At 68.2% G+C, this 230,686-nt stretch carries 180 protein-coding genes (2 of these 180 only partly in view); 85 read left to right on the top strand and 95 right to left on the bottom strand.

Annotated elements, in window-relative coordinates; all coding sequences use genetic code 11:
• On the bottom strand, positions 1-990 hold the 5' portion of the coding sequence (locus J2X58_RS04935) for an MFS transporter (RefSeq protein WP_310046727.1). Its footprint begins 198 nt before the window's first position; 990 of the gene's 1,188 nt are visible here — the first part of the coding sequence; its start codon is at positions 988-990; its stop codon lies off the left edge, out of view.
• Between the two features lie 88 nt (positions 991-1,078).
• Here J2X58_RS04935 and J2X58_RS04930 point away from each other — a divergent pair, with 88 nt between their 5' ends.
• Positions 1,079-1,669 (top strand): TetR/AcrR family transcriptional regulator, encoded by a 591-nt coding sequence (locus J2X58_RS04930; protein WP_310046726.1) that lies wholly within the window; start codon positions 1,079-1,081, stop codon positions 1,667-1,669.
• 28 nt (positions 1,670-1,697) lie between these two features.
• On the opposite strand, the gene J2X58_RS04925 is transcribed toward J2X58_RS04930, so the two are convergent.
• Together J2X58_RS04925 and J2X58_RS04920 are read right to left on the bottom strand one after the other, a co-directional pair.
• Complete coding sequence (locus J2X58_RS04925; protein WP_310046725.1) at positions 1,698-2,345, bottom strand: DsbA family oxidoreductase; 648 nt, start codon at positions 2,343-2,345, stop codon at positions 1,698-1,700.
• A gap of 140 nt (positions 2,346-2,485) precedes the next feature.
• The gene (locus J2X58_RS04920; protein ID WP_310046723.1) at positions 2,486-3,916 is read right to left on the bottom strand and encodes a hypothetical protein; all 1,431 of its coding nucleotides are present in this window, start codon (positions 3,914-3,916) and stop codon (positions 2,486-2,488) included.
• Between the two features lie 299 nt (positions 3,917-4,215).
• Between J2X58_RS04920 and J2X58_RS04915 the strand changes: the two genes are divergently transcribed.
• Positions 4,216-4,788 carry a DUF2878 domain-containing protein gene (locus J2X58_RS04915; RefSeq protein WP_310046722.1) on the top strand — a complete coding sequence of 191 codons (573 nt, stop codon included), beginning with the start codon at positions 4,216-4,218 and terminating at the stop codon, positions 4,786-4,788.
• 16 nt (positions 4,789-4,804) lie between these two features.
• Here the strand turns inward: J2X58_RS04915 and J2X58_RS04910 are convergent, their stop codons facing one another.
• The 5 genes from J2X58_RS04910 to J2X58_RS04890 form a co-directional block, all read right to left on the bottom strand.
• A complete protein-coding gene (locus J2X58_RS04910; RefSeq protein WP_310046721.1) occupies positions 4,805-6,484 on the bottom strand; it encodes a POTRA domain-containing protein in 1,680 nt (559 codons plus the stop codon).
• 47 nt (positions 6,485-6,531) lie between these two features.
• Complete coding sequence (locus J2X58_RS04905) at positions 6,532-15,516, bottom strand: YDG domain-containing protein (protein ID WP_310046720.1); 8,985 nt, start codon at positions 15,514-15,516, stop codon at positions 6,532-6,534.
• A gap of 275 nt (positions 15,517-15,791) precedes the next feature.
• On the bottom strand, positions 15,792-17,417 hold the full coding sequence (locus J2X58_RS04900) for a histidine kinase famiy protein (RefSeq protein ID WP_310046719.1): 1,626 nt from the start codon (positions 17,415-17,417) through the stop codon (positions 15,792-15,794).
• Positions 17,418-17,467: 50 nt separating this feature from the next.
• Complete coding sequence (locus tag J2X58_RS04895) at positions 17,468-18,229, bottom strand: EAL domain-containing protein (RefSeq protein ID WP_310046718.1); 762 nt, start codon at positions 18,227-18,229, stop codon at positions 17,468-17,470.
• A gap of 37 nt (positions 18,230-18,266) precedes the next feature.
• Positions 18,267-18,539, bottom strand: a complete 273-nt coding sequence (locus tag J2X58_RS04890; protein WP_090179191.1) for a hypothetical protein — start codon at positions 18,537-18,539, stop codon at positions 18,267-18,269.
• Positions 18,540-18,682: 143 nt separating this feature from the next.
• Between J2X58_RS04890 and J2X58_RS04885 the strand changes: the two genes are divergently transcribed.
• From J2X58_RS04885 to J2X58_RS04870, 4 genes are all read left to right on the top strand, one after another.
• Positions 18,683-19,900, top strand: a complete 1,218-nt coding sequence (locus J2X58_RS04885) for a glycoside hydrolase family 27 protein (RefSeq protein ID WP_310046716.1) — start codon at positions 18,683-18,685, stop codon at positions 19,898-19,900.
• Positions 19,901-20,030: 130 nt separating this feature from the next.
• Positions 20,031-21,050 carry an AraC family transcriptional regulator gene (locus tag J2X58_RS04880; protein WP_310046715.1) on the top strand — a complete coding sequence of 340 codons (1,020 nt, stop codon included), beginning with the start codon at positions 20,031-20,033 and terminating at the stop codon, positions 21,048-21,050.
• Positions 21,051-21,165: 115 nt separating this feature from the next.
• Positions 21,166-22,956: an acyl-CoA dehydrogenase gene (locus J2X58_RS04875; protein ID WP_310046714.1), complete on the top strand. Its 1,791-nt coding sequence runs from the start codon at positions 21,166-21,168 to the stop codon at positions 22,954-22,956.
• A 12-nt stretch (positions 22,957-22,968) separates the two neighbouring features.
• Positions 22,969-24,654 (top strand): electron transfer flavoprotein-ubiquinone oxidoreductase, encoded by a 1,686-nt coding sequence (locus tag J2X58_RS04870; protein ID WP_310046713.1) that lies wholly within the window; start codon positions 22,969-22,971, stop codon positions 24,652-24,654.
• Positions 24,655-24,688: 34 nt separating this feature from the next.
• On the opposite strand, the gene J2X58_RS04865 is transcribed toward J2X58_RS04870, so the two are convergent.
• Positions 24,689-25,474 carry a GntR family transcriptional regulator gene (locus tag J2X58_RS04865; RefSeq protein WP_218143183.1) on the bottom strand — a complete coding sequence of 262 codons (786 nt, stop codon included), beginning with the start codon at positions 25,472-25,474 and terminating at the stop codon, positions 24,689-24,691.
• A gap of 128 nt (positions 25,475-25,602) precedes the next feature.
• Here J2X58_RS04865 and J2X58_RS04860 point away from each other — a divergent pair, with 128 nt between their 5' ends.
• The 7 genes from J2X58_RS04860 (at position 25,603) to J2X58_RS04830 (ending at position 34,454) form a co-directional block, all read left to right on the top strand.
• Positions 25,603-26,472: an isocitrate lyase/PEP mutase family protein gene (locus J2X58_RS04860; RefSeq protein ID WP_310046712.1), complete on the top strand. Its 870-nt coding sequence runs from the start codon at positions 25,603-25,605 to the stop codon at positions 26,470-26,472.
• Positions 26,469-27,884, top strand: a complete 1,416-nt coding sequence (gene leuC / locus J2X58_RS04855; RefSeq protein ID WP_310046711.1) for a 3-isopropylmalate dehydratase large subunit — start codon at positions 26,469-26,471, stop codon at positions 27,882-27,884. The genes J2X58_RS04860 and leuC overlap by 4 nt, the downstream gene beginning before the upstream one ends.
• The gene (gene leuD / locus J2X58_RS04850) at positions 27,875-28,495 is read left to right on the top strand and encodes a 3-isopropylmalate dehydratase small subunit (protein ID WP_310046710.1); all 621 of its coding nucleotides are present in this window, start codon (positions 27,875-27,877) and stop codon (positions 28,493-28,495) included. The genes leuC and leuD overlap by 10 nt, the downstream gene beginning before the upstream one ends.
• A 65-nt stretch (positions 28,496-28,560) precedes the next feature.
• Complete coding sequence (locus J2X58_RS04845; RefSeq protein ID WP_310046709.1) at positions 28,561-29,958, top strand: MFS transporter; 1,398 nt, start codon at positions 28,561-28,563, stop codon at positions 29,956-29,958.
• Between the two features lie 26 nt (positions 29,959-29,984).
• Positions 29,985-30,722, top strand: a complete 738-nt coding sequence (locus tag J2X58_RS04840) for a Sua5/YciO/YrdC/YwlC family protein (RefSeq protein WP_310046708.1) — start codon at positions 29,985-29,987, stop codon at positions 30,720-30,722.
• Between the two features lie 20 nt (positions 30,723-30,742).
• Entirely contained in the window at positions 30,743-32,380 is a 1,638-nt protein-coding gene (locus J2X58_RS04835) for a 3-(methylthio)propionyl-CoA ligase (protein WP_310046707.1), read from the top strand.
• Positions 32,381-32,570: 190 nt separating this feature from the next.
• Positions 32,571-34,454, top strand: a complete 1,884-nt coding sequence (locus tag J2X58_RS04830; protein WP_310046706.1) for a DUF1302 family protein — start codon at positions 32,571-32,573, stop codon at positions 34,452-34,454.
• On the opposite strand, the gene J2X58_RS04825 is transcribed toward J2X58_RS04830, so the two are convergent.
• On the bottom strand, positions 34,444-35,670 hold the full coding sequence (locus J2X58_RS04825; protein WP_310046705.1) for a hypothetical protein: 1,227 nt from the start codon (positions 35,668-35,670) through the stop codon (positions 34,444-34,446). The two genes, J2X58_RS04830 and J2X58_RS04825, sit on opposite strands and share 11 nt — an antisense overlap.
• A 604-nt stretch (positions 35,671-36,274) precedes the next feature.
• Between J2X58_RS04825 and J2X58_RS04820 the strand changes: the two genes are divergently transcribed.
• Positions 36,275-36,979: a pirin family protein gene (locus J2X58_RS04820; protein WP_310046704.1), complete on the top strand. Its 705-nt coding sequence runs from the start codon at positions 36,275-36,277 to the stop codon at positions 36,977-36,979.
• Between the two features lie 17 nt (positions 36,980-36,996).
• Here the strand turns inward: J2X58_RS04820 and J2X58_RS04815 are convergent, their stop codons facing one another.
• The 3 genes from J2X58_RS04815 to J2X58_RS04805 form a co-directional block, all read right to left on the bottom strand.
• Positions 36,997-38,301 carry a sorbosone dehydrogenase family protein gene (locus J2X58_RS04815; protein WP_310046703.1) on the bottom strand — a complete coding sequence of 435 codons (1,305 nt, stop codon included), beginning with the start codon at positions 38,299-38,301 and terminating at the stop codon, positions 36,997-36,999.
• Complete coding sequence (locus J2X58_RS04810) at positions 38,294-38,737, bottom strand: DUF2231 domain-containing protein (RefSeq protein WP_310046702.1); 444 nt, start codon at positions 38,735-38,737, stop codon at positions 38,294-38,296. Before J2X58_RS04810 ends, J2X58_RS04815 begins: the two co-directional genes overlap by 8 nt.
• A gap of 199 nt (positions 38,738-38,936) precedes the next feature.
• Positions 38,937-41,045: a phospholipase C, phosphocholine-specific gene (locus tag J2X58_RS04805; protein ID WP_310046701.1), complete on the bottom strand. Its 2,109-nt coding sequence runs from the start codon at positions 41,043-41,045 to the stop codon at positions 38,937-38,939.
• A 168-nt stretch (positions 41,046-41,213) separates the two neighbouring features.
• Here J2X58_RS04805 and J2X58_RS04800 point away from each other — a divergent pair, with 168 nt between their 5' ends.
• Together J2X58_RS04800 and J2X58_RS04795 are read left to right on the top strand one after the other, a co-directional pair.
• Entirely contained in the window at positions 41,214-42,230 is a 1,017-nt protein-coding gene (locus J2X58_RS04800) for an LLM class flavin-dependent oxidoreductase (RefSeq protein ID WP_310046700.1), read from the top strand.
• Positions 42,231-42,327: 97 nt separating this feature from the next.
• Positions 42,328-44,082 carry an MOSC and FAD-binding oxidoreductase domain-containing protein gene (locus tag J2X58_RS04795; protein ID WP_310046699.1) on the top strand — a complete coding sequence of 585 codons (1,755 nt, stop codon included), beginning with the start codon at positions 42,328-42,330 and terminating at the stop codon, positions 44,080-44,082.
• 7 nt (positions 44,083-44,089) lie between these two features.
• On the opposite strand, the gene J2X58_RS04790 is transcribed toward J2X58_RS04795, so the two are convergent.
• From J2X58_RS04790 to J2X58_RS04780, 3 genes are read right to left on the bottom strand one after another with little or no spacing between them, the layout of a single operon-like run.
• On the bottom strand, positions 44,090-45,211 hold the full coding sequence (locus J2X58_RS04790; protein ID WP_310046698.1) for a Gfo/Idh/MocA family oxidoreductase: 1,122 nt from the start codon (positions 45,209-45,211) through the stop codon (positions 44,090-44,092).
• Between the two features lie 10 nt (positions 45,212-45,221).
• On the bottom strand, positions 45,222-46,439 hold the full coding sequence (locus J2X58_RS04785) for a nucleoside permease (RefSeq protein ID WP_090053537.1): 1,218 nt from the start codon (positions 46,437-46,439) through the stop codon (positions 45,222-45,224).
• A 22-nt stretch (positions 46,440-46,461) separates the two neighbouring features.
• Positions 46,462-47,514: a sugar phosphate isomerase/epimerase family protein gene (locus J2X58_RS04780; RefSeq protein WP_090053538.1), complete on the bottom strand. Its 1,053-nt coding sequence runs from the start codon at positions 47,512-47,514 to the stop codon at positions 46,462-46,464.
• A gap of 153 nt (positions 47,515-47,667) precedes the next feature.
• On the opposite strand from J2X58_RS04780, the gene J2X58_RS04775 reads away from it, so the two are divergent.
• From J2X58_RS04775 to J2X58_RS04725, 11 genes are all read left to right on the top strand, one after another.
• Entirely contained in the window at positions 47,668-49,497 is a 1,830-nt protein-coding gene (locus J2X58_RS04775) for a monovalent cation:proton antiporter-2 (CPA2) family protein (protein ID WP_310046697.1), read from the top strand.
• A 167-nt stretch (positions 49,498-49,664) separates the two neighbouring features.
• Positions 49,665-52,247: an EAL domain-containing protein gene (locus J2X58_RS04770; RefSeq protein WP_310046696.1), complete on the top strand. Its 2,583-nt coding sequence runs from the start codon at positions 49,665-49,667 to the stop codon at positions 52,245-52,247.
• 576 nt (positions 52,248-52,823) lie between these two features.
• Positions 52,824-55,013, top strand: coding sequence for a polysaccharide biosynthesis tyrosine autokinase (locus tag J2X58_RS04765; RefSeq protein ID WP_310046694.1), 2,190 nt, complete (start codon positions 52,824-52,826; stop codon positions 55,011-55,013).
• 38 nt (positions 55,014-55,051) lie between these two features.
• Positions 55,052-56,284, top strand: coding sequence for a colanic acid biosynthesis pyruvyl transferase WcaK (gene wcaK, locus J2X58_RS04760; protein WP_310046692.1), 1,233 nt, complete (start codon positions 55,052-55,054; stop codon positions 56,282-56,284).
• Positions 56,285-56,286: 2 nt separating this feature from the next.
• Positions 56,287-57,534: a glycosyltransferase gene (locus J2X58_RS04755; protein ID WP_310046691.1), complete on the top strand. Its 1,248-nt coding sequence runs from the start codon at positions 56,287-56,289 to the stop codon at positions 57,532-57,534.
• Positions 57,531-58,958: an MOP flippase family protein gene (locus tag J2X58_RS04750; protein WP_310046690.1), complete on the top strand. Its 1,428-nt coding sequence runs from the start codon at positions 57,531-57,533 to the stop codon at positions 58,956-58,958. The genes J2X58_RS04755 and J2X58_RS04750 overlap by 4 nt, the downstream gene beginning before the upstream one ends.
• Before the next feature lie 25 nt (positions 58,959-58,983).
• The gene (locus J2X58_RS04745; protein ID WP_310046689.1) at positions 58,984-59,871 is read left to right on the top strand and encodes a glycosyltransferase family 2 protein; all 888 of its coding nucleotides are present in this window, start codon (positions 58,984-58,986) and stop codon (positions 59,869-59,871) included.
• Between the two features lie 2 nt (positions 59,872-59,873).
• A complete protein-coding gene (locus J2X58_RS04740) occupies positions 59,874-61,076 on the top strand; it encodes an O-antigen ligase family protein (protein WP_090053549.1) in 1,203 nt (400 codons plus the stop codon).
• Entirely contained in the window at positions 61,069-61,578 is a 510-nt protein-coding gene (locus tag J2X58_RS04735) for a DapH/DapD/GlmU-related protein (RefSeq protein WP_090053550.1), read from the top strand. Before J2X58_RS04740 ends, J2X58_RS04735 begins: the two co-directional genes overlap by 8 nt.
• The gene (locus J2X58_RS04730; RefSeq protein ID WP_090053552.1) at positions 61,575-62,396 is read left to right on the top strand and encodes a glycosyltransferase; all 822 of its coding nucleotides are present in this window, start codon (positions 61,575-61,577) and stop codon (positions 62,394-62,396) included. Before J2X58_RS04735 ends, J2X58_RS04730 begins: the two co-directional genes overlap by 4 nt.
• Positions 62,397-62,400: 4 nt before the next feature.
• Positions 62,401-63,861: a right-handed parallel beta-helix repeat-containing protein gene (locus J2X58_RS04725; RefSeq protein WP_310046685.1), complete on the top strand. Its 1,461-nt coding sequence runs from the start codon at positions 62,401-62,403 to the stop codon at positions 63,859-63,861.
• A gap of 46 nt (positions 63,862-63,907) precedes the next feature.
• On the opposite strand, the gene J2X58_RS04720 is transcribed toward J2X58_RS04725, so the two are convergent.
• From J2X58_RS04720 to J2X58_RS04710, 3 genes are all read right to left on the bottom strand, one after another.
• A complete protein-coding gene (locus tag J2X58_RS04720; RefSeq protein WP_310047891.1) occupies positions 63,908-65,068 on the bottom strand; it encodes an acyltransferase in 1,161 nt (386 codons plus the stop codon).
• Positions 65,069-65,070: 2 nt separating this feature from the next.
• Positions 65,071-66,048 carry a UDP-glucose 4-epimerase GalE gene (galE, locus tag J2X58_RS04715; RefSeq protein ID WP_090053556.1) on the bottom strand — a complete coding sequence of 326 codons (978 nt, stop codon included), beginning with the start codon at positions 66,046-66,048 and terminating at the stop codon, positions 65,071-65,073.
• Positions 66,049-66,112: 64 nt separating this feature from the next.
• On the bottom strand, positions 66,113-67,561 hold the full coding sequence (locus tag J2X58_RS04710) for an undecaprenyl-phosphate glucose phosphotransferase (RefSeq protein WP_310046683.1): 1,449 nt from the start codon (positions 67,559-67,561) through the stop codon (positions 66,113-66,115).
• 395 nt (positions 67,562-67,956) lie between these two features.
• On the opposite strand from J2X58_RS04710, the gene J2X58_RS04705 reads away from it, so the two are divergent.
• The 6 genes from J2X58_RS04705 to J2X58_RS04680 all read left to right on the top strand — a co-directional run bounded on the left by J2X58_RS04705 (position 67,957) and on the right by J2X58_RS04680 (position 74,549).
• Complete coding sequence (locus J2X58_RS04705) at positions 67,957-68,289, top strand: hypothetical protein (protein ID WP_310046682.1); 333 nt, start codon at positions 67,957-67,959, stop codon at positions 68,287-68,289.
• A gap of 130 nt (positions 68,290-68,419) precedes the next feature.
• Positions 68,420-69,535 (top strand): polysaccharide biosynthesis/export family protein, encoded by a 1,116-nt coding sequence (locus tag J2X58_RS04700; RefSeq protein WP_254779078.1) that lies wholly within the window; start codon positions 68,420-68,422, stop codon positions 69,533-69,535.
• Between the two features lie 44 nt (positions 69,536-69,579).
• Positions 69,580-70,917, top strand: a complete 1,338-nt coding sequence (locus J2X58_RS04695) for a UDP-glucose/GDP-mannose dehydrogenase family protein (RefSeq protein ID WP_310046680.1) — start codon at positions 69,580-69,582, stop codon at positions 70,915-70,917.
• Positions 70,918-70,930: 13 nt separating this feature from the next.
• Entirely contained in the window at positions 70,931-71,599 is a 669-nt protein-coding gene (locus J2X58_RS04690) for a YjbF family lipoprotein (protein ID WP_310046679.1), read from the top strand.
• On the top strand, positions 71,596-72,378 hold the full coding sequence (locus J2X58_RS04685) for a capsule biosynthesis GfcC family protein (RefSeq protein WP_310046678.1): 783 nt from the start codon (positions 71,596-71,598) through the stop codon (positions 72,376-72,378). The genes J2X58_RS04690 and J2X58_RS04685 overlap by 4 nt, the downstream gene beginning before the upstream one ends.
• A gap of 59 nt (positions 72,379-72,437) precedes the next feature.
• On the top strand, positions 72,438-74,549 hold the full coding sequence (locus J2X58_RS04680; protein WP_310046677.1) for a YjbH domain-containing protein: 2,112 nt from the start codon (positions 72,438-72,440) through the stop codon (positions 74,547-74,549).
• A gap of 99 nt (positions 74,550-74,648) precedes the next feature.
• Here the strand turns inward: J2X58_RS04680 and J2X58_RS04675 are convergent, their stop codons facing one another.
• A complete protein-coding gene (locus J2X58_RS04675) occupies positions 74,649-75,086 on the bottom strand; it encodes a low molecular weight protein-tyrosine-phosphatase (protein ID WP_310046676.1) in 438 nt (145 codons plus the stop codon).
• A gap of 82 nt (positions 75,087-75,168) precedes the next feature.
• Here J2X58_RS04675 and J2X58_RS04670 point away from each other — a divergent pair, with 82 nt between their 5' ends.
• Positions 75,169-75,780, top strand: coding sequence for a phosphatase PAP2 family protein (locus J2X58_RS04670; protein WP_310046675.1), 612 nt, complete (start codon positions 75,169-75,171; stop codon positions 75,778-75,780).
• A gap of 9 nt (positions 75,781-75,789) precedes the next feature.
• On the opposite strand, the gene J2X58_RS04665 is transcribed toward J2X58_RS04670, so the two are convergent.
• Positions 75,790-76,434 (bottom strand): MarC family protein, encoded by a 645-nt coding sequence (locus J2X58_RS04665; RefSeq protein ID WP_310046674.1) that lies wholly within the window; start codon positions 76,432-76,434, stop codon positions 75,790-75,792.
• A gap of 196 nt (positions 76,435-76,630) precedes the next feature.
• On the opposite strand from J2X58_RS04665, the gene J2X58_RS04660 reads away from it, so the two are divergent.
• Positions 76,631-76,927, top strand: coding sequence for a hypothetical protein (locus tag J2X58_RS04660; RefSeq protein ID WP_090053572.1), 297 nt, complete (start codon positions 76,631-76,633; stop codon positions 76,925-76,927).
• A 131-nt stretch (positions 76,928-77,058) separates the two neighbouring features.
• Here the strand turns inward: J2X58_RS04660 and J2X58_RS04655 are convergent, their stop codons facing one another.
• From J2X58_RS04655 to J2X58_RS04630, 6 genes are all read right to left on the bottom strand, one after another.
• Positions 77,059-77,373 (bottom strand): hypothetical protein, encoded by a 315-nt coding sequence (locus J2X58_RS04655; RefSeq protein ID WP_310046673.1) that lies wholly within the window; start codon positions 77,371-77,373, stop codon positions 77,059-77,061.
• Positions 77,374-77,442: 69 nt separating this feature from the next.
• The gene (locus tag J2X58_RS04650) at positions 77,443-77,748 is read right to left on the bottom strand and encodes a DUF3247 family protein (protein WP_310046672.1); all 306 of its coding nucleotides are present in this window, start codon (positions 77,746-77,748) and stop codon (positions 77,443-77,445) included.
• A gap of 57 nt (positions 77,749-77,805) precedes the next feature.
• Positions 77,806-78,309 carry a ferritin-like domain-containing protein gene (locus tag J2X58_RS04645; protein ID WP_090053576.1) on the bottom strand — a complete coding sequence of 168 codons (504 nt, stop codon included), beginning with the start codon at positions 78,307-78,309 and terminating at the stop codon, positions 77,806-77,808.
• 79 nt (positions 78,310-78,388) lie between these two features.
• Positions 78,389-78,652 carry a hypothetical protein gene (locus J2X58_RS04640; RefSeq protein ID WP_139206040.1) on the bottom strand — a complete coding sequence of 88 codons (264 nt, stop codon included), beginning with the start codon at positions 78,650-78,652 and terminating at the stop codon, positions 78,389-78,391.
• 116 nt (positions 78,653-78,768) lie between these two features.
• Positions 78,769-79,173: a hypothetical protein gene (locus J2X58_RS04635; protein WP_090053578.1), complete on the bottom strand. Its 405-nt coding sequence runs from the start codon at positions 79,171-79,173 to the stop codon at positions 78,769-78,771.
• A gap of 12 nt (positions 79,174-79,185) precedes the next feature.
• Entirely contained in the window at positions 79,186-80,367 is a 1,182-nt protein-coding gene (locus tag J2X58_RS04630; RefSeq protein ID WP_310046670.1) for a zinc-dependent alcohol dehydrogenase, read from the bottom strand.
• Between the two features lie 164 nt (positions 80,368-80,531).
• On the opposite strand from J2X58_RS04630, the gene J2X58_RS04625 reads away from it, so the two are divergent.
• Entirely contained in the window at positions 80,532-81,371 is an 840-nt protein-coding gene (locus J2X58_RS04625) for an SDR family oxidoreductase (protein ID WP_175472774.1), read from the top strand.
• A gap of 132 nt (positions 81,372-81,503) precedes the next feature.
• Positions 81,504-81,929, top strand: a complete 426-nt coding sequence (locus tag J2X58_RS04620) for a hypothetical protein (protein WP_139206041.1) — start codon at positions 81,504-81,506, stop codon at positions 81,927-81,929.
• A gap of 39 nt (positions 81,930-81,968) precedes the next feature.
• On the opposite strand, the gene J2X58_RS04615 is transcribed toward J2X58_RS04620, so the two are convergent.
• Positions 81,969-82,478 carry a ferritin-like domain-containing protein gene (locus J2X58_RS04615; protein ID WP_310046667.1) on the bottom strand — a complete coding sequence of 170 codons (510 nt, stop codon included), beginning with the start codon at positions 82,476-82,478 and terminating at the stop codon, positions 81,969-81,971.
• A gap of 199 nt (positions 82,479-82,677) precedes the next feature.
• Here J2X58_RS04615 and J2X58_RS04610 point away from each other — a divergent pair, with 199 nt between their 5' ends.
• Positions 82,678-83,568, top strand: coding sequence for a manganese catalase family protein (locus tag J2X58_RS04610; protein ID WP_090053585.1), 891 nt, complete (start codon positions 82,678-82,680; stop codon positions 83,566-83,568).
• Between the two features lie 57 nt (positions 83,569-83,625).
• On the opposite strand, the gene J2X58_RS04605 is transcribed toward J2X58_RS04610, so the two are convergent.
• The 8 genes from J2X58_RS04605 to J2X58_RS04570 are packed head-to-tail and all read right to left on the bottom strand — an operon-like array spanning position 83,626 to position 92,164.
• Entirely contained in the window at positions 83,626-83,829 is a 204-nt protein-coding gene (locus J2X58_RS04605; RefSeq protein WP_139206042.1) for a hypothetical protein, read from the bottom strand.
• Complete coding sequence (locus J2X58_RS04600; protein ID WP_310046665.1) at positions 83,819-84,649, bottom strand: methyltransferase domain-containing protein; 831 nt, start codon at positions 84,647-84,649, stop codon at positions 83,819-83,821. The genes J2X58_RS04605 and J2X58_RS04600 overlap by 11 nt, the downstream gene beginning before the upstream one ends.
• A complete protein-coding gene (locus tag J2X58_RS04595; protein ID WP_310046664.1) occupies positions 84,646-85,746 on the bottom strand; it encodes a glycosyltransferase in 1,101 nt (366 codons plus the stop codon). Before J2X58_RS04595 ends, J2X58_RS04600 begins: the two co-directional genes overlap by 4 nt.
• 11 nt (positions 85,747-85,757) lie before the next feature.
• Positions 85,758-86,846: a glycosyltransferase gene (locus J2X58_RS04590; RefSeq protein ID WP_310046662.1), complete on the bottom strand. Its 1,089-nt coding sequence runs from the start codon at positions 86,844-86,846 to the stop codon at positions 85,758-85,760.
• Complete coding sequence (locus J2X58_RS04585; RefSeq protein WP_310046660.1) at positions 86,843-87,955, bottom strand: glycosyltransferase; 1,113 nt, start codon at positions 87,953-87,955, stop codon at positions 86,843-86,845. Before J2X58_RS04585 ends, J2X58_RS04590 begins: the two co-directional genes overlap by 4 nt.
• Positions 87,943-89,043, bottom strand: coding sequence for a glycosyltransferase family 4 protein (locus J2X58_RS04580; protein WP_310046657.1), 1,101 nt, complete (start codon positions 89,041-89,043; stop codon positions 87,943-87,945). Before J2X58_RS04580 ends, J2X58_RS04585 begins: the two co-directional genes overlap by 13 nt.
• Positions 89,022-91,052, bottom strand: a complete 2,031-nt coding sequence (locus tag J2X58_RS04575; RefSeq protein ID WP_310046655.1) for an NAD-dependent epimerase/dehydratase family protein — start codon at positions 91,050-91,052, stop codon at positions 89,022-89,024. The genes J2X58_RS04580 and J2X58_RS04575 overlap by 22 nt, the downstream gene beginning before the upstream one ends.
• The gene (locus J2X58_RS04570; RefSeq protein WP_310046654.1) at positions 91,049-92,164 is read right to left on the bottom strand and encodes an NAD-dependent epimerase/dehydratase family protein; all 1,116 of its coding nucleotides are present in this window, start codon (positions 92,162-92,164) and stop codon (positions 91,049-91,051) included. The genes J2X58_RS04575 and J2X58_RS04570 overlap by 4 nt, the downstream gene beginning before the upstream one ends.
• A 197-nt stretch (positions 92,165-92,361) precedes the next feature.
• Here J2X58_RS04570 and J2X58_RS04565 point away from each other — a divergent pair, with 197 nt between their 5' ends.
• Entirely contained in the window at positions 92,362-93,408 is a 1,047-nt protein-coding gene (locus tag J2X58_RS04565; protein WP_310046653.1) for an SDR family oxidoreductase, read from the top strand.
• Here the strand turns inward: J2X58_RS04565 and J2X58_RS04560 are convergent.
• The 3 genes from J2X58_RS04560 to J2X58_RS04550 are packed head-to-tail and all read right to left on the bottom strand — an operon-like array spanning position 93,399 to position 96,683.
• The gene (locus J2X58_RS04560; RefSeq protein ID WP_310046651.1) at positions 93,399-94,385 is read right to left on the bottom strand and encodes a Gfo/Idh/MocA family oxidoreductase; all 987 of its coding nucleotides are present in this window, start codon (positions 94,383-94,385) and stop codon (positions 93,399-93,401) included. The genes J2X58_RS04565 and J2X58_RS04560 overlap by 10 nt on opposite strands.
• The gene (locus J2X58_RS04555; RefSeq protein WP_310046649.1) at positions 94,382-95,371 is read right to left on the bottom strand and encodes a zinc-binding dehydrogenase; all 990 of its coding nucleotides are present in this window, start codon (positions 95,369-95,371) and stop codon (positions 94,382-94,384) included. Before J2X58_RS04555 ends, J2X58_RS04560 begins: the two co-directional genes overlap by 4 nt.
• A 19-nt stretch (positions 95,372-95,390) precedes the next feature.
• The gene (locus tag J2X58_RS04550; RefSeq protein ID WP_310046647.1) at positions 95,391-96,683 is read right to left on the bottom strand and encodes a divalent metal cation transporter; all 1,293 of its coding nucleotides are present in this window, start codon (positions 96,681-96,683) and stop codon (positions 95,391-95,393) included.
• A 197-nt stretch (positions 96,684-96,880) separates the two neighbouring features.
• Between J2X58_RS04550 and J2X58_RS04545 the strand changes: the two genes are divergently transcribed.
• Both J2X58_RS04545 and J2X58_RS04540 read left to right on the top strand, forming a co-directional pair.
• Positions 96,881-98,176 (top strand): sigma-54 dependent transcriptional regulator, encoded by a 1,296-nt coding sequence (locus J2X58_RS04545; protein WP_310046645.1) that lies wholly within the window; start codon positions 96,881-96,883, stop codon positions 98,174-98,176.
• A gap of 36 nt (positions 98,177-98,212) precedes the next feature.
• Positions 98,213-102,358, top strand: coding sequence for a CheR family methyltransferase (locus J2X58_RS04540; protein WP_310046642.1), 4,146 nt, complete (start codon positions 98,213-98,215; stop codon positions 102,356-102,358).
• Here J2X58_RS04540 and J2X58_RS04535 read toward each other — a convergent pair.
• The 3 genes from J2X58_RS04535 to J2X58_RS04525 all read right to left on the bottom strand — a co-directional run bounded on the left by J2X58_RS04535 (position 102,355) and on the right by J2X58_RS04525 (position 105,102).
• Positions 102,355-102,984, bottom strand: a complete 630-nt coding sequence (locus tag J2X58_RS04535; protein WP_310046640.1) for a hypothetical protein — start codon at positions 102,982-102,984, stop codon at positions 102,355-102,357. The genes J2X58_RS04540 and J2X58_RS04535 overlap by 4 nt on opposite strands.
• A gap of 116 nt (positions 102,985-103,100) precedes the next feature.
• Positions 103,101-104,561 (bottom strand): hypothetical protein, encoded by a 1,461-nt coding sequence (locus J2X58_RS04530; protein ID WP_310046637.1) that lies wholly within the window; start codon positions 104,559-104,561, stop codon positions 103,101-103,103.
• 91 nt (positions 104,562-104,652) lie between these two features.
• Entirely contained in the window at positions 104,653-105,102 is a 450-nt protein-coding gene (locus tag J2X58_RS04525) for a nuclear transport factor 2 family protein (protein WP_310046636.1), read from the bottom strand.
• A 146-nt stretch (positions 105,103-105,248) separates the two neighbouring features.
• On the opposite strand from J2X58_RS04525, the gene J2X58_RS04520 reads away from it, so the two are divergent.
• Both J2X58_RS04520 and J2X58_RS04515 read left to right on the top strand, forming a co-directional pair.
• Positions 105,249-105,617 carry a hypothetical protein gene (locus J2X58_RS04520; protein ID WP_090053609.1) on the top strand — a complete coding sequence of 123 codons (369 nt, stop codon included), beginning with the start codon at positions 105,249-105,251 and terminating at the stop codon, positions 105,615-105,617.
• Positions 105,618-105,902: 285 nt separating this feature from the next.
• A complete protein-coding gene (locus J2X58_RS04515; protein WP_254779244.1) occupies positions 105,903-106,718 on the top strand; it encodes an alpha/beta hydrolase in 816 nt (271 codons plus the stop codon).
• 48 nt (positions 106,719-106,766) lie between these two features.
• Here J2X58_RS04515 and J2X58_RS04510 read toward each other — a convergent pair whose 3' ends face one another.
• The 5 genes from J2X58_RS04510 to J2X58_RS04490 all read right to left on the bottom strand — a co-directional run bounded on the left by J2X58_RS04510 (position 106,767) and on the right by J2X58_RS04490 (position 113,819).
• The gene (locus tag J2X58_RS04510) at positions 106,767-108,173 is read right to left on the bottom strand and encodes a 6-phospho-beta-glucosidase (protein ID WP_310046635.1); all 1,407 of its coding nucleotides are present in this window, start codon (positions 108,171-108,173) and stop codon (positions 106,767-106,769) included.
• Complete coding sequence (locus tag J2X58_RS04505) at positions 108,151-109,098, bottom strand: sugar kinase (protein WP_310046634.1); 948 nt, start codon at positions 109,096-109,098, stop codon at positions 108,151-108,153. The genes J2X58_RS04510 and J2X58_RS04505 overlap by 23 nt, the downstream gene beginning before the upstream one ends.
• A complete protein-coding gene (locus J2X58_RS04500; protein ID WP_310046632.1) occupies positions 109,077-110,444 on the bottom strand; it encodes an amino acid permease in 1,368 nt (455 codons plus the stop codon). The genes J2X58_RS04505 and J2X58_RS04500 overlap by 22 nt, the downstream gene beginning before the upstream one ends.
• Entirely contained in the window at positions 110,444-113,245 is a 2,802-nt protein-coding gene (locus J2X58_RS04495) for a TonB-dependent receptor (protein WP_310046631.1), read from the bottom strand. Before J2X58_RS04495 ends, J2X58_RS04500 begins: the two co-directional genes overlap by 1 nt.
• A gap of 190 nt (positions 113,246-113,435) precedes the next feature.
• Positions 113,436-113,819: a hypothetical protein gene (locus J2X58_RS04490; RefSeq protein ID WP_139206045.1), complete on the bottom strand. Its 384-nt coding sequence runs from the start codon at positions 113,817-113,819 to the stop codon at positions 113,436-113,438.
• 61 nt (positions 113,820-113,880) lie between these two features.
• On the opposite strand from J2X58_RS04490, the gene J2X58_RS04485 reads away from it, so the two are divergent.
• On the top strand, positions 113,881-116,784 hold the full coding sequence (locus tag J2X58_RS04485; RefSeq protein ID WP_310046630.1) for a TonB-dependent receptor: 2,904 nt from the start codon (positions 113,881-113,883) through the stop codon (positions 116,782-116,784).
• A 171-nt stretch (positions 116,785-116,955) separates the two neighbouring features.
• Here J2X58_RS04485 and J2X58_RS04480 read toward each other — a convergent pair whose 3' ends face one another.
• The gene (locus J2X58_RS04480) at positions 116,956-117,894 is read right to left on the bottom strand and encodes an AraC family transcriptional regulator (RefSeq protein ID WP_310046629.1); all 939 of its coding nucleotides are present in this window, start codon (positions 117,892-117,894) and stop codon (positions 116,956-116,958) included.
• A 115-nt stretch (positions 117,895-118,009) separates the two neighbouring features.
• Between J2X58_RS04480 and rclC the strand changes: the two genes are divergently transcribed.
• Positions 118,010-118,588, top strand: a complete 579-nt coding sequence (gene rclC, locus J2X58_RS04475; protein WP_310046627.1) for a reactive chlorine resistance membrane protein RclC — start codon at positions 118,010-118,012, stop codon at positions 118,586-118,588.
• Here the strand turns inward: rclC and J2X58_RS04470 are convergent.
• Both J2X58_RS04470 and tehA read right to left on the bottom strand, forming a co-directional pair.
• Positions 118,576-119,187 (bottom strand): OmpW family outer membrane protein, encoded by a 612-nt coding sequence (locus J2X58_RS04470; protein ID WP_310046626.1) that lies wholly within the window; start codon positions 119,185-119,187, stop codon positions 118,576-118,578. The genes rclC and J2X58_RS04470 overlap by 13 nt on opposite strands.
• Positions 119,188-119,322: 135 nt before the next feature.
• On the bottom strand, positions 119,323-120,297 hold the full coding sequence (gene tehA, locus J2X58_RS04465) for a dicarboxylate transporter/tellurite-resistance protein TehA (RefSeq protein ID WP_310046625.1): 975 nt from the start codon (positions 120,295-120,297) through the stop codon (positions 119,323-119,325).
• 205 nt (positions 120,298-120,502) lie between these two features.
• Here tehA and J2X58_RS04460 point away from each other — a divergent pair, with 205 nt between their 5' ends.
• Positions 120,503-120,844, top strand: coding sequence for a carboxymuconolactone decarboxylase family protein (locus J2X58_RS04460; protein WP_090053624.1), 342 nt, complete (start codon positions 120,503-120,505; stop codon positions 120,842-120,844).
• A gap of 44 nt (positions 120,845-120,888) precedes the next feature.
• Here the strand turns inward: J2X58_RS04460 and argS are convergent, their stop codons facing one another.
• Positions 120,889-122,646, bottom strand: coding sequence for an arginine--tRNA ligase (gene argS / locus J2X58_RS04455; protein ID WP_310046624.1), 1,758 nt, complete (start codon positions 122,644-122,646; stop codon positions 120,889-120,891).
• A gap of 213 nt (positions 122,647-122,859) precedes the next feature.
• On the opposite strand from argS, the gene J2X58_RS04450 reads away from it, so the two are divergent.
• Positions 122,860-124,167 (top strand): NAD(P)/FAD-dependent oxidoreductase, encoded by a 1,308-nt coding sequence (locus J2X58_RS04450; RefSeq protein WP_310046623.1) that lies wholly within the window; start codon positions 122,860-122,862, stop codon positions 124,165-124,167.
• Between the two features lie 180 nt (positions 124,168-124,347).
• On the opposite strand, the gene J2X58_RS04445 is transcribed toward J2X58_RS04450, so the two are convergent.
• The 3 genes from J2X58_RS04445 to J2X58_RS04435 are packed head-to-tail and all read right to left on the bottom strand — an operon-like array spanning position 124,348 to position 127,426.
• Entirely contained in the window at positions 124,348-124,542 is a 195-nt protein-coding gene (locus tag J2X58_RS04445; RefSeq protein ID WP_310046622.1) for an Hpt domain-containing protein, read from the bottom strand.
• Positions 124,482-126,635 (bottom strand): ATP-binding protein, encoded by a 2,154-nt coding sequence (locus tag J2X58_RS04440; protein ID WP_310046620.1) that lies wholly within the window; start codon positions 126,633-126,635, stop codon positions 124,482-124,484. The genes J2X58_RS04445 and J2X58_RS04440 overlap by 61 nt, the downstream gene beginning before the upstream one ends.
• Positions 126,632-127,426 (bottom strand): response regulator transcription factor, encoded by a 795-nt coding sequence (locus tag J2X58_RS04435; protein WP_310046619.1) that lies wholly within the window; start codon positions 127,424-127,426, stop codon positions 126,632-126,634. Before J2X58_RS04435 ends, J2X58_RS04440 begins: the two co-directional genes overlap by 4 nt.
• 164 nt (positions 127,427-127,590) lie before the next feature.
• Here J2X58_RS04435 and tviB point away from each other — a divergent pair, with 164 nt between their 5' ends.
• From tviB to J2X58_RS04415, 4 genes are all read left to right on the top strand, one after another.
• On the top strand, positions 127,591-128,907 hold the full coding sequence (tviB, locus tag J2X58_RS04430; protein WP_310046617.1) for a Vi polysaccharide biosynthesis UDP-N-acetylglucosamine C-6 dehydrogenase TviB: 1,317 nt from the start codon (positions 127,591-127,593) through the stop codon (positions 128,905-128,907).
• A gap of 15 nt (positions 128,908-128,922) precedes the next feature.
• Positions 128,923-129,933 (top strand): NAD-dependent epimerase, encoded by a 1,011-nt coding sequence (locus J2X58_RS04425; protein WP_310046615.1) that lies wholly within the window; start codon positions 128,923-128,925, stop codon positions 129,931-129,933.
• A gap of 66 nt (positions 129,934-129,999) precedes the next feature.
• Entirely contained in the window at positions 130,000-131,667 is a 1,668-nt protein-coding gene (locus J2X58_RS04420) for a GMC family oxidoreductase (protein ID WP_310046614.1), read from the top strand.
• A gap of 117 nt (positions 131,668-131,784) precedes the next feature.
• Positions 131,785-133,185, top strand: coding sequence for a TIGR03013 family XrtA/PEP-CTERM system glycosyltransferase (locus J2X58_RS04415; protein WP_310046613.1), 1,401 nt, complete (start codon positions 131,785-131,787; stop codon positions 133,183-133,185).
• Positions 133,186-133,202: 17 nt separating this feature from the next.
• On the opposite strand, the gene J2X58_RS04410 is transcribed toward J2X58_RS04415, so the two are convergent.
• Positions 133,203-133,880 carry a J domain-containing protein gene (locus J2X58_RS04410; protein WP_310046612.1) on the bottom strand — a complete coding sequence of 226 codons (678 nt, stop codon included), beginning with the start codon at positions 133,878-133,880 and terminating at the stop codon, positions 133,203-133,205.
• A 112-nt stretch (positions 133,881-133,992) separates the two neighbouring features.
• Between J2X58_RS04410 and J2X58_RS04405 the strand changes: the two genes are divergently transcribed.
• Positions 133,993-134,718 (top strand): hypothetical protein, encoded by a 726-nt coding sequence (locus tag J2X58_RS04405; RefSeq protein ID WP_310046611.1) that lies wholly within the window; start codon positions 133,993-133,995, stop codon positions 134,716-134,718.
• A gap of 435 nt (positions 134,719-135,153) precedes the next feature.
• Here the strand turns inward: J2X58_RS04405 and J2X58_RS04400 are convergent, their stop codons facing one another.
• Positions 135,154-137,712: an autotransporter outer membrane beta-barrel domain-containing protein gene (locus J2X58_RS04400; RefSeq protein WP_310046608.1), complete on the bottom strand. Its 2,559-nt coding sequence runs from the start codon at positions 137,710-137,712 to the stop codon at positions 135,154-135,156.
• Positions 137,713-137,802: 90 nt separating this feature from the next.
• Positions 137,803-139,701, bottom strand: a complete 1,899-nt coding sequence (locus tag J2X58_RS04395; protein WP_310046607.1) for an autotransporter outer membrane beta-barrel domain-containing protein — start codon at positions 139,699-139,701, stop codon at positions 137,803-137,805.
• 1,019 nt (positions 139,702-140,720) lie between these two features.
• On the opposite strand from J2X58_RS04395, the gene J2X58_RS04390 reads away from it, so the two are divergent.
• From J2X58_RS04390 to J2X58_RS04305, 18 genes are all read left to right on the top strand, one after another.
• A complete protein-coding gene (locus J2X58_RS04390; protein ID WP_310046606.1) occupies positions 140,721-142,799 on the top strand; it encodes a hypothetical protein in 2,079 nt (692 codons plus the stop codon).
• Between the two features lie 77 nt (positions 142,800-142,876).
• Positions 142,877-150,772, top strand: a complete 7,896-nt coding sequence (locus J2X58_RS04385) for a hypothetical protein (RefSeq protein WP_310046605.1) — start codon at positions 142,877-142,879, stop codon at positions 150,770-150,772.
• 4 nt (positions 150,773-150,776) lie between these two features.
• The gene (locus J2X58_RS04380) at positions 150,777-152,789 is read left to right on the top strand and encodes a hypothetical protein (protein ID WP_310046604.1); all 2,013 of its coding nucleotides are present in this window, start codon (positions 150,777-150,779) and stop codon (positions 152,787-152,789) included.
• 320 nt (positions 152,790-153,109) lie between these two features.
• Positions 153,110-159,748, top strand: coding sequence for a polyketide synthase (locus tag J2X58_RS04375; RefSeq protein ID WP_310046602.1), 6,639 nt, complete (start codon positions 153,110-153,112; stop codon positions 159,746-159,748).
• Entirely contained in the window at positions 159,745-166,134 is a 6,390-nt protein-coding gene (locus tag J2X58_RS04370; RefSeq protein WP_310046600.1) for a non-ribosomal peptide synthetase, read from the top strand. The genes J2X58_RS04375 and J2X58_RS04370 overlap by 4 nt, the downstream gene beginning before the upstream one ends.
• Before the next feature lie 25 nt (positions 166,135-166,159).
• Positions 166,160-167,290 (top strand): glycosyltransferase family 2 protein, encoded by a 1,131-nt coding sequence (locus tag J2X58_RS04365; RefSeq protein WP_310046599.1) that lies wholly within the window; start codon positions 166,160-166,162, stop codon positions 167,288-167,290.
• Positions 167,291-167,295: 5 nt separating this feature from the next.
• Complete coding sequence (locus tag J2X58_RS04360; RefSeq protein ID WP_310046597.1) at positions 167,296-168,393, top strand: polysaccharide deacetylase family protein; 1,098 nt, start codon at positions 167,296-167,298, stop codon at positions 168,391-168,393.
• On the top strand, positions 168,381-169,643 hold the full coding sequence (locus J2X58_RS04355) for an O-antigen ligase family protein (RefSeq protein ID WP_310046595.1): 1,263 nt from the start codon (positions 168,381-168,383) through the stop codon (positions 169,641-169,643). Before J2X58_RS04360 ends, J2X58_RS04355 begins: the two co-directional genes overlap by 13 nt.
• Entirely contained in the window at positions 169,640-170,995 is a 1,356-nt protein-coding gene (locus tag J2X58_RS04350) for a phenylacetate--CoA ligase family protein (protein WP_310046593.1), read from the top strand. Before J2X58_RS04355 ends, J2X58_RS04350 begins: the two co-directional genes overlap by 4 nt.
• On the top strand, positions 170,992-172,110 hold the full coding sequence (locus tag J2X58_RS04345) for a glycosyltransferase (RefSeq protein WP_310046591.1): 1,119 nt from the start codon (positions 170,992-170,994) through the stop codon (positions 172,108-172,110). Before J2X58_RS04350 ends, J2X58_RS04345 begins: the two co-directional genes overlap by 4 nt.
• A complete protein-coding gene (locus J2X58_RS04340; protein ID WP_310046589.1) occupies positions 172,107-173,279 on the top strand; it encodes a glycosyltransferase family 4 protein in 1,173 nt (390 codons plus the stop codon). The genes J2X58_RS04345 and J2X58_RS04340 overlap by 4 nt, the downstream gene beginning before the upstream one ends.
• Positions 173,276-173,914 carry a polysaccharide deacetylase family protein gene (locus J2X58_RS04335; protein ID WP_090053668.1) on the top strand — a complete coding sequence of 213 codons (639 nt, stop codon included), beginning with the start codon at positions 173,276-173,278 and terminating at the stop codon, positions 173,912-173,914. Before J2X58_RS04340 ends, J2X58_RS04335 begins: the two co-directional genes overlap by 4 nt.
• On the top strand, positions 173,911-175,077 hold the full coding sequence (locus tag J2X58_RS04330; RefSeq protein ID WP_310046587.1) for a glycosyltransferase family 4 protein: 1,167 nt from the start codon (positions 173,911-173,913) through the stop codon (positions 175,075-175,077). The genes J2X58_RS04335 and J2X58_RS04330 overlap by 4 nt, the downstream gene beginning before the upstream one ends.
• Complete coding sequence (locus tag J2X58_RS04325) at positions 175,074-176,252, top strand: hypothetical protein (protein WP_310046586.1); 1,179 nt, start codon at positions 175,074-175,076, stop codon at positions 176,250-176,252. Before J2X58_RS04330 ends, J2X58_RS04325 begins: the two co-directional genes overlap by 4 nt.
• A gap of 694 nt (positions 176,253-176,946) precedes the next feature.
• Complete coding sequence (locus J2X58_RS04320; RefSeq protein ID WP_090053673.1) at positions 176,947-177,318, top strand: hypothetical protein; 372 nt, start codon at positions 176,947-176,949, stop codon at positions 177,316-177,318.
• 73 nt (positions 177,319-177,391) lie between these two features.
• Positions 177,392-178,651, top strand: a complete 1,260-nt coding sequence (locus J2X58_RS04315; protein WP_310046584.1) for a TolC family protein — start codon at positions 177,392-177,394, stop codon at positions 178,649-178,651.
• Complete coding sequence (locus J2X58_RS04310) at positions 178,648-179,730, top strand: efflux RND transporter periplasmic adaptor subunit (RefSeq protein WP_310046582.1); 1,083 nt, start codon at positions 178,648-178,650, stop codon at positions 179,728-179,730. Before J2X58_RS04315 ends, J2X58_RS04310 begins: the two co-directional genes overlap by 4 nt.
• On the top strand, positions 179,730-182,828 hold the full coding sequence (locus J2X58_RS04305) for a CusA/CzcA family heavy metal efflux RND transporter (RefSeq protein WP_310046581.1): 3,099 nt from the start codon (positions 179,730-179,732) through the stop codon (positions 182,826-182,828). The genes J2X58_RS04310 and J2X58_RS04305 overlap by 1 nt, the downstream gene beginning before the upstream one ends.
• A gap of 109 nt (positions 182,829-182,937) precedes the next feature.
• Here J2X58_RS04305 and J2X58_RS04300 read toward each other — a convergent pair whose 3' ends face one another.
• From J2X58_RS04300 to J2X58_RS04250, 11 genes are read right to left on the bottom strand one after another with little or no spacing between them, the layout of a single operon-like run.
• On the bottom strand, positions 182,938-183,762 hold the full coding sequence (locus J2X58_RS04300; protein WP_310046580.1) for a TIGR04325 family methyltransferase: 825 nt from the start codon (positions 183,760-183,762) through the stop codon (positions 182,938-182,940).
• Entirely contained in the window at positions 183,759-184,994 is a 1,236-nt protein-coding gene (locus J2X58_RS04295; RefSeq protein ID WP_310046578.1) for a GNAT family N-acetyltransferase, read from the bottom strand. The genes J2X58_RS04300 and J2X58_RS04295 overlap by 4 nt, the downstream gene beginning before the upstream one ends.
• A complete protein-coding gene (locus J2X58_RS04290) occupies positions 184,991-186,538 on the bottom strand; it encodes an oligosaccharide flippase family protein (RefSeq protein ID WP_310046576.1) in 1,548 nt (515 codons plus the stop codon). The genes J2X58_RS04295 and J2X58_RS04290 overlap by 4 nt, the downstream gene beginning before the upstream one ends.
• On the bottom strand, positions 186,535-188,223 hold the full coding sequence (locus tag J2X58_RS04285) for a hypothetical protein (protein ID WP_310046573.1): 1,689 nt from the start codon (positions 188,221-188,223) through the stop codon (positions 186,535-186,537). The genes J2X58_RS04290 and J2X58_RS04285 overlap by 4 nt, the downstream gene beginning before the upstream one ends.
• Entirely contained in the window at positions 188,220-189,224 is a 1,005-nt protein-coding gene (gene galE, locus J2X58_RS04280) for a UDP-glucose 4-epimerase GalE (protein WP_310046571.1), read from the bottom strand. Before galE (J2X58_RS04280) ends, J2X58_RS04285 begins: the two co-directional genes overlap by 4 nt.
• Positions 189,221-190,057: a dienelactone hydrolase family protein gene (locus J2X58_RS04275; protein WP_310046569.1), complete on the bottom strand. Its 837-nt coding sequence runs from the start codon at positions 190,055-190,057 to the stop codon at positions 189,221-189,223. Before J2X58_RS04275 ends, galE (J2X58_RS04280) begins: the two co-directional genes overlap by 4 nt.
• Positions 190,057-190,833 carry an alpha/beta hydrolase gene (locus J2X58_RS04270; RefSeq protein ID WP_310046567.1) on the bottom strand — a complete coding sequence of 259 codons (777 nt, stop codon included), beginning with the start codon at positions 190,831-190,833 and terminating at the stop codon, positions 190,057-190,059. Before J2X58_RS04270 ends, J2X58_RS04275 begins: the two co-directional genes overlap by 1 nt.
• A 2-nt stretch (positions 190,834-190,835) precedes the next feature.
• Positions 190,836-192,194: an outer membrane beta-barrel protein gene (locus J2X58_RS04265; RefSeq protein WP_310046564.1), complete on the bottom strand. Its 1,359-nt coding sequence runs from the start codon at positions 192,192-192,194 to the stop codon at positions 190,836-190,838.
• A gap of 59 nt (positions 192,195-192,253) precedes the next feature.
• Complete coding sequence (locus J2X58_RS04260) at positions 192,254-193,021, bottom strand: CpsD/CapB family tyrosine-protein kinase (protein WP_090053690.1); 768 nt, start codon at positions 193,019-193,021, stop codon at positions 192,254-192,256.
• A gap of 3 nt (positions 193,022-193,024) precedes the next feature.
• On the bottom strand, positions 193,025-194,557 hold the full coding sequence (locus tag J2X58_RS04255) for an XrtA system polysaccharide chain length determinant (protein ID WP_090053692.1): 1,533 nt from the start codon (positions 194,555-194,557) through the stop codon (positions 193,025-193,027).
• A 38-nt stretch (positions 194,558-194,595) separates the two neighbouring features.
• Positions 194,596-195,219: an XrtA/PEP-CTERM system exopolysaccharide export protein gene (locus J2X58_RS04250; RefSeq protein WP_090181190.1), complete on the bottom strand. Its 624-nt coding sequence runs from the start codon at positions 195,217-195,219 to the stop codon at positions 194,596-194,598.
• Between the two features lie 170 nt (positions 195,220-195,389).
• Here J2X58_RS04250 and J2X58_RS04245 point away from each other — a divergent pair, with 170 nt between their 5' ends.
• Complete coding sequence (locus J2X58_RS04245) at positions 195,390-196,100, top strand: YdcF family protein (RefSeq protein WP_310046562.1); 711 nt, start codon at positions 195,390-195,392, stop codon at positions 196,098-196,100.
• 5 nt (positions 196,101-196,105) lie between these two features.
• Here the strand turns inward: J2X58_RS04245 and J2X58_RS04240 are convergent, their stop codons facing one another.
• Both J2X58_RS04240 and J2X58_RS04235 read right to left on the bottom strand, forming a co-directional pair.
• Complete coding sequence (locus J2X58_RS04240; RefSeq protein ID WP_090053695.1) at positions 196,106-196,396, bottom strand: antitoxin Xre/MbcA/ParS toxin-binding domain-containing protein; 291 nt, start codon at positions 196,394-196,396, stop codon at positions 196,106-196,108.
• Between the two features lie 102 nt (positions 196,397-196,498).
• Positions 196,499-196,813: a hypothetical protein gene (locus J2X58_RS04235; RefSeq protein WP_090181167.1), complete on the bottom strand. Its 315-nt coding sequence runs from the start codon at positions 196,811-196,813 to the stop codon at positions 196,499-196,501.
• A 126-nt stretch (positions 196,814-196,939) separates the two neighbouring features.
• Here J2X58_RS04235 and J2X58_RS04230 point away from each other — a divergent pair, with 126 nt between their 5' ends.
• The gene (locus J2X58_RS04230; RefSeq protein WP_310046560.1) at positions 196,940-198,475 is read left to right on the top strand and encodes a sodium:proton antiporter; all 1,536 of its coding nucleotides are present in this window, start codon (positions 196,940-196,942) and stop codon (positions 198,473-198,475) included.
• 23 nt (positions 198,476-198,498) lie between these two features.
• On the opposite strand, the gene J2X58_RS04225 is transcribed toward J2X58_RS04230, so the two are convergent.
• On the bottom strand, positions 198,499-198,852 hold the full coding sequence (locus J2X58_RS04225) for a hypothetical protein (RefSeq protein ID WP_310046558.1): 354 nt from the start codon (positions 198,850-198,852) through the stop codon (positions 198,499-198,501).
• 114 nt (positions 198,853-198,966) lie between these two features.
• Here J2X58_RS04225 and J2X58_RS04220 point away from each other — a divergent pair, with 114 nt between their 5' ends.
• Positions 198,967-199,329: a peptidase C13 gene (locus J2X58_RS04220; RefSeq protein ID WP_090053704.1), complete on the top strand. Its 363-nt coding sequence runs from the start codon at positions 198,967-198,969 to the stop codon at positions 199,327-199,329.
• On the opposite strand, the gene J2X58_RS04215 is transcribed toward J2X58_RS04220, so the two are convergent.
• Both J2X58_RS04215 and ispG read right to left on the bottom strand, forming a co-directional pair.
• Positions 199,326-200,156, bottom strand: a complete 831-nt coding sequence (locus tag J2X58_RS04215) for an aldo/keto reductase (RefSeq protein WP_310046556.1) — start codon at positions 200,154-200,156, stop codon at positions 199,326-199,328. The genes J2X58_RS04220 and J2X58_RS04215 overlap by 4 nt on opposite strands.
• Before the next feature lie 78 nt (positions 200,157-200,234).
• Positions 200,235-201,494 (bottom strand): flavodoxin-dependent (E)-4-hydroxy-3-methylbut-2-enyl-diphosphate synthase, encoded by a 1,260-nt coding sequence (gene ispG / locus J2X58_RS04210; protein ID WP_310046555.1) that lies wholly within the window; start codon positions 201,492-201,494, stop codon positions 200,235-200,237.
• An 89-nt stretch (positions 201,495-201,583) separates the two neighbouring features.
• On the opposite strand from ispG, the gene J2X58_RS04205 reads away from it, so the two are divergent.
• Positions 201,584-203,047 carry a phospholipase D-like domain-containing protein gene (locus J2X58_RS04205; protein ID WP_310046554.1) on the top strand — a complete coding sequence of 488 codons (1,464 nt, stop codon included), beginning with the start codon at positions 201,584-201,586 and terminating at the stop codon, positions 203,045-203,047.
• 126 nt (positions 203,048-203,173) lie between these two features.
• On the opposite strand, the gene J2X58_RS04200 is transcribed toward J2X58_RS04205, so the two are convergent.
• From J2X58_RS04200 to J2X58_RS04190, 3 genes are read right to left on the bottom strand one after another with little or no spacing between them, the layout of a single operon-like run.
• On the bottom strand, positions 203,174-203,467 hold the full coding sequence (locus J2X58_RS04200; protein ID WP_090181176.1) for a DUF6587 family protein: 294 nt from the start codon (positions 203,465-203,467) through the stop codon (positions 203,174-203,176).
• Entirely contained in the window at positions 203,464-205,311 is a 1,848-nt protein-coding gene (locus J2X58_RS04195) for a ferrous iron transporter B (protein ID WP_090053712.1), read from the bottom strand. The genes J2X58_RS04200 and J2X58_RS04195 overlap by 4 nt, the downstream gene beginning before the upstream one ends.
• The gene (locus tag J2X58_RS04190) at positions 205,308-205,553 is read right to left on the bottom strand and encodes a FeoA family protein (RefSeq protein WP_090053713.1); all 246 of its coding nucleotides are present in this window, start codon (positions 205,551-205,553) and stop codon (positions 205,308-205,310) included. Before J2X58_RS04190 ends, J2X58_RS04195 begins: the two co-directional genes overlap by 4 nt.
• A gap of 159 nt (positions 205,554-205,712) precedes the next feature.
• Here J2X58_RS04190 and J2X58_RS04185 point away from each other — a divergent pair, with 159 nt between their 5' ends.
• The gene (locus J2X58_RS04185; RefSeq protein WP_310046553.1) at positions 205,713-206,498 is read left to right on the top strand and encodes an enoyl-CoA hydratase-related protein; all 786 of its coding nucleotides are present in this window, start codon (positions 205,713-205,715) and stop codon (positions 206,496-206,498) included.
• Between the two features lie 14 nt (positions 206,499-206,512).
• Positions 206,513-207,955 carry a D-alanyl-D-alanine carboxypeptidase/D-alanyl-D-alanine-endopeptidase gene (gene dacB / locus J2X58_RS04180; RefSeq protein WP_310046551.1) on the top strand — a complete coding sequence of 481 codons (1,443 nt, stop codon included), beginning with the start codon at positions 206,513-206,515 and terminating at the stop codon, positions 207,953-207,955.
• Positions 207,956-208,251: 296 nt separating this feature from the next.
• On the opposite strand, the gene J2X58_RS04175 is transcribed toward dacB, so the two are convergent.
• Positions 208,252-208,737, bottom strand: a complete 486-nt coding sequence (locus tag J2X58_RS04175; RefSeq protein WP_090053718.1) for a glutathione peroxidase — start codon at positions 208,735-208,737, stop codon at positions 208,252-208,254.
• Positions 208,738-208,846: 109 nt separating this feature from the next.
• Between J2X58_RS04175 and J2X58_RS04170 the strand changes: the two genes are divergently transcribed.
• The 3 genes from J2X58_RS04170 to J2X58_RS04160 all read left to right on the top strand — a co-directional run bounded on the left by J2X58_RS04170 (position 208,847) and on the right by J2X58_RS04160 (position 211,418).
• Positions 208,847-209,851, top strand: coding sequence for a methionine ABC transporter ATP-binding protein (locus J2X58_RS04170; protein ID WP_310046550.1), 1,005 nt, complete (start codon positions 208,847-208,849; stop codon positions 209,849-209,851).
• Positions 209,848-210,522, top strand: coding sequence for a methionine ABC transporter permease (locus tag J2X58_RS04165; RefSeq protein WP_090053721.1), 675 nt, complete (start codon positions 209,848-209,850; stop codon positions 210,520-210,522). The genes J2X58_RS04170 and J2X58_RS04165 overlap by 4 nt, the downstream gene beginning before the upstream one ends.
• A gap of 80 nt (positions 210,523-210,602) precedes the next feature.
• Positions 210,603-211,418: a MetQ/NlpA family ABC transporter substrate-binding protein gene (locus J2X58_RS04160; protein WP_310046548.1), complete on the top strand. Its 816-nt coding sequence runs from the start codon at positions 210,603-210,605 to the stop codon at positions 211,416-211,418.
• A gap of 136 nt (positions 211,419-211,554) precedes the next feature.
• Here the strand turns inward: J2X58_RS04160 and pncB are convergent, their stop codons facing one another.
• Both pncB and J2X58_RS04150 read right to left on the bottom strand, forming a co-directional pair.
• Positions 211,555-212,739 carry a nicotinate phosphoribosyltransferase gene (gene pncB, locus J2X58_RS04155; RefSeq protein WP_090053725.1) on the bottom strand — a complete coding sequence of 395 codons (1,185 nt, stop codon included), beginning with the start codon at positions 212,737-212,739 and terminating at the stop codon, positions 211,555-211,557.
• Positions 212,736-213,119 (bottom strand): thioredoxin family protein, encoded by a 384-nt coding sequence (locus J2X58_RS04150; protein WP_090177023.1) that lies wholly within the window; start codon positions 213,117-213,119, stop codon positions 212,736-212,738. The genes pncB and J2X58_RS04150 overlap by 4 nt, the downstream gene beginning before the upstream one ends.
• An 88-nt stretch (positions 213,120-213,207) precedes the next feature.
• Here J2X58_RS04150 and J2X58_RS04145 point away from each other — a divergent pair, with 88 nt between their 5' ends.
• The gene (locus J2X58_RS04145; RefSeq protein ID WP_310046545.1) at positions 213,208-214,014 is read left to right on the top strand and encodes a cytochrome c; all 807 of its coding nucleotides are present in this window, start codon (positions 213,208-213,210) and stop codon (positions 214,012-214,014) included.
• A gap of 12 nt (positions 214,015-214,026) precedes the next feature.
• On the opposite strand, the gene J2X58_RS04140 is transcribed toward J2X58_RS04145, so the two are convergent.
• The 4 genes from J2X58_RS04140 to J2X58_RS04125 all read right to left on the bottom strand — a co-directional run bounded on the left by J2X58_RS04140 (position 214,027) and on the right by J2X58_RS04125 (position 218,462).
• Entirely contained in the window at positions 214,027-215,298 is a 1,272-nt protein-coding gene (locus J2X58_RS04140) for a dicarboxylate/amino acid:cation symporter (RefSeq protein WP_310046543.1), read from the bottom strand.
• 117 nt (positions 215,299-215,415) lie between these two features.
• On the bottom strand, positions 215,416-216,459 hold the full coding sequence (locus tag J2X58_RS04135; RefSeq protein WP_310046542.1) for an aminopeptidase: 1,044 nt from the start codon (positions 216,457-216,459) through the stop codon (positions 215,416-215,418).
• Between the two features lie 366 nt (positions 216,460-216,825).
• A complete protein-coding gene (locus tag J2X58_RS04130; RefSeq protein WP_090053731.1) occupies positions 216,826-217,383 on the bottom strand; it encodes a cytochrome b in 558 nt (185 codons plus the stop codon).
• A complete protein-coding gene (locus J2X58_RS04125; protein ID WP_310046538.1) occupies positions 217,380-218,462 on the bottom strand; it encodes a catalase family peroxidase in 1,083 nt (360 codons plus the stop codon). Before J2X58_RS04125 ends, J2X58_RS04130 begins: the two co-directional genes overlap by 4 nt.
• A gap of 130 nt (positions 218,463-218,592) precedes the next feature.
• On the opposite strand from J2X58_RS04125, the gene J2X58_RS04120 reads away from it, so the two are divergent.
• Positions 218,593-219,105: a sigma-70 family RNA polymerase sigma factor gene (locus tag J2X58_RS04120; protein WP_090053734.1), complete on the top strand. Its 513-nt coding sequence runs from the start codon at positions 218,593-218,595 to the stop codon at positions 219,103-219,105.
• The gene (locus J2X58_RS04115; RefSeq protein WP_310046537.1) at positions 219,102-219,851 is read left to right on the top strand and encodes an anti-sigma factor; all 750 of its coding nucleotides are present in this window, start codon (positions 219,102-219,104) and stop codon (positions 219,849-219,851) included. Before J2X58_RS04120 ends, J2X58_RS04115 begins: the two co-directional genes overlap by 4 nt.
• A gap of 2 nt (positions 219,852-219,853) precedes the next feature.
• On the opposite strand, the gene lolD is transcribed toward J2X58_RS04115, so the two are convergent.
• The 9 genes from lolD to J2X58_RS04070 all read right to left on the bottom strand — a co-directional run bounded on the left by lolD (position 219,854) and on the right by J2X58_RS04070 (position 226,245).
• Positions 219,854-220,546 carry a lipoprotein-releasing ABC transporter ATP-binding protein LolD gene (gene lolD, locus J2X58_RS04110; RefSeq protein ID WP_090053737.1) on the bottom strand — a complete coding sequence of 231 codons (693 nt, stop codon included), beginning with the start codon at positions 220,544-220,546 and terminating at the stop codon, positions 219,854-219,856.
• A complete protein-coding gene (locus J2X58_RS04105; RefSeq protein ID WP_310046535.1) occupies positions 220,539-221,780 on the bottom strand; it encodes a lipoprotein-releasing ABC transporter permease subunit in 1,242 nt (413 codons plus the stop codon). The genes lolD and J2X58_RS04105 overlap by 8 nt, the downstream gene beginning before the upstream one ends.
• 148 nt (positions 221,781-221,928) lie before the next feature.
• Entirely contained in the window at positions 221,929-222,330 is a 402-nt protein-coding gene (locus J2X58_RS04100) for a hypothetical protein (RefSeq protein WP_310046534.1), read from the bottom strand.
• Positions 222,302-222,550 (bottom strand): succinate dehydrogenase assembly factor 2, encoded by a 249-nt coding sequence (locus J2X58_RS04095; protein WP_090053742.1) that lies wholly within the window; start codon positions 222,548-222,550, stop codon positions 222,302-222,304. The genes J2X58_RS04100 and J2X58_RS04095 overlap by 29 nt, the downstream gene beginning before the upstream one ends.
• Positions 222,551-222,646: 96 nt before the next feature.
• Positions 222,647-223,432 (bottom strand): succinate dehydrogenase iron-sulfur subunit, encoded by a 786-nt coding sequence (locus tag J2X58_RS04090; RefSeq protein ID WP_090053744.1) that lies wholly within the window; start codon positions 223,430-223,432, stop codon positions 222,647-222,649.
• A 21-nt stretch (positions 223,433-223,453) separates the two neighbouring features.
• Entirely contained in the window at positions 223,454-225,238 is a 1,785-nt protein-coding gene (gene sdhA / locus J2X58_RS04085; protein WP_090053745.1) for a succinate dehydrogenase flavoprotein subunit, read from the bottom strand.
• Between the two features lie 3 nt (positions 225,239-225,241).
• Positions 225,242-225,628 (bottom strand): succinate dehydrogenase, hydrophobic membrane anchor protein, encoded by a 387-nt coding sequence (sdhD, locus tag J2X58_RS04080; RefSeq protein ID WP_090053747.1) that lies wholly within the window; start codon positions 225,626-225,628, stop codon positions 225,242-225,244.
• Positions 225,625-226,017: a succinate dehydrogenase, cytochrome b556 subunit gene (gene sdhC, locus J2X58_RS04075; RefSeq protein WP_310046533.1), complete on the bottom strand. Its 393-nt coding sequence runs from the start codon at positions 226,015-226,017 to the stop codon at positions 225,625-225,627. The genes sdhD and sdhC overlap by 4 nt, the downstream gene beginning before the upstream one ends.
• Positions 226,018-226,077: 60 nt before the next feature.
• Complete coding sequence (locus J2X58_RS04070; RefSeq protein WP_072320744.1) at positions 226,078-226,245, bottom strand: DUF1674 domain-containing protein; 168 nt, start codon at positions 226,243-226,245, stop codon at positions 226,078-226,080.
• Between the two features lie 126 nt (positions 226,246-226,371).
• On the opposite strand from J2X58_RS04070, the gene J2X58_RS04065 reads away from it, so the two are divergent.
• Both J2X58_RS04065 and J2X58_RS04060 read left to right on the top strand, forming a co-directional pair.
• On the top strand, positions 226,372-227,157 hold the full coding sequence (locus J2X58_RS04065) for a folate-binding protein (RefSeq protein ID WP_345784557.1): 786 nt from the start codon (positions 226,372-226,374) through the stop codon (positions 227,155-227,157).
• Positions 227,158-227,633: 476 nt separating this feature from the next.
• Positions 227,634-228,068, top strand: a complete 435-nt coding sequence (locus J2X58_RS04060) for a cell wall hydrolase (RefSeq protein WP_090053753.1) — start codon at positions 227,634-227,636, stop codon at positions 228,066-228,068.
• Between the two features lie 150 nt (positions 228,069-228,218).
• Here the strand turns inward: J2X58_RS04060 and J2X58_RS04055 are convergent, their stop codons facing one another.
• Together J2X58_RS04055 and J2X58_RS04050 are read right to left on the bottom strand one after the other, a co-directional pair.
• On the bottom strand, positions 228,219-228,695 hold the full coding sequence (locus J2X58_RS04055; RefSeq protein WP_310046531.1) for a glycine zipper 2TM domain-containing protein: 477 nt from the start codon (positions 228,693-228,695) through the stop codon (positions 228,219-228,221).
• Positions 228,696-228,726: 31 nt separating this feature from the next.
• On the bottom strand, positions 228,727-229,314 hold the full coding sequence (locus J2X58_RS04050) for a glycine zipper 2TM domain-containing protein (protein ID WP_090177053.1): 588 nt from the start codon (positions 229,312-229,314) through the stop codon (positions 228,727-228,729).
• Positions 229,315-229,454: 140 nt separating this feature from the next.
• Here J2X58_RS04050 and J2X58_RS04045 point away from each other — a divergent pair, with 140 nt between their 5' ends.
• Complete coding sequence (locus tag J2X58_RS04045; RefSeq protein ID WP_310046529.1) at positions 229,455-230,222, top strand: TatD family hydrolase; 768 nt, start codon at positions 229,455-229,457, stop codon at positions 230,220-230,222.
• A gap of 16 nt (positions 230,223-230,238) precedes the next feature.
• On the opposite strand, the gene J2X58_RS04040 is transcribed toward J2X58_RS04045, so the two are convergent.
• Positions 230,239-230,686, bottom strand: the 3' portion of a protein-coding gene (locus J2X58_RS04040) for a hypothetical protein (RefSeq protein WP_310046528.1). It continues 353 nt past the right edge of the window; the window shows 448 of its 801 coding nt (coding positions 354-801); its start codon lies beyond the right edge, outside the window; the stop codon is at positions 230,239-230,241.

Genomic DNA, 230,686 nt, shown 5'->3' with positions numbered 1-230,686 from the left:
GCTGCGTTCGTGCGGCTCGGCGAGGGGCACGATACTGCGCACGGCGCCGAGGAACGAGGCGCCGAAGCCGGCACCCGCGACGATCGATGCGATCAGCAGGAACGCGCCCGAGCCGACGTTCGCGCCGACCAGGACGAGCACGAGGCCGCCCGCCAGCGCGATCGCGCCCTGCTTGAGCGACCGTAGCGCCGAATGATTGAGGCCCTGCAGCACCGCGAACGCGCCGCTCACCATCAGGGCGGTCACGACGAGTCCGCCGATCCACGGTGACGTCGCGTGGGTGGTCTTCGCCACCAGCGAAGGCATCAGGGAAAGATAAAAGCCGCCCAGCATCCAGGCCGCGCCGTTGAGCGGCGTCACGGCGCTGAACGCGGCCGATGCCCTTGCCGGCACACGGACGTGCGGACGCAGGCTCGCCAACGCGCCGGGCTTCATCGCCGCGGTTTCGGGTGTGACGCGCGTCAGCAGCGCGGCGATGACGAGCAGCACGATCAGCACGACGAACACCGTGCGCAGCGGCGCCGGGGCAAGCACGACCAGCGCGGTGCTACCGAGGGCGCCCGCGCCCAGACCGAGCATCGGAGCGAGGCTGTTCACCGTCGCGCCGCGCTGCCGGTCCAGATCGAGGATGGCGGCCGCGAGCGTCGACATGCCGATGCCCGTCGCGACACCCTGCAACACGCGCGCCGCGACGAGCCAACCGGGGCTGCTGGCCTCGAGGAAGACGAGCATCGCGACGATATCCAGGCCGATCGCACCGCCGATCACCGACCTGCGGCCCAGATGGTCGGACAGTCGCCCGGCGAAGAGCAGCGCCATCAGCAGCGCGAACGCATACACCGCGAAGATCACGCTCAGCAGCGTCGGCGTGAACTGCCACGTCGCTTGGTAGATGCGGTAAAGCGGCGTCGGTGCGGTCGAGGCGGCGATGAAGACGATCAACGAAGCGGTATGCACCGCCATCGGCCAGCGGGTGTGGGAGGCGCTCATGGGGCAGGCCTAAAGCAAAGAATGCGCTTTAGTCTACGCTTCCTCGGGCTTAAAGCAATGGATTTGCGTTAGTGATACACTTCGATGCATGAACGAAACGTCCTCCGCTACCCCGCGAGCCCCCGGCGTCCGCCCGGGCGGTCGCAGTGCCCGGGTTCAGGCGGCCGTGCACCAGGCGGTGAACGAACTGCAGGCCTCCGACCGCGACGGCGTGACGGTGCCGGCCATCGCCGCCCGCGCGGGCGTCACGCCGTCGACGATCTATCGCCGTTGGGGCGATCTTGCGCAGCTGCTGGCCGACGTCGCGGTCTCGCGGATGCAGCCGGACACCCCGCCCGCCGACACAGGGGCTTACCGGAGCGATCTGCTCACGTGGCTCGAGCAGTATCGCGACGAAATGTCGTCGGACCCCGGTCGATCCCTGTTGCGTGACATCCTAAGCGCCCAGGGTCGCGACAACCCGGGGCGTTGCGCGAGTTTCTGCGCGCAACAACTCGAAGCCATCGCGGAGCGTGCGTCGGGGCGCGGCGAGCATCCCGCACCGACCGACGCGTTGCTCGACGGCGTCGTCGCGCCGTTGATCTACCGGATTCTATTCTCCGCGGACACGCCCTCTACCGACGACGTCACGCGTTGGGTCGACGCGGTGCTCGAAAGGCCGGGCGCGCGCGTCGCCTGAATCGCCCGCCCGCGGCGACCGCGAGGCATCAGCCTTCGGCGGCGATCTTGCGGAGCTGGCGTTCGAACTCTTCGGGTGGCTGGCCGCCGGAGATCAGATAGCGGTCGTTGACGATGACGGCTGGCACGCCGGTGATGCCGCGGCTCTGCCAGAGGGCCTCGCTGCGCCGCACGTCGTCGCCGTATCGATCGGACGCGAGGACCGCGCGTGCTTCGACCGGGTCGAGCCCGACCTTCTCCGCCGCGGCGACGAGTGCGTCGTGATCGCCAGGGTCCGTCTGGTCGGTGAAGTTCAGGATGAACAGCTGGCGTTTCAGCGCCTGCTGCCTGCCCGTGCCCGCCGCCCACGCCATGAGTCGGTGCGCGTCGAACGTGTTGTAGATGCGCGTGTCGTCGGAGGTATTGAACGTGAAACCGACGGTGGCGGCGCGCTCCTTGATGCGTTCGCGGTTCATGCGGGCTTCGTCCGCCGGAATGCCGTACTTCGCGACGATGTGCTCCACCGTGTTCTCGCCACCGGCGCGCATCGACGGATTGAGTTCGAACGGATGGAACGCGATGTCGGCGTCGACGACGCCGTCGAGCCGTTCCAGCGCGCGTTCCAGCCCGCCCAGCCCGATGGCGCACCAGGGACACGCGATATCGGAGACGAAATCGATCTTCAGTTTCTTGGACATGACACCAGCCTCGACAGGAATGGCGCCATGTTACGCCGGCCCCGCCTTCGTCGGATGTAAGTCGCCACGATCCCGGCGTGCTGTCGCCACGATCGGCCTGTTTTCAGCACCATGAAATCATCCCTCCGCTGGAGGGAAAATCACAGCACGATACCAACTGTCCGAATGGGCACGAGGCCGTTCTTGCTACACCGGGGCTTGGATTCTTGCCGCCCGTCAAGGTACCGCACGGTCACCGCTTCCCCCTTCTTGCATGCCGACGCCCACGCCTCGGCGGCGCCAACCGGGTTGGCCTGAAGCGACTCGCCGTTTAACGACACCGGTTGGCCACCGACCGACATCGTCCGGCAGCCCTTCAACACTGGATCGATACGAGGGATGCCGTCGGTATAAAGCCCATAGCGGCCCGCGCAGTCGTTCTTGAGCACGTCCCGAACGATATCTATGTTCATCCGCCGAGCCTGGCTGAGCGTAGGCGGCCCGTCCAACCTGACGCGAACGCCATGGGCGCTCATCCAAGCAGCAGTCGCGTCGAGCCAATTACCGGTTCCGCGATACGTCGCCTCGACAGCGCCTTCCGATGCAACCCCGGTAGGTTCGCGAGCAGGCTTCGATGATGCCGCGGCCGAGGTGACCTCGGCGCGTGTCCAAGAGAAAAATCGACTTCGGGCGTTCGATTCCCCGAATGTCACGATGCTCTTTTCAAACACATAGACCGCCCCGCAGTTATAGGCAATGGATGGCTGCGCTTTGACGATCGCGTAAGCGGACCGTGTATCCCCGGCGAGGCTGGATGCGCAGGAAAAGATGCGGTCCGCAAGTGAAGTGGCCAACGGTTGATCGGATTGGCCGCCCGAGGTCACGAGATCTGCCGCCCACTCGGCACCGCCCTCGAGCACCATCATCGCCCACGGGTCGGTCCCCGCTCTCGGTGCGACGATGTAATTCCAAAGATGAAACGTCTCGTGGGCCAGGAAGTGACTTAACTCCGGACGGTGCTCTTTATCCACACATGCTCGGCTGATTCCGAGGAGCATCAAGCCTTCTCGTACCCCACCGAGCGTGCCACATGCCCCCTCAGCCCAAGGCAGTAGGTAGACCAGGACGACGGGATCCGCCTTCTCACCGAGCTCGCGCGAAAATTCGGCACGATCCCGTCGAAGTTGCCGCGCTATCCAGTCAGATTCGCGGCGACCGAAAACCGTATCGATATGAAGCAGTTCAGTGCTTTTCGTCAGGACGAGATATCCCGAGCGGTATGCGCATGTGACGTCTCTGCGGTCGATCTGAACCGCCTCACATGGTGAGCTGTGCGACGTCAAGGCGTCGGAAAATGGGCGCACATCGACCGCAGCTGCGCCTTGTGTCACGACCACCGGGGGATACTCGCGGCCTTCGGCCGGCACTGTCTTGACGACGTCGCGCGTGTAAACCCAGTGCCCTGGACGCCCACCTTTTTCCCAGCCTGGCGACGGGGAAAAGTCACGGCTCGACGAGATCGTGACCGTTGCCCAGGTCGTTTCCGCACCTGAGGCGGCAGAAGCCACCGCGCACAAGCCAACGGCAATCAAGATGAGGCTCCGCCTCGTACATCTCATGCGACATCCTCCGCGTGGTATGCGTGATCAGCTCTCAGGTACATCACCCGGTCCGACCAGCGTGATTTAGCAAGATTCATTCGAAGTCTGTCAGGCGATGCCTTTGGCGACAGGGGCATACCGAGTGAATCAAGCATAGGGTACCCCATGCATCCAAACAGGCGCCCTTCTACGTAAAACTCGCAACCACCACCGGAAGTGACGATGCGCACGCCTGCCTCGCCCCATGTCCACGCCCGTGCGGCACGCGGCTCGTCGCCGGGCCGCGCGCGATGACGATCGACCGGCCCACCCTCGCGAAGTGGTTCAACGCCATCGGCTATCAGGCCGTGTGGTTCGCGCTGGTCATCGGCGCGGCGCGCGGCGACACCGGCTGGGCCTTGCTGGCCGCTGCCGTGTTCGTGGCGATACAGGTGGCGCTGGGCGGGCGCTTCGTCGCCGAATTGAGAGTCCTCGGGCTCGCGCTGCTGTGCGGCCTGATCGTCGACGGCGTGCCTTCCCTGGCCGGCTGGTGGCGGTATGCGTCGCCGTCACCCGCGCTCCCGCCGGACGGCGCGCCTGTCTGGATCCTCGCGCTCTGGCTGTGTTTCGCCACCACGCTCAGCCGGTCGCTGTCGTTCCTGCGGCGGCGACGTGGCATCGCCGCCGTGCTGGGTGCGATCGGCGGCCCGATGGACTATCTGGCGGCCGCGCGCGGCTGGAACGCGGTCGTGTTACCCGAGCATCCCTATTCCGCCGTGGCCTGGCTGGCGGTCGCCTGGGCGGTCGCCCTGCCCGTGCTGTCGCACGTCGCCAGCGCGACGGCGACGGCACCTCCCCCCACGGCGCGGTCCGATCGGACCTGAGCCAGGACGCCCTTCGTCAGAAGCCTTTCTGGATCTGCACCCACGCGCGCCAGTCGTGCGTTTCGCCCACGATCTCGGGCCGCGCGCCGATCGGATGCGCGACATCGGCGGCGAGCGACCACTGGTCGTCGCCCTGCCAGCGCAAGCCCACGCCCGCGTCCTGCATGTGCGCGCGATTGGTGCCCGGGGCGAAGCGGTCCTTGTAGATCGTGGCGCGGCCGGCGTCGGCGAACGCGGTCGCCACCCAGGTGCCGGTCATGCCGAAGTTCAGCGTGCGACGGAACTCGAGGTTGAGCATCTGCCCCTGCGTGCCCGAGAGCGCACCGGTGTCGTAGCCGCGGACGTTGTTGGCGCCGCCCAGGTAGAACTGCTCGGACGTGTCGATGTTGCGGTTCGCCCACTGGCCCTGGAAGCCGATATAGATGGCGTTGTTCTCCGACAGCTTCTGCAGGCGAGCCACCGAGAGCGTGTACTTGAGGTAGCGCCCCTTCGTGCGCGCGCTGATCAGGTCGACGAATTCCGCGAAGTCGTCGTCGAACCCGAGGCGGCCGTAGGTGGCCGTGACGTTGAAGTTGGTCACGCCGTTCGCGTCCCGGCGATCGCCGGCCACCGTCGCCGTCCACGCATAGGTATGGCGTCGCGTGCGGATGCCGACGACATCGATATCGTCGTCGAGGCGGCGGCGATCGAAGCCGAGCTGGCCGTACAGGTTGCCCTCGGTCGTGCGCACGAACGGGTGGCTGATCCACGCGCTGGCGACGTTCGCCGTGCCGTGCGCGTCGAGCGCGCGTAGGTCGCCCTTGAGCTTGTAGTCGAGGTTGGAAAGCGCGGCGCCAACCACCGTGCCCTGCCCGTTCAGCAGATAGCGGTAGGCAAGGCGTCCATAGTTCATGTTCTCGCCGGCGGTCACGGCCGTCGCGTCCAGCGCATCGCCCTGATGGGCCAGGCCGTTCACGCTGAACGTGCCGGTGGCGCGAGCGCGGCCGGTGTAGCGATTGCCGTAATCGTCCAGCGCGACGATGCCCGTATAGCGCTGGCGATCGTCGGTGCGCACGGCCAGGTCGGACGTGCCCGGTTCCTCGCCCGGCCGAAGCACGGAGGTTTCGGTCACGCCCGGCACGTCGCCGAGCAGCAGTAGGCTGCGATCCAGTCCGTGCTCGGTGATCGGCGCTCCGTCGCGCAACGGATCGAGCGTGCGATTCAGCACGCGATCGCTGGTGGACGAATGGTTCTCGAGCACCACCTTGCCCAGGCGGGCTTCCTGCACGGCGATGCGCACCGTGCCACCGGACAGCACCTGCTGCGGCACGTACGCCATGCTCAGCGGGTAGCCCTTGGCGCGATACGCCTCGGTGATGCGCGCGGCGAGCGCGTTGAGCTGGCCGAGCGTGAGGTCCTGGTTCTCGCCCGAGGCGACCAGCGCGTGCAGCTCGTCCGCCGGGATGAGCGTCGCGCCCGTGACCTCGATGCGGCCGACGTGGAACGGCGCGCTGTCCGCGGTCGAGACGGGCGCGGCCGGCGGAAGGCGCAGGCCGGTATCGTCGGCCTTCTGCGGCGGCGGAGGCGGCGGAAGCTGATTGAGCAGGTCGCCCGCCTGCGGCGTGCGCACCTGGGCCTGCGCCGTGGAAGCCAGGGCGAGCAGGATGCAGGCGGCGAGGCGGCGGGTGTGGCGGCGGTGGAGCGGAACCATGGTCATCGTCGAACCGTTACTTGAAATGGAGTGGATACCCGCGATGCGATGCGTCACTGCATCGCATCCGCGGGAGCACGGACGCCGCCGTCGACCAGCCGAAGCGACAGGCCGGACGTGAAATCGTCCCTCGAGACGTTCTTCTCGACGGCCTTGCGGGTCTTCTTGTGGTTGCCCGAGTACTGGCCGACCGACAGGTTCTGCGCGACCCCGTACGGGGTGGCGATCGACTCCGGCGCGAGCACGGCGTCCATCTGCGCCACCGCCGTCGACGACGCGCCCTGCGAGGGGTTCTGCAGGATGTCGGCGGAGGTGACCGCCACCGTGTTGTACGCGTAGTTCTGCGCGTCGGCGCCGCTGGCCTGGATGCCGCTGGCCGTGACCGTCTTGCCGAGGCCGATCGCCGAATCCGAGAACAGCGTGCTGGAGGCGGCGAACGTCACCACGTCACCGGACAACACGCCGCTCACCGACAGCGGCGCCACGTCGTTCGCGTTGCCATCGAAGAACTTGTTGGTGCCGGTGGCGCTGATGGTGACGGCACGCTTCGTGATCGAGGCGAGCGTCGTCGGCGCGACGTCGAGGCGGTAGTTGCCGGCGTCCACGCCGTCGATGCGACCGTCGACGGCCACCGTCTTGCCCTGCCCCGCGTTCTTGTCGAGGAAGCGGCCGCTCGTCGTCAGCCGGACATCGTCGCCCGCGAGCACGCAGGACAGCGCGCCATGCGTCGTGGCCGAGGTGTTGCCGTCGTAGACCTTATCGTCGGCGGAGACGCCGGCCCGGACGAGCAGCGGCGTCACGGTCGCGACGTGCGTGCCGCCGAGCAGCGTGTAGTTGTCCGCGAGCGCAGCGCCGTTGTCGTTGAGCGCGAGGGTACCGAGGCCGGCCACCGTCTCGCGCGTGGCGACGTTGCGGCTGGCGAGCGTACCGGTGCCGGACAGGCGCAGCGTCTCACCGGCGATGCCGGCCACGAGCCCGTCGTGGCCGAACATCGCGGCGGCCGCGGCCGCCGTGCCGTCGTAGACGCGCGTGCCGTCGAGCGAAATCACCACGCGCCCGATGTCGGCGAGCGTCGTCGCGTTCGTCGAGAGCGTGTAGTTGCCCGCGTCGCCCCCGCCCAGCGTGCCGCCGACGTCGACCGTCTTGCCCGTGCCGGCGTTCCGGTCGACGAACACGCCCTGCGTGCCGATCGACACGTCGTCGCCGGCCACGACACCCGCGAGGGCGCCGTGCGTCATCGCGGCGGTCGTCCCGTCGTAGGTCTTGCCGTCGGCCACGATGCTGCCGACGATCGCCTTCGGCGTGATGTCGCCGAGGGTCTGCGCGGTCGTGTTCCACGTGTAGTTGCCGACATCGCCACCGGCGCCCGTGATGCCCTGGACGACGATCGTCTTGCCGGTGCCCGCGTTACGGTCGCTGTAGTTCGCCTGCGAGCCGGTGAACGTCACCTGGTCGTTGCCCACGATCCCGGCCGAGCCGAGGCTCGCCTGGGCAATCGTGTTGCCGTCGTACACCTTGTTCGAGCCGGTCGCGTCGACCACGATCGCCTTCGGCGTGATGGTGGCCCAATGGTCGCCGCCGAAGAAGGTGTAGTTCGATGCGAGCGCGCCACCCTGATCCACCAGGGTCATGCCGCTGACGTCGGTTGCGGGTTTGCGGGTGCCCACGTTCTTGTCGGCGACCTGCATGGCGCCGGTCAGGCCCAGCACCTGCCCACCGATGCCGGCGATGCTGCCGCCGAGCACGCTCGCCGCGATCACGTTGCTGCCGTCGTAGACGCGCGTGCCCTGCAGGTCGAGGACGAACGGCGTGATGTCGGCGAGGGTCGTGGCGGTCGTGTTGGCCGTGTAATTGGCGGCATCCGCTCCGCCAAGGGCGATGCCGGTGGTCGTCACGGTCTTGCCGGTGGCGGCGTTCGCATCGGCGAACGTCGAGCCCGTGGCATCCAGCACCACGTCGTCGCCGGCGATCACGCCCGTCTGCGACAGGCTGGTGGTCGCCGCGTTCGTGGTGTCGTAGATCTTGTTCGTCGACGTGTTGGCGACGGTGATCGCCTTCGTCGCGATCGACGCCAGGGTGGTCCCGTTGGAGGTGACGACGTAGTTGTCCTTGTCGGCGCCGCCGACCACACCCGCCACGACCACCGTCTTCCCGTAACCGGCGTTCTTGTCGAGGAACTGGCCGCTCGTCGAGGTGTAACGCACGTCGTCGATGCCGATCACGCCGGAAAGCGCGCCATGCGTGGTCGCGCTCGTCGTGCGATCGTAGACACGGTCGTCGGCGAGGATGGTGCCGGTGATCGCCTTCGGCGTGACGTTGGCCAGCGTCGTGGCGTTGCTCGTGACGATGTAGTTCGCCGCGTCCGCGCCGCCCACGTGGCCCGAAACCGTCACCGTCTTGCCGTTGCCGGCATTCTTCGTATCGAAGTTGCCCAGGGTCCAGGCGTAACCGACGTCGTCGTTCGCCAGCACGCCGGAGAGCACGCCGTAGGTGGCGGTCGTGGTGTTGCCGTCGTACACCTTGTCGCCGGCGGCGATGGAGCCCGTGATGTTGCGCGGCGTGATCGTCACCCAGTGCGTGCCACCCTGCAGGCTGTAGTTGCCCGTCAGGCCGTTGCCGATGTCGACGAGCGACATGCCGCTGATGTCGGTCGGGGTCTTGCGCAGGCCGACATTCTTGTCCGCCAGCGTGAGGCTGCCGGTTAGGCCGAGCACCTCGCCGTTGACGCCGCTCACGCTGCCGCCGAAGACGTTCGCTGCCGCGAGCGCCGTCGCGTCGTAAACGCGGGTGCCCTGCAGGCTGAGCACGTACGGCGTGATGTTGGCCGTCGTGCTCGCCTGCGTGTTCAGCAGCGTGTAGTTGCCCGCCCCGGTGCCCGTGAGGCCGATGCCGCCGACCAGGACGCCGATGCCGTTGGCCACGTTCTTGTCGGCGAACAGGTTGCTGGTCCAGGTGTAGGACACCTGGTCGCCGCTGTCGACGTCGGCGCTGCCCAGCGTCGCCGTCGAGGCGGTCGTGCCGTCGTACGCCTTGTTCACGCCCGTGGCGACGACCGTGATGCCCTTGGCCGTGATGTCCGCGCGGACGTTGCCCGGCTGCGTCAACACGTAGTTGCCCGCGTCGTTGCCCAGCAGCGTGAAGGAGGTCGTGACCGTCTTGCCCTGACCCACGTTCTTGTCGCTGAACGCGCCGATGGCGGTGTTGCCCAGGCCGATGTCGTCGCCGCCGTAGGCGCCGACGAGGACGGAACCGCTAAGCGATGCGGCGGTATTGCCGTCATAGATCTTGTTGGCGGCGACCGTGCCGTTGACGGTAAGCGGCGCGCGCGTGACGTTATACGTATCCGTACCGCCGACGAGCGTGTAATTGCTCGCCTTGCCGCCGTTTCCGCCGTCGCCGAGGGCAAGCGTGCCCAGCGCGAACGCCAGCGCCCCCGTCTTGCTGGACGCGTACGCACCCACGTTCTTGCCGCCCAGCGCGCCGGCGCCGCTCAGCACCAGCGTCTCGCCGCCGACGAGGTTGGACATGGCGAGCGTGCCGGCCGCGGCGGCCTGCGTCTGGTCGTAGATGCGACCACCCGTGAGGTTGATCACGCGCGCGGTGATGTTGCCGGTGGTGGACGTCGTGGCGTTGTCGAGCGCGTAATTGCCAGCGTCGGCACCGCTGAGGCCGATCTGGCTGACGCTGATGGTCTTGCCGGTGCCGACGTCCTTCGTGTCGAACGTCTTGGTGCCGCCCGCCGTCACGGCGTCGTTGCCGACCTTGCCATCGACGCTCAGCTGCGTCGCCGACGCGCCGGTGGTTCCGTCGTACACGCGCGTGATGCCGGTGGCGCTGACCGTGACGTGCTTCTGCGTGATGCTGGCGGTGACGTCGGTCGGCTGGCGAAGAACGTAGTTCATCCCGTCCGTACCGTCGATCGTCATCGCGGTGGCCACGGCCTTGCCGGTGCCGACGTTCTTCGAGTCGAAGGTGCCGGTCGCCGTCCCGTTGAGGTTGACCGTGTCGGCGCCGAGCACGCCGTTGAGCACGGAGCCGTGGAGCGCGGCCGTGCGGTTGCCGTCGTACACCTTGTCGTCTGCGAACGTGCCGCTGACCGTGAGCGTGGCGGGCGTGATCGTCACCCAGTCGATGCCGCCGGCCAGGGTATAGTTCTGCGCGGAGGAACCGCCGTAGTTGCCGAGCGCCAGCGTGCCGAAGTCCTGGAAGGCGCGCTGCGAGCCGACGTTCTTCGTGACCAGGGTACCGGTGCCGGTCAGCGACACGCGCTCACCGTTCACACCGAGCACGGTGCCATTGCCGTCCGTGAACAGCGAGGCCGCCGCGTTGGTCGTCGCGTCGTAGACGCGCGTAGAGGTCAGGTTGATGATGAACGGCGTGATGGTGCCGAGCGTGCCCGAGGCCGCCGTCGGCAGCGCGTAGTTGGCGAGGTTCGTGCCGGCGTTGGCGACGAAGTCGGACACCGAGAGCGTCGACGCGAGGCCGACGTTGCTGCCGGCGTTCACGCCAAGGTAGCGCGAGGTCGACGACTGCGGAATGGTGGCGCCCTGCCCGTTCACGAAGCCGGTGAGCGTGTAGTCGCCGGCCAGCAGCGTCACCGAGTTCGAGCCGTCGTACGGCTTGGTCGGATTGCCCGTGATCGTGGCGACGATCGGCGCCTTGTTGATGTTCGCCGTAAGGCCCGTGACGGCGTTGACACGGTAGTTCGACGCGCGGCTGCCGGTGAGCCCGAAACCGGTCGTGGTGACGTCGAGGCCGTTGGCGGCGTTGGGCGAACGCACGGAACCGGTGGCCGACGAAGCGTCGAGCACGACGTTGCCGGCGTCGGCTCCGAAGACGCCACTGAGGCTCGCGCCGGACGTGTTCAGGGCGATGGCCGTGTTGCCGTTGTAGTACCGGCTCACGGCGGCAACGTTGAGGATGTCGAGCGCCGCCGGGCTGATGGTCGCCGACAGACCGGTCAACGGATCCAGTGTGTAGTTGCCCGCTTCGCTGCCCGAGATGCCGAAGCCGATCGCCGTCACGCCACGCGTGCCGGCGTCGGCGCTGTCGAACGTGCCGGTGGTGCCGCGGGTCAGCGTCACGTTCGACACGTCGGCGCCGACGAGACCGATCAGGCGCGCGCCGGCGCTGTTGAGCGTCGCGGCGGTCGTGGTGTCGTAGACCTTGCCGTTCGCGCTCACGCCCACGATGTGCAGGGGGGCGGCGGTGATGGAGCCGGTGCCGGTCGCGTCGAAGTCGAGCTGGTAGTTCGACAGGTCGGTACCCGAGTGCGCCAGGTAGGAGGTAACGGCCATGTCGGCCGTGATCGTCTTGTTGGCACCGACGTTCTTCGTGTCGTAATGCACCGACTTCGACGGGACGATGTCGGCGCCTTCGTCGGCAGCGAAGCCGGAAATGTAGTAATTCGAGACGCCCAGGGTCTGATAGGTCGTGCCGTCGTAGACCTTCGACGGATTGCCGACGATCGACGCCGTGAGGATCGCCCGGGTGATCTCGCCGGTACCGTAGGCCTCGGTGGGCAGCGGCTGGTAGTTCTCCGGCTTGGTGTTACCAATGGGCTGGTAGTCGCCCTGCGCGAGTGTGACCATCACTGGCTGCTTGCCGACGTTCTTGCTCGCGTAGGCGCCTTCGGTCTTCGTGATGATGAAGCCTTCGTCGTTCGGGAAATTGCCCGTCACCTTGTAGTCGCTGCTGAGCAGCGTGGCGAGCGTGGTGCCGTCATAGGCACGCGTCGGAACGCCGATGATGCGGACATATACGCCGCTGGTGTCCGCCTTCTCGATGAAGCCGTAACCCGTGATGCTGGTCGGCAGCACGTAGTTGGCGAGGTCGGTGCCCGCGATGGGCGCGAAGTCGCCGGCGCCGACGTTGGCGGTCACCAGGCGGATACCCGCGTCGGCGGTGGCATAGTCGCCACGCGTCTGGGTAACCGACGCGCCCTCGCCGACGATGAATCCGTAGACGTCGTAGTTCGCGCTGGTCAGCGTGGCGTTGGTCGTGCCGTCGTACTGCTTCGACGGATTGCCCACGATCTTCCACTGCAGTGGCGCCTTGGCGATCGTGCCCAGACCGGTGATGCTCGAGGCGAACGTGTAGTTCGACAGCGACGTGCCCGATCCGATGTTGAAGTCCGACGCCTCGATGGCGGCCGTGACGGTGCGCGTGCCGGCGTCCTTGCTGTCGTACGACGCACCGGCGCTCTGCACGACGCTGCCCGAGTCGCCGCCCTGCCAGCCCTGGATCGTGACGTCGCCGGCGCGGAGGTTCGCGTTGACGGTGCCGTTATAGGTACGCGTCGGGTTGCCGGTGATGGTCAGCGTCAGCGGGGCCGGCGTGATGTTGGCCGACAGGCCGGTCGGCTGCGCGAGGCGGTAATTGCTTGCGCCGTCGCCCGAGAGCGCGAAGCCCGTGGCGGTCACGGTGAGCCCATTGCCGACGTTCTTCGTGGCGAAACTGGCCGAAGCGCCGGACGAAAGCAGGGCCACGGCATCGCTGCCGACGACGCCCTGCAGGCCGTACGTGCCCTGGTCGAACACGAGCAGTGCGCCGGTCGTGGCATCGTAGACCTTGTCCCTTGCGCTGACGCCGCCGATGGTCAGGGTCTTCGGCGTGATCGACGCCGTGATGTCCGACTGCGCAACCAGCTCATAGTTCGACGCCTTGTTGCCCACCAGCTGGAAGCCGGTGGCGGTGACGCCCTTGCCGTTGCCCACGTTCGCATCGGCGAACAGGCCCGCGCCGGCGCTGGCGTCCAGGGTCGCGTCGTTCACATCGGCGGCGATCACGCCGAAGATCGACGCGCGGCTCTTGTCCAGCGAGTCGTTGGCCGTGCCGTCGTAGACCTTGTCGTTGCCGATCAGGCCCGAGAGCTGGACCTTCGCCTTGTTGATCGTGCCCGCGCCGGTAGCCACGGTTGGCAGCACGTAGTTCGAGACCTTGGTGTTGTTCGCGGCCACGAAGTTGGAGGACACGAACGTCGCCGTGACGGTACGCGAGCCGGCATCGGCCGATTCGTACGCCACGGTGTTCGGCTGGCTGAACGTGATGCTTTCACCGGCCACCAGGCCGGACATCAGGTAGTTCGATCCCGTGAGGGTGGCCGTGGTGGTGCCGTTGTACGTCTTGGTCGGGTTGTTGACGATCGCGATGCCGAGCTGCTTCGGGTCGATCACGCCGATGTTGGCGGATGCGCCGCCGCCCGAAACGTCGTATCCGTACACAGGCGTCATGCCATCGGCCGCCGTGAACGTATAGGCGCTGGCGGCGGTGGCGGTGCTGACCTGCAGGCCGCTCGCCGCGTCCTTGCTCGCGTACGTGCCGCTGCCCGTGGCGATGCGGTCGCCGTTGACGAGACCGCTGGCGTTGAAGTTGGCGCCGGTCAGCGCGGCGGCGGTGCCGCCGTCGTAGTCCTTGCGGACCGTGCCCACCGGTGCGCCGAGCGCGACCGTCGGCGCCAGCGCGTAGAGGAATCCGTTACCGCCCACTACCGGCGCCGTGCCGGCCGGCGCGTTGTACTGGAGGAAGCCCGGCACGAGGCCGCCCGTCGTGTCGCCCACCGGCGACGAGGAATAGACCAGCCAGCGGCCGTTGGCGGCGGCGAGCGCGCCCGCACCCGCCTGGTTCACGAAGTGACCGGCCGCCGTCAGAGTGACGCCGGCATCGCCGCGGATGGCCGCGCCGAGCACGATGTCGCCCGTGCCGCCGCTGCCGGCCTTCAGCGTCACGCGGCCCGGACCGCCGATCGCCGCCTTGACGTTGATCGACCGGTACGCGTCCAGCGTCAGCGTCGCCGCCGCGTTGGTCCACGTGATCGGCGCGGCGACGGTGATGTCGCCAGACCCGTTGGCGTTGATCACGCCAGCGCCCAGGGTGCCGCCGGCGGTCGTCTGTTCGGTGACGCTGGTGCCGCCGTTGAGCGAGTTGGAGATCGTGGTCGCCGCGGTCTGGTCGATCGTGAGGTCGTACGGATCGATCAGCCAGGTGCCGGCCGCGCCGCGCGGGGCGGCCGCCGTGACATGTGCCGCGCCCAGGTTGGCGAACGCGGCCGACGTCTCGATGTGGCCACCGTTGCCGCCGTTCGGCGCGCTGGCGTCGAGCGTCCCCTCCACATTCACGTGGCCGGCCGTCATGCCCCCTAGCAGCACGATCTGGCCGTCGCGATTCTCGACCGTCTGCGCCCGGACCACGCCGGTGTTGTTCACCGCGCTGGCCAGCAGCGAATCGCGCGCGCCCGCCGTCATGAAGACACGGCCGCCGTCCGCCTGGACCAGCTGGCGGTTCTCGACGAGGTTGTCGAGCGTGCTGCGATCGACCTGCACGTTGACGAGCTGGCTGCCTTCGAAGTTCAGCGTCACCGCGCTGCCGCCGGCCATCGCCACGGTGCCCAGCCGGGCGGTCACCACGCCCTGGTTCGAGACCTGATTGCCGAGCAGCGCCACATAGCCACCGTCGGCGGCGTGGATCGCACCCTTGTTGATCACCGAGCCCTTGCCGTCGCCGCTGAAGGTCCGGCTGCGGGCGTCGACGGAATCGTCGCCGGTGTCGAGGGTCGACGCCACGAGGCCGCCGACATTGACCTGTGCCCGCTCACCGAACACCACGCCGTTCGGGTTGATCAGCCAGACCTGCCCGTTGGCGTCGAGGTGGCCCTGGATGTCGGAGGCCTTGTTGCCGAGGATCCGGTTCACCGCGATCGCGTCGCGACCTGGCTGAACGAACTTCACGGTCTCGTTGGCACCGATGTCGAACGTCTGCCAATTCAGCGACAGGCGCTGGCTGTCCTGGCGGATCGTCGTGACCGCGCCGCCTTGCTGGATGCTGCCGTTACCGCCGACGATCTGACCGCCCGTCTGGCCCGCATGCGAAAGTCCGGGAGCGCCAAGCGCCAGCGAGATCGCCACCGCCACCGACGCGGCCCGCGGTGCGCGCGCTCGCGCTGCCGTCGAGGGAACCGGGCGGCTGCTCCGCGCGAGTTCGCTGGCGGCAACCCACTGCGACGTCGCCGCGTTCCAGCAAAGGCGGTAAATGCGATTCATGAAGACCCCTGTTTCTTCAAGACGAGCAAAAGCGCGCGGACGATGTCCACGAAGCGGAAAATGGTGATGTCCGGCGAAGGCCGGTCGGGAGCGCGCGAGGACTGCCCAGCCATCCCCCTGTGGATGGCCGGCGATGATCGCCGAAAAATGAGACTGGCGTCACAACGGCGCGGGCGATTCTATGCCCTGGGCGAGACTAAGAGAAGTCCGCAGTTGTGAAGACGACGGCCCCTGCCGTGGTTCGGGGCCGTGGCCGATGCCTGTGTCGCCGCCGGTCAGCTGACGCCAGTGGGTCCGTCCAGCACGAACCGGATCTTCCGCAGCAGGTCGAGCCGGGAATAAGGCTTGTTGAGCACGTCGAAGGCGATGCCGCCCGCGTCCGTCCGCTGCACGGACTGCGATGCGTATCCCGTGGTCAGCAGGACCTTGAGGCCGGGGTTGATCGACCGGGCCCGCCGGGCGAGCGCGACGCCGTTGAGGCTCCCCGGCATGACGATGTCGGTGAACAGGATATCGAAGGCCGGCCCCTGCTCGATCCGATGCAAGGCCTCCTGCGGATCGGTGAGCGCCACGACGTCGTAGCCGTGGGATTCGAGGATGCTCTGGGCCAGTGTCGCGAGATCCGGACGGTCGTCGACCACGAGCACGCGCTCATGCCCCGACCGGTCCGCGGCGCGATCGATGCGTCGGACCGGCTCAGGACCCCGCCCGTCCTCCTGCTCGATCGCGACCGGGAAATACATGGTCAGGGTCGTGCCCTCCCCCACCGCCGAGTCGATGGCGACGGCGCCGCCCGACTGCTTCGCGAACCCGTAGACCATCGAGAGGCCGAGGCCGGTGCCCTTGCCTTCTTCCTTCGTAGTGAAGAACGGGTCCATCACCCGCGTGACGACGTCGGGCGCCATGCCGCTGCCGTTGTCGATGACGTCGATGGCGACGAACGACCCGCCACGCGTGGCCAGCTCGCCCTGATCGTTGATTTCCAGCGGCGTGGCATTGCGCGAGCGGATCACCAGCCGCTTGTCGGGACGGCCGTCCATCGCGTCGCGGGCGTTGATGGCGACGTTGAGGAGCGCCACTTCCGCCTGGGTCGGATCGAGGCGCGCGTTCCGCGTGTCGGCGGCGAGATCGAGCTCGAGGACGATGTCGTCCCCGAGCGAACGTGCGAGCATGTCCTGCATGTCCGCGACGATCTGGTTCGGATTGACGACCCTGCCCTGCAGGGTCTGCTTGCGCGAGAACGCCAGCAGCTGGGACGTCAGGGTCGAGGCGCGCTGGATGCCCGCGCGCGCACCGCCGATGAAGCGCAGCAGCTTGTCCCTGTCGATCTCGGGATGCGTCAGCCCCACCTCCACCGACTCCACGTAGCCGATCATCAGCTGCAGGAGGTTGTTGAAGTCGTGCGCGATGCCGCCGGTCAGCTGGCCGAGGGCCTCCATCTTCTGCGCCTGGCGCAGCGCGTCCTCGGCATCACGCCGACGGCTCACGTCCAGCTGCGAGGCGAAGAAGTACACGACCTCGCCGTTCGCGTCGTAGACGGGCGAGATGAACAGCGCGTTCCAGAACGTCGAGCCGTCCTTCCGATAGTTGAGGATCTCGGTCGCGATTTCCTGATTGGCCGCGACCGCGTCGCGGATGGCCGAGATCGTCACGCGATCGGTGCCCGGCCCCTGCAGAAGCCGGCAATTCCTTCCCAGCAGCTCTTCGGTCGTGTAGCCGGTCATCCGCAGGAAGGCCGGGTTGGCGAAGATGATGGGGTTGTCCGGCGTCCGCGGATCCGTGACGATCATCGGCATCCGCGTGGTGGACACCGCGGCGAAGAAGATATCGCTTCCGGGGTGGTCGACCCCTTCGTAGACGACCCGGGTTTTCTGCCGGCCGTGGTTGGTGTGTTCAGTCATCGTCGATCCTATGCTTCGCCCGACATTTTCGCGCGCCCGCACCGAACGGGCTACCCGTGCGAATGCCCGGCCTCCGGCCAGTGGATGTCGGGCAATCCGCCCGTGAGCGGTCTTGCGAAGAAAAAACCCTGCTGCAGGCGGATGCCCAGGTCGAGCAGCGCCCTGCATTCGCCCTCGGTCTCCACGCCCTCCGCGATGACCTGCACGCCGAGCTCGCCGCACAGGGCGGCCATGTGGCGCACGATCATCTGCCGCGGGCGGCTGCCGTCGATACGGCGGATGAGGCCGATGTCGAGCTTGACGAGGTCGGGCTGGAAATCGGCCAGCAGGTTCATCCCCGCGAAGCCGGCGCCGAAATCGTCGATCGCCGTGAGGAAGCCATGCGCCTTATAGGCCGCGAGGACGCGGACGAGGTGGTCGTGGTCGATGACCTCCTCGTGCTCGGTCACTTCGAAGATCACGCGCTCCAGCGGCCAATCCGCTTCCCGGGCGGCGGCGAACGTCGCCTGCAGGCAGTGCTCGGGGTTGTACACCGCGTTGGGCATGAAATTGATCGAGAGCAACGCCGGTGGGCCAACCCGGGCCGCCGTGCGGATCGCGACCATGCGACAGGCCTGGTCGAACGCGTAACGGTTGTCCTGTCCGACATGTTCGATCACCTGGGCTGCGGTTTCGCCGCCCAGCCCGCGGACCAACGCCTCGTGAGCGAACACGGCATGTGCCGGTACGTCGACGATGGGGTGGAACGCCATGGTGATGCCGCGCGCGACCTCGTCGGCGTTTCCGCAACCCTTGCAGCCGAGGCCAGTCATCCGCCGTGCGCCCGGCGGCCGATCGGCGCCGCGCGCATCAAGGCATGCCGCCGTTCAGCGCCATCTCGCCGGAAGGAGTGGGCTGGTAGGCGAGGACGCCTGCCGGCACGGATGCGGCCAGCGACTCGACGGTGCCCTTGGCGGCGTCGAGCGCGCACGCCATCGCTTCGGAATAAGCGGAAAAACGACGGGCCAGGCGGCGCTTACGAAGAACGTTCCCGTCCGGGTCGACGATCAGATACGTCGCGACGTAACCGCGACCTGGGACGGACTGGACATCGACGTCGATATTGAAAGGGCTGGAATTCACGCAGGTTACCGAACAGGGGTCCGGCGATATCGTGATGGATAAAATGTGAGGCCACGGTGCAGACGCCGGGACGATCCGAGCGGCCTCCGACCGCGGCACGGGCCGGCCGGGTACCATGCCGGCATCCTCCCAGGGAAGCGCGAATGACCTCGCATCGTGTACTGCGCCACTCCGCCCTCGTTCTCGGCCTGGCCACGTGCCTGATGGCTTCGGCCCGTGACGGCGGGCCAGCCGTCCCGCCGGTCGACGCCGTGCCGGCGAACGGCCTCGCCCGGACTCCCCCCATGGGCTGGAACAGCTGGAACCATTTCGCCGGGCGCATCACCGCGGACGACGTTCGCGGCATGGCCGACGCCATGGTGGCCAACGGCATGCGCGATGCGGGCTACGTGTACGTGAACATCGACGACACGTGGGAAGGTGTCCGCGATGCCTTCGGAGCCATACGCCCGAACGACAAGTTCGGCGACATGAAGGCGCTGGCGGACTACGTGCATGCCCGGGGCCTTAAGCTGGGCATCTACTCGTCGCCGGGCGCGAAGACCTGCGCGGGATTCGAGGGCAGCTTCGGCCACGAGGACCAGGATGCACGCACCTATGCGAAGTGGGGCGTGGATTTCCTCAAATACGATTACTGCGGCGCCCGTGACCAGTATCCGGTCACCCTGGAGAACCAGCAGGCGCTGTTCCGCCGCATGGGCCAGGCGCTACGCAGGACGGGCCGGCCGATCGTCTACAGCCTCTCGCAGTCCGGTCAGTTCGACATCTGGAAATGGGGTCCGGAGACGGGCGCCAACCTCTGGCGCACCACGCCCGACATCAGCGACGACTGGTCGTCGATGTCCGAACGCGGATTCCGGCAACTCGATCTGGCCGCATGGTCGGGCCCCGGCCACTGGAACGACCCGGACATGCTGGAGATCGGCAACGGCGGCATGACCGTGGACGAATACCGCACCCAGATGAGCCTGTGGTCGCTGCTCCCCGCCCCGCTGCTCGCCGGCAACGACCTTCGCGGCATGGACGCCGAAACCAAGGCCATCCTGCTCAACCGCGAAGTGATCGCCGTCGATCAGGACCCCGCCGGCCTGCCCGCGCGTCGGCTGGAGACGCAGGGCGACGTGGAGGTGCTCGTCCGGGATATGAGCGATGGCTCGCGGGTGGTGGGCTTCTTCAACCGGGGCGAGACACCCGCGCGGGTCACCTTCCCGTGGAGTCGCCTTGGACAGCGGTTCGCGAAGCCGAGGAATGTGCGCGACCTCTGGAACCATCGCTCGCTTCCGACAAACGAGGGCTACAGCGAAGCCCTACCCCGGCACGGATCCGTCCTGCTTCGCGTCGGCGCCGCTTCGGGAACCTGAGACTCACGCCATCTGTTCGGCAATCGGGCGCGCATGGTCGGACCCGGCCGTAACGCCATCATTGTGGACACCCGCATAATGTCACGCTGGTGGTGCCGGAAGGCCAGAAGCATAGGCGATGCAGGACCGAATGACCCGCACGGGAACACATCAGGACGCCCTCTCCGCGACGGTGCCCATTTCCATCGTCAACGGCTTCCTGTCGGGGGCCGATCGCGCCGCCGTGTCGCGTCTCGCCGAGCGATCCGGCATTCCGCCGGGACTGCTTCGCAAGCCCGGTGCACGCGTCACGCAGGAGCAATTCTCGCAGCTGTACCGTCTGCTGGCCGCCGAATTCGACGACGAGATGCCGGGCATCTTCAGCCGGCCGCTGCGTGGCGGATCGCTGAAGTTCCTTTGCCTGAGCCTGCTCGATGCGCCGCGCCTCGAGGTGGCCCTGCACCGCTACTGCCAGTTCTTCCATCTGATCCTCGACGACTTTCAGCTCACGCTGCACAGCGAGGACGGCGTCGGGGCGCTGGAGCTGACGACCCCGGCGGAAGGTCCGGGCGTCACGCCGCTCGGCAAGATGCTCATGCTCAAGCTCGCCCACGGCGTCGCCTCGTGGCTGGTGCGGCAGAACATCCCGCTCGACGAGGCCTTGTTCGACTTCCCGGCCCCGTCGCTGGCGAGCGATTATCTGTACCTGTTTCCGGGTCCGGTGCATTTCAGGCAGCGCTCCACGCGCATCGCGTTCCCCGCCAGCTTCCTCGATCTGCCGGTGCGGCAGCGCAAGGCGGACCTGCGTCGTTTCCTCGATCGCGCACCCGAAGACTGGATCTTCGTCTCGCTGGCCACGCAGATGACCTGCCACCGGGTGCGGCAGCGCATCGTCGCGCTACTGCCGGACATGCCGACCACCGGCGACGTCGCGGAAAGCCTGTTCTGTTCGGAGCGCACGCTGTGCCGCAAGCTCGCCATCGAAGGCACCACCTTCCAGGCGATCAAGGACGAAGTGCGTCGCGATATCGCCATCCGGACGCTGACGCATACGAACGCCTCCATCGCGGAAGTCGCGGGCGCCGTGGGTTTCGACAACCCGACCGCCTTCCACCGCGCGTTCCGCCGCTGGACGGGCAGCACCCCGGGCGCGTACCGCAGCCCGGACTGACGCTCCGGCCAGGGTGGCGGATTTTGTCAGTACCTCGGCGGGATTCGGTAACCCGCCGCCGTGCCGGATGCCTACGATGGCGGGTGACGCATTCCGCCATCGACTGGATACCCGCATGACATACGCCGCCCCCGTGAAGGACATGACCTTCGTGCTCGAGCACCTCGTCGGCATGGACCGCATCGCCGGTCTTCCCGGCATGAGCGAGGCCACGCTCGACCTCGCGCGCGCCGTGCTGGAGGAAGCCGCGAACCTGAGCGGCGAGGTCCTCGCCCCGCTGAACGCCGCGGGCGACCGCCAGCCCAGCCACTGGGACGACGGCAACGTCACCTCGTCGCCGGGCTTCCGCGATGCGTACAAGCACTACGTCGACGGCGGCTGGCAGGGCATCTCGCATCCGGGCGAATACGGTGGTCAGGGCCTGCCCAAGGTGATCTCGGCACCGTGCGCGGAGATGCTGCAGGCGGCGAACCTGTCGTTCGGCCTGTGCCCGCTGCTCACCGATGGCGCGATCGAGGCGCTGCTCACCGCCGCGTCCGACGAGCTTAAGGAACGCTATCTTCCGAAGCTGATCGCCGGCGAATGGACCGGCACCATGAACCTCACGGAGCCGCAGGCCGGATCGGATCTGGCGCTCCTGCGCGCGCGCGCCGAACCGCAGGCCGATGGCTCGCACCGGATCCACGGCACGAAGATCTTCATCACCTGGGGCGAGCACGACCTCACCGACAACATCGTGCACCTCGTGCTGGCCCGCGTGCCGGACGCGCCGGAAGGCATCAAGGGCATCTCGCTCTTCGCGGTGCCGAAGTTCCTCGTCGGCGACGACGGCGCGCCCGGTGAACGCAACGCGGTGGAATGCGTGTCGATCGAGCACAAGCTCGGCATCAAGGCGAGCCCCACGGCCGTGCTGCAGTACGACGGCGCGGTCGGCCACCTCGTCGGCGAGGTCAATCGTGGCCTCGAGTACATGTTCGTGATGATGAACGCCGCGCGGTATGCCGTCGGCCTGCAAGGCGTCGCGGTCGCAGAGGCGGCCTATCAGAAGGCCGTCGGCTATGCGCGCGACCGCGTGCAGAGCCGCCCCGTCGACGGCTCGGCGAAGGGTGCCGTGGCGATCATCCGGCACCCCGATGTCCGGCGCATGCTCATGGAGATGCGCGCCCTGACCGAAGGTGCGCGTGCCCTCGCCTATGTCGCGGCGGGTCACTCGGATGTGGCGCACCATGCCGCCGACGCCGACGAGCAGGCGCTGCATCGCGCGGCCTACGAATTCCTCGTGCCGATCGTGAAGGGCTGGAGCACCGAACGTTCGATCGACGTCGCCAGCCTCGGCATCCAGATCCACGGCGGCATGGGCTTCGTCGAGGAAACCGGTGCGGCGCAGTTCCTGCGCGATGCCCGCATCCTGACGATCTACGAAGGCACGACGGCGATCCAGGCGAACGATCTGGTGGGCCGCAAGACCCTGCGTGACCGCGGCGCGACGGCAGGCTGGTTCCTGCAGAAGATCGACGGCACGCTGGCCGAACTCGACGCCCACGCCGACGCGGCGACGCCAGCCTTCGAGACGATGCGCCGGAACCTGCGGGCCGGCCGCGACCTCATGGCCGATGCCATCGCGTTCCTGCTCCAGAACGCCGCGGAGCGCCCGAACGCCGTTTACGGCGCCGGCGTGCCCTACCTCGAACTGTGCGGCGTGGTGCTGTGCGGATGGCAGATGGCGCGCGCCCTGCTGGTTTCGACCGCCAGGCGCCACGAGGATCCGGACTTCCACGCGACGAAGATCGCGACGGCGCACTTCTACGCCGCGCACGTGCTGCCGCGCGCCAGCAGCCATGCCGCCACGATCCGTTCGCCCGACGCGATCGAGGACGCGCTGGCGCTCGATCCCGCGCAGTTCTGACCGGAACGCATCATGACGCCAGAAGCACTCCTCGCCGCCCACGGCCCGCGCGAATCCATGGACTACGACGTCGTGGTCGTGGGTGCCGGTCCCGGCGGCCTCGCCACCGCCATCCGCCTGAAGCAGCTCGCCGCGGCCGCGGGGCGCGAACTGTCGGTCTGCGTTCTCGAAAAGGGCTCCGAACCGGGCGCGCACATCCTTTCCGGCGCGATCATGGACCCGAGGGCGCTCACCGAACTCTTCCCCGACTGGAAAGAGCGCGGCGCGCCCCTGACCCAGCCGGTCACCCGTGACGAGTTCCTGTTCCTCGGCGAAAGCGGCGCCCGCGCCACGCCGGAGTGGCTGCTGCCGGCGTGCTTCCACAACCGCGGAAACTACATCGTCAGCCTGGGCGCCGTCGTGCGCTGGCTGGCGACGCAGGCCGAAGCGCTGGGCGTGGAGATCTTCCCCGGCTTTCCCGCGGCGGAAGTCCTGTACGACGACGCGGGTGCGGTCAAGGGCGTGGCGACCGGCGACATGGGCATCGGCAAGGATGGCGAGCCGACCGACCAGTTCCAGCTCGGCATGGCGTTGCACGCCCGCTATACGATCTTCGCCGAAGGGGCGCGCGGCCAGCTCGGCCGCGAACTCATCGACCGGTTCCGCCTCGACGACGGGCGCGATCCGCAGAGCTACGGTATCGGCATCAAGGAGTTGTGGCAGGCCGATCCCGCGCGACACCAGCCGGGGCTCGTGGTGCACACCGCCGGATGGCCGCTGGAGGACGACACGTACGGCGGCTCGTTCCTCTATCACGCGGAGGACGGCAAGATCGCCGTGGGCTTCGTCGTCGGTCTGGATTACGGCAACCCCTGGCTGTCGCCCTTCGACGAGCTCCAGCGCTTCAAGACGCATCCGTCGATCCGCAAGCACCTGGAGGGCGGCACGCGGATCGGATACGGCGCGCGCGCCATCACCGCGGGCGGTCTGCTCTCGCTGCCGAAGACCGTCTTCCCCGGCGGCGCGCTCGTGGGTTGCGAAGCCGGCTTCCTCAATGCGAGCCGCATCAAGGGCAGCCATGCGGCGATCAAGACGGGCATGCTCGCCGCCGAGGCGGCGTTCGTCGCCATCGCCGAGGGTCGCGCGCACGACGAGCTGAGCGCGTATCCGGCGGAGTTCGAGCGGAGCTGGCTGCATGCCGAACTGCGCCAGGCGAAGAACTTCAAGCAATGGTTCAAGAAGGGCCGCGCCGTCGCGACGGCGATGACCGGTATCGAACAATGGCTGCTGCCGAAGCTCGGCTTCCGCGAGCCGCCCTGGACGCTTCATCACCATACGCCCGACCACGCCAACCTGCGCCCGGCCGCGACGAGTCCGCGGATCGTCTACCCGAAACCCGACGGCGTCCTCACCTTCGATCGCCTGAGTTCGGTGTTCCTCTCCAGCACCCACCACGACGAGAACCAGCCGGCGCATCTCACGCTGAAGGACCGCTCGCTGCCCGTGCGCGTGAACCTCACGCAGTACGCCGGCCCGGAGGCCAGGTACTGCCCCGCGGGCGTCTACGAGTACGTCGGCATCGACGAAGGCGCGCCCAGGCTGCAGATCAACGCGCAGAACTGCGTGCACTGCAAGACCTGCGACATCAAGGATCCGATGCAGAACATCGTGTGGGTCGCGCCGCAGGGTGGCGGCGGACCGAACTACGCGGGCATGTGACCGTCACGGGGCGACACGCGTCGCCCCTGCCCCGCTACGTCCGCGAACGTTTGCTTCGCGTGGCGGCGTTTCCCACCAGCGACGGGTCGTGGATGATGTGGCCCGCGCTCAGCGTGTCGATCGCGTCGCCCGGCACTTCCATCAGGATGCGGCTGTACCGTGGCGTGAGGTGCGCGGTGACGTACATCACCGGACGTCCGGTGTGATCGTGCATCACGCGCGACATGCGGATCAGCGCGGTGCTGAGGTCGCATTCGAGCAGCTTCGCGCGATACGGATCCGCCGACTCGGCGCTGATCTCCTGCACCACGCGTCCGAAGCGCACGCCCATCGCGTTGAGCAGCGCGTACATCGGACTGCGCTTCAGCGCCGCCGTCGTGATGTCCTTGCCGATATCCGCCGGCACCCAGGCTTCGGTGATCATCAACGGCGTGTCGCTGGCGACGCGCACGCGCACCGCGTGCACGACGCGGCCCGGACGCGGAATCCGAAGGAACGCGTTGATGCCAGGAGGCGGCGCGATCGTTTCGAGCGTCACGACGCGCACATCCGTCGACTGCGCGGTGTGTTTGAGTTCGTCGATGAAGCTCAGCGCCGAGAGATTCGCACCGGTGGTGAGGTTGTCGGTGACGTACGTGCCGCTGCCGTGACGGCGCTGCACGAGTCCTTCCGCTTCGAGATCGGCGAGCGCCCTGCGCACCGTGGCGCGCGCCACGCCAAAGAGCTGCACGAGCGCCTCTTCCTTCGGCAGCGCCGTGCCCGGTGCGTAGGTCCCTTGCGCGATGCCGTCCTTGAGCACGAGGAAAATCTGCCTGTGCAAGGCCGTCCCTTTTGTGCGCGTAAGTGCTTCATTTTTCATGCAGTGCAGCATAACAGACGCTTGACGCCCCATGTCTAGTTGTTCAACACTCTAGACAACTTTGGTGGGTACGGAACGGGTGTCGGTGTATGTCTGAATCCTCGGGACTCGGTGCGTTGCTCGCGGCACCCGGCATGACGATCGTGCCGGGTGCGTACGACGCGATCGGTGCGCGGCTGATCGAAGAGGCCGGCTTCGCCGCCGCGTACATGACCGGCGCGGGCACCGCCCTCGCACGCGGCTACCCCGACCTCGGCCTGATCACCATGACGGAGATGGTCGAGAACGCCGGCACGATGGCGCGCGCGATCGGTATCCCCCTGATCGCCGACGCGGACACCGGCTTCGGCAACGAACTCAATGTCACCCGCTGCGTCCGCGAGTACGAAGCGCGCGGCGTCGCGGCGATCCACATCGAGGACCAGGTGATGCCCAAGCGCTGCGGGCACCTCGACGGCAAGGAAGTCGTGTCGCGTCAGGAATTCCTGGCCAAGATCCGCGCCGCCGTGGCGGCGCGCCGCCATCCCGGGTTCGGCATCATCGCGCGCACCGACGCCCGCGCCGTGCTCGGTTTCGACGAGGCCGTCTGGCGTGCCAACGCGGCGCTCGACGCGGGCGCCGACATGGCGTTCGTCGAAGCCACGCAGACGCTCGACGAAGCGGCGTCGGTGCCGCGACTCGTCGCCGGTCCCTGCGTGCTCAACGTCGTGCCCGGCGGTCGCACGCCTCTCTCGGATCTCGGCGAGGCGGAGTCGATGGGCTACCGGATGGCCATCCTCCCGGCACTGGTCTTCATGGCCACGATCGACGCCACCGACGCCGTGCTGGCGACGCTTCGCCGCACGCGGGTATCGCCGCCGCGCGAGCAGAACATCGCGCAGATGTTCCGCCGCTTCGACGCCGATCGCTGGGACGCGCTGCGTTCGCGTTTCCTCGGCGAGGACGTGACGACGCCATGACCGCCCGTACCCTCTTCGACAAACTGTGGGACGCGCACGTGGTGCGCGACCTCGGCGACGGCTGGGCCCTGCTCCACATCGATCGCCACCTGCTGCACGACCTCTCCGGCCCGCCGGCACTCGCGGAAGTCGCCGAACGTGGCCTGGATCTCCACGACGCCCGCCTCGTGTTCGCGACGCCGGACCACGCCGTGTCGAGCCAGCCGGGACGTGTCGCCACCACGTTTCCGCAAGGCGGAAAGTTGCATGCGGCCCTGAAGAGCCGCAGCGCGGCGATGAACGTGCGCCTGTTCGACCTCGGCGAGCCGGGCCAGGGCATCGTCCACGTGATGGGCCCGGAACTCGGCATCGTGCTCCCGGGCCTGACGGTCATCTGCGGCGACAGCCATACGTGCACGAACGGCGGCCTCGGCGCGCTCGCGTTCGGCGTCGGCTCGTCGGAGAGCACCCATGCGCTCGCCACGCAGACCTTGCGGATGCGCAAACCCAGGGAGCTGCGCATCCGTTGCGAAGGACGCCTTGGCGTCGGCGTGACGGCGAAGGACCTCGCGCTGCACATCATCGGGAAGCTGGGCGCTTCCGCCGGCGTCGAGAGCGTCATCGAATACACCGGCCCCGCCATCGAGGCCCTGAGCGTCGAAGGGCGACTCACGCTGTGCAACCTGTCGGTGGAACTCGGCGCGCGGGCCGGCATCGTCGCGCCGGATGAGCACACCTTCGACTACCTGCGCGGCCGACCCTTCGCGCCCGCCGGCGAGGACTTCGATCGGGCCGTGGCTTACTGGCGCACCCTCGCCAGCGATCCGGATTCGCAGCCGGACCGCGAGGAAATCATCGACGCCTCGGCGGTACGCGCTACCGTGACATGGGGCACGAGTCCCGAGCATGCCCTGCCGATCGACGCCAACGTCCCGGATCCGATGGACGTGCACGACGCGACGCAGCGCGAGGCGCTGCGTGCGGCGCTCGACTACATGGGCCTGACCGCCGGGCAGCCGATCGCGGGTACGCCCGTGGACTGGGTATTCATCGGCTCCTGTGCCAACGCGCGCCTGAGCGACCTGCGCGCCGCGGCCGAGGTCGCGCGCGACCGGCACGTCGCGCCGGGCGTCACGGCGTGGGTGGTGCCGGGATCCGAATCCGTCAAGCGCGCCGCCGAGGCCGAAGGGCTGCACGATGTCTTCCTCGCCGCCGGGTTCCAGTGGCGCGAGCCGGGTTGCAGCATGTGCGTGGCGGCCAACGGCGAACGTGTGCCGCCGGGCCAGCGCTCCGTATCCACGTCGAACCGCAACTTCGTCGGGCGTCAGGGACCCGGTGCGCGCACGCACCTGGCGAGTCCGCCGATGGCGGCCGCCGCCGCGATCGCCGGCGCGATCGTCGACGTGGCGCAGGTGACGGGAGCATGCCTGTGAAACGCGAGCCGTTCACGACCGTATCGGGGCCGGCCGCGTGGCTCCCGAAACCGAACATCGATACCGACGTCATCATCCGCATCGAGCGTCTCACCACGCTCCCGCGTGGCGAGCTCGGGCCCTACGGCTTCGAATCGCTGCGTTACCACCCCGACGGCAGCGAAGACCCGGACTTCGTGATGAACCAGCCCCGGTTCCGTCGCGCGCCGTTCCTTCTCGCCGGCGAGAACTTCGGCTGCGGTTCGTCGCGCGAGGGCGCCGTGTGGGCATTGCGCGAGATGGGCGTCCGTTGCGTCATCGCGCCGAGCTTCGGCGACATCTTCTACAGCAACTGCTTTCAGAACGGCGTGCTTCCCATCCGCCTGCCGGCCGACGAGGTCGAGGCCATCGGCAGCCTCTGCCGCACGGGCGCGCCGCTGAAAGTCGATCTCGAACGGCTCCGCCTGGAGCCGCCCGGACAGCCCCCGCTGTCGTTCACCGTCGATGCCCAGCGCCGGGAGGCGTTGCTCACCGGCCTGGACGACATCGACCGGACCCTCAAGGACGACGACGCCATCCGCGCATGGCAAAACGCAGACCGCGCGGCACGGCCGTGGGTCTGGTCGATCTGAACCCACCCTCGAATCGTCGATACCTCGGCGCCCGGGACACGCGAAGCGTGACATCGGAGACAAACGTGAAAAGCGAGACTTTCCAGATCGTCGACGGCACGGGAACACCCGCGCCGCCGGACCGCCCTACCGCCGCGCAGCGGCTCGACCGCCTACCCACGGCGTCCTTCCACCGCCGCATGGCGATGATGATCGGTCTGGGCCTCTTCTTCGACGGCTTCGATCTCTACATGGCGAGCGGCATCATGCCGGCGCTCGCGGCGTCCGGCTGGGCCGATATCCATGCGAACGCGCTGTTCGCATCGGCCGGTGCGCTGGGCGCGCTGATCGGCGCGTTCTTCGCGGGGTGGCTGGGCGACCGGCGCGGTCGCAAGTTCACCTTCCAGTTCAATCTCGGCCTGTTCGGCTCGATGTCGGTCGCCGCGGCGTTCGCGCCGAACATGGAGTGGCTGATCGCGCTGCGCTTCCTCATGAGCATCGGGCTGGGCGCGGAGATCGTCGTCGGCTACGCGACCATCTCGGAGTTCGTGCCGCCCGCCACCCGGGGGCGCTGGAGCGCCGTGCTGTTGTTCGTCGCCACCGCGTCGCTGCTGGCGTCGAACCTGGTGGGCTATCTCGTCATCCCGACGTTCGGCTGGCGCTGGATGTTCGTCATCGCCGGCGCGGGTGGGCTGGTGGTGTGGGCCATGCGCAAGAGCATGCCGGAATCGCCGCGCTGGCTGGAACTGGTCGGGCGCTGGCGGGAGGCCGACGCGATCCTGGATCGCATCGAGGCGGAGGTGTCCACGCAGACGGGCAAGCCGTTACCGCCGCTCGCGAACGCGCGCGTCGTCGCCGCATCCACGTTCACGACGCGGGACCTCTTCCGCGCGCCGATCCTCCGCTCGACCGTCATCGGCGTCACGCTGAATGTCGTCGCCCTGAGCGCGCTCTACGGCTTCATCATCTGGTTGCCCACGTTCCTCGTGAAGCAGGGTCTCGCGGTGCAGGCCTCGCTCGGACACACGGCCCTCATTTCGACCGGCAGCCTCGCCGGCGTCTTCCTCGCCGGCCTGCTCATCGATCGCTGGAGCCGGAAGCACTGGATCGTCCTGGCCTCGGTGATCTCCGCCGTGCTCGGTTACGCCTACGCCAACGCGGGCAGCCTCGAGGCCACGACGGCCGTCGGCATCGCGCTGATCGCCTCGCTGTACCTCGGCACGACGATGGGCTGGACGACCTACGTCCCGGAACTGTTTCCCACGGAGCTGCGCCTCCGCGGCGCCGGCATCTCGAGCGTGGCCGGCCGCGCGGTCGCCATCGTCGCGCCTCAGGCCGTGGCGCAGCTCTACGCGATCAACGGCGTCAACGCCGTCGTCTACAGCCTCATCGGCCTGCTCGTCGCGCAGGCGGTGATCGTCGGGCTGTTCGGCATACAGACGAACCGGCGCTCGCTCGACATGCAGTTCGTGGGCAACCACTGATACGGATCAACGAAGAAGGCACACGTATGACCAGACTGAACATCAAAGACGACGCGCAGCGCATTTTCGACGCGCTCGCACTCGGCGGCATCGCGATCATTCCCAACGACGCGGGGTACGCGATGATGGGTGGCTCGGCGGAAGCGATCCGCCGCATCTTCGTGGCGAAGGGCCGCGGCGAGCACAAGCGCAACGCGATGATGTGCTCGATGGAGATGCAGCGGGAGCTTCACGTGCTCGACGCGCGCTGCCAGGACATGATCGAGATGATCACGCAGGACTACAACCTCACGCTCGGCGCCGTGGCGGCGTTCCGCCCCGAGCACCCGATGCTCGCGAGGCTCGATCCCGTCACGCTCGCGGCGAGCACCGGGAAGGGCACGCTCGGCATGCTGCTCAACGCCGGGAAGCTGTTCGACGAAGTCTGCCGCCTCTCCCGCGAGGCGGGCCTGCCGATCTTCGGCTCGTCGGCCAATCTCACGGGCACGGGCCCGCGCTTCCGCGTCGAGGACATTCCGCTGGAACTGATCGACATCGCGGACGTGGTGATCGATTACGGCCTGCGCAAATACCACACCTACCAGCGCTCCGCGACGATCCTGCGCTTCGGCAACGGCAACGTGGAGGCCGTGCGCATCGGCTCGTGCTACGAGCTGATCTGCGACGTGCTGAAGCGGCACTTCGATGTCGAGCTTCCCGCCGATCCGGGCCGCGCGGCCAACGCGTCGGGCCATCTCGAAGAATTCGCCTTCAGGACGGCCTGAAGGCCGCGAGGTACATCGTCATGCTTGGCCTGATGCAAGACCAACCCCTCCTGATCTCGTCGCTGATCGAGTTCGCCAGCCGCCAGCACGGCGACACCGACATCGTTTCGCGGCGGGTGGAAGGAGACATCCACCGGACCACCTGGCGCGCGGTCGCGTCGCGCTCGCGGCAGGTCGCCAATGCGATCGAAGCGGACTACCTCGCCTTCAGCGAGCGCGTCGCAACCCTGGCCTGGAACGGCTACCGCCACCTCGAGCTCTACTACGGCGTCAGCGGTTCCGGCCGCGTGCTGCACACGATCAACCCGCGCCTGCACCCCGACCAGATCGCGTGGATCGTCAACCATGCGGAAGACCGGATCCTCTGCTTCGACCTCACGTTCCTGCCGATCGTCCAGGCCATGCACGCGCAATGCCCCACCGTCGGACGTTGGGTGGCGCTGTGCGACGCCGACGCCCTGCCCGCCGACACGGGCATCCCGGACCTGGTGAGCTACGAGGCGTGGATCGCGGACCATGCCGCCACCTACGACTGGCCGGAGTTCGACGAGAACACGGCGTCGAGCCTGTGCTACACGAGCGGCACGACGGGCAACCCGAAGGGCGTGGTCTACAGCCATCGCTCGACGCTGTTGCATGCGTACGCCGTGAGCCTGCCGGACGCCATGTGCCTCTCGGCGCGCGACACGGTGCTTCCGGTGGTGCCGATGTTCCACGTCAACGCGTGGGGCCTGCCGTACTCGTGCGCGCTCACCGGCGCGAAGCTCGTGCTTCCCGGACCCGCGCTCGACGGCGCGTCGATCTACGAACTGATCGAGTCGGAACAGGTCACGTTCGCCGGTGGCGTCCCGACGATCTGGCAAACGCTGCTCGACCACCTGCACGGTCACTGGCTGAAGTTCTCCTCGCTCCGTCGCACGGTCATCGGCGGCTCGGCCTGCCCGCCGGCGATGATCGACGCCTTCCAGACCGAATTCGACGTCGAGGTGTTGCACGCGTGGGGCATGACGGAGCTGTCGCCACTAGGCACCATCTGCACGCTGAAAAGCCGTCAACTCGACCTGCCGGCGCACGAACAGGCCACGCTTCGGGCGAAACAGGGCCGGGCCATCTTCGGTATCGACATGGGCATCCTCGACGAGGAGGGCCACGCTCTACCGTGGGACGGGAAGACCGGCGGCGAGCTGGTGGTCCGCGGCCCGTGGGTCGCGAAGGACTACTTCGACAGCGAGGCCGGGTCGCCGCTCGTGCGCGACGCGCAAGGCCGCGAGTGGTTCCCCACGGGCGACGTGGCGACGATCGACGTCGACGGCTTCATGCAGATCACCGACCGCAGCAAGGACCTCGTGAAGTCCGGCGGCGAGTGGATCAGCTCGATCGACATCGAAAACATCGCGGTCGCGCATCCGGACATCTCCCTGGCCGCCTGCATCGGCATTCCGCATCCGAAGTGGGACGAACGTCCCATCGTGGTCGCGGTCAGGCGCCCCGGCAGCGTGGTGTCCCGGGAAGACCTGCTGGCCTTCTACGCCGGCAAGACGGCGAAGTGGCAGATCCCCGACGACGTCGTCTTCCTCGACACGATCCCACTCGGCGCCACCGGAAAGGTGATGAAGGGCAAGCTGCGTGAGCAGCTGAAGGACTACCGCCTGCCGTAACACCGGTTCGCCATGGGGAGGTGGCGATCCGCATCCCAAGCCGTCGTGAGTACACATCCGAATCGTCCCGGGGCCAGCAAGGGAAATCGCTGGAGGGGTGGGTCATGCCCGCCGCGGGCGCTGCCGGACACGACGCGCCTGCCGATCGCGAACTCCTGCCGTATCCATCCATCGCAGAGATAGGGGTGTCATGAACAACCGCACTTGGGCCGTCGCGGCCGCACTGGCCGGCAGCGCCGCATCGGGGCATGCCGCCGAATTCAGGCTGACCGATGGCGTCACGGCGAGCGTTCGCACGGTCGCCACGCTGGGCACGATCGTCCGCACGTCCGATCCGGCTCCGTCGACCTACGCCCTGATTCCGTCGACCGCGGTGCCCGGCGCGCCGCCGGGCCAGCTCGTCGGCCAGACCGGCGGCTCCGACCTGAACTTCAGGAAGGGGCACGCCGTGAGCACGCTGCTCAAGGCGATGGTCGACATCGACGTCCATGGAAAGACCTCGGGCGTCTTCGTCCGGCTCGATGGCTGGCACGACTTCACGCTGGGTCATACCGACGCGCGCTACGGCAACAACCCGAACGGCTTCACACCGGACCGGCCGCTCTCGGATCGTGGCTTCGCACCCGACGCGAAGTTCAGCAACGTGCGGGCGCGCGACGCCTACGCGTACTGGCGCTTCGACGGCGCCGGCGACACGCGCGGCGATCTTCGCATCGGCCGGCAGGTGCTCGGATGGGGCGTGTCGCAGTTCTTCACAGGCGGCATCGGTGCCGTGACCAACCCGTACGACACCGCGGCCCAGGTACGGCCAGGCGCCCTGCCCCAGGAAGCCAGGGTGCCGATCGGGATGGTCAGCCTGAGCCTCGCCTTCGGCAAGGACTGGGGCGTGGACGCCTACGTGCCCTACGAATTCCGGCCCGCGAACATTCCCGGATGCGGCACCTTCTTCGACGCCGCATCCGTGATCCCGCAGGGCTGCAACATCGTCGGCCCCTTCGGCGCACCGCTGCCCGGTACGCCACTGGCGACGCCGGACACGCTGACCGAGCGCGCGCTGCTCGCCAACGGCTACTACCTGCATCGCGACGACCGGCGCCAACCGAACGGGTCGGGACAGTACGGTGTGTCGGTCCGCTACGCCGTCACCGACTGGGCCACCGACTTCCGCGCCTACGCCGCGCGTTCCGACAACACCTTGCGCAATGTGTACAGCCTGACCATCGAGAACGTGAACGGCGGGACGCTGCCCGCAGGCATCCCCGGCGCCCTGGCCCGGCTCACCGACCCGAACGGCCTCAAGTACGGCCTCGTCTACCCCAAGGGCGTGCACGTCTACGGCGTGAGCTTCGATACGAAGTTCGCACCGACGGCGAAACTCTATGGCGAGGTCGCGTATCGCAAGGACCAGCCGATCGGCTACAGCCCGATCGATCTCCTGCTCGCCGGCCTGCTGCGCTCACCGACGTCGATCCTCGAAGAGCAGCGCAAGATCCTTTCGGTACCTGCGGGACAGACCTTCGAAGGTTACGACCGGCATCCGGTGCTCACCGCGAACCTCGGCGGCAGCAAGCTGTTTCCGAAGGTGCTCGGCGCGGACAGCGTCGGCCTCGCGGCCGAGATCGGCTACAGCCACGTGAGCACCCTGCCCGACCCCGCGGTATTCCGCTACGGCCGCGGACTCGCCTACGGCGGCGCGCCGTACTACGTCGGCGGCAAGCTCACCGCGTGCACCGAAACCCTTCCCGGCGTCAACGGCGTGACGGGCAAGACGTGCAGGTACGAGGGCTACGTGTCGACGAACGCGTGGGGCCTGCGTGGAAGGGCATCGGCCACCTACGGCAACGCCGTCTTCGGTGGCGACCTCACGCTGTCGCTGACGCTCGCCAAGGACATCAGGGGCTACTCGTACGACAGCACGTTCGTCGAAGGCCGCATGCTCGCGCGCACCGGCCTCCGGGTCGACTGGGGCAAGCGCTACTTCGTCGAAACGGCGTTCTCGCGCCTGTTCGGCGGCAGGTACAACCTGCTGGCCGATCGCAGCAACGTGTCCTTCGTCGGCGGTCTCAGTTTCTGACGGCCCGCGGACCGAGCCGTCGCAAGACGGCTCTCATCGCCGCGGAGCGACGTCGTAGCATGGCGGTCAGCCCGTGCAGCGCGGGTTTGGGATCGTCCATGCGGAAGACGTGGAAGTCGGCCGACAGCCATTGCAGCGCGATGTGCGCGAGCGAATCGGCGCGCCGGCCGCGCGCACGCCGGACACAGGCCAGGTCGTGGTGCAGGTCGACGCAGAGTTTCCCTTCGGCATAGTCGCGGGTTGCCTTCGTTACTGGGAGGCCCTGCGCGTCATGCCAGGCCATGTCGCACACGTTCACGCCACGGCGCGCGGCGAACTCCACGTACGTCCACGCCCGCGTGTTCACCTCGAGGATGCGGAACGCGCCGTCGCGCGGGTCGCGCTTGAATTCGGCGCTGAAGATGCCGCGGTAGTCCAGCCCGTCGAGCAGACGGCGCACATGCCGTACCGCGTCGCCCACGTCGACGAGCGGCACCGACGCCGAGCACGAGCTGTTGCCGAAATCCGGGGGCGACATGCGCCGGCGGCGTCGCGCGAAGAGGCCCGCATAGCGCCCGTGCGCGTCGCGGAAGCCGTCCACGAAGAAGTGTTCCGTCGCGGGGCCGGGCACGTACTCCTGCGCCATCACGGAGAACCCCTGCGCGTGGAAACGCGCCCAGGCCTCCGCCATCGCGACACGACTGTCGACCCAGACACCCTTCACCCCGGTCACGTCGCTGAACTTCTGCGAGTTCACGGGCTTGATGAAGACCCGGTCCAGCCGTTCGAACGGAACGGCCTCGACATCGTCCAGCGAGGACAGGCGATAGGTGCGCGGGTGCGGCACGCGGATCGCGGCCAGGTAACCGGCGAACACGGACTTGTCCTGCAGCAGCTCCTGCGTGGCGCGGGTCGAGGTGGACACGAGGAATCGGGAACCGAGGTCGGTCGATGGCAGGTCGGCCAGCCACATGGCGGCATCGTCGGCACCGGGAATGATCACGGCGCGCTCGAGCGGCATCGTCCGCAGCGCGTCGAGCGCCTGCGGTCCGGGCCGCCCATCCCACGGCACGCCCGGCGTCGGCCGGTACCAGCGCGAGTGGACCACCAGGTCGTCGGGCGGGCACGCCACATACGCCGGAATTCCTGCGAGCGCGAGGCTTCGCAAGATGCCCAGCGCGGTCGGGCCGCGCCCCATCACGATAGCCGGTACCCTGCCGGTTCCGACGTTGTCCATCGCCTGCCTCCGATGGGACGGCGACGATCGGCCGTCCTCGCGGCCAGTAGAGCCCATCGCCCACGCGCGTGCCATTCGGTCGAACGGTCTATGCGGTTCGCGCGCCATCGTCGACCGCTCTCGCGCATGGACCGAGGACGTGGACCCCGGCGTGCGCCGGGGTGACGGGTTCATGCACGGACTCGCTGCCCCCCGGCGTCGCAGCGGGGTGACGGGTTCACGCAGGCGCTCACACCCCCTCGCGTCGCACCGGCGCACGCCGGTGCCCACGGCGAGGCGATCGGTCGTCGCGACACCGCACACGCACGAACGCGTGGAGCTCGACGCACCCTCGGGGACCGAGGACGTGGACCCCGGCGTGCGCCGGGGTGACGGGTTCATGCACGGACTCGCTGCCCCCTGACGTCGCACCGGGGTGACGGGTTCACGCAGGCGCCCCCCCCCCTCACGTCGCACCGGCGCACGCCGGTGCCCACGGCGAGGCGATCGGTCGTCGCGACACCGCTCCCTCGCCCCGACGCCAACGGGCCGCGGGAGGCATCGCATTTATGCAATAGAACCCGGGCGACAAGCGCTAAGTTGGCGGCATTCCCTGGAGATGCCCATGTTCGTCATCCGTCACGCCGCCGACCGCGGCCATGCCAACCATGGCTGGCTCGATTCCCATCACAGCTTCTCGTTCGCCGATTACCGCGACGAGGATCACGTCCATTTCGGCCCGCTGCGCGTCATCAACGAGGACCGCGTGGCGCCTGGCGCGGGCTTCGGCACGCACTCGCACCGCGACATGGAGATCATCAGCTACGTGCTCGAAGGTGAGCTGGCCCATACCGACTCGATGGGCAACAAGGTCGTGATCCGGCCCGGCGAGGTGCAGATCATGTCCGCGGGAACCGGCGTGACGCACTCCGAGGAGAATCACGCGAGCACCGTGACCCACTTCCTGCAGATCTGGATCATCCCGAACCGGTTGCACCTGAAGCCGGGCTACCAGCAGACCTTCTTCCCGGACGCCGAGAAGCGCGGCAAGCTGCGCCTCGTCGCGAGCGAGCGCGGCGAGCACGGTTCGGTGACGGTCAACCAGGACGTGCGCCTGTACGCGGGGCTGTTCGGCGCCGACGAGTCGGCGCACCACACGATCGATTTCGAGCGCATCGTCTACGTGCACGTGGTCCGTGGAACGGTCCACGTGAACGGCCATCCCCTGAACGCGGGCGACGCGGCGAAGATCACCGGCGAGAACCGTGTCGAGTTGAGCGACGGCGTCGACGGCGAGGTGCTGCTCTTCGACATGGCGCCGCTGGACTGACCGTACGGCGACATGCCTCAGGGCGCGGCGGCCGAGACCCGCCATACCGTGTTGCCGACGTCGTCGGCGACCAGGAGCGCGCCGCCCTTGTCCAGCACCACGCCGACCGGCGCACCGTAGAGTTCGGACTCGTCGCTCGAATGGAAGCCGGTCACCACCGTTTGCGGCTTGCCTGCGGGCTTGCCGTCACGGAACGGGACGAACACGACTTCGTATCCGCTCAGCGGCGAGCGGTTCCAGCTGCCGTGCTCGCTGACGAACGCACCTTCCTGAAACTGCGCCGGCAGCGCGTTCTGCCGGGTCAGGAGGAAGCCGAGCGCCGCCACGTGCGACCCCAGCGCGTAATCGGGCCGTATGGCCTTCCGCACGAGATCCGGCCGCTGCGGTGTCACGCGGGTATCGACGTGCTGCCCGTAGTAACTGTAAGGCCAGCCGTAGAAACCGCCTTCAATGACCGAGGTCATGTAATCGGGCACGAGGTCGCCGCCGATCTCGTCCCGTTCGTTGGCGATGGCCCAGAGGGTGTTCGTCGACGGATTCCATTGCAGGCCCGTCGGATTGCGGATGCCCGAGGCGTAGATGCGACTGCCACCCGTCGCGACGTCCACCTCCAGCACCGCCGCGCGGCGGTACTCCACCTCCAGGCCGTTCTCCGTGACGTTGCTGTTCGAGCCGACGCCCACGTAGAGCTTCGTACCGTCGGGGTTCGCTTCGAGCGCCTTCGTCCAGTGATGGTTGATCGTCGAAGGCAGGTCGGCGAACTCGACGCCGGGCGCCGTGATGCGCGTCTGGCCTTTCTCGTACGGGAACCTGACGATCGCATCGGTATTCGCGACATAGAGCGAATCGCCGATGAGCTGCACACCGAAAGGCGAATGCAGGTTCTCGAGAAAGACATGCTTCTCCCATTCGCCACTCCCCTTCCTGCGCAGGAGCGTGATGCGGTCCCCGCCCTTGGCGGCCTTGCCCGACTCGCTCTTGACCAGGGCCGCCAGCAACTGCTTCGGCGTGGTGACGGCTTCCTCGCCCGGACTGTTGGCCTCGACGACGAGGACGTCGCCGTTGGGCAAGGTCAGGAGCTGGCGCGGATGCTTCAGGCCATCGGCGATCTTCTCGATCGAGAGGCCCGCCGCCACCGAAGGCGTTGCGCCCTGCTTCCAGCCCACAAAATCCGGCACCTGGATGGGCGGCAAGAGAAAAAGCTTCGCTTTCGGCAGCGACGGTTCCGGGCCGGACTGCTGCACCGGCTCCAGCGACGCCTTGTCGCCGCAGGCGCTCAGGAGCACGGCGCAGGTCACGGTGAGCATCGTGGCCTTAGACATGCGCGGTCTCCCGCTGGGTACCGCCACGCGTGGCGATGACGACGTGACCGGCGGCGATCGGCAGCACGGTCAGCACCGACAGCCACACACCGGCCGGGACGATCGCATAGGCGTCGCGCGTATGGACGAGCGCGTTGAACACCGCGACCACGATCGCCACGAGGTTGAGCCAGAAGTCGAGCCGATCCGCAGGGGTGCTGATCCGGCGCGACGTGATCCACACCTGCGTCAGGTTGACGAGCCGCGGAACCACGGCGAAGACGAGCCCGAGCGACACCAGCCAGGCGGCTCCCCTCGCCCAGAGGATGGTGCCGGTCGCGGCATAGGTGGCATCGAAGATGAGCGCGCCGACGAATAAGCCGAAGGGAATCGGATTCAGCACGCCGTAGACGGCGTTTGCCACCACCGACCGTCGTGGCGAAGCGGGATGCATCATGGGCAGCGTCTCCGGCGAGGGAAAAACCAGCCCGTTGTGTAGCCCGCCGCTCGTGCAGACGATGTGTGGACCCCACCCGCCGAAACATCACGTCGTAGGAGCGCGCCCTGCGCGCGACAGCTTGTCGCGAGCAGCCACAGAAGCTGTCGCTCCCATGTCGCGCGACGGACTCGCTACCGCATCGAAGCGACCCCCATCGTCAACGCCTCGGCGACAGCGCGGGATCCGTGCGCGACGGGCGTCCGGTTTCGCGGTGGCCGGCGAGGCGACGCACGTAACGCGGATCGTGGTCGCTGGTGACCGTGAAGTCGTACCAATGGTCGCTGGAGAGGATTTCCCAGAGGCTCTCCACGCGCCCACCGGGGAGCAGGATGTGGCGGCGCGGCGGCTGATGCGTGTACGCGTCGCCAGGCGTGACCGTCGCGACGCAGAGGCGGCTCCCCTCGTTGACGATCGAGAGACGGAACAGCCCGTCGAGCTCGCCCTGAGCGATGCGCACTTCGGGCTGCGCGCGACGCCCGCGTTCGCCGTCCGCCGGCTGCGTGCCGGCGAAACGGCGAAGGAAACCGTTGGGCCCGGTTACCGACAGATCGTACGTGCCCCCGCTGTAGAGGCTGGTCCACGTATCGTGGAGCGACTTGCCGCGCTCGACGGTGTACGTCCAGGGACCATCGGTGCGCGCGGGCGAGAAGACGTGGAAGAACGCGCCGGCCTGGCCGTCGTTGATGAACTCGAGGCGGTAGCGTCCGCCTTCCACATCGAGACGCCCCTGCACATCCAGCACGTAAGGCAACGCGCGGGCCGGACGCTGACCGGCTTCCTGCTCGGGCATGCGCTGATCCACCGGCGGTGCCGGGCGCACGCTCGGATGCGACTTGCCGTCGGGCTCGTAGCCCGTCGTCGCGGGAAGGCGCGGCGCGCCGTCGTCGTGGCGCGAAAAGTCGAAGGCACGCGTGAGGTCGCCGCAGACGGCGCGGCGCCAGGCCGAGATGTTCGGCTCGCGCACACCGAAGCGCTTCTCCAGGAAACGCAGGATCGACGTGTGGTCGTAGGTTTCCGAGCAGACCCAGCCGCCCTTGCTCCACGGCGAGACGACCAGCATCGGCACGCGCACGCCGAGGCCGTACGCGCCGGCCACGAAGCCGTGGCCGCCGGGATACAGCTCGCCCGTGGTGTCCACGGTCGAGAGCCCCTGCTCCGCCGACGACGGCGGGTAAGGCGGCACCACGTGATCGAAGAAGCCGTCGTTCTCGTCATAGGTGATGAACAGCGCGGTCTTGCTCCACACCTCGGGATTCGAGGTCAGCGCGTCCAGCACGCCGTCGACGTACCAGGCGCCGTAGTTCGCCGGCCAGCTCGGATGCTCCGTGAACGCCTCGGGTGCCGCGATCCACGAGACCTGCGGAAGCCGGTCGGCGAGCACGTCCTCGCGGAGGATCGCGAAGGGCGACTCGCCGGCGGCGATGTTCGTGCCGGTACGCGCCTTGTCGTAAAGCGGATCGCCGGGCCGCGCGTTCCGGTAGTTGTCGAAGTACAGCAGCGAGTTGTCGCCGTAGTTGCCGATGTACGGATCGGACGTCCAGCCCCAGCTGCCGTCGGCGTCCAGGCCCGTGCCGATGTCCTGGTAGATCTTCCAGGACACGCCCGCCTGCTCGAGGCGCTCCGGATAGGTGGTCCAGGCGTAACCCTTCTCGGCGTTGTCCAGCACGGGACCGGCCCCCGTCCCGTCGTTGCCCGTGTAGCCGCTCCACAGGTAATAGCGGTTCGGGTCCGTCGACGAGAGCATGCTGCAGTGGTACGCGTCGCAGATGGTGAAGGCGTCGGCCAGCGCGTAGTGGAACGGGATGTCCTCGCGCGTCAGGTAGGCCATCGTGGTGGTGCCCTTGGCCTGGACCCAGCCGTCGTAGCGGCCTCCGTTCGCCGCCGCCTGCGTGTCGTTCCAGCCGTGCGGGAGATCCTCGATGAACGTGAGGCCGAGATCGTCGCCGACGGGCCGGAACGGCAGAAGGTAGTCGTCCTTCGACGCGGCATGCGGCTGGTGCCAGACCGAACGACCGCTCGACAGGACGAAGGGGCGCGGATCGCCGAAGCCGCGGACGCCGCGGAGGCTGCCGAAGTAGTGGTCGAACGAGCGGTTCTCCTGCATCAGGATCACCACGTGCTCGACGTCGGCGAGCGTGCCGGTGCGGCGCGACGCGGGGATCGCCAGCGCCTTCGCGATCGAGGGCGGCAGCACGCCGGCGGTGAACGCGGCGCCGGCGGCGCCCATGGAAAGCTTGAGGAAGTGCCGCCGATCCTGAGAGGTCATGAGGTTCCCTGATGAGAGTGGAATGGCCCTGTGCCGTGGAGTGTCCCGGCGAAATGTGACAGGGCGGTTCCCGCAGCCCGACCATCCGCCACCGGATGTTGATTCTGCGAAAGTCGTCTCAATCTCGATGCGGATGAGCGCACCGTCGCGCCCCTTCGAGGACTTCTCATGAAACGCATCGGCTTCCTCTCGTTCGGCCACTGGACGGATGCGTCGCATTCGGCGACCCGGTCCGCCAGCGACGTGCTGCTCCAGTCGATCGACCTCGCGGTCGCGGCCGAGGAGATCGGTGCGGACGGCGCCTATTTCCGCGTGCATCACTTCGCCCGCCAGCTCGCCTCGCCCTTCCCGCTCCTCGCGGCGATCGGAGCGAAAACCCGGCGCATCGAGATCGGCACGGGCGTGATCGACATGCGCTATGAGAATCCGCACTACATGCTGGAAACGGCCGGTGCCGCCGATCTGATCAGTGGCGGGCGCCTGCAGCTGGGCATCAGCCGCGGCTCGCCCGAGCAGGTGATCGACGGGTGGCGCCACTTCGGCTATGCGCCCGCCGACGGCGAGACCGACGCGGACATGGGTCGCCGCCATGCCGAGGTCTTCCTCGGCCTGCTCGACGGAAAAGGCTTCGCGCGACCGAACCCGCAGCCGATGTTTCCCAACCCGCCCGGCCTGCTGCGGCTGGAGCCGCATGCGCCGGGCCTGCGCGAACGCATCTGGTGGGGGTCGGCCTCGAACGCCACGGCGGTCTGGGCGGCGAAGATGGGCATGAACCTGCAGAGCTCGACGCTGAAGGCCAACGAGACGAACGAGCCGCTGCACGTGCAGCAGGCGAAGCAGATGCGGGCGTATCGCGACGCGTGGGCGGAGGCGGGTCACGGCCGCGAGCCGCGCGTCTCCGTGCTGCGCTCGATCTTTCCCATCATGAACGACACCGACCGTGCCTACTTCGGGCGGTCGAAGAGCAGCGACCAGATCGGCTTCATCGACAACATGGAAGCGGTGTTCGGCCGCACCTACGCGGCGGAACCGGATGTGCTGGTCAAGGAGCTGGCCGAGGACCGTGCGATCGCCGAGGCGGACACCTTGCTCCTGGCCGTGCCGAACCAGCTGGGCGTCGACTACAACGTGCACGTGATCGAGTCGATCCTGAAGCACGTGGCACCCGGGCTCGGCTGGCGCTGACCGGGCGCGGCGCGGGAATCGGCAAGAAACCCATATCCGCGCAATCCATGGGCGGACCGGCGGGCTAGACTCGCGGTCTGCCGATGGAGTGCGGACCATGCCAACGCTCGTTTCCGTGAATGTCGGTCTACCGCGGGACGTCTCCTGGAACGGGGAGGTCGTGCACACCGGCGTGTGGAAATCCCCGGTCGCCGGACGCGTCATGGTGCGCCGGCTCAACATCGACGGCGACGCACAAGGCGACCTCGGTGGCCACGGCGGCGAGCAGCGCGCGGTCCTCGTCTATCAGCTCGATGCCTATCGCCATTGGGAGGCGTTCCTCGGACGTCCGCCCATGGAGCACGGCTCGTTCGGCGAGAACTTCACCGTCGATGGCCTCCCGGACGACGAGGTGTGCGTCGGCGACCGGTACCGCATCGGCGAGGCGTTGCTCGAGGTCACGCAGCCGCGCGTCACCTGCTATCGCGTCGGCATCCGCATGCGGGAGCCGCGCATGCCATCGTTGCTGGTCGCGCACCGGCGGCCCGGGTTCTATTGCCGCGTGATCGAGGAAGGCACCGTCGCGGCGGGTGACGCCATCACGAAGGAGTCCTCGGGCGGCGGCATGACCGTCGCCGATGTCGACGCCCTGCTCTACCTGCCCGATCCCGACCGCGACGCGATACGGCGCGCCGCCGCCATGCCCGCGCTGAGTCCGGGATGGCGCAGGTCGTTCGAGGCGATGCTCGCGACACGGAAGGACACCCGGGGCAACGCCGGCCTCACGAAGGTTCCCGGGGAGCGGCCCGCCTGGACCGGGTTCCGCGAGGTGCGCGTCCGCGACACGCGGCAGGAAAGCCCGTCGGTCAGGTCGTTCGTCTTCGAGGCGGTGGATGGCGAGCCGTTGCCACCCGCGCGCGGCGGCCAGTTCGTCGTGCTCCGGATCGACCGTCCGGCGCCGCTCCCGCCGCTGATCCGGAGTTACTCGCTGTCCGACGGATCGAGCCCGGGCGTGTACCGCATCTCGGTCAAGCGCGGCGGCGGCGACGGCAGCCGATTCCTGCATGCGTCCGTGGACGTCGGGCATGTGCTCGCGATAAGCGCGCCGCGCGGGGATTTCGTGCTCGGGGACGATGTCTCACCGGTCGTCTTCTGGAGCGCCGGCATCGGCATCACGCCGCTGCTGGGCATGCTGCACGACCTCGTGCTGCGCACCGGCGCGCGTCCGCGTGACGTCTTCTGGGTCCATGGCACCCGGAGCGGCGAGGAGAACCTCTTCGTCGCCGAGATCGCTGGCCTGCTGTCGCGCACGGGAACGGCGCGGCGGTTGCTCGCCTTCAGTCGCCCCGGTCCGGACGATCGTGCCGGGCGCGACTACGACGTCGACGGGCACCTCGACGTGGCGGCGCTGCGCCGCGCCGGCATCCCGCTGGACGCGTCGTTCTACCTGTGCGGCCCCGCGGCTTTCATGGGCGCGGCGCGCGATCAGTTGCAGGCGGCCGGCGTGCCCGCGTCGCGTATCGCGTCGGAACTGTTCGGAGGCGTCGAGGCGCTTCGCCCCGGCATCGCGGCCCGTCATGACGTCGCGCCGCACCCTCCCGCGGACGAATCGGCCACCGGCGTTTCGGTGTCCTTCGTGCGCAGTGGCCTCACCGTGCGCTGGAGCGAGCGCTACCCCAACCTGCTCGCCCTGGCCGAGGCCTGCGACGTGCCGGTGCGCTGGTCATGCCGCTCCGGCGTCTGCCACAACTGCGAAACGGCGCTCGTCGGCGGCGGCGTCGATTACGCGCCGGAGCCTTTGCAACCCGCGGCCGAGGGCAACGTCCTGATCTGCTGCTCGCGCCCCCGGGGCGACGTGCAGCTGGATCTGTGACGCGTGCTCAGCCCGGAATGTCGAGCCACTGCCGGCTCGACGCCGACGCGACGACGCGATCCGTGATGCGCGCCGCGCGCAAGCCGTCCTCGAACGTGGGCAGTCCCTCGCGCGCCGTGCCTTCGATCGTCGCGTACGTATCCGCCACGAAGGCCTCGAAGCACTGCGCGTAACCCTGCGCGTGGCCGGCCGGCAGCGTGGCGAGACGCCGTTGCTCGGCGGCGCCGGCGTTCGGATCGCGCAGGAACGTCTCCGAGTGGTCGGCGTAACCGAACCAGAGGCGCTCGCTGTCTTCCTGGTCGAACGCGACACCGGCCCGCGCGCCGTCGATCTCGAACCACAGGCGGTTCTTGCGGCCCGGCGACACCTGGCTCACCGTCACGCTACCGAGCACGCCGCGCGCCGTGCGGAACATCGCGGCGGCGACGTCCTCGCTGCGCACCGCCTGCATCGATCCACCGCCCGACGCCCCGCCGAAGCTCTGGCGAGTCGCGGCGGCCCGTTCGGCGATCACGGTAGCGAAGCTCGCGCTGACTTCGGCGAAGCGCTCGCCGCTGACCCACTCCACGAGATCGCACCAGTGCGAGCCGATGTCGGCGAACACGCGGGACGGCCCGCCCTGCGCCGGGTCGACGCGCCAGTTGTTCGATCCGGCGTCCATCAGCCAGTCCTGCAGGTAGCTGCCATGCATCAGCCGCACCGGACCGAGCTCGCCGGCCTCGACGCGTGCCCGCGCCTCGCGGACGACGGGGTGATAGCGGTAGACGAACGGCACCGTGGCGACGAGGCCCGTGCGTCGCGCCGTCGCCGCGAGATCGGCCGCGTCGTCGAGCGACGTGGCCAGCGGCTTCTCGCAGATGACGTGCTTGCCGGCCTCGAGCGCCGCTTTCGCGTACGGCGCGTGCTGCGCGTTCGGCGTGCAGACGTGGACGACCTGCACGTCGCGATCGGCGATCACCGCCTCGATATCCGCGTAGGCCCTGACGCCCCACTGCGCGGCGACCTCGTTGGAGCGCTGCGGCGTGGAGGCGCAGACGCCCGCGACGTTCGCGCCGGCGAGCAGCGCGGCACGTCGGTGGACGGCGCCGATCATGCCGGCGCCGACGATGGCGATGTTCAGTCGTGACATCGAGCGTTCCTCAGACCGGTTCCGGCGCCGCGCTGCGGACGTCGCGTTCCTTGAACAGGGCGAGGAACACGAGCAGCACGACGAGCGCGATGGCGGCCGGCACCAGCCAGATGCCCTTCCAGTCGTGCACGCCGCCGACGGTGAAGTGGTCGACGACCATGCCCGAGAGGTACGTGCCGATCAGCATGCCGACGCCGTACGTCGCCAGCGTGATGAAGCCCTGCGCGCCGCTGCGGAAGCGCGGACCCGCCTTCGCGTCGGTGTAGATCTGCCCGGTGACGAAGAAGAAGTCGTAGCAGATGCCGTGGAGGATGATGCCGCCCACCAGCAGCGCGTAGCCGGTATCGACGTTGCCGTATGCGAACAGGACATAGCGCGCGACCCAGGCGGCCATGCCGAGGGCGAGCATGGTCTTCACGCCGAGGCGCGCGAAGAAGAACGGCATCGCCAGCATCAGGATCACTTCCGACGCCTGGCCGAGCGACTGCAGGCCCGCGGCGCCCTTGACGCCGAGGTCGTTGAGGAACGGGTTGGTGAAGTTGTAATAGAACGATAGCGGGATGCAGATGGCCACCGAGGCCAGGAAGAAGATCAGGTACGAGCGGCTCTTCAGCAGGCGGATGGAATCCAGGCCGAGGATCTCGCCCATCGACGTCTGCGTGTCGCGCTTCAGCGGCGGCGTGTCCGGCAGCGTGAACGCGTACAGGCCGAGCAGCAGCGACGCGGCGCCCGCCATGCGGAACGTCAGTTCGAGGCGATGAGCCTGTTCCCAGCCGAGCCAGGCGATGAGCAGGCCGGCCACGATCCAGCCGATGCTGCCGATCACGCGGACGCGGGGGAACTGCTTCTCCGGGTTCTCCATGTGGCGCATCGCGACGCTGTTGACCAGCGCCAGCGTCGGCATGAAGAGCAGCATGTAGAGCATGATCGCGGTGAGGAACACCGGGAAGCTGGGCGCCTGCGACGCCCACCAGAGCAACGCCGCGCCGGCGATGTGGAGCACGCCGAGGATGCGCTGCGCGGCGAAGAAGCGGTCGGCGATCAGGCCGACGAGGAACGGGGCGAGGATCGCGCCGATCGACTGGCTGAGGAACGCCAGCGCCACCTGCGAGCCATCCGCGTGGAGCGGCCCCTGCCCGAGATACGTGCCAAGGGTCACGAACCACGCGCCCCAGATGAAGAACTCGAGGAACATCATGGAGCCGAGGCGGAACATCATCGGTCGCATAGAAACTCCGGCGTATTGAGGGTCAGAGGCCGAGCAGACGCTTGAGCGTCGCCGGCGAGGTGGATGCATCGGCGAAATCGTCGAAGGCACGTTCCGTGACGCGGATGATGTGGTCGCGGATGAACGGCGCGCCTTCCCGCGCGCCGTCCTCCGGGTGCTTCAGGCAGCACTCCCACTCGAGCACCGCCCAGCCCGGAAAGTCGTACTGCGCGAACTTCGAGAAGATCGCGCGGAAATCGATCTGCCCGTCGCCCAGCGAGCGGAAGCGGCCCGCGCGGTCGATCCAGGCCTGGTAGCCGCCATAGACGCCGCTCGACGCGCTCGGCCGGAACTCGGCGTCCTTCACGTGGAAGATGCCGATGCGGTCGTGGTAGCGGTCGATGAAGCCCAGGTAGTCCATCTGCTGCAGCAGCATGTGGCTCGGGTCGTAGAGGATCTTCGCGCGCGGGTGCTGGTCCACGGCGTCGAGGAAACGCTCGAACGTCACGCCGTCGTGCAGGTCCTCGCCGGGATGGAGTTCGAAGCAGACGTCCACGCCCTCCGCGTCGAACACGTCGAGGATCGGCCGCCAGCGCTTCGCGAGTTCGCCGAAGGCTTCCTCGACCAGGCCGGGCGGTCGCTGCGGCCACGGATACATGTAAGGCCAGGCGAGCGCGCCCGAAAACGTGGCGTGGGCGTCGAGCCCCAGCCGCGCGCTGGCCTTCGCGGCAAGCTTCAGCTGGTCGACGGCCCAAGCCTGCCGGGCGGCCGCGTCGCCACGCACCGACTCCGGCGCGAAACCGTCGAACAGCAGGTCGTAAGCCGGATGCACGGCGACGAGCTGGCCCTGCAGATGCGTCGAGAGTTCGGTGACGCGCAGGCCATGGCCCGCGAGCATGCCGGCGATGTCGTCGCAGTACGCCTGGCTCTCCGCCGCTTTCGCCAGATCGAAGATATGCGGCGTGGAGGTCGGAATCTGCAGTCCCTCGTAACCGAGATCGGCCGCCCAGGCGGCCAGCGTATCCAGTCGGTTGAACGGCGCTTCGTCCCCGATGAACTGGGCGAGGAACAGCCCGGGTCCCTTCAGCGTCTTCATGTCGAACCCCACGAAATGAAATCGATTTCATCGATACTATCAGCGGGTTTTCACACGGGCATGCTGCATCGCGACATCGCTGGAACGCTTCCGCCCCGTGCGCGACACTGACAGGGCACGAGCCGGATCACACTTCAGTCGGGAGTTCGAACCATGTCAGCGGTAGCCACCGACAACCCGCTCGTCGAAGCCGTCGCCCTCCTCGGCGCCGCGGTGCTCCTGGTCCCCCTCTTCCGTCGGCTCGGCCTCGGCTCGGTGCTCGGCTACCTCGTGGCCGGCATGCTGGTGGGCCCTTATGGCCTCGGCTGGTTCACCGATCCCGAATCGATCCTCCATCTCGCCGAGCTCGGCGTGGTCATGTTCCTTTTCGTCATCGGGCTCGAGATGCAGCCTTCGCGGCTCTGGTGCCTGCGCCGCTACATCCTCGGCCTGGGCCTCCTGCAGACGGCCGCTTCCGCGGCGGCGCTGACGGCACTCGGCTGGCTCTCGGGCCTGCCCGTGCGCGTCGCGTTCATCGGCGCGCTGGGCTTCACGCTCACCTCCACCGCCATCGTGATGCAGCTGATGGGCGAGCGTCGCGACCTGTCGCCGACGGCGGGACAGAAGATCGTGTCGGTCCTGCTTCTGGAAGACCTCCTGCTCGTCCCGTTGCTGGCCCTCGTCGCCTGGATGGCGCCCGTCCACGCCGCGTCGGCATCCGGGCCGTGGCTCGCGGTGCTGAAGGGTGTGGCGGCGTTCGTGACGCTGCTCGTCGCGGGACGCTGGCTGCTCAACCCGCTGTTCCGCGTCCTGGCGAAGTCGAAGGTTCGGGAGCTGCTCTCGGCCGGCGCGCTCCTGGTCGTGCTCGGGGCCGCGCTGCTCATGCAGGTGGGCGGTCTGTCGATGGCCATGGGCGCCTTCATCGCCGGCGTGCTTCTTTCCGAGTCCAGTTTCCGCCACCAGCTGGAAGCCGACGTCGAACCCTTCCGCGGTCTGCTGCTCGGCCTGTTCTTCCTCGGCGTGGGCATGGTGCTCGATCTCGCGACCGTCCGCGCCCACTGGGAGTACATCGTCTTCGGCGTGGTGGCGATGATGGCGCTCAAGGGCGCGTGCATCTACGTCATCGCGCGGGTGACGCGCAGCGATCACGGCGAAGCGCTGCAGCGCGCCTCCCTCATGGCGCTCGGTGGCGAGTTCGCCTTCGTGCTCTTCGCGGCGGCGACGGAAGGGGAGGTCCTCACCGCGTCGCAGAACGCCATCTTCACCGCCGCGGTGGTCCTTTCCATGGTGCTCTCCCCGCTGGTGGATGTCGTGATGCGCAGGCTTCCCGCGAGGCGCGCGGCGTCCGTGCCCGAACACGCGGACGAGGCGGTGCCCGAAGGACTCAACGGCAGCGTCCTGATGATCGGCTTCGGCCGCTTCGGCCAGGTGGTCAGCCAGCCCTTGCTGGCGCGCGATGTCGACGTCACCGTGATCGACACGGACATCGAGATGATCCAGGCGGCGTCGCGTTTCGGGTTCCGGATCTACTACGGCGACGGTACCCGGCTCGACGTGCTCGAAGCGGCCGGCGCCGGACGGGCGCAGGTGATCGCGGTATGCGTCGATCGTCGCGAGACGGTCAACCGCATCCTCGACGTGGCGATGCGCGAATACCCCGACGCGACCTGGCTCGTGCGGACCTACGACCGCGAACACTCGCGCGAGGTCGTGTCCAGGGGTGTCGAGAACCATGTGCGCGAGACCTTCGAATCGGCGCTGCACTTCGGCACGCTCGCGCTGCGCCGCATCGGTGTCTCGTCGCGCGAGGCGCGCCGCATCACCGACGTGGTGCGGGCCCGCGACGCGACCCGCTTCGAGCAGGAGATCGCCGGCGTGGACTGGGCCACCGCGGGCACCAGCAGCTTCACCCGCCGCTCGGAGCCCGTACCGCTGACGCCGCCCAGGCACCCCAGCCAGGCCCTCAACCAGCAGGCCGAGGTGGCGACGCGGGCGAAGCCGTGACGGGTTGGCGCGTCCCCTGCCCCGGCGGCCTGTGCGGCGCACCCGGCGTAACGCCTGCAAGCAAAAACGGCCACGTCCACCGTCTACACATTTCGATGGTTGCCGTCCCCGGGCGACGTTGTTAGCTTGCAAGGAGGTGCCACCGTGCGGCGCCTCCGGCGAGGATCATGGCAAGAGCGACATCCCACCCTTCGGCGCGACTGATCCGGATCGTGGGTGGCCTGCTGGCATTGATCTTCGGCGTGGGCCTTGTCTATGTCGTCGCCAGCGACCGGGCGCGTCGCCTCGAGGCCGCGCACGCCCAGAGCCAGTCGATGGCGAACGGTGGGCAGCGCCTGCTCACGGCGCAATTCCTCAACCTCCAGCGGGCGATGCAAGGCATCGCGTCGGACAGCAATCAGCTGCTCGCGTCGGTCCCGGACAGGGCGCCGGCCCTGATCGCGCAGAACATGGAGGGTGTCTCGCAACGGCACGGCGAACTGGTCGACCTGATGCTCGTGGACGGACGGGGCGTGGCCATCACGTCGGGCTCGGGCGACGCGACGTTCCCCGAATGGACCCGGGAGGACGATTCCGCGACCGCGCTGCTTCGCCTCGGGCCCATCAGGACGCTCCATGGCGAATGGGTCCTCCCGATCGCGGTGCCCGCCGGCGACGACCGCTGGGTGCTCGCGCACCTGCGGCAGCGGCAGCTGCAGGAAGTCGTCGACCACCTGCGCTTCGGGCATGGCGGCGTGGCCGCGATCACCGACCGCTTCGGCAAGATCCTCGCGCGGACCGGCGACGACCGTGCCGTCATCGGCCAATCCGTCGACCACCTGTTCGAACCGGGCGCGAAGGACGCCGAACCCCACACCAGCCGGATCGATGGAACGGACCGCCTGATCGCGGTGAGCCAGCCCGATACCTTCGCGCTGTGGGTGGGTGTCGGCCTGCCCGTGTCGGAAGTGCTCGGCCCGTGGTACCGCTTCGCGGCGTTCTGCCTGCTCATCTACATCGTCTACTGGGCGGGCTTCGCGTACCTTTACCGCCACCTCGCGGTCGCCGCGCGCGAGCAACGGGCCCACGTCGCCGAACTGACGGAGGCCACCGTCCGCCTTGCCGACGCCGAGCGGCGATTCCGCCTCACCTTCGACAAGAACCCGTTCCCCTTCTGGGTCTACGACACGGACACCCTGGCCTTCCTTGAAGTGAACGAGGCCGCGATACGCCACTACGGGTACTCGCGGGACGAGTTCAGGTCGATGCGCATCACCGACATCCGCTCGGCGCACGACGCCGCGAGCCTCAAGGAAGTGGTCGCCTCGCTGCGCCTGGGGAAGGACGGCGATCCGGATCGCGTCTGGATCCATCGGCGCAAGGACGGCAGCACGCTCGACGTGGTGGTGCACGCCGCGGACATCGACATGCCCGGCTACAACGCCCGCCTGGTGCTCGCACAGGACGTCACCGAGCGCATCCGCGGTGAACGCGCACTCACCTACCGCGCGACCCACGACGTCGTCACCGGGCTGCCCAACACCGAGGCCTTCGTCGATTACCTCGATCGCGGTCTCGGCAAGGAAGCCTGGTACGAGGTGGTCTACGTGCACCTGCGTGGCATGGACCGCGTCAGCGACACGTTCGGTCTCGACACCGGCCGCAGCGTCCTGCGCGCGGTCGCGTCCCGCCTGAGCGCCGTCGCCCCGGTCCACGGCATGGTCGCGCACCGGCCCGGCGAGCGTTTCCTCTTCGCCATCACCGACCCGACGCGACGGGACGCGGCGATCGCGGACATCCTCGCCGCCGTCGCCGAGCCCGTCGCCCTGAACGATGCCCTGCACACCCTCGAACCGCAGATAGGCGTGGCGAACCACCCTGCCGATGGCCACGATGCCCGGCAGGTGATCGCGAACGCGGCGCTCGCCGCGCATGCGCGCACCGACGACGAGCACGAGATGCGACGCTTCGTCCCGGCGATGGCCGAGCGATCGGTGGCGCGCCTCACGCTGGCCTCGCGCATGCGCCAGGCGATCGACGGCGGCGAGCTGCGGATGCATTTCCAGCCCGTCGTCGACACGACGACCGGCGCCATCCGCAAGCTCGAGGCATTGGTTCGCTGGCCGCAGGCGGACGGCTCGTACCTCCCACCCGACGTATTCATTCCGCTGTGCGAGGAAACCGGCCTCATCGTGCCCTTGGGCCAGTGGGCGTTCGACGCCGCGGCCCGGGCTCATGCGGCGCTGGCCGACGCCGGCGCAGGCGGCCTCGCCATCGCGGTGAACGTTTCCGCGATCCAGTTCCAGCGCACCGACATCGCGGCCGATATCCGCGCCGTGTCCCTCCACCATGCGTTGCCCTCGGGCGCCCTGGAAGTCGAACTGACCGAAAGCAGCCTGATGGAGCCCATGCATGCGCTGACGGCGCTGCGGGCACTGCGCGATCAGGGAACCCGCGTGTCGCTCGACGATTTCGGCACGGGATTCTCGAGCCTGTCGTACCTGCGCGATCTGCCCATCGACGCGCTGAAGATCGACCGGTCGTTCGTCGCCGACGTCGATTCCAGCGCCCGCGCCGCGTCGATATGCCGTTCGATCATCGCCCTCGCGCATACGCTCGGCATGACGGTCGTCGCCGAGGGCGTGGAGCGTGCATCGCAGCAGGCGTGGCTGAAGGACAACGGCTGCGACCAGGTCCAGGGGTTCCACACCGGACAACCGGTGCCGCTGGGTGTCCTGTTGAAGACCCTTGTCCCCGCGAAGGCGCTGTAGGAGCGGCCCTGGCCGCGATAGAGCGCCGCCACACCTTGCGTCGCCGCATTTTCACGGCCCAGCCGAGGCAGGACGCCGCGCACCACAAGCCGCACTGCACAAAGAATGAACGAGCCATTAGCACTTCGTGCCCAAATGACGGCTGAAATCTAACGCATTCTTAACGGCGCGGCGTTAATAGCGCCATTGACATGCTGGTTAGTTGACGCGAGTCGCAAAACCGACATTCCTCGCTAGGAGGGTCCGCGTCGCACCTCTATGCTCAGACCTTCATCGCACCTCCACATCCCCACGGAACGGAAGGCGCGGTGACGGCGAAGGACATCGTGGTTTCCACGAAGGCGTCGGCACGGGCACGAGTCATCAGCCTGTGCCGGAACGGCGTCCGCCCCATGACATGCATCGACGCACCGGTGGTGCGTCAAGCGTGCGCCTCGTTGCGCGACGCACGGATACGGCTGCGCGGACCTCATGAAACAAGGGATTTCGAGCATGAAGAAGGCTTCCCCACCCATTCAGGCTCGCCCCGATATAAACGTCTAGACGTCCATTCATTCATTGGAAACACGCTGCCGCATGACGACGAAGATCGATCCCGCTCATGACGACGACACCATCGACCTCAATGCGTTGTTCGGCACGTTGCTGGATCACAAGTGGCTGATCGTCGCCATCACCGCCGCCTTCTTCGTGGCCGGCGTGCTGTACACGGTATTCGCCACGCCGATCTATCAGGCCACCGCGGTGGTGCAGGTCGAGCAGAAGACGCCAAGCCTCCCGGGCCTGAGCGACCTCACGCAGTCGCTCGGCACCACGGGCTCGCAGGCGACGACGGAAATCGCCTTGCTGACCTCGCGCCTCGTGATCGGACAGGCCGTCGAGAAACTGCATCTCGACATCACGGCGCAGCCCCGTCGCTTTCCCCTGATCGGCGATTACCTCTCGCGTGGCCGTAAGCCGGGCCAGCTGGCGCCGCCGCGTTTCGGGCTGAACCGCTATGGCTGGGGTGGCGAAATCCTCGACATCTACAAGCTCGATCTTCCCGACTCCCTGACCGGTCGCAAGCTGGAGCTGCGCGCCGATGAGGGCAAGCGCTACGCGCTCTACGACGACGACGGCAAGCGCGTCCTTGAGGGCGCGGTCGGCGAGCTGGTGCGCACGGGCGGCGTCACCATGCAGGTGAGGCAGCTGGTGGCCAACCCGGGCACGCGCTTCGACATCGTCGAGCAGCCGACGCTTTCGACGATCGGCCGCCTGCAGGGCGATGTCGTCGCGCAGGAGCAAGGCAACGATTCCGGCATCATCGGGCTCACGTACAACAACGCCGATCCCGACCTCGCCCAGCAGGTGCTGACGCAGATTTCCACCGCGTACGTGCGTCAGAACGTGGAGCGCAACTCGGCGGAGGCCGCGAGCCAGCTGCAGTTCGTCAAGGAGCAGCTGCCGAAGGTGCGCCAGGAGCTCGATCGTGCGCAGGCGGCGATGAACGCGTTCCAGACGCGCTCGCACGCGGTCGACCTGAGCATGCAGACCAAGGGCCTGCTCGACCAGATCGTGGCGGTGGAGAACAACATTCAGCAGCTGCACCTGCAGGAGGCCGACATCGATCGCCGCTTCACGCACGATCACCCGGCGTACAAGGCGCTGCAGCAGCAGATGGGCCAGCTGCAATCGCAGAAGGAGCAGATGCAGAAGCAGATCGGCGACCTGCCCGACACGCAGCAGCAGTTACTCAAGCTCAACCGCGATGTCCAGGTCAGCTCCACGACCTACACCAGTCTGCTCAACCAGGCCCAGCAGCTGGACATCGCGCGGGCGGGAACCGTCGGCAACGTCCGCATCGTGGATTCGGCCGCGGTGGACCGCAACCAGCCCGTGCAGCCGCGCAAGGCACTGGTCGTGCTGGTCGCGACCTTCCTCGGCGGCTTCCTCGCGCTGGCCTTCGTGTTCCTGAAGCAGATCCTCAATCGCGGCGTGGAAGACCCGGCGGTGATCGAGGACCTCGGCCTGCCGGTGTACGCGTCCGTGCCCCTCAGCGCGGGCCAGAGCGCGCGGTCCATCCGGTCGAAGCGCGGCCATGGCGCGCGCGGTCCGCTGCTCGCCGTCGGCGACCCGGCCGACCTCGCCGTGGAAGCGATCCGCAGTCTGCGCACCAGCCTGCACTTCGCCCGCCTCGAGGCGAAGAACAACATCCTCATGATCACGGGCTCGAGCCCGTTCGCCGGCAAGACCTTCGTCTCGGCGAACCTCGCGGCCGTGATCGCCCAGGCGGGGCAGCGGGTGCTGCTCGTCGACGGCGATATGCGCCGGGGCACGCTACATCAGCTGCTCGGCACCGACGCGGCGCATGGCATGTCCGACATCCTCGTCGGCGCCGCCACGATCGAGGACGTGCGCCGCCAGGGCCCCCTCCCGAACATCGACTTCATCAGCCGGGGGCGCGTGCCGCCGAATCCGTCCGAGCTGCTGATGCACGAGAACTTCACCCGCTTCATCGAGACCGTGGTGCCCGCGTACGACCTCGTCATCATCGACACGCCGCCGATCCTCGCGGTGACCGACGCGGCCGTGATCGGACACCACGCCGGTACCAGCCTGCTGGTCGCACGCTTCGGACTGAACAAGGCACGCGAGCTGGCGCTGGCGAAACAGCGGTTCGAGCAGAACGGCGTGATGCTCAAGGGTGCGATCTTCAACGCCGTGGAACGTCGCACCTCCGGCTATTCGACCTACGCGTACTACAAGTACAAGGCCGACCCGGCCTGATCCGTCCCCGTCCAGGGGCAACGCACGAATCGAGCACTATGGCGCGCATCCTCATCATCGGTAACCACACCTGCGGCAACCGCGGCGACTGCGCGATCCTGCGCGGTCTTCTGCAATGCCTGGAAGACGCGCTGCCGCAAAGCGCCATCGACGTGACGAGCCGTTTTCCCGTCAGCTCCGCGTGGCTGCTCGGCCGCGAGCTCCAGCCCGATCCGCTCAACGCCTACTACCACGAGCAGGGCCGCAAGCGCTTCGGATCGCTGCGCGCGAGGCTCCTGCGCCGCATCGTGCCGCGCCTCCTGTTCGGGCACCTGCGCCGCGCCTGGTGGTCGCGCCTGATTCCCCTGCCCGCCCGCCACCGCGACTACATCGCCTCGCTCGCCGCGTACGACCTGGTGATCCAGGTCGGAGGCTCGTTCTTCGTGGACCTCTACGGCCCGACCCAGTACGACCAGTCGATCTGCGCGATGCTCGCGGGGCGTCCCGTCTACATGATCGGCCACAGCGTCGGGCCGTTCGACCACGCGTTCTTCCGGCGGATGTCGCAGGACATCCTCGGGCGCGTGAACGCCCTCGCCCTGCGCGAGGAGGTCAGCGTCAATCACATGCGCAAGGCCGGGATTCCCGAGGACCGGATCCGCTGGGCCTCCGACACCGCGTGGCTGGTGAACCCGGGCGATCCCGTGCCGGTCGACGACGCCCGGCCCACCGTGGCGGTGACCTTCCGCGAGCTCGCCCCGTTCGACAAGCGCCTCGGTGTGACGCAGACGCAGTACGAGGAGGCGTTCGCCCGCCTGCTCGACGACGTCATCGACGCAGGCTACCGCGTGGCCGCCTACTCGACCTGCACGGCGATCGACGGCTATCCGAAGGACGACCGCATGATCGCGCTGAAGGTGCGTGCGCGCCTGCGCCGCCCGGAATCGTTCCACGTAGAAATGGACGAGCTCAACGACGTCGAGCTCGGCCGGCGGCTCGGTGCCTGCGTGCTGACGATCGCCACGCGCCTGCACAGCGCGATCATCTCGATGAACTTCGGCACGCCCGCCGTGGCCCTGAACTACGAACACAAGTCGGAAGGCGTGATGAAGCGCCTGGGCGTCGACGAACTCGCCATGCCGGTGCCCGCCCTGCTCGATGGCTCGCTGCGCAGCAAGGTGCTCGCGCTGCTGGAGGATGATGCCCTGCGCCCGCGCGTCGCCGCGGCGGTGGTCCGCGAGAAGGCCTTCGCCCGCGAAGCCGTGCTGGCCACCCTGGCCATAGGAGCGTGAGCATGCGCGTCCTGTTCGTGCTGCCGGAGTTCCCGCGCTACTCGGAAACCTTCGTCATCGACCAGATCGTCGGCCTGCTGGATCGCGGCTTCGACGTGCGCATCCTCGCGGTAAGCCGGGGACAGACGCCCACGCCGGGCGACATCGTCTCCACGCGCGGCCTGATGGAACGCGCGACCTTCATCTTCCCGCGCGCGGCCAGCAGCTCCCGCGGCTGGCAGATCCTGTTGCAGCGACTGCGCCAGGTGGTGCCGGGCCTCGGCCGCGCACGCGTGCGCCGCGCGCTGTCGATCCGCCGCTATGGCCACGCCGCGAAGACGCTCGTCCTCGCGGGTGCCGCGCGACGGCTGTCGACACCGATCCGCGCCGACGCGATCGTCGCGCATTTCGGTCCCACGGGCGTGGTGGCCGCCAACCTGCGTGCGCTGGGTCTGATCGAAGGGCCCCTTTTCACGGTGTTCCATGGCTACGACCTGTCCCAGCACGGCGTGCTCGCCCGCCATGCGGAGGATTATCGGCGCCTGTTCGCCAGCGGCGAACGCATGCTTCCGATCAGCGAACGCTGGGCCCGCAAGCTCGCGACGCTGGGATGCGACACCGCGAAGATCCACGTCCACCGCATGGGCGTCGACCTGGACAGCTTCCCGTTCCGCGCACCCACCGCGGGGGCTGAGCCGGCAGCACGACCGCTGCGCGTGGTCAGCGTCGCTCGGCTGGTCGAGAAGAAGGGAGTCACCTATCTCTGCGAGGCCATGGCCCTGCTCGCGGCTCGCGGCGTGCCGGCCGAACTCGAGGTCATCGGCGATGGTCCGCTGCAGCCGTCCCTCGAACGCTTCGTCGCCGAGCGCGCGCTCGGCGGTCGCGTCTTCCTCCGCGGGCGTCGCGACAAGGCGTACGTGCAGGCCGCGCTCGCCAGCGCCGACGTGTTCGCGTTGCCGAGCGTCACCGCGGCGGATGGCGATCAGGAAGGTATTCCCGTGTCGCTGATGGAAGCGATGGCCAGCGGGGTGCCCTGCCTCTCCACCCTCCATAGCGGCATCCCCGAACTGATCGAACACGGGCGTTCGGGCTGGCTCGTGCCCGAACGCGACGCGGTGGCGCTCGCCGATACGCTCGAAGCCATCCAGCGAGGCGACTTCGACGTCGCCTCCATCGCCCACCGCGCGCGCCTCACGGTGGAGGCGAACTTCGACCAGCAGCGGCTGCACGACCAGCTCGCCATCCGGTTGGGCATGGAGGCGCACGCATGACGACGTCGGCACGCCGCGACGCGATGTGGACCGCGGGCTCCACCGTGGTCAGCGCCGCGAGCCAGCTGCTGCAGATCGCCGTGCTCGCCCATCACGTGGATGCGCACCTGCTCGGCGCGCTGGCGATCGTGAACGTCGTCAACGCGGTGGCGACGCTGCTGCAGGACATGGGCCTGAGCAGCTACCTCATCCATCGGCAGGACATCACGCGTCCCGAACGCACGTCGCTGTTCTACATCAGCGTGGGCCTCGGGCTCGTCTCGGCCGCCGTGCTGCTCGGCCTGTCCTGGCCGGTCGCCGCGTTCTACGGGTCCGGCGAGCTCGGCGGGCTGCTGCGGCTGTCCACCGTCAACTTCGTGCTGCTCGGCGTCGCCGCGCAGTACCAGGCGAGCCTGATCAAGTCGTTCCGCCTGCCGAAGCTCGCCCGCATCGAGGTGATCGGAAGGCTCTCGGGTCTGGCTACGCTGCTCGTCCTCGTGCTGGGCTACGGCGCCTCGATCGAGGCGGCCGTCTACGCGATGATCGTCAACAGCCTCGTGCGGCTGCTCTGCTTCCTCGCCGTCGCCGAGCGCGACTGGCACCCGGGTGCGGCCTTCGATCGCGGCATCGTGCGGCAGGCCCTCCGCTACGGCGCCTTCCAGCTCGGCTCGCAGGTCATCAACCAGCTTCGCAGCCAGGCGGACCAGATCATCCTCGGCAAGTTCCTCGGGCTCGCCTCGCTCGGCGTCTACTCGCTGGCGAAGGAACTGGTGCTGCAGCCGACCAAGCTGATCATGCCGGTGGTCCAGCGCCTCGCGCTGCCGCGGCTCGCCACCCGGCAGAAGGATCCGGAAGGCCTCCGGCAGATGTACCTCACCGGTCTGCGCGGCGTGGCCGTGTTCAGTGCCTGCGTCTTCATCATGCTGGCCGTGTTCGCCCCCTTCGCCGTGACCATCCTCTACGGCGAGCGCTACGCGGGTGTCTCGGCGCTGATCCCGCTGATGCTGTTGTTCGGCATGCTGCGGCCGCTCGGCTCCCTGATCGGCGCCCTCAGCCAGAGCCTCGGCCGATCGGACGTCGAGTTCGTCTGGAACCTCAAGATCTGCGGCATCACCCTCGCGCTGAGCATCGCGGGCGCGCTCTCCCGGTCGCTGGAGATCATGGCGGTGGCGCTGGCCGCCAGCCAGCTGGTGTCGACGGTGCTCTCCTACTATTTCTTCTCGTCGAAGATCATCCGGATCAGCGCCGGCGAGTTCTTCCGGTCGTGGGTCGTCGAGACCTTCGTCCCTTACGCCTTCCTCATGCTCGCCGTGGCGCTCTACCCCGGCGAGAGCTGGAAGGCCAGCGTGGTACGCCTCGTGATCGTCACTCCGCCGCTGCTGTGGGTGGTCTGGCGCAGCCGCGACACGTTCCTTCACCGCCCCGCGCAAGCCGTGGGCGCCTGACATGCACCCGACCGAGTCCGCAGGCATGAACTCCACGACGACACCGCTGGTCAGCGTCTACATCCCGACCCGGAACCGGTCCGCCCTGCTGCGCCGGGCGATCGACTCGGTGCTGGCGCAGACCTGGCCGGCCGTCGAGATCCTGGTCTGCGACGAAGCCTCCACCGACGATACGCCCGAGGTGATGGCCGACTACGAACGCATGTTCCCAGGCCGCTTCACCTACCTGCGGAACGACACGCCGCAAGGCGCCTGCCGGGCGCGCAACCGCTGCATCGAGCACGCCCGCGGGCACTACGTCACCGGCCTCGACGACGACGACCTGTTCCATCCGCAGCGCATTCAGTGCCTGGTCGAGCTCTACGAACGGCACAAGCCGTCGTTCGCCTGCACGCGCTTCCGTTACTTCGAGGACGAGGCGCGCATCGCACCCTTGCTCGCACGACGTTATGACGGGGCCGAGCGGGCCGCGGCGGATGACCTCACCCTCCCCGCGCTGCTTTACACGAACCTCGCCGGCAACCAGGTGCTCACCGAGCTGTCGCGGATGCTCGAGCTCGGCGGCTTCGACGAATCCATGCCGTCCTGGCAGGACTACGACATGTGGATCCGCCTCGCCGACCGCTTCGGCACGGCGGTGCGCTCGCGCCACGTGCTCTCGTTCGTCGACGACGACCGCTCGCGCGCCCGCATCCGCAATTCGTCCCGCCGTGCCGAGGGCAGCGCGCGCTTCCTCGCCAAGCACGGCAACCTGATGAACGCGGACCAGCGCCGCAACCACCGCAACATCCAGTACGTGATGAACAAGGAGCGGCCGCCGCTCCTGGACATCGTGCGCAACGTGAGCCTCGGCGGTTACAAATCGACCGTGAAGGTGCTGCTGCACAAGTTCTTCGGCGTGGCGATCGGCTGACCATGGTGATCAACCGGACACGTGCCGCGGCGGTATCGCTGATGGCCATGATCTTCGTGCAGGTGCCCCTGTCGCACAGCACGTCGAGCAAGTCGCACGTGAACGTCTACCACCTGCTGCTGCTTCTGTTTCCGCTGCTTTATCTGCCTGCCGCGCGATATCTGAAGGTGAATCCGGCCACCGCGTTCATCGGCACCATGATCGCCACCTCGGCCGCGGCGGGCGCCACGTACGGCGGTGGCCTCCGTTCCACCCTGCTGGTGTTCGTCGCGTCCTCGTACTTCCTGGGCGTCGTCTTCGGACGCAAGTTGCCGGAGATGGACCTGCGCCGGATCTTCATCTGGGTGCTCGGCTGCTGCATCACCTTCCTGCTCGTCCGCGACGCTGTGTACGCCGGCCAGCTCGGGGCCGTCTACGCCCGCAGCGAAGGGGCGTCGAGCATCCTCTACATGTCGACGGGCGGCCGCAACATCGAGGCCAGCCTGCTCGCCCTGCTTTCGATCCTGATGCTCGGCACCCGCGCCTATCCGATCGCGGCGGGCATCGCCCTCCTCACCAGCGGCATGATGCTCTCGCGCGCGGGCCTGATCGGCACGGCGATCTCCATCGGCATCGCCGCGTACCGCGCGCGCAAGACGCGCGACTATTATTTCTACACGTTCCTCGGCGTCGCCGTGGGCGTCCTGCTCGTCGGCCTCGTGGTCTCCTCGGTGATCGACGTGCCCATCCTCGATCGCTTCAACCTGCAGGCCGAGACCCAGCTCGCGCACAAGAACGTCGGCCGCCTCGCGCTGTGGAACACCGCCGGCCTCGCGCTCGACCACAACCTGCTCGGCTATGGCGTCGGCAACGGCGTGCCGATGATGGAAGAGCTCTCGGGGCTCACCTTCGTCGAGAACAACGTCCACAACATCTACCTGCAGTTCCTGCTCGAAGGCGGTGTCCAGTCGCTGCTGCTGTTCCTCGTCATGGTGGGGCAGATCCTGCTGACGCGAACCGAGGGCCAGCAGAGCAACATCAAGGCCTTCCTGCTCTGTTACCTCATCCTCGCGTTCATCGAGTTCAGCGGTTACGAAGCCTACCTGTGGTTCTTCGTCGGCATGTTCTACGCGCGCGGCGAGCGCCGCCGCGCCGAGAAGCGCGCCGAGGCCAGGGCCGCCCGGGACGCCGCGCCGACCACCCTTCCGGAACCCTCCCATGCTTGACGACTTCCGCGCCGACGTCCGCCGGCTCAAGGCACAGCCCGGCTACCGGGGCATCGCATGGTGGATGCTCGATCAGTCGTTCTGGGTGATCCTGACCTACCGTCTGCTGTCGACCGCGCGCGGCACGCCGCTGCACGCACCCGTCCGCGTGCTCGAGAAGATCGCGGAATTCGTCTTCAAGTGCTACCTGCCGACCACCGCGACCATCGGACCGGGCCTGGTGATCTGGCATGCCTTCGGCATCATCGTGAACGGGAAGACGCGCATCGGCGCGAACTGCACGCTCTACGCGCGCGTCTGCATCGGCAACCGCTGGCCCGGCGACGGCACGCCCGTCATCGGGGACAACGTCACCATCGGCACCGGCGCCTGCATCTTCGGCCCCGTCGTCATCCCCGACCATTACGTGGTGAAGGCCAACGCGGTGATCACGCCCTCGTCGTTCGCCCGTCCCACCGATCGTCCACCCCATACCGAGCCTTCCACTGGAGCAGCGTCATGAGCGAGGCAGCCGTTCGACTGTCCATCATCATCATCACCTGGAACGAACTGGGCAATCTCCAGCGTTGCCTGAACTCGTTGATGGACAAGGTGGATTTCGACCGCGACGAGGTGATCGTCGTCGACAACGGATCGACGGACGGCAGCGCCGAGTTCGTCGCGACGCTGCCGCAGGTGCGCTACTTCCCCCTCGAACGGAACTTCGGCGTCGGCCCGGCGCGCAACCGCGGCCTCTTCCTCGCGCGCGGCAAGTACTGCATGACGCTCGACAACGACACCATCTTCCTGACGCCGGACCCCGGCACCATCGTGGAGCAGTTCTTCCGCGAGCACCCGGACGCCGGGGTCGTCGGCTTCCAGCTGCTCAACGTCGACCGCACGCGGCAGGACTCCACCCGCCGATTCCCGCGGTTCTACCAGCCCATCGCCGCGCGCATCCCGTTCACGCGCAAGCTCGGATTCGTCCGTCGCGAACTGGAGCGCCACCTGATGCTCGACACGCGCTTCGACGACGGTAGCGATCCGCTCGAGGTCGACTACGTGCTGGGTGCGAACCAGACGTTCACCAAGGCCGTGGGCGCCCTGCTGATGGGCTACGACGACCGGATCTTCTTCGGGCCGGAGGACGCCGAGTTCTGCGTCCGCACCCATAAGCTCGGCCTGCGCAATTTCTACAGCCGCCGCATCTCGATCGTGCACGACTACAAGCGGCGGACGCGCAAGTTCTCGAAGCTCACGATCAAGCACCTGGCCGGGTTCGCGTACATGCTGCGCAAGCATGGCGGCGTGTACCGTTACTCGCTGAGCGAGCGGCGGTAGTCCCATGCGGCGGCGCGCGTTTCTCGGTCACGCCCTCCTCGGCACCGGCGCGCTCGCCGTGCTGCCGACGTCTGCACTCGCGGCACCGGACGGCTCACGCTACTACGTCGACGCCAGCTCCGGCGACGACGCCCACGATGGCCGGGGACCCGGCACGGCGTGGCGCACACTGGAGCGCGTGAACCGGCAGCGTTTCGCGCCCGGCGATACGCTGTTGTTCCGCCGCGGCGGCGATTACCCGGGCGTGTTCCACCCGACGGGGTCGGGACGCGCCGGCGCGCCCATCGTCGTCGATGCCTACGGGGATGGCGAGGCGCCCCACCTGCACGCGGACGGGGTCTCGCCGGCCACGGTGCGGCTCGAGAACGTCGAGTACTGGACCCTCCGTCATCTGGCGGTGTCCAACAAAGGCCCGCAGGCCGGGCCCCGACGCACGGGGGTGCACCTGCTGCACCACGACTTCGGCACGGTGCACGGCATCGTACTCGAAGGCTTGCACGTGCACGACGTCAACGGCTCGCCGATCAAGAAAGACGGCGGCGGGAGCGCGATCCTCGTGGAAGCCGGCGGCAAGCAGCGGCCCACGCATCACGAAGGCCTGACCATCGCCGACAACGTCATCGAACGCAGCCAGCGCGACGGCATCCTGTTCCTCGGCGCGGGCAGTCGCGCGGCGGGACTGGCGACGGGCGTCGTGGTGCGCGGCAACCGGATCAGCGAGGTGCCCGGCGACTGCATCCTCGTCAAGGGCTGCCGGGGAGCGCTCGTCGAACGCAACACGGTCGGCCGGTGCGGTCCGCTGCCCCGTGGCGAAGCCGCGGCGGGCATATGGCCGTTCGACTGCGACGACACGCTGATCCAGTACAACGAGGTCAGCGACCACCGCGCCTATGCCGACGGTCAGGGCTTCGACGCCGACTTCCACTGCCGGAACACGATCATCCAGTACAACTACAGCCACGACAACGCCGGCGGCATGGCGCTGGTGTGCAACGACGGCCGGGACGCCGGCGGCATCGGCAACGTGGGGACGATCGTGCGCTTCAATGTCAGCATCAACGACGGGCTTCGCAGCAGCGGCAGCGCGGCGCTGCGGATCTCAGGCCCCGTGACCGGCGCCCGCATCTACAACAACATCATCATCATTCCCGAGAAGAAGGCGGGCGTCGAAGTGACGGCGTTCCGTGCGACGAGCTGGAAAGGCGTGCCGGACGATACCGCCATCCACGACAACATCGTGATGGCCTTCCGCGATCCCGCCATGGACATGCGGCTGGCCACGCGCACGTCGATGGCCGGCAACCAGATCGTCGCCGAAGGATCGCATCCGCAGGCCAGGGCGATGCTGGGACGCGTCGGCTCGAAACGCCCCACGCTCGCCCAGGTCAACGCGCTGGTGAAAGCCTGCTTCGCCGACGGCAAGCCCGTCGCGAACGCCGCGGACGTGATCGCGAAACTCGTCTGAACGTGAGGCACCCTCGGGGACCGGGGACGTGGGTCCCCGTTCCGACTCACGTCGTCGCGGCGACCGTCCTTGCCTTAAGCGACTGGATGATCCGTTTGCCCATCGCCTGCCCCGGCACCTCGACGAAACGGTAGGTCAGCGTCGCGAGAACCACCGTCCCCGCCAGCGCGATGACGACCGTCGCGAAGAAGTAGGCATCCGGCGAGAGCCTGTCGCCGGCATGCACCGCCGCCAGCAGCTTGCGCGCCACCTGCAGCATGAAGAAGTGGACGAGGTACCCGCTGAAGCTGATCTTGCCGATGTGGCGCAGCGGGGCATTCACCAGCCAGCGGTACGGCGAACGGTGCAGACAGAGCGTGATCAGCGCGAAGGCCGCTCCATAGGCGAACACCGCGCGCGGATCGTCCGTCCACTGCGGGACGACGAGCAGCACCGCCGCGGCGACCGCGAACCACGCCGCGTTGGCCGCGCGGCTTCCGCCGTGGAAGAACGCGGTCAACCTCCCCGCCCGGTCGAAGAGCACGAAGTACGCGCAGATGCCGAACAGGAAGATCGGCAGCTGGTTCGGCAACCATACGAACGCATAGCGGGCCCACAGGTCCGCGTCGTCGATGGGCGGATGCGCGAGCAAGGGCTCCCACGCCACGAGGTCGATCGCGAGAACGATCAGCAACGCCATCCACGCCGCCCGGAACGAACGCAGGGCAAGGAACACCAGCGGGAAGACGATGTAGAACGACATCTCCACGCCGATCGACCAGCCTCCCGGGACGACATCGTTGGCGCCCAGGAGCCAGGCGGGATTCCACCCATTGGTGAACGTCAGCGTCCCCAGCACGGTACCGATCCCGGGGAGCGCGTGCCCCTTGAGGATCACCGGCGCCAGGCAATACGCGGCGAACGCGAGGTAGAACATGGGCGCGATGCGGAACACACGCCGGATGTAGAAATTGAGCCAGGGCTCGGACTCCCCCGAACGCTTGCGCGCGGAGAGGAACAGCGTCAACGCGCTGATCACGAAGAACAACTGCACACCACGCGCGCCCTGCTCCGCGTAACGGCTGAGCCACGGCGACAGCGCCGCGTCACGGCCCATCGCCTGGTAGATCTCGACGTTGCGCTGCGCGTGGCTCACCAGCACGCCGATGATCGCGACGCCGCGCAGGGCGTCGATGTAGTCGAGCTGGACCTTCGGCGCGGCCTGCACGGTCAATAACGCGGCTGCAGGTGCCAGTGCCAGGCACTGGCGAGGATGTCGTCGAGCAACGCGACGTGCGGTTTCCAGCCGAGCGTCTCGCGAGCCCGGGCGCTGGAGGCGACGAGCGTGGCCGGGTCGCCCGGCCGCCGCTCGGCGAACTCGTGCGGCACCGGCCGCGACGTGACGCGCGCGGCGGCGGCGATCACCTCGCGAACGCTGAACCCTTCGCCGTTGCCCAGGTTGAAGGTGTACGCGCCGGGATTCTCGTCGAGGTACTCCACGGCCAGCAGATGCGCCGAGGCGAGGTCGTTCACGTGCACGTAGTCGCGGACGCAGGTGCCGTCGCGCGTGTCGTAATCGTCGCCGAAGACCTTCAGCCCCGGTCCGTGTCCGAGAACCGCCTTCAGCAGGTTCGGAATCAGGTGCGTCTCGGGGTTGTGCGCTTCGCCGATCGTCGCCGACGGGTCGGCGCCGGCGGCGTTGAAGTAGCGCAGCGCCACCGAACTGAGCCCATAGGCCTTGTACGCGTCCGCGAGCACGCGCTCGATCATGAGCTTGCTCTGGCCGTACGGATTGATCGGATCGGTCGGATGCGTCTCGTCGATCGCGTCGGACCTCGGGTGGCCGAACACCGCCGCCGTGGACGAGAACACCAGCTTGTCGATCTTCACCTCACGCATCGCGGCGAGCAGAACGAGCGTGTTGCCGACGTTGTTCCGGTAGTACTGGTAGGGGTCCACCACCGACTCGCCGACCAGCGATCGGGCGCAGAAGTGCATCACGGCGTCGAAGCGATGCGTCGCGAAGAGGCGCCAGAGCGTGACCGCATCGCCGATGTCGCCGTGGACGAACGGCACGTCGTCGGGCACCGCTTCCCGGTGTCCCGTCGACAGATCGTCGAAGACGACGACTTCGTGTCCAGCCTGAATCAGGTATCGCACCATGTGCGAACCCACATAGCCCGCACCGCCACAGATGAGAAACTTCAATCGATACCTCGTAACACGGGAAAGTGGGATCGCCGCCCTGCCAGGCGGTCCTTTTTTTCGTCTGTCAGGCGGACTCCTCGCTCGCGCTGGCCGCACCCGAGGCCGCCTGCGCCACCGGCTTGAGCGGTGCGGCAGCGGGCGCCTCGGTATGCACGAAACCCTTGAAGATGGTCAGGAAGATGATCCGCAGGTCGAACGCGAGCGACCAGTTGTTGATGTAGTACAGGTCGTACTCGATCCGCTTGACGAGATCGGTGTCGCCACGCCAGCCGTTGATCTGCGCCCACCCGGTGATGCCCGCCTTGACCAGGTGCTTGTGCATGTAACCGGCGATCTCGCCCTTGAACTTCTCGACGAACATCGGACGCTCGGGACGCGGGCCGACGATCGACATGTCGCCGCGCAGGACGTTCAGGAACTGCGGAAGCTCATCGAGGCTCGTCCCGCGGATGAACTTCCCAAAGCGCGTATTGGTCTTGTTCGTGGCGTTGCCCCACTGCACCGCGCCGCCCTTCTCCACATCCACGGGCATCGAACGGAATTTCAGCATCTCGAACTCTTTGCCGTCGAGGCCGACGCGCCGCTGACGGTAGAGGATCGGCCCCGGGCTGGACAGCTTCACGCCAATGGCGAGCGCGACCATGACCGGGCTGATCATCAGCAGGATGATGCCCGCGATCACGCGGTCCTCGATGGCCTTGAGTATCCAGGCATGCCCATGGAGAGGACTCTCGCGCAGCGTCACGACGGGGACGCCGCCGCAATCTTCCATGCGATGGTTGATGAGCTGGCGACCCAGCATGTCGGGCACGAACTTCACCGCCGTCACGCGCTCGTCCATGCGGTCGAGTACGTAGCTGATCGCACGATGCGCGCTGACGGGCAAGGCGACCAGCACCTGGTCCCATTCCCCGCGGTCCAGGATCTCGTCGAGGTTCTGCAGCGAACCCGCAAGCGGGACGCCATGGGGTACGCCGGTGTCGCACGCCGTGCGGACGTATGCGGTGATGCGCATGCCATGCCCGGGGTTGGCCGCGGCCTGGCGAGCGAGATGGATGCCCGAGTCGGTCGCACCGATCAGCAGGCAGCGATGCATGCCGATGCCGCGACGGCGCAGATACCACAGCGTGAGCACGGCCGCCTGGCGCACCACCGCCATGAAGGCGAGGCCAAGGAAGAACGTGAGCGATACCCATCCACGCGAGAAGAGGTCGCTGACCTTGAGCAGATAACCCAGTGCGATCAGTGTCGCGAAACCGACCGACCACGATGCTGCGATGCGCAAATACTGGCTAAATGAATGCTCACCTAACGGCTTTTCGTAGGCGCGGAAGGCGACGGATGCCGTAAGCGACGCCAGCACCAGGATCACCAGCGCCACCGCGTAAAGGCTGCTCATCCGCAGCGTGTCGAAGCGGATCAGATAGGCGAGATAAGCGGCCGCGATCATCCCCAGCGGATCGCTGGCACGGAGCTCGAGGTCCAATAAAGCATTGAATCTGGACAACTGCATGACAGGTACCTTCCGCGTGAGCGAGATGTGCCGGCGAAACCGGCAGGCCTAGGTACGTGCCCCCTGTGGAGCCGTTTCGGTCCCATCCATCGGACGTACTTCGGTCCAACACGCTTCCGACCGCGTCCGCGAGAGCGACGGACACAGGCTTTTACGATCGCAAGATTCCACAGCGACGATCCATGCTGCATCGCGGGGAAAAACGGGGCAATCCACGCTCCGGCTTTTTGCGAGTCGTGTCACAAAAAGAGTCTTCTGGTTCTCACGTTCAGCTGTTTGCCTTGACCGTCGCGCTATGTATGACGGTGAATGTCCCATGCGACACGCACGTCGCGACGCATTCACCTTCGCGCACCGTCATCGCGCTTCGCCCCACTCCACAGGAGAACACGCCCGTGAGACGTCTACTCATCGCATGCGCCATTCTTGCCGTCGCCGTTCCCGCGATCGCCCAGTCACAACGTGCCGCGGGACAGAACGCCGCCGCACCGGAAACCCCTGAAAACACGAACGCTCCGCGCGTCGCGACGCCGCGGCAGGCACGTCAGGCCGCGCAGGGCGCGCTCACGCCGGCCCGCGTCGCACCAGGCACGGCGGCCGTCGCGGCGGCGGCCGGCGCCACGGCCAACGACACCAATGGCACCGGTAACGACGGCACCGGCGGTACCGGAGGCACGGGAGGAACGGGTGGGACCGGCGGCACCGGCGGGACGGGCGGAACCCACTGAAGACATCGTATATCGGCGTCTGGACGTCTAGATGTCCACGCATGTTCCCAAGCCATTAATGCACGATCGGTTTAAGTACGTCGCTGGCCCCCGAGCCACACGGCGCCTCGACTGAAGGATCCCGTACACGATGAAGTTCCTGCCGACCCTCGGTCTGGCCGGGTGCTGTCTTTTGTTGCAAGCATGCATCCTCGCACCCGGCCAGCACATGAAACGCGCCGAGCTGAACGACAGGGAGAGCGCCACCGGAAGCCGCTACCAGCTCGTTCCGATCACCCCTAAGCTGATCGCGATGGACCGTGCCACCGCGTCGACGCCCACTGTCGACCCCGTGCTCACGTCGTACCGGCCCGATGAATACCGCATCGGTCCCGGCGATTCGCTCTACATCACCGTCTGGGAGCATCCGGAACTCACCTCGCCGGCGGGTTCGCAGCAGCAGACGGCGGCCAACGGGCGCCTCGTGCGCCCCGACGGCACGCTGTTCTATCCCTACGTCGGCCTGCTCCATGCAGCGGGGCTCAGCGTGGAGGAACTGCGCGTGGCCATCACCGACCGGCTGACGAAGTACATCGAGAAGCCGCAGGTCGACATCAGCGTGGTCAACTTCGCGAGCCAGAAGGTGACGCTCGGCGGCGCCTTCGTGAAGACCGATCCGCAGGACATCACCGTGACGCCGCTGACGCTCGCGCAGGCGGTCGGCACGGCCGGTATCAACGCGCAGCTCGCGGACCTGTCCGATGTGACACTGCGCCGCGACAATCACGAATATCACCTCGATCTCGACGCCCTCTCGCATTCGCCGCAGGGCACGCAGGACATCTATCTCAAGGGCGGCGACAGCATCTACCTGCCGTACAACGATCGCCACGAGGCGTACGTGATCGGCGAGGTGTTGCGTCCCCAGGCGATCGCGTTCAAAACCAGCGACCTCAGCCTGACCCAGGCGCTCGGCCGCGCCGGCGGTCTCAATCAGACCAGTGCCAGCGGCAAGTCGGTCTATGTGATCCGCGGCGTGGAGGACATGGAGAAGGCGCCGGCCACGATCTACCAGCTCGACAACACGTCGCCGTCCGCGTTCGCCGTGGCGGCGCAGTTCGCCGTGAAGCCCGGCGACGTCGTCTTCGTCGGGCCCGCGGGCATCACGCGCTGGAACCGCTTCATCAGCCAGTTGCTGCCCTTGTCCGGGCTGATCAGCAACGCCGCGAACGCACAGTACAACCTGGATCGCGATCGCCAGCTGTAAGCGCGCGCTCCTCTTCCGTTCTTCCAAATCGACAGGCGACACAGATGAAGGTCACTATCTTCGGCACCGGCTACGTGGGATTGGTCACGGGTGCCTGCCTCGCGGAAATGGGCAACCACGTCGTATGCGTGGACGTGGACCAGGCCAAGGTGGACGGCCTGCGCAAGGGGGTGATCCCCATCTACGAGCCGGGCCTCGAGCCCATCGTCAAGCGCAACCACGCGTCGGGACGGCTCGACTTCACCACCGATCCGGCACCGGCCATCGCGCATGGCGACGTCATCTTCATCGCGGTGGGAACGCCGCCCGACGAGGACGGCAGCGCCGACATGAAGTACGTGCTGAGCGTGGCGCGCACCATCGGCGAACACCTCGACCGTTACGCGGTGGTGGTGAACAAGTCGACGGTGCCCGTCGGCACGGCCGACCGTGTCCGCGAGGCGATCGGCGGCGTGCTCCGCGGGCGCGGCGCGGACGTGGAGTTCGACGTGGTGTCGAACCCGGAATTCCTGAAGGAAGGCGACGCCGTCGAGGACTGCCTGCGTCCCGACCGCGTCGTGGTCGGTGCGTCCAGCGAGCGTGCGGTGGCGATCCTGCGCAAGCTCTACGCCCCCTTCAACCGCAACCACGATCGCATGGTCGTGATGGACGAACGCTCGGCGGAGCTCACCAAGTACGCGGCGAACGCGATGCTCGCGACGAAGATCAGCTTCATGAACGAGATCGCGAACATCGCCGAACGCGTCGGTGCCGACGTGGAGCTCGTTCGGCAGGGCATCGGCTCGGATCCGCGCATCGGTTACCACTTCATCTACCCTGGTGCCGGCTACGGCGGTTCGTGCTTCCCCAAGGACGTGCAGGCCCTCGAGCGCATCGCGCGCGGCAGCGGCTATCACGCGCGCCTGCTCGGCTCGGTCGAGGCGGTCAACGGCGACCAGAAGACGCGGCTCTTCGAGCAGGTGTTGCGACACTTCGGGGGCGACATCGCCGGCAAGACGATCGCGCTGTGGGGCCTCGCGTTCAAGCCGAACACCGACGACATGCGCGAGGCGCCCAGCCGGCGACTGATGGAAGCGCTCTGGCAGGCGGGTGCGAAGGTGCGTGCTTTCGATCCGGAAGCGCGCGCGGAAGCGACGCGCATCTACGGCGAGCGCGACGACCTCGTGCTCTGCGACGGCGCGTACGAGGCGCTGCAAGGCGCCGACGTCCTGGTGCTGGTGACCGAATGGAAGGCCTTCCGCAGCCCCGACTTCGCGCGCATCGCCGCGACGCTCGCCACGCCGGCGATCTTCGATGGGCGAAACCTGTACGATCCCGCGGTCGTCGAAGAAGCCGGCATCGCGTACTACGGCATCGGGCGCGGCCGCTCGTTGCAGCGCTGAGCGGCGGGTGTCGATGACGCTCACGGCGCAGGCGCGCTGGTCCGGAGCTCTGGTGCTGGCCACGCTCGCACTCGCGGGCTGTTCCTCGGTGTCTCGCGGCAGCCTCGAGGCCGTGCGGCTGGCGGTGCATGGTGAATCCGTGCACCCCACCGCCGCGTCCGTCGCCTCGACACCGTACTACCAGATGCAGGCCGATGGCCCCGACGGCGGAGCGGTGCTGATCCTCGCCAGCACGGACGGTGGCCGCCTCGGCTGGTATGGCTCGGGCAAGGACATCGTGCTCACGCGCGACGGCCTCGTGGTGAAGACGGTTGGCCTGTCGCAGGACCTCGAAAGCTCCACGTTCATCGGCGACGATCCCTTCCACGCGGGCCTGCAGAAGCTCGCGAGCCCGCGCGACGCGCAGCGGCGCCTCGACTGGTCGCCCGGCTACCGCTACGGCCTCGTCGCGCACTCCCACCTCGAGCCACGCGGTATCGAGCAGGTCGATATCCTGGGAACGGTGCACGCGCTGCGCCGTGTGGACGAGACCCTGACCGTGACCGACGCGGGGACGACCCTGCACAACCGCTACTGGATCGATCCCGCGGATGGGTTCATCTGGAAGAGCCGGCAGTACGTCGCGCCAGGCCTTCCGCTGGAGCTGACGCAACTGCGCCCCTACCGGGTCGCGACGCCATGAGGATCGCCGGGTTCCTCTTGCTCGCGATGCTCGCGATGGTACCGGCACTGTCCGCGCAGACGATCGACGTCTCGACGCGCGGTGCCGTGTCGTACCCAGGCACCGCGGCATACACCGCCACCGCGCGGATCTCCGACGTCACCGACGCGTCGGGCGTCTCGCCCGACGCCTACACGCTGGGCGCGGCATGGCTGCAACCGGCGTTGCATACGGACCAGGTGCGCCTGAAAGCCGGCGTGCTCTTCGAGCTCGGGGCGATCCACCGCAAGGCCATGGCGGAAGGTGACGACGAACTCGCGCTGCGCAGCGCCGCGTTCCAGTCCTGGCTCTCGGCACTGCCGGTGACGGACCGCCGCGCCGGTAGCGTGCTCGACCCGGCGCGCCTCGCCGTCTCGCCGGCGGACGACCGGCCCGTGCATGCGGGCGATACGCTGGTCTTCCCTCCCCGTCCCGGCGACGTACGGATCGTGGGCGCGGTGACGCAGGCGTGCCGTGTCCCGCAGGTACCGATGCGCGACGCGCGGCGGTACCTTGCCGATTGTCCCGTATCGACGGCAGCCGATCGCGATGCGATCTACGTGATCCAGCCCGACGGTGCCGTGTTCGAACAGGAGATCGCGCTGTGGAACCGCGACGATCCCCGCCCGCTCGCGCCGGGAGCGTGGATCTACGTGCCGTTCGACCATCGCAAGATCGCCGGTGCGGCGGAGGACGATTTCAACCGCGACGTCGCCGATTTCATCGCCACGCAGCTGCTGGACGGTGACGGATGGCGTTGAGGCGTTTCCCGAGATGGCGCCCGCGTGGCGGGTGGCGCGGCTGCTGTCGCGCCGGGCTCGTGCTGTGGGCAGGCGGTGCCGCCGCGGTCGGGGCGCAGGACGCGTACACGCAGAGCGACTTCGGCGGCGTGGGCCTGTTGCAGACCCCCACCGCGCGCATGGCGCAAGAAGGCGAGTTCAGCTTCGTGCTCAGTCGCACGACGCCTTACACGAACTACAACGTGTCGATGCAGCCGCTCCCGTGGCTGGAGGGCTCGTTCCGCTACACCAACGTGAGCAACCGGCTCTACGGTCCGCGCTCACTCAGCGGCAGCCAGACGTACAAGGACAAGTCGATCGACGCCAAGGTGCGGCTCTGGCAGGAGTCGCGATGGATCCCCGCCGTCGCCGTGGGCGCGCGCGACGTGGGCGGTACCGGCCTGTTCTCGAGCGAATACGTGGTGGCGAGCAAGCGCGCCGGCCCGTTCGATTTCAGCCTCGGCCTCGCCTGGGGCTACATCGGCGCGCGCGGCGACATCCGCAATCCGCTCGGCTACCTCGACGACCGCTTCGACGTTCGCCCGAGCGGCGGGACCGGCACCGGCAAGTTCAGCACGAACAAATTCCTCCGCGGTCGCCCCGGCTTCTTCGGCGGCATCGAATACCGTTCGCCGTGGGAGTGGCTGCGCCTGAAGGCCGAACTCGACGGCAACGACTACCGGCACCAGCCGCAGAACAACAACCAGCCGCAGCGCTGGCCCGTGAATCTTGGCGCGGTGTTCCGGATCAACCGCAACGTCGATCTCACGCTCGGCTACGAGCGTGGCGAAATCGCCACGGCCGCCATCAACCTCCATTCGAATCTCGCACGGCACGTCGACCCGCCGAAGGTCTACGACCCGAAGCCGGAGGCCGTGGCGTTCACCTCGACGCCCGTGGATGCCGCACAGCCAGGGGCGGCGGAGCCGGCGAGGCGCGCGCCGAAGGACGTCGACTGGGGCGAGATGGCACGCGCGCTGAGCAGCAACGCCGGCATCGACGTGAGCCGTATCGGCCGCCGCGGGCAGGAACTCGTCATCCACGGCGAGCAGCGGCGCTTCTTCTACTCGGCCGAGGGCGTGGGCCGCGCGACACGTATCGTCGACAACCGCGTGGACGACAGCATCGGCTGGCTCACCGTGTCGAGCGAGCGCGATGGCCTGGCCACCCTGGAAACCAGCGTGCACCGCCCGCGCTTCATCGAGCTGCTCGATCATCGCCTCGACCTCCAGGACTTCCGGCGCAGCGTCGAGCAGAACCCGGTCACGCCGCGCGAGGAGGAGACGCTCTACCTGTCGCCCCTGAAGCGGTTCAACGGCGGCGTGGCGCTGGGTTACCAGCAGAACGTCGGCGGTCCCGACGCGTTCGTGCTCTACCAGGTCTACGCCGCGGCGTCGGGAACGTTCAACTTCAGTCGCAACCTGTGGCTCGATGGCGTGCTGGCCGTGAACCTGGCCAACAACTACGACAAGTTTCGCTACGACGCGCCGAGCGCCCTGCCGCGGGTCCGCACCAACCTTCGCCAGTACCTGACCAGCTCCGACGTCACGCTGCCGAACTTCCAGCTCACCGGCACGCGCAAACTGGGCAGCGATCTCTACGGCCTGGCGTATGCGGGCATGCTGGAGAGCATGTACGCCGGCGCGGGCGGCGAAGTGTTGTACCGCCCCTTCGGCGAGCGCTGGGCGATCGGCGCGGACCTGAACTGGGTGAAGCAGCGCGGGTTCCGGCAGGACTTCTCGCTGCGCCGGTACCACACGATCACCGGGCAGGCCACCGGCTACCTCGATACCGGCTTCCAGCACGTCACGCTCGCGGTCAGCGTGGGCCGGTATCTGGCGGGCGACTGGGGCACGACCATCGACGTGTCCCGCCAGTTCTCCAACGGCACGCGCATGGGCGCGTATGCGACGATCACGAACAAGTCGGGCAGCCGTGGCTACGGCGAAGGCAGCTTCGACAAGGGCATCTACGTATCGGTCCCGTTCGACCTCCTGCTTCCCCACTCCTCGCGCAGCCGCGCGACCCTGCTCTGGCAGCCCCTGATCCGCGACGGTGGCGCGCGCCTCAACAAGCGCTACACCCTCTACACGCTCACCAACGACCTGGACACCAATCTCTTCGACAAGAACCTCGGCAAGATCGCGGAATGACGGCTCGTAGGAGCGCGCCCTGCGCGCGACATGTTTTCGCGAGGAGCATCGGGTCCTGTGGCGCTCGCTCCAGGGAGCTGTCGCGCGCAGGACGCGCTCCTACAGATAACGGAGCCAGCTCTCCACGCCGCGTTCGATCAGCCCGTGCACATGCTCGAAGGCGGGACGCTGCTGGCGGTACGGATCGGGAATGTCGCGCCCTTCGTTCCAGCGGTCGAGCAGGAAGACCTTGCCGCTGACCTCGGGCGCCATGCGCTGGATCGTGGCGACATGTGCCTTCTCCATCGCCAGGATGAGGTCGGACTGGCGAAGCATGGCAACGTCGACCTGACGGGCACGGTGGGGCGCGCCATCGATTCCCTCCCCGCGAAGGAGGTCGAGCGCCGTCGGATCCATCGGATGGCCCGTCATGGCGCCGAGGCCGGCGCTGGACACCGTCGCGCGATGGCCGTCGCCGAGGCGATGACGCAGGAGGTACTCGGCGGCGGGGCTACGGCAGATGTTGCCGATGCAGACGATCAGTATCCGTTCGAACATGGCTGCTGCGATACTCGGTAATCGACAGATGATAAACGATGGGCATGACGACATCCGCACGATATCCCGGTGGTGACACGGCATGAGCGTCTGGCACGCCATCACCGCCTTCGGCGACAGCGCCTTGCTGCTGCCCGTGATCGCATGGATGGCCGTGTGCCAGCTGGCCGCGGCCCCATGGCGCCGGGACGGCTGGCGGTGGATCGCGGCCGCCGTCGCCTGCGGCGGATGCGTGTCGCTTTCCAAGCTGCTCTTCATGGCGTGGCACGTCGCGCCACCCGGCATCGACTACACGGGATTCAGCGGACACACGGCGCTGGCGATCCTGGTCTGGACCGCCTTCGCGGCGATCGCCACCCGCGGCATGGCGCCGGCGGCGCGCATCGGGGCGATCGCCGCCGGCGCGGCGCTCGGTGTGGCGGTCGGCGCGTCGCGCCTCGCGCTCAAGGTGCACAGCCCTTCCGAGGTATGGCTAGGTGGGGCGCTGAGCGTCGTCGTCGCGGCCTGGTTCATCGCGGGGATAAGCCATGCGGTTCCGGCGCGCGATCGCGCGAGCGCCTGGCGGCTCACGCTCCTCGGCGGCACGCTCGCCATCGGCCTGGTCTGCTATGGACGCGTGTTCCCGTCGCAGCACCTGCTGCAGGACATCGCCTTGTGGCTGAGCGGACATTCCCGCGTGTTCACGCGCCTCTGAGCCCCTGCGTCACGTCGTCGTCGCCGCGTGGAGGCCGATCAATTCGGACAGGCCGGCCCAGAAAAGCTGGATGCCGATGCAGAAGATCACGAAGGCCAGCAGCTGAAGTACCACCTGGGTGCGCTGGGCGCCGAGTTTCTGGCTGAGCCGGTCGGCGTAGCGCATGCACAGGTAGATGCTGACGGTGAGCGCCGCGAGCGCGATCGCGGCGGCGACCACGTGGATCCATCCGGCGCCCTGGCGAGGTGACCCGGTGCCGATCGCGATCGCCACCGAGATCGACCCCGGTCCGACCGTGAGGGGCAGCGTCAGCGGATAGAACGATGGGTCGCCGCGATGGTGGTGCACCTCGGTTTCGTCATCGTCGTCGTCCTGGCCGTTGAGCATGCGCCAGCCCGCCGCGGCGATCACGATGCCGCCCGCCACGCGCAGCACGGGAATCGAGATGCCGAAGAACGACAGGACGTATGCGCCAAGCAGCAGGGACCCGAGGAGCAGGAGCAGGCTGTTCAGCGCGACATTGCGCGCGAGCCGCTCGCGCTCCGCGGCATCGGCATGGGGCACGACGCCCAGCGACATGAGCGCCGAACCCGGTGGATTCACCACCGGCAGCAACGCCGCGACGATGACGAGCGTCGCCTGACCGATCTCCATGAACATCCATCCCCCCCGTTGTTGGAGCGGACCGGGCCGCTCCAACAGGATGGCGCGATGCCGGCGGTCGGGGCAAGGGTCGTTTTCACACCTCGTTTCAACAAGATTCCGGCCGAGGGCCGCCACATGATGCGTCAGGCGCTAGCGCCCAACCCGCCGGCGGCGCCGGCTTTCCTCGTCGAAAAGGAGTACCACCATGCTGCCCAAGTCACACCGGTTCATGCTGCTGGCCATCGCCGTCGCCGGCTCCGCGTTCTTCACCCAGGTCGTCATGGCCGACGGGGACGCGCATTACCCGGCATTCGCGACGCTGAAGAAGGACAAGGCCGATCCCAAGATGCTGGACCGGGATGCCATCACGCCGGCGCTTGAAAAGAAATACCCGCGCCTGGCGGGCCTGAAGAGCCATTGGGACGACGCGGACCTCGACCACGACGGCAAGATCAACCAGGCGGAATACGACGCCTACGTGTCGGTCGACCACGGGACCTGAAGCGCCCCGCGCGACCCAGGCCGGACCGCGTCGGTCCGGCCTCCCCGCCGCCACGCCGACGCACGGTGGGTGCGCATGAACGTCCAAGCATGACATGACAGGCGTAAGCCGGCGGAAAGCTTCGCCGCGCGTTACTTCCGGGACTTCGCCGTATCCGCCGCGGGAGGCAGTCCGCCCGCGTTGTCCGTCCCCTGCCCCTTGGGCGGCGTCACCTTGGGCGTGCCGTACTCGTCGCGCTCCCGAGGATCCGGCGCTCGCTTCGTATTCATGCCGTCATTCCAGTGCTCCCGGCGTTCCTTCGCGCGCGAGTGCGCATCCTCCTTCACCGTCTGCGGCTTGCCGCCATTGACGGACTGGCGCGTACCGTCCTGCACCCTGGCGGGCGGCTCGTGGTTCTGCGGAACACCTGCACTGCTACCGAGCAGGAACATCATCGTCAGGATCATGGGGGTCACCTCGCGTACAGCCTGCCGCCGCCGCCGTGACCGGCGCGTCACAGGCCCGGCTGCGGGAGGTCACGCCCTCGTGGCGCCCATCGTCACCGAATCCAGGTGCTCCACCCGCTCGATGTCGCCAAGCCAGACGAGACCGCTCCAGCCGGGCTGCCGCGCGTCCTCCAGCTTCACCGTGCCGTTGATGCCTTCGTTGTCGGCCGCGTCGCGAAACACCTGGATCGTCGGCGTCACCATGACGACGCCTTCGACGACGCCACTCGTGGTGTGCACCCGTACCCGGGCGTTGATCGCGAGCTCTTCGACGAAGCGTTCGAGGCGCGCCACGTCACGCGGGTCGGTATATACCTTTTCGGCAATGCGTCCCATCGTCTCCTCCTCCGGAAGAATGCCGGACGGCGGCACACCGCCGCCGGCACGAGTCCCTCAGGCAGCCGACTGCTCCGCGGCACGCTGGTTGCCCGCTTGCTCCGCCAGGAGCGTGAGCTTCTCGTCGGTCGCCTTTTCTTCCTTGAGCGTCGCCTGCAGCAATGGGATCGCGTCCTTGTAGCCGAGCTGTTTGGCGATGGCGGAAATCGTGCCGTACGACGCGATCTCGTAGTGTTCGACTTTCTGGGCGCCGCCAATTAGCGCGGCGTCGCGAAGCGGACCTGCTTCGATGCCGTCGATCACTTCCTTGCTTTCCTCCACCAGGCCTTCCATCGCGGCGCATTTGACGCGCTTGAGCCGGATGCCCAGCGCGTCGACGATCTGGTCGATGCGCTCGACCTGCCCCTGGGTTTCCTCCAGATGCGTCTCGAAGGCCTGCTTGAGTTCGGGGGCCTCCGCGGCGCGCGCCAGGCGGGGAAGTGCCTTGGTCAGCTGCTTCTCCGCGCTGTAGATATCCGACAGTTCGTGAATGAAGAGGTCTTCGATCGTCTTGATGGCCATGCACGGCTCCGTGTTGGTGGGGAGCCGTCATCGTAGGTCGCGCCGCGTGGCGTGTTTCGCGTGGCGATGTGAAGAAACGTCACATCGCTGAAGATCGGGAAGGTACCGTTGGTCGAAATGCCTCGACCGATTCCCATCCACCCTGCTCGTCTTCGATCTTCAGCCGTACCGGCCGACCGCTACGCCGCCCCAGGCTTTCGGCGAGGCGCAGCGCGTGCCTGAAACATTCGTCCTGCGTCGCGAAGGTTCCCATCCGGTGCGTGTCGTGGAATACCTCCCAGGGAAAGGCGCTTTGCCGCTGGGCCAAGGGGAGGTAAAGCATGATCGGTGTCTGCTGATTCATTTCCATAGGCGGAAGCCATACAAGCACCATGCCAGCGGAAGAATCCCGCTACGGGGCCGCGCATACGCCCGGCCATGCGCGGCCCGCTGCAGCTTTTTCATGCGTCACTGCAATCTTTACCGGCGCAGAAGCCAGGCGGCGATGAGCGTCGCGCCGACGATGGTGACGGCGGAGCGTACCTTCGGATCGCGGCGACCGTCGGAGACGACACCCTCGACGACGTCGACGCGATCGGCGAAGAGGAGCATCAGCCAGTGGCGCAGATCGTTCTCGCTATGGCGGAACGCACGGCGGCGGATCCAGCCGCTGACGCCGCGTGGCGGCAGCGTGGTCCCGAACACGGGCGGCATGCGGAAGTGCTCCGTCGAGCGAAGCACCTCCACCTTCGACTGCTGCATGGGCGGATCGTCCCAGTGCACCCCCTCGAGGCGCGGGGGACGGCGTTCCTTCGGAACGGCGGGACGATTCGCGGGATCGAGGTCGGCGCCCCATCCGGGGATGTCGTTGCGGGGTGTGTTCATGCGCTGCGCTCCTCAGGCCACGCCGGGGGGAATGAAAACGGTCTTGATGCATCCGTCGCGTTTGCCGGAAAACATCTCGTACGCGTCGCCCACCTCCTCCAGCGGAACCCGGTGGGTGATGATGTCGCGGGGCGTGAGTCGCCCCGCCTGGACGTGCTCGATCAGACGAGGCAGGTGCCGCTTCACGCATGCCTGGTTCATGCGCAGGGTCAGCCCCTTGTTCAGGGCGTTGCCGATCGGCACCGCGTTGAAGGTTGGGCCGTAGACGCCGACGATCGACACGTTGCCACCCTTGCGCACCGAATCGATGGCCCAGTGCAGCACGGTCGCCGCGCCGGCCTGCAGCTTCAGGGTGACGCCGGTCAGGTGCTGCACGACGCTACCCGTCGCCTCGCAGCCCACGGCGTCGATGCAGACGTCGGCACCCAGTCCGTCCGTCATCTTCTTGATGTGGATGGCCATGTCGCCCACTTCGCGAAAATCGACGATCTCGCAGTGGGCGTAGCGCCGGACGAAGTCGAGCCGGTAGTCGACGTGGTCCACGACGATCACGCGCCCGGCACCCATCAGCCAGGCGCTGCGCGCGGCGATGATGCCGATCGGCCCGGCGCCGAAGATCACCACGGTGTCGTTCTCCTTGATGCCGCCCATCTCGGCGGCCTGGTACCCCGTGGGCACGACGTCGGTGAGGAGCACGGCATCTTCGATGTGCATGTCGTCGGGAATGCGCGTCGGCCCGATGTCGGCGAAGGGCACGCGGACGTACTGCGCCTGCCCGCCGGCATACCCGCCCGTGGTGTGCGAGTAGCCGTAGATGCCGCCGACCGCGGTGGCGGACGGGTTCACGTTATGGCAATTGCTGTACAGCTCGCGCTGGCAGAAGTAGCAGGTGCCGCAGAAGATGTTGAAGGGAACGAGCACCCGGTCGCCCACCTTGAGGTTCTGCACGCCGGTACCGGTCTCCACGACCTCCCCCACGAACTCGTGCCCGAAGATGGATCCCACGCGGGTGTCCGGCACCAGACCGTGGTAGAGGTGGAGATCGGAGCCGCAGATGCAGCTTCGCAGGACGCGCACGATGGCATCGAACGGGTGTTCGATCACCGGGTCGGGTACCTGTCGTGCGCTGGCCCTGTAGGGCCGCCGGTAGGTCATCGCGAGCATGGTCGTCTCCGCGTCAGAGGAGGCACCCATCCTCGGCCTCACCGTGTTGCTGGCGTGCATAAGAACGATGCCACGTACTGCACAACACCGAACCGACGTCGTTCACAGAGGTATATCTCCTCTTCATGGCGGCCGTACGAGGGATTGAGAGCATCGCGCGCACCGTCTCACGGGAATTCCAACAAGGAGCCGCCATGACAGCGAATACGGCCGAACGCGTCCTCGTCACCGGCGCCAGCAGCGGCATCGGACTCCACCTTGCGCACCGGTTCGCGTCGCACGGTCACCCCGTGTGCCTGGTGGCACCCGACGGCGCCGAACTCGACAAGGTGGCCGCGGACATCGAACGACGACATGGCGTACGTACGTTGCGCATCGCGGTCGACCTGGAGCACCGGGACAGTTTCACGGCGCTGGAATCCGCGTTGGGGGACGCGGCCTGGGACGTGGACATCCTCGTCAACAACGCGGGCCACGGTTTCAAGGGAGCCTATGCCGAGGTGCCGATCGCGACGCATCTGTCGATCGTGCGGCTGAACGTGGAAGCCGTACTGCGGCTGACGTCGCTGCTGTTGCCAGCGATGCTGCGGCGCGGCCACGGTCGCATCCTGAATACGGCGTCGATCGCCGGGTTCGAGCCGGGCCCGACAATGTCCGTCTATCACGCGAGCAAGGCGTTCGTGCTCTCGTGGAGCGAAGCGATCGCGACCGAACTCGAAGGCAGCGGCGTCACCGTCACGGCACTGTGCCCCGGCCCGACCGACACCGACTTCTTCCCCAAGGGCGACATCGAATGCAGCTTCGCCTTCCAGAAGGGCAACCTGATGGACCCTGAGGACGTCGCCAGCGCCGGGTATGACGCCGTGATGAGCGGCGAGCGCGTCGTCGTGCCCGGCGCGGTCAACAAGGCCATGGTCTTCTCCCGCCGGTTCATGTCCGAACACATGCAGGCGCGGATGAACGAGAAGATGTACGAGGATGTGTCTTCGCCGGAGCGCGTCCGCGGAGACAAGGAGTCGCCGCCTTCGGGCTGAACGACGCATTCAGCATGTTGACGGTGTGAGAGGCATCTCTTGGCGCGGCCTAGCGATGCGCCCGGGCATCCTGCGTTCCGCCCGATCGGCGCCGGCACGACGCCCGGCCTCCACTTCCGCCAGGAGCTCGAATTGAACGAGTCAGACCAGGGGCCTTCTTCAGGCCTCGCTTTTCCGTGGGTCCGGCCCCTGGCCGTGATCATCGAACCACGGACGGATCTCGCGGATGTCCTGCTGGAAACGCTGATCGAGATCGGCTTCGACGTCGTGGCCGCCGCCACGCACATCGGCGCCGCCAGCCTGAGCGAGGGGCGCTGCCCGCAGCTGCTGCTTGCATGCGTCCCCGCGCACGCCGACGATTTCGTCGGGTCCTATCTTTCCGATTGCCGCGATCTGCTCGGCTCCCTGCCCACCGTCCTGATGATCTCGGATGCGCAGGCGGACATGACGGGCGCACCTTCGGACGCCATCCGCATCCTGAAGCCTTTCACTCGCGGGGAGTTGCTCCTGGCGGTCGACGAAGCGCTCGCGACGGGAGCCCATTCGCTGGTCGACTGAGTGAGGAGCCGGCGCTCCGGCGCCGGCCCCCATGCCTCGTCAGCGTTTGGCCTCGACATTGGGCGTCGCGTCGCGAACGAGGAACTCCTCGGTGAGCTGAGGCAGGTGTTCCAGCACCCACGCGGCCATCGCCTGCTCCTGGGGCAGGATCTGCTCGCAGACACGTTGCGTCTCGGCGTCGCCCACGGTCTTCGCGGCGGCGATCAACGCCGTGTACGTCGCGATCTCGAGATTCTCGAAGACGTAACTGGAGATCGCGCCCTTGACGATCTCGTCCGAGTTGACCATGCCGCCGGCGGCCTGACCGAAGGCCATCATCTTGCCCATCATGTCCTTCATCGCCGAGGTCGAACCACCGAGGCGCTCGATGCACCCCTTGAGCAGTTCCTGCTGACCCAGTGTTTCCTGCAGGTGCTCCTCGATGCGCTGCTTTACGATCGGGTAATGCTCGATGCGCGCGGCTTGCGCCCTGAGCATCTGCTCGGCCTGCTGCTCCATCGCGTGCGCGTCGCGAAGCCAGTCGAGGAGGTTCTCGCGGAGTTCTGCCATGGGTGGATGCTCTCTGGTCGTGGTGGAAGACCTGATCGTGATGGCGCGCGCGTGCACGGCGCAGCGTCGCCGCGTGACGAGGTGGCGACGAAATGGCTTTCCTGTTCACCAGCGTGTTTTCGCCCTCACCGTGGCTGCCCGACGCTTCGACCTGCGGCATCGAAAGATGGCCACTCCGCCAGCCAGGAGCGATGCAAGCATGTTCAACCACAACAAGCGACTCCAGTACACCGTGCGCGTGGGCGAATCCAATCCGGGTCTCGCCAACCTCATGCTCGAGCAGTTCGGTGGTCCGCAGGGGGAACTCGCCGCCGCGATGCGTTACTTCACGCAGGCGCTCGCCGAGGAGGATCCGGGCCGCAAGGACATGCTGCTCGACATCGCCACCGAGGAGCTCAGCCATCTGGAAGTCATCGGCTCGATCATCGCCATGCTCAACCGCGGCGCAAAGGGCCGCCTCGCGGAGACGATCGACCAGCAGGCCGAGATGTACCGGGCGCTCCAGGGCGCGGGCAACGACAGCCACGTGACCCAGGTGCTTTACGGTGGCGGTCCCGCGCTGATCAACTCGGCCGGCGTGCCCTGGCATGCCGGCTACGTCGACACCATCGGCGAGCCGACGGCCGACCTGCGCTCCAACATCGCCGCCGAGGCCCGCGCGAAGATCGTGTACGAACGGCTGATCAACGTCACCGAGGACCCCGGCGTCCGCGATGCGCTGACGTTCCTCATGACCCGCGAGGTCGCCCACCAGAAGTCGTTCGAGAAGGCGCTGTACTCGATGGACAAGAGCTTCCCGCCGGGCAAGCTGCCGGGCGATCCGCGCTTCACCGACCTCTACGTGGACACCTCGCGCGGCGAGGGCGATCGCACGGGACCGTGGCGCGAGGGAAAGGGTTTCACCGAGGTACTCGTGCCCAGCGAGGAGAACATCCCGGTGGACGGCGGCGACGGGCACGCGGATGTCGGTCTGTCCGCGGACGAGCAGGCCGCGGTCGAGGCGTTCGCCCTGCGCGGCGCGTCGGATCCGTCGCGCGATCCGGTGACGGGCGCGGACCTCGGCACGTTGCAGCAAGAGGCGTCGCGATAACCCGCTTCGAGCCCTGACGGTACGGCGGGAGCGGCGAGGACCGCTCCCGCCCACCGGTCAGGTCGGCCCCGCGTAACCCGGATCGCTCGACGCGTCGGCCCGCTCCTGACGATGCTCGCACGCTTCGTGGCCACAGTTGCAACGCCCGGTATCGCCGGATTCGGCGGCGGCCTCGCAATGGTCGCTGCAGTAGTTGCTGCCGTCTTGCGCCACCGTGCATGCGCACGAGGCATGCCCACAGCGGTAACCGTTATCGGACATGGTCGTTCTCCCGGGATGTTGTCGTGGTGGAGCGAAGGCGGTCGAGCACGCCATCCAGACGGCGCTGTGCACCGTCGGCTTCGTGTGTGCGGTCGCAGATATGGATGTCGCCCGCCATCGCGGACACCGTGAAACCGGTCGAGCGCAGCATCGCGCGCAGGCCCTGTGGATTCGGCACCCACCAGTTGGTCGGATCCCCGGCCAGCTCGCCCTCGATGAAGGCCAGCTTCGGCCACGCGTCTTCGCGCAGGCGGTCGCGCCCGAGATAACCCGGATCGGACGTGTCGATGTCGCCGGGCGCGGCGCTTCCAGTCGCCAGGCTCTGCACGCAGAGCGTGCCAGCGCATCGCGACGCGGCGAGATCGAGACCGAGCAAGGGGTAGCGGAGGTGGTACAGCACGCCCAGGAAAAGAACGATGTCGTATCGCTCGTTGCCGCCGGCGAGACCGTAGACGTCGCACTCCCGCACCCGGAGCCGGTCGCTCAGCCCGAACTGACGCGCCGCCCACGTCGCCTGACGGAGGTAATGGGGATCGTGGTCGATCGCCGTGACGCGGGCACCGCGCCGCGCCAGTTCGATGGCGAAGAAACCGGCGTTGCAACCGATGTCCAGGACGGTGCGTCCCGCGAGGTTCTCCGGCAGGCGTGCCGACAACGCCTGCCACTTGTACGACGGGTAATCGCCGAGCGGATGGTCGGGCGCCGTCTGGCGTCCGTCCGGCAGGTGGAGATTGTGGAACCACGGACCGAGCGCATGGATGTCCCGGTCGCGTTCGTCCGCGGACGGTGGATGGGACTGCAACGTGCGCGACGTGCTCACAGCGAAGCTTCCGCCACGCGCGACCGATACGCGATACCTTCGCCGGCCTCCGCCAGCATCTCGGGGAGCACCTTCGCGCGGTGGGCGGCGGTATGCGACGCGAGCACGCGCTCGCGAGCGCCCTCGCCTACCGCGCGGCGTTCGGCGTCGCTCATGTGCCGCAGGATGTCGAGCACGGCGTCCGTGTCGTCGACGAGCAGGATCTCCGCATCGGGCACGAACAGTTCGTCGATGCCGGGCCATCGGTCGGAAACGATAGGCGTGCCGCACGCCGCGGCTTCGAACAGACGCACGCTTGGCGACCATCCCGCCTGGATCATGTCGTCGCGCGTCACGTTGAGCGTAAAGCGCTGCGCGTTGTAGAAGGCCCGGTGCTCCGCGGGTGGCACGTGTTCGGTGCGCTCCACGTTGCCCGGCCAGGCGATCGACGCCGGGTACATGGGTCCCGCCACGGTGAACCGGCCTTCCGCCCATGCGCGCGCCGGCCCGATCAGCAGCGAGTCCACGCGCGGCTGGCGGTCGTCGCTGTACGTGCCGAGGTAGCCGAGGTCCCAGCGGCATGGCGCGGGCTCCGGAAAATAGGCCTCGGGATCGAACGCGCAATGGAACGCGTAGGCGTAACGGGCGCCGTATCGGGTCCGCAGGCGGTCGAGCGTCGCGCCGCCGGTGAACGAAAGATAGGCGTGGTAGCCCGGGATCTGGCGTGGCGCGAGGTAGGCGTGATCGCCCTGCTCCAGCTTCGCCAGCGTCACGGGGGTGTCGATGTCGTAGAACGCGGTGACCCCGGTCGCCGTCTGCAGCACCCAGTCGCCCACCTGCTGACCGTCGGGCACGTAGGAGCCGACGATGACCGCGTCCGCGCGTGCCACGAGACCGGCGAAGCGCACCCGCAGGTCGTCGAGCGACGCGTACAGGTGGGTGCTTCCGTAGGGAGGCTCGGGGAGATCCCGGTGCATGGCGTACCAGGGCACGTCGCGCTCCAGGAAGGTCACCCGATGGCCGTCCCGGGCGAGTTCGCGCAGCAGTCCGCGATAGGTCGTCGCGTGACCGTTGCCCCACGAGGACGTGATCGACAGCCCGAGGAAGACGATGTCCATGCCCGCCGCGCTCACGCCACGGCCCGGCGCGTGAAGTCCCGGCCCTGCAACAGTGCCTCGAGCTGACGGGCGCGATGCGCGTAAGTGTGTTCGGCCAGCACGCGACGCCGCGCCGCTTCGCCGATGCGCCGCGCGCGCTCCGGCGTCAGCGCGTCGAGGTGTTCGGCGACCTCGTCGCCGCCTCGCGCGACCAGCACCTCGCTACCGGGCTCGAGGAACGTCTCGATGCCCTCCCAGGCGTCGGTGATCAGGCACGCGCTGGCGCCCGCCGCCTCGAACACCCGCGTCGCCGGGGAGAACCCGTAGCGGGCCATCGAATCGCGGCTGATGTTGAGCACCGCGCGCGGCGATACGTTGAAGGCGTTGTGGTCGCGGGTGTACACGTGGCCGATGAAATCGACGTTCGACGGCAGCCGCCGATCCTCCCAGCCGCTGCCGCCAAGGATGAAACGCAGCGCCGGACGAGCCTCGGCGGCCGCGAGGAAGAAGCGTTCGACGCGCGACTCGCGATCCGGCAGACGGTTGCCGAGGAAGCCGAGATCGGCGGCGTAATCGACCCGGTGCGGCACCGGGTGATGCGTCTGCGGATCCAGCGCGTTGTACACCGGTTCGCAATGCCGCGCGCCCAGCGCCGTATAGGCGTCGACCACCGGTTGCCCTCCGCCGTACGTGCAGATGAGATCGAAACGCCCGACGAGACGACGAAACGGGTGGCGCGGATCGCTCTCGACCGCATCGAGCGTCGCGGGAGCGTCCACGTCCCAGAACACCACCGTTCGCCCGGGACGCCGCAGCGTCAGGACACCCTCTTCCAGCGTGCGGTCGAGCACGCCGACGCCGCTGGTCTTGACGATCACGTCGGCGGTGGCGGCGTCATCGAGCATGGCGTGCGCCGCGTCCGTCGTGGGCGGGTAGACCACGACGCGCGCCCACTCGGGATCGTCCATGTCACGGTGTTCCTGTCGGCCGTACGCGTCGGGCTCGTAGAACGTGATCTCGTGGCCGAGGAGATGCAGGTTGCGGATCAGACCCCGGTAATACGTGGCCGCGCCGTTCCAGTAGGCGGACACGAGGCTCGAACCGAAGAACGCGAATTTCATGCGTGGATACTCCTGGGAGCGGCGGGGGCGAGCGACGCATGGATGCGCAGCAGTTCGTCGACGCGGTGGGAACACGTGTGCCGGGACAACAGGCGCTCGCGGCCCCGGACTGCAAGCTCCGCCGCCATGCCCGGATCGTGAAGAAGGTCCCGCATGTGGCGCCGCATCCCGGCGCCGTTGGCGGCCACGAGGAAATCGATGCCCGGCCGGAACAGGCCTTCGACGTCGTCCCATGGCGCGCTGATCAGCGGGATACCGCACGCCAGGGCCTCGAAGGGCCGGATCGTCGGAATGCCCGGCAGCGAACGGACATAAGGGCCGCGCGGAACATGCACCGTGAAGCGATGCGCGGCGAAGACGCGCGGCACCGCGAAGTTCGGCAGCCAACCCGCGAAGCGCAGCCCGGTTTCGCCGAGCGCCGCCAACGCGTCGGCGGGGTAACGGACGCCGTGCACCGTGCCTTCGAGCGCGAGGTCGCGGGCGGGGTCGACGAGGAACTCGTGGAGCTCGGCGGTGCGTTCGTCGTCGCCCCAGTTGCCTATCCAGACGAGGTCGTGCGCGCGTTCGATACCGTCGATCGGATGGAAGACGCGCGTGTCCGCGGCTTCGTGCCACGTCCATGCCTGCGCCGCCCACCCGCGCGCCTCGTACATGTGGCGGATCACGTCGCCGAACGCGAGCACGCCGTCGTAGTACCGAAGGTCGTACGCCGCCATCGCGTCCTCATCGCTGACCGCGCGATGATGCGTGTCGTGGAACAGCAGGCGGTAGTCGTGATCGCGACGGTGCAGGCCGATCCGCGCCACCAGCGAGTGGCTGTTCCACTCGTGCACGAGCACGAGATCCGCGCCGTCGAGCGCTGCGTCGAGGTCGAGCGTGGCGGGATCGTAGCGTTCGCTGCGCAGCGACGGGTAGGCTCGATGGAACGCCTCGATCGGCCCGCTTCCTTGCTCGGCCAGCAGCGACGCCATGCTCCAGGCGTCGTGTGGCTCGTAGACCGCGACCTCGACGCCACGCGCCAGCAGTTCACTGGCCACGCCGCGGAGGAAATGCGCGTTGCCATGGTTCCAGTCCGAGACGAGCGAGTGATAGAACATCACGACACGCATGGTCGCCCCCCTTCCCTCGCCATGTCACGGTAGGTGTCGCGCCAGCGCGCGACCATGCGATCCGCCGTGTACCGCCGCGCATGGCGACGCGCCCGCATGCCGTGCGCGTGCAGCTTCGGGCGGTCGTCGACCAGCGCGTTCAGCGTGCGCGCGATAGCGGCCGGATCGTCGCTGGGCACGTAACAGGCGGTGTCTTCCCAGAGCTCGCGCAGCGACGGGATGTCCCCGAGGACAAGCGCGCAGCCCGCGAACGCCGCCTCCAGCACCGACAGGCCGAACGGCTCGTAGCGCGCGGGAAGCACGTAGATCGCGGCGTGCGCGAACTGACTCGCCATGCCGCCCTCGCCCAGGGCGCCGAGCAGTTGGACGTGGTCGAACCGTGCGCTGCCGCCCTCCGGATGACGCACATCGCCCGCGACGCGGATCGGCCAGCGCGACGCCGGTGCCGCGGCGTCGAGCGCCGCCACGTTCTTCGCCTCGTCCCAGGCGCGGGCCGCGCAGAGGACGTATGGTTGCTTCCGCGTACCGCGGAACGCTTCTGGATCGCGCCCGTTGTGCACGACCGCGACGCGACCGACATGACCATACAGCCGCCGCAGGTCGTCGAGCATGCTGCGCGTCGGCGCGGTCACGAGCGCCGCACCCGCGAGACCGCGGGCGACACGCCGGCGATAGCCGTCCCATTCGGGCCCCGGCGCCGTGCCGCGGACATGCTCGTACCACGTCGCCACGCACGAGTGCGCGACGACGACGCACGGCGCCGGCCACGGAAGGTGCCCGTGGCAGAAGTGGTTGAGGTGCACGATGTCGGGCGCGAACTCATGTGCCAGGCCAAGCAGCCAACGCCCCGCCGCCTCCTGGTTCGCATCGTTCGCCTCGGCCATCCATTCGAGCGGAAAATCGCCGTGCGCGAGCGTCAGCCCGGGAACGCGCCCCGCGGCGCGCAGACGGCCACTGTCCGGGCGCGGGCCGAGCACGGCGATCAGCACCTCGATGCCGTGGCGCCGCAGGCCCTCGGCCAGCTGCAGGGCGAAGGTCCAGACACCGCCCACCGCGTCGGCGCTCATCATGACGCGGCGGACAGACACGACCGTGCGACCTCCATGCGTTGCGGCGGCTCGTCGACACCGCGATGGCGTCGCAGCCAGGCGTGCAGCATCGCGACGCCATCGCGCGCTCCGACGCCGGCTCGCCAGCCAGTGGCCTGCTGGTACCGGCGGGTATCCGAGACGTAGTAACGCTGGTCGCCCGGCCGCCAGCCGGACCATCGGACCGCGGGTTTGCGCCCCGTGAGCTGCTCGATCCAGTCGATCAGCTGCAGGAGACTGATGGTGTTCGCGGGGCCGCCGCCCAGGTTGAATGCCCGCCCCGACAGCGCATCGATGTGCCGCGCGGCCAGCACGTAGGCTTCGACGGCATCGTCGACGTAGAGGATGTCGCGCACCTGCATGCCGTCGCCATAGAGCGTGATCGGTTCGCCGCGCAACGCGCGGATGAGGAAATGCGCGACCCAGCCCTGATCCTCCGTGCCGAACTGACGCGGCCCGTAGATGCAGCTCATGCGGAAGACCACCGACGGCACGCCCATGCAACGGGCGTAGTCGACGATGTACTGGTCGGCACCGCCCTTCGAACAGCCATACGGACTATGGAAGTCGAGCCGTCGGTTCTCGCCCACGCCGTGGGCGAGCCAGTCGTCGTCCACCGGCTGGTAACGCCGATCGACGACGGCGAGGTCGATGTCCTCCAGCCCGCCGTAGACCTTGTTCGTCGAGGCGAAGATCACTGGCGGCACCCGCGACTGCCCGCGCGCGGCCTCCAGGACGTTGATCGCGCCGCCGAGGTTCACCTCGAAATCCATCACGGGATCGTCCAGGCTCGACGTGACGGCCACCTGTCCGGCGAGGTGGAAGATCCGTTCGACGCCGTCCAGCGCGTCGGCGAGCCGGTGCCGGTCGCGCGTGTCGCAGGGAACGAACTCGATGAGATCGCCATGGCGTTCGCGCAGCCAGGCGAGGTTTTCCTCCGCGCCCGGCCGGGCGAGACTGTCCACCACGCGGACACGTCCGCCGTCCGCGGCGAGACGCGCGGCGATGTTGCAGCCGATGAACCCGGCGCCGCCGGTGATCGCCGAGACGGGCCCATCGCGCCGCACCCGCGTGGGCCAGGTCGCCGCCTCGCGTATGCCGCGCAGCCCACGTGCGGCCCATAGCCGGTAGAGCAGTTTCGGCTCGCCGTGCTCGCGTTGCATGCCGAAGTGGTAATCGCGCTCGTCGTTGTGGAAGCCCGCCTGCGATGCGCGGGACGACGCCAGGTCCCGCAGCGACAGCAGATAGATCCGCTCGACGGGGAGCTGCTCGGCCTCGGCGACCACCCTCACCTGCTCGAATTCGTCGTGCCGCCATGTCGAATAGCCGGTTTCCGTGAGCCAGACACGGCCGGGGTGCCCGTGCGCCTCGAGCACCTCCGTCACCTCGCGGATACGGCGCTCCCAGGATTCGCCGGGTCGATCGTAGCTTCCCGGGAATCCATGCACCCCGACCACGTCGATGTACGGCATCAGCCCGTTCTCGAACATGGCCTCGAGCCAGTTCGGATCGATCGGCGACATGCCCCCAAGCACGGTCTTCTTTCCGCGCCGGCGTGCCCAGGACGCGGCATTACCGACCATCTCGCAGAACTTCGTCCAGCCGGGATCGCGACCGTAATCCCACTCGATCGCGTTATTGGCCTCGTTCCACAGCTCGACATGATCGAAGTGCTCGCCGTAGCGGGTGATGCACACGTCGAGGAAATCCGCGTAGTCCTTGAGCCGGCGTGGTGGCGACGCGGTCGCCGGCGACTCGCCGAGCGAGGGCGGCGTGTAGAGGAAGCACGGCAGGAGATCGAAGTGCGGCGACAGCGTGGGGAACAGCCAGTCGTACCACTCGGGTCCGCCGTCGCGCAGGAAATCGGCCCAGGAGACGCCGAACCGAAGATGGCGCACGCCGAGCGCGCACAACGCGTCCACCGTTTCCCGAGCGAGGTCCCGGTCGCCCATCGGGAACCACTCCAGCACGCCGACATCCGGGGAGGCGGTGGCGATACGCGCGGTCACAGCGTCAGTCCCCGGCGATGGAGCTCGGCACTGGCCTCCACCACGCGGTCGACGGCGCTGGCGGTCGCCAGCCATTCGACCAGCTCCGCGAGACCTTCGTCGATCCCGATCGCGGGGCGATAGCCGATCGCGCGCTCCGCGAACGCGATGTCGGCGACGCAGTGGCGAATGTCGCCCACGCGATACCGGCCCGTGACCTCGGGTTCCACGGGCCGTCCCACCGCATCCGCGAGGCGTCGCGCGATTTCCAGGATCGTGTACGCGTTGCCGCTGCCGACGTTGATCACCTCGCCGGCCGCCGAAACATTGTCGTAGGCCAGTCGGCAGGCGCGGGCGACGTCGCGCACGTTGACGAAGTCGCGCCGTTGCCGGCCGTCTTCGAAGATGCTCGGCGCGTTGCCGTTGAGGAGCCGCGCCGCGAAGATCGCGAGCACGCCGGTGTAGGGGTTGGACAGCGCCTGCCGGGGGCCGTAGACATTGAAGAATCGCAGCGCCGTCGTCGGAATCCCGTAGGCCTCGCCGACCATGAGGCACAGACGTTCCTGGTCGAACTTGGACAGCGCGTAGACCGACGAAAGATCGGGTTGTTTCGATTCGTCGGTCGGCACGGGCGACCACGGACTCCCGTCGCGGCCGCGCAGTTCCCACTCGCCCCGTTGCAGCGCCGCGCGACTGCGCCGATACCCGGGGAAGCGGCGGCCCTGGGTGTCCTCGTACATGCCCTCGCCGTAGATGCTCATGCTCGATGCGACGACGAGCCGCTCGACGGGGCGTTCGGCGAGCGCCTCCAGCAGAACGGCGGTGCCGAGGTTGTTGATGGAGGTGTAACCGGCGATCTCGTACATGCTCTGGCCGACACCCACCGACGCGGCGAGGTGATAGACGCCGTCGACCCCGTCGAGTGCACGTCGCACGACGTCCGGGTCGCGAACGTCGCCCACCATCAGTTCGACGTCGTGCGCGAGGTACGCCGGTCGCGTGCCTTCGCCACCGTGGACCTGCGGCGCGAGGAGATCGAGCACGCGCGCATGATGGCCGTCATCGAGCAGCAGATCGGCGAGCCATGACCCGATGAAGCCGGCGCCGCCGGTGATGAGGATGCGTTTGCCCATGCGCGGTCTCCTTGGTCCAGGTACCGAGCATCACCGTGTCCCGGAGCAGAAGGAGTGAACCGTCGCGAGCGCGTCGACGACATTGCTTAATGGCACCGTGCGCTCAGCATCGTGTTCGTGCAGGCCCGTGTTTTTCACTCCTCCCGCATCGATCGCCTTCCATGCTGAAAGCGTTCCCCACCAGTCGAGGACTCATCATGGCCAAGGCACCCACCCCCGAGGGAGCCGTGTCGGCGGCTCATTCGCCCCTGCACATCGTCGTCGCCGGCGCCGCCGGCTTCGTCGGCAGCCACCTCGTCGACCGCTTCATCGCCGACGGCCACCGCGTCACCGGCATCGATGACCTTATCACCGGCCGCCGAGCCAACCTCGCCCATCTGGACCGGCACCCACGCTTCCGTCTCGTCGAGCAGGACATCGCGAAACCGTTCTCCCTCGACGACCGCGCCGACTGGGTGATGCACCTGGCGAGTCCTGCCTCGCCACCGAAATACCAGCGCTGGCCGATCGAGACCCTCGAAGCGAACAGCTTCGGCACGCACCACCTGCTCAGGATGGCCCAGACGCACGGCGCGAAGTTCCTCCTCGCGAGCACGAGCGAGGTCTACGGCGATCCGCTGCACCATCCGCAGCAGGAAGACGACTGGGGCAACGTGAACCCGAACGGGCCGCGCAGCATGTACGACGAAGGCAAGCGTTATGCCGAGGCCGCGACGATGGCCTTCCACCGCCACCACGGGCTGCCCGTGCGCATCATCCGCATCTTCAACACCTATGGCCCACGTATGGATGCCGACGACGGCCGCATCGTCACCAACTTCATCTGCCAGGCGCTCGCGGGCAAACCGCTGACGGTGTTCGGCACCGGGTCGCAGACGCGTAGCCTGCAGTACGTGTCCGACCTCGTCGAGGGCATCGTCCGCTACATGGACTGCGATCACTGCGGCCCGATGAACCTGGGCAACCCTGTGGAGCGCACCGTTACGGAGATCGCCGAACTGATCATCCGGCTGACCGGCAGCACGTCGACACTCACCTTCCACGACCTTCCCGAAAACGATCCGCAGCGACGCCGGCCGGACATCGCACGTGCGCAGGCGATGCTGGGCTGGTCGCCGCGCGTCTCGGCGGACGAAGGCCTGGCGCTCACCATCGAGGCGTTCCGCGCCGCCATCGCTCCCGCACGCCGGCGCGCGCGCCGCTCCACGACGGCGGCCGACGCGCGCGCGATGACTCAGGCATAGAAGCGGTCGAGCACCCGGGCGAGGTCGACCAGCCAGTCGGCCTCGTCGTCGTAGCGCGGCGATACCTGCAGCGCCTCCGCCCAGGCGAGCGCGGCCCTGCCACCCCATGCGTCCGGCGGCGATGCGAGGGTCGTACGCTGGCGACCGTCGTAGCGCTCCAGCATGAAGTCGTAGAACGAACCTTCCACGTTGCGCAGGCCGATCCCTCCGTTGGTGCCGAAGATGCGCAGGCCGATGTCCGCGTCGGCACCGATCGGAAGGTTCCAGGAACAGGTCACGTCGAGCACGGTCCCGCCTTCCAGGTCGATCCGGGCGCTGGCGAAGTCTTCCACCGCGTCGGGAACGCTTTTCAAAGGTCGCCCTTTCACGAAGCAGCGGCTGTCCACGCCAAGGACGGAAGGGTGACCGAGCAGCCATAGCGCCAGATCGACGAGATGGATGCCGAGGTCGACCACGCACCCGCCCCCCGACTGGGTGCGATCGTAGAACCACGGCTTGCCCGGACCGTACGCGTTGTGGAACACCGCCTCCACCGCGTAGACACGCCCCAGCTCCCCGAGCGTCAGCATCGCCCGTACGTCATTCATGCCTGCGAGGTGGCGATAACTGAGGTCCACGCCTAGGAGGCGGTCCGCGGCACGCGCGGCGGCGACCACCGCCGCCACCTCGTCGCCGTCGCGGCCCAGCGGCTTCTGGCAGAAGACGGGAAGACCGCGCTCGAGCGCGTCGAGCGACTGCAGCGCATGGCCCGCGCTCGGCGTCGCGATGACGACGCCGTCCAGATCGAGCACGAGCAGTTCCTCGAAGGTCGCGCAGACGAGCGCATCCGGCGCGAGCTGCCTCGCTTCCGCCACGCACGTTTCGTCAGGGTCGACGATGCCGCAGGCCTCCACCCTCCCGGAGTCGATCAGTGCCGCCATCCGGTTGCGTCCGATCCAGCCCACCCCCGCGAACCCGAGCCGCAGCTTCCGCGTCATGACGGATCCTCCATCAGCAGGACGGCCTTGGTGAAACCCCCGGGGCGCGTGCGCACCGCTTCCAGCGCTTCGCCCGCGCGTTCGAGCGGGTAGCGATGGGACACGAGCAACGACAGGTCGAGGCGACCGTCGAGCACGGCGTCCACCGCGTCGCGTATGCCCTCGGCGGCCACTGCGGGGTCGCGCTCGTGCGCGTTGACGACGTCGATGCCACGCCAGTTCCACAGCTGCACGTTGACCTGGCGCAGGCCGTCCTGATGGTAGCCGGCGATCACGAGGCGCCCGCGCACGCCGGTGAACTCCCCGGCCAGATCGAGCGGCCATGGCTTGCCCGTGCATTCGAACGTCCGCTCGCACTGGCGCCCCTGCGTCAGGGCGCCGACCTGCTCGAGCAACGTCGCGTGATCGTGCATCGGCAGCGCATGGGCCGCGCCGCAGCGTCGGGCCAGGTCGAGCGCCGCTTCCGATCGTGCGACCGCTATGACGCGGGCACCCGCCTTCGCGCAGAGCTGGACGAGCGCCGCACCGAGGAATCCGACGCCGACGATGGCGACCGTGTGTCCCGCCTCGACACCGGCGCGACGGAAGATGTTCATGACGCAGCCCAACGCCTCGCCCGGAAACGGGGTGTCGCCGAGCGCGGCCGGGAGCGGCACCACGTGCGTGGCGTCCGCGACGTCGTATTCCGCATAGGCACGAAAGGACAGCATCGCCACGCGCTGGCCCGGTTCGATCTGCGTCACGTCCTCGCCCACCGCGTCGACCACGCCCCATCCTTCGTGCCCGAGGTCGCCCGGCGGCATGGGATACGTGAACCATTCCCGCCCTTCGTAGGCGGGAATGTTCGACGCGCACAGGCCGCTCCCCTGGAGCCTTACCCTTACCTGCGAAGGACCGGGCCGTGGCAGGGCGACTTCCTCGATGCGCACGTCGGCAGGACCGGCGAGGACGGCGGCCCGCATGGAAACGGGTACGGTTCGACTCATGATGATCTCCTTCGGGGTGTCATGTCCGCCCCGTCGCCCAGAGGACGACGAGTGCGACGGTCGTGGCGCCGGTGATGGCGACGGTGCTCCAGCCGAGGACGCGCGTGAGCGTGCCGTTGGCACGGTCGCCCATCATGCGGCGATCGCTCGTCATGATCATGATCAGCAACAGCAGCGGCGGCACCGAGAATCCCTGCACGACCCCGGACCAGACCAGCGCCCGCATGGGGTTGAAGCCAAGCAGGTTCAGCGCGACGGCCACGACGGTGACGGCAAGGATCGTCCCGTAGAAGAGCGGAGCCTCGCGCGGCGCGCTGTGAAGGCTGCCCGGACGCCGGAAGACCTGCACCAGATCGTACGCGGCCCCCGTCGTCATCACCGGGATCGCGAGAAATCCGACGCCGACGACGCCGAGCGCGAACAACCAGCGCGCCGCGCTTCCGGCGACGGGTTCGAGGGCGCTGGCGGCCTGCGCCGCGCTCTCGATGTCGTGCTGCCCGTTCGCGTACAGCGTCGCGCCCGTGGACATAATGATGAAGTACAGCACGATGTTGGAGAACGCGACGCCGGCGACGACGTCGCGGCGCATCACCCGCATGCCGGCGTCCGAGGCGCCCGGATGCCGGGACGGATCCGGATCCCCCGCGTCCACGCGCTCCTCGACCTCCTGGTTCGATTGCCACGTGTAGACGTAGGCGGAAAGCGAGGTACCGATACAGGCGACCAGCATGCCGACGAATCCGGCGTCGAAGCGCACGTCGCGTGCCAGCGTGCCGCGCAGCACGTCCATCGCGTCGGGTTTCGCCATGACGGCGGCGGCGATGTACGCGAACAGCGCGAGCGCCAGCCAGCGGAAGATGCGTCGCAACAGGTCGTACGAGCCGAGCACCTGCAGGCCCGTCACCACGACCGCCACCACGGCGACCCACGCCCAGACGGGCAACGGCAGGAGCAGGTTGAGGGCCGCGCCGACGCCGCCAAGGTTCGCCGCGGCCTCGATGACGTTGCCGATGAACGCGAGCGCCGCCATCGGGTACACGACGCCGCGCGGGAAACGGTCGAGCATCGCGGCGAACAGGCCTTTCCCGTAGACGCGCCCGAGCTTCGCCGACACATACATCACCACGTACATCATCGGCAGGAGAACGGGCGCGATCCAGAGCGCGCCAAGCCCGTACTTCGCACCCGTGCTCGCGTAGGTGCCGATCGCCGAGGGATCGTCATCCGCGGCGCCCGTGATGACACCGCCGCCCAGCCAGCGAAGGGGTCGCCGCGACCGGCCGCTCCCGGCATCCGCCGTCGATCGGCCCATGTCGTACTCCGGAAGAAGATGCGGACGATCATGGGAAGGCGACACGCAGACCGCGGAACCGCTCGCGTGAACACGACGGGACGTTGCTGAACAGCAACCCCGGCCGCTGGTGATGACGCGTTCACATGCCGCTCACGGCCATCGATCCACGTTCGGGATATTCCTTCCATTTCGACGCACGTGCCCATGTCCCGATCATGTCCGCCGCCACGCTACTGATCCTGGACGACGACCGTCGTTTCGCCGAGGCGACGGGTGAGTTCGCTCGTCAGATAGGCCTGGATCCCTACCCCGTCACCACGCTGGGGGAGGCGATGCGGATGGCGTCGAGGCAGCGCTTCGACTGCGCGCTCGTCGACATCGGCTTACCCGACGGCTGCGGGCTCGAACTGCTTGCCGAGCCCCGGCTGGCGAGCACGCGCAAGATCGTCATGAGCGGGGACGCGTCCCTGGCGACGTGGGCAGGGCGCAGCGTGCCGGGCACGCTCGGCGTGTTGACCAAGCCTTTTCGCTTTTCCGCTTTCCGCGAACTCCTCGCCCGGACCTCCCCTTCCCCGGCATCTCCGGGCTCCCTGCTTGGCCGGTCGCCGGCGATGCGAGCGGTCGTCGACGAACTCGAAGCCGTCGCCTCCAGTCGCTTCCCCGTGCTGATCCACGGCGAGAGCGGGACCGGCAAGGAGCTGGCGGCGCGCCTGATCCACGACCGGAGTGGGCGGGGCGGCCGCTTCATCGCGGTCAACTGCGCGGCGTTGTCGGCGGAACTGCTCGCCAGCCAGCTCTTCGGTCACCGGCGCGGCAGCTTCACCGGCGCCGTCGAGCACGAGGAAGGGCTCGTCGCCCAGTCCGATGGCGGCACGCTCTTCCTCGACGAACTCGCGGAGGCGCCCCCGACGGTGCAGGCGGCCCTGCTGCGATTCCTGGAATCCGGGGAGGTGCTCGCGCTCGGCGCACGGTCGCCGAAGCGGGTCGACGCACGCGTCGTCGCGGCCACCAATGTCGATCCACGTCGCGCGATCGACGAAGGGCGACTCCGCGCCGACCTCTATTTCCGCGTCGCCGGGTACGAGGTACGCATGCCGCCGCTTCGCGAGCGACCCGACGATATCGAGGTCATCGCGCAAGCGATCCTCGACGACCTGAACCGCGAGTACGGCACGGCGCGACGCTTCGCACCGGGTGCGTTCGACACCGTTCGCGGCGATCGCTGGCGCGGCAACGTACGCGAGCTGCGCCAACGCGTGCAGCGCGCGTGGCTTGGCGGAGGGGAGGCTCTCGTCCTTGACGGGCCGGCTCAGGAAAGGCCGCGGGAAACGCGTGACCCGCGCACGCTCGACGACATCGAACGCGAAGCCATCCTCGACGCGCTCATCGCCTCCGACGGCGACCGGGCGATGGCCGCCGCGCGGCTGGGCATCAGCACACGCACCATCTACAACAAGCTGGCCCGCTATCGTGCCGACGCCCCGGACGATCCCCTGCATGCGGCACAATGAGCGAGAATCCACGCTCCGCTGCCTAAGGTTGTCCCGATGTCTTCCTCCGTGCCGCCCATCGATCCCGAGGCCGATCCGAACATCCGGGTCAGCCACCTCGATTTTCCGGTGGTCGGGATCGGCACGTCGGCCGGCGGACTCGCCGCGCTGACACGGTTCTTCGAATCGATGCCCTCCGATCCGGGCATGGCTTTCGTCATCGTCATGCACCTCTCGCCCAAGCACGACAGCATCGCCGACCAGATCCTCCAGCGGGCGACGGCCATGCGGGTGACGCAGGTGAACGAACCCGTGCCATTGCGGAAGAACGAGGTCTACATCATCTCGCCGCGCAAGGGGCTGTCGATGAACGACGGTTACCTGCGCCTCGTGGAGCTCAGGAAGGAACAGGGCAAGCACGTCGCCATCGACTACTTCTTCCGGACCCTCGCCGAGGTGCACCGCGAGCGGGCCATCGCCATCGTGCTGACCGGCACGGGAGCGGACGGATCGGTCGGCATCGCACGCATCCGCGAGCGAGGCGGCGTCACCCTGGTGCAGGCGCCCGATGACGCCGAATACGATCAGATGCCCCGCGCCGCCATCTCGACGGGCGCGGTCGATTTCGTGCTTCCCCTGGGGGATCTGCCGGACCGCGTGCTCAGGCTGGGCAAGGACACGACTCGCATCGCCCTGCCGGTGAAGAACGAGGAGCAGGAAGACCGGGAGCCGGCCGCGCCCTCGACAGTCGTCGTGGACGAGGACGCGTTCCGCGACATCATGCTGATCCTGCGGGCCAAGACCGGCAACGACTTCCGCTCGTACAAGCGCGCGACCGTGCTGCGGCGCATCGAGCGCCGCCTGCAGGTGAACGGGCTGCACACGCTGGAGGCGTACCGCGATTTCCTGCATGACCATCCCGCGGAACGGCCGGCCCTGCTCAAGGACATGCTCATCAGCGTCACGAACTTCTTCCGCGACAGGGAGGCATTCGAAGCGCTCGAACGGGAGGTCCTCCCGCACCTCATCGAGGGGCTCGCCGAGGACGGTCGCATCCGCGCATGGAGCGCCGGCTGCGCCACGGGCGAGGAAGCGTATTCGATCGCGATGCTCCTTACCGAAGCGGCACCGCCGAGCACGCTCGTGCAGGTGTTCGCCACCGACATCGACGACGACGCCATCGCGTACGCGCGCCAGGGAGCCTATCCGGCGGCGGTGGCCACGGACATCGCGCCAGGCCGGGTATCGAAGTTCCTGACCCGCAACGACAACTTCTACCGTGTGCCGAAGCAGTTGCGCGAGAAGGTGCTCTTCGCGCGGCACAACGTCCTGCAGGACCCTCCCTTCTCGAAGCTCGACCTGATCTGCTGCCGCAACCTGCTGATCTACCTCAACCGCGACGTGCAGGCGCATGTGCTCGAGATGTTCCATTTCGCGCTGCGTCCGGGCGGCTACCTGTTCCTCGGCAGTTCCGAGTCCGCGGACATGGCCTCGAAGTACTTCGTCCCAGTGGACAAGAAGAACCGGATCTACCGTGCGGCAAGCACCCGGGATACGGGCCTCCGCCTGCAGGCACCCACGCGCGAGGTGCCGGCGCAGTCGGTCGCCGGCACCACCGTCACTGTCGCCACGGCGCAGGACCGACGCGCCAGTTCGCTGGCCGATATCCATCGCCGTGCCATCCAGGACCACGCGCCGCCCAGCATCCTCGTCGACCGCGAGGGACACATCGCGCACATGGGCGAAGGAGCGAGCCGCTTCCTGAGGATGATCGCGGGCGCGCCTTCTTACCAGCTCACGTCGCTGATCCTTCCCGAACTGCGTCTGGAACTGCGTACCTCGTTGTTCCAGGCGACGCAGGAGAACCGCGTCGTCCGGGCGCGGGGTGTCTCGTTGTCCCTCGCCGGCGCGCCCGTCACGGTCACGATCGAGGTGGGCCCGGTCCGCGACCAGGAGACCGACGCCGGTTATCAGATCGTCACGTTCCACGAGGCTCCGGGGCGGGAACGAACCGACGTCGAGCTCGACGCAAGCGCGCAGACGCCGATGCTGCTCCAGCTGGAAGACGAGCTCGGGCGTGCCAAGGAACAACTGCAGATCACGATCGAGGAATCGGAAAGCTCCAGCGAGGAGCTCAAGGCGTCGAACGAGGAACTGCAGTCGATCAACGAGGAGCTGCGCTCGGCGACGGAGGAGCTGGAGACGAGCAAGGAAGAGCTGCAGTCGATCAACGAGGAGCTCATCACCGTCAACCACGAGCTGAAGCTGAAGGTCGAGGAAACCGCCAAGGTCAACGACGATCTCCACAATCTCGTCGCCTCGACCGACATCGCCACCGTGTTCGTCGATCGCGACATGTGCATCAAGCGCTTCACGCCGCGCGCCGCCGACGTGTTCCGGCTGATCAGCGCCGACGTCGGGCGTTCGCTGCTCGACCTGAACCACAGCCTCGATTATCCGGAGCTCGCCCACGACGCGGCGGAGGCGTTCCAGTCGCTCCGGACGATCGAACGCGAGGTGCGCGGCAGGGACCAGCGCTGGTACATCGCGCGCATCCTGCCCTATCGCACCGCCGAGGATCGCATCGAGGGCGCGGTCCTGACCTTCATCGACATCACGCGCCGCCGCGCCGCGGAGGAATCCGCGCGCAGCAGCGACGAGCGGATGCGCCTTATCGCCGACAGCGCCCTGGATTACGCCTTCATCACCACGGACCCCGATGGCAACATCACGTCCTGGAGCAACGGCGCCGCGCGCATCTTCGGCTACTCCGCGGCCGACGTCATCGGCCGCCGCGGCGACCTGATCTTCACGCCGGAAGATCGCGCCAGCGGCGTGTTCGAAGCGGAACTGCAACAGGCACGCCGCACCGGCCGCGCCACCGACGATCGCTGGCACCTGCGCAGCAACGGCGAACGCATCTTCTGCAGCGGCATCACCACGCCGCTCTACCAGGGGGGATTCCACGGCTATGCGAAGATCGCGCGCGACGTTACGCTGGAGAAGGAGCGAGAACGCGAGCGGGAGGAATTGCTGTCGGTGGAGAAGGCGTCGCGTCGGCAGGCACAGACCGCGGTGGAGCTCAAGGACGAATTCCTCGCCGTGATGTCGCACGAACTCAAGCACCCTCTCAACCTGATCGTGATGAACGCCGAGCTGATCGCGCGCGCCGCGGCGGCGAAGGACGATCCCCTGCTCCGCCGGGCATCGGACGCCATCCGGCATACCGTCGAGGGCCAGGCGCAGATCATCGACGATCTGCTCGACCTCTCGCGCCTCAACACGGGCAAGCTTGCGCTCAGCATCGCGCCGGTCAACGTCAGCGACTGCATTCTCCGTGTGGCCGACGGCCTCGGACGGGATCTCATGCGCCGCGGCATACACCTCACGCTCAATCTGCCGAAGGACGACCTGGTCATCATGGCCGATGCGGTGCGCGTCGAGCAGGTGATCTGGAACCTGCTCAGCAACGCTTACAAGTTCTCCAAGGACAACGGCCATATCGAGGTGACCGTCGAACTGGACGACGACGAGGCGATCCTGCGCGTCGAGGACGACGGTGTCGGCATGACGCCGGAGGTGGCGGCGCGTGCCTTCGAGATGTTCGAACAGGGTGGCCATCGCCGCAATCGCACCTCGGGCGGGCTCGGCATCGGCCTTGCGCTCGTGCGGGAGCTGGTCGAGCTACATGGCGGCCTCGTGACCGCGCACTCGGAGGGGCCGGGGAAAGGCGCTACCTTCGTCGTCACGATCCCGCGTCGTCTCTCCGATGCGCCAACCGGCGAGGTCGGCGACACGTCCGCCGCGGAAGGCGCCCTGGTCGGCCGCCGGATCGTGATGGTCGACGATTCCGACGAACTGCTGGAACCGTTCGCGGAGCTCCTGGAACTGGAGGGTGCCTCGGTGGCCGCCGTGCACTCGGCGCCCGAAGCGCTCGAGCTGCTCAGGACCGGCGAGTACGACACGCTGCTGTCGGACATCGGCATGCCCGACATGGACGGTTTCGCCCTCATCCGCGCCGTGCGCGCGGACGCCGCCTCCCGTAACGTGACCGCCGTGGCGCTGACCGGCTTTGGCCGTCCACAGGACGAGCGCCAGGCGCTGCAGGCCGGCTTCGACGCGCATCTTGGCAAGCCGGTGTCCATGAGCACGCTTCTGCTACTGCTCGCGCGGCTCGAACGGAATCGAGGCGGCGCGAACTAGCCGGTGGCGCGCGCGAGGGGCAGGACGAGCCGAAGCGGCGCATCGCCGGCTTCGTCCAGCCAGCCCCCGAACCGGGCCGCGAGTTCGCGCGCGACGGCCAGATGCAGTCGGAGGGAGCCGTCCACGGAACGGGGCGCTGTGCCGGACCGGGCGAACACGCCAGGCAATGTCAGACGAAGGGTGTCGCCCTCGCGCTCGGCGACCACGCGGGACTCGGTGACTCCCGACGCGATCGCCATCCGCACGAGCCGTCGCATCAACGCCGTCAGCGCGGCGGTGGGGAGTGTCACGCGGTGCGACTCACCCTGCCATTCGAGGCGCGGCGCGTCGTCGCCCAGATCGTCCATCGCCGCGTCGAGGCAAGGTCGAGGATCCCCTTGCCCTTCGCCGCCCTCCGCCACGTCGGCGATCGCAGCGAACGCCGCATGAAACTCGCGCCCGAAGGCCTCGACATCGCGCAGGAGCTCGGCAACTTCCTTCCGTGCCGGTTCGATCCGGCCGAGGCGCAAGTAGTGGTCGGCCAGCTCGATCTTCAGAAGCAGGCCACCCAGCGGCGTGCTGAGGTCGTGCGCGACGTCGCGACGGAACGCGGCGTCCCCTGCGGGCGTGGGCACTCTGGACGTCATTGGCTTCTCCGGAGGCTCGGCATCATCGGGAAGTTAACGCCAGCGATGTGAATGGCACGCCCGCACGAAGGCAAGGTCGATCAGACGGAGGAAGGATCCGACTCCAGGCGGATCCGCTAGTTGACCGACGCGTAGACCTGCTCTCGCTCCGCCTCGCGACGGCGCGTCGTCGACGGCGACAGCTCGTCCGCGTCGGCGAGCAGTTCGAGAAAGTCCAGCGTGCTCGTGCGCGACGCGGGGTTCGTGGTCTCGTCGACAAGCCTGCCGAAAACGTACTTCATCTGGTGGGTCGACTGACTGGCGCTCAGCGTGAGCGACGCCTTGACGAGTTTGCCGTCGCGATAGCCGATTTCCGCGAGGCTGCTGGCCCGGTCGTCGATCTGGGTGTAGAGATAGTTCTGCGACAGCGGATCGTCGGTCAGGGACAGCGTGCCACCCACCGTCAGCGGCGAATGGAAACTGGCGAGCAGATGCGTGTCGCGGCGCTGCGACAGTTCGCGGTTGCGCATGCCGCCCTCGCCGATGCGAGTGGCTTGCGAGGTGTCGTACGAAAAGGCGTCTTTCTCGTCCGCCCGGTAAGGGTTCGACGCCACGGCGGTCTGGACGATGCTGGCATGGTAGTCCGCCAGGCCGCTCAGCATCGCGTGCTCCGCCTTCGAGAGCGAGGCGGCCATCGGTCGCGTCGTGCCGGATGGGACGTCGTCGGCGGCGTGCAGCTGACGGAAGGCGTCCTTGAACATCGCCGCGAGGAACCGATCGCCGTGCCCCCGCGCCGTCGCCTTGTCGACCTCGCCCAGGACATTGGCCATCGCGCGATCTCGCTGCGACGCCGTGCCGAGGATGGCCCCCGACGACGCGTCGACCCCGATATCGACGACGCCCTCGGCCGAGGTGAGCTTCAGGGTTCGTCCGCCGGTATCGGCGTGGAACGCGAGTGTCATCGGCGCACGGTTGGCCGACGCCACGCTGGCCGTGACGTCCACCGAGGCGAACGCATGTTTGTCGAACGCGGCGAGCGCCGCGAGATCGAGCTTCGGCGGGGAGCCGGCCAGACCGTCGATCGCGGCCTGGAAGCCATCGGCGAGCTTCGCCACCGCCGCGCGTTCCGCGTCGTCGAGCGTCGCGCTTCCGCGAGCCCATACCTGAAGTTCACCGTCGCTCCCGGTAAGCGCGAAGGTCACCGTTTTGCCGCTCGCGGTCGTCACGGAGAGGCTGAACGCGGTTCCGTCGCTGCCCTGCGCGCCGCGAGTCGACACGGCCTGGGCGAAGTCCACGCCCTCGGCGGCGAACTGCCCGACCAGCGCGGCGCCGAGTCCCGCGAACCGCGCTCCGTCCGTGCTCGCGTCGTACTGACGCGCCATGCGTAGCGTGACGGCGTCGTCGGACGACGTCTGCCATACCGGCATCGCCGGCCTGGCGTAGACCGGCGACACGGGGGGCGCGCCCGCCCCGCTCAGGGTCACTACCACGGAGGGCGGTGCGGCCACCGATGGCATCGCCACAGGGCTCACGGAGCCGCGTTCCATCGTCTGCGCGATCGGCCGCGCGAGCATGCCCGTCGATATGTTCCCTATCATGCGATCTCCTTGCGATTTCCCTGCACGGGTTATCGGCGAGCGTCGCGGTCTCTTGAATACCGCCACCCCGCGGGTGGAGGCGAGCGAATCGCTATTTCGCCGCGCAATCCGTCCGGCTGTTGTCGGCCACGCCCGCGATCAGCCACCTGCCGTTCGTGCGCACGAGGTGGATCAGGTCCGAGCCGCAGTGGTGCACCTTGCCGTCGACAAGGAACTCGTACGGCGCCCAGACCATGGCCAGGTCGCCATCGACGCGCACCAGCGGATCGTGGATGCGTTCCTCGATGCGCCCCTTGCCCGGCTTCACGTGGCTGACGAACTCGCCCAGGGTCATGCGCTTCACAACGCCGTCCCGCAGCAGCGCCACGCTGCCTTCGGGCTGCACGGTCGCCAGCATGGCCGCCTGGTCGTACTTCGCCATACCCGCGAACATCGCATAGACCGGTGCGAGCACGGCTTGCTCCTCCGGCGGCGCGGCCGCCTGCGCGGAGGCGGCCGCGAGCACGGCGAGCGCCGCCACGATCACGATTCGGATGGTCATACGCACTCCCCTCACTCCCATGTCGGGAGCCCATCCTAACCGGAGGGAGCGGCCCTGGTGCCTTGCCCGGAGGACGAATCGACAAGCCCCTTCACGCCGCCTCTGGTACACCAGCGGCCTTCCCACGCGCTTACCGGAGACGCCGCATGCCCGCCAATCATCTCGACGATGCCTTCATCCATGGCCAGAAGCAGCGTCTCCTCGCGCTTCGCCGACAGCTGATCGCGTCCGGCGACGCGGCGGGTGCCGACGAGCAGCTGCTGCAGTCGGCCGCCGGTGGCGAGCCGCAGGACGCCGGGGACGATGGCGAACGCTTCGCCCAGCAGGAGAACGACGAGGCCTTGCTCGCGCATGACGAGGCCCGGCTCGCCGCCGTGGACCGCGCGCTCGAGAAGATCGAGGACGGCACCTACGGCCTCTCCGACCTGAGCGGCGATCCCATCCCCCGCGAACGCCTGCAGGCCGTGCCCGAGACGAACGTCACGGTCGACGAAGCATCCCGGCGCCTGCATTGAGGCCCCCTCGACCGGCGCCGCGACCCGGAACCATCGTGTCGATCAAAACGCGGCACGACCGTCCTATCCGGCCGCGTGTGCATTACGTAAAAAGGGCGCGGGCCACCCAAGGAGATACCCGTGACCGATTCCCATAACACCGCCCCCGATGCCGGGCGCCGCAACTTCGTCGTGAGCGCGGGCGCCGTCGCCACCGCCACTCTCGTAGGCGCCGGCGCCATGGCGGCCGCCACCCCGGCCGAAGCGGCACCTTCCTCCACCTCCTCGAAAAAGAAGGAAAGCTCGATGCTTACGCTCAAAGACGGGACGCAGATGTACTACAAGGACTGGGGCACCGGTCAGCCCATCGTCTTCCATCACGGCTGGCCGCTCAGCGCGGACGACTGGGATGCGCAGATGCTGTTCTTCCTGTCGCAGGGTTTCCGCGTCATCGCCCACGACCGTCGCGGCCACGGCCGTTCGACGCAGACGGCCACCGGTAACGAGATGGACACCTACGCGTCCGACGTGGACGAGCTGGTCACGCATCTCGGCCTGAAGGACGCGGTGCATATCGGCCATTCGACCGGCGGTGGCGAAGTGGCGCGTTATGTCGCCCGTCATGGCAAGGGTCGCGTCGCCAAGGCCGTGCTGGTCAGCGCCGTGCCGCCCATCATGGTCAAGACCCCGGCGAATCCGGAAGGCCTCGACATCTCGGTGTTCGACGGCCTGCGCAAGCAGCTCGCCGAGAACCGCGCGCAGTTCTACCGCGAAGTGCCGATCCCCTTCTACAACTTCAACCGCGCCGGTGTGAAGACGATCGAAGGCACCGTGGACAACTGGTGGCGCCAGGGCATGATCGGTGGCGCCAAGGCCCACTACGACTGCATCAAGGCGTTCTCGGAAACCGATTTCACCGAGGACCTCAAGGCGATCACCGTGCCGACCCTCGTCATGCACGGCACCGACGACCAGATCGTCCCGTACAAGGACGCCGCCGAGAAGTCGGTGAAGCTGCTGAAGAACGGCACGCTGAAGCTGTACGACGGCTACCCGCACGGCATGCTGACCACGCACGCGGACGAGCTCAACAAGGACCTGCTCGCGTTCATCAAGAAGTAAGACTGGAGCCGGGCGGCCTCGCCGCCCGGCTTCCGTTTCGCCGGGGCGCTACGCCACCGGCCCCGAGCACAGGCACTCGCCGTCCTCGTTCACATGACCCAGCATCGCGTCGAGAAGGTCGCCGCTCGGGGTCCACTGCCCGATGGCCGGATGGATCAGCATCGCCTTACGGGCACCGAGCCGGTCGCCATCGAGCACCGAGTCGATCGCAGCACGCTCATACGCCTTCACCGAACGCACGAGTCCGCTCACCGCATCCGGCAGCGGCGCGATCGGGCGCGGCATGATCGCATCGCGCGACACGTCCGACGCGATCTCCACGATGTCGTCGTCCGGCAGATCCGGCAACGCCCCGCCGTTGCGGGTGTTGACCACGATGCGTGCGGGCTTCGCGCCGGTCAGCGCGCTCATCACGTCGATCGCGATGCGGTGGTAGCCGGTCGCCACCCGGAACGGGTCGCCCTGCAGGCTCACGCCCTGGTCGAACGCCGATCCCCCCTCCGCCTCCAGCTTCATGTACGACCCCGAGCGCTGGTTGAGGTATGCCGCGTACGCGTCCACGGCGCTGTCGCCGTCACCGGCGTCGAGTCGCGACCGCAACGTGGCGAGCAGCTCGTCGTTGAGGCGCTGGATCTCCGCGCCACGGCTGCCCCCCTGCTTGCGCTGGTTGAACAGCGCGCGGCGGCGCTCGTAATAGAAGAACAGATACTCGGTGGGAATGAGCCGGAGCGTGCGGATCATGTCCACGTCGAACAAGGGAGCGAGGTAGAGCTGGCGCAGCCGTTCCTCGCTGGCGAGCAGACGGTCGAACACGTCTTCGCCGCGCACGCGCACGCCGCGCACCCACCCCAGGTGGTTGAGTCCGACGTAGTCGCACTCCACCTCGTGCGCCGGCTCGCCGAGCGCGCGCGCGATGTTGTGGAAGAGCTCGGTCGGCGTGTCGCAGATGCCGACGATCCGCGCCTTGCTGTGGTCCGACACCGCCTGGGTGACCAGGCCCGCGGGGTTGGTGAAGTTGACGAGCCAGGCCTCCGGGCTGAGACGCTCGACGAGCCGCGCCTGCTCGATGGCGACGGGCACCGTGCGCAGCGCCATGGCGACACCCGCCGGGCCGGTGGTTTCTTGCCCCGGGTAACCGTGTTCGATCGCCGTGCGTTCGTCGGCGGCGCGCCCGGCGATGCCCCCGATGCGGATGCTGTTGAGCACGAAGTCCGCGCCCTCGATGCAGTCTTCGAGGGATGCGGCGCCACGCAGGCGTAGGCCGCCGCCGAAACGCGACACGATGGCGCGGCCGAGATCCACCATGATCGCCAGTCGCGCGGGATCGGGGTCGTAAAGCACCATCTCGGATGCACCGAGCGCTTCCGCGGCGTCGTTCACGCCGAACACCACCAGCGGCGAGCGCACGCCGCCGCCTCCTACCAATGCGATCTTACGATCCGTACGTACGGTCACGAAGTGTCCTCAATTGCGGGGGATGGGGTAGAGCCTGCAGCGCGCCGGCCGCGGTGGTGCACAGCGCGCCGCAGACGCAGGCCTGCTGCACGCAGCGGCCGGGGGGCTCGCCGTCGAGCCAGGCGTCGATCAGACCCGCGTTGAACGCGTCGCCGGCACCCGTGGTGTCGACCGCGTCGACGCGCGGCGCGCGCACGGCGTGCGACGTGGCGCCGTCGGCCCACCATGCGCCGTCCGCGCCGCGCTTGAGCACCGCGCGGGGAAGGCCCACGGCGTGGGCCCAGGCGGCATAGGCGTCCACGCCATCGCCACCGGCGACGAGCGCGGCTTCCGTCGCGTTGGGCAGGAAGAAATCGACCTCGCGGCAGGTGGCGTGGTTGGCGCTGTCGCGCAGCCATGCCGGGCTGAAGCCGACGTCGATCGACGTCGTGCAACCCGCATGCCGCAGCTGCGGGAGGATGGCGGCCGCGAGCTCGCGCGCCAGTGGCATCGCGAAGTGCACGTGCCGGGCGGCACAGAGGTCGGCGATCACCGCGGGGACCTCCAGCAGCTCGCCGAGGCCGCGATTCGCGCCGTGATAGGTGAAGAAGGAGCGGTCGTCGGGCATCGAGACGCTGAACGTCGTGCCCGTTCCGTCGGCCCCGAGTCGGATGCCGCCCATGCGCACGCCGTACTCGCCGAGACGTCCCTCGAACCAGTCGAAATCGGCGTCGCCGATCAGGCCGACGAGGCGCACCCGTCGACCGAGACGCGACAGGCCGCAGGCCGTGTTCACGCTGCCGCCGCCCAGTTCGCGCACGTAGCGTTCCGCGAAGGCCTCCTCGCCGGGCTTCGGCCACGAGGGGAAACCGCTGAACACGTGGTCCGCGTAGATCTCCCCGACGACGGCGACGTCCCAGGGCTTCATGTCGACTGAAATGGCCACGTGCGGGTCCTCCGTGACTGGACGAGGAAGATGAGGGTACCGACGACCACGGCGAGCAGCGCGACGACGAACGAGGGCCATCCCGCCGTCGCCACCAGATACAGCCAGCCGACGACGCTGACCACGATCGGCAAGGGGTACAGCGGCATGCGAAAGGCTTCCGGCGCGGTGCGGCGACGCCGCAGCGCGACCACCGCGAAACACTGGGCGATGTACTGGAACAGGATCTGCACGACCATCAGCGTCGCGATGAGCCGCTCCAGCGAGAGAAAACAGGCGAGCGCCGAGGTGATGCCGACGAACACGAGCGATACGGTCGGGAAGCCACCGCGCGGATGCAAGCTCCCAAACACCCGGAAGAACTGGCCATCCCGCGCCGCGGCGAACGGCACGCGCGAGTAGCCCAGCAGCACCACCAGCGCCGAGCCCCAGCTGGCGAGAAGGATGAGCGCGACGGCCAGCATGCCGCCCGACCGGCCGTGGATCGCCTGCATGAAGTCCGCGACGACGGCCTTCGAACCCGCCGCCGGCTCCCACGGCAACACGCCGAGGATGCTCACGTTGAGTCCGAGGTAGAGCAACGCCACGAGCGGAATCGACAGCAGCACCGCCCGTGGGATCGTCCGTCTCGGCTTGCGGACTTCGCCGCCGAGCATGCAGACGTTGTTGTAACCGCCGTAGTCGTAGACGGCGATCAGCGCGACCGCGCCCAGACCCAGCCAGAAGCCCTGCCCCGCGTCGGGCCGCGCGTCGAGAAAGCGTCGTGCGACCGCCATGTCGAAATGGGCGATGCCGGTGACGACGATCCACGCGCAGGCGGCGACGACCACCGCGCTCACCAGCATGGACAGCTTCTGGATGTGACCGATGCGGCGATAGAGCACGGCGGTGTTGAAGAGGCAGAGCCCCGCGGCCATCACCACCCTTCCCGCGTCGCCGAGGGAAGGCATGAGGAATCCCGCGTACTGCGCGAAGCCCACGGCCGCCGATGCGATCGACAGCGGGGCCGTGAGCAGCGTCTGCCACAGGTAGAGGAAGCCGAACAGCCGCCCGGCGCCCTCCCTCCCGTACGCCTCGCGCAGGTAGTGGTACGGTCCCCCGGATTCCGGAATGGTGGAGCCGAGTTCCGCCCAGACCAGGCCGTCGCAAAGGCACAGCAGCGCGCCGGCGATCCAGCCGAGGAGCACGCCTGGCCCCGCCAGCGCGGAGAGCGCGAGCGGAATGGTGACGAACGGACCGATGCCGATCATGTTCAGCACGTTGGCCGACAGCCCACCCCACAGGCCGATCGCGCGGGGCGGCAGCCCTTCGCGGGCCCCCGTGCCTTCGGACGCTGCCGCTCGCATCAGAACGCGTACTTCACGGTGACCAGCGTGGTCATGCCGGCATCGACGATGTCGGAATTGACCAGGCTGTTCTTGCCGATGTGCGACCAGTACGAGTACTGCTTCGTCAGGTTGCTGACCTGCAGGTCGACCTGGAAACCGTTGGTGAACTGGTAACCCGCGTGCAGGTCCACGCGGCGGATCGGCCGGATCCACAGGTCGTCCCACGGATCGTTCTGGTTGAGGAAGTCGTACGTGGAGAGGTAGGAACCGGTGTAGTGGTAACTCAGGTTGAGCGAGAACCCGTTCTTCTCGTAGAACAACTCCGCGTTCGCCATGCGCTGCGGCGCCGCCTGCAGGCGCTCGTTGCCGAAGCCCTCGCGGCCGAGGTCGACCTTCGAGTTCTGCCGCGTCGCGTTGACGCTGAAACCCAGGCCGTCGAACGGTGCCGGCAGGTCCTGGAACTTCTGCCGCCAGGTCGCCTCGAGGCCATACACCTTACCGTCACCGCCGTTGGTCGGCGTCTTCGTCAGGATCGTTCCTTCGCCCGTGGTGTTCGGATTGGCCTGGCCGCCGCCGCTGTCGTAGATGTAGTCGCGAAGCTTCTTGTAGTACCCGGACAACGACACGTAGCCGCCCCGCTCCGTCGTCCACTCCGCCGCGAGGTCCACGTTGGTGGACTTGATCGGGCTCAGGTTCGGGTTGCCGCGCGTGATGGTCGTCACGCCGTCCGACGTGTTGATCTGCGATCCGCCGCCCAGCTGCACGAAAGCCGGCCGGGTATAGCTCTGGTAGATCGACGCGCGATAGACCACGTTGCCGCTAGGCCGGTAGTTGATGAACAGGCTGCCGAGGGGCTCGTTGTAGATCGTCCGGTTGTTGGAGAAATAGCCGGGCAGTTCGTTGCCGGCGTCGTCCGTGGGCGTGGTCCAGAACGTGTTGTGGATCGACGTGTGCTCGAAGCGCACGCCCGGGATGATCTCGACGGGACCTTCGTTGATCGTCGCCATGGCGTACGCCGCGCTGACCGCCTCGGTGCCCCGCATCGTATCGCAGTTGTAGTTGTTGAAATCGAGCGATCCGCAGGTATCCAGGTCAGAAGGCAGCACGTGCTGGTCGATCAGGGCCGCGACCGCCGCGCGACTCACGTCCGGCGTCCGCCAGTGGAACTTGTCCGGGAAGATCGACGAGTAGTAGCCCTTGAAGATGCCGAGGTCGTCGAGCGTGGTCACGCCATCGTTGATGCCGCCCGTGGACCAGTCGCGGTTGGTGAACTTGCGCGAACTGTCGCTGTACTTCACGCCGAACTTCACCGACGACACGGGGCCGTCCTCGAAGTCGTAGCGCAGGTCCAGCTTCGCGCCACCGCGCTTCTGGCCGGATCGGATGCGCGTGACCTCGCCGTAATCGTTGGCCCACATCGCCTGGACGTTGTTGACGGAATTCAGCAGGCCCGGCGTCAGCACGGGATACGGGAAGTGGCTACTGCCATAGCGAAGCAGCGAGCTGCGGTCGTAGGCGAAGTTGTCCTGCGAGTACTTGTCCTCGCGACCGTCGATCTCGACGTGCTCGGGGCGGTCGTTGCGACCGAAGCTCCAGAACACGTTTGGAGAAATCGTCCAGCCACCGGCCGTCTTGTCGGCCCCGAACTGGAACGTGGCCAGGTCGGCCCGCTCGGGGTTGGTCTCGAACCAGAAGCGGTTCGCGATGCGGCCGATGTTCGGCGTGTAAACGCCCGGCGTCGCGGTCGGCACGTAGGTCACGTCGGACGGCAGCAGCTGGTTGTACGTCGTGTTCTGCTCGGTGAGCGCATACGCGTAGGTCATCTTCGCGTAGGCCTTCAACGTGGGATCGACGTTCCAGTCGAACGAGATGTTCCCGCCGTAACGGCGCTCGAAGCCGGCGGCGATGCCGACGTTCGTGCCGAGGCTCGTCAGGTTGCGCGCCGGATCGTATCCCGGTGCGTTGTCGCCTTCCGCCGTCGCGTGCAGGAAGGCCCAGGAGCCGTCGTTCGACGCGCTCTCGGCGGCGCCGATCTCGCTGTTGGTGATGTTGCGGTAGTCGTAATAGCCGCTGACATAGACGCCGAACTGCTTCTCGGCGCCGAACTTGCCCTGCAGCTCGCCGGCGAGGCCGCCACCGAGCCCGCTGCCGCCGTAATCGCGCGCGCGGCTCTCGGAGCGGCCGCTGGCCGTGACGCTACCGCTGAAATCCTTCTTGAAGTCGAAGGCGCTCGGCGTACGGAAGTCGATCGTGCCGCCGATCGCGTCCCCGTCCATGTCGGCCATGGCGGTCTTGTTGAGCACGATGGTCTGCAGGCCCGAGGGCGGCAGCAGGCTCAGCTGCACGCTGCGGCTGTACGGCATGCCCTGGGCGATGTTCGAACCGTTGATCAGGTTCACGTTGTACTCGGACGGCAGACCGCGCACCGACGCGAACATGCCTTCGCCGCGTGCCGCGCCGTCGATACCGCCGAAATAGCCCGTGCCGGTGGTCGTCACGTTGACGCCGGACATGAGACCGAGCGCTTCCGCGACGTTGTGCACGGCGGTGCGCTGCAGGTCGCTGGCCGAGAGCACCTCCACGGTGTTGACCGAATCCATGCGCATGTTCGTCGCGTCGTAGCGGTTCGCCACCACGCTGAGTGCCTTCATCTGCACGGCTTTCTCCGGCTTAGCCGGCGCGCCCTTGTCGTTGTCCTGCGCGGTGCCCGACGCTGCCGGTTGCGCCTGTTGCGCCCAGACCGGCAGGGCGACGGAACCAAGAACGGCGCAGAGCGCCACCACGAGCGATTTCCTGTTCGGACGATGAATGTTACGCACGATGCACCCCACCCCAAAAAAAGCGTACGAGAAACCGATCGCGCGGCCCCTCGCCACGCGACGCGTCACTGGCTGCGACCAGCGGGTTCGCGTGCGCGTACGGTCACGCGATGCCCGGCGCGCGCAGGCATGCGGGCGCACGAAGGCATGACGTCAGGACGCGTCGAACGTGCCGATCAGCCGGATTGGATCAGTGCGCGAGGATCGGGGGCGAGTAGCCGGCGACGCACTTGCCGCGCGAACGCAGCGCGCTTAGTTTCGCGCGAGCGAGGATCGGCTGGCCATCGGCCCGGACAAGCGGAAACGAGCGTTCCGCGAGGACGCAGCGGGAGTTCGCTTGATTGGAATTGAGGCGACGCATCGAGGCTGTCCCGTCATTCACTTCGCGAGCTGCGCGTGCTCGCGCATGCCCCATGCATGCGCGATGGAGGAAGGTATAGCGCACGGTAAAAAATGCGTCAACGGCCAGATTTGCATAGGCCATCGGGTGCTGCATCGCGTCATGCCAGCGAGGGCGCCCCGGCGTGGCCACGATGCTGCGTCGCCAGATGACATGCGCGGTCCGCTCACCCATCCTCCGCCACCGCGACGTCAGGGGTGGGTCGCGATCTCTTACGAACGCAGGGAATGAACGGATGATTCGTCTTCGCTCGACGCACGGCGCGGCCGTGCTGGCTTCTCGTCCGCGCGCGCTCGCCAGCGCCTGCGCCCTCGCCCTTCTGCTCGGCACGAGCGCCTCCGCGGTGGCGCAACAACAGGCACAGAATCGGCAAGAAGATGCCACTCCGGCACCGCCGGCCGCTCCCTCGAAGGAGAAGAAACGCGTGGATCCCGATGCCGCCAGCAATCTCGACGCGATCGTCGTCACCGGCATCCAGGGCAGCATCCAGAATTCCATCAAGGCCAAGCAGAACTCCGACAACATCATCGAGGCCATCTCGGCGGAAGACATCGGCAAGCTGCCCGACAGCAGCATCGCGGAAAGCCTCGCGCGCGTATCGGGCCTCGCGACGCAGCGTGTCGGCGGACGCGCGAACCAGATATCGATCCGCGGGTTCTCGCCCGACTTCGCCGGCACCACGCTCAACGGTCGCGAGCAGGCGACCATCGGCGAGAACCGCGGCGTCGACTTCGACCAGTACCCGTCGGAACTCATCAGCGGCGCCGCGATCTACAAGACGCCCGACGCCACGCTCATCGGCCAGGGCCTGTCGGGCACCGTCGACCTGCACACGATCAAGCCGCTCGATCTGCCGAAACGCGCGTTCGCGGCGAACCTGCGCGGCGAGAACACGTCCAACGGCAGCCTCAACCACGGCAGCGGGGTCGGCGACACCGGCCACCGGGCGAGCGCGTCGTACATCGACCAGTTCTTCGACCACACGCTCGGTCTCGCCGTCGGCTTCGCGCAGCTCGACTCGCCCGTGCAGGAGAAGCAGTACGAGGCCTGGTGGTGGAGCCTGAACAACGGCCCGGACGGCGCCGAAGGACGCTGGGGCGCCCCACGTACCCCCGGCCTCCCCGACGGCGTGCTCTCGCAGGAGGGCATGCAGCTGCGCGCGAAGTCCGAGCACCAGGTGCGCAACGGCCTGATGACGGTGCTGGAATGGGCGCCCGACGATCACTACCACTCGACGCTCGACCTGTATTACTCGACGTTCGACCAGAAGTCGTACCTCAACGGTGCGCAGTGGTCGAGCAGCCCCTACGACAACGTCTCGTATTCGAACGTGGGCTACGTACCGGCGCTGCCCTACCCCATCGTGACCACCGGCCACATCGACGGGCTGAAGTCGGTGCTGCAGAACGACTATACGAAGGAGCGCGACACGCTCTTCTCCGCGGGATGGAACAACCAGTACGACTTCGGCAACGGCTGGCTCGTGACGGCCGACGCCTCGTATTCGAGCGCGAAGCGGCGCCTGCACGACGCTTATCTCTTCGCCGGCCTGCCGGGCCAGGCGACGTCGTCGACCGACTTCGCGACGCCGGAGCACGAGGGCTTTCCGGACTTCCGCCCCGGCGTGAACTTCGCGGACCCGTCGCGCATCTTCTTCACCGACCCGAACAACTACGGCTACAACGGACGCGAGGAGTTCGACCGGCAGAAGGACACCATCAAGGCGTTCCGGCTCGAGGTCACCCATCCCGTGGGCTGGATCTTCAGCGACGCGACCCTGGGCGTGAACTATTCCGACCGGCGCAAGACGAAGGAGGCGGACGTGTTCTTTGCCTGGCTCAACGGCAACGGATCGACCGCCGTCGACTACGACCCCGGTTTCGCCGCGCCCATCGATCCGTCCGCGCTCAGCGGTTCGACCGATCTCAGTTACGGCGGCATTCCCGGCATCGTCAACTACGATGTCCTGCGCGTGCTGCGCAGCCAGTTCTACCTCACCCAGCGCAACGGCCAGGCCGACTGGAGCCGCAACTACACGGTGCGCGAGAAGGTGCCGGTCGCGTACCTGAAGTTCAACATCGACACGCACCTGGGCGATATACCCCTGCGCGGTAACGTGGGCGTGCAGGCGGTACGGACGGATCAATCGTCGGAGGCGCTGCAGACCAACGGCGATACCCTGGTTGGCAGGATCACGGGCGGCACGCGTTACACGAAGGTGCTGCCGAGCCTGAACCTGGCGGCGGAGATCGCGGACAAGCAGTACCTGCGCTTCGGGCTCGCCAAGACCATGGCTCGCGGACGCATCGACGACGAGAAGGTCGCGACCTCGGCGGGCGTCGGACTCGTCAACGACGGACCCGCGGCGGGCCAGGTGCTGTGGTCCGGAAGCGGCGGCAATCCGAAGCTGAAGCCATACATCGCCGTCGGTGCCGATCTGTCGTGGGAGAAGTACTTCGGCACGTCGAGCTACGCGGCCGTGGCCGTCTTCAACAAGAACCTGCTGAACTACATCTACAACGAGACGACGCTCGATTACGACTTCTCCCGCTACATCAACGACAACCCCACGCTGACGCCCACCAGCACCATCGGTTCGTTCACGCGCCCCGAGAACGGCACGGGCGGCAAGATGCAGGGCATCGAACTCTCCGGCGCACTGGAAGGTGCCCTCGTGACGCCGGTATTGGACGGTTTCGGCGCGCAGGCGAACTTCTCGCTCACCAACAGCACGCTGCCGGTCAGCGCGGTATCGAGCATTCCCGGTAGCCCGTCCACCCTGCCCGGTCTGTCGCGCAAGGTGGCGAACCTCGCGCTGTATTACGAGAAGCATGGCTGGTCGGTGCGCATCGCCGAGCGTTATCGTTCGGCGTTCACCGGCGAGGCGGTCGCGCTGTTCGATCAGCTCGGCTACACGCAGGTGCTGGCCGACAAGCAGACGGACTTCCAGCTGGGCTACGCGTTCGAGCATGGCACGTGGAACGGCCTGTCGATCCTGCTGCAGGTGAACAACCTGACCAACTCGCCGATGAAGACGCAGCAGATCGCCGCGCTGCCGAACGACGTCAAGGTGGCGCGCCCGCTGAAATACGACACCTACGGACGGACGGTGCTCTTCGGAATCAACTACAAACTGTGACGTCGCAGTGATCGCGGCCAGGTCCGCTCCAACAGCGCTCGTTGGAGCGCACCTGGGCGCGATCGGAAGCTTGCCGCGAGCACCCATCGCGGCCAGGTCCGCTCCAACAGCGCGATAGTTTGGGAGCTTGCCGCGAGTACCCATCGCGGCCGTCCGCTCCTACGGGGAGCGTCAGGTCGCCTCGACCGGCGGTGGGTGCAGGTGATCGCGCCGATAGCGCGCGGGGGTGACGCCCATCACGCGCACGAAGGCCTTGCCGAACGCCGATTCGGAACGGTAACCGACACGATCGGCGACCGCGCCGGCCGTGAGGTCGCCCCGGCGTAGCAGATCGCCTGCCAGGTGCATGCGCAGCAACGTCAGCACCTCGTGCGGTGCGATGCGTCCCCGTGCCTCGAAGTGACGTGCGAAGGTCGCGCGCGACATCGCCGCCTCGCGCGCCAGCGTCTCGACCGTCCATTCGCGCGCGGGATCGCGCAGCATGGCGAGCACCGCGCGGCCAAGACGGGCGTCGCCCAGCAGCGACAGCAACGAAGGGGGCAACTGCCCTTCGCGCAGCTGCGCGCGCAGCGCGAATACCAGCAACGTGCGGCTGAGCGACGTGACCACCGCGAGCGCACCCGGCTCCATCCGTTCCACCTCGCTGCGGAACATCGCGACCACCGCATCGAGCGCCGCGGCGCCATGCTGCTCGGAGACCTTGACGTGAAGCACGTCCGGCAGCGCATCGAACGCCAGTCGCGCGGCATCCGGCGCGAACGTGAAGCGACCGCACAGCAGGTCGAGGTCCGCGGGACCGAGCGTGTTGCGCTTGATGTCGAGCGGGCCCTGCCGATCGAGGTGTACCGGCACCGCTGCCGAACGCGGGCCACCGTCATGGACGCGGTGCGACGTGCCCCGCGGCAGCACGATGAGGTCGCCCGCGGACATCGGCACCACGACGCGTCCCGGTAGCTCCATGATGCCCTCGCCCGAGAGGACGAGGTGGAACGGCGCCTCGCCCGCTAGCGCGATGTCGTGTTCGACACTGAATCCGCCGGCGAGATAGCAGCGGACGTCCAGCACCCCCTGCACGTTCGCCAGATCGAGAAGTCGGGTCAGGGCATCCATGAGACGATCGCGCCAGTCATTGAGAGATACGAGTATTCATCCTCTCATTCCCCAGAGCAACACTATGCGGGTCGCGTCCACCTTCCCCCGGACGCCTTGCTCTGGAGCTTTCCTCATGAACACTCGTTTCCGCCAGGCCCTCGGCCTCTTCGCCCGCACCGAACGCGTCGGCCCGAACCTGATGCGCCTCGCCATCGCCATCGTCTTCATCTGGATCGGCATGCTGAAGTTCGTCCCCTACGAGGCGGACAGCATCACGCCGTTCGTGGCGAACAGCCCGGTGATGTCGTTCTTCTACAACCACCCCACCGAGTACAAGGCGCACCTGACCCACGAGGGCCAGCTGGTGCCGGAACAACGCGAATGGCAGACGGCGAACAACACCTACGGTTTCTCGACCGGCCTGGGCATCGTGGAACTGACCATCGCCGCGCTCGTCCTCGCCTATCCCTTGTCGAAGAAGCTCGGCCTGCTCGGCGCTTTCCTTTCCTTCGGCACGACGCTGGTAACGCTCTCGTTCCTGGTCACGACACCGGAGGCGTGGGTGGCTGCGCTCGGTGACGCGCAGCACGGCTTCCCGTACCTCTCCGGCGCCGGACGACTGGTGCTCAAGGACACCATGATGCTGGCCGGTTCCTGGGTGATCGGCGTCGATGCCGCCAAGGCGATCCTCGCGGAGAATCAGAAGCGGTAACCCACGCTCGCTCCATAAACCCAGGGGTCGATGTGGGCGGTGCCGACCCGGGCGCCGCCCACTTTCACGCGACTGTCGATATCGATGTAGCGGACGTCGACGGTCGCGATCCAGCGCGGCGCGAGGACGATCTCGACACCGGCATGCCAGGCGAGGCCCCAGCTGTCCCCCAGATCCACGTCGGCTCCCTGCAGTAGGCCCCGACCCTTGGCGTCGAAGAAATGCGTGTAGTTGACGCCGGCACCCACGAATGGCGTGACGGCGGCGTGCGGCAGAAACCGATAGTTCACGCCGACCACGGGCGGAAGCTGTTTGACGCGCACCGCGCGCGAACCGGCGAGGCTCACGTCGTGGCGGAACGGGAGCGCCGCCAGCGCTTCGACGCTCCATGCGTCGCTCCATCGGTACTCGATGCTGAAGGTCGGCCGCGTGCTGCTGTCGACGCTGGCATGGATGCCCGCGAGACGGCCGGTGTGGGAGGTGGGATCGACGACGTGGGCGCCGACGTGAACGATCCATGGCGAGTCGACCGCGGCAGCGAATGCGGTCGGTGCCGCCGCGCAGGCGATGCCCGCGGCCAGAAGCATGAGGTGACGCACGATGATTCTCCTTCGATGACGTTGGCGTCACCGTAGCGATCGCGCGTCGATCGAAGGGGAAATGTCGGTGGGCTGCGACGTCGTGCCCATGCCTCGGTGGGAGCGCGTCATCGCGATCCCACCGAGACGACGCATTCAGGCGGACGCCGGAACGACCACCGGCGGCGGGAGCAGCTTGCCCTGCGCGGTTCGTACCAGCGTGCCCACGACGAGCACCGCCATCACGAGGTTGGTGAAGACGAACACGATCGGCGCGAGCTGCGCGATCGCGCCGGTGACGCCACGCTCGGTCATGACCAGGGCACCGGTCGACAGCGCGGTGATGCCGAAGCTGAAGGCCCAGTACGACGGCGCGAACGGCTGCTTCGTGATCCAGAAGAAGAGCCGCAGCAGCAACAGCAGCTGGATCAGCCCGTAGCCCCACGCGGCCTGCGTCAGCAGCTCGGGATGGCCCTGCGTGTTAGCGAGGAAAGCGACCACGGCCACGACGGGCGGCGCGAGCTGGATGCCGATCGTCGGCCGCAGCGGCGGCGGTAGCGAAGCGACGTTGAGCAGGCGGAACACGACGATCGATTCCAGCGCGAACCAGCTGAAGAGGCCGACGCCGAAGAACAGGATGCCCCACGATGCAAAGCCCAGCGTGCCGGCACCGATCGCGATGATGAAGTTGCCCGCGACGGACGGCAGGTAGATGACCGGCGTGGTGGTGGAGACGTCGCGGTCACCTTCGAGCATGCCGCCGAAGCGCCAGACGCCGAAGGCCACCTGGCCGATCGCGCCGCCGATCAGGGCGACGACCGCGAGCGTGTGGAAATGCGGCGCCAGCACCACCGCCATGAGCACCGTGCTGGACGGCGCCAGCCCCACGAAACAGCAGTTGATCGGGTGATGGATCTCCTCGATCGCCGCGTCGCGGTGGGCGATCCATTTGTACCAGAACGCCGCGGTGAGGATGAGCCAGACGACGAACGCGACGGCCATGATCGCCTCGCCGATCTCGGGCGGAAGCCCCCACAGGCGCGCGGCGACGCGCCAGCTGCTGCCCAGCCCCACGAGGCCGAGGATCATGCCGAAGAAGCCGGCGGGAATGGTGCGAACGGGATTGGCCATCGGCGGTACCTGCGTGTCCTGTCGTTGATGTCGTGGTGTCGTGCCCCTTGGAAATGCGGCGTGCGGCACGGCACGACGCACGATCGCGGTCGAGACGATCGCGCCAGAACCTGCGCCGCGCGCGCGTTCCCAAGGTGCGCCGATCGGCTCATGATTTCCCCTGTCGACGACGCATACCGTGCCGCCGCATGACCGGAGAAACACCATGCTCGATTGGGTCGAATATCGCAGCCAGCTCATGGGCCGTATTGGCGAAATCGCCAAACTGAGCCCCGGCACCGTCCAGGGTTACCAGGCGCTCTCCAACGCCGGCGCCAAGACCAACCACCTCGACGCGAAGACGCGCGAACTGATCGCGCTGGCCGTCTCGGTCACCACCCGTTGCGACGGCTGTATCACCGTCCACACGGCGGAAGCGCTGAAGCACGGCGCCACGAAGGACGAGATCGCCGAAGCGCTCGGCGTGGCCGTGGCGCTCAACGCCGGCGCGGCGCTGGTCTACTCGGCACGCGTCATGGACGCCGCCGAGGCCTACGAAAAAGCCTGACGTGCCTCGCTGTGGGAGCGGCTCCGGCCGCTCCCACATGCTTCCTACATCCGCTCGGGCACGTCGATGCCGAGCAGCCAGAGCGACTTTTCCAGCACGCGCCTCACCAGGACGCACAACCCCAGTCGCGATGCCCGTACCTCGGCATCCGGCTCGGACAGCACGGCGCACTCCGCGTAGAACCGGCTGAAGCGCTGTGCCAGGTCGAACGCATGATCGGCCAGGATGCCCGGCTGGTACTGCCGGCACGCCGAGGCGACCGTGTCGCCGAAGGCAAGGCACGCCAGCACGACGGCGCGTTCGCTGGGCGCCACCGGATCGATCGGTCCGATGTGCGCATCGCCCGCCTTGATCGATAGCGAGCGCAGGCGCACGCAGGCGTACTGCAGATAGGGACCCGTCCGCCCTTCGAACGCGACGAGCCGGTCCACGTCGAAGACGTAGCCCGAAAGCCGGTCGCCGGAGAGATCGGCGAACTTCACGGCCCCGATGCCCACACGTCTCGCGAGCACCGCGCGCGAACCCGCGTCGAGTTCCGCACCGTGACCCGCCTCCTTCATCCGGTCTTCCGCCCGCGCCACGGCCTCGTCGAGCAGGTCCGTCAGCCGTGCCACGCCGCCGGCGCGTGTCCTGTACGCCTTGCCGTCGGGGCCGTTCACGGTGCCGAAACCGGCGTGCACGAGCTCGACGCCGGGCGCGATGCCGGCCTTCGCCGCCGCGCGGAACACCTGCGTGAAATGCAACGCCTGCCGCTGGTCGACCACGTAGACGACGCGTGCGAGTCCGGGCATGCCCGCGCGCGCTTCGAGCGTCGCGAGATCGGTCGTCGCGTAGAGCGCCGCGCCGTCGCTCTTCGCCAGCAACAAGGGAGGCACGTCCGCCCCGTCGTCCGGGCTGGCGACATCGACCACGAGCGCGCCCTCGCTGCGCCGTGCGACACCCTCGGCCTCGAGCCGGGCGATCAGCGGAGCGATCGCGTCGCGCACGTCGCTCTCGCCGTCGAGCGCATCGAAGACGACTCCCAGTTGATCGAAGTCGCGCAGTTGTGCCGCGAGGCTGAGCTCACGCAACGCGCGCCACAACGCGAGCAGTCCGGGATCGCCCGCCTGTAACGCCGCCGTGTCGGCCCGCGCTTCGGCCATGCGTTGGGGATCGGCCCGGCACGCCGCGGCCGCTTCCGGATAGAGCCGTTCCAGTTCCGCCAGCGTCACCGGCGGGTTCGCGGGAAAGGCCTCGGCATCGCTACGGAAATACGCCAGCTCCGGCGACCGCCGCCGGATCGCGGCGCTGAGCATGCCCATCTGCAGCCCCCAGTCGCCCAGGTGCGCGTCGCCGTGCGTGCGCCAGCCCAGGGCGGCATGCATGCGGCGCAGGCTTTCTCCCAGCACGAGCGAGCGCAGGTGTCCGACATGCAACGGTTTGGCGACGTTCGGGCCGCCGAAGTCGAGCACCACGAGGCGCCCCGCGCCGTCGTCCGGCACGCCCAGCGCGTCGTCTTCCACCATGGCGGCGGCGCATCCGGCGAGCGAGCGACGGGACAGTGTCAGGTTGACGAAGCCCGGTCCCGCGACGGCGACGTCCGCGAACACGTCGTCGGCGCGCAACGCGCCGGCGATGTCCTCCGCGATGGCGCGCGGTGGCCGACGCGCCTCACGCGCCGCCGCCAGCGCACCGTTGCATTGCAGATCGCCCAGCTCCGGGCGATCGGATGGCTGGGACCGGGCAAGGTGGACGGGAAGACCGAGGGCGTCGAACACGGCGGCGAGCCTGGTATCGACCAGGGACGCGAGGGAAACGTGCATGGATGGCTCCGGAAGGGATCACGATCGGGCGGATTTCCTTCGCGCGCGACCGCCCCCATGTCGTACGGGAGTCGGTGAGCGCGGAATCAGCGTCGTCGTCGGAGCATCGGTACGCAAGCCATGGCGGTTGTGTACATGACGAAAGCGGTCTTCGCAAGCCAGCCACGAATCCACCGTTATCCTCGTGCGGCGGGACTTACCGGAGATCCACCCATGAACACCGCTCCATCCGCCCACGGCAGGCACGCCGTCGTCATCGTCGGCGGCGGCGCGGCCGGCATCGAACTGGCGACCCGCCTGGGCCGGCGGCGCGACCTCGACGTCGTGCTCGTCGATCGCGACGCCAGCCACTTCTGGAAACCACGACTGCACGAACTCGCGGCGGGGCTGCTCGGCGACGGCGAGGAAGCCGTGCCCTACCTGGCGCATGCCCAGGCGCACGGCTACCGCTACGAGCCCGGCGCCCTGAAGCGCGTCGACACCGTCGAGCGGCGCATCGACCTCGATCAGGTCGTGCTGCCGATGACCGACGAGCTGATCCTTCCGCCGCGCTCGCTGCGCTACGACACGCTGGTGCTCGCCTTCGGCAGCCGCGTCAACGACTTCGGCACGCCCGGGGTGCTCCAGTACTGCGACATGCTCGACAGCCCGGCCCAGGCGATCGCCCTGCGTCGCAAGATCCTGGCGCTCGCGCTACGCAGTGCCGGCGACCCGGAGCGACGCATCCGCATCGGCATCGTCGGCGCGGGAGCCACGGGTGTCGAGCTCGCCGCCGAACTACACCACGCCTTCAACGACATGCATCGCTACGGCGGCCTCGATCCGGCGTCGAAGCTGGACATCACGCTTATGGACATGGCGAAACGCATCCTGCCCGCCGTCGATCCGCGAACGTCGGAATCCGCGCACCGGGCCTTGGCCGGCATGGGCGTGAACGTGCGCGTGGGCGTCGGCGTGGACGCGGTCACCGCCAGCGCCTTCCACCTTTCGGACGGCAGCACCGTGCCGTGCGACATCCGCGTCTGGGCCGCCGGCGTCGTCGGCCACGACATGGTCGCCGGGCTGGGGCCCTTCACGCTGTCGAAGGACCGCCGCATCATCGTCACGCCCCAGCTGGCGGCAGTCGGCGTCGACCATGTCTACGCCATCGGCGACTGCGCCTTCGCCGCCGCGGCCCAGGGCGGACCGAGCGTGCCGCCGACGGCGCAGGCGGCACACCAGCAGGCCAGCTACCTCGCCCGTGCCCTGCCGCGCGCGCTGCGCGGCGAGACCGTGGAGCCGTTCGTGTACCACGCGAAAGGCACGCTGGTGTCGCTCGGTGAATACCATGCGACGGGGGAGCTGCCGTCGGTGCCCAAGGGCAAATCGCCGATCCCCATGCGTGGCTGGATCGCCAAGATGCTCTACGTGTCGCTCCAGTACATGCACCGCGCGACGTTGCACGGCTGGCCCCGCGCGACCGCGCTATGGCTGGCCGACTGGCTGCGCAACACGACGCTACCGCCGGTGAAGCTGCACTGATTCATCGGATTTTTTTGTGGGAGCGGACCTGGCCGCGACAGCTTCTCGCCAAGAGCCGCAGGCCCTGTAGCGCACGGCCCCAAAGGCGTCGCGGCCAGGTCCGCTCCCACAAGCCGGCGTCGCGGCCAGGTCCGCTCCCACACGCCCGCTGTCGCGGCCAGGTCCGCTCCTACAGACCGGCTATAGCTCCCGCGCGATATCGTCGAGCAGCCGGTCGATGTCGTGGCGGGCGACCGGTCGTTCGACCAGCAACGCCTCGATCCGCCCGAGTGTTTCGACGACCGTCGTCGACCCCAGCACCAGCGCGGCGCCCTTCATGCGGTGCGCGAGGGCGATGGCGCGTTCCGGATCGGCCTTCGCGAGCGCGTCGCGCATCGCGGCAAGATCGTGCTCGCTTTCCTCGCGGAACGTGCGCTCGACCGGCGACATGCCCGGCGCGGAGGCGAGCGCGGTCTTGAGCGCGGCCAGCGACAACGGTTTGCCGAGCACCGTGTCGATCCCGCTTTCGGCGCAGCGCCGCAGGTGCACCTCGCCGTCGTTCGCCGAGATCGCGATGAAATGCGTGAACGGCCGTTCGCGGCGACCTCATGGGCCCGCAGCTCGACCGCGATGTCGTAGCCCTGCATGTCGGGCAACTCGCAGTCGAGCAATACCCCCGCGAACCGGCCCGGCACGAACGCGTCGATCGCGGCCTGTCCGTGATCGACCGCGTGGGTGTCGAAGCCGAGGAACTTCAGCTGGGCGGCGATGATCTGCCGGTTGGCGGGATGATCCTCGACGAGCAGGACGGTGCCGCGCTCGGCTACCGCCGCATCGGGCGTCGCGTCCGCTTCGTCCTCCACCGGCGGCGCGACGGGCACGCGACTGGTGGGCAGCTCGATGCGCACCGCGGTGCCGACGTCGACATCGCTGTTCAGTTCGAGGCGTCCGCCGAGCTGCCGGGTGATCTCCGCGCAGATGCCCAGCCCCAGACCCGCGCCGCCGAGCCGTGCGGAGTGCGCGCCGTGCGCCTGGGAGAACGGCTGGAACAGCTCCCTCTGGCGGTCCGCCGGCACGCCGATACCCGTGTCGAACACCTCGACGACGAGGTGACGGACCTCGTTACCGTCCTCCCCGGCCGTTTGCCACAACGCGATGCCGACGTGGCCGCGCACGGTGAATTTCACGGCGTTCGAGAGCAGGTTCTCCAGCAGCTGGCGCAGGCGCGTTTCGTCCAGCATCAGCCACGGCAGCGGGCCCATGGGCAGGTCGAGCCGCACGTCGAGGCCTTTCTGCTCGATCGCCGTGCGCTGGCCTTCGATGACGTCGCGCGCGACGCCGACGGCGTCGCATGCCGTCAGGTCCGGCGTAAACCCCTGGTTCTCGGAGCGGCTGTAGTCCAGCGCGCTCTTGAGCAGGTTCTGCAGGCTACGGCTGCTGGACTGGGCGATCGCCATGAGGTCGCGTTGCGGGCCCTCCATCGGCGTGCGCGAGAGCAGCTCGATCGACGAGGTGACCGCGTTGACGGCATTGCGCACCTCGTGGCTCATCACGGCGAGCAGCATGGTCTTCTGCCGTTCGCCCCGACGCGACGCGAGCTGCGCGCGACGCAGCTGCCAGAGCGCGAACACCATCGCCACGATCAGCGCGAATCCCAGGCCGAACTCCACGCGATACACCGACAGCACCTGGGAGAGCGTCGGCGCGCGCAGGTAGGCGGCCTGTAGCCAGCGCTCGATCACGGCGCGATTCTCGTCCGCGCTGATGCCCCGGACGCTGTCGTCGACGATCGCGAGCCACTCGGGCGCATCCTTGTGTACCGCGACGCGGACAGCCACCGGCATCTGGGGAATGTCGCCCGCGATGCGCAGGCTCAGCGCGTAGTCGCGACGCACGATCGGAAGATAGGCCACGTCGACGCCGATGCCCGCGTCGGCGATGCCGCTTTCCACCGCGGCCAGCACCTGGTGAAGATCGGCCAGCGGGAGGCGCGTGACGGCGGGATGCTCACGGCGCAGCCACGACTCGTAGGCGCCGCCGCCGGTGAACGCCACCGTCCGCCCGTCCAGGGCCCGCATGTCGAGCGTGGCGGGCCCGACGGTACGCGCGATGATGACCGTGCGGCCCTGGTAGAACGGTTCCGACAGGAGCGCCTGGTCGCCAAGATCCGCCATGAGGAGGCGATCGTTCAACGACGGCAGCAGGTCGACCCGCCGCTCCCTGAAGGCGCGCACCGAGTCCTCCCATGAACGCGTCCGCACCGTCACGATGCGCAGGCCCGTGTGCCTCGCCACGAGTTCGAGGTACTGGCTGACGAGCGGATTGGATTCGCCGCGATTGACTTCGGAACCCTGCTGCGCGTCGATGGCGATGCGCATGACGGGATGGGCGGCGAGCCACGCCTTGCGCGCGGCATCGTCGGACGCGGCGGCGACGGCGCAGCCGACGCAGGCCATCCAGGCCAGCAACCCGACGAACAGGCGTTTCACGGCGATCCGGCATCCAGCGCGAGCACGTAGTCGCGCAACAGGAACAGCTCGTTGTCCGAGGTGATGCGCAGCTTTCGGTAGGCGCACGACTTCTGCGTGCTGATCGTCTTCAGGCTGCGCCCCGTCCGCGCCGCGATCTGCCCGACGGTGAGCCCCTCGAGCAACTGGCGGATCACGTCCCGCTCGCGCGGGGAAAGCGGTACAAGGTCCTTCGGCGGCGTTCCGTCCACGGCTTCGCGCACCGGCACGAACTCGCGCCCGGTCATCACGGCATCGATAGCGCGGATGACGTCGTCGGGATCCTGGCTCTTGGCCACGAATCCGTCCGCCCCGGCAAGGCGCATGTTGTGCACCACCAGTTCCTGGGCATGGGCGGACACGACGAGGATCTTCATCCTCGGGTAGGACGCACGGAGCAGGTTGATGAGGGCGATCCCATCGATGTCGTCCATGGCGAGCGAATAATCGATCAGCGCGACATCCACCGGCATCGCGGCCAGCATGGCGCGAAAAGGCCGGCTGCTCGTATGGCTGCCGACGATCACGATCGAGGGCGTTTTCTCAAGGTGTGCGATCAGCCCCTTCAGGACGAGCGCGTGGTCGTCCAGCAAGGCCACGCGCACCGAGCCTATGTAGGATCGCGCGGACATGAGTGGACCATAGAACCATTGTATGTAGTCGAAAGCCCGGCCTCCGGCCGGTGCGGGATGAAACATATATCGGCGCGGACCCCTTGTAAACGTTCTCATGATGCGCCGTTCATGCTCTCGCGCATGCCCGATATCGGCCATTCGTCCACCTCCGTAAGCCATACAGGCAAGGCCCGGGCGCGTTGCTACGCTTTCTTCGGCCCCCTCCACAGGGGTTTTCGCCACGCACCCAAGGGGTAGGACGGGGGATGGACACTGAAAGCCGCAGGGCAGCCACCGGCCAGGCCGGCGTGGCGGAGCCCGTTGTGAACGCCCGCTCCTGGACCGCACCCGGCGGCTTCGTCGCACCGGCCCTCGACACGGTGCGCATCGGCGTCGTCGGCCTGGGTTACGTCGGGCTGCCCCTGGCCGTCGAGTTCGGCAAGCGCTACGCGACGGTCGGCTTCGACATCCGCAACGAACGCGTCGCGGAACTGAACGACGGAGTGGACGCCACGCTCGAGGTCGACGCCGGCGAGCTCGCCGCGGCCGGTCGTTTGAGGTTTTCCTCCATTCTCGACGATCTGGCGGCCTGCGACGTCTACATCGTCACCGTGCCCACTCCCATCGACGACGCGCGCCGCCCCGATCTCACACCGCTGGTCCGGGCGAGCGAAACCCTGGGTAAGATTCTCAAACCGGGCAACGTCGTCATCTACGAATCGACCGTCTACCCGGGCTGCACCGAAGAGGTCTGCGTGCCGATCCTCGAGCGCGAATCGGGCCTCGTCTTCAACCGCGACTTCTTCGCCGGCTACAGCCCCGAACGCATCAATCCCGGCGACAAGACGCATCGCGTCACGGGCATCCTCAAGGTGACCTCGGGCTCCACGCCGGAGGTCGCGAACTTCGTCGACGCGCTCTACCGCTCGGTGATCACCGCCGGCACGCATCGTGCGAGCTCGCTGAAGGTGGCCGAGGCCGCCAAGGTCATCGAGAACACGCAGCGCGACCTCAACATCGCGCTCGTCAACGATCTCGCGATCCTCTTCAACAAGCTCGGCATCGACACCCTCGAGGTCCTCGAGGCGGCCGGCACGAAGTGGAATTTCCTGCCGTTCCGCCCGGGTCTGGTCGGCGGTCACTGCATCAGCGTCGATCCGTATTACCTGACCCACAAGGCCCAGCAGGTCGGCCACCATCCGGACGTGATCCTCGCCGGACGCCGCACCAACGACGGCATGGGGCCGTACATCGCCAGCGAACTGGTCAGGCTGATGGTCCGCAAGGGCATCAACCCGGTCGGCGCGCGCGTGCTCGTGCTGGGCCTCGCGTTCAAGGAAAACTGCCCCGACCTGCGCAACACCCGCGTCGTCGACATCGTCGGCGCGCTGGGCGGCTATGGCGTGGCGGTGGATGTCCACGACCCATGGGTCCGTCGCGCCGAGGCGCGGCACGAGTACGACATCGATCCGGTCGCCGAACCGGCGCACGGCACCTACGACGCGGTGGTGGTCGCCGTGGGCCACCGCGAATTCGTGGCGCTCGGCGCCGACGGCATCCGTGCCTTCGGCAAGCCGCTCTCCGTGGTCTACGACGTCAAGTACGTGCTGCCGCGCGACGCGGTGGACGGTCGCCTCTGACGCCATGGCCTCCCCATGAAGATCCTGGTCACGGGTACCGCCGGCTTCATCGGGTTCCACGTCGCGACGCGGCTGCTGGAGCGCGGCGACACCGTGATCGGGCTCGACAACCTTTCCGACTACTACGACGTCGCGCTGAAGAAGGCCCGGCTCGCGCACTTCGACGGCCATCCCAATTACACGCACGTGCACGCCGATCTCGCGGATCGCGAGGCGATGGACGCCCTCTTCGCCACGCACCGCCCTGAGCGCGTGGTGCATCTCGCCGCGCAGGCGGGCGTGCGTTACGCGGCGAAGAACCCGCACGTCTACGTATCGAGCAATGTCACCGGTTTCCTGCACGTGCTCGAGGGCTGCCGCCGCCACGGCGTCGAGCATCTCGTATTCGCCTCCACCAGCTCGGTCTACGGCGCCAACACCCACCTGCCCTTCTCCGAACACCAGCCAACCGAGCATCCGCTGACGCTGTACGCCGCCACGAAGAAGGCGAACGAGCAGATGGCGCATTCGTACGCGCACCTGTACGGCCTCCCCTGCACCGGCCTTCGGTTCTTCACGGTGTACGGGCCATGGGGCCGTCCCGACATGGCGCTGTTCCTGTTCACGCGCGCGATCCTCGCCGACGAGCCGATTCCCGTGTTCAACCACGGCCGGCACAGGCGCAGCTTCACCTACGTCGACGACATCGTCGAAGGCGTCGTCCGCACGCTCGACGGCCTGCCGCGCGCCAACGATCACTGGTCCGGCACCCGGCCCGATCCGGGCAGCAGCGGCGTCGCCCCCTACCGGATCTTCAACATCGGCAACGAGACGCCGGTCCCGTTGCTGCATTACATCGAAGTCCTCGAAAAACGGCTCGGCCGCAGCGCACGACTGGACATGTTGCCACTGCAGCCCGGGGACGTACCCGACACCGAGGCGAACGTCTCCGCCCTCGTCCAGGCCACCGGCTACGCGCCGAAAGTGGATGTGGACGAGGGCGTGGGCCGGTTCGTCGACTGGTATCGCGGGTATTACGGCGCCTGACGCCAAGAACAAGAAAAGAACGATGCCCATGAACTTCGCCGCCGCAGCTTGCCCGGGAGACGCACCGTGATCATCGACTATTTCGACCGGTCGGTTCCCGACGACCTGCAGGCCGACCTGTGCATCATCGGCGCCGGGCCGGCGGGCATCGCGATCGCGCGCGCCTTCCTGGGCACGGCGACCCGCGTGTGCCTGATCGAAGGTGGCGGTCTCGCGGGCGAGGATCGCAGCCAGTCGCTGTACGAAGGCGACTGGACGGGTGACGCGCCGTTCGACGCCGGCACCTCGCGGATGCGCGTCTTCGGCGGCAGCTGCACGCTGTGGGGCGGCGGCTGCATCCCGCTCGCCGACAGCGACATGGCGCCCCGCGAGTGGGTGCCGGACAGCGGCTGGCCGATCCGCTACGACGATCTCGCGCCCTGGTACGCGCGGGCGCGGGACTTCTGCCGTATCGACCCGTCGCACGGATTCGGCCCCGGCGCGTTCGACGGCCCGCTGCCGCGACAGCCGCTCGACCTCGATCCCGACGCGCTCGTGAACTTCGTCTTCGCGCGCAGCCCGATCACCTTCGGCGACGCGTATCGCGAGGACATGCGCAGGGCACCCAACATCTCCCTGCTCCTGCATGCGAACGTGATGGAGCTGGAATCCACGGCCGACGCCAGCCGCGTCACCGGGGCACGGATCGGCACGCTCGACGGTCGACGCGGACGCGTCTTCGCACGGCATTACGTGCTGGCGGCCGGTGGCATCGAGAACGCCCGCATCCTGCTGCTCTCCGACAGTGTGGCTCCCAACGGCCTCGGCAACGATCGTGACCTGGTCGGCCGCTACTTCATGGACCACCCCAGCGGAACGATCGGCACGATTCGCGCGGACGACCCCGATCGGGTCACGCGGCCGTACGAGCGGACCATCGGCAAGGTTCGCGCGCCGTTCGCGCCGGAGATCGGACTTTCGCTGAAGGCACAGCGCGATCACCGCAGCCTCAATGCGCGCGTGCACCCGTTCGCCGTCGAAGGCCAGGTACCCCGCGGCATCCGTGCGCTGCGCGACGTGCGCGCCGCGCTGCGTCCGCCGACCCGCGACGAGGCGGCGCTGCTCGAGGCACGCCTTTGCGCCGCGCTGCAGAACGGCCCCGGCGGAACCGCCGCCGTGCAGCAGAACCTCGCGATCAGCGCCGTGCGCCTGGGTCTGCACATCGGCGATGTCGTGCGCGCCGTCGCGCAGAAGGTCGCCGACCGTCCGACGGTGCGCAGCGACCGCGTCGAGCTGGTGGGCTTCTTCGAGCAGGCGCCCCAGCGCGACAGCCGCGTCACGCTCGGCGACGAACGCGACGCGCTCGGTCAACGTCGCGTGCGCGTCGACTGGCGTCTCAACGAGCTCGACCGCCACACCTGGCACACGACGACGCTGCTCACGGGCGCGCGACTCGCGGCCGCCTGCAACGGACACTTCGAACCGGAACCGTGGACCCACGGCGCGGCGCCGCCCGGCGTGCATGGCACCGCGCACCACATGGGCACCACGCGCATGGCCGACGATCCCTCGCGCGGCGTGGTCGACGCGCAGTGCAAGGTGCACGGCGTGGCGAACCTGCACATCGCGGGAAGCTCGACGTTCCCGACCGGCGGCTGGGCCTTCCCGACCTTCACCATCGTGGCGCTCAGCCTGCGCCTCGCCGACCACCTGCGCGTGTTGCTGACCGCGTGCGAACACAGCGGGCTGGCGTGATCGCCCGGCCATTCGGACTAGCCGGGCGACGACCGTAAGTGGAATCGACACGTGGCGCCACGCTACCTAGCCTTGGAACACGAGCATGCAGGGGATGCATGTCATGAGGAATGACCGATGATCCGCCTGTTCCGACAGCCGATCGTGCGCTGGCTGACCCTGCTGGGCACGTGCGAGCTGCTCCTGCTCGCCGCATCCCTGAACGCCGCGACCTGGATCCGCTTCGCCCCCTCGCCGGAGGATCTCGCGGCGTCGACGCATACCGTCACCGCCCGGGCCACGATGTTCGCGGTCGTCATCTTCCTGTGCATGGCGGCACTCGGCGAGTACCGCTCCACCCTGCGCATGAGCTGGCGCGGCCAGCTCGCCCGCCATGCCATCGCCTTCGCCCTCGGCGGCCTGGCGCTGGTCGTCGGCTACTACGTCATACCGCAGGCCTACGTCGGACGTGGCGTCCTTGGCATGGCGCTGATCATCGCTTTCATCGCGACCGCGGGTTTCCGCGCCCTGTTCATGCGCCTGGTGGAGATGGAATCGTTGAAGCGGCGCGTGCTGGTCCTTGGTGCCGGGCAGCGCGCCGCCCAGATCCACACACGGATGCGCCGCCGCTCGGATCGCCGCGGCTTCTGTCTGCTGGGTTACGTGCAGGGACCGAACGAAACGGTGGCGATTCCGGAAGCGCTCCTCGTCAGGTCCGGCTCGACGCTCGCCGAACTCGCGCGCCGCGAACGGCTCGACGAAATCGTCGTCGGCGTCGACGACCGCCGCGGCAGCCTGCCCATGGACGATCTGCTCGCGTGCCGTCAGCTCGGCGTGCAGATCACCGATTTGACAACGTTCGTCGAACGCGAGGCCGGACGTGTCCAGCTCACCATGCTCGACCCGTCCTGGCTGGTCTTCTCCGGCGGCTTCAACGCGACGCCGGTCGCGCTCTTCGTCAAGCGCGCCTTCGACATCGGCGCCGCATCGCTGATCGCCCTGCTCTGCTGGCCGATCATGCTCGGCGTGATGCTCGCGATCCGGATCGAATCGGGTCACGGGCAGCCGATCCTCTACCGGCAGGAGCGCGTGGGCGAGCACGGCCGCACGTTCTGGCTGTACAAGTTCCGCAGCATGCGCACCGACGCGGAGATGGACGGCGTCGCACGCTGGGCATCGAGCAACGACGACCGCATCACGCGCGTGGGCCGCATCTGCCGCAAGCTGCGTTTCGACGAGTTGCCGCAGCTGTGGAACGTGATCCGCGGCGACATGAGCATCGTCGGTCCGCGCCCTGAGCGTCCGCAGTTCGTTTCGGACCTGGAGACGAAGATCCGGTTCTACAACCTGCGCCACAGCATCAAACCGGGCCTCGCCGGCTGGGCACAGCTGAGCTACCCCTATGGCGCATCGGAAGAGGACGCCGCCGAGAAGCTCAAGTACGACCTCTTCTACGTGAAGAACCATAACCTGTTCCTCGACGTGGTCATCCTCATCGAGACGGTGGAGGTGGTGCTGTTCGGACGCGGCGCACGGTAGGCGCCGCGGTCATGACGTCAGGGGCGCGGCCGGGAGGAGCCGACGCGCAGCGCCCGAAGAGGTGAGCTATGCCAGTCCACGACGGTATCGCCTTCGAAGCGCACCCAGGAGGGACCGTACTCCCAGCGATCGGTCCCGCGGCGCGTGGGCTCGCCTTCGATCGCGAGCACCTCGTCGGGCGACATCCCGAGCGCGAGCGTGCCTGTGGGCGCGGCGTCGGGATGCGTCGCGACGGGCGATCCCGGATCCTCGCCCGGATCGGACTCCCGTCCGTCCGGCCACGTCGACCAGACGACGGCACCGATGCCGAGCAGCACCGCGCCGAACCACCAGCGCGGCGCGACGCGGCGCGCGCGGGCCGGCGCCTCCGCGACGCTCGCCGCGGAAGCTACCGGGTCGATGCGCGGCATCGCGGCCGGCTCGGCCGACACGGTTTCAGCGACCGGAGCTTGCGCGACGACCGGCGCACCGGGTAACCGGCCGTGCCTGCGATAGAAGTCCATCGCCGCCCCGTATTGCGCCGTGAGACGCTGCAGACGCGCGGCCGCGATCGCGTCGGCGCGCGTTCCCCGGCGGCGATCGGGATGCCACAGCGCGACGTTCCGCCGATACGCCTGCTTGAACTCGTCCAGCGAGCAGCCAGGCTCCAGCCGCAGCTTGCCGTAGAGATCGAGAAAGTCGGTTTCGTGTGCCACCGGATGGCTCCCCTGGGGCGGCGTGAGTGACGGATCCTCGTACTCGCGTCCCGCGCCACCAAGCGTGGCGCAGGCCCATCGCACTGACAAGTACAACTTTTGGAGAATCGCCATGCCCGCACGGCTCCCGTGCCTCGCGGTCGCGCTCGCCCTCTCGCTCGCCCAACCGCGCGCGGCGATGAGCGCCGACACCGCACCGTCGCTCGGCGCCCATGCGTTCCTCGGCCAGGGCGAAGGCCTTGGCGTCAGCCCCGCCCGCACGCCCGCGTTGACGACCCGGCAGGCCGGTAGCGTGTTCATCGCCTTCAACGCCGGCTACGCGAGCAACGACGCGCGTCCCGCCGATACGTACGGCAACACGTGGAAGCGCCTCGGCCATGCCATGACCTACGCCGGCTACGGCGACCGCTTCAGCGTCAGCGCGTGGATCACGAACGGTGGCAAGGGTGGCGAGGGCCACAGCGTCTCGATCGAAAAGCGCGGCGAACCGGCAGGTGAACTTTCCATGCCGTTCGTCGAAGTGCGCGACGCATCGAGTGTGCACGCGTTCGCGCAATCGTACGCCGAACCGTCGCTGATCGTCGCGAGCGACGAGATCACGGTGGACGGTCCCGCGACGCTGCTGGCTTTCTGGTGGGGCGACGGCGGCGTGAAGCGAATGACCGTGACGCCAGGCGACGGCTTCCAGCTCATCGACGCCTTCGTCGAACTGCCTGACGAAAGCGGCGTGCAGGGCGCGGTCGCGTGGCGCCAGGTGGAAGCGCCCGGCACCTATCGCGTGCACTGGACGGCCGCCCCCGTGCAGGGCGCCGCGTTGTGGATCATCGCATTCCGCTGATCGGCCGTCCGGTTCCGGACACCTGTCGAGGCGTGCATCCGCGCGCGACGCCAGCGCTGGCGCCATTCCTATGGACGTGCGGACATAATTCCATCGAAACGGCGTGATCCGGCGTCCGGAAACGGACATCGACGCCTACAACCACCGGCATATTTTCCCAGCGAAGTCAGGCGACTAGGCTCAAACCTCGACATCGGGAGCCGCGGACGGGAAAGGCAGGAAGCCCGCCAACAGGATGGCCTCGAGGAGCAGGACGCGCAAAAGGAATGGACCGCAGCGCGCAGGGATGCGCGAGGAAGGATCCAAGGATGCGCAGCACACGGAACGCGCACGACGCGCGATCCGTCCGCGGCTACGATGTCGACTCGCGAGCGGCCGGTTTCCGGCGCCACGGCGGCATCGTTTGGTGCCGCCGTGGTTCTTCTTGCCGGAATGTCAGAACACCACGCGCACGCCGAGGTTGCCGGACCAGCCGCGCACGCCATAGCTGCCGACGAAGTGCTGGTACGTGCCCTGACCGTAGACCTGCACGTGGTCGGTGAGCTGGCTCACCGCGCCGGCCGCTACACGCCAGAGATCGCCGCTGCGACCGCTACCGAACGCATCCGTCGTCCCCGGGAGATTTCCAGACACCCGTGTCGACCTGGCTCCGCCGCCGGTGTGCATCACGTCGACGCTCGCATAGGGAGCGAAACGGCCGCCCGGCATGCGTGTGACCCGTGCACCGAGGCGCACCCGGGTCTGCTTCGACCGGCCGGGTGTCACGTCCAGCCCGTCGGCATCCGTGAACGTATGGAATGCCAGCGACTGGTGATGCGCCTGCATGCGTGGTTCGAACGACCAGTCGCCGCCGACCGCGACGGGCATGCCGGCTTCGATCGACATCGACCATGCGTTCGCACGCAAGCGCGCGACGTCCGCTCCGCGCCATGCGGTGCCGATCTCACCGCTGTATCGTCTGGCGCCTACGACGCCATCCACCCAGAAACCGCTTTCGTGTCGCCAGGTCGTCCAGGCGGACACGCCGCTGGCGCGAAACTCCGCCGAGCTGTCGCCGTCGGGTGCCTTCGGCGTGACACGCGTGCGCCCGCGCTCCGCGGCCCATCCCGCGTGCAGCGAACCGGCGTCACCATCCACCGCGACGATGCTTCCCCCCAACTGCAGGGCGTCGAGTCGCTGTGCGAAGTCATAACCGTAACGCCGGAAGGAAAGGTTCGACGTGTAGCGCAGCTGGCTCCCGACGAGCCGCGCGAACACGTCGCCGCCCAAGGGGCGGTCGGGCGCGCCGTCGCGCGGGTCGCCAAGCCGCTCGTGCAGACCGTCCGCCATCGCATCGCCGTAAGTCAGCAGGGCCGTCGGCGCCGACAGGTACGACGCGAGCTGCGGCACGACGGCGGGGCGGCTGCCGGGGTCCGGACCCGGGCCGGGCGTCACCGGCGGTTCCACGGGATCCACGGGCGGCTCGACGGGACCGACCGGCGGATCGACCGGTGGTTCCACCGGCTCGCATCCGCCGACCGGCGGATCGACCGGTGGTTCCACCGGCTCGCATCCGTCCTCGCAGACGTCGCGACTGGCCAGCCGGTAATCCCAGCCGAGGACACCCCCGGGAAGCTCGCTCTGCGATGCGTCCGCGACGCCGGGTCCGAACGCGTGCAACGTGTACTGCCACGGGCCCATCGCCACGTAACCGCCGCGCAGCACGAAACGATCCGCCGTCGAGCGACCTCCCACCTGCACCAGCGAGATGCCTTCGCCCGCGTCCGGCAGACCGTTGCCGTTCGTGTCGGTCGGGGCGCCCGCGCCGCGGCCCGTGACGACGAGTTCGGTGGTGCCCGTCGTCGTGACATCGCCCTCGATAAGCAGGCGATCCGTGGTCCGACCCGACGAGGCGCCACCGGCATCCAGGGCGACGTTCAAAGCGACCGCACCCCCCGTACCGGTGAGGTCGCCTCGTACGACTAGCCGTCCGGGCGCATCGACCCGGTCGAAACGTATCGTGCCGCCGTCGAGCGCGAGCGTGCTCACGGCCGAATCGCCAGTCACGCGCCACAACGCATCGGAGACGCCAACCGCGATGTCGCCGCGCACGGCACCCGTCAGCGTGCCTTCGTCTTTCAGATCGAGCGTCCCCCGCGCGCCCGCGCTGGCGACGATATCCCCTGCGATGTCACTGCCCGAGACCCGCACGTCGGCGGACGCTCCGGCATCGAGGCCGATCGCCACGCCGTTTCCCGACCGTAGCGTGGCGCCGTTACGCAGCTCGATCGATGTCCGCGTCGCCCATGACGGGTCGAGCGTGGTGACCTGTATCGCGCTATCCGTGCGGCCTTCGACGGACGAGCCATCCACGACGAGCTTGAGGTCGCCCGTGACCAGGCCTGTGGTGATCGCCGCCGCCACCGAGACGCCGTGGGCATCCCCGGTGACCGAGCTGTTCTCTCGCAGCGTCGCCGTTCCCCCATGGATGGCGAGGCCGACGGAGCCCGCTTCGGTACCCGTGACATCGCTGTCCGAGACGTCGAGAATCGAATTCGCATAGAGCGTCGCCCCTGCGCTGCTCCCGCGAATCTCGCTGCGGTTGCGGACGATCGCCGACGCCCGTGCGTCGTCGCCAGGCGCACCGGCATGCGCGGACAGGGTGAGGCCCGCGAGATCGCCGCTCACGCGCGCGGCGTCGAAGGTCCCCATCGCGCCATTGGCGAGTCTCACGCCGTAGGGAATGATCGATCCCTGTCCCGTCCCCTCGCTGGTACGCATCAGCAACGTGCCGTTGGAGACGTCGACGAAGCCTATCCGACTCCCGCCGATGACCTCGAGGTGGCCGGTGGAAGCCACCGTCCATTTCTCGCCACCGGCGTCCTGGCCGTCGACGACGACGCTCTGCCCGGGTGCGACGTCCCCTGCGAAGGCGGGAGAGAGGGGCCAGCATGTCGCGGAGATCGCGATGGACAACCTGAGCGGGCGAAGATGCGTGTTCGGGCGATGGCGCATGGACTGCTTGCCTTGAAGCGGGGGCGCGGGTACATACCGCCGGCCGTCACGGCCGGCGGTGTTTCTTGAGGGGTGGATCGACGAGGGAGGTCAGAACGTGACGCGGACGCCGAGGTTGCCGGCCCAGCCGCGCATGCCATAGCTGCCGACGAAATGCTGGTACGTGCCCTGCCCGTAGACCTGCACGTGGTCGGTAAGCTGGCTCACCGCGCCCGCGGCGAATCGGTACGCGTTGCCGACGCGACCCGAGCCGAAGCGCTCGGCGACGTTCCATTCGGCGTTCGACACGTCGGCCGCCGGATCGCCGTTGCTGGTGTGCGTCAGGTCGAGGCTCGCATAGGGCATGAACCTCACGTTCGTCGTGCGCGCCACCTGCGCTCCGACGCGCACGCTGGTCTGCTTCGCCGTGCCGAGCCGGACGAGCAGCCCGTCGACGTCGGTGAAGTTGCGGAAGTTCAGCTGCTGGTGCTTCAGCTGGAACCGTGGCTCGACCGTCCAGTCACCACCGATCGCGAGCGGCATGCCGGCTTCCACCGACATCGTCCACCCGTTCGCGCGGATGCGGCCCACGTCGGCACCGCGTGCGTCCGTGCCGACATCGCCGCGGAAACGCGTGGAGCCGACCACGCCATCGACCCACAGCCCACTGCCGTGCTGCCACGTGATCCAGGCCGACATCCCGTTCGCGCGATACTTCGCCGAACTGTCCCCGTCCACCGCCTTCGGCGTGACGCGCGTCGTTCCATGATCCGCGGCCCAACCCGCGCGCAACGATCCGTTGTCGCCGTCGAGCGCGATGACGCTACCACCCAGCTGGAGCGCATTCACCTGCTGATCGAAGTCGTAGCCGAAACGCGTGAACGACAGATTCGACGTGTACCGGAGCTGGCCGCCCAGATAGCGTGCGAAGACCTCGCCCCCCACGGGATCGCTGGACGTGCCGGAACGTAACTCGCCCAGGCGTTGGTGCAGACCGTCGTTGAGCATGTCGCCGTAGGTGAGCAGTGCCGCGGGCGCCGACAGATACGACGGCAGCTGCGGGACGACCTCGAGCCGCTCGCCCTCCCCCGGGCCCGGATCGACCGGCGGTTCCACCGGCGGGTCGACCGGCGGGACGCCCGGGTCGACGGGCGGATCGATCGGCGGCTCGACCGGATCGCAGTCGTGCTCGCAGACGTAGCTGTTGCCGAGGCGGTAATCCCAGCCCAGCGTCGCGCCGTTCTGCAGGACGTTCTGCGCCTGATCGACTTCATCCGGTCCGAACGCGTGAAGCGTGTATTGCCACGGGCCCGCCGCGACGTAACCGCCGCGGAGCGTAAAGGCGTCGGCACGCGACGCGCCGTGAACCTGCACGAGCGAAATGCCTTCGTTGGCGTCCACGACACCGTTCTGGTTGGCGTCGGTCAGCGCTCCACTGCCCGATCCGGTGACCACGAGTTCCGTCGGCCCGCCGGTGACATTTCCTTCGATGAGAACACGGTCCGTGGCCTGCGCGGCCAGTGATCCACCTCCATTCATCACGGTGTGCAGCCCTATGGTGCCGCCGGAACCCGTCAGGTCACCCCGCACGGTGAGCGCGCGGTAGGTGCCGACAGAAGGCGCACCGAAGAGTACAGAGCCCCCTGAAAGCTCGAGCGAGGAGACGTCCGAATCGCGATCGACGAGCCAGCGCGCGGCGCCCTGCACCGTCAGCCCGATGTCGCCTCTCGTCGCACCGGCAAGCGTCGCGCCGTTGACCAGCGAAAGGACTGCAGACGAACCGCTGGAGACGACGATATCGCCAAGGATAGTGCTGTTGTCGGACGTGACGTCGATCGCGCTCGTCAGCTGCGGGCGCCCCGAAGTCACCTCGATCGCGATGCCGTTCGCCCCGGCCAGGAGGGAGCTTCCGTTACGTAGCAAAACGTCGCCATCGGTGTTTTCAAGCAACGTATCGACGATCATCCCGCTGCCGTCCACACCGGCGATCGTCGACCCGTCGACGACCACGTGCCGCCCGACACGCGCGGAGGATGCCCGGTTATCGGTCTGGATCCTGAGACCGTACTGCTGCCCCGTAACGGTGCTTGCTCCTGCAATGAGGGCATTCCCGTTGAACACGACAGCGCCAACGCCGGTCCCCGCTCTCGTGCCGGAAACGGTGACGTTGTCTAGCGTAGCCTCATGACCCGAGCCGACACTTAGTCCGTAGGTCGCGCCGCTGATCGATCCACCGACGACGGTCGCCCGCGCTATCGTCGCAGGCCCTGAGAAGTCGGCGAGCACGAGCCCGCGACCGCCCGAGCTTGAGATCACAGCACCCGTCAGCGTCGCAATCGTCCCGTTTCCAATGGATATGCCGTTCTGTGTCCCGGCCGCGACGATCGAAGCGCCCTGACCGATGTCGACGGTCGCATCGTAGGCGCGGATGTCGAGCGAGCGCGCCCCCGGCTCAAGTGTCAGGCTGTTGTTTCCGCCCGTTAGGTACCAGTATTCCGGATTGTCCGCGGGCCTCACAACGATTGCCTGCCCTGCCCCGACGTCTCCTGCATGCACCACGGCGAACGGGAGCATGAGCGCAACGGAGATGCCCCATGCGACGGATGTACGTGACCACGGTGCGACTGTTTGTTTCATGGCGTTTCCCTGTTTGTCTGAGTCGGCGAGACGCGGCCGCTACGGTTGCAAGGGACGGGTGCTTCGTGGCGAGTACGCTTATCGCGGCGCGAAAGCTTGGCGCAGACCGGGGAGCGCAGGAATAGGGCGTACTCCTAAAATCCTGACGCAGTTTGCGCCTCGCATTCGACGGCTTGAACGGGTCACGCGTGGCTTCCGGACGTATTTGTCCTCCCGAGTGCCCATTCTGCATGTGGTGTCCGAAGTCGGACGGCTGCCCGTCCGCTTCCGGACAGCCCTACGTCGTCAGGCCTATTGCCGCGGCGGGCCGGGGCCCCTAGTGTCAGCGCCAGGTCCATTGATGGACCGATCCCTGTGCACGCACAGACCATCCCCTCCTGAAGGATCCGATCATGGAACGATCACACGCCTCCCGTAAGGTCTACGCCTCCGTCCCCCATGCACGGTCCCGGATGTCGTCATCGGGTCGCAGCACGATCTCGCCACTGGACGACCAGTGGGACTACGAACTGGCCATCGACGCCAACGCACTGGTGACGCCCGCCCTCACACCGCCCGACTTCCTGCTCAAGGCCTCGGTGAAGGACGATGACATCAAGGTCGTCGTGGACTTTGGCGCCTTCGGGTTCAGCAAACCAGACGAATTCCAGCTGTACATCGGCGATCGGAACAATCCCGTAGGGGCCATGGTCGCCCTGGACGACGACATGGTGGCCGCGGGCAAGGTTGAGCTTACGCTCCCCGCCAACGCGCGAAAAGCGGCCGGCCAGGGGCGCCAGACGCTGTTCTACGGTGTTACCTATAAGTCCGGCGTCGATGGCAATGGCTGGGGCCCGGAGCAGTTCTATACCCTCGACACGGTCGCTCCGGGGGCGGATTCGTTCCTCGGCGAGCTTGAATTCGATCCGGGCGTCAGGGACGAAGGCGTGACTGCGGACAAGCTGGTCACCGAAAACGGTGCGACCTTCCTCAAGGCGTACGTGCCGAGTTACAACACGCCCGCTACCGGCGATGTCTTCACCGCGATGATCGACAACGCCAAGCAGGACGTCATCGCGATCGACCTGGCCGACGGCCGTAAGGAAATCCACTTCGACATTACGTTCATCGAAGCACAGGAGGACGGCCCTCACGACTTCCTCTACATGATTACCGACCGCGCAGGCAATGCGTCGAAGCCGGCCGCGGCTGTGCGGCTGCAGGTTCTGGTGAAAGGGGCGATCGGCACACCGGGCGAACCCGGTGTCCCCGCATACGACGACGACGACGATTCGACCGATCCCAAGCTCATCGATGAGGCCGATGCCAGGAACCCGGCGGGCCTCGCAGTGGTGATCCCCGCGAATTCAGAACTGCTCAAGGACGACACCATCGACGTTCTCTGGGGCGGCTCGGCGAAGGTCGGTCCCGTGGCGGTAACGAATCCTGCTGCGTCGACCACGGTCTACGTCCCCTACCCCGCGATCTTAGCCGAGTGGAACGGTACCGCCGCCGGCGGCGACACGGTCGTCGACGTAGCGGTCAGCTACGAGGTCAGACGCGGCGGACTGCTCGCGGGGACCTCCGCTCCGCATCCCGTCAAGGTCAATCTCTATTCCGCCGGCGGCGTCGACCCCGATCCTGAGACACCCGAGCACGGGAACCTCGTACTTCCCACCCTGATGAGCGACAGCGCAACGGGTAGCGGTGACGCGAACAAGATTCCCGTGGAGGATTTCGACAAACCTGCGACGGTCACGGTTCCCTGGTTTCGTACCGACGGCACCACGGCGGTCTTCGCGCTGGACGACATCCTCATTGTGAACTACGCGGGACAGGACATGAACGACCGCGTCATCGCCCAGCCGGACGTCGACGCGGAAGCGGACATCGACGTCACGCTGCCGGTCGCGGCGATCGACGCCGGTGGATCCGGGCCCGCCATCCCGCTGCTCTACAAGGTGCGCCGCAAGCTAGCCGCTGGCGGTGCCAACGACGCGCTCTCGCCGACCCAGCCGGTCGAAGTGCATGGTACCGACGAGGAGCCGGGCGGTGGCGATCCACTCGATGCATGCGACGCGCCCGAGGCGCTCGGCGGCGATCCGAAGGACCCGGCCCGCCGCATCATCAGCCCCGTGCAGGCGAAAGACGGTGTCGACTTCATCATTCCGGAATACAAGAATCAGAAGCGCACGGATCTGGTGACACTGAAATTCAAGATCTTCGCGGGGTTCTACGGCGTTGCGCACCCCACGGATCCGGCCCCGCTCTATCCACGGGACTTTACCGTGCCTGTTTCTCAGGCGACCCTCGATCAGCCCCTTTCGATCAACGCGCCCGAGTCCTCGCTCATGGGTGATCCGACCAAGAAGCAGCCGCTGCACGCCCACGTCAGCTATTCGGTCCAGGCTCGAACCGATACCGGCACTCCGGTCGGACGCGAAGTCGAGGCCGGCAGTCTCTACATCGTGGACATCGAACCGCGCGGCTGATGCCGGGCGAATGCGGAGGTGGCGGGCCCGTCTCGCCACCTCCGCCCTCTTCAGGGACGTTACGCACGGAGCGCGTCATGTCGAACAGCACCGATGAAGCCGGAGGCGGACGCCGCGCTCCTGCAAACCTCGAGACCTCGCTGGAATATGAGACGCCGGATGACGTCCTGGCGCGCGTCCCACAAGGCGTGCCCCCAGACGGCACACTGAAAGCGATCGTCGGTCCGGATGCCATCACGCTTCTTCTCCCCACGACCGCGGCATGGTTGGCAGCGGGCGATGTGGTCCAGCTCAAGGTCGACGACCAGTTCGTCGGACGGGAAGTACTTGTCGACGCCTGGCTGGACAAGCCCGCGATCGCTCTGACCCTCAACGCGGAGGATCGCTCGGGTGAGCGGCTGCACGCCCTCAACTACCGTATCACGTACCAGTCCGGCGTCGGCGGCTGGGATGAAGGTCCCACGGACCAGCAGTTCATCGTCGATTTCACACCACCTGGCGGCACCGGTGCGCCGCGCGCCATGGTCTTCGATCCGGGCGTCGCCGATGGCGTGACGCAGGACGACCTCGAGTCCGACGCGAACGGAAGCTGGTTGAGCGCCACGGTCGAGGCGTACAACGATCAACAGGCGGGCGACAGGGTGCACGCTTACATCGACGGCGTGGCGGAGATCGGCTACGTCGAAGTGACCCTCGGCGAGGAGGAGTCAGACATCGCCCTGCGCTTCCCCAGGGACGTACTCGAGCGCGTACGATACGCGGCCGCCGACCCGAACGGTGAGTTCCTGTTCACCTACCGCCTCGAGGATCGGGCCGGGAACCTCTCCGATCCTTCGGTGCCCGTGTCACTGAGGTTGCTTCTTGGCCCGAGCGCGCCCTGGGTCGCAAACACCGTCGGCGACATAGGTACCGAGCTCCATCTCGGCGACGTTCCTGACGGCTACGTTTCCATCATCGCCGAGGAGCACGGCGGCATCGTCGGCGACAGCATCGCGGCCTCATGGAAACCCGTGGTGGGCTCGCCATGGACATCCGCGCCCCTGCCAGTCCAGCGCCCCAACTACCCGGTCACGATCCCCATGCCCGTCGCCGATGCGAACCTTCGCACGGGTTCCGTCGATGTGACGTACGCACGAACGGGCGTGTCCGGCGAGGCGAAGTCGCTAGCGAGAACGTTGAACGTCATAGGCCTTGCGAACCTCCTGCCGGTGGATGTCCGTGAGGCGGACGGAAGCGATATCGCGCTCGCCGAGGTGCCGCCCGCAGGCGCCACCTTGATCGCGGCCGTCCAGGCTTTGATCCCTGCGGGAAGCGCGGTCACGTTCGAGTGGAAAGCGGTCGATGCGAGCGGCGCCTCTTTCTCCGATCGAACCACCGTCTACGCGAACGGCATGGAGCCGACCGAGGCGCGGCTGCCGTTGAGCGATCTTCAACAGGCCGCCGGATCCATCGACATTCGCTACACCGCCGACCCCGACGCGGCGACCCGGGTCGCCCAGGAGGCGCCCTGGAGCACCTTCAACGTGATCGCAAGCGGCACCGGCTACCCGCCACCGACCGTGGCGGAGGCTCCGGAGGGAATGCTCGATCCAGCGAACGCGACGGAGGGTGCACACGTCGTGGTGGACGCCGACCTGATCGCCAGCGATAGCGTGACGCTGCTCTTCGGAAGCGACGAATTTGGCCCTTATCCGGGAAGCAAGCCGCTCACCGTGCTGATTCCCGCGAGCCTCATCCGCTACCTGCTCGGACAGAGCGTGCAGGTGGCGTACCGGGTGACGCGCAATGGCGTCCCGGACATGTCTGCGCCACTGGACCTCACGATCGGCACGTTCGAGGACGAGGATGACGATCTGCCGGCTCCGGTCATCGATCGGGCCATCGCCGGCGAGCTCGACATGACGACATTCGACGGCGATCCCCAGGTGCTCGTCACACCCTGGCCTCTGATCTCGGCGGGTGAGACGGTTTGGCTCCGTGTCACCGGCACGCTGAGCAACGGTGGGACCGACACCATCGCACTTTACGCCGCGCAATCCGTGACGCCGGCCATGGTGACCAGCGGGCTTGCCGTGTCCGTTCCGCGTGCCCGCCTTCTGTCGCTCAAGGACGGAAGCAACGTGACCGTGACATGCAAGGTCGACTTCGGGGGAACGACCGTCGAGAGTGCGGCGGTTCTGTTCCCCACGTCGTCGTACCGTCTGCGCCTGAAGAGCGGCGGATTGATCGGAGGAAGAGCCTTCGAGCTCGAGGAGTTCGAGGACCCAACCTCAGCGGTGGCCAACGGCGACACCTATCGCATGCGCTTCTGCCGGATCACGCCCGTGGGAGGACGCCTGCAGAAGAGTACCGGGTCCAACTCCCCCTACCTGCTCAGAGCATGTGCCTATCTGAGCGAGTCCACCGATGTCACCGCGCGGATCGTTCTGGACCATCCCGCCATCGAGGCGAGACTGGGCGTCCGGCCGCCAACGGCGCCTTACACGACCACCGTCGTCGCTTATGACGCGGCGCACCAGGTGATCGACCGACACACGCTTTCGTTGCCGGGCTGGGCGGAATTCGCCTCGCCTTCCACACGCCCGATCGCGTCGCTCGAGGTGCTCGGGACCGGCAACCACGCCACCTGGTTCGACAACCTGAGCATCAGGACGGGGGCCGCGTGGGACGAGATCACGGATGCCGACCCGCGTTGCCTCGAAACCTTCGGCGACCTTCCGCTCGAACGGCACGGAGATCACTATGAGTTCGACCGATGGCACGTGAATGTGGGCGGCACCGGCACGCAGACGGGCGAGATCGAGATTCTCGTACCTGGCGGACTCTCGACGCAGGCGCTGGGCGTGCACATGAGACCCTATGGTACCGTTCACCAGTTCACGCCGCAGTTCGCCGTGTGTCCCCGTGTCAGCACGAGACTACGCATACACGCCTCGGAGTCGCTGGGACGATCGGTGACGGTTTTCCTGGTCTACACGAACAGGTACGACCCGGTCTTCCGTACGGTATCGAAGACCGTCTCCTCGCTGGGCACGGCCACGCAGAACGTCACGTTCAGCACCTCCAGCGAAGTTGCCGGCAACGGCGAATACGTATCGCACATCCGTGTCGTGGTGAATGGCACCCCTAGCCGCAACGTGACCATCTACTACGACGACATCGAATTCCGCACCGGCAGCGTGCGCTCATCGATCCTGCCCCCTGCGCGTACGGTTGCTCCGCGAGCGAACGCGTTCAACGCACCTTTTGTTCCCGAGAGCATCGACGGCCATGTCGTGATCGATACATCGCCCGTGACCGTCGCCTGCGAAGTGCACGACGGCCTGAAGGGAGATTTGTTCCACGCGCGCTGGTACAACGACCCGGCGACGGAGACGCCGGCGTTCGAAACCAAGGAAGAGGCTCTGCCGCGCGACCATTACCCGATGACTTTCATCGTTCCGCTGGCTGAAGCCGCCCTCCGTCCTGGAGACATCATCGCCGACTACGTGGTGCGCCGGGGCGATGAGACGTTCATCTCCCAGCCGACACGGCTCAAGGCTGAAGTCATCGCGCGGCTCCAGGCGGTCGAGGTGGACGAAGCGAACGGTGACGACGTCATCGAACTGGGCACACTGCCGGACCACGCCACGGTACGGGCCCCGGCACAGCCGGAGCTGGTGCCGGCCGGTCGCAAGGTCACCTTCGCCTGGGAAGGTAAGGACGCTGATGGAGTGACAGTTGGCGGGACGAACGTCGCCTGGTCCAACGGCCAGGACGACACGAGCACGAACCTGCCACGGGCCGACCTCGAACGCGTCGGGTCGATGGCGATTCGCTATACCGTGACGAACGAGGAAGGCGCACGGGACGTGGCCATGGACGCGCTGGTCGCCCCCTGGCGAACCTATCGCATCGCGTCGACCGGACCTTCCTGGCCCCTACCGGACATCATCGAACTTTCCGCTGGCGTGCTGACTCCGACAGCGGCCCGACGCGGCGCCACTTGCTATATCGACGCCGCGCTCGTACCCACCGACGAGGTCGTTGCCACGTTCGGCGGTTTCACCTCGTCGGCTGTCGCCGGCGCTCGCCCCCTGCGCATCGTTGTGCCGCCCGGCGATGTGGCGCGTCACCTCGGTCGCGATGTGGATGTCGCATACACGGTGACGCGCAACGGGTCGACATCGAGTTCTCCACCGCTGACAATCCACGTCCAGGGTTTCACTGACGACGATGGACTTCTTCACGCACCGGCGATCGACGGCGCAAATGCGGGTATCCTCGATCTCACGAGTTTCGAAGGCGTCCCCGAGGTCACCGTCGCACCGTGGCTCCTGATCGACCCACGGCAGCGCGTGATGCTTTCCATCGAAGGCGAGTCCGCCGATGGCTCGGTGGCACGCATCGACCTCCTGGCCGACGCACCCGTCGATCCCGCATGGGTCACGAGCGGCCTACGCGTGCCCGTCGCACGCGAAATGCTCCTCGGATGGCGTGACAGGTCGACCATCGACGTCGTCTTCGCGGTCCAGTTCGACAGCGCGACGGAAGGGACGCGCTTCCCGAAAGCCACGTACGTGCTACGGACCGGGGCTATCGGAACGCCGGGCCGCGCCTGGGAGTGCGACGACTTCGCCGACATCGTCGTGCTGGACGCGCAAAGGCAGGTCCAGTCGCGATTCTGCACGCTGCGACAGCGCACCGGTGTACTCGAGGCATCCTTCCTCGACGCGCCGTGGCAGGCTGCGCTGGCTCCCTTCGCCGAAGGCATGGCCGCTCGCATGACGAAGGCTTCCGCGGTCACCGAAATCGAGCTCGACCGACCGGCGGCCAGCATTCGTCTTGGCGTGGCGCCCGACTCGCGAGGCTCCGTCCATGTGATCGCATTCGACGACGAAGGCGAGCAGGTCGGCGCCGTCGACCGCGACCATCCCGCCTGGGTCGCTTTCGACGCGACCGATGGCGGTCCGGGCCTTCGCCGGCTCGAACTATGGTCGACCGTCGATGGCGAAGCCTACTTCGACAATCTCCTGGTCGGCACCGGCGAGCCATGGCGGTGGGAAACGGAGCCGGTTCGCGAGGACTTCGACGACCTGGAAGACGGCACGTACGACGCCCGTCTCGAGCTTCCGCTGTGGTCGATCAAGGCCGACTCGACGACCATCGAGGTGACAAGCGCGCCGGCCGGCATGTCGGGCAAGGCCGTCGCCATCCACATGAATCCCGGCGGCCATGTCCACCAGATCACGCCGAGATTCGCCATCCGCCCGAACCGGGAGATACGACTGCTGGTGCGCGGCGTGGTGAGCGAACCCTACGACGCGCGCTTCCGCGCCGTGTACTTCAACACCGACGACCTGACCCTCCGACCCGTCGAACTCAAGGTCGAGATCGGCAACTACACACGCGTGATCTCGATCAGCGAGCCCGGCGATCTGCCGCGTCCAAATGAACTGCTGTCCCACGTATCCGTCACGCACGGCAACGGAACCCATGCCGCGACCGTCTATTACGACGACCTCTCAATGGAATTGAATGGAGATACGAACATGAATCCCTTTGTCGCCGAAGTCATCCAACGTCATGCGGACGCGCGTACGTCCACCGGCCGGTCCGGCGCCAATGCGCCGCGCGCGATGGCACCGCCGTGGGTACGCGGCACCGTCGATGATCTCGGCCTGGTCCTACGTCTCGAAGACCTTGCCAAGGGTGACGCGCAGGTCGATGTGTACAGCCATGAAGGCGTGAAAGGCGAATCGATCCGCGTCCGCTGGCAGAAGGTCGGTACCGAATCCTTTGAGACAGGCTGGCAAACGCTGACGCGCGATGGAGAGCCGCTCCTTTTCGCCATCCCGTACGACAAGGTCAGCGCACGTATCGGAGACGTCAACGTCCGCTACGAGGTCGAGAAGATGGATGGTACGTCCGCGTTTGCGACCAGCCAGTTGACCGTCGAAGGCACGCCGGGCGTGGCACTCGTGGAGGTCGTCGAAGCCGAGGATGGGAAGATCGTGCTCGCTGATCTTCCCGCGGCTGGTGCGACGCTTTCGGCGCCGCACCAGCCAGAGCTGATCCCCGCGGGAAGCGCCATCACGTTCCTGTGGAAAGGTTCCGATGCGAACAATAACGACGTGACGGGTTTCGCGAAAGGCTATAGCGATGGACACACGCCGTTTCAGAGGACGATGCCGATGTCGGACCTGCAGCGCATGGTTGGCCGCGTCGAGATCTATTACGAGGTCGAGCAAGCGGTGCGCCGCTCTCGTGGATTCCTTCCCCGCACCGTCAAGCCTCGCGCGCATCTCGTCTCGGACATCGCCTCCTTCGACATCGTTGGCGCCGCGGGCTATCCCGCGCCAACGGTGCTGGAGGCAAGCACGGGAATGCTCAGACCAGTCGACGCGGACAAGGGAGCCACCGTCGCCATCGATGCCGATCTCGTCGCCACCGACAGCGTAAAGATCTTCTTCGGTCCGTATTCGACGACCGTGGCGGGGTCGGCCTCGCTCCGTGTTGTGGTTCCGGCGGGCGAAATCGCCGCGCTCCTCGGGCAAGCGGTCGAGGTGTACTACGCGGTCACCCGGGCGGGCAAGACGACGCAGTCGGAGAAACTGCCACTCACCATCGGCTATTTCGAGGACGGCGATCTCCCCGTACCGCGCATCGACATGGCGGACCCGGACACGTTCGAGCTCAATCTCGGCAACTTCGACGGCGATCCGAATGTGGTGATCGATCCCTGGCCGCTCATCGCTGTGGGGCAGACGGTATGGGCAAGCGTCGACGGGGTGCGGTCGGACGGATCGACCGTCAACCTGACTGTGCTGGCCGGCGAACCCGTCACGACGTCCATGCTTGGCACCGGCGTGCAGGGGCCCGTGGCGAGGCTCGCGCTCGAAGCCTGGAAGGACGACAGCGAACTGACGGTGACATGCAAGATCAACTTCGCCGGAGGACCCGAGGCTGCCGCCGTCACCCTGGATCCGATGCGCTATCGACTCGTTCGCGGAGGCGGAGGCGGGATAGTCGGCCGGGAGTTCGAACACGAGAACTTCAACGATCCTGTCGCGTCGGTGGCCAACGGCGATTGGTGCCGCATGCGATTCTTCAGCATTCGCCCCAGCGGCGGACCGCTCAAGAAAGGGACGACGAGCTCGGCATCTCCGTATATCGACGGAAACGCGGTGCTGCTGCATGAGACGCAAGCGGCCGTCACCTGCGAGGTCGCACTCGACCATCCCGCTGTCGAGGTGCACCTCGGCGTCAAACCAGCAAGTACATCCATTCCCACGGAGGTCATCGCTTACGATGGGACGGGTGCTGTCATCGAGCGGGTAACACCTGGCACCACGTCCTGGGTCAAGTTCATATCGGATTCGTCGCGGCCGGTCGCGACGCTGAAGATCAGCTCTCAGAGTGGCACCTCCACCTACTTCGACAACCTCATCGCTTTCACCGGATCGAAATGGGACATCATCGACATGGACAGCGATCCCCGCTGCCGGGAGACATTCGACGACGTGCCTCTGGGCAAGTACGGGAATCACTTCGAGTTCGATCGCTGGCACGTGAGCATCGACGGGCTTTCGAACCGGGACGATATCCGCGACGGGAACATCGAGATCGGACCGGCTCCAAGCGGCATGTTTGGCCGTGCACTCGCTGTCCACATGCAGCCATACGGGCGTATCCACCATCTGACGCCCCAGTTCGCGGCCTGCCCGCGTATCGAGACGTCGTTCTACGTCAGAAGCACCTCTTCGGCATTGCACCGGGCCAGCGTGACGCTCGTGTACGTCGACTTCCACAACAAGACCGTGCGAACCACGCCGGCGAAGTCGATAAGCCTGGATACCGGCATCAAGCACGTGGTCTTTTCGGCGACGACCGAGGTGGCAAAGGACACCGAGTACCTGTCGCACATTCGCGTCGCCATCGATCAACCCACGCTTCCGGCGACGATTTTCTACGACGACATCGTGCTGAGGTGACGCGATGGAAACGACGCAGCCAGCTATGCCGTGGGTCGAAGGAACGAAGGACGACGGCGGCGCGGACCTCGTCCTCGACGACCATCCCACAGGCCAGATCGTGGTCAAGGTCGAGGGCGATGGCCGACCGCGGGGATCGCTGGTGCAGGTCCGCTGGCTTGGACTGGGCGACGGAACGTCGGCCAGTCCACCGTACGAAACAGGGTGGTCGCTCGTCACGCACGCGAATGCTCCCCTGGACTTCGAGATTCCGGTCTCGGAGGCCAACCTGCGCCCGGGCACGGTACGCGTCAGTTATACCGTGCTGGGCGGTGACGGCACGTCGGTCGAGTCGCTTGGACGGCCGCTCACGGTGACCTCGCGTGGCACGCTCGTGCCGCCCGAGGTCCCGTCGGGCGACGGAACGGCGATCAGCCCGGGCATAAGTGGCGACACCATCGAGGTCGTGGCGCCGCGGCAGCCCGAACTCGTGCCGCCCGCAAGCCGACTACGCTTCTACTGGGAAAGCCAGGAGACAGGCCTCGACCGGTGCAGGGGATGGGACGAATGTTTCGCCCCGGAAGACACTGCATCGCTGGGCCACATCCCCGCCAGCGCAATCGCCCGACTGCAGGGCCGGCATATGCGCCTGTGGTACGAGGTCGATGTCTATGCGGCCGGTGGCGCGCACCTTACACACCGCCAGAGCGAACCTGTCGTGCTCGAGATCGCCGGCGACGCCGGACTCCTTCCGAAGGCGACCATCGTCGGCACTACTGCGAACACGCTCAGGCTGAGCGACTTCCCGACCGACCTGGCACTCCTGATCCCTCCCTGGCCCGGCATGACGGAAGGCCAGACCGTGTGGATCGAACTCGAGGGCGTCTGTGCCGAGGGGCCAGCCTCGCTCATCGCGGCCGATGGCGAGCCGGTGACCCGCCCGATGCTTGCCGACGGGTTCTCGACGTCCGTGGCGGTCTCCACGCTTCCAGCATGGAAGGACGGCTCGGTCGTGACGCTGCGCGGTGCCATCAGCTTCACCGGAGGCTCGCGCGACGATGCAACCGAACTCCCTGTTGCGACGCTGACGCTGCTGCGCGATTCGGGCAACGAGGGGCGCGCCGTGGAAATCGAAACCTTCGATGGCCTGGCGCCCCTGGCGGCTGGCGAGACTCAGCGTTACCGATTCTTCGAACTGCAGCAGAAAGCCGGCCAGCTCACCGCTTATTCCACGTCGGGCACCACCGGCTACGAACCCTACCTGAAAGGTCTCTGCGCGAGCATGGCCGCATCCGGTGGATCGACCGTACGAATCGTCCTGGATCATCCCGCCGCGCGTGTGGAGCTGGGCGCCCGACCAGCGAACGAGAACTACCCTGGCACGGTCGTGGCGCGCGATCGCGAGGGCGAGGTCGTGGCGAACCTGCGCATCGAGAAGATGGGCTGGATCGATATCCGCCCCGCGACAGAATCGACGCGTATCGCAAGCATCGACATCTCGAACACCGGCACCTCCGGACTCTACTTCGACAACCTCAAATGCCACACGGGCAGCGCGTGGAACGAGGCCTCCGGCGAATTAGCAGGGAAGTTCGACGACCTCGTGCCCGGCGAGCATGGCGACACTTTCGTCTGCCAAACCTGGAGCGTCTCGGCTCCGGGAGCAGACATTGCCATCATTCCGGACTCCTTGTCCGGAAACGGCATGTGTCTTGCGGTCCGCATGGCGCCCGAAGGACGAACTCATTATCTGACACCTCGCTTTGGCATCCGGCCACGCGTTCGTGCGGAACTACGCGTGCGCACCAGTGGGACGGTGTCGCACACCGCGAAGTTCGAGATCGTGCTGATCAACAAGTTCGATCACACGGTTCGCGTGTTCAGCCAAGAGAAGACGGTGGGTCCGCAGGAGACGCCAATAACGTTCGCTACGGCGCAACTACCCACGGACGACGAGTACGTTTCGCATTTTCGCATCGTCCACAATTCCGGGAAGACGGTCACCGCCGTCATCTACGACGACATCGTACTCGAATGAGACGCGCAGGATGGGCCGATCCGGTACCGCTCGCGGTCCACCTCGGCCATTCGCCCAGCCCCGGCTAGCGCGCCAGTTGTATATGCCGACCCCGACCCCCGGCTTATAAAGATCACCAAGGCGTGAGAGGCCGTCCGGCCCTCGCGCGAAGGACAGGGGGATCGCATGAAAGCCGGGGACATGGCGGGTCGTGGCGGTGGCAGGGGTGGCAAGCGGGGTGGCCGGGGCGATGCGCGAACCGCGTCGCCCGGCCGGCGCGTCGCCGCCTCGGCCGTTCGGCCTATGCCCTCGCGCGCTCCCAACGGGTACGAGGCCACACGATGAACGACGCAGCAACCGCCGCGCGACGCGACGCATCCACCGTCCATGACCGGTTCGCCGAGGTGGCGAAGGCCTGGCCGGCACGCGTCGCCGTCGTTTCCGATACCGCGACGCTGAGCTACGCCGAGCTCGACGCGCGCAGCGATCGCGTCGCCGCGTCGCTGGCCGCGGCGGGCGTGGAGCATGGCAGCTATGTCGCGATGCTGATGGAGCGGTCGGTCGAGGCGATCGTGACGCTGTTCGGCGTGCTGAAGGCGGGTGCCGCCTATCTGCCCATCGATACGCGCTGGCCGGCCGAGCGCGTCGCGTTCGCCCTGAACGACGCCGATGTGGCGGCGGTGGTGATCGACGACGGGTTGGCCTTCGATGCCGACGATGTGCCGACGTTCACGCTCGCCGGGCTCGAAGGCGGCTCGTTCGGGGAGCTTGTCGCGAGCACCCGTTCGCGCGCGAGCGCGCTCCCACAGGAGGGCGCCAGCCAAGGCGGCGATCTTGCGTATTGCATGTACACCTCCGGATCGACGGGCGTGCCCAAGGGCGTCGATATCCGGCACGCGTCGATCCTGCGACTCGTCCTGCGCTCCGATTACATCGACTTCGATGCGCCGAAGGTGCTTCACGCCGCGCCGCTCGGTTTCGACGCGTCGACGTTCGAGATATTCGCGCCTCTGCTCAACGGCGGTACGTGCGTCGTCTACCTCGAGCGCGTGCCGACCGGCTGCGGCATCGCACGCACCGTCGCGCGGCACGGCGCGGAGATCGCCTGGCTCACCGCAGCACTGTTCAACGCGATCGTCGACGACGACGCGACGAACCTCGCCGGTCTTCGCACCGTGCTCACCGGCGGCGAGGCGCTCTCGGTGCCGCACGTGCGCAAGGCCTATGCGGCCCTGCCCGACACGACGCTCATCAACGGCTACGGTCCGACCGAATGCACCACGTTCGCGACCACCTATCCGATCCCGCGCAACCTGCCGGAAGACCGGCCGGTGCCCATCGGTCGTCCGATCGGGGAGACCTCGCTGCACGTGCTCGATGCCGATGGCAACGAAGTGGCACCCGGCGAAACCGGCGAGCTGTTCATCGGCGGCAGCGGCGTCGCGCGCGGTTACCTCAACCGCCCGGAACTCACGGCGGAGCGCTTCGTCGCCGGCGGCACGCGTTACCGCACCGGCGACCTCGTGCACTGGCTGCCCGACGGCAACCTCGCCTTCGTCGGCCGCGCCGACGGCCAGGTGAAGATCCGCGGTTACCGCATCGAGACCGGCGAGATCGACATGGCGTTGCGTGCCCTGCCCGGTGTCGACGCGGCTGCCGTCGTCGCACGCGAAGACGCGCCAGGCGAGAAGCGGCTGGTCGCCTACTACGTCACGCACGACGACGGCGTCACCGCGCGCGCCCTGCGTGACGCGCTGGCGCGCACGCTGCCCGATTACATGCTGCCCGTCGCATGGATGCGCCTCGACGCGTTGCCGATCAACGACAACGGCAAGCTCGACCGTCGCGCCCTTCCCCACCCGGACGGCGCGCGCCCCGAACTCGCGGCGCCGTACGTCGCACCGCGCGGCGCGATCGAGACGCGCGTCTGCGCGATCTTCGCCGAGGTGCTCGGCATGGCCGAGGTCGGCCGGGACGACAACTTCTTCGATCTCGGCGGCACGTCGATCCTTGCCACGCGCGCCATGGCGCGGGTGCACGAGGACGTGTCGCCGGTACCCACGCTCGTCGGTTTCTTCGCGCAGCCGACCCCGGCCGCCGTGGCGGCCACGATCGAGGGGCGCGCCACCCGTGGGGTCCTGGCAGGGCGCCCGGCGGGCGGCGCGCCGGCGGCGGGGGAGCCGGTGGCGATCATCGCCATGGCCGGCCGTTTCCCCGGTGCGCCGGACGTCGAGACCTTCTGGGACAACCTCTGCGCCGGCCGCGAATCGATCCGATTCTTCGCGCCTGGCGAACTCGATCCCGCGATCGGCCAGGCCGAGCGCGACGAACCGGGATACGTCGCCGCACGCGGCGTCCTCGACGGCGTCGAGCAGTTCGACGCCGGTTTCTTCGGCATGTCGCCGCGCGAGGCGGAACTCACGGATCCGCAGCAGCGCCTGTTCCTCGAACTGTGCTGGGAGTGCATGGAGCGCGCCGGCTACGTGCCCGACGGCCAGGACACGCCGGTCGGCGTGTTCGGCGGCATGCACAACGCCACCTATTTCCAGAAGCACATCAGCGGCCGTCCCGACCTCATCGAGAAGCTCGGGGCGTTCCAGGTGATGCTCGGCAACGAGAAGGATTACCTCGCCACGCGCGTCGCGCACAAGCTCAACCTCACCGGACCGGCGATCAGCCTCAACACGGCGTGCTCCACGTCGGCCGTCGCGATCGCGCAGGCCTTCGACGCGCTGCGCGCGGGCCGCTGCGGCATGGCTCTCGCTGGCGGCTCGTCGATCGCCTGCCCGCCGAACAGCGGTTACGTGTCGCAGGAAGGCTCGATGCTGTCCCCGGATGGCCACACGCGCACCTTCGACGTCGACGCGCAGGGCACCGTGTTTAGCGACGGCGCAGCCGTCGTGCTGCTCAAGCGTCTTTCCGACGCGCTGCGCGATGGCGATCCGGTCTATGCCGTGATCCGCGGTGCCGCGGTGAACAACGATGGCGCGGTCAAGGCCAGCTTCACCGCGCCGAACGCGGCCGGACAGGCGGCGGTGATCGCGATGGCGCTGAACGATGCCGGCGTGTCGCCGCGCGACATCTCCTACGTGGAAGCTCACGGCACGGCCACGCCGCTCGGCGATCCCATCGAGCTCGAAGGACTCACCGCGGCGTTCCGCCAGCACACGAACGATGTCGGCTTCTGCGCGCTCGGCTCGCTCAAGAGCAACGTCGGCCACCTCGTGATGGCGGCCGGCGCGGCCGGCGTCATCAAGACCGCCCTGGCCCTGTGCGAGCGCCGCCTGCCGCCCTCGCTGCACTTCCGCGCCGCCAATCCGCGCCTCAACCTCGCGGAGTCGCCGTTCGTGGTGAACGACACGCTGCGTCCCTGGCAGACCGCCGGCGGCCCGCTGCGCGCGGGCGTGAGTTCCTTCGGCGTCGGCGGCACCAATGCCCACATCATTCTCGAAGAGGCGCCGGAGCGCGCACCGTCCGACGTCGCGACCGGCGCGCAGCTGCTCCTGCTCTCGGCCCGCACGCCCAGCGCGCTCGGCGACGCCGCCGCGCGCCTGGCCGATCACCTCGCCGCGCATCCGGAAGGCAACCTCGCGGACACCGCGTGGACGCTGGCGCGCGGCCGCAAGGCCTTCACCCAGCGCACGCATGTGGTGGCGCTTTCGGCGAGCGACGCGGTCGCGAAGCTGCGCGACATCGCCGCGGCGGCGACGTGCCGTACGTGCACCAGCCCCGCGCCGGGTGTGGTCTTCCTCTTCCCCGGACAGGGCTCGCAGTACGCCGGCATGGGCCGCGAGCTGCACGCCACCGAACCCGTCTTCCGCGCCGCGCTCGACGAGGTCGCCTGCGCCCTGCGCGACGAACTCGGCTTCGACCTGCGCGACCGGATGTTCACGGACGATGCGGATGCGCTCAAGGCCACCGCGCTGACCCAGCCGGCGACGTTCGCGCTCGAGTACGCCCTGGCACGCCTCTGGATGAGTCTCGGCGTGACGCCGGTCGCCATGATCGGCCACAGCGTGGGCGAGTTCACCGCCGCCGCGCTGGCTGGCGTCATGCCGCTCACCGATGCCGCCAGACTTGTCGCGCGGCGCGGCCGGATGATGCAGGCGCTGCCCGCGGGATCGATGCTTTCCGTTCGTCTGGGCGCCGCGGAACTGCGCGCGCGGCTCCCGGACGTTCTTTCGCTGGCCGCCGAGAACGCCCCGAACGCCAGCGTCGTCTCGGGGGCCACGGACGACGTCGACGCCTTCCGCGCGACCCTCGAGGCCGAGGGTGTCGCATGCCGCGTCCTGCACACGTCGCACGCCTTCCACTCCGCGATGATGGATCCGGTGCTCGAGGCCTTCCGCGCCGAAGTCGCGCAGGTCGCGCTCGCCGCGCCTTCCACGCCGATCATCTCGACGCTCACGGGTGTCGGCCTCACGGCGGCGGAGGCCATGTCGCCCGACTACTGGACGCGCCACCTGCGCCACACCGTCCGCTTCTCGCCGGCGCTGCTGCACGCGCTCGACGACGGCCATCACGCGTTCCTCGAGGTCGGCCCGCGTCCGAGCCTCGCCCTGCTGGCTCGCCAGCACTCGCAGAGCCGTGGCCGGACCATCGTCGCCTCGCTCGGCGACGGGGCCGGCGACGAACGCGCCGCGTGGCTTGGCGCCGCCGGTGCGCTGTGGTCGGCGGGCGTCACCGTCGCGACCGACGCCTTCGATCATCGCGAGAACCGCCGCCACGTGCGCCTGCCCACCTATCCCTTCGAGCGCAAGCGGCACTGGATCGACGCCCGCCTGCCCGCGTCCGTCACGCCCATCGCCAGCGTCGCCGCGCCGGTCGTGCCGTCCGCCACCACCCCTGCCGTCGTTCCGGAGTCCCCCATGCCGATGCCTTCCGCTCCTGCCACCGATCGCCCGAAGCGCCTCGCCGGCGAACTCGTCGCCCTGTTCGAGGACGTTTCCGGCGCCGAGCTCGAAGGCGTCGACCCGTCCGCGAACTTCGTGGAACTCGGACTCGATTCGCTCTCGCTCACCCAGGTCGCGCTGCAGCTGCAGAAGACTTACGCACTCAAGATCACCTTCCGCGAACTGATGGACGGCTGCTCGTCGTTCGAACGGCTCGCGGCGCATATCGATCGCCTGTTGCCGGCTGAAGCCCAGCCGGCGGCGCCCGCGACGGCGGCCCCGGCCGCACCGGTCGCGGCGGCGGCACCGGCGGCGATCGCCGCCGGTGGCGGACTGGTCCAGGACGTGATCGCGCAACAGATGCAGATCATGCGGGAACAGTTGGCGTTGCTGGCGGGAGCCGCCGCTCCCGCGCCCCAGCCCGTGGCGACTGCGAACACCGCTCCGCCGGCCTCGCCGACGGGCGCCGGCAGCGTCGGCGAAGCGGCGACGGCACCGGCCGGCCTCACGGCCGCCAACGACGAGGAAGCCGCCCTCGCCCACACCACCTACGACGTGAAGAAGGCCTTCGGCGCCATCGCGCGCATCCACCACGCGAACACCGACCTGACCTCGCGACAGCGCGCGCGGCTGGACGCCTTCATGCGCCGCTACATCGAGCGCACGAAGGCGTCCAAGGCGTACACGACGGAACACCGCGCGCACCTCGCCGATCCGCGCGTGGTCAACGGCTTCCGGCCGCTCCTGAAGGAAATCGTCTACCAGATCGTGATCGAACGCTCCAAGGGTTCGAAGGTGTGGGACCTCGACGGCAACGCCTACGTCGACGCGCTCAACGGCTTCGGCATGAACCTGTTCGGCTGGCAGCCCGACTTCGTGCTCGACACGGTGCGCGAGCAGCTGGAGGCCGGCTACGAGATCGGTCCGCAGCATCCGCTGGCCGGCGTCGTCGCGAAGCAGGTCTGCGACATGACCGGCTTCGACCGCGCCGCGCTGTGCAACACCGGCTCGGAGGCCGTGATGGGTTGCGTGCGCGTCGCCCGCACCGTCACCGGCCGCGACACGCTGGTGATCTTCACCGGCTCATACCACGGTATCTTCGACGAAGTGATCGTGCGCGGCACGAAGAAACTGACCTCGGTGCCGGCCGCGCCGGGCATCCTGCGCAACACGTCCGAGCACGTCCTCGTGCTCGACTACGGCACCCCGGAAGCGCTGGCCATCATCCGCGAGCGCGCCTCTTCCATCGCCGCCGTGCTGGTGGAGCCGGTGCAGAGCCGCCGCCCGGACTTCCAGCCCGTCGAATTCCTGCGCGAGCTGCGCGCGATCACCGAGGAAGCCGGCTCGCTGCTGATCTTCGACGAAGTGGTCACGGGCTTCCGCGCCCATCCGCGCGGTGCGCAGGAAGTGCTCGGCATCGACGCCGACATGGCCTCGTACGGCAAGGTGGTCGGCGGTGGCTTCCCCATCGGCGTGATCGCCGGCAAGCGCCGTTTCATGGACGCGCTGGACGGGGGCCACTGGCAGTTCGGCGACGACTCGACGCCGACGGTCGGCGTCACGTATTTCGCCGGCACGTTCGTGCGTCACCCGCTGGCCCTCGCGGCGGCGCACGCGGTGCTGAACCACCTGGCCGAACAGGGGCCGACGCTGCAGGCCTCGCTCAACGCGAAGGTCACCGCGATGGCCGACGAGCTCAACGCGTTCTGCGAGAGCGTGGGCGCGCCGGTGCACGTCGTCCACTTCGCTTCCGTGTGGAAGACGAGCTTCACCGAGGACCATCCGCTGCAGGACCTGCTCTTCGCGATGATGCGCAGCCGCGGCATCCACATCCTGGACAACTTCCCCTGCTTCTTCACGACCGCGCACAGCGACGCCGACTTCGCCGCCATCGCCACCGCGTTCCGTGAATCCATCCTCGAAATGCAGGAAGCCGAATTCCTGCCGCGCCGCCGCGAGGCCGCCGCCTTCGACGCCAGCCAGCCGCCCGTGCCGGGCGCCCGGCTGGGCAAGGATCCCGAAGGCCGGCCCGCGTGGTTCGTTCCCAACCCGGATGCGCCGGGCAAGTACCTGAGGGTTACCGCATGACGCCCAACGAGCTGGCCGCCGCCACGGCGGTCGACTACGACCCGTTCGCCGGCGCGCCGCTCGCGCGCCTCGTGCCGACGACGGCCGCGCAACGCGAGGTGTGGCTGGCATCCCGGCTGGAGCCGGAAGCCTCGCTGGCGTACAACGAGGCGATCGCGCTCACCCTCAAGGGCTTGCTCGACGTGCCGGCCCTCGAATGGGCCCTGCAGGGCGTCGTGGATCGACACGAAGCGCTGCGCGCCACCTTCGCCGGCGACGGCGAAGGCATGTTCGTCGCCGAACACGCCACGCTGCCGATCGCGTTCCACGACGTCTCGCTGCTCGCGCCGTTCGAGAGCGACGCGCGCATCATGGCGGCGTACTCGCGCATCGTGACCACGCCGTTCGACCTGGAGAACGGCCCGCTCGTCCGCGCGGAACTGTTCCGCCTGGGCCACGACCGCCACCTGCTGACGATCGCCGCGCACCACATCGTGTGCGACGGCTGGTCGTTCGGCGTGATCGTCCGCGATCTCGCCGCCCTTTACGCGCAGCGCACGGGCAAGGGCGAAGGCCCCGCCGCGGCGGGCGCGTTCTCGAACTTCGCGTTGGCCGAGGCTGCACACGCCGGCAGCGAGACGGCCCGGGAGGACGAAACGTACTGGCTCGACCGGTTCGCCGGCCCGGTCCCCGTACTCGACCTCCCTACGGACCGCTCCCGTCCCCGCCGTCGGACGTTCACCTCACGGCGCGAAGACCGCACGCTCGATGCCGTGGAAGTCGCCGGGATCAAACGTCTCGGCGCCTCCCACGGAGCGAGCTTCTACGCGACGCTCCTCACGGGCTTCGCGATCCTGCTCCGCCGCATCGCCGGACAGGACGACGTCGTGATCGGCATCCCCACCGCCGGCCAGGCGGCGGAAGGCCTCGACAACGTCGTCGGCCACGCCGTGAACGTGCTGCCGCTGCGCGCGTCGATCGCCGGGACGGCGACGTTCGCCAGCGTGCTCGGCAACGTTCGCAACGACCTGCTCGACGCCTTCGACCACCAGCGCTACACGCTCGGCAGCCTGCTCGCGCGCCTCGCGATCGCGCGCGACCCGTCGCGCATGCCCCTGGTCGCGGTGCTGTTCAATCTCGATGCCCAGCTCGACGAATCCACCGTGACCTTCCCCGGGCTGCGCTTCGACCTCGAAGCGGTACCGCGCGAGTACGAGAACTTCGAACTCTTCGTCAACGCGGTGCAGGTCGATGGCGGTCTGCGGCTGGAATGCCAGTACAACGCCGACCTCTTCGACGGGGCCACCGTGCAGGGCTGGCTCGACGCCTACGCGACGCTGCTGCGCGAAGCGGCGATCGATCCGGCGGAGCAGGCGCTGTCGCTGCCGCTGGTGTCCGACGCCGTGTACCGCGAGCTCGCGGCGCTGCAGCCGGCCCCCACGCCGTTCCCCGAACTGCGCCTCGCGCACGAGTATTTCGAGCAGCAGGCCGACCGCGCGCCTGATCGCGCCGCCGTGCGCCACGCCGACCGCGCCCTCACCTATGCGGCGCTCGAGTCGCGCGCCAATCGCATCGCCAACGCGCTGCGCGCGCGTGGCGTCGGTCACGGCCAGCTCGTCGGCCTGTCGCTGGGCCGCGGCGTCGACATGGTCGCCGCCGTCCTCGGCGTGCTGAAGTCCGGCGCGGGCTACGTGCCGCTGGACCCCGCGTTCCCCGCCGACCGCCTCGCCTTCATGGCGCAGGACGCCGCGCTCGCCGCGCTGGTCGTCGACGACGATGCGCCACTGTCGTTCGCGTTCGACGCCGACCGCGTCCTCGCACTGAACAGCGACGAGGTCGCCCGCGCCTCGTTCGAACGGCCGGAACGCAACCGCCGCGCCGCGACGCCCGATTCGGTCGCCTATGTGATCTTCACGTCGGGATCGACCGGGCGCCCGAAGGGCGTCCGCGTGCCGCATCGCGCGGCCGGCAACTTCCTCACCAGCATGCAGCGCGTGCCCGGCATCGCACCCGACGATCGCCTCGTGGCGGTCACCACCCTGTCGTTCGACATCGCGTTCATGGAACTGCTGCTGCCGCTGACCAGCGGCGCGGAGATCGTCGTCGCCGGGCGCGACGACGTGCGCGACGGCGGCCAGCTGCGCCGCCTGATCGAGGAGAGCGACGCCACGATGATGCAGGCGACGCCGGCCGGCTGGCGGCTGCTGGTCGATGCCGGCTGGCAGGGCCGTCCCGCCTTCCGCGCCGTCTCGGGCGGCGAGCCGCTGCCCGTCGACCTCGCCGAAGCCCTGCTCGACCGCTGCGGCGAGGTGTGGAACGGCTACGGTCCGACCGAGACCACGGTGTACTCCACCTACTGGCGGGTGTCCGATCCGCGCGAAGGCATCTACATCGGCCGGCCGATCGCGAACACGACCGTCCACATCCTGGACGAGCGCGGCAACCACTGCCCGCTCGGCGTGCCGGGCGAAATCCACATCGGCGGCGCCGGCGTCACCCTCGGGTACCTCGACCGTCCCGAGCTGACGGCCGAGAAGTTCGTGCCGGACCCGTGGTCGGAAGCGCCCGACTCGCGGATGTACCGCACCGGCGACCGCGGTCGCTGGCTGAGCAACGGCCTGCTCGAGCACCTCGGCCGCCTCGATTTCCAGGTGAAGGTGCGCGGCTACCGCATCGAGCCGGGCGAGATCGAAAGCGTCCTGGCCGACGTGCCGACGGTCGCGCGCGCGGTCGCGATGGCGCGCGAGGATCGTCCCGGCGACGTCCGCCTCGTCGCCTACGTCGTGGGCCGCGACGGCGCGATCCCCGACGAGGACTCGCTGCGCAACGCCCTGCGCGCGCGCCTTCCCGATTACATGGTGCCGCAGCACATCCTCATGCTCGACGCGATTCCGCTGCTGCCCAACGGCAAGATCGACCGCAAGGCGCTGCCGCCGCCGATCGCCCAGTCGATGTCGGCACCGGGCGAGCGCATCGGTCCGCGCAACGAGGACGAGCGGCGCGTCGCCGCCGCCATGGAAACGGTGCTCAGCCTCCCCGACCTCGACATCCGCGACGACTTCTTCGCGCTCGGTGGTCACTCGCTGCTCGCCGCGCAGCTGACGGCGCGTCTCAACCGCGAGTTCGGGGTGACGCTCTCGTTCCGCACGCTGTTCGACGCACCGACGGTCGAGCAGCTCGCCGCCGCGATCCGCGCGCAGGTCGCCACGGGCACCGCGCCGGCCACCGCCCCGATCGGCCATCGCGACGACGCGGCGCAGGACCACGCCCCGCTCTCGCTGATGCAGCGCCGCCTGTGGGCACTGGAGCGCATGCATCCGGGCCGCGTGACGTACAACGCGCCGTCCGCGCACCGCCTGCGCGGCGCGTTCGACGAGGCGGCCTTCGACATGGCCTTCCAGGCGCTGATCCAGCGCCAGCCGATCCTCCGGACGTCGTTCCACGACACCGGCAAGGAGATCGTGCAGGTGGTCGCGCCGCGGCTCGAGTATCCGCTCTTCCCGGCCGAGGACCTCAGCCACCTGCCGGAAGATGCGCGTGAGACGCGCCTGATGCAGCGCCTGCAGGAGCTCACCGACACGCCGTTCGACCTCGGCAGGGCCCCGCTCTTCAGCGCCCGCATGTTCCGTCTTTCGGACACCGAGCACGCGCTGTTCTTCATGCCGCACCACATCATCTGGGACGGCTGGTCGTTCGACATCCTCTACAACGAGCTTTCCGCGCTCTATCGCGCGTTCACGGCGGGACAGCCCTCGCCGCTCGCACCACTTCCGGTTACCTATGGCGATTTCGCCGAGTGGCACACGCAGTGGCTCGAATCGCCGGCGTTCCAGACGCAGCTGGCGTTCTGGCGCGAACGCCTCGCGCAGATGGGCGACGTGCGCGCGCTGCCGACGGATCATCCGCGGCGCCCCGGCATGTCTGGCCTTGGTCGCACGGAGTGGATCCGCGTGTCGCGCGAAGAAACCGACGCCATGCACGAGGTCGCGCGCCTGGCCGACGCGACGCTCAACATGACGCTACTCGCGCTGTACTACGCCATGCTCTCGAGCTCGGCGGGCCAGCACGAGCTCGTGGTCGGCACGCCCGTGCGCGGCCGCAACCAGACCGAGGTCGAATCGGTCATGGGCTACTTCAACAACCTCTTGCCGCTGCACGTCAGCGTCGATCCGGCCCTGTCGTTCCTCGAGTTCGTGCGTCACGTGAAGCGCACGGCGATCGAGGCCTTCGGCCATCCCGACGTGCCGCTGGAATACCTGCAGCGCGAACTGCGCGTCGGCCAGGGCGCGGGCGCCACGCTCTACCAGGCCCTGTTCTCGTTCCAGGACGCGCGCCAGCGTGTGGTCGACTGGGCGGGACTGGCGCACGAACAGATCCTGCTGTTCCAGAGCGGAGCCACGGAAGACCTGGGCCTGTGGTTCCTCGAGGGTCACACCGGCATGGTCGGCGGCGTCACGTACAACGCCGACCTGCTGCGCGCGGACACGGCACGCATGATGCGCGAACGTTACCTCGGCATGATGCAGGCGGTCGTCGCGAACCCGTCCATCGCCGTCGGCTCGCTCACGGCCGCCACTCGTGCCGAGCGCGAGCGCATGCGCGACTGGAATACCGGCGCCGCGACGGGACGCCTGCCGGAAGACCTCGTTTCCATGGTCGAAGCCGGCGCCGCGGCCGGCGCCGCCGTGGCATCCGACGCGGTGGCCGTGGTCGATGGCTCGCGCGAGACGACGTACGCGTCGCTGCTCCGCCGCGCGACGCGCATGGCGGTGCTCCTGCGCGAGCGAGGCGCCGCACCGGGCCAGGTGGTCGGCCTGTGCGTCGAGCTCGGCAGCGACCGCATCGCCGGCCTGCTCGCCATCGCGATGACCGGCGGTACGGCGCTCCTTCTCGACCGTGCCGACCCGACCGCGCGCCTGCGCGACATCCTCGCCGACGCGCGCATGACCGTGCTCATCGGCGACGCGGCGCTCGAAGCGACCCTGGACTGGCCGCGCGCCTGCGCGCTGTGGCTCGACGCGGACCATGCCGAACTCGACGGCGCGATCGTCGACGGGTTCGCGCGCACGGCGATGGATCCCGACACGCCGGCAGTGGCCTTCTACGTTCCCGGTCCGGATGGCAGGGCACGTGGCGCCGCGCTGTCGCACCGCGCGCTCGCCGGTACCGTCGAGGGCCTGGCGGACGCGCTCGGCATCGAGGCGGGCAAGCGCATTTCCGGCGACGCGCTCGCCTCCGATCCGATGTCCGCGATCGAGCCCTTGCTCGCGCTGGCGCAGGGTGCCACCTGGGTCGTGCACGACGAACACCGTCTCGAGCATGGCGCCGGAACCGGCCTCGACCTGCTCGCCGCGACACCCGAAACCTGGCAGGCGCTGATCGACCACGGCTGGAGCGGCGACGATCGCCTCGTCGCCGTCGCCAAGGGCGGCACGCCCACGACGCAACTGGCCACCCGGCTCGCCGCGACCACGCAGGCGCTCTTCACCCTGTTCGGCGACACGATGTCCGCGCCGGTGGCGACCTGCGGCCGCCTGCACGGCAACGCCGGCGCGCTGCACGAAGGGCGTCCCGTCGCCAGCACGGAACTATGGATCCTCGACGACGCCGGCGAACCCTGCCCCATCGGCGCGACCGGCGACGTCGCCGTGGCGGGCTCCACGCTCGCCATGGCCTTCGGACACCGCGCGATCGGCGAACGTCAGCCGGGCGACGACCGGCTGCAGCGCACCGGCTACCGCGGCCGCTGGCTCGCCGACGGTCAGCTGCACGTGCTCGACCGTGCGGATCGCCGCCTGCGCCGTCACGGCCTCGATGTCGAGCCGTCGGCGATCGAGACGCTACTGCTCGCCCAGGCGGGCGTGGTGCGCGCGCTCGCCGTGGCGCGCACCGATGCCAACGGTCTTCCGCGCATCGACGCGTACGCGGTCGGGGCGCCGGGCAATCCGCCGGACGCGGACGGTCTGCGTGCCGCGCTGGCGTCGTGGCTGCCGGCGTGGTCGATGCCCGCGCACCTCGTGATGCTCGACGCGCTTCCGCTGCTCGCGACTGGCGAGATCGACACGGCCGCGTTGCCGACGCCGACGGAACCACGCCACGGCGGCCCGACAGTGGAAACGACGGAGCCACGCAGCGAGAGCGAGCGGCTGCTCGCGTCCGTCTGGACCGAGCTGCTGGGCATGACGCGCGTGCGCACGAGCGACAACTTCTTCGACGTGGGCGGCCATTCGCTCCTCGCCGTGGACATGGCCGCGCGCGTGCAGAAGCTCACCGGCGTGCAGCTGAACCTGCTCGACATCGCGAACGGCACGCTCGGCACGCTCGCCGCCGAGCTGGCGATCGCACCGCCCGTTCCGACGGCCGCACCGAAGCGCGGCCTCTTCAGCCGCCTCCTCGGGCGCGGCTGAGCGGGCGCCCGGGGGGAACGCCGACATGACCCACATCGCCTGGTTCGTCTGCTGGACGTCCGCGCTGCTGCTGGTCCACGTCTTCGTGGGCTATCCGCTGATCGTATGGCTCCAGGCACGGCTGCGTCCGCGGCCGGTCGCGAGGCAGGCGATCCTGCCGCGCGTGAGCATCGTCGTCGCCGTCCACGACGGCGAGCGCTACCTGCGCGCGAAACTCGTCAACCTGCGCCAGCTCGACTACCCCTCGGAACTCGTGGAGATCGTCCTCGTCTGCGACGGTTGCCGTGACGGCACCGTCGGGATGGCACGCCGTTCGACGGACCCTCGGCTGACCGTGATCGAGCACCCGGAACGTCGCGGCAAGGCCGAGTGCCTCAACGACGCCGTGGCGGCCTCGACCGGTGACGTCCTGCTTTTCACCGACATCCGGCAACGCCTCTCTCCCGTGGCGCTCCGTGAACTGGTGGCGAACCTCGGCGATCCGACGGTCGGCGCGGTGGGCGGCGAGCTGCACATGGAAAACGTCCGCACCGGCTTCGCGCAGGGCGTGGACTTCTACTGGCGCTACGAAAAGACGATCCGCCATGCCGAGAGCCTGTCCGGCTCCACGATCGGCGTCAGCGGCGCGCTGTACGCGATGCGCCGCTCCCTCTTCCGTCCGCTGCCGCCGGGCACCGTGCTCGACGATGTCCTCGTCCCGATGCGCGTCGCGGCGCAGGGCAAGCGCGTCGTGTTCGAACCGAGGGCGATGGCGTGGGACCAGCCGTCGCAGGTGCCCGAGGACGAACGGCGCCGGAAGATCCGCACGCTCGCCGGCAACTTCCAGCTGATGCAGCTGGCGCCGTGGCTCCTCACGCCGTGGTCGAACCCGCTCTGGTTCCGCTTCGTCAGCCACAAGGTGCTGCGCCTGCTGGCGCCCTGGCTCATCGTCGCGCTGACGGTCAGCAGCGGCCTCCTCGTCACGCGCCATCCGATGTACGCGCTCGCGTTCGGCGGACTGGTCGGCGGCCTGCTGCTCGTCGGCGTCGCGCGCCTTCGCCCGCCGCTCGGTCGCCTGCTGCCACTGCGCATCGCCGTGGCCTTCTTCTACCTCAACCTCTTCGCCGCCCAGGCCCTCCTCGCCTTCGCACGCAACCGCAGGCTCCATCTATGGTGAACGACATGACCACGCGCGGCGCGCCCGGCATCCGCGGCCGGCTCGGCGAACTGTGCTATTCCAGCGGACTGCTGCATTCGCTGCAGCGAGTCCGCGCCTGGTGGCAGCGCGACCTGCGCATCCTCGCCTACCACCGCGTGATGCCGCTGCCCGATCCGGACACCTACGAGTTCGACCTCGAGCTCATCAGCACGCCACCGGCGGAGTTCCGCGAGCAGATGCTGCGGATCAAGCGCTATTTCCGGCCGATGCGCCTGACCGACATCGTCGCCGCGCTCGACGCCGGCGAAGCGCTGCCGCCCGACACCGTCGCCGTGACGTTCGACGACGGCTACGACGACAACTATCGCATCGCGGCCCCGATACTCGACGAGGTCGGCGTGCCCGCCACCTTCTTCGTGTCCACGGGCCACATCGACAGTGGCCGGCCGTACGCGTACGACTGGCTCGTCCACATGATCCTGCTGACCCGGGCGGAGCGGCTGGTGCTGCCGGAGCTGGGCATCGACATCGCGCTGCCGCCCGTTCGTGCCCAGCGCCGGCGTATCGCCGGCAACGTGCTGCTGCGCATGAAGTGGCTCGACGCCTTCGGCCAGTCCGCGATGATCGCGAGGCTCGAAGCGGAGTGGGACATGCCCTCCGCGCAGGCGCGGCCCGTGGACTGCCGGCCCATGACCTGGGCGCAGGCGCGCGAGATGGAATCGGCGGGACTTGAATTCGGTTCGCACGGCGTGCACCACCGCATGCTCGCGCGGCTGCCGCAGGACGAGATGGTCCGCGAGATCCGCGAATCGAAAGCCACCCTCGATCGCGAGCTGCGCAATCCGGCCATCCTGATGTCCTACCCGGTCGGTGGCGACCGCGCCTATAACGACGCCGTCGTCGACGCCACCCGCAACGCGGGCTTCCAGCTCGCATGCAGCTACGTCTGCGGCACGAACGCGGAGCCCAGCGAGAACCGCTATTCGCTGTATCGCCTGCCGGTGGAGAGCAACATGGGCCCGGGCTGGTTCGCCGCGATGCTCGCCCTGCCCCAGCTGATGAGCTATCCCACCGCGGCCCACGAAGCCACCGGCCCGGCGGTGCAGCCATGTTCCCCCTGATCCTCCTCTATGTGGTGCTGACGATCATCCGGCCGCAGGATTACGTGCCGGGTCTCGACACCGTGCCGATCCTCCCGGTCGTCCTGATGCTCGCCTTCGTTGCGTGGCTCGCGTCGAAGGCGAAGACGTTCGAGGCGCCGCAGTTCGTCATCCTTCCCGCATTCCTGCTGATCCTCATGATCTCGCAGGTCACGAACGGGTGGAGCGGCGGCGCCGTCGACGAACTCGCCCGCTTCGGTCCCGTCGTGATCGCCTTCTTCGTGTTCGGTGCCGCGTGCAGCACCCAGAAACGGGTGCGCATCGCCATGGTCGTCTTCGTGGCCTGCGCGTCGGTGCTCGCGCTGCACGGCGTCGAGCAGGCGAAGACGGGCATGGGCTGGACCGGGATCCCGCTCGGCGAAGGCGGCCGCATCCAGTACGTCGGTATCTTCAACGATCCCAACGACCTCGGCCTGCTGTTCGCCGCGACGCTGCCGATGGCCGTGTTCCTCGGCCGCCGGGGCGCCGGCGCGATGCGCTTCGTCTGGCTGGGCGCCGCGATGCTGCTGCTTTATGGCACCTACCTGACCAATTCGCGCGGCGCGATGCTCGCCGTGCTGGTCGTCGCGGGCTGTTACCTCTGGTACCGCAAGGGCATCGTGGTCGCGGGAACGCTCGGTGTGCTCGGGCTCGCCGCGATGAAGCTCCTCTCGTCGCGCATGGACGAACTGGACGCGGGCGAGGAATCGGCCGCCGGCCGTGTCGACGCCTGGTACGCGGGGCTGGAGATGTTCCGCGAAAATCCGGTCTTCGGTGTCGGCGCCGGTAACTTCACCGAGTACAACGAACTCACCGCCCACAACTCGTTCGTGCTCGTCCTCGCCGAAACCGGCTTCGCGGGGTTCGTGCTGTGGCTCGCCTTCGTCGGCTACGGCTTCTGGATGATGCTCTCCATCGTGCGCCACCGCCACGTGCCATCCGCCGACGCCTCCGTCGAGGCGCAGTGGACCACCGAGCGGCAGATGGCGCTGACGCTGCTGCTGTCGCTGTGCGGCCTGTTCGCGGCCGCGTTCTTCCTGAGCCGCAGCTACATGGTCGTCCTCTACCTCATCGCCGCCCTCGTCGCGGGCCACTACGTCGGCGCGCGCCGCCGCTGGCCCGACCTGCCCGCGTTCCGCCTTTCCGACGGCGGCTGGCGCTGGGTGCCCGCGGGCGCCTGCGGCGTCTTCGGCCTGTTCGTCCTCGTCGCCGTGCTGCTGCGAACCACATGAAGACCTACGAGACATTGCTGCGCCACGTTCTCTGGCCCGCCTACGAGGGCGGCCTCCGCCGTCGCGAGACGCCGCGGCACATGCGTCGCTACGAGCGCGACCAGTGGCTCGCGCCCGCGGAGGTGCGGGCGCTGCAGTTCGAGCGCCTGAAGCGCCTGCTCGAATGGTGCTGGCGCGAGGTGCCCTACTACCGCCGTCGCTGGACGCAGGCCGGCATCGCGCCCGGCGACATCCGCAGCCTCGACGACTACGCGCATCTGCCCGTGCTGACGAAGGCCGACATTCGCGACAACGCGGAGGACATCAAGGCCACGTCGCTGAAGGATGACCTGGGCTACAAGGCCACCGGCGGCTCCACCGGCGAACCGCTGCGCTTCGGTTTCACGCGCGAGAGCAACGATCGCCGCGTGGCGGTCATGTGGCGTGGCTACGGCTGGGCCGGTTCGCGCATGGGCCGGCGCACGCTGTTCCTGTGGGGCGGCGCGGTGGGCCAGCCGAGCGTCGCGCACCGGATGAAGGACCGCGTGTACAACGCCGTCTTCGCGCGCCGCCTGCTCGACAGCTTCCACATGAGCGAGTCGAGCATGGCGGATTACGCGGACGCGATCGACGACTACCGCCCCGAGGTCGTGGTCGGTTACGTGGGGCCGCTGGTCCGCCTCGCCGAGTGGCTGCTCGCGAACGGCCGCCAGGTGCATCGCCCGGCGTCGATCATCGGCGCGGCCGAGGCGTTGCATCCGTTCCAGCGCGAGATCATCGAGAAGGCCTTCGGCGCGCCGGCGTTCAACACCTACGGATGCCGCGAGTTCATGCTCATCGCGTCCGAATGCGAGCACCGCCAGGGGCTTCACGTGAATGCCGACCACCTGCTGGTCGAAACGCTGGACCCCGATGGCATGCCCATCCACGCGGGCAGCGGCGAGGTCGCCATCACCGACCTGTTCAACTACGGCATGCCGTTCATTCGCTACGTCAACGGCGACATGGCCACCCATGCGACGGACGCCTGCCCCTGCGGACGCGGCCTGCCGCTCCTCGCGTCCGTGGACGGGCGCAAGCTCGACGCCATCCGCACGCCGGCGGGTCACGTCCTTCCCGGCGAGTTCTTCCCGCACATGCTCAAGGACGTTCCAGGCCTCGCGCGCTTCCAGCTCGTGCAGCGCCGGCTCGATCGGCTCGACCTCTCCATCGTGCGCGGCCGTGGCTTCGAGGACGCCTCGCTCGATTACATCCGTCGCGAGGTGGCCCGGGTGCTGGGCGACAGCGCCGAGCTGCACTGCCACTTTGTCGACGACATCCCGCTGACCCGCAGCGGCAAGCTGCGCGTCACCGTTTCGGAGCTGGCCCCGTGAACATCACCCACTTCGTCGAGAACCTGAATCGCGGCGGCCTCGAGCGCATGGTGCTGGACCTCGTCAAGGAACAGCACCGCCTCGGTCACAAGGTCCAGGTGGTCTGCCTGTTCGAGCGCGGCACGCTGGCGGTGGAACTGGACGCGCTCGGCGTGCCGGTCACGGCCTGCCACAAGCGCAAGGGCTTCGACCTGCGCGCCCTCGGCCATGCGCGTGCGGCACTGGCGGGGCATTACACCGAGGTCCTGCATACCCATAACGCCGTGGCGCACTACCAGGCCGTGCTCGCCAGCGCCGGCATGGGCATCCGCCAGGTCGTCAACACCCGCCACGGCATGGGTGCCCAGCGCAAGCCTGGTCGGCGCGAATGGCTGTTCCGCCGCGCGCTCAAGGCCACCGACGCCGTGGTCGCGGTGTGCGAAGCCGCCCGCAGCGACGCCGTGCGTCGCGGCATCGCACCGGCGGCCAAGACCTGCGTGGTGCCCAACGGCATCGTGCTCGACGGATTCGACACGGCGTCGGACGCCATGCACGAGCGCCTCGCGCACATGATCCGCGTGCCGCCCGGCACGCGGATCATCGGCACGGTCGGCCGCCTCAACTGGGCGAAGGACCAGGCCAGCCTGATCCGCGCCTTCCGCATCGTCCGTCATGCGCGGCCCGACACGGCGCTCGTGCTGGTCGGCGACGGGGAGCTGCGCGCGACGCTGCGTGCCGCCGCGTTCGACGAAGGCGTCGCCGGCTGCGTGCACTTCCTCGGCGACCGCGACGACGTGCGCGAACTGCTGCAGGGCTTCGACGTGTTCGCGCTGTCGTCGGTGACCGAGGGCTACTCCATGGCGCTGCTCGAGGCCTGCGCCGCCGGCCTGCCGATCGTCGCCACCGACGTCGGCGGCAACGCCGAGATCGTCCGCGACGAGGCCACCGGACGCCTCGTCCCGCCCTGCGACCCTCCCGCGCTGGCCGCCGCGATCCTGGAGATGCTGCACGCCTCGACCCGGGCGAACACGCTCGGGCGCGCCGCGCGCGCATGGGTCGAAACGCATGGCTCCATGGAGGCCATGGCCGCGCGTTATGGACAGCTTTACTTCGGCGACATGGAGACCACCCGATGAAGATCCTCGTGGTGACCAACCTCTTCCCCACACCGTGGGACCCGCGCCGCGGCGCGTTCAACCGCCAGCAGTTCCAGCGGCTCGGCGACCGCCACGAGGTCGACGTGCTCACCGCCGTCGACTTCCGCGAACGCGCGGGCGGTCCGAAGGAAGACGTGCGCGTCCCGGGCGTGCGCACCGATCACTTCACGTTCTACCACCCACCCGGCTTCGCACGGTTCCTCAACGCCTTCTGCTTCTTCGCCTGCATGATGTGGCAGCGCGGTGGCGAACTGCGCAGGGCCCGCTACGACGTGATGCTCGCCAGCTGGGCGTATCCCGACGCCGCCGGCGCGGCGTGGGTCGCACGGCTTCTCGGCATTCCCTACGTGGTGAAAGTGCACGGCAGCGATCTCAACGTGCAGGCGGAATCGCGCCTGCGCCGCCCGCAGATCCGTTCGGCGCTGCGCGGGGCCGGCGGCATCATCGCCGTCAGCCGCGCGCTCGCGGCCAAGGCCAACGCGCTCGGCGCGCGCCGCGAAGCGGTCGAGGCGATCTACAACGGCGTGGACACGAAGCTCTTCCACCGTGGCGACCGCCGCGCGGCGCGCGCGCGTCTCGGGTTGCCGCCCGAGGTACCCATCGTGCTGTACGCCGGCAACCTGAAGGCGACGAAGGGCTGCCACGACCTCATCGAAGCGTTTCCCGCGCTGGTCAGGCGCCACCACGACGCACGCCTCGTCTACGTCGGGGACGGCCCGTGCCGCGCGAACCTTGAGGACCGCGCCGCGTCGCTGTGCTGCGCGCCCGCCGTGCGCTTCGCGGGCGCCGTCGACCATGCCGCGCTGGCCGACTGGTTCGTCGCCGCCGATGTCCTCTGCCTGCCGAGCCACAACGAAGGGGTGCCCAACGTGATCCTCGAGGCCATGGCCTGCGGCACGCCCGTGGTCGCCAGCAGCGTCGGCGGCATTCCCGAGGTGCTGCCCACGCACGCGGGCATCCTCGTCCCGCCGCACCAGCCGCACGAACTTGGCGTGGCGCTGGTCGAAGCCTTCGAACGACACTTCGATCCCGCGGCGATCGCGGCGCACGCCGCCACCTTCCGCTGGGACGAGAACATCGACCGGCTGGAGCGTATGCTCGGCCGTGTCGCCGCCGGGTCCCCGGCCCATCTTGGCGCGAACGCATGAACTGGAAACCGAAACGACAGGACCTGCTCGGCCTGCTGCCCGAGAAGCTGGTCATGACGCGCACGCGCGACGCCGCGCTGCGTTACCTGAGCTTCGACGACGGCCCCGAACCGGGCCACACCCCGAAGCTGCTCGACACGCTCGCCCGCCACGAGGTCAAGGCCAGCTTCTTCCTTGTCGGCGAGAAGATCGAGCAGTACCCCGAAATCGTGCAGCGGATCGTCGCCGAGGGCCACATGATCGGCAACCATTCGTACAGCCACTGGTCGTTCGACAACATGAACCTCACGAAGCAGCTCGACGAGGTCTACCGTACCGACGCCCTGCTGCGCCTGTTCGACGACCGGCCGCACCATCGCATGCGACCGCCGCACGGTTACGTCGGCGCGCAGCTGCTCGCTCACTTCGCGAGGCGCAAGCGCAGCCTGGTGTACTGGTCGTACGACAGCCTCGACTACCAGGACCGGCCCGTCGAGGCCCTGATCGCCCGCCTGCGCGACGATCCGCCCGCGCCCGGCGACATCGTGCTCATGCACGACGACAGCGACAAGGCCGCCGACGCGCTCGACGTGCTGCTGCCGGAATGGCTCGCGCAGGGCATGCGCTTCGCCGCGCTGCCCGGGAGCGCCCGGTGAGGATCCTCTACCACCACCGAACGCGCGGCCGGCACGTCGAAGGCGTGCACATCCGCGGCATCGTCGGCGCGCTGCGCGAACTCGGCCACGAGGTCGACGTCATGTCGTTCCCCGGCGCCGACCCCGAACGCGAGACCGAAACCACGGCGACGCCCGGTCGCGGGCGCCTCGCCGGCCTCGTCACCCGCTTGCCCGGCGTGGTGTTCGAGCTCTTCGAGCTGCTCTACAACGCGGTGACGATGCTGCGCATGCGTCGCGCCTGGCGCGCCGCACCGCCGAAGCTCATCTACGAGCGTTATTCGCTCTTCCTCTTCGCCACCATCTGGATGGCGCGCCGGCGCGGCATCCCCGTCGTGCTCGAAATCAACGACTCGGCGCTCGTCGACCGCGTCCGCCCCCTCACCATGAAGCGCCTCGCGCGTCGCATCGAGGGCTGGTGCCTGCGCCACGCCACGGGTCTGGTGTTCATCTCGACGTACTTCCGCGACCTCGCCGAAGCGGCCTACGGCGACATCGCGCCGAGCGTCGTCTCCCCGAACGCGGTCGACCTGCCGCGCTTCGATCCGGCGAAGTTCGATCGGGAACGCCTTCGCGCGGAGCGCGGACTCACCGGCCGCACGGTATGCGGGCACATCGGCGCGTTCGCGCACTGGCACGGCGTCGACGGATTCGTCGAGGCCATCGCGAACCGCCTCGACGCGGTTCCCGATCTGGCGCTGGTCTTCGTCGGTGACGGCAAGACGCTGCCCGCCGTGCGGACGCTGATCGCCGCGCGGGGCCTCGCGGACCGCGTGCTGTTGCCGGGCCGTGTCCCCCATGAGGAGGTGGCCAGCTGGATCGCCTGCATGGACTATGCCGTCCTGCCGAATTCCAACCACTACGGCTCTCCCATGAAACTGTTCGAGTTCATGGGCATGGGGGTCGCCGTGGTCGCGCCGGATTACGCACCGGTGGCCGAGGTGATCGCCGATGGCCACACGGGCTGGCTGTTCCCGCGTGGCGACGCCGCGGCCTGCGTCGAGCGCGTGCTCGAACTGGCGCAGCGTTCCGACGAACGCAGGCGCGTGGGTGACGCCGCGCGACACTACATCGCCAGCGAGCGGCAATGGCGCAACAACGCCGAGCAGTTGCTCACGCTGGTCCCGACCGGAGCCAACGTGTGATCGTCGCCACCCTGCTCGTGCTCCTCCTGTTCGCCGCCGCGGCGCTCACCGTCGCCATCCGCGCGCGCAACATGCAGTACTGGCTCTGGGGCTACCTCACCCGGCGCAAGCCGCCGCGTGTCGATGGGCCGGTGCACGTCCTGTTCTGCTTCGTCGACCATTTCGAACCGAACTGGGGCCGCGTGGACATGGACACGCAGCGCTGTCGCGTCGACCGCTGGTGCACGGAATACCGGGCCATGGCCTCCCGCCATCGCGACGCCGACGGCGTCATGCCGCAGCACTGCTTCTTCTACCCCGAAGAGGAGTACGTCGAGGAACACCTCGACAAGATCGCCACCCTCTGCGCCGACGGCTTCGGCGAGATCGAGATCCACCTGCACCACGACAACGACACGCCCGAGAATTTCGTCGTCACCATGGACCGCTTCAACCGCCTGCTGCACGAGAAGCACGGGGCGCTCCCGCGCGATCCGGTGACAGGCCAGCTGCGCTTCGCGTTCATCCACGGCAACTGGTGCCTGGACAACTCGCGGAAAGACGGCCGCTGGTGCGGCATCGACAACGAGCTGGTCCTGCTGCGCGAACTGGGCTGCTACGCCGATTTCACCCTGCCGTCGGCCCCCAGCGATACGCAGACCCGCCTCTCCAATGCGATCTATTACGCCACCGACGACCCGCACAAGCCGAAGTCGCACGACACCGGCGTGCCCATGCGCGTCGGCGGCGCGCCCACCGGCGACCTGCTCATCATCCAGGGGCCGCTGGGCCTGAACTGGAAGGACCGCCGCTTCGGCATCATTCCGCGCATCGAGAACGCCGACGTCCGCCGCGGCTGCCCACCAACGAAGACCCGCGTCGATCAATGGGTACGCACGGGCATCCACGTCGAAGGCCGCCCCGAGTGGGTCTTCGTCAAGGTGCACACGCACGGCACGCAGGAGCGCGACATGGACACCCTCCTCGGCAAGCCCGTCGACGACATGCACACCTACCTGGAAACGGCGTACAACGACGGCCGGCGCCACGTGCTCCACTACGTCACGGCGCGCGAGATGTACAACATCGCGAAAGCGGCCGAAGCCGGCATGACGGGCGATCCCGGCCGGTACCGCGACTTCGAACTCGGCAAGCCGGGCAAGGTGGAGGCCCCGCCGTCGCTGGCGGCCGTGTAGCGTCTCGCGATGCCGCCGTGGCGTCGCGTAGAGCGCCGTCGGTCGCCAGCCTCGCCGCTCCGGCTGCACCGTCGCTTGGGAAAGGAGGCCGCTGCGCGGCAGTGTCCGATGGCTTCGCCCCGGCGCGCCCGCGTGGCGAACGGGGGTTTTCGACTCGACATCCTGTCTCGGCGAAAACGGCCGGCCATCCATGGCCGGCCCCGCTGCGCGGCCTGATCCGATCGCCACGCTCGGTTTCGCAAGTCGCAGCGAGGCTGTCGACCGACGACGCACCCACCCGGGTCGTGGTCATGGAGAAAAGCACCGCGACGCGCCTATGTGGGAGCCGATCGTATCGGCGATCCCGCGCCAGCGGGCCATCTCGCCGCACGAACCCTCGGTCGTCGGCAGAGCCGTCGGCCCTCACCCTCGCCGCGACTTGTGGAAGCGAGGACTTCGCGCGGAACGGGCCGCGAAGCGGGGCCGGCCAGGAAGGCCGGCCGTTTTCGCCGAGGCAGGAGGCCGAGTCGAAAACCCCCGCGCGAAGGCCGGTCGCGCCGGGGCGCAGCCATGGGACACTGCCGCGCAGCGGCCTCCTTTCCCAAGCGACGCTGCAACTCGGAGCGGCGAGGGTGAGGGCCGACGGCTCTTCGCCTCGCCGCACGCGTGTCCGCCGCGTTGCACGACATGCACCGCCTCCACTAGCATCCCCGGCATGCAGCGCCGCCCTTCCACCTTGCTCGACCGCCTCCGCCGCCATCGCGGCGTGTGGGTGCTCGCGCTTGCGGTGCTGCTGTTCAAGGTGGCGATGTCGACCGCGTGCGTGCTCGATGGGCCGCGCGTCGCGTTCGCCGCGGACGCGGGGACCGCCGTCGTCGCCATCGCGGATGCGACGGATGGCGGCGGCGATGCCTGCCTCGCCGGTGAAGGTGGCGGCTGCCATTGCAGCTGCGCGCATGCCGTGGCGTTACCCAGCAGCGTGAGCGTCGCGACGTTCGGGGTGCCGCCGTCGCCGCTGCGCGCGGCGCTTCCCGACGCGCCCACGCCCGCGTTCCGCCAATCCCTCCTGCGCCCTCCGATCGCCTGATTCCGTCCCTCGTCCGGTGCCGGTCGCGTGAGCGGCCGCGCCGATCCGTGTTCGGTGTTCAGGAGATCGTTCCATGGCTTTTCATCGTGCCGCGCCGGCTGGCGCCGTGTGCGCGTTTTTCGTCGCCGCGATTTCGGCGACGCCCGTGTCGTTTCCTCCGGCGCCCGTCGCAGTCCGCGCCGCGATCCACGAGGTCTGGGCCGCCAGCCCGCAGGTGCGGCAAGCCGACGCGGAGCGGCGCGCGGCCCTCGCGCGCGCGGATGCCGCCGCGCAGCCGTTGTACAACCCATCGATCCAGCTCGAGGGCGAAAACGCCGATGTCGACCGGCGGACGGTCGGCGCGAGCCTTGCGCTCGATGTGACCGGCAAGCGGCGCGCTCGCATGGTGGAGGGCGATGCCGAGGTGCGCATGCGCGAAGCGGCCTTCGCCGTGGCGCGTCGCGATGTCGCCGCCGACTGGCTGAAAGCATCGACAGGCGCGGCGTACGCGCGCGAACAACGTGCACTGGGCGAGCGCCGCGTCGCGCTGATGCGGCGCTTCGACGAACTCGCGGAGCAGCGCCTGCGGGTCGGCGACATCGGCGCGCCGGAACGCGATCTCGCGGCGCTGGCCCTCGGCGAGGCCGAGATCCAGCAGGCGTCGCTGGCGAGCCAGGAGGCCGGTGCGCTCGCGGCCATGGCCGCGATCGACGGCGGCGCTTCGCGCCGACCGGCCGACCTGTCCAGTTCGACACTCCCCGACGGCGCGGCCGTGGTGCCCGTCGACGCCGAGGATCGCCCCGACCTGCGCCTTGCGCGCGCGCAGCAGGATCGCGCCGATGCCGGCGTGGCGGTGGCGCAGCGCGCCCGCCTGCCCGATCCGACCGTCAGCCTCACCGGTGGCCGCGTCCGCAGCGGACCGCGAACCGATCGCGTCGTGGGACTCAGCGTGGCCGTGCCCCTGCCGCTGCTCAACAGCGGACGTGCCGACATCGCCGCCGCGCGCGCGGACGCCGATGCCGCGTTCGCGTCCCGTCACGCTGTCGCGCTGCGATCGGAGGCGACGCTCGTGCAGGCCCGCGCCACGTACCTGGCGCTGCGCAACGCCACCGTGGCCTTCCGGCAGAGCCGCGCCGCGGCGTTCGACGAGCGGGCGGACACCCTGGGCCGTCTGTGGCAGGCGGGTGAGATCGGAACGTCCGATTACCTCGTGCAACTGAAGCAGAGCCTCGACACCGCGCTCGCCGGCCTCGCGCTGGAAAGCCAGGCCTGGCAGGCCTGGTTCGACTATCTCGCCGCCGCCGGCCGACTGACTGGCTGGATCGACGGCACCTCGCAGGAACCTTCCGCATGAACGTCCGTCTTTTCGCCATCCTGCTGTGCCTCGTCTCGTGTGCCGCGCATGCCGCGAATGAACCGGCCGACGATCCGCTGACCCTCGACGCCGCGGCGATCCGCGACGCCGGCATCGTGATCGAATCCCTGACGCCGCGAGTCGTCGCCGACGAGGTGAACGCACCCGGCGAGGTGCGCGTCGACGCGTACAACACGCTGCTGGTATCGCCGCGCGTGGCGTCGCAAGTGGTCTCGCGCAGGGCGAAGCTCGGCGACGTGGTCGCGGCGGGCGATACGCTCGTGGTGCTGTCCAGCGTCGACGTCGCCGAAACGCAGGGCAGGCTCGTCGTCGCGACGCAGGACTGGAACCGGGTCGCCGCGTTGGGCAAGCAGGCCGTCTCGGCCCGTCGCTACAACGAGGCGCTGATCGAGCGCGACCAGGCGCGCGCGCGCCTGAGGGCGTATGGGCTCACCGACGCCCAGATCGCCCGTCTCGTCCGGCGCGGTTCGGCGGCCGCCGACGGCACGTTCGAGCTCGTGGCACCGGGTCCGGGTCGCGTGACGACGGACGCGTTCCTCGTCGGCGAGCGCATCGAACCGGGCCGCACGCTCTTCACGCTCGTGTCCGAGTCGTCGGTGTGGGTCGAGGCACGCCTCACGCCCGCGGCCGCGGAGCAGGTCAAGGAAGGCGACGCCGTCGTCGTGGTCGCCCACGGAAGCGAACTTCCGGGCAAGGTCATCCAGCGATCGCACCAGACGGACGAGAAGACCCGCACCGTCGACGTACGCATCCAGGTGGACAACGAGAACGACCTGCTGCACCCCGGCGAGCTCGTCGAGGCACGCATCGCGCTCGCCTCCCAGGTGCGTCGCCTCGCGGTGCCGGCCGACGCCATCGTGCTGCTGCAGAACCAGCCCACGCTGTTCGTTCGCGGCGCGAAGCCGGGGCAGTTCGACGCGGTGCCGGTGCGGACGGGCGACACGCGCGGCGGCTGGACGGAGATCCGCGAGGGCGCGAAGGCAGGGACCGCTTACGTGAGCAAGGGCGCGTTCGCGCTGAAGGCGCGACTGCTGCGTTCGCAGCTGGGAGAGCACTGATGCTGGCACGGATCGTCGAACTCTCGTTGAAGTACCGGCTGCTCGTCATCCTCGCGTTCCTCGCGATCGCGGCGCTAGGCATCCGCGCCGCCATGACGTTGCCGATCGACGCCTTTCCGGATGTCACGCCCGTCCAGGTGAACGTGTACACCGAAGCGCCTGGGCTAGCCGCCGAGGATGTCGAACAACTCCTGACCACGCCCGTCGAATCGGCGCTGGCGGGCTTGCCCTCGGTGGCGGAGATCCGCTCGGTAAGCCTTTTCGGCCTGTCGTACGTGGCCGTCTACTTCGACGACGCCATGGACGTCTACTTCGCACGGCAGCTGGTCAACGAGCGCCTCCAGCAGGTGGGCGACCGGCTTCCCGCGGGCTACGGCAAGCCGGAGATGGGGCCGAACACGTCGGGTCTGGGCCAGGTGTTCTGGTACACGGTGGAGCGCGCGGACGAAAGCCTGAAAGGCGCGCCGGACGACATGGACCTGCGCACCCTCCAGGACTGGACCGTTCGCCTCGTGCTGCGGACGGCCGCGGGTGTCGATGACGTCACGTCGTGGGGCGGCAGGCAGAAGCAGTTCCAGGTGCGGATCGATCCGCTGCGGCTGATCGCGCACGAGCTGGGCTTTCGCGACGTGATCCAGGCGCTCGAGGCGAACAATGCGCAGGTCGGCGGCAACTTCATCGACGTGGGCCGCGAGCAATACCTCGTTCGCGGTCTTGGACTCGTTCGCGATGCGAACGACATCGGCGCCATCGTGCTGAAGACGGAAGACGGCACACCCGTGCGCGTGCGCGACGTCGCCACCGTGACGGAGGCTGGCGCGCCCCGCACCGGCGCCGTGACCCGCGACGGCAAGGAGGTCGTCATGGGACAGGCGCTGGCGCGCATCGGCGAGAACGCCCGCACCGTCGTGGACGCCGTCAAGGCGCGGCTGGACGTGGTCCAGCGTGCCTTGCCCGCCGGCGTCGCGATTCGTCCGGCATATGAGCGGACCGGCCTCGTCGACGCGGCCGTGGGCACCGCCGTTCGCGCGCTCGTCGAAGGATCGATCCTCGTCGCCGTCGTCCTCTTCCTGTTTCTCGGCGAGCTGCGCAGCGCGCTCATCGTCGTCGTCACCCTGCCCCTCGCGATGCTGATCGCGTTCATCGGCATGGCGCAGGCGGACCTTTCGGCCAACCTCATGTCGCTGGCGGGACTCGCGATAGCGATCGGCATGATGGTCGACGGCGCGGTGGTGATGGTCGAGAACGCGTTCCGCATCATGGCCGAGCGCGAGGCACGTGGCGAACCGGTGGACCGGACGGCCGCCGTGCTGGCCGCCGCGCGCGAGGTGGCGGGCCCCGTCACCTTCGCGATCGTCATCATCATCGTCGTGTTCCTTCCGCTGTTCGGGCTGCAGGGCCTCGAGGGCAAGATGTTCCGGCCGATGGCCCTCAACATCGGCTTCGCGATGGCGGGATCGCTGCTGCTCTCGCTCACCCTGGTGCCCGTCCTCGCGGCGCTGTTGCTCAAGCCTCGCGCGGAAAAGGACACGCGCCTGGTGGACTGGCTGAAGCGCCGCTATGCCCGCCTCCTCGCCTGGGCGCTCGCCCACGCCAGGACGGTCGCGGGCGTTGCGGTCGCGGCGCTGCTCGGCAGCCTAGCCCTGTTTCCTTTCCTCGGCAAGGAATTCATGCCGGACCTGCGCGAGGGCGCCATCATGTGGCGCATCACGTCGATTCCGTCCGCGTCGCTCGACGAATCGATCGACGTCTCGCGGCGCGTGGCCGAGCGGATCAAGGCGAGGTTTCCGGAAGTGGAGACGACGCTGGCCATGATCGGTCGCGCGGAGAAAGGCGAAACGGCCGACGTCAACTACATGGAGGTCTACACGCCGCTGAAGCCGAAGGCCCAGTGGCGCGACGGGCGGACACTCGAAAGCATCGAGGAAGCGATGCAGGCCGAACTGACCGAACTGCTTCCCACGGCCGCCGTCAGCTACACCCAACCGATCCAGATGCGCATCGAGGAACTGATGTCGGGCGTCCGCGCCACGCTCGCACTGAAGGTGTATGGCGACGATCTGGCGACCCTCGAGCGGCTCAGCGCGCGGATCAAGGACACACTTGCCGGCGTCCCCGGCGTGGCCGACCTGGAGCTCGAGGCCAACGTCGGCAAGCCGCAGATCCGCATCGCCGTGAATCGCGACGCCCTGTCGCGTTACGGCCTGAACGCGGACGACGTGCTGACGGTCGTTCGCAACGGCATCGGCGGCGAGGCCATCGGCGCCCTCCTCGACGGCGTGCGTCGCTTCGACATCAGCGTGCGCCTCGACGACGCGGCCAGGGCCTCGCTGCCCGCGATCGAACGGATCCCCGTCCGCACGCCCTCGGGCGCCCTCGTGCAGCTGTCCCAGGTGGCGGACGTCGACGCCGTCGAAGGCTACTCGTTCATTCGCCGCGAGCAGCTGCAACGCTACGCGGTGATCCAGATGGACGTCCGCGGGCGCGACATCGACGGTTTCGTGCGGGAGGCGAACGCGCGGCTGGAAAGCGCGGTAAAGCTCCCGCCCGGTTACTACACGCAGTGGGGCGGCGCGTTCGAGAACCAGCAGCGCGCGCTGAAGCGTCTGGCGATCATCGTGCCGGTCACGATCTTCTTCATCTTCGTGCTGCTGTACACCGCCTTCCACTCCCTGCGGCACGCCGGCCTGGTCCTCGCCAACGTGCCGTTCGCGATCATCGGCGGCATCGTCGGCCTGTACGCCACCGGGCAGTACCTCTCGGTGCCCTCGGCCATCGGCTTCATCGCCGTGTTCGGCGTGGCGATGCTCAACGGCATCGTGCTCGTGAGCTTCTTCAACGAACAGCGCCGTGACGGCGCGAGCGTGCGCGACGCCGTGCTGCGCGGTGCGACGCTGCGCCTGCGGCCGGTGCTGATGACCGCCAGCGTGGCGATCCTCGGCCTGGTGCCGATGCTGCTCTCCACCGGCGTCGGCGCGGAGACGCAGCGTCCGCTGGCCACCGTCGTGGTGGGCGGCCTCATCACGTCGACCCTGCTGACGCTGATCCTGCTGCCGGTGCTGTACGACGCGCTGGAGCGACGGAGGGGCGCCGGCTGACCTGTTGTTGGAGCGGACCTGGCCGCGATCGCTCTTCGCGAGGAGCGCCAGGCCCTGGATGCCTCGCGAAGAGCCGTCGCGGCCAGGTCCGCTCCTACAGCGACGCTGGTCAGGTGGCCAGGCGGAAGGCGAAGCCGAAGTAGCGGTCGAGCGACAGTTCCGGGTGGAACGGGACGATGCAGTAGCGTTGCGGGTTCTCCCAACGGTCCTGAAGCTCGTAGCCCAGCGACGCGAGGCCGCCGAGGAACTCGCGTTCCGCCGTCACGTGGTAGGGGCAACACGCCGTCCCGATGTTCTGCACCGTGTAGTACGACTGGCGCATGTGCACCGGCACGGAGTTGAGCAGCAGGAAGCGCGGCCGGCGCGGCATGGCGGACAGGGCGTCGGCCAGCGAGTAGCTCAGGTACTGCAACGAACCCGCGGCGAACAGCACGTCGGCACCCGACGCGCTGGCGATGTCGTCGGCGAAGCCGAGCCGGCCCGGCGCGTCGTGCTCCTTCGCCCAGGCGGCGCCGGCCGCGTTCACCGCCGGCACGTCCATCACCGTCCAGCGCAGGGACGCCGGATAACTTAGGTACTTCTGGTACGCGTAGTAGGCGATGCCGATATGCCCGCCCACGTCGAACACGCCGCGGGCGCCCTCGGCGAAGAAGCGGCCGAGCCAGTGGATCATCGGGTAGTCGTTGATGAAGACACGGCGCGTGCGCTCGCGATACAGATCGGCGGACTCGCTGTTGTCGTAGCCGCTCGCGTTCCCTGGCGGGATGCTCGCCTGCGCGTCGTCGAACGAGTCGTAGACGCCGCGGTACAGGTGGTACGCCAGCTCGCGATGCGCGAAGAACCGCCGCTTGTAGCGGGCCTCGAGGATGCCGCGGATCAGCGGCATCCGCGCCGTGGCGTCCTGATGGGGCCGGGAGTCGACTAGCACGTTCATTCGCGTTCCGGGTCGGTGACGACACCCCGAGCTTGCGCCGCGGGACGGGCCTTGCCCATAACCCGGTGGATTAGTCCATCCGGCCGACGGTTACCCTCGCCCTGCCGCCGCGCGCGTACGTCGTCACGCACGCGATGCAGGCCGCGATACAGCCAGCGCACGGGGGCATAGACACGGAATCCCGCGGTCGCGCGCATGGGCCGGACCACGTACAGCGAGCCGCACGGCGTCGCCTCCGTCGAGAGCAGCCGTTTGTACTGGTTGTCGCCGTACCCGAAGCTCACGCGGCCTCCCGGAAAGCGGTCGAGCAAACCGCGCACCGCCTGGAAGACGGCCACCGAGCCGATCCCGACCTTCGCCACCTCGTCGTCGTAGCCGAGGTCGTCGACGAGGTAGGTATCGCCGAGCCGGTAGCCGTGCACGTACGCGAGCGGCCGACCCTCGCGGAGCACGAGGTGGCCGATCAGTTGCCCCGCGTCGGCGAGGCGGCGGAACAGCGCGACCCGCTCCGGATCCTCCCAGTCGATGGGGAGGTCGGCGTGGTGCCACGTCCGCGCGTACAGCGCGTTCATCAGGGCGCAGTAGCGCGGCATGTCCTCGCCGCGCTCGAACACATGCAGTGCCGCGTCGCCGCCGAGCTTGCGATAGGCGCGGCCGACGCGCTGGGTGAGGTCGCCGCGCTTCTTCTTGTCCATGCCGGCGAGCCAGGCCTCCGCGGAGGCCTGCGGGCCGATCGACCAGTGCACCTGGTCGAGCAGATGCGCGGAGACGGTACGGAAGCCGCCGCCGCTCGCCGAGAGCACGCTGGCGAAGCGGTTCGGCAGGTCGGCCTCCTGGATGCGCACGACGCGCACGGCGGGGTCGCCCGCAAGCTGCCTCGCCGCCACGAGCTCCACGGTGGCGCGGTCGGCGTCGGCCGCGACCACGCCGCCGCCCAGCAGGCGAAGCGCGGCGCCGCGGTAGAGGCGCACCCGGCGGCCCGCGACGTCGAGCCGGGCGGTGTGGTCGATGGCGAGCAGCGGCGCGTAGCCGGCCACCCTTCCCGTCCCGTCGCGAACGACGACGATGTGCGGCGTCGTCCCGTCGTGCCGGCTCGTCACCTCGAAGGTGAGCCAGTCGGGATGCTGGACGATGCCGCTCGCCGCGCCCTCCATCTCGGCGACGCGCGCGAGTTCGTCGCGCACGGCGCGGAGCGCGTCCAGGGTATGCAGGGTTGAACAGACGTAGTTCATGGGTTGGCCTTCGCCACCGGCGGATGCACGAGTTCGAGGATACGGACGAGCGCCCGGCCCGGCGGACCGAGGCGCCGGCCGATGCCGGCCATCAGGCTCACGTCCTCGTCGGTCCAGTAACGGACGAGCATGCTGCCCGGAACGTAGAGGGCGGCGAAGACGGCGGCGCCCACGAGGAACCCGAGACGCGACGGCGTCGCCGCCGTCGCCGCCCAGGCGGCGAGCGTGGCGACGAGGCCCACGGCGAACAACCGGGACATCGCCGCGACCGGCAGGCCACCGCGCGTGGCCTTGCGCAGATAGTGGACCGCCAGCGCCATCTCCACGACCCGTGCGCCGGCATAGGTGAGCACCGCGCCGGCCAGACCGAACGGCGGTATGAGCGCGATGCCGAGGACGGCGTTCGCGGCGAGCGCGACCACGGCGATGCGGATGCGATCGTCCTGGCGGTCGACGACGGTCTGGAACGCGGCGATGCCGTTACCGATCAGCAACAGGCCGCCAAGCACGAGCGTCGCCTCGATCGCGGGGATGGCGTCGACGTAGCGCGTGCCGTACATCAGCCGCACGATCTCCGGCGTGGTGACGAGCCCGAGGCCGGCGATCGCGATGCCGACGGCCCAGTAGAAACGCGTCGCCTCCGAGAGGAAACGCGCGGCACGCGCGGTTCCGCTCTCGCCGTAGGTCTTGGCCATGTAAGGGAGCAGCGTCGAGGTGAGGCCCACCGAGAACAACTGCACCGCGCCGCGTGTCAGCGTGCCCGCGATCGCGAAGTAGCCCACCGCGACCGATCCCGTGAAGGTGCTGAGCAGGAAGACCTCGATCGTGCCCACGCGGAACGAGCCCATCAGCACGAGCGCGGCGGTCAGGCGCAGGTGGCGGTTGACCCGGCTCGCCACGGACGCTGGAATCGGCCCCGGCGCGTACGGCCGGCACAACCGGCGGAACGCGACGCGGTTGATCAGGTTCAGGACGAGGCATGCCACGGCGAACAGCGCCACGAACGAGACCAGGTCCGCATGCAGGACCATCGCCGCGAGCACGAGGAGCATGCCGAGGATGCCGCCGATCACTGTCGCCACGGCCTCGGGCTCGAACCGTTCCTGCCCTTTTCCGATCGCCACCAGCATCGCGTAGTTCGCCTTGGCGACGACGGCGACGACCACCAGGCCCATCACCGGCAACAGCGAGCGATCCCACTCCGCCGGCTGGAAGATCCAGCCGAACGCGACGAACAACACGATGACGACGAGCGAGCTCCATGTCTGGATGCGCGAGAAGCGCGCCGCGAGGTGCGAGGCGAGCGCCGGATCGCCCATGCCGTCGGCCTCGGCGATGAATTTCGTGGACGACGTGGTCAGCGCGTGGTTCGAGCAGACGATGAGCCAGCCGCATAGCCAGACCGTGAAGGCGTAGCGGCCGAAGTCGGAAGGGCCCAGCGAGCGCGCGATCCATACGCTCATCAACAGGCCGAGTGCGTACTCGATGTACGTCGACACCGTGACGATCCCGATGCTGCGCAGGACGGCGACGCGGCGGTTCATGGCGTCGCCTCCGGTAGCTTCGCGCGGGCTCCGGCCCCGGCCGGCTGCGCCATCATCCACTGCGCGACGCCGGCACCCCGGTTGTTCCAGTTGAAGCGGCGCAACGTGTCGGAGATGGCCGCGCACTCGGTGGCGTACGACGACGAGAGCGCGTCGAAGCGCTTCGTCAGCGCGGCGGCACGCTTCGGATCGGTCTCGAAGTAGCGCGCCGCGGCGACGGCGAGCCCCAGCTCGACCGTGTGACCGTCGCTGTACCAGCCTTCGCTTTCCTGGATTTTCGAGAGCTGCTCCGTCGTCGCCTTCGACGACGACCAGTACCAGGCGATCTGACCATCGGGCCCCGAGCACCCATTGCGCCAGTCATGCGGCGACACCAGCAGCTTCGGATCGATCCAGCCATACGCCTCGAGGTAACGCCCGAAGTCGGCCAGCATTCCGGGAATGCGCGGATCGCTGGTCGCCAGCCATGCGTGCCACAGCCCGTCGACGATGTTCTCGCTCATCCACGGCGAGGCGCCGCGCACGTCGTTCGCGCCGGTCGGATCGTTCTCATGGATGTTCCAGCTGTTGCGCCACGACCCGTCGTCACCGAGGCCGTCGGGGTTCGCACGCTGGTGGTCGTAGAGCCAGCCCACGCGCGCGGCGATTCGCTCCCGATAGCGCGCGTCGCCGGTCAGTTCGTACGCCGCGACGGTTTCGACGAGGCCGAGCCCCGCCAGGCGTTCGGTGAAATAGTCGCGCGGCGACGTGTAGGGACCGGGCGGCCCGTTCCATCCGCCGCTGTTCCACAGATCGGCCATCTTCGCGACGGTCGCGGCGTCGTGCATGGAATCGTCGCCCGTGAGGCCCATGGCGAGCAACACCGGCTCGATGTAGACGTATTTGACGTCGCAGGGTTTGCCGTCGGGTAGCCAACCACCGGCGCAGGACGGACTGACCGGCACGCCGTCCCGCTTGATGCCGGCCATGTACCAGCGGTAGCTCTCCTCGGCCGCCTCGAGGTAATCCACGCGGCCCGTGCGGACGTATGCCTTGAACAACGTCGTCGGCCGGTCGAACAGCCACGCGGTGGTGTCGTCCTTCGGCAGCCTTCGCGCCCAGCGGAACTGGGCGTCGACATAGCGCGCATACGGTTCGTCCTTCGCGGCCACCGACTGCGGTCCGGCGATCAACGACGCCGTCAGCCACCCCGGCGTCAGCGTCGCCAGCGCCGCGGGCCGGCCATCCACCAGCCCGTCCGCATAAGGCCAACCGCGCGCGTCGCTCGCCCGTGGGGCCTCTATGGCGAAACGGTACGTGCCCGGCGCTCCCCGGAACTGCACGCGGACCGCACGGATGCCGCCATCGCGCACATGCCAGGTCAGGGTGGTCGTCACCGCCGCGGGGACGTCGTTCCCCTTCGCGTCGCGGATGCGCAGTTCACCGGGCTCGTGCAGCATCCCCGGAGGAAACGGAATGCCCAGCGTCACGGGCAGCGCGTCGCCCTTCCCCGCCACGCGATGAACCTCGATCTCGTGGTCGGGGGCGGCGTCCGCACGCGCATGGCCGGGCATGACCCAGAAGGCCAGCGCGAGCAACCACGCCAGCATCGTCAGGACATGGCGCGACAGCGCCGACGGCGGCGATCCATCGACGCACGGAGCAAGCCGGCGCCGCCGATGGAACGCGTGCGAACGAGTGCTCATGCCACCGACGCGGTGGGAAAGGCGTGCCCCGCCAGATGTCGCTCCCACGCGAGCGCGGTACCCACGATGGTGTCGAGATCGTCGTAGCCCGGCGTCCAGCCGAGCACCTCGCGCAGCCGGTCGCTGCACGCGATCAGCTGGGGAATGTCCCCCGGCCGGCGCGGCAGCTCGCGCACGTTCAGCGGCCGCCCCGCCGCCCGAGCGACGGCGTCGATGACCTGCCGCACGCTGTACCCATGACCGTAGCCCGCGTTGAGGGTGAGGCAGTCGCCGCCGTCGCGCAGGTGATCCAGCGCGCGCAGGTGCGCCGCGGCGAGATCCTCCACATGGATGAAATCGCGCACGCCCGTGCCATCCGGCGTGTCGTAGTCGGTGCCGTAGATGCAGATACTGGGGCGCTTGCCGACCGCGTGCTCGCAGGCCACCTTCACCAGCAGCGTCGCCTCCGGCGTCGAATGGCCGATGCGGCCATGCGGATCGCAGCCGGCGACGTTGAAATAGCGCAGGATGACGTGGCGCATCGCACCGGTCGCGCACCAGTCGCGCAGCATCGTCTCGGACATCAGCTTCGACATGCCGTACGGATTGATGGGTCGCGTGGGCGTGTCCTCGTCGGCGATACCGGCGTCGGTCGTGCCGTAGACGGCCGCCGTGGATGAGAAGATGAACTTGTCCACCTTCGCCTGCGCGCAGCAGGCCAGCAGGTTGCGCGTGTTGCCCGTGTTGTTGCCGTAGTACTTCAGCGGATCGCTCACCGACTCCGGAACGACCGTGTGCGCCGCAAAATGCAGGACGGCGTCGACACGGTGGGCTTCCAGCACGCGCGACACCAGCTCGGCATCGCCCACGTTGCCCTCGACGAACGACGCGCCGCGCACCGCTTCGCGGAATCCCGTGGAGAGGTTGTCGATCACCACGACGCGGTCGCCGCGTTCGACCAGCTGCTGGACCGTGTGGCTGCCGATGTAACCGGCACCGCCGGTGACGAGAACCGAATTCATGCGTGCCTCCCGGCCGCCGCCAGAGGAAAGTTGCGCGTGAGCCACCCACCGATGCCATCGAGCAGGCGCGCGCGGTCCCCGGTGAGGATGTAGGTGTGGTCGGTCTCGTGCACGTAGCGCGTGGTCACCGAGGGATGCGTCATCACCTTGCCGAAGCATTCCCGGAACTGGCGCGCGTGATTGAAGTGTGTGCTGATGCCGCCGGAGTAGACGAGATAGAGCTTCATGCCGCGCGACACCATGCCAGTGAAGTCGGCGATCACTTCCTCGCGCGGCGCGGGTGCCACGGCGAAGATGGGCTCGGGCGGCGTCCTGGCCTCGCCGGTGCCGCCACCCGCCCGGCGCCGGAGCACGCGCGCCCAGCGCGCCGGATCGACGATGCGCGGCAGGTAATGGCGCAGCTTGTAACCCAGCGTGCGGTAGGCGTAGCCGTCGAGGAAGACGGCGCCCGAGACGCGCGGATCCCGTGCGGCGACGATGTGCGCGTTCTGCGCGCCCGCGCAGAGCCCGACCAACACGAAGCGCTCGCAGCCCGCGCGTTCCGTGAGCAGGTTCATGGCGTCGTCCAGATCCGCGCAGACCTGCTGCGCGCGCGTCTGGCCACCTCCCGTGGCCGTGCTGTCGCCGAGCGTCGAGAGATCGAATCGCAGCGTCGGGTACCCGGCCTCGTTGAGCTGACGGGTCAGTTCCACGTGCAGACGGAACGGCCCGATGCGGTGCACCAGGCCCGCGTTGAGCACGATCACGCCGGTCTCCCCGCGCGTGCCCGACGGTACGCCGGCGATGCCGACCAGGTGACGACCGCGGCCGAAACGATGGGCTTCCTCGCTCATCAGGCGATCTCCTTCAGGCGGCCGGTCACGGCCTGGATCAGCGGCGGCGAGAGGATCGCGGCCTCGAGCCGCCGGAGGTCGTTCCAGGGCGTCGGCGGAGCGATCGTCGCGACGCGGCCGCGTGACGTCACGATCCGCTCCCACTGCGCACCCGAGGATTCCGGCGTGGAGTCGAGGACGAGCGTCGGCGCCTCCGTGGCATCGACACGCAACGCGGCGAGCTGCCGTCGCAGGCCGTCGCCGACATCGAAGCCCAGCCATTGGGCCGCGACATCGGCGTGGCTGCGCGGGGCGTTGAAGCGCTCGCCGTCCTGGCGCAGGGCCGCCTGCATGGCGTCCAGCGCGGCGACGTATTCACCGCCATCGAGCACCGGATCCCATGCGATCACCTCGGCGAAACGCGCCTGGCCGGCCGCCTCCAGCGCGATGCTGCCGCCGAGACGCGCGCCGAAGGCGACGACCCGGTCGACGCCGGCACGGGTGCGAAGCTCCGCGGCCGCCAGCACGGTGTCCGCGACGCATCGATCCCAGTCGACCTCGACGCTGGCCCCGGCGGAGTCACCGGTCCCGTGGTAGTCGAAACGCAGCACGGCGACGCCCTGCGCCGCCAGCGCCTGCGCGAGTTGGCGGTACACGCGGTGGCAGCGAATGAGGTCCTGCCCGAGCGGCGGGCACATCAGCATCGCGCGTCGCGCCGGAAGCGCCGGCGCGTGGAACATGCCGAACAGCCCCCCGTCGGCACCGAAGAAGAATGGCGTCTCGGAATCGGGTCGCATGCTCATCTCCTGTAGACCACGCCGACGAAGAACGCGGTCTCGCGGTAGTCCTGTCCCGCCGCGTTGCTGCTGCGCCGGTCGCGGGCGACCGAGACGTGCCAGCTCCAGTGCCGGTTGATCTGCTGCGTGAGGTCCAGCCCCAGGCGCACGGTGGTGTCCTTGCGGTCGAGGCTGTCGTAGGTGAGGCGGTCGGCGGTGCCGAACGCGCTCAACGTGAGGGTCGGCCGCAGCCGGTAACCGATACCGACGCTGATCGCGCGATCGGTCTGGTTGAACGTCTGGTCGTCGATGTAGCGCAGCTTGCTGAAGGACGGCGACACCGTCACCGTCCAGCGCTCCGCGCGCCAGTTCCAGATCGCCTCGCCACGTTTTTCCTTGTAGACCTCGGAGCCGATCACCGCGCTGCCGGTGCTGATGCCCGCGTTGCCGCCACCGAACCCCGACGTGTTGACGAAGGGATCGACCGCCTCCACGCGGTCGGACACGGTCTGCGTGCCGAAGACGCCGGGCGTCGTGATGATGTCCTGCGCGGCATCCGCGTACTGGTAGGTACCCGCCAGGGTCAGCGAGTTGCGTGGCGTCGGCTGCCAGCCGATGCTCACGCGCGCTAGCGGCGCGGACGTCGTGCGTCCTCCATCGAACTCGAGCCGCGATCCGCCCACCATGACGTCCGCGTTGAAGCGCGCCAGCGTGCTCGTATAGCGCACGAACGCTTCCTTGCGGTCGTAGTTGGCGTCGTTGGGCTGGTTGTCGAAATCGACCCGCTGGAATTCGACGTTGGCCGAGAGCTGGTCGGTGGGACTCAGGTCACGGAAGACGCGGAAGGCCGCCAGCCCGCGCGACGAGTCGAACTCGTCCACGCGCGACGCGTAGCTGTTGATGTAGCGCAGTTCGAACTGCCCGCGCGCCGCTTCCCCGAAGCGCATGCGCAACGTGGGGCCCAGCACGATCACGTTGGTCTGCTGCTGGTTGTCCGGCGAATCGCTGGCGAGCTGGTCCACGGGCTGCACACCCGCATAGTCCTCGATGGAGAAGTCGAGGCGGTCGGGCGCGATCGTCCAGTTGCCCTGCCCGGCGATCTGGGTCTGGGCCTGCGAGTCGAAGCGGTTCTCGAGGTATTTCCGGTATTCGAACGTGCCCGCGACGTTGGCCTGGAAGGTCGAGCCCATTTGCGTGAACGTGAACGTTCCGCCGGGCACGAGCACGTTCTCGGACATCGGACGCGTGGACGACAGGGCGATGTTGTTGCTGTGCTCGAGGCCCGCGTAAAGCGAATAGTCCAGCGTGCCCGCCAGCGCCACCGTGGGTGACGCGGCGAGCGCGATCACGATCGCGGGGGCGAGCCTGGATGATGCCGGCATGATCCCTCCTGATTCCCCTGTAGGTACGCGCCTGCCGGTCGCGCACCGGGATGCCCAGCTCACGGCGACTGGTTGAACACCACCCCGGCCAGCTTGGCCGGATCGAAATTGGCCACCGCCTGGTTGATCGATGCCGGCGTGTCGCGCCCGTAACCCGCCACGATCACCACGAAGTCCGCGAGATCGGAGAGGATCCGCGCGTCCGGCGATCCCTTGACCGGCGGGCCGTCGAGGAAGAGGTAGCGGTCGCTGTAGCGGCAGCGCAGCGAGTCGAGGACCGCGCGCATGCGGAACGACGAGAAGTATTCGCCGCTGTTCTCGCGCGACTTGCCGGACGGGATCAGGCGCAGGCGCGGCACGCCTGTGGGATACATGATCGACGCGATCCCGCGCGACGGATGTTCGAGAAAGTCGATCAGGCCGCCGGAACTCGGCTCCACGCCGAAGGCCCGATGCTGGTTCGGGTAGCGCAGGTTGCAGTCCACGAGCAGACTGGTCTTCGATTCGTCGAACGCGAACGCCGTGGCCAGGTTGCGCGCCACGAAGCTGCTGCCGGAACGCGGGCTCACGGCGACCACCAGCGTGACGAAGTTGCTGTCGCCCGCCATCTCGAGCAAGCGGGTGCGAATGCCGCGGAACGCGTCGGAGTGCTGGCGGACCGACTCCTCGCGATGGATCAGGCGCTTGCGCTCGCAGTCGAGGGGCGCGAGCGAACCGCCGGCCTCCCGCATCCGGGCGATGGAATGACCGGGAGCGCCATGCGCGTCACCGTGGTGGGGGGCGACCACGTCGCCGATCTCGATGTTGTCAGCAGCCAGCTTGTTCATGGTTCAGCCCTTCATCCTCAGCCAGAAGACCAGGAGGTACACGGCGGCGACCCCGACGACGATCAGCACGATCATCATGTTCTGCAGGTGCGCGCGGCGCCGGTCGCGCGGAGTCGGGTAGAACGGAATGGAGGCGAGCACCGGGAAGCCGGTGGCGCTCTCGAGTTGCGCGACCGAGCGGACGCGTGGATCGAAACGGGCGACGGCGAACAGCAGGCCGAAGGGAATCGCGAGCGACAACGCCAGCCCAGCGAGACCGAAATGCATGAAGCGCAGGCCCGAGGGGACCAGCGGCATCATGGCGGGGTTCTGCACCAGGAACGTGAGGCCGCGCTGCTCGGCGTCGAGATTCATCGACACGCGGGCGTTCTCGCGGCGCTTCAGCAGATCCTGGTAGACATCGCGGTTGACCGTGTAGTCGCGGGTCAGCTCGGCGGTGACGTTCTCCGAATTGGCGATGCGCTTGCTGCGCTCGAGCTCGTTCTGCAGCATCCGCTCGCTGGCGCCGACCCGCGCCGCGCTGGCGGCGGCGTCGCTGCGCACGGCGGCCAGCTGCAGGCGCATCTGCTGGTAGACGGGGTTCATCGTCACGGCGTGGTCGAGCGGGATGGCGCCGCCCGCGGCGCGTGTCGCGTCCGCCGTGGCCGCCTGCTTGCGCACGTCCTCGATCTGGTGACGCAGGCGCACCACGTCCGGATAGTCGTCGGTGTAGTTAAGCAACAGCTTGGCGAGCTGGCCCTGCAGGTCGGCCAGCTGGGTGGAGTAGATGCCGCCGACGGTCTGCACGGCGTTGACCTCGGACTCGCCGTTCAACTGGGACGACAACGCGGCCGCCTGCGACTGCTTCTGCATGTAGTCCATGCGGTTGTTTTCGATCTGCGTGCGCAGCTGGCTGATCCGGGCGTTGGTGTCGGTCTCGCTGCCGGGGCGCGCGTCGGCGTTGGCGTCGCGGTACGCCTTGAGCTTGTCCTCGGCGTCCGTCAGCTTGGTCCGGTAGGCTTCGACCTGGCTGTTGATGAACTCGTAGGCCTCACGGCTCTCGCGCTGCTTCGACGCGAGGCTCTCGCTGATGAAGAGCTGTCCGAACGCGCGCGTCACTTCGAACGCACGCCGCGGGTCGGAATCGAAATAGCTGATCGTGATCAGGTTCTCGCGATTGTTGACGATCTTCGTGCGCGACTTGATCCCTTCCATGATCTTGTCGCGCTCGATCGGCGACGGGTTGGACGCGAGCCAGCCGCCCTTCGCCATCACCTCGTCCATCACCTTGCGGCTGAAGATCACGTCGCGGGCGATGCCCGCGCGGTTCTTGTTGCCCGTCGCCGCGGCGGCGCCCTCCATCAGCGGCGTGATGATGCTCGCCTCCTGAGCGAGGATCGTCGTCGACGCCTCGTATTTCTTCGGCCACGCCAGGCCGACGCCGAGCGCGACCAGGGCGATGACCGCGAAGATCACGCCCATCGCGACGCGTCGCCGGCGCGCCTCGCCGATCAGTGCGGGCAACATGCCCGAAAAAGGAACGAGATCCCCGCTCATCGTAGTAACCCCTTCGCGCCGCCGCGTGGCGGCATCGGTCAGAAAGCGCGCTGCGGAACGGTGATCACGTCACCAGGCTGCACGGGATAGTTGTTCGCCAGATCGCCCTGCTGGAGGATCTTCTCGAGACGCACCGCGTACGACTGCGTGGCGCCGGCGTCGTTGCGGCGGTAGAGCTCGGTGCGGTCCGGTGCCGCGAACTCGGTCGTGCCGCCCGCCGCGAGCACCGCGTCGAGCACCGTCATGCCCTGCCGGTACGGAATGGAGATCGGGCTGCGGACCGCTCCCGTCACGCGAACGCGCGAGAGGTACTCGTGACTGCGCAGCGCGGTGAGGATCACGGCGACCTGCGGATCCCGTATGTACTGACCCAGCTTCTGCTGGATTTCAGCCGCCACCTGATCGGTGGTGCGGCCTCCCGCGGCGATGTCGCCGACAAGAGGCACGGTGACCTTGCCGTCGGGACGCACCGGCACGCTGACGCTCAGGTCCGGGTTGTGCCAGACGGTCACCTGCAGCTGATCGTCGACACCGATCAGATAGGCGTCGACCGCCTGACTGGCGGCGTCCGGCCTGGGGGGCGGCGAGGTGTTCCCACCGGTGGCACAGGCGGAGAGCAGCGCGACCGCGACGAGCATGACGATACCGTTCCAACGCTTCATGACGAACACCCACCCCTGTGACTTCCTCGAGCGGTATCGTCATTTCAATGGGTGTCGCCGTCCATTCCGACAGCCCGCCTATGCCGTTCGACCGACGGCACGGGCGTCCGCTTTACGCCATGCTTCCGCATACGCATGGCACGCCGCCCGCGCGGCGCACGGAACCGGCTGTGACCTTCCTGACGGATATCGCCACACGACTGCTGCATCCGGCGGTCCAGGCCCTGCTTCTCGGTCTGCTCTGCCTGGGCCTGGTGCTCGGTCGCCGACCGAAGGCCGCGCTGGCGGCGGCGCTGGTCGCCGTCGCATGGGTGTGGATCGCCGCGACACCCGCGTTCGCGCTGGCGCTGCGCGGTCGGCTCGCCACGCCTCCCCAGACGGCGCATCCGCGCGCTGACGCCATCGTGGTGCTCGGCGGCGGCGTATTGCCCGTGCGCGACTGGGCCCGCACGAGGACACGCGCCGGTCGAGGCCTCGCCTTGTGGCGCGAGGGCCGCGCGTCATGGGTCCTGGTGTCAGGCAGCGATCAGGCGAAACCGCTGGCCGAGGGCTATGCGATCTCCGGCATTCCCGCCAACCGGCTGCTCATCGACGGCGCGAGCGACAACACGCATGAGAACGCACGCGATTCCGCCTCCCTGCTCGCCGCGCACGACGTTCGCTCGATCCTGCTGGTGACGTCGTCGATCCACATGCGCCGCGCGGCGGCGAGCTTCCGCCGGCAAGGCCTCGACGTATGGCCAGAGCCGGTACCGGAAGCCTATGGCGCGATGGCCGGCGCGCCGGCCTGGCTGCCGCGACGCGACGCGCTGACGTTATCGGCGCGCTGTCTGCGGGAGTACGTAGCGCTTTGGGTCTACCACCAACGCGACTGGATCTGAGCCGGTCAGAACGAGGCGGCGATACCCAGCTGCTTGAGCACCACCTGCTCCCAGACGCCCTCGACGTCCCCATCGGCGAGCATGTCGCACGCGTTGCGGCCGGCGAAGGCCCGCTGGGGCATCACGAGCCAGTGCGCGGCGCGTCGACGATCCCCGACGCACGAGAGCATCAGCTGGGCCAGCGGTGGATGGCTGACCTCGAGCGTGTCCAGGGCACGATCGATGACGGCCTCGCGGGCGTCGTGCAGGCGGTGAAGCTCGGAGGCGAGCTCAGCGAAGGAAGGCGTCGGGGACATGGCGTGGACTCCGCAATAGGCCTGGAGAAAACCTAGCCTCGGCGGCACCTTTCACGCTTGTACGCGTTTCCGTCGCTTTGCGCCGGGAAGCCCGGCGACGCGTCACGGATCGTCGGTTTCGATCTGCAGGGTGGTCTTGCCGTCGCGGCGGATCAGGCCCGGCCCGAACTGGACCACCCTCCCATCCTTCAGGACGACCGTGTAATCGCGGTGGGACAACGAGAACCGCCCGGGGCGGCGGTCGAGCCAGCTCATGACTTCGAAGCCGATCATCGTGCGATCGGAATCCGGGGGACCGAGCCGTTCGATCACCTGGTCACGCTGCGTACCGACATCGAGCCTGGCCATCTTCGCCGCCATGCCCTGACACCCGGCGATCCCGGCGGCCAGCACGGCCAGGACGATCGCTCGTTTCATCCTCACTCCCGAATGGGATACCCCGCCCCCGATGGTAGCGCACCGGCGCAAGACCGTGCGACCCGTATGGAACCGTCACGCGCCGTGCGCTATTGATTCGTCTCCTCCCACGAAAGGTGCCCGCCGATGGCCTTGTTCGAGAGCATGCTGCTCCTCTGCCTGCTGGCCATCGCCTTGCTGCCGCTCTCGCGGAAGCTTTCCCTGCCCTATCCGACCGTGCTCGCCGCGGCCGGTCTGGCCGTCGCGGCGATGCCGTGGTCGCCCGAGATCGCGATCGACCCGCAACTGGCGCTGGTGCTCTTCATCGCCCCGGCACTGCTCGATGCCGCCTACGACATGCCGCTGCGCACCCTGCGCCGGTTCTGGCTCCCGACGGTGTCGCTGGCCGCCGTGGCGGTGATCCTCACGGCGCTGGCGGTGGCCTGGCTCGGCGTGGCGTGGAAAGGCATGCCGTGGGCCGTCGCGCTGGCGCTCGGCGCGATCGTGGCGCCGCCCGACGCGGCGGCCGCCGCGGCCATGCTTTCCCGTCTGCACTTGCCCCGGCGCACGGTGCAGGTGCTTACCGCCGAGAGCCTCCTCAACGATGCCGTGGCCCTCCTGTTGTTCGGGGCGGCCGTCGCCGCGGGCATGTCGGACAGGGGCTTCGCGGAGACGCTGCCGGTCATGGCGCTGGCCATCCCGGGCGGACTGGTGCTCGGCTTCCTGCTGGGGCGCATCTACGTCGTGTTCGCGCCGCGGCTCAGCGGCACGCTCGGTGCGACGCTGTTCGAATTCACGGCGACGTTCGGCGTCTGGGTCGTGGCCGAGGAACTCCATGCGTCGCCGATCCTGGCCGTCGTCGCGTACGCGATGGTCGTCGCGCACCACCTCCCGTCGAAGCAGCCGCCGCGCGACCGCGTCCACTCGTACTCCGTATGGGCGGCGATCGTCTTCTTTGGGAACGTCGTCGCGTTCCTCCTGCTCGGGCTGCAGGCCCGCACGATCGTGGGGAAGATGCACGGCGCCGAGCTCTCCCAGGCGCTCGTCTTCGCCGGCACGGCTCTCGCGGTGGTGATCGCGGTCCGCGTGGCCTGGGTGATGCTCTACAACCGGGTGCTCAACCTCGCCTGGCCACGCCGTCGTGACAATCCCACGCTGAAGCAGGGTGTGGTCGCATCCTGGTGCGGCATGCGCGGACTGGTCACCCTCGCGACCGCGCTCGCCCTGCCCGCGCAGTTCCCGTCACGCGACCTCATCGTCCTCACGGCCCTGACCGTGGTCGTGGGAACCCTCGTGTTCCAGGGCAGCACTCTCGCCTTGCTCGTCCGTTGGATGCGCTTCGGCCCCGACCAGTCGTTCGACGAGGAACTCGCGCGCGCACGCCTGGCGCTGCTGGACACCGCGGAGGAAGCGCTCGGCGACGACCGATCGGAGGCCGCAGAACACCTGCGCACCTCGTACACGGATGCGCGCGACGCCATCGCGTCCGGAAGCCTTCCCCAGGCCGAACAACGCATCTTCGCGCTGAAACGCGAGGGCATCGAAGCGCGACGCGAGAAGCTGCATGCCATGCGGCGCGCGGGTGAGATCGAGGACGACGTGTTCCACGCCATCGAGAACGAACTCGACTGGGCCCAGCTGGCCGCGACATCGCCTGAGGAACTGGAGATCGTGGAGGGCTGAAGGAATCGCTCCTGTCCGGACGTTCAGCGCGTCGTTGCCGGCGCCGGCACCGTCGCCTTCTGCCCCACCGGCTTGCCATGCGGGTCGAGCAGGTGGCCCTGGGCGTCGCGATCGTTGGCGTTCGCGTCCTGCACGCGGTTCGTCACGCCGGTGCTTCCGGGGACGACCGGCGCCATGCCGCGTTCGGTCGCACCGGCGTCCGAGGCCGGCTGCACGGGGACGGCGGCAGGGTTCGGTTGCGTTGGTGACGGCGCGGCCGCGGGGTTGCGCGGCTTGGCCGCCGGATTGGCGGCGGCCGGCGCGGTGGGCGTCGTTTGCGCGATCGCCGTCGACGCGGCGGCGAGGGTCAGGAGCGAGGCGAGGATGCGCAGGCGCATGGCGACTCCGGATGCGCCGCGACGGCGACGCTTGCCGCACCGAACGTACGCGCGATCATGTGAAGCGGCTGCCTCCCTGCTAGTCTCCCGCGACGACCTCACGGAGACATCCCCATGCTTCTCGCCCTGGCTCTCGCTCTCGCCGGCGACACGTTCGACGGCCGCGTGCAGGCAGCGAAGGCGCTGGAGGAAGGCGCCGCCGGCAAGGCCTGGCAGAGCTCCCTCTGGGACCGCATCGGCGATCCCGCAACGGACGCGCTGAAGGACTGCATCGCGAGCAACGCGCCGGCCGACAAGCGCGCCTTCACACTGGTGGCCGACGTCGACGCGACGGGCCGCAGCAGCGGCGTCGAAGTGCGCCCGGCGACGCCCGTCGCACGCTGCTTCGCCGGGCAGTTCGCCACCTGGACCCTGCCGGCGCCTCCGAAGGCACCGGCACCGTATCCCGTCGAAATCGACGTGACGATGGATCGTTAGTTCAGCTCATCCGGGTGGGGGCCCATCCGGTTGCCGGCATCCAGTTCGTCGATCGCCCGCATGTCGTCGGCGGTCAGTTCGAACCCGAACACGTCGATGTTCGACGCGATGCGCGACGGCGTGGCCGATTTCGGGATCACCATGAAGCCGGATTGCACATGCCAGCGCAGCACCACCTGCGCCGCCGACTTGCCGAGGCGCTCGCCGATCCGCACGAGCACCGGATGCTTCAGCAGGTCCCCGCCCTGGCCCAGCGGGCTCCAGGATTCGGTGACGATGCCATGTTTGCGGTGCGCCGCCACCAGCTCGCGCTGCGCGAAGTCCGGGTGCAGTTCGATCTGGTTGACGACGGGGACGACACCCGATTCGCCGATCAGCCGCTCCAGGTGCGCGGGCAGGAAATTCGACACGCCTACCGAGCGGATGCGGCCTTCCTCGCGCAGTTTCAGGAACGCCTTCCAGGTGTCCATGTAGCGGTCGCGCCGGGGCGTGGGCCAGTGGATCAGGTACATGTCGACGTAGTCGGTGCCGAGCTTCTTCAGGCTCTCGTCGAAGGCACGCAGCGTGCTGTCGTAGCCCTGCTCGGCGTTCCACAGCTTCGTGGTCAGGAAGATGTCGTCGCGCGCCACGCCGGAGCGCTCGATACCCTGGCGCACGCCTTTCTCGTTGCCGTAGATGGCCGCCGTATCGATCGACCGGTAACCGGCCCCGAGCGCCGCCTCGACGGCCTTCGCGGTCTCGTCGTCGGGAATCTGGAAGACGCCGAAGCCGAGCTGGGGTGCCTGGTGGCCGTCGTTGAGGGTGATGAGCGGAACCGTGTTCGCCATGCCTTGCTCTCCTTTACGAAGGTGCTTCGCCCGCCATGATGACGGACGACCTGGCATGCGCGGCGTGACGGAATCTGGTCAGTCGCCCCGTGCCGCGTAATGCGTCTCGACGTAGTGGTCGAGGATCGCGACGAACTCGTCGGCGATGTTGTCGCCGCGGAGCGTCATCGCCTTCTCGCCATCGATGAACACCGGCGCCGAGGGCGCCTCGCCGTTACCCGGCAGCGAGATGCCGATGTTCGCGTGGCGCGACTCACCGGGGCCGTTGACCACGCACCCCATGACCGCGAGCGTCATGTTCTCCACGCCGTCGTATTTCACGCGCCACAGCGGCATATTCTCGCGCACATGACCCTGCACCGTCTTCGCCAGTTCCTGGAAGAACTCGCTGGTGGTGCGTCCACATCCCGGGCATGCCGTGACCAGTGGAGTGAACGCGCGCAGGCCCATCGTCTGCAGCAGTTCCTGCGCGACGATCACCTCCGCGGTGCGCGACTGGCCCGGTTCCGGCGTGAGCGAGATGCGGATGGTGTCGCCGATGCCCTCCTGCAGCAGCACGGCGAGCGCGGCGCTGGAGGCCGTGATGCCCTTGGAGCCCATGCCGGCCTCGGTGAGGCCGAGGTGCAGCGCGTAGTCGCCGCGGCGAGCGAGGTCGCGATAGACCGCGATCAGTTCCTGCACGCCCGACACCTTGCAGGAGAGGATGATGCGGTCCTTCGCCAGGCCCAGGTCTTCCGCCCGCGCGGCGGAATCGAGCGCCGAGCGGATGAGAGCCTCGCGGGCCACGTGGCCGGCGTCCCACGGATCGGCGCGACGCGAGTTCTCGTCCATGAGGGTCGCGACCATCGACTGGTCGAGCGAGCCCCAGTTCGCGCCGATGCGCACCGGCTTGTCGTAGCGGATCGCCATCTCGATGATCGAGGCGAACTGGGCGTCCTTCTTCTTGCCGAAGCCGACATTGCCCGGATTGATGCGGTACTTCGCCAGCGCCTCGGCGCAGGCCGGCTCGCCTTCGAGCAACTGGTGGCCGTTGTAATGGAAATCGCCGATCAGCGGCACGGACACGCCCATCATTTCCAGGCGTTCGCGGATACGCGGTACCGCCGCGGCGGCGGCGGGCGTATTCACCGTGATGCGGACCATCTCGGAACCGGCGCGCGCCAGTTCCGCGACCTGCTTCGCCGTCGACACCGGATCTTCGGTGTCGGTGTTGGTCATCGACTGGACGACGATCGGCGCGCCACCACCGACCTTCACGCGGTCGATCGTGACGCCCGTGCTGGGCCGGCGGGCGCCGGCTTCCGCGGGGCGGGGGCGGCTGGTGAGGTGTTCGGTCATAGCCGCCGATTTTAGCGCATCGGCGCCTGGTTGGCCGGATCCCGCACCCCGGTCCCGCGTTCACATGGGATGCCGATACACTCCGCGACATGAACGTCCGTCAACGCTCCATGGGTTTCTCCAGCCGCCTGTTCGCCGAGCAGGCGCTGAGCCGCAGCGCGGGCGCGCCGCTGATCGGCGGCAACGCGGTCGAGTTGCTGATCGACGCGCGCGCGCATTTCGACGCGTGGCTGGCGGCCATCGCGGGTGCGCGCCGCCATGTGTTCCTCGAGAACTACATCATCCGCGACGACGCGGTCGGCAAGGCGTTCCTCTACGCGCTGGTCGAGCGCGCGAAGGCCGGCGTCTTCGTGGCGGTCATCGCCGACTGGGCCGGTTGTCTCGGGCAGTCGCGCTCCGCCTTCTGGCAGCCCTTGCGCGACGCCGGCGGGCAGGTCCGCATCTACAACCCGCCGCGGCTCGGCAGTTCGTTCGGCTGGGTGAGCCGCGATCATCGCAAGGTACTGGTGGTGGACGGCGAGACCGGGTTCCTCTCGGGCGTCTGCATCAGCGAAAAATGGCTGGGCGATCCCAGCCGCGACGTGCCGCCGTGGCGCGACACCGGCGTGATGCTGCGAGGTCCCGCGGTCGCGGAAATCGAGCACGCGTTCGCCGACAGCTGGCGCGAAACCGGCGACGCCCTGCCCGACGACGAGCGGATCCGGCCGCTGGCGACCATGGCGGACGCGGGCAACGTGTCGCTGCGCCTCATCGCGACGCAGCCGAGCACGGCGGGCATGTACCGGCTCGACCAGATGGTGGCCGCGATGGCGCGCAAGACGCTCTGGCTCACCGACGCCTATTTCGTCGGCGTGGCGCCCTACGTCCAGGCGCTTTCCGCCGCCGCGCGCGATGGCGTCGACGTGCGGCTGCTCGTGCCGGGCACCAGCGACATCCCGATGGTCGCCAGCATGTCGCGATCCGGCTACCGCCCCCTGCTGAAGGCGGGCATCCGCGTGTTCGAGTGGAACGGCTCGATGCTGCACGCGAAGACCGCCGTCGCGGACGGCCGCTGGGCGCGCGTCGGCTCGTCCAATCTCAACATCGCCAGCTGGCTGAGCAACCGCGAGATCGACGTCGCGATCGAGGATGCCGGTTTCGCGCGCCAGCTCGAGGAGCGCTACGAGACGGATCTGGAGAACGCCACGGAGATCCTGCTGCGCGGCCGCCGCCGTCGCTCCGGCAACGAGCGCATGCGCAGCCGTTCGCCTCGCCCGCCCCGCCCGCATCGCGCCGGCGGCAGCTCGAGCCGGGCGGCCGCCGGCGCCCTGCGCATCGCCAACACGGTGGGTGCCGCGATCACCCAGCACCGCGTGCTGGGCGACACGGAGACAGGGCCGTTGCTCGCTGGCGCGGCGACGGCGCTCGTGCTGACGACGATCGCCATCCTCTGGCCCGCCGTCATCGCATGGCCGCTGGCGCTCATCGGCGCATGGTTCACCGTGAACCTGGCGGTGAGCTGGTGGACGCTGCGCAGGAAGCGAAGGGAATCGGCCGAGGATGTGCCTTCGTGACGTTCAGGACGCGCGCGGCCCGGTAGGAGCGCGCCCTGCGCGCGACATCTTTTCGGACCGGCGCTCACGGCTGGCGCGCCAGCTCCCGGGCATCGCCTCAGAACATGTCGCGCGCAGGGCGCGCTCCTACCGGGTGCGTGGCTTGAAGTGCAGCGGTTGCGCCTCGGTGCGCGGCTGTACCGGGCCGCAGCTGTTGCACGATCCGCAGCCGTCGCCGCAGCTTCCCGTGGCGGTGGCGGGTTGCAGGCGGCGACCGAAGGCGCGCACCCATGCGGCTCGACCGTCGCGATTCAGGCTCGCCGACATCCGGGCCATCCAGCGTGCCGACGTCTTCGGCAACAGCTTGCGAAACGCCGTGAACGCGCTGGCGGCGACGACGGCGCCGATGATCGCGCCCTGGACCAGTTCGAACGTGCTCATGAAAGCGCCCTCGCGATCTGATACGTGGCGAACGACGCGAGGTAGGCCAGGCCGAAGAGGTAACCGGCGGCCACGGCGACGTTACGCCAGGAATTGGTTTCGCGGCGGATCACCGCCAGCGTGGACATGCATTGCGGCGCGAACACGTACCACGCCAGCAGGGACAGCGCGGTCGCGAGCGACCACTCGTTGGCGATCAGCGGCCCGAGTTGCGAAGCGACGGAGTCGTCGCTGCCGGACATCGCATAGACCGTTCCCAGCGCCGCCACCGCCACTTCGCGGGCGGCGAGACCCGGCACCAGCGCGATGCAGATCTGCCAGTTGAAGCCGATGGGAGCGAAGATCACCTCGAGCATGCGGCCGAGCCGGCCGGCGATGCTGTAGTCGATGGCAGGCTGCGTCGCGCCTTCCGGCGGCCCCGGGAAGCTCGACAGGAACCACAGCAGCACGGTGAGCGCGAGGATGATGCCGCCGACACGCTTGAGGAAGATCAGCGCGCGTTCCCACAGGCCCAGCGCGATGTCGCGCACGTTGGGCAGGCGGTACGAGGGCAGCTCCATGATCAGCGCATGCTCGCTCTTGTCCTTGCGCAGCCGTTTCATGACGAACGCCACGCCCAGCGCGCTGAAGATACCCGCGAAGTACAGCGTGAACAACACGATGCCCTGCAGGTTGAACACGCCCCACACGGCGCGATCCGGAATGAACGCCGCGATCAGCAGCGTGTAGACCGGCAGGCGCGCGGAACAGGTCATCAGCGGCGCGACCAGGATCGTGGTCAGGCGGTCGCGCGGGTCCTGGATGCTGCGCGTGGCCATGATGCCGGGAATGGCGCAGGCGAAGCTCGACAGCAGCGGGATGAACGCCCGGCCCGTCAGTCCGACGCGGAACATCAGGCGGTCGAGCAGGAACGCGGCGCGCGGCAGGTAGCCCGATTCCTCGAGCACGAGGATGAAGAGGAAAAGGATGAGGATCTGCGGCAGGAATACCAGCACCGCGCCCAGGCCGGCGAACAGGCCGTCGTTGAGCAGGCTGTGCAGCGCGCTGCCTTCCGGCAGGAACCCCGTGACGAAAGTACCGAGCGCGGCGATACCGCCCTCGATGCCGTCCATGATCGGCTGCGCCCAGGAGAACACCGCCTGGAAGATGAAGAACATGAGCGTGGCGAGGATCGCCAGACCGAACACGGGATGCAGCACCCAGCGGTCGATCGCGTCGTCGATCGCCACGGTGTCGCGCGACATCGTCACCGTGTCGGCGAGGATCGAGCGGACCTCCGCGTGCAGCTGCTCGACGCCGGCGACGTCGATGGCCGCGGGCACGATGTCGGGCACGCTCGCGTCGATGCGCTCGATCAGCGCCTTCGCTCCGCCGCGCTTCACGGCGACCGTCTCGACGACCGGCACGCCGAGGCGCCGCGACAGCGCCGCGACGTCGATGGCGATGCCGCGCCGACGCGCGGCGTCCATCATGTTGAGCGCGAGCACGACCGGACGGCCGAGTCGGCGCACCTCGAGCACGAAGCGCAGGTGCAGGCGCAGGTTCGTGGCGTCGGCCACGCAGACGATGAGGTCCGGCGCGGCTTCGCCCGGGTAGCGTCCGTGGCAGACGTCGCGCGTGATCGCTTCGTCGGGACTCGTCGCGTCGAAGCTGTACGCGCCGGGAAGATCCAGAATGTGAAGCATGCGGCCGGACGGCGCGACGAAGCGGCCCTCCTTGCGCTCGACGGTGACGCCGGCGTAGTTGGCCACTTTCTGGCGACCGCCGGTGAGCTGGTTGAACAGCGCGGTCTTGCCGCAGTTCGGGTTGCCCACCAATGCGATACGCAGGGCGGCGGCGCTCACGCGGCGTTCTCCACCGACACGTCCACGCGGGCCGCCTCGCTCTTGCGCAGGGCGAAACGGGTCGACCCGATCTGGATCAGCAGCGGATCGCCGCCCAGCGGGCCGCGCGCGACGAGTCGCACCGGCTCGCCCGCGACGAAGCCGAGATCGCGCAGGCGCTGCGCGATCGGATCGGCGGGATGGGCATCGCTGACGGACTGGACCACGGCATTGGCACCTTTCGGCGCGTCGGAGAGGCGCACTGGGCTTACTCAAATAAGAACTGTTCGCATTATATGCCTTCGGGCGTGTGCCTGCATCCCGACGGACGCCGCACCCACACCTTCCCGAGCATGGACCGGCGAAACGTCGCGGACCTTTCAGCGTTTATGATCGGTGGCCGTGAATCCGGAGCGTTGCGCATGCCTGCCGTCGAGCTGATCCCCAAGGGCCACGTCGCCCATCTGGTCATGAACCGCCCCGAGGTGCACAACGCCTTCGACGATGGGCTGATCGCCGACCTGACGGACGCCATCGACACGGTCGAGCGCGATCCGGCCATCCGCGCGGTGGTGCTGACCGGGACGGGCGCGAGCTTTTCCGCCGGTGCCGACCTGCGCTGGATGCGCGGCATGGCCGCGGCGTCGGAGGCGGACAACCGGGAGGATTCGCTGCGGCTGGCCCGGCTCATGCGCCGCCTGCAATTTCTTGCGAAGCCGACCGTCGCGCGCGTCAACGGCGCGGCGTTCGGCGGTGGCGTGGGACTCGTGGCGTGCTGCGACATCGCCATCGCGACCGACGGCGCGAAGTTCGCGCTGTCCGAGGTGAAGCTCGGCCTGGTGCCGGCCGTAATCTCCCCCTATGTGGTCGCGGCCATCGGACTGCGCCAGGCGCGGCGGCTGTTCCTCACGGGCGAGATCTTCACCGCGCCGGCGGCGCTGGCCATGGGGCTCGTCCACGAAACCGTCCCGGCCGACGAGCTGGACGCCGCCGTCGAGCGCGTCCTGGGCCTGCTCACGAAGGGTGGACCGGTCGCGCAGGCCGAGGCCAAGCGCCTGGCGCTCGGGATGGGCGGCATGGATGCCGCGGCGATGGAAGCCACCGATGCCACGAACGCCGCCCTGATCGCGAAGCTCCGCGTCTCGCCCGAAGGCCAGGACGGTCTCACCGCCTTCCTGGAAAAGACCCAGCCCTCGTGGCTCGGCTGATGCGCGAAGGGCGCTTGCCACAGTACCTTGGCTCGCTCCGCCGTTGGGCGCTCACGGCGCTCTTCCTGATCGCCCTTCCCGCCCAGGCCCAGACCCTGCCCCAGCGCATCGACGCCCACATCGCGGCGCCGCGCTTCGCCTCGGCGTCCTGGGGCATTTCGGTCGTCTCGCTCGACGATGGCCGCACGGTGTACGCGCACGACGACGGGCGCCTGCTGCTGCCGGCCTCCACCGCGAAGCTGTACACCGCCGCCTTCGCGCTCGACGCGCTGGGCCCGGACTACCGCACCCACACCGACGTGCTCGCGGGCGGCGAGATACGAAAGGGGCGGCTGCATGGCCCTCTGGTCCTGCGCGGCCGCGGCGACCCGACGCTGTCGGGCGACGGCTGGGCCGACCGCCTCGCCACCGAGCTCGCCGCGACGGGCCTGCGCCGGATCGATGGCGGCGTGGTGGGGGACGACACCGCCTTCGCCGGCCCTCCCATCGGCGCCGGATGGGAAGCCTCCGATCTGCAGACCGCCTACGGCGCGGAAGCCGGTGCGCTGACGATCGACGAAAACACGCTCACCGTCACCGTGCCGGGGAATGGCGTTCCCCGCGTCGTCCCGGAGGACGCCGCCGTCGCGATCGACGTCACGGGCACCGCGGACGGCCCGTCGTCGATGTACCGGGCACCCGGCAGCGCCACCGTCTTCGTGCCTGCCCCGGGCGCCGCGTGCGGAAGCGACGAGGTGTGCGCGACGCGACGCGGCCGTCTGTCGATGCCCGATTCGGCCCTGACGGCGGCCCGCCGCCTGCGGCAGGCGCTTGTCACGCATGGCATCCGCGTGGACGGTGAAGCGCGCAGCGTGCGCTGGCCGGTGGGCTCCCCGGGCGGCGCCGTGCTCGCCAGCGTCCCGTCACCACCCCTGCTGGAGATCCTGCGGGCGGGACTGAAGCGCTCCCAGAACCTCTACCTGCAGAGCGTCTTCCAGCTGACCGGCCTCGAGGCCGCCGGTCCGGGACCAGCCGAGGAACGCGCGGCCGGCGCCCTGCGGGCATGGCTCGCGGGCCGGGGCATCGGGCCGACCGCGGTCACCATGAACGAGGGCACGGGCCTGTCGCGTCACGACCTGACGACCGCGGCATCGCTGACGCGCGTGCTCGCCGACATGGCCTCATCGCCCCTGGCGGAACGCTGGAAGGCCTTGCTGCCCGTGGCCGGCGTCGATGGAACGCTCGCGACGCGCATGCGTGGCACCGCCGCCGAACGCAACGTCGTGGCGAAGACGGGCAGCATGAGCTTCGTCAACGCGCTCGCGGGGTACGTGACCACGAAAGGAGGCCAGCGGCTAGCCTTCGCGATCGTGCTGAACAACTATGCGCAGTCGCGCATGGCGACGCCGGCGCCCCCCGTGTCCGCGGAAGTCGACGCGATCGTGGTCATGCTGGCGGAGGAAGCGACGCGATTGTAGGAGCGAGCCCTGCGCGCGACATGTGTTGGGGCCGTGAGCCACAGGTCCCGGTACGCCTCGCGAAAAGATGTCGCGCGCAGGGCGCGCTCCTACGGACGGCATTCCCGTACGCGCAGAGCGAGATCCGCGTGGTGGGCGCGACGCCGGACGCCGAGCGGAATCCCCTGCAACTCCCGAAGTAGCACCCGCTGTAGGAGCGCGCCCTGCGCGCGACATGTGTTGGGGCCGTGAGCCACAGGTCCCGGTACGCGTCGCGAGAAGATCTCGCGCGCAGGGCGCGCTCCTACATGGCGCTGTCACCCCGCCAGAACGCCCGGAAGATCCTTCGCGATCTTCTCCGGCGTATCCGTCGGTGCATACCGGTCCACGACGTTGCCCTCGCGGTCGATCAGGAACTTGGTGAAGTTCCACTTGATGCCCTCGGTGCCGAGCAGGCCCTTCTTCTGGCTCTTCAGCCAACGATACAGCGGATGCGCGCCGTCACCGTTGACCTCGATCTTCGAGAACATGGGAAAGCTCACGTCGTACGTGAGGGAACAGAAGTCGCGGATCTCGGCTTCGTCACCCGGCTCCTGATGCCCGAACTGGTCGCACGGAAAGCCGAGTACCTCGAACCCCTGCTCGTGGAACGACTTCTGCAACGCCTCGAGCCCCTTGTACTGCGGCGTGAAGCCGCACTTCGAGGCCACGTTCACCACCAGCAACGCCTTGCCGCGGAACTCCGCGAGCGAGCGTTCGTTGCCGTCGATGTCGCGGGCGGAAAAATCGTAGATGCTTGCCATGGCGCGGCTTCCTTGAGGGCGGGACCGGGCAGAGTCTACGCCCGATTGGCGGCCCGCAGGCCCTCCTTCGGCTACCATGGGCCGTCTTATCGGCAATGAGCCATCGCCCGTGATCCGTTTCGCCGCCGCGTCGAAGTCCTATTCCGTGGACGGGACGCTCGTCCCCGCCCTGCATCCCGTCGACCTCGCCATCGAGGCCGGCGAGGTCTTCGGCATCATCGGTCATTCCGGTGCCGGCAAGTCGACGATGCTGCGCCTGATCAACCTGCTGGAACGCCCCACCTCCGGCCAGGTGTTCATCGATGGCCGCGACGTGACGCAGGCCCAGGGCGCGGACCTGCGCCGGCTGCGCTCGGGCATCGGCATGATCTTCCAGCACTTCAACCTGCTGTCGTCGCGCACCGTCGCCGACAACGTCGCGTTCCCGCTGCGCCTGCACGGCGACATGGACGAGACGGCCATCGCCGCGCGCGTCGACGAACTGCTCGACCTGGTCGGCCTGACCTCGCACGCCCGCAAGTACCCGGCGCAGCTGTCCGGTGGACAGAAGCAGCGCGTCGGCATCGCGCGCGCGCTGGCCAGCCAGCCGAAGATCCTCCTCTGCGACGAGGCGACCAGCGCGCTCGATCCGCAGACCACGGCGTCGGTGCTCGAATTGCTGGCGGACATCAACCGCCGCCTCGGACTGACCATCGTGCTCATCACGCACGAGATGGACGTGATCCGCCGCGTCTGCGATCGCGTGGCCGTGCTCGACGCCGGCCAGGTGGTCGAATCGGGTCCCGTCGCAGACGTGTTCCTCCATCCGCGGCACCCGACCACGCGCCGCTTCGTCGCGGAGGCGGACCACCGGGAGGGCCGTGGCCCCGAGTTCCCGGGCGTGACGGGGCGTCTGTTCCGCCTCTCCTTCCGCGGCGACGCGACCTACTCGCCGCTGCTGTCGCGCGTCGTGCGCGATACCGGCGTGGAATACAACCTGCTGTCCGGCCGGGTGGACCGGATCAAGGACGTGCCCTACGGGCAACTGACGCTCGCCATGAACGGCGAACGCCTGGAGGACGCGCTCGCGCAGATCCGCGCCGCCGACGTCGACATCGAGGAGGTGGCCCGATGAGCCCCATGCAGACCCTGTTCCCCAACATCGACTGGCCGGAGATCGCGCAGGCCTGCCTCGACACGCTGCTGATGCTCGGCGGCTCGCTGCTTTTCACGCTCGTGCTGGGCCTGCCGCTCGGCGTGTGGCTGTTCCTCACCGCGCGCGGCCAGCTGCATGCCAGGCCGAAGCTCTACGGCGTGCTTTCGCTCGTGGTGAACGTGCTCCGCTCGATCCCCTTCATCATCCTGATGATCCTGCTGATTCCGGTGACGCAGGCCATCACCGGCGTGAGCATCGGTATCCGCGGTGCGATCGTGCCGCTCGTGATAGGCGCGGCGCCCTTCTTCGCCCGCCTCGTCGAAACCGCGCTGCGCGAGGTCGACCGCGGCGTGATCGAGGCCAGCCAGGCCATGGGCGCCACGACGGCGCAGATCGTCACGCGGGTGCTCCTGCCCGAGTCGCGTCCCGGCCTGATCGCCGCCACGACCGTCACCGCGGTCGCACTCGTCGGCTACACCGCCATGGGCGGCATCGTCGGCGCCGGCGGCCTCGGCGCGCTCGCCTACCAGTACGGCTACAACGGCTACAAGCCCGACTACATGCTGGTGACGGTCGCGCTGCTGGTGGTGCTCGTCCAGATCCTCCAGTCCATCGGCGACCGCCTCGTGGGGCGCTACAGCCGGCGATGAGCGGTGGCGGGTGCCGTTTTGCATCCGGCGGTATGGACGTCTATGCTGTCGCACCGCAACAAGAGCGACGGTCCGCCGCCATGAAGAACTTCCTGCTTCCCCTCGCTACCGCCCTGGCCCTGCTCGTCGCGGGCTGCTCCGGTGGCGATGGCGGCGCCGATAACGGTGGCAACGGCGGCGCGAAGCTCAGCGTCGCCGCCACGCCCGTGCCGCACGCGGAGATCCTCAAGGAGATCAAGCCGCTGCTGGCGAAGGAAGGCGTGGACCTCGAGATCCGCGTGTTCACCGATTACGTGCAGCCGAACATGCAGGTCGCGCAGAAGCAGCTGGACGTCAACTTCTTCCAGACCGAGCCCTATCTCGACGCCTTCAACAAGGAGCGCGGCACGAACCTGGTGAAGGTCACGGGCGTGCACATCGAGCCCTTCGGAGCCTATTCGAAGAAGTACACCTCGATCGACCAGCTGCCCGACGGCGCCGACGTCGTGATCCCGAACGACCCGAGCAACAACAGCCGTGCCCTGCTCCTCCTGGCGAAGCACGGGCTGATCACGCTGAAGAACCCGAACGACCGGCTCGCCACGCTCAAGGACGTCGCCACCAATCCGAAGAACCTCAAGTTCCGCGAACTGGAAGCCGCGATGCTGCCGCGCGTGCTGGGCGAGGTGGACCTCGCGCTGATCAACACCAACTACGCCCTGGCGGCGAAGCTGAATCCCGTGAAGGATGCGCTGCTCATCGAGGACAAGGATTCGCCGTACGTGAATTTCCTCGTCTCCCGCCCGGACAACAAGGACGACCCGCGCGTGCAGAAGCTCGCGAAGGCGCTCACCTCGCCGGAGGTGAAGGCGTTCATCGAGAAGACCTACGGCGGCGCGGTACTCCCCGCCTTCTGATCGCGGCCCCTCCCCGTGGGAGCAAGCCTGGCCGCGACGCCGTTGGAGCCGGGAGCGACAGGCCCTGCCGCCTTATCGCGAAAAGCCGTCGCGGCCGGATCCGCTCCGCCGCCCGACCATGACCGGGGAGCGATCCTCAGGTCGGCGACGGCAGCCCGAACACCTTCCGCAGGTACGCCACGTAGTCGGGATCCTCGAAGCCCATCGCCTTTCCCGGTGAATCCGACAGCTTCGCCACCGGCTGGCCGTTGCAGCGGGTCATCTTGATCACGATGTTCAGCGGCGAGGGACCGACGTCGTTGGTGAGATTCGTGCCCACGCCGAACGACAGCTGGCAGCGGCCGGCGAAGTGTCGGTAGAGCTCCATCACGCGGGGGATGTCGAGGCCGTCGCTGAAGACCAGCGTCTTCGTGCGCGGATCCACGCGGTTCTTCTCGTAGTGCGCCAGCACGCGGTCGCCCCAGGTGAAGGGGTCGCCGGAATCGTGCCGCGCCCCATCGAAGAGCTTGCAGAAGTACATGTCGAAATCGCGCAGGAACGCGTCTAGCCCGTACACGTCGGACAGCGCGATGCCGAGGTCGCCGCGATATTCGCGTGCCCAGGCCTCGAGCGCCGCCGTCTGCGAGTCGCGCAGGCGCGGTCCCAGCGACTGAAACGCCTGCAGGTACTCGTGCGCCATGCTGCCGATGGGCACCAGCCCCTGCCGCTTCGCCAGCCAGACGTTGCTGGTGCCGGCGAGCTGCGGTCCGAGCTCCGCCCTGAGCGTCGCGAGCATTTCGTCATGCCAATCGCGGGAGAAGCGGCGGCGCGTGCCGTAGTCGGCGATGCGCACCCGCTCGTAACCGGGCGTGTCGCGCAGGAGCGCGATCTTGGCCTGCAGCCGACGGCGCCCTTCGTCGAGGTCGAGGCCCGGATACGTCGCGCGGAAGTAGAGCTCGTTGACGATCGCGAGCAGCGGCACCTCGAAGAGGATGGTGTGCAGCCAGGGCCCCGCGATCACGATCTCGATCTCGCCGTTGTCCTCAGCGCCCGGCTCGATGCGGACGTATTTCGGGTTGAGCTGGAACAGGCCGAGGAAGTCGACGAAATCGCTGTCGATGAAGCGCAGGCCGCGCAGGTAATCGAGTTCGTCGTCGTCGAAGCGCAACGAGCACAACGCGTCGACTTCCTCGCGGATGCGACCGATCAACGGCACGAGGTCGATGCCGGGGGTGCGACAGCGGAAGCGGTACTCCACTTCGGCCGCCGGATACTGATGCAGCACCACCTGCATCATGGTGAACTTGTAAAGGTCGGTATCCAGCAACGACGTGACGATCATGCCGTCGCGCCCGTCGCGGCGATCTGCCGGTTCACGGCGTCGACGAAGGCATCGGCTCCGGGCCACGACGTGATGCGTCCGAGCTTCTTCCCGCGGTGGAACACGAACCACGCGGGGATGCCGTGCAGGCCGAAGCGCGTCGCCATCTTCGGATCGTCGTAGACGTTGTCGTGCAGCCAGCGCACTTCCGGCCAGGCGAACCGCTCCGGTGTCAGCAGGATCTGGCGCTTCGCGATGTCGCAGTTCGGGCAATCGCGGCCCCACAGGAACAGGATCACGATGCGATCGTCGTCTCGCGCGAGTTCGGCGTCGAGTTCGCCGGTGGTCACGCGCTCCATGGGGAAGCGCTGGAAGAAGTCGGGGACGGAAGTGTCTGCCATGGGGAAATCCGTGCGTCGTGTCCGCTCCACATGGGGGCGTTGCGGGGATAATCCGAGGGCCGTCCCCCGCGATTCCCAAGGAACGTTCGTGCGCCTTCTCCTGGCTACCCTGCTACTCGTCATCGCTGGCGCCCCGCGCGCCGCCACGCTCACGATCGACACCGGCGCGGGCCCGCGCGCGCTTACGACGGAGCAGTTGCTGTCCCGGGCCGACGTGCGCGAGGTGCGGGTTCCGGACGATGTCTCGTACCACCGCGAGACGAGGTACCTCGCCGTGCCGCTCAAGGCGCTGCTGCCGGGTGTGGCGGCCGACGCCCACCTCCAGTTCGTGGCACTCGACGGCTTCGCGGCCGAGATCCCGGCGGAAGCGGTCGTCGACGGCCGCGGCGCCGAGGCCTGGCTGGCCGTGGAGCCGCCCGGCAAGCCCTGGCCCGCGCTGGGCGCAGGCAAGGCCGGCGCGGGTCCGTTCTACCTGGTCTGGACGAGCCCGGCGGCGGGCCACATCGGGCCCGAGCAGTGGCCGTACCAGGTGGCGACCATCCGGGTGCTCGCCGACCCCGCGTCGCGCTTCCCGGCGATGCGGCCCGCCGACGGTCTCGCCAGGGACGCCCCGGAGCGGCATGGGTTCACGGTGTTCCAGCGCAACTGCATCACGTGCCACACGCTCAACGGCCAGGGCGACGCGAAGCTGGGGCCGGACCTCAACCTCCCGCACAACCCGACCGAATACCTGCGGGCCGACATGCTGCGCACGCTGATCCGCAACCCGCAGGACCTGCGCCGCTGGCCGCAGTCGAAGATGCCCGGCTTCGATCGCGCCGTGTTGTCCGACGCCGATCTCGACGACCTCGTCGCGTACCTTAAGCACATGTCGATGCGAAAGGCCCCGCACTGAAGCCTGGCTGCTTCAGGCCAGCGTTTCGCCCTCGACCACCGCGTCGCCCGACGCCCGGTGGTACACCTCCAGATCGAGGATGCGCCGTTCGCGCGCGACCAGCACGGGCACGACCATCTGGCCGGTGACGTTGGTCATCGTGCGCATCATGTCGAGGATGCGGTCGATCGCCACGAGGTAACCGATGCCTTCGAGCGGCAGGCCCGCCGAACTCAGCACCAGCGTGACCATCACGGTGGCGGTGCCGGGCACGCCGGCGGTGCCGAACGAGCCGAGGACCGAGGCGAGCAGGATCACGAGGTATTGCGCCGGCTGCAGGTCGAGATGGAAATACTGCGCGATGAACACGGCGGAGATCGCCGGATAGATCGCGCCGCAGCCGTCCATCTTGATGCTGGCGCCCAGCGGCACGGCGAAGGCGGCGTACTCCTCCTTCACGCCGAGGTTGCGCACGACGGTGCGCAACGCGATCGGCATGGCGGCGAAGCTTGACGACGACGTGAAGGCCACCTGCATCGCCGGGAACGCGGCGCGGAAGAACTTCCACGGGTTGAGGCCGTGCGCCAGCAACAGGCCGCCATATACGACGACGATCTGCAATGCGCATGCAACGTACAACGCCCCGACGAAGCTGGCCAGGGGCAGCAGCTTCTCGAAACCGTAGCTGCCGACGAGCGCGGCGATCAGCCCGAAGGTGCCCAGCGGGGTGACTTCGAGCACGAAGCGCGTCACCTGGATCATCGCGTCGTTCGCCTCGCCGGCCAGCGCGCGCAGCTTCGCCGACTTCTCGCCGATCTTCACCAGCGCGAGGCCGAGCAACCCGGCGAAGAAGATCACCTGCAGGATCTTGCCTTCGGTCAGCGCGCGGAACGGATTGGCAGGCACGATGTCGAGCAGCACCTTGACGGGCTCCGGTACCGCCTTCGGCTTCCAGTCGAGCGGTGCCGAGAGACCTTCGACGCCCAGACCGGGCTGCGCGACGTGCGCCACGAGCAGGCCGACGAGCACGGCCAGCGTCGCGGTGGCCGCGAACCAGCCGAACGTGCGCGAACCCAGCGCGGCGACATCCTTGACCCCGTGGAGGCTGGACACGCTGTGCAGCACCGCGAAGAAGACCAGCGGCACCGCGATCATCTTGATCAGCGTGACGTAGAGCTGCCCGAGCGGGCCGAACCACGCCGCCGCGGCAGGCCCCAGGGCCCAGCCGGCGAGCGCGCCGAGCACGAAGCCGGCGGCCACGCGCTTCCAGAAACGGATGCGGAACCATGCGGTGAGAAGCGACATGACAGGGCTACCCATATAACGAACCCCGACACTACACCCGCGTATGGACGTCCGGACGCCCGAAATCGGACGCTGCGTTCGCCGGGACGAACGCTGGGGGCTTGCATCCCGCCTTGCCTACAGGGCGTCGCTCCGCGCCGCCAGCCGCTGGAGTTCCCTCGTCCGCTCGTCCGGTGGCCGCTTCGCCAGTTCGCGGACCCGCGCGTAGAAGGCGGGCCAACGCCCGCCGGTATCGGCGAAGATCGCGGCGAACGACGGCACCCACGTGTCGTAAAGACCGAACGGCAGCAGTCGCGCGTTGTTCAACGGCTTCGCCATCCAGCGGTCGTAGCGGCGGTCGCCCTTCGCCTCGGTCTCGCGCCAGACCAGATACTGCCCGCGGAACGCCTCGAAGGTCTCGGCCTTGGCGACGCGCTTCGCCTCGTCGGGACGATCCTCCGCGTAAAGCGTCCCGAGCCGCTCGCGCAGCGCGAGGATCTGTCGCGTGAACGACCGATCGAGCATGTCGCCGCGCTCGTCCGGCGGGGGAAGGTTCCGCGAACGCCGCCACTGACGCAGGCCTTCGCGCTCGACGAACGTGGCGAAGGATTCGTTGAACGACGAATCGTCTTTCACGTAGAGCTCCTGATGCGCGAGCTCGTGGAAGATCGTGCCAGCGAGCTCGTCATCGTCCCAGCGCATCATGCTGCTGAGGATCGGGTCGGCGAACCAGCCGAGCGTCGAATAGGCGGGCACCTCACCGATGGACACGTCGTGCCCCAGCGCCGACTCCCGCGCGGCTTCGCGCTGGGCGAGGTCGTGGCGGAAGTAGCCGCGATAGGCCACGCAGCCGGCGATCGGAAAGCAATGGGTGATGGGCGCGACGGACAGCTCCGGCGTCGCGAACACGTTCCACGCGACCCAGGGCCGGTCGAGCGCCACGTACCAGGTATAGCTGCGGTTGTCGGGCAGGGCCAGCCGCGTGGAGGCGAAGCGGCGGGCTTCGCTCGCGAGTTCGAGCCGCTCCCGCGTCTTCGCGGGCGTTTTCGGGTCGGCGACGACCTTCGCGATCGAGCGGCGCTCGGTCAGCAGCGCCGCCTGGCCGTGCGCGACGTGCGCGTAGTAGCCCAGCGAGCGGCAGCCGGCGAGCAGGACGATCAGGGTGGCGAGTGCGAGGCGCATCCGGCCTATTCTGCACGGGCCGACGGGCGTCGTGGGATGGTGTGTCGCGCGCTTCGTCGCGGACCTGCTCGGGCGCGGTCGCGACGACCGACCGCCTCGCCGTGGGCACCGGCGTGCGCCGGTGCGACGGTGAGGGGGTGTGAGCGCATGCGTGAATCCGGTCACCGTCACCGCGGTGCGACGTCAGGGGGTCTGAGCGCATGCATGAACCCGTCACCCCGGCGCACGCCGGGGTCCACGTCCTCGGTCCATGAGGGGGCGCCGCGCACCACGCGTTCGTGCGTGCGCGGCGTCGCGACGACCGACCGCTTCGCCGTGGGCACCGGCGTGCACCGGTGCGACGGTGAGGCGATCGGCGGGCCTGCCTCAGGCGATGTCGGATCGCTCCGGACGTCGCCCGCCCGTCATCGACTGCAGGACCCCGTCGCGGCGGATCAGGCCGTGCATCAACGCGGCACCCATGTGCGCCAGGAACGTCAGGAAGAACAGCCACGCCAGGTAGCGATGGGCTTCGCGCAGCCACGCGAACAGCAACGCATCCGCTGGCACGATCGGTGGCAGGCGCAGGCCGCCGCCCAGCGTCACCGGATAGTTACCGGCCGACAGCATGGCCCAGCCGATCAGCGGCAGTCCGATCATCAACGCGTACAGCAGCCAGTGCGACGCGTGCGCGGCCAGCTTCTGCCAGAGGGGCATGTCGGCCGGCAGCGGCGGCGCGGGATGCGTCAGGCGGAACCCGAGGCGGATCAGCGCGAGCACGAAGACCGCGATGCCCAGCGGCTTGTGGATCGACACCAGCCACAGGTACTTCGATTCGACGGACGTGACCATGCCGGCGCCGATGAAGAGCATCGACAGGATCATCGCGGCCATCAGCCAGTGCAGCAGTCGGGCGAACCCATGGAACGTATCGGCGCGGCTCATGGCTGGGCCTCCTTCGGACGGGCCGTGCCCGGGACGTGCGCTTCCTCGCTGGTGCGGCGCAGGTAGGAATCGGCGTAGGCCGCCGAACGCGCGGCAAGCAACGGATCGCCGGACACTTCGATGCCGCGCGGCAGGATGGTCGGATCGTAGTTCACGTCGCGGCACGGGCCATCGGCCTGCGCCTCGGCGGCGTCGATGACGAGCGTGCCGGCGTCCACGGTGCGGCGATCGTCCGGCCAGATCTTCGTCGCATCGTCGACCGGATCGCCGGGGTTGGCGAAGACCATCTGCAGATGCCAGCGCGCCGGACCCTGCCCCAGACGCTTCATCAGGTCGGCGGCCAGGTAGTCGGTGTCCCCGGCGGCGGCACCGCCGTCACCCTCCGGGCCCTTCTCCGGCACGAGCATCCAGCGCACGGCGTGGCGCTCGCCTTGCGCATCGCGCAGGTAGAACGCGTTGATGCTGCGGTAGGTCTCCGGTACGTAGCTCGCCGACGGCTTCGCCGTCTTGATCCAGTCCAGGAACGCCGCCGATTCCGGATGAGCCTTGAAGAAAGCGCCGGCCTTGGCGGGGTCCGGTTTTCCGGTGGAGGGATCCGGATGCGTCGCGACCGTGAGTTCGTAGAACGCCTTCGGATCGGACACCGGGAACACCGTCATGGCGTTCATGCCCGTCCGCCATTGTTCGCCATCGGCCAAGTCGAAGCGCAGTGCGAAGCTGCGGATGGGCGCGGAACTGTCCCCGGCATAGGGGTTTCCGCCGGGGATCGCGAGGCGTCCCACCACCGGCGTGTTGCCGGGCGCGAACACGGCTGCCGTCGAGTACTTCGCCAGCTCGCCGTTGGACTCGAAGCGCCCCGTCACGCAGATGCCCTTGGCATGGTTGCGCCGGAACCCGGGATAGTCGCCTCCGTTGGCCTGCAGCGCGTTGATGATCCGCTTCGGGGTCAGCCGCTCGGGCGCGAGCCAGCCGCCGACGTACCCGAAAACGGCAGCGGCGCCCACCACCGCGAGCCCTATCAGCGCCCATCGTCCTGCCGCGTGCGCCGGAGGGCGCGGGTCCTGCCGTTTCTCTGTCATCGTGTGCGTTCCTGGTTGCGTTGGCGTGTTCAGGGTGGGACGTACGTCAGGGACTTTTATTCCCGGACCGGGGAATATTTCTCCCGACCGGACGTCTAACGTCCATGAAAGCCCCGGCGAGAGGCCCGGCATGTCCGACCCGCGAATCGACGAAGCCCTTCGGACGATGCTGCCGCGCCTGCGGCGCTTCGCGCTGTGGCTCGCCCGTGACGTGCATGCCGCCGACGACCTAGTCCAGTCGACCGTCGAGCGCGCGCTTTCCCGCTGGCATACCCGGCGCGATGAGGAGAGCCTGCGCGGTTGGCTGTTCTCGATCTTGTACAGGTTGTTCCTCGACGGGAAGCGTCGCTCCGCCCGGCAGGCGCTGCTCCTGGGCTCGTTGCCCAGCGAGGAACCCACCTGGCCTTCCGCCGAGCGCGTCGCCCTGGCGCATTCCACGCTCGCCGCATTCGCCGCCCTGCCCGTCGAGCAGCGCAGCCTGCTGCTCTGGATCACGGTGGAAGGCATGAGTTACCGCGAGGTCGCGGACATCCTGAAGGTGCCGGTCGGCACCGTCATGTCGCGTCTCTCGCGCGCCCGGCGTGCCCTGCGCCAGCTTGGCGAAGGCGAATCCGAATCCCCGTCCCTGCGACTGCTGAAATGACGACCACGACGCCCCCGAGCGAACACGACATCCATGCCTACGTGGACGGGCACCTCGACAGCGCGCACCGCAGCGAGGTGGAACGCTACCTGGCCCGCCACCCCGAGCAGGCGGACGAGGTGCAGGGCTGGCGGAACGACGCGCAGCAACTGCGCACGCTGCTCGCAGGCGACCTGACGCCCGCGCCCGGGCTGGATCCGATCACGGTGCGCGAAACCGCGCGCCGGCGCCGCAGCGGCCGCCTGGCCCTGGCCGCGTCGCTGTTCCTGTGCCTGGCCGTCGGAAGCATGGCGGGCTGGACCGTCCGCGGGATCGGCACGGGCGACGCGCCGATGGCCGATGCCATGCAGGCCTATCGGCTGCTCGCGCTCGACCACGGTGTCGGCATGGACATCACGACGGGCAACGAGACCGACCTCCGCGCCTGGCTGGCGGGACGCGTCGGCTCCGACGTGCACCTGCCCGATCTGGCCGACGCCGGCTTCCGCCCCATCGGCGGCCGGCTGTTCGCCACCGAGCAGGGTCCCGCGGGCATGGTCCTCTACGACGACGGCAACGGCCACACGGTGAGCTTCTACGTGCGGCCGCCCGGCCCGGCCCGCCGCATGCTCCCCCGCGGATCGCGCGAGGAAAACGGCCTGCTCGCGAACTACTGGTCGAACGGCGGGCACAACTACGCCGTCGTCGCCTCGGCGAACGACGGCGGCCGCGGCGCGGCGGAGCGCGTGGTGCAACGCTCGATCTGAGCCTAGCGCTCGTGCAGCTCGCCCGCGTGCAGCTCGAGCGTGCGATCCATCCGGCCGGCGAGGCGCGAATCGTGCGTCACCAGCACGAAGCTGGTGCCGATCTCTCGATTGAGCTCGATCATCAGCTCGTACACGTGCGCCGCGTTGGCCTCGTCGAGGTTGCCGGTGGGCTCGTCGCCGAGCACGCACGCGGGCCGCGTGACGAGCGCGCGCGCCACGGCGCAACGCTGGCGCTCGCCGCCCGACATTTCGGCCGGGCGATGGCGCAGGCGCGAACCGAGCCCGACGCGCTCCAGCAACGCCGTGGCCTCCTTCTGTGCCTGAGCGATCGACACGCCGCGGATGAGCAGCGGCATGCAGACGTTCTCGAGCGCCGTGAACTCGGGAAGCAGGTGATGGAACTGGTAGATGAAGCCGAGCGAACGGTTGCGCTCGCGACCGCGTTCCGCGTCGGAGAGCTCCGAAAGCACCCGGCCGTTCACCTCGACCTTGCCGGCGCTGAGCGTGTCGAGCCCGCCGATGATGTGCAGCAGCGTCGACTTGCCGGTGCCGGAGGCGCCGACGATGGACATGGTTTCGCCGCGGCGCAGCGCGAAGTTCACGTTCGAGAGGACGCCCGTGCGCAGGTCGCCTTCCTCGTAGACCTTGGCGACGCCGGTGGCGCGCAGCACGATGTCGTCGTTCGGCTTATTCATAACGGAGCGCCTGGGCAGGCTGCGTGCGCGAGGCGCGCCACGCGGGATAGAGCGTCGCAAGCAGGGAGAACGCGAAGGTCGTCAGCACCACCCAGCCCACGTCGGACCAGAGCAGCTGGCTCGGCAGTTCGCTGATGTAGTAGACGTCCGGCGAGAGGAAGTTCTGGCCCGTCACGTGCTCGATCCACTTCACGATCGCCGGAAGGTTCAGCGACAGCACGGCGCCCAGCAGCACACCGAAGCCGATGCCGACGACGCCCACGAGCACGCCCTGCACCATGAACATTCCCATGATGCTGCGCGGTGTGGAACCCAGGGTGCGCAGGATCGCGATGTCGGCCTGCTTGTCGGTGACGAGCATCATGAGCATCGAGATGAGGTTGATCACGGCGACGAGGATGATGAGTGAGAGGATGATGAACATCACCTTCTTCTCCATCTCGATCGCGCGGAAGAAGTTGGCGTGGGTGTCCATCCACGTCTGGAAACTGTAGGTCTGCCCGAGTTCGTTGGCGAGCGTGCGCGCCACGGGATAGGCGTCGCGCATGTCGTCGAGCTTCAGTCGCACGCCGGTGGGGCCGTCGAGGCCGTTGAGGCGCTCGGCATCCTGCATCGACACGAGCGCGAGGTTGGCGTCGTACTCCTGCATGCCCAGTTCGAAGATGCCGCTGACCGTGAAGCTGCGCAGCTTCGGCACCGCGCCCATCGGCGTGGCCGTGAACTGCGGCACGACGACCGTGACCTTGTCGCCGACCGAAGCCCCCAGCGCAAGCGCCAGCTCGCGGCCCAGCACGATCTTCCAGCTGCGGTCGGTGAGGTCGGACATCTTCCCTTCGACCATGTGCCGGTCGATGTCCGACACGTTCGGCTCCATGGCCGGCAGCACGCCGCGAATCAACGCGCCGCTCGGACGCCGGGCCTGCAGGAAGGCCTGGATCTCGACGTACGGGGCCGCGCCGAGCACGTGCTCGGTATGTTCCGCCGTCGTCACCGCGTGCTGCCAGTTCTGCACGGTCTCGCCGATGCCGGACACCGTGATGTGCGAGACCGCCCCGAGGATGCGGTTGCGCAACTCGCTGTCGAAGCCGTTCATCACCGACATCACGGTGATGAGCGCCGTGACGCTGATCGCGATGCAGACGATCGATACCGTCGAAATGAACGAGATGAACTGGTTGCGGCGCTTCGCGCGCGTGTAGCGCAGTCCGATGAAGAGCTCTAGGGGTCTGAACATACCTGTCGACTTAACGCCTGTGATGAGGGCACCGCGCGAAAGGCAGGTACCGCGCGGCAGAGTGCCCGATGCGGCCAGCCGGGGCAAGCCGACCGGGAAACCGCCCGTCGTATGACAGCGAGGCCGCTATCCCGGTTCCGACGCGCCTTCACGCCAGCCGGGCCCGCAGCAGCCGCAGCTCCTCGGCGGGTGCGTTATCCGGCAGCAGGGCCACCTGCGCGGCCCCGCCGTCCCAGCGCAGATCCAGGAAGACGGCACGCCCGAAAACCCGCGCGTGCCGGAGCTCGGCCTCCCGCCCGGAACCCGCCGGGAGGGTGACGCTCCAGACACCGTCGGCGGCCCACGCCAGCGCCGTCACCGGCGGCCGGCGCCAGGCGGCCAGCTGCCGCCAGCCGACGAAGGCGATGCCGACGGACACGAAACATCGGAGAACCCCGGGCAATCCGGTGAAGAGCGGCGATACGGAAGCGAGAAAGACGATGCCGGCGCCGAGCCGCGTCAGCGCGACGGATGGCCGGTAGTCAAAGGCGATGCCTCGAACGGATGTCATCGATGATGCCCTGCCAGTCGTCGCGGGGCGCGCGGGCATGACCCATCACCCAATCCCAGAGATCGGGATCCTGCACGTCGAGCAGTTCATCGAATGCCAGCCGCGTGGGCTCGTCGGCGTCGGCGAAGCGCTCGTCCAGCCAGCCGCCGAAAAGGCGGTCGAGCTCGCGCGTGCCACGGCGGGTACGCCAGCGGAGTCGCTTGAGGCGGGCTTCGTCCATGGAAAGTCTCGGCGATAGGGGGAAGCGGAAGCGCTTATGTGGGAGCGCGCGCAAGCGCGCTCCCACATGGCCCGCTCGTAGCCAGCCGTCTGGGGGTCAGGCCGAGCGGCGCTGCACGATCAGCTTCTTGATCTCCGCGATCGCCTTCGCCGGGTTGAGACCCTTCGGGCAGGTGCGCGCGCAGTTCATGATCGTGTGGCAGCGGTAGAGCTTGAACGGATCCTCGAGATCGTCCAGGCGCGCACCGGTGTCCTCGTCGCGGCTGTCGACGATCCAGCGATAAGCCTGCAGGAGGATCGCCGGACCAAGGTAGCGGTCGCCGTTCCACCAGTAGCTCGGGCACGACGTCGAGCAGCAGGCGCAGAGAATGCATTCGTAGAGACCGTCGAGTTTCTTGCGGTCTTCCGGCGACTGCAGGCGCTCCTTGTCCGCGGGCGCCGGGCTCTGCGTGCGCATCCAGGGCTTGATCGAGGCGAACTGCGCGTAGAAATGCGTCAGGTCCGGGACCAGGTCCTTCACCACCGGCATGTGCGGCAGCGGATAGATGTTGACGGTACCGCTGCCGCAGTCCTCGATCGCCTTCGTGCATGCCAGCGTGTTCGTGCCGGCGATGTTCATGGCGCAGGAACCGCAGATGCCTTCACGGCACGAGCGGCGCAGCGAGAGCGTCGAATCGATCTCGTTCTTGATCTTCAGCAGGGCGTCCAGAACCATCGGACCGCACGTATCGAGGTCGACCTCGTACGTGTCGGTGCGCGGGTTCTGACCGTCGTCCGGCGTCCAGCGGTAGACCTTGAAGGTGCGCACGTTCTTCGCGCCCTTCGCCGGGAAATGCTTGCCGGCCTGGATCTGGGAATTCTTGGGTAGCGTGAACTCTGCCACGTTGGCCTCTCCGGTCCGGTATCAGTAAACGCGCTTCTTCGGCGGCACGACTTCGACATCGTCCGTCAGGGTGTACATGTGCACCGGGCGGAAGTCGAAGCTCGACTTGCCGGCCTCGTCGATCCATACCAGCGTGTGCTTCTGCCAGTCGTGATCGTCGCGGTCGGGGAAATCCTCACGGGCATGCGCACCGCGGCTCTCGGGACGCTGCTCGGCCGAATGCATGGTCGCGACGGCCTGCGCGAGCAGGTTCGACAACTCCAGCGTTTCGATGAGGTCGGAGTTCCAGACCAGCGAGCGGTCCGTCACCTTGACGTCCTTGAACGTCGAGTAGACCTCGGAAATCTTCTGCGAGCCTTCCTTCAGCGTCTCGCCCGTGCGGAACACGGCGGCGTCGGACTGCATCGTCTTCTGCATCTCGGCGCGGATCTGCGCGGTCGGCTTCGTGCCGTCCGCGTAGCGCAGCGCGTCGAAGCGGCCGAGGATCTTGTCCAGCGCGTTGGCCGGGAGATCCTTGTGCGCCGTGCCCGGCTTGATGAGCTCGGCGCAGCGGTTGGCCACCGAACGGCCGAAGACGACGAGATCGAGCAGCGAGTTGGAGCCGAGGCGGTTGGCGCCGTGCACCGACACGCAGGCCGCCTCGCCGATGGCGAAGAGGCCCGGCACGATCGAATCCGGATCGTCGTCGCGCTTGGTGACGACTTCGCCGTGGTAGTTGGTCGGAATGCCGCCCATGTTGTAGTGCACGGTCGGAAGGACCGGGATCGGCTCCTTCGTCACGTCCACGCCCGCGAAGATGCGCGCGGACTCGGCGATGCCCGGCAGGCGCTCGTGGATGACCTCGGGACCGAGGTGCATCAGGTTGAGGTGGATGTGGTCCTTGTTCGGGCCCACGCCACGGCCTTCGCGGATCTCGATCGTCATCGCGCGGCTGACCACGTCGCGGGACGCGAGGTCCTTCGCGTTCGGCGCGTAACGCTCCATGAAGCGCTCGCCTTCCGAGTTGGTCAGGTAACCGCCTTCGCCGCGCACGCCCTCGGTGATCAGGCAGCCCGCGCCGTAGATGCCGGTCGGGTGGAACTGCACGAACTCCATGTCCTGCAGCGGCAGGCCGGCGCGCAGCACCATGCCGCCGCCATCGCCCGTGCAGGTGTGCGCCGACGTGGCGCTGAAGTAAGCGCGACCGTAACCGCCGGTGGCCATCACCACCGCATGACCGCGGAAGAGGTGCAGCGTGCCTTCGTTCATGTCGAGAGCGAGCACGCCCACGCACTTGCCGTCCTCGAAAACGAGGTCGATGGCGAAGTACTCGATGAAGAACGTGGCGTCGTGCGCCAGCGCCTGCTGGTAGAGCGTGTGCAGGATCGCGTGGCCGGTGCGGTCCGCCGCGGCGCAGGTGCGCTGCGCGGTGCCCTGGCCGTAGTGCGTGGTCATGCCGCCGAACGGGCGCTGGTAGATCTTGCCTTCCTCGGTACGCGAGAACGGCACGCCATAGTGTTCGAGCTCGATGATGGCCGGGATGGCCTCACGGCACATGTATTCGATCGCGTCCTGGTCGCCGAGCCAGTCGGAGCCCTTGATCGTGTCGTAGAAGTGGAAGCGCCAGTCGTCTTCGCCCATGTTGCCGAGCGCGGCCGAGATGCCGCCCTGCGCCGCCACGGTATGCGAGCGGGTCGGGAACACCTTGGTGATGCAGGCGGCCTTGAGGCCCTTCTCGGCGAGACCGAACGTGGCGCGAAGACCAGCGCCGCCGGCGCCGACCACGATCACGTCGTACTTGTGTTGTTGAACCTTGTAGGCTTCCATCGATCAGCTTCCGAGCGCGACGCGCAGCACGGCCAGTACGCCCGTGAGCGCGGCGAGTACGGCGATGAACTTGATGATCACCAGCGAGGCCACTTCGAGCCAGCGGGTGTGGACGTAGTCTTCGATCACGACCTGCAGGCCGAGCGTGGCGTGCCGGAACATGGTGACGATGAGGGCGATCAGCAGCACCGCGTTCCACGGCTTGCCGAGCGTGGCGCGGGCCGTGGCGTAATCGGCGTGCAGGAGGCTGAGGATCGTGCCGATGAACCACAGCGTGAGGAAGATCAGGCCGAGCGCGGTGACGCGCTGGAGCATCCAGTGGCTCACGCCTTCCTTCGCGGAACCCAGGCCGCGGGCCCGGGCGAGCGGATTGCGCAGGTCCTTGTTCATGCGTGGCTCCCGGTCAGCACATAGGCCCATACCAGCGCCGTGAGCACGACGGCGCCGACGATCGACATCCAGCTCGAACGGATGAACGACTGCACGGCGTAACCCGCGCCGGCGTCCTGCGCCAGATGACGGATGCCGTTGCACAGGTGATAGAAGAAGTTGAGGGTCCACGCGACCAGGAGGATCGTGCCGAAGGCCGAACCCGCGATACCGGTGAACGTGGCGAAGGCCTCCGGACCCGCCGCGATGGAGGCGAGGCCCCAGACGATGACGAGGCTACCGACGGCATTGATGATGCCGGTGGCGCGATGCAGGATGGACGAGACCATCTGCACTTGCCACTTGTAGACCTGGAGATGGGGAGAGAGCGGTCGTCCCGTTTGTGCCATGGCGGCTATCCTGGATTGGAATCGCTGGTGCCCGACAGTCTCCCCTCGCCTTCCCGATACTCAGAAGTCGATGCAGCGTCCGTTCTTTTCCCAGTCGCCGTAACGCGTGGGGTCCAATGGCGCTTTCTCGACCCCCGGTTCGCCGTTCGTGGGGACGATTGGCGGTACGAGCGGCTTCGCCGGAGCGGAATCGTTCGTGTCCTGGGGTTCGGAGGGATTGTCGGACATGGTTATAAAGCCCTAAAAGCGTAATACCTGTGCCACGGCAGCACAACCTTGACGAACGCTCGGACCTTGGTCTGGCCCCGGTCCGACCGTATATCTTACCCCTCCCACCCTCCCCGCGCCGCCCCCATGCCGAGTACTACCACTCGTACGATCACCCTCGCCGGCCGCGATGCCGCCGCCTTCGCGAACAGCCAGCTGAGCAGCAACGTGCTCGGACTCCCCGTGGGCCGCTGGCACTTCAGCGGCTGGCTCGATCCGAAGGGGCGGGTCCGCGCCCTGCTTCACGTGGCGCGCATCGGCGACGAGCGATTCGTGCTCGTCCCGCGTGGCGGCGACGCCACCGCGCTGGCGGCCGATCTGAAACGCTTCGTGTTCCGCTCGAAAGTGACGATCGATGTGTCGGACACGCTCCATGTCGGCGACGGCGTCGCGCGTGCCGATGGCGAGGCCAGCGAGGATGCCGATGGTGCACTGCTGCTTGGCGAAGGTGACGCGTCGCTGCGCATCGCCGCGAACGAAGGCGACGACGCGTGGCGCGCGCGCCACATCGCGAAGGGTTACGCATGGCTGCCAGACGGCGCACTCGACGCGTTGTTGCCGCCCGCGCTGTCGATGGAACGTATCGGCGCCGTCGCGTTCGACAAGGGATGTTTTCCCGGGCAGGAAATCGCTGCGCGCCTGCATTTTCTTGGCGGACACAAACGGCATCTTCACATCGTGCAAAGCGATCGCGCACTGATCGAAGGCACGACGCTGCGCATTAACGGACGCGACGCCGGCATCGCATTGACGAGCGACGCATCCGCATCGCGGCCTACGACTCTCGTCGTACTCGACGATGCGACGGCCGCGGCGCAGAATCTTGATATCGAGGGCAATCGCCTCCACATCATTTCGACATTCACGGATTGAATGCGACATGCATCGTAAAAAATCTGTTCTCTCGCTCTCATGAGTCGAAGCTGAACCAGACAGCCCGCGCACTTGCGCAAATGGAATCGCGCCACTAGGCTCCGCCGATCGATTTGAAGTGGCCGTGGTGTAACGACACGGTGACACCCGCGACGATCCGTCGACGATGACGGTTCTGGCGCGACCCGGCGTGAAGCCGGAGATCAAGCAACGCGATCCTTCGTGACGCGTTATCAGCCGACGGAGCCGCCGCATCGCGATGCCGCTCCCTTGCGGCGCAACCCCATACCGGACGGCTCCGGACAGCCGCCCAGTAAAGTCACAGTGTGTGACGCCCGAGTCATCCGTATTCCACTGATTCGACGGATGCCATCGGTTGGTCCAGGTAGTAACGGCCTGCCCGCCCGTCTACCGCTCATACGTCTCCCATGGCTATCGCCGCAAGTGACGGAAAAGCTCGTTGGAGGCAGATACACATGAAACTTTCCGCTTTGCTCTGGATGGCGTCCGTCCTCCCGAGCCACCTCGCCGACCAGACGTGTCTGGCCACGACGGTGTACCTGGAAGCTCGTAGCGAACCCACCATCGGCCAGTACGCCGTGGCGGAAGTCGCACTCAGGCGCCGCGATCGCGGCATGGGTGGCAACAACGTCTGCGAAGTCGTCAAGGCGCCGCGTCAGTTCGCCATCACCCTCATGCCGAAGGATTTCGAGATCACCGATCTCGTGGCATGGACGAAGGCATGGAAGATCGCTGGCGACTCCATCAACAACTGGAGCCTGCCGAAGAGCGAACGCCTCGTATACGTACCGCAGGCCGATCATTTCGCCACCGTCGCGGTATCGCCAAGCTGGTCCGCCAGCCGCGTCGTTCGCAAGATCGGCGACCACGCGTTCTATGCGGTGAACTGATCGCGCAGGAACGTGCGGGGGAAAAGGGATCCAGGCGGGCAGCTTGGGATCTCCGGGAAAAGGGGCCCTCGGATGAGGGTCTTTTTTTTGCCCAAAAAAAACCCCGCCATCGGCGGGGTTTTTCATTTGGACGTCCAGACGTCCGAACGATCAGCGTCGATAGACGCGATCGCCGCGGACTTCCACGTAATCGCCGCGACGCAGTTCGGGATCTTCCCGCTGCGTCACCGTCGCCCAGCGTCCGTCGTCCAGGCGAATCTTCACGCGGAAGGCGACATCCTCGGCGCCGTTGCGCTTGCCCACCTGGTTGCCGACCAGACCACCGACGACCGCGCCGCCGACCGTGGCTGCCGAACGGCCGTCACCCTTGCCGATGGTGTTGCCGAGCAGACCGCCCGCGACCGCGCCGATCACCGCACCGAGCGGCGACGACTGCTTGTCGACGTACACCTGCTCGACATCCTCCACCACGCCGCATTGCTCGCACGTGCGCGGCGAGCCCGAATACACCACGCGGTCTCCGCGGTCGTAATAGCCACCGCGGCGCGGCTGGTCGTAGCACGCCGCGAGCGAGAGCGACGCAAGGGCGATGGCGACCAGGCCGGAGTTTCTGACGATCGTTAGCATGACGGGCTGCCTCTGTTCGGTTCGGATGGGATCAGCGCGAGTCGGAAACGACCGTCACGCCTTCCTGCACTTCCACGCGGTCGCCCGGGTCGTGGTCCATGCGAACCGTGCGGGTGACGCCGTTGTATTCATAGCGCACGTCGTAGGCGACGATCTTGTCGCTGCTGGCCCCCTGGACCGTGCTGCACTTGCGCACGGTGCTGGTGACCGTGTTGGTCTCCTGGCGACGCTCCTGGATCTCGTGACCGGCGTAACCGCCGCCCACGGCGCCCGCCACGGTGGCCAGCGTGCGGCCCTTGCCGCCACCGATCTGGTTGCCCAGCAGGCCACCCGCGACAGCGCCGATGGCCGTACCGGCGATCTGGTGCTGGTCCTTGACCGGGGCGCGGCGAGTGACGACCTCGTCGTGGCATTCGCGCTGCGGCGCCGTCGCGGCCTGCCGCACCGGGTCCACGCTCACCACACGGCCGTACTTCGGACCGGCCGGTTCCTGCGGCGCGGCGCCCGGACCCGTGGCATTGGCCACGTCGGCGTTCGCGTCACGGTTGCAGGCGGAAAGACCCAACACCAGCGCCGCACCCAAAGCCACGTTCAGGACGGAAAGTTTCAACCTGCTCATACCCTAATCTCCAGACAGATATCGGCGGCTCGATGGCGCTCAGCCCCATCACCCGGAAGCCGCCTCGACGCCATTTGACAGTCGTTAAACTGAACGAGGCCTTAGACTGGCGCCGACATTCATCACGGCATCACACCGACATGCTCGACCTGATCGATACCCACGCCCACCTCGACGACGGCGCGTTCGACGCCGACGGCGCGGCGATGTTCCAGCGCTCGGTCGATGCCGGCGTGCGGCGCTGGATCGTTCCCGCGATCGATCGCGGCAACTGGGAGAAAGTCGAGCGCCTCGCGGCGACGCGCGCGGGCGTATTCCCGGCCTACGGCCTGCACCCGCTGTTCCTGGACGCCCACCGCGACGCGCATCTCGACGACCTTCCCCGCTGGCTGGAAGACCACCACGCCGTCGCCGTGGGCGAGATCGGCCTGGACTTCTACGTCGAAGGCCTCGATCCGGTACGCCAGCGCGACCTGTTCGCACGGCAGCTCGACATCGCGAAGGAACTCGACCTCCCCGTGATCGTGCACGCGCGCCGCGCGTTCGAAGAGACGATCCACACCCTGCGCCGCGTCGGTGGCCTGCGGGGCGTGGTGCACAGCTTCGCAGGCAGCGAGGAGCAGGCGCGCCAGCTTTTCGACATGGGTTTCCACATCGGTATCGGTGGCCCCGTCACCTACGAACGGGCCCACCGCATCCGCCGCGTCGTCGCCTCCATGCCGATCGAACGGCTACTTCTCGAGACCGATGCGCCCGATCAGCCGTGCGCGCACCGTCGCGGCCAGCGGAACGAACCGGCGTTCATGCTGGACGTTCTGGAAAGCATCTCCGCGCTGCGCGAGGAGCGCGACGAAGACATCGCCGCCAGAACCACCGCCAACGCGATCCAGCTGTTCGCCCTGCCCTGAGGGCGGCCCGTGATGCTCATGACGCGGACTCGCCGGATATCCTGCATTCGATATCGACGGTCGTCCGGGGATAGTTGCGACGATAGGCCCGCAGGTAAAAACTTTTCCCGGGCATGTCGGTTCCGACGACGATGTCGAGACGGTTGGTGGCCTCGCCGGCCGGGTCGAGGGTGTTCATGACCACCAGCCGTCCCGTGCCGGTGCCATTGGGGTCGTAGATCTCCGTCTCCAGCCGCCCCCAGCTCACAGGCTGACCTCGCTCATCCCTCAGGCGCATGTGTATCGACCGGTCGACGCGCTCGCCCGGTCGGTACGTGACGACCTGATCGCCTCCGTCCAGGATCGTCAGATAGGTCGGTATGCGGTCCGAGTACTCCCGCGTGAATTCGAAGAACACCGGCACGTCGTTCTCGAGGACGGTGACGCGCACCCTGGCGCGCCCCGGCCGGCTACCCGGCCGCCAT

This window comes from Luteibacter sp. 3190 (assembly GCF_031456385.1).
Lineage (GTDB): Bacteria > Pseudomonadota > Gammaproteobacteria > Xanthomonadales > Rhodanobacteraceae > Luteibacter.
Note: the sequence above shows the minus strand (reverse complement) of the source record. Positions and strands in the feature narration are given on the sequence as shown.

Excerpts from the sequence above, each read along its gene's own strand:
- J2X58_RS04930 (WP_310046726.1), top strand. The coding sequence starts at position 1,079 with ATGAACGAAACGTCCTCCGCTACCCCGCGAGCCCCCGGCGTCCGCCCG.
- J2X58_RS04925 (WP_310046725.1), bottom strand. The coding sequence starts at position 2,345 with ATGTCCAAGAAACTGAAGATCGATTTCGTCTCCGATATCGCGTGTCCC.
- J2X58_RS04915 (WP_310046722.1), top strand. The coding sequence starts at position 4,216 with ATGACGATCGACCGGCCCACCCTCGCGAAGTGGTTCAACGCCATCGGC.
- J2X58_RS04910 (WP_310046721.1), bottom strand. The coding sequence starts at position 6,484 with ATGACCATGGTTCCGCTCCACCGCCGCCACACCCGCCGCCTCGCCGCC.
- J2X58_RS04905 (WP_310046720.1), bottom strand. The coding sequence starts at position 15,516 with ATGAATCGCATTTACCGCCTTTGCTGGAACGCGGCGACGTCGCAGTGG.
- J2X58_RS04900 (WP_310046719.1), bottom strand. The coding sequence starts at position 17,417 with ATGACTGAACACACCAACCACGGCCGGCAGAAAACCCGGGTCGTCTAC.
- J2X58_RS04895 (WP_310046718.1), bottom strand. The coding sequence starts at position 18,229 with ATGACTGGCCTCGGCTGCAAGGGTTGCGGAAACGCCGACGAGGTCGCG.
- J2X58_RS04885 (WP_310046716.1), top strand. The coding sequence starts at position 18,683 with ATGACCTCGCATCGTGTACTGCGCCACTCCGCCCTCGTTCTCGGCCTG.
- J2X58_RS04880 (WP_310046715.1), top strand. The coding sequence starts at position 20,031 with ATGACCCGCACGGGAACACATCAGGACGCCCTCTCCGCGACGGTGCCC.
- J2X58_RS04875 (WP_310046714.1), top strand. The coding sequence starts at position 21,166 with ATGACATACGCCGCCCCCGTGAAGGACATGACCTTCGTGCTCGAGCAC.
- J2X58_RS04870 (WP_310046713.1), top strand. The coding sequence starts at position 22,969 with ATGACGCCAGAAGCACTCCTCGCCGCCCACGGCCCGCGCGAATCCATG.
- J2X58_RS04860 (WP_310046712.1), top strand. The coding sequence starts at position 25,603 with ATGTCTGAATCCTCGGGACTCGGTGCGTTGCTCGCGGCACCCGGCATG.
- leuC (WP_310046711.1), top strand. The coding sequence starts at position 26,469 with ATGACCGCCCGTACCCTCTTCGACAAACTGTGGGACGCGCACGTGGTG.
- leuD (WP_310046710.1), top strand. The coding sequence starts at position 27,875 with ATGCCTGTGAAACGCGAGCCGTTCACGACCGTATCGGGGCCGGCCGCG.
- J2X58_RS04840 (WP_310046708.1), top strand. The coding sequence starts at position 29,985 with ATGACCAGACTGAACATCAAAGACGACGCGCAGCGCATTTTCGACGCG.
- J2X58_RS04835 (WP_310046707.1), top strand. The coding sequence starts at position 30,743 with ATGCTTGGCCTGATGCAAGACCAACCCCTCCTGATCTCGTCGCTGATC.
- J2X58_RS04830 (WP_310046706.1), top strand. The coding sequence starts at position 32,571 with ATGAACAACCGCACTTGGGCCGTCGCGGCCGCACTGGCCGGCAGCGCC.
- J2X58_RS04825 (WP_310046705.1), bottom strand. The coding sequence starts at position 35,670 with ATGGACAACGTCGGAACCGGCAGGGTACCGGCTATCGTGATGGGGCGC.
- J2X58_RS04820 (WP_310046704.1), top strand. The coding sequence starts at position 36,275 with ATGTTCGTCATCCGTCACGCCGCCGACCGCGGCCATGCCAACCATGGC.
- J2X58_RS04815 (WP_310046703.1), bottom strand. The coding sequence starts at position 38,301 with ATGTCTAAGGCCACGATGCTCACCGTGACCTGCGCCGTGCTCCTGAGC.
- J2X58_RS04810 (WP_310046702.1), bottom strand. The coding sequence starts at position 38,737 with ATGATGCATCCCGCTTCGCCACGACGGTCGGTGGTGGCAAACGCCGTC.
- J2X58_RS04805 (WP_310046701.1), bottom strand. The coding sequence starts at position 41,045 with ATGACCTCTCAGGATCGGCGGCACTTCCTCAAGCTTTCCATGGGCGCC.
- J2X58_RS04800 (WP_310046700.1), top strand. The coding sequence starts at position 41,214 with ATGAAACGCATCGGCTTCCTCTCGTTCGGCCACTGGACGGATGCGTCG.
- J2X58_RS04795 (WP_310046699.1), top strand. The coding sequence starts at position 42,328 with ATGCCAACGCTCGTTTCCGTGAATGTCGGTCTACCGCGGGACGTCTCC.
- J2X58_RS04790 (WP_310046698.1), bottom strand. The coding sequence starts at position 45,211 with ATGTCACGACTGAACATCGCCATCGTCGGCGCCGGCATGATCGGCGCC.
- J2X58_RS04785 (WP_090053537.1), bottom strand. The coding sequence starts at position 46,439 with ATGCGACCGATGATGTTCCGCCTCGGCTCCATGATGTTCCTCGAGTTC.
- J2X58_RS04780 (WP_090053538.1), bottom strand. The coding sequence starts at position 47,514 with ATGAAGACGCTGAAGGGACCCGGGCTGTTCCTCGCCCAGTTCATCGGG.
- J2X58_RS04775 (WP_310046697.1), top strand. The coding sequence starts at position 47,668 with ATGTCAGCGGTAGCCACCGACAACCCGCTCGTCGAAGCCGTCGCCCTC.
- J2X58_RS04770 (WP_310046696.1), top strand. The coding sequence starts at position 49,665 with ATGGCAAGAGCGACATCCCACCCTTCGGCGCGACTGATCCGGATCGTG.
- J2X58_RS04765 (WP_310046694.1), top strand. The coding sequence starts at position 52,824 with ATGACGACGAAGATCGATCCCGCTCATGACGACGACACCATCGACCTC.
- wcaK (WP_310046692.1), top strand. The coding sequence starts at position 55,052 with ATGGCGCGCATCCTCATCATCGGTAACCACACCTGCGGCAACCGCGGC.
- J2X58_RS04755 (WP_310046691.1), top strand. The coding sequence starts at position 56,287 with ATGCGCGTCCTGTTCGTGCTGCCGGAGTTCCCGCGCTACTCGGAAACC.
- J2X58_RS04750 (WP_310046690.1), top strand. The coding sequence starts at position 57,531 with ATGACGACGTCGGCACGCCGCGACGCGATGTGGACCGCGGGCTCCACC.
- J2X58_RS04745 (WP_310046689.1), top strand. The coding sequence starts at position 58,984 with ATGAACTCCACGACGACACCGCTGGTCAGCGTCTACATCCCGACCCGG.
- J2X58_RS04740 (WP_090053549.1), top strand. The coding sequence starts at position 59,874 with ATGGTGATCAACCGGACACGTGCCGCGGCGGTATCGCTGATGGCCATG.
- J2X58_RS04735 (WP_090053550.1), top strand. The coding sequence starts at position 61,069 with ATGCTTGACGACTTCCGCGCCGACGTCCGCCGGCTCAAGGCACAGCCC.
- J2X58_RS04730 (WP_090053552.1), top strand. The coding sequence starts at position 61,575 with ATGAGCGAGGCAGCCGTTCGACTGTCCATCATCATCATCACCTGGAAC.
- J2X58_RS04725 (WP_310046685.1), top strand. The coding sequence starts at position 62,401 with ATGCGGCGGCGCGCGTTTCTCGGTCACGCCCTCCTCGGCACCGGCGCG.
- J2X58_RS04710 (WP_310046683.1), bottom strand. The coding sequence starts at position 67,561 with ATGCAGTTGTCCAGATTCAATGCTTTATTGGACCTCGAGCTCCGTGCC.
- J2X58_RS04700 (WP_254779078.1), top strand. The coding sequence starts at position 68,420 with ATGAAGTTCCTGCCGACCCTCGGTCTGGCCGGGTGCTGTCTTTTGTTG.
- J2X58_RS04695 (WP_310046680.1), top strand. The coding sequence starts at position 69,580 with ATGAAGGTCACTATCTTCGGCACCGGCTACGTGGGATTGGTCACGGGT.
- J2X58_RS04690 (WP_310046679.1), top strand. The coding sequence starts at position 70,931 with ATGACGCTCACGGCGCAGGCGCGCTGGTCCGGAGCTCTGGTGCTGGCC.
- J2X58_RS04685 (WP_310046678.1), top strand. The coding sequence starts at position 71,596 with ATGAGGATCGCCGGGTTCCTCTTGCTCGCGATGCTCGCGATGGTACCG.
- J2X58_RS04675 (WP_310046676.1), bottom strand. The coding sequence starts at position 75,086 with ATGTTCGAACGGATACTGATCGTCTGCATCGGCAACATCTGCCGTAGC.
- J2X58_RS04670 (WP_310046675.1), top strand. The coding sequence starts at position 75,169 with ATGAGCGTCTGGCACGCCATCACCGCCTTCGGCGACAGCGCCTTGCTG.
- J2X58_RS04665 (WP_310046674.1), bottom strand. The coding sequence starts at position 76,434 with ATGGAGATCGGTCAGGCGACGCTCGTCATCGTCGCGGCGTTGCTGCCG.
- J2X58_RS04660 (WP_090053572.1), top strand. The coding sequence starts at position 76,631 with ATGCTGCCCAAGTCACACCGGTTCATGCTGCTGGCCATCGCCGTCGCC.
- J2X58_RS04655 (WP_310046673.1), bottom strand. The coding sequence starts at position 77,373 with ATGATCCTGACGATGATGTTCCTGCTCGGTAGCAGTGCAGGTGTTCCG.
- J2X58_RS04650 (WP_310046672.1), bottom strand. The coding sequence starts at position 77,748 with ATGGGACGCATTGCCGAAAAGGTATATACCGACCCGCGTGACGTGGCG.
- J2X58_RS04645 (WP_090053576.1), bottom strand. The coding sequence starts at position 78,309 with ATGGCCATCAAGACGATCGAAGACCTCTTCATTCACGAACTGTCGGAT.
- J2X58_RS04640 (WP_139206040.1), bottom strand. The coding sequence starts at position 78,652 with ATGAATCAGCAGACACCGATCATGCTTTACCTCCCCTTGGCCCAGCGG.
- J2X58_RS04635 (WP_090053578.1), bottom strand. The coding sequence starts at position 79,173 with ATGAACACACCCCGCAACGACATCCCCGGATGGGGCGCCGACCTCGAT.
- J2X58_RS04630 (WP_310046670.1), bottom strand. The coding sequence starts at position 80,367 with ATGGGTGCCTCCTCTGACGCGGAGACGACCATGCTCGCGATGACCTAC.
- J2X58_RS04625 (WP_175472774.1), top strand. The coding sequence starts at position 80,532 with ATGACAGCGAATACGGCCGAACGCGTCCTCGTCACCGGCGCCAGCAGC.
- J2X58_RS04615 (WP_310046667.1), bottom strand. The coding sequence starts at position 82,478 with ATGGCAGAACTCCGCGAGAACCTCCTCGACTGGCTTCGCGACGCGCAC.
- J2X58_RS04610 (WP_090053585.1), top strand. The coding sequence starts at position 82,678 with ATGTTCAACCACAACAAGCGACTCCAGTACACCGTGCGCGTGGGCGAA.
- J2X58_RS04605 (WP_139206042.1), bottom strand. The coding sequence starts at position 83,829 with ATGTCCGATAACGGTTACCGCTGTGGGCATGCCTCGTGCGCATGCACG.
- J2X58_RS04595 (WP_310046664.1), bottom strand. The coding sequence starts at position 85,746 with ATGGACATCGTCTTCCTCGGGCTGTCGATCACGTCCTCGTGGGGCAAC.
- J2X58_RS04590 (WP_310046662.1), bottom strand. The coding sequence starts at position 86,846 with ATGAAATTCGCGTTCTTCGGTTCGAGCCTCGTGTCCGCCTACTGGAAC.
- J2X58_RS04585 (WP_310046660.1), bottom strand. The coding sequence starts at position 87,955 with ATGCGTGTCGTGATGTTCTATCACTCGCTCGTCTCGGACTGGAACCAT.
- J2X58_RS04570 (WP_310046654.1), bottom strand. The coding sequence starts at position 92,164 with ATGGGCAAACGCATCCTCATCACCGGCGGCGCCGGCTTCATCGGGTCA.
- J2X58_RS04565 (WP_310046653.1), top strand. The coding sequence starts at position 92,362 with ATGGCCAAGGCACCCACCCCCGAGGGAGCCGTGTCGGCGGCTCATTCG.
- J2X58_RS04560 (WP_310046651.1), bottom strand. The coding sequence starts at position 94,385 with ATGACGCGGAAGCTGCGGCTCGGGTTCGCGGGGGTGGGCTGGATCGGA.
- J2X58_RS04555 (WP_310046649.1), bottom strand. The coding sequence starts at position 95,371 with ATGAGTCGAACCGTACCCGTTTCCATGCGGGCCGCCGTCCTCGCCGGT.
- J2X58_RS04550 (WP_310046647.1), bottom strand. The coding sequence starts at position 96,683 with ATGGGCCGATCGACGGCGGATGCCGGGAGCGGCCGGTCGCGGCGACCC.
- J2X58_RS04545 (WP_310046645.1), top strand. The coding sequence starts at position 96,881 with ATGTCCGCCGCCACGCTACTGATCCTGGACGACGACCGTCGTTTCGCC.
- J2X58_RS04540 (WP_310046642.1), top strand. The coding sequence starts at position 98,213 with ATGTCTTCCTCCGTGCCGCCCATCGATCCCGAGGCCGATCCGAACATC.
- J2X58_RS04535 (WP_310046640.1), bottom strand. The coding sequence starts at position 102,984 with ATGACGTCCAGAGTGCCCACGCCCGCAGGGGACGCCGCGTTCCGTCGC.
- J2X58_RS04530 (WP_310046637.1), bottom strand. The coding sequence starts at position 104,561 with ATGATAGGGAACATATCGACGGGCATGCTCGCGCGGCCGATCGCGCAG.
- J2X58_RS04525 (WP_310046636.1), bottom strand. The coding sequence starts at position 105,102 with ATGACCATCCGAATCGTGATCGTGGCGGCGCTCGCCGTGCTCGCGGCC.
- J2X58_RS04520 (WP_090053609.1), top strand. The coding sequence starts at position 105,249 with ATGCCCGCCAATCATCTCGACGATGCCTTCATCCATGGCCAGAAGCAG.
- J2X58_RS04515 (WP_254779244.1), top strand. The coding sequence starts at position 105,903 with ATGCTTACGCTCAAAGACGGGACGCAGATGTACTACAAGGACTGGGGC.
- J2X58_RS04500 (WP_310046632.1), bottom strand. The coding sequence starts at position 110,444 with ATGCGAGCGGCAGCGTCCGAAGGCACGGGGGCCCGCGAAGGGCTGCCG.
- J2X58_RS04490 (WP_139206045.1), bottom strand. The coding sequence starts at position 113,819 with ATGGGTGAGCGGACCGCGCATGTCATCTGGCGACGCAGCATCGTGGCC.
- J2X58_RS04485 (WP_310046630.1), top strand. The coding sequence starts at position 113,881 with ATGATTCGTCTTCGCTCGACGCACGGCGCGGCCGTGCTGGCTTCTCGT.
- J2X58_RS04480 (WP_310046629.1), bottom strand. The coding sequence starts at position 117,894 with ATGGATGCCCTGACCCGACTTCTCGATCTGGCGAACGTGCAGGGGGTG.
- rclC (WP_310046627.1), top strand. The coding sequence starts at position 118,010 with ATGAACACTCGTTTCCGCCAGGCCCTCGGCCTCTTCGCCCGCACCGAA.
- tehA (WP_310046625.1), bottom strand. The coding sequence starts at position 120,297 with ATGGCCAATCCCGTTCGCACCATTCCCGCCGGCTTCTTCGGCATGATC.
- J2X58_RS04460 (WP_090053624.1), top strand. The coding sequence starts at position 120,503 with ATGCTCGATTGGGTCGAATATCGCAGCCAGCTCATGGGCCGTATTGGC.
- argS (WP_310046624.1), bottom strand. The coding sequence starts at position 122,646 with ATGCACGTTTCCCTCGCGTCCCTGGTCGATACCAGGCTCGCCGCCGTG.
- J2X58_RS04450 (WP_310046623.1), top strand. The coding sequence starts at position 122,860 with ATGAACACCGCTCCATCCGCCCACGGCAGGCACGCCGTCGTCATCGTC.
- J2X58_RS04445 (WP_310046622.1), bottom strand. The coding sequence starts at position 124,542 with ATGCGCGACGCGCTCGCGAAGGCCGATCCGGAACGCGCCATCGCCCTC.
- J2X58_RS04435 (WP_310046619.1), bottom strand. The coding sequence starts at position 127,426 with ATGGCCGATATCGGGCATGCGCGAGAGCATGAACGGCGCATCATGAGA.
- J2X58_RS04425 (WP_310046615.1), top strand. The coding sequence starts at position 128,923 with ATGAAGATCCTGGTCACGGGTACCGCCGGCTTCATCGGGTTCCACGTC.
- J2X58_RS04415 (WP_310046613.1), top strand. The coding sequence starts at position 131,785 with ATGATCCGCCTGTTCCGACAGCCGATCGTGCGCTGGCTGACCCTGCTG.
- J2X58_RS04405 (WP_310046611.1), top strand. The coding sequence starts at position 133,993 with ATGCCCGCACGGCTCCCGTGCCTCGCGGTCGCGCTCGCCCTCTCGCTC.
- J2X58_RS04400 (WP_310046608.1), bottom strand. The coding sequence starts at position 137,712 with ATGCGCCATCGCCCGAACACGCATCTTCGCCCGCTCAGGTTGTCCATC.
- J2X58_RS04390 (WP_310046606.1), top strand. The coding sequence starts at position 140,721 with ATGGAACGATCACACGCCTCCCGTAAGGTCTACGCCTCCGTCCCCCAT.
- J2X58_RS04385 (WP_310046605.1), top strand. The coding sequence starts at position 142,877 with ATGTCGAACAGCACCGATGAAGCCGGAGGCGGACGCCGCGCTCCTGCA.
- J2X58_RS04380 (WP_310046604.1), top strand. The coding sequence starts at position 150,777 with ATGGAAACGACGCAGCCAGCTATGCCGTGGGTCGAAGGAACGAAGGAC.
- J2X58_RS04375 (WP_310046602.1), top strand. The coding sequence starts at position 153,110 with ATGAACGACGCAGCAACCGCCGCGCGACGCGACGCATCCACCGTCCAT.
- J2X58_RS04370 (WP_310046600.1), top strand. The coding sequence starts at position 159,745 with ATGACGCCCAACGAGCTGGCCGCCGCCACGGCGGTCGACTACGACCCG.
- J2X58_RS04365 (WP_310046599.1), top strand. The coding sequence starts at position 166,160 with ATGACCCACATCGCCTGGTTCGTCTGCTGGACGTCCGCGCTGCTGCTG.
- J2X58_RS04360 (WP_310046597.1), top strand. The coding sequence starts at position 167,296 with ATGACCACGCGCGGCGCGCCCGGCATCCGCGGCCGGCTCGGCGAACTG.
- J2X58_RS04355 (WP_310046595.1), top strand. The coding sequence starts at position 168,381 with ATGTTCCCCCTGATCCTCCTCTATGTGGTGCTGACGATCATCCGGCCG.
- J2X58_RS04350 (WP_310046593.1), top strand. The coding sequence starts at position 169,640 with ATGAAGACCTACGAGACATTGCTGCGCCACGTTCTCTGGCCCGCCTAC.
- J2X58_RS04340 (WP_310046589.1), top strand. The coding sequence starts at position 172,107 with ATGAAGATCCTCGTGGTGACCAACCTCTTCCCCACACCGTGGGACCCG.
- J2X58_RS04335 (WP_090053668.1), top strand. The coding sequence starts at position 173,276 with ATGAACTGGAAACCGAAACGACAGGACCTGCTCGGCCTGCTGCCCGAG.
- J2X58_RS04320 (WP_090053673.1), top strand. The coding sequence starts at position 176,947 with ATGCAGCGCCGCCCTTCCACCTTGCTCGACCGCCTCCGCCGCCATCGC.
- J2X58_RS04315 (WP_310046584.1), top strand. The coding sequence starts at position 177,392 with ATGGCTTTTCATCGTGCCGCGCCGGCTGGCGCCGTGTGCGCGTTTTTC.
- J2X58_RS04310 (WP_310046582.1), top strand. The coding sequence starts at position 178,648 with ATGAACGTCCGTCTTTTCGCCATCCTGCTGTGCCTCGTCTCGTGTGCC.
- J2X58_RS04305 (WP_310046581.1), top strand. The coding sequence starts at position 179,730 with ATGCTGGCACGGATCGTCGAACTCTCGTTGAAGTACCGGCTGCTCGTC.
- J2X58_RS04300 (WP_310046580.1), bottom strand. The coding sequence starts at position 183,762 with ATGAACGTGCTAGTCGACTCCCGGCCCCATCAGGACGCCACGGCGCGG.
- J2X58_RS04295 (WP_310046578.1), bottom strand. The coding sequence starts at position 184,994 with ATGAACTACGTCTGTTCAACCCTGCATACCCTGGACGCGCTCCGCGCC.
- J2X58_RS04290 (WP_310046576.1), bottom strand. The coding sequence starts at position 186,538 with ATGAACCGCCGCGTCGCCGTCCTGCGCAGCATCGGGATCGTCACGGTG.
- J2X58_RS04285 (WP_310046573.1), bottom strand. The coding sequence starts at position 188,223 with ATGAGCACTCGTTCGCACGCGTTCCATCGGCGGCGCCGGCTTGCTCCG.
- galE (WP_310046571.1), bottom strand. The coding sequence starts at position 189,224 with ATGAATTCGGTTCTCGTCACCGGCGGTGCCGGTTACATCGGCAGCCAC.
- J2X58_RS04275 (WP_310046569.1), bottom strand. The coding sequence starts at position 190,057 with ATGAGCGAGGAAGCCCATCGTTTCGGCCGCGGTCGTCACCTGGTCGGC.
- J2X58_RS04270 (WP_310046567.1), bottom strand. The coding sequence starts at position 190,833 with ATGCGACCCGATTCCGAGACGCCATTCTTCTTCGGTGCCGACGGGGGG.
- J2X58_RS04265 (WP_310046564.1), bottom strand. The coding sequence starts at position 192,194 with ATGCCGGCATCATCCAGGCTCGCCCCCGCGATCGTGATCGCGCTCGCC.
- J2X58_RS04260 (WP_090053690.1), bottom strand. The coding sequence starts at position 193,021 with ATGAACAAGCTGGCTGCTGACAACATCGAGATCGGCGACGTGGTCGCC.
- J2X58_RS04255 (WP_090053692.1), bottom strand. The coding sequence starts at position 194,557 with ATGAGCGGGGATCTCGTTCCTTTTTCGGGCATGTTGCCCGCACTGATC.
- J2X58_RS04250 (WP_090181190.1), bottom strand. The coding sequence starts at position 195,219 with ATGAAGCGTTGGAACGGTATCGTCATGCTCGTCGCGGTCGCGCTGCTC.
- J2X58_RS04240 (WP_090053695.1), bottom strand. The coding sequence starts at position 196,396 with ATGTCCCCGACGCCTTCCTTCGCTGAGCTCGCCTCCGAGCTTCACCGC.
- J2X58_RS04235 (WP_090181167.1), bottom strand. The coding sequence starts at position 196,813 with ATGAAACGAGCGATCGTCCTGGCCGTGCTGGCCGCCGGGATCGCCGGG.
- J2X58_RS04230 (WP_310046560.1), top strand. The coding sequence starts at position 196,940 with ATGGCCTTGTTCGAGAGCATGCTGCTCCTCTGCCTGCTGGCCATCGCC.
- J2X58_RS04225 (WP_310046558.1), bottom strand. The coding sequence starts at position 198,852 with ATGCGCCTGCGCATCCTCGCCTCGCTCCTGACCCTCGCCGCCGCGTCG.
- J2X58_RS04220 (WP_090053704.1), top strand. The coding sequence starts at position 198,967 with ATGCTTCTCGCCCTGGCTCTCGCTCTCGCCGGCGACACGTTCGACGGC.
- J2X58_RS04215 (WP_310046556.1), bottom strand. The coding sequence starts at position 200,156 with ATGGCGAACACGGTTCCGCTCATCACCCTCAACGACGGCCACCAGGCA.
- ispG (WP_310046555.1), bottom strand. The coding sequence starts at position 201,494 with ATGACCGAACACCTCACCAGCCGCCCCCGCCCCGCGGAAGCCGGCGCC.
- J2X58_RS04205 (WP_310046554.1), top strand. The coding sequence starts at position 201,584 with ATGAACGTCCGTCAACGCTCCATGGGTTTCTCCAGCCGCCTGTTCGCC.
- J2X58_RS04200 (WP_090181176.1), bottom strand. The coding sequence starts at position 203,467 with ATGAGCACGTTCGAACTGGTCCAGGGCGCGATCATCGGCGCCGTCGTC.
- J2X58_RS04185 (WP_310046553.1), top strand. The coding sequence starts at position 205,713 with ATGCCTGCCGTCGAGCTGATCCCCAAGGGCCACGTCGCCCATCTGGTC.
- J2X58_RS04175 (WP_090053718.1), bottom strand. The coding sequence starts at position 208,737 with ATGGCAAGCATCTACGATTTTTCCGCCCGCGACATCGACGGCAACGAA.
- J2X58_RS04165 (WP_090053721.1), top strand. The coding sequence starts at position 209,848 with ATGAGCCCCATGCAGACCCTGTTCCCCAACATCGACTGGCCGGAGATC.
- J2X58_RS04160 (WP_310046548.1), top strand. The coding sequence starts at position 210,603 with ATGAAGAACTTCCTGCTTCCCCTCGCTACCGCCCTGGCCCTGCTCGTC.
- pncB (WP_090053725.1), bottom strand. The coding sequence starts at position 212,739 with ATGATCGTCACGTCGTTGCTGGATACCGACCTTTACAAGTTCACCATG.
- J2X58_RS04150 (WP_090177023.1), bottom strand. The coding sequence starts at position 213,119 with ATGGCAGACACTTCCGTCCCCGACTTCTTCCAGCGCTTCCCCATGGAG.
- J2X58_RS04140 (WP_310046543.1), bottom strand. The coding sequence starts at position 215,298 with ATGTCGCTTCTCACCGCATGGTTCCGCATCCGTTTCTGGAAGCGCGTG.
- J2X58_RS04135 (WP_310046542.1), bottom strand. The coding sequence starts at position 216,459 with ATGCGCCTCGCACTCGCCACCCTGATCGTCCTGCTCGCCGGCTGCCGC.
- J2X58_RS04130 (WP_090053731.1), bottom strand. The coding sequence starts at position 217,383 with ATGAGCCGCGCCGATACGTTCCATGGGTTCGCCCGACTGCTGCACTGG.
- J2X58_RS04125 (WP_310046538.1), bottom strand. The coding sequence starts at position 218,462 with ATGACAGAGAAACGGCAGGACCCGCGCCCTCCGGCGCACGCGGCAGGA.
- J2X58_RS04120 (WP_090053734.1), top strand. The coding sequence starts at position 218,593 with ATGTCCGACCCGCGAATCGACGAAGCCCTTCGGACGATGCTGCCGCGC.
- J2X58_RS04115 (WP_310046537.1), top strand. The coding sequence starts at position 219,102 with ATGACGACCACGACGCCCCCGAGCGAACACGACATCCATGCCTACGTG.
- lolD (WP_090053737.1), bottom strand. The coding sequence starts at position 220,546 with ATGAATAAGCCGAACGACGACATCGTGCTGCGCGCCACCGGCGTCGCC.
- J2X58_RS04105 (WP_310046535.1), bottom strand. The coding sequence starts at position 221,780 with ATGTTCAGACCCCTAGAGCTCTTCATCGGACTGCGCTACACGCGCGCG.
- J2X58_RS04100 (WP_310046534.1), bottom strand. The coding sequence starts at position 222,330 with ATGACATCCGTTCGAGGCATCGCCTTTGACTACCGGCCATCCGTCGCG.
- J2X58_RS04095 (WP_090053742.1), bottom strand. The coding sequence starts at position 222,550 with ATGGACGAAGCCCGCCTCAAGCGACTCCGCTGGCGTACCCGCCGTGGC.
- sdhA (WP_090053745.1), bottom strand. The coding sequence starts at position 225,238 with ATGGAAGCCTACAAGGTTCAACAACACAAGTACGACGTGATCGTGGTC.
- sdhD (WP_090053747.1), bottom strand. The coding sequence starts at position 225,628 with ATGAACAAGGACCTGCGCAATCCGCTCGCCCGGGCCCGCGGCCTGGGT.
- sdhC (WP_310046533.1), bottom strand. The coding sequence starts at position 226,017 with ATGGCACAAACGGGACGACCGCTCTCTCCCCATCTCCAGGTCTACAAG.
- J2X58_RS04070 (WP_072320744.1), bottom strand. The coding sequence starts at position 226,245 with ATGTCCGACAATCCCTCCGAACCCCAGGACACGAACGATTCCGCTCCG.
- J2X58_RS04065 (WP_345784557.1), top strand. The coding sequence starts at position 226,372 with ATGCCGAGTACTACCACTCGTACGATCACCCTCGCCGGCCGCGATGCC.
- J2X58_RS04060 (WP_090053753.1), top strand. The coding sequence starts at position 227,634 with ATGAAACTTTCCGCTTTGCTCTGGATGGCGTCCGTCCTCCCGAGCCAC.
- J2X58_RS04055 (WP_310046531.1), bottom strand. The coding sequence starts at position 228,695 with ATGCTAACGATCGTCAGAAACTCCGGCCTGGTCGCCATCGCCCTTGCG.
- J2X58_RS04050 (WP_090177053.1), bottom strand. The coding sequence starts at position 229,314 with ATGAGCAGGTTGAAACTTTCCGTCCTGAACGTGGCTTTGGGTGCGGCG.
- J2X58_RS04045 (WP_310046529.1), top strand. The coding sequence starts at position 229,455 with ATGCTCGACCTGATCGATACCCACGCCCACCTCGACGACGGCGCGTTC.